General features: G+C 72.4%; 197 protein-coding genes, 8 tRNA genes, 2 pseudogenes and 1 riboswitch (1 of these 208 only partly in view). Of the genes and pseudogenes, 102 read left to right on the top strand and 105 right to left on the bottom strand.

Going from position 1 to position 229,071, the window contains the following annotated elements; translation table 11 throughout:
* From ACIRRS_RS13580 to ACIRRS_RS13570, 3 genes are all read right to left on the bottom strand, one after another.
* A protein-coding gene (locus ACIRRS_RS13580; protein WP_402969355.1) for a MerR family transcriptional regulator crosses the window boundary here: on the bottom strand, positions 1 to 698 show its 5' portion. It extends 130 nt beyond the left edge of the window; the window shows 698 of its 828 coding nt (coding positions 1-698); its start codon is at positions 696 to 698; its stop codon lies beyond the left edge, outside the window.
* Between the two features lie 127 nt (positions 699 to 825).
* Positions 826 to 913: transfer RNA gene (locus ACIRRS_RS13575), tRNA-Ser, on the bottom strand.
* 66 nt (positions 914 to 979) lie between these two features.
* Positions 980 to 2,881 carry a S1C family serine protease gene (locus ACIRRS_RS13570; protein ID WP_402969353.1) on the bottom strand — a complete coding sequence of 634 codons (1,902 nt, stop codon included), beginning with the start codon at positions 2,879 to 2,881 and terminating at the stop codon, positions 980 to 982.
* Between the two features lie 233 nt (positions 2,882 to 3,114).
* Positions 3,115 to 3,262, top strand: a riboswitch (TPP riboswitch).
* Between ACIRRS_RS13570 and ACIRRS_RS13565 the strand changes: the two genes are divergently transcribed.
* The 4 genes from ACIRRS_RS13565 to ACIRRS_RS13550 all read left to right on the top strand — a co-directional run bounded on the left by ACIRRS_RS13565 (position 3,255) and on the right by ACIRRS_RS13550 (position 7,602).
* On the top strand, positions 3,255 to 4,655 hold the full coding sequence (locus ACIRRS_RS13565) for a purine-cytosine permease family protein (RefSeq protein ID WP_402969350.1): 1,401 nt from the start codon (positions 3,255 to 3,257) through the stop codon (positions 4,653 to 4,655). It overlaps the preceding riboswitch by 8 nt.
* 101 nt (positions 4,656 to 4,756) lie before the next feature.
* Positions 4,757 to 5,581, top strand: coding sequence for a glycerophosphodiester phosphodiesterase (locus ACIRRS_RS13560; protein WP_402969347.1), 825 nt, complete (start codon positions 4,757 to 4,759; stop codon positions 5,579 to 5,581).
* A 176-nt stretch (positions 5,582 to 5,757) separates the two neighbouring features.
* Positions 5,758 to 6,480 (top strand): ATP-binding protein, encoded by a 723-nt coding sequence (locus ACIRRS_RS13555; protein ID WP_402969344.1) that lies wholly within the window; start codon positions 5,758 to 5,760, stop codon positions 6,478 to 6,480.
* Between the two features lie 138 nt (positions 6,481 to 6,618).
* Positions 6,619 to 7,602, top strand: a complete 984-nt coding sequence (locus ACIRRS_RS13550; protein WP_402969341.1) for a DUF5926 family protein — start codon at positions 6,619 to 6,621, stop codon at positions 7,600 to 7,602.
* 197 nt (positions 7,603 to 7,799) lie between these two features.
* Here the strand turns inward: ACIRRS_RS13550 and ACIRRS_RS13545 are convergent, their stop codons facing one another.
* Positions 7,800 to 8,435 (bottom strand): bifunctional DNA primase/polymerase, encoded by a 636-nt coding sequence (locus ACIRRS_RS13545; RefSeq protein WP_402969338.1) that lies wholly within the window; start codon positions 8,433 to 8,435, stop codon positions 7,800 to 7,802.
* Positions 8,436 to 9,044: 609 nt separating this feature from the next.
* Here ACIRRS_RS13545 and ACIRRS_RS13540 point away from each other — a divergent pair.
* The gene (locus ACIRRS_RS13540; protein ID WP_402969335.1) at positions 9,045 to 10,481 is read left to right on the top strand and encodes a PP2C family protein-serine/threonine phosphatase; all 1,437 of its coding nucleotides are present in this window, start codon (positions 9,045 to 9,047) and stop codon (positions 10,479 to 10,481) included.
* A gap of 136 nt (positions 10,482 to 10,617) precedes the next feature.
* Positions 10,618 to 12,108, top strand: a complete 1,491-nt coding sequence (locus ACIRRS_RS13535; protein ID WP_402969332.1) for an aminopeptidase P family protein — start codon at positions 10,618 to 10,620, stop codon at positions 12,106 to 12,108.
* Positions 12,109 to 12,158: 50 nt separating this feature from the next.
* On the opposite strand, the gene ACIRRS_RS13530 is transcribed toward ACIRRS_RS13535, so the two are convergent.
* Together ACIRRS_RS13530 and ACIRRS_RS13525 are read right to left on the bottom strand one after the other, a co-directional pair.
* Positions 12,159 to 13,523: a hypothetical protein gene (locus tag ACIRRS_RS13530; protein WP_402969330.1), complete on the bottom strand. Its 1,365-nt coding sequence runs from the start codon at positions 13,521 to 13,523 to the stop codon at positions 12,159 to 12,161.
* Positions 13,520 to 14,206, bottom strand: a complete 687-nt coding sequence (locus tag ACIRRS_RS13525; protein ID WP_402969327.1) for an RNA polymerase sigma factor — start codon at positions 14,204 to 14,206, stop codon at positions 13,520 to 13,522. The genes ACIRRS_RS13530 and ACIRRS_RS13525 overlap by 4 nt, the downstream gene beginning before the upstream one ends.
* Before the next feature lie 238 nt (positions 14,207 to 14,444).
* Between ACIRRS_RS13525 and ACIRRS_RS13520 the strand changes: the two genes are divergently transcribed.
* Positions 14,445 to 15,527: a helix-turn-helix domain-containing protein gene (locus tag ACIRRS_RS13520; RefSeq protein ID WP_402969324.1), complete on the top strand. Its 1,083-nt coding sequence runs from the start codon at positions 14,445 to 14,447 to the stop codon at positions 15,525 to 15,527.
* 40 nt (positions 15,528 to 15,567) lie between these two features.
* Here ACIRRS_RS13520 and ACIRRS_RS13515 read toward each other — a convergent pair whose 3' ends face one another.
* The 7 genes from ACIRRS_RS13515 to ACIRRS_RS13485 all read right to left on the bottom strand — a co-directional run bounded on the left by ACIRRS_RS13515 (position 15,568) and on the right by ACIRRS_RS13485 (position 22,071).
* Positions 15,568 to 16,344: a MerR family transcriptional regulator gene (locus ACIRRS_RS13515; protein ID WP_402969321.1), complete on the bottom strand. Its 777-nt coding sequence runs from the start codon at positions 16,342 to 16,344 to the stop codon at positions 15,568 to 15,570.
* An 80-nt stretch (positions 16,345 to 16,424) separates the two neighbouring features.
* The gene (locus ACIRRS_RS13510) at positions 16,425 to 17,645 is read right to left on the bottom strand and encodes a hypothetical protein (RefSeq protein ID WP_402969318.1); all 1,221 of its coding nucleotides are present in this window, start codon (positions 17,643 to 17,645) and stop codon (positions 16,425 to 16,427) included.
* Between the two features lie 127 nt (positions 17,646 to 17,772).
* Complete coding sequence (locus ACIRRS_RS13505; RefSeq protein WP_402969315.1) at positions 17,773 to 18,852, bottom strand: LPXTG cell wall anchor domain-containing protein; 1,080 nt, start codon at positions 18,850 to 18,852, stop codon at positions 17,773 to 17,775.
* A gap of 403 nt (positions 18,853 to 19,255) precedes the next feature.
* Positions 19,256 to 19,840: a flavodoxin family protein gene (locus ACIRRS_RS13500; protein WP_402969312.1), complete on the bottom strand. Its 585-nt coding sequence runs from the start codon at positions 19,838 to 19,840 to the stop codon at positions 19,256 to 19,258.
* Between the two features lie 137 nt (positions 19,841 to 19,977).
* Positions 19,978 to 20,862 (bottom strand): NAD(P)-dependent oxidoreductase, encoded by an 885-nt coding sequence (locus tag ACIRRS_RS13495; RefSeq protein ID WP_402969309.1) that lies wholly within the window; start codon positions 20,860 to 20,862, stop codon positions 19,978 to 19,980.
* 64 nt (positions 20,863 to 20,926) lie between these two features.
* Positions 20,927 to 21,355, bottom strand: a complete 429-nt coding sequence (locus ACIRRS_RS13490) for a hypothetical protein (RefSeq protein WP_402969308.1) — start codon at positions 21,353 to 21,355, stop codon at positions 20,927 to 20,929.
* Between the two features lie 155 nt (positions 21,356 to 21,510).
* Entirely contained in the window at positions 21,511 to 22,071 is a 561-nt protein-coding gene (locus tag ACIRRS_RS13485) for a heme-binding protein (protein WP_402969688.1), read from the bottom strand.
* 362 nt (positions 22,072 to 22,433) lie between these two features.
* Here ACIRRS_RS13485 and ACIRRS_RS13480 point away from each other — a divergent pair, with 362 nt between their 5' ends.
* Both ACIRRS_RS13480 and ACIRRS_RS13475 read left to right on the top strand, forming a co-directional pair.
* Complete coding sequence (locus ACIRRS_RS13480) at positions 22,434 to 23,681, top strand: sensor histidine kinase (protein ID WP_402969305.1); 1,248 nt, start codon at positions 22,434 to 22,436, stop codon at positions 23,679 to 23,681.
* Between the two features lie 19 nt (positions 23,682 to 23,700).
* Entirely contained in the window at positions 23,701 to 24,336 is a 636-nt protein-coding gene (locus ACIRRS_RS13475) for a response regulator (RefSeq protein ID WP_402969302.1), read from the top strand.
* A 459-nt stretch (positions 24,337 to 24,795) separates the two neighbouring features.
* Here ACIRRS_RS13475 and ACIRRS_RS13470 read toward each other — a convergent pair whose 3' ends face one another.
* Positions 24,796 to 25,344 (bottom strand): hypothetical protein, encoded by a 549-nt coding sequence (locus ACIRRS_RS13470; RefSeq protein ID WP_402969299.1) that lies wholly within the window; start codon positions 25,342 to 25,344, stop codon positions 24,796 to 24,798.
* 284 nt (positions 25,345 to 25,628) lie between these two features.
* On the opposite strand from ACIRRS_RS13470, the gene ACIRRS_RS13465 reads away from it, so the two are divergent.
* Together ACIRRS_RS13465 and ACIRRS_RS13460 are read left to right on the top strand one after the other, a co-directional pair.
* Positions 25,629 to 26,753 carry a glycosyltransferase gene (locus ACIRRS_RS13465; RefSeq protein ID WP_402969296.1) on the top strand — a complete coding sequence of 375 codons (1,125 nt, stop codon included), beginning with the start codon at positions 25,629 to 25,631 and terminating at the stop codon, positions 26,751 to 26,753.
* Positions 26,754 to 26,943: 190 nt separating this feature from the next.
* Complete coding sequence (locus ACIRRS_RS13460; protein ID WP_402969293.1) at positions 26,944 to 28,086, top strand: acyltransferase family protein; 1,143 nt, start codon at positions 26,944 to 26,946, stop codon at positions 28,084 to 28,086.
* A 508-nt stretch (positions 28,087 to 28,594) separates the two neighbouring features.
* Here ACIRRS_RS13460 and ACIRRS_RS13455 read toward each other — a convergent pair.
* The 6 genes from ACIRRS_RS13455 to ACIRRS_RS13430 all read right to left on the bottom strand — a co-directional run bounded on the left by ACIRRS_RS13455 (position 28,595) and on the right by ACIRRS_RS13430 (position 36,348).
* Positions 28,595 to 29,263 (bottom strand): hypothetical protein, encoded by a 669-nt coding sequence (locus ACIRRS_RS13455; RefSeq protein ID WP_402969290.1) that lies wholly within the window; start codon positions 29,261 to 29,263, stop codon positions 28,595 to 28,597.
* Between the two features lie 5 nt (positions 29,264 to 29,268).
* A complete protein-coding gene (locus tag ACIRRS_RS13450) occupies positions 29,269 to 30,927 on the bottom strand; it encodes a DEAD/DEAH box helicase family protein (protein ID WP_402969287.1) in 1,659 nt (552 codons plus the stop codon).
* Positions 30,928 to 30,937: 10 nt separating this feature from the next.
* Complete coding sequence (locus tag ACIRRS_RS13445) at positions 30,938 to 33,274, bottom strand: ATP-binding protein (RefSeq protein WP_402969284.1); 2,337 nt, start codon at positions 33,272 to 33,274, stop codon at positions 30,938 to 30,940.
* 429 nt (positions 33,275 to 33,703) lie between these two features.
* Entirely contained in the window at positions 33,704 to 34,345 is a 642-nt protein-coding gene (locus ACIRRS_RS13440) for a very short patch repair endonuclease (protein WP_402969281.1), read from the bottom strand.
* Positions 34,346 to 34,482: 137 nt separating this feature from the next.
* Positions 34,483 to 35,787, bottom strand: coding sequence for a DNA cytosine methyltransferase (locus ACIRRS_RS13435; protein WP_402969278.1), 1,305 nt, complete (start codon positions 35,785 to 35,787; stop codon positions 34,483 to 34,485).
* Between the two features lie 327 nt (positions 35,788 to 36,114).
* Positions 36,115 to 36,348 carry a hypothetical protein gene (locus ACIRRS_RS13430; protein ID WP_402969275.1) on the bottom strand — a complete coding sequence of 78 codons (234 nt, stop codon included), beginning with the start codon at positions 36,346 to 36,348 and terminating at the stop codon, positions 36,115 to 36,117.
* A 225-nt stretch (positions 36,349 to 36,573) separates the two neighbouring features.
* Between ACIRRS_RS13430 and ACIRRS_RS13425 the strand changes: the two genes are divergently transcribed.
* The gene (locus tag ACIRRS_RS13425) at positions 36,574 to 39,018 is read left to right on the top strand and encodes a WD40 repeat domain-containing protein (protein WP_402969272.1); all 2,445 of its coding nucleotides are present in this window, start codon (positions 36,574 to 36,576) and stop codon (positions 39,016 to 39,018) included.
* 187 nt (positions 39,019 to 39,205) lie between these two features.
* Here the strand turns inward: ACIRRS_RS13425 and ACIRRS_RS13420 are convergent, their stop codons facing one another.
* The 3 genes from ACIRRS_RS13420 to ACIRRS_RS13410 all read right to left on the bottom strand — a co-directional run bounded on the left by ACIRRS_RS13420 (position 39,206) and on the right by ACIRRS_RS13410 (position 42,300).
* Positions 39,206 to 39,673, bottom strand: coding sequence for a PPC domain-containing DNA-binding protein (locus ACIRRS_RS13420; protein WP_402969269.1), 468 nt, complete (start codon positions 39,671 to 39,673; stop codon positions 39,206 to 39,208).
* Between the two features lie 43 nt (positions 39,674 to 39,716).
* Positions 39,717 to 40,709, bottom strand: a complete 993-nt coding sequence (locus ACIRRS_RS13415; protein WP_402969266.1) for an asparaginase — start codon at positions 40,707 to 40,709, stop codon at positions 39,717 to 39,719.
* A 73-nt stretch (positions 40,710 to 40,782) separates the two neighbouring features.
* On the bottom strand, positions 40,783 to 42,300 hold the full coding sequence (locus ACIRRS_RS13410; protein WP_402969265.1) for a helix-turn-helix domain-containing protein: 1,518 nt from the start codon (positions 42,298 to 42,300) through the stop codon (positions 40,783 to 40,785).
* A 167-nt stretch (positions 42,301 to 42,467) separates the two neighbouring features.
* Here ACIRRS_RS13410 and ACIRRS_RS13405 point away from each other — a divergent pair, with 167 nt between their 5' ends.
* The 12 genes from ACIRRS_RS13405 to ACIRRS_RS13350 all read left to right on the top strand — a co-directional run bounded on the left by ACIRRS_RS13405 (position 42,468) and on the right by ACIRRS_RS13350 (position 52,045).
* Positions 42,468 to 43,217 carry a hypothetical protein gene (locus tag ACIRRS_RS13405; protein WP_402969262.1) on the top strand — a complete coding sequence of 250 codons (750 nt, stop codon included), beginning with the start codon at positions 42,468 to 42,470 and terminating at the stop codon, positions 43,215 to 43,217.
* A complete protein-coding gene (locus ACIRRS_RS13400) occupies positions 43,217 to 43,894 on the top strand; it encodes a dTMP kinase (RefSeq protein ID WP_402969260.1) in 678 nt (225 codons plus the stop codon). The genes ACIRRS_RS13405 and ACIRRS_RS13400 overlap by 1 nt, the downstream gene beginning before the upstream one ends.
* A complete protein-coding gene (locus ACIRRS_RS13395; protein ID WP_402969257.1) occupies positions 43,894 to 44,763 on the top strand; it encodes an isocitrate lyase/phosphoenolpyruvate mutase family protein in 870 nt (289 codons plus the stop codon). Before ACIRRS_RS13400 ends, ACIRRS_RS13395 begins: the two co-directional genes overlap by 1 nt.
* A gap of 24 nt (positions 44,764 to 44,787) precedes the next feature.
* Positions 44,788 to 45,246, top strand: coding sequence for an NUDIX domain-containing protein (locus tag ACIRRS_RS13390; protein ID WP_402969254.1), 459 nt, complete (start codon positions 44,788 to 44,790; stop codon positions 45,244 to 45,246).
* Positions 45,247 to 45,260: 14 nt separating this feature from the next.
* Positions 45,261 to 45,929 (top strand): TylF/MycF/NovP-related O-methyltransferase, encoded by a 669-nt coding sequence (locus ACIRRS_RS13385; protein WP_402969685.1) that lies wholly within the window; start codon positions 45,261 to 45,263, stop codon positions 45,927 to 45,929.
* Positions 45,926 to 46,870: an NAD(P)-dependent oxidoreductase gene (locus ACIRRS_RS13380; RefSeq protein WP_402969251.1), complete on the top strand. Its 945-nt coding sequence runs from the start codon at positions 45,926 to 45,928 to the stop codon at positions 46,868 to 46,870. Before ACIRRS_RS13385 ends, ACIRRS_RS13380 begins: the two co-directional genes overlap by 4 nt.
* Entirely contained in the window at positions 46,867 to 47,739 is an 873-nt protein-coding gene (locus ACIRRS_RS13375) for a hypothetical protein (RefSeq protein ID WP_402969248.1), read from the top strand. The genes ACIRRS_RS13380 and ACIRRS_RS13375 overlap by 4 nt, the downstream gene beginning before the upstream one ends.
* A 26-nt stretch (positions 47,740 to 47,765) precedes the next feature.
* Positions 47,766 to 49,652, top strand: a complete 1,887-nt coding sequence (locus ACIRRS_RS13370; RefSeq protein WP_402969245.1) for a radical SAM protein — start codon at positions 47,766 to 47,768, stop codon at positions 49,650 to 49,652.
* A complete protein-coding gene (locus tag ACIRRS_RS13365) occupies positions 49,649 to 50,392 on the top strand; it encodes a hypothetical protein (RefSeq protein WP_402969242.1) in 744 nt (247 codons plus the stop codon). Before ACIRRS_RS13370 ends, ACIRRS_RS13365 begins: the two co-directional genes overlap by 4 nt.
* A gap of 79 nt (positions 50,393 to 50,471) precedes the next feature.
* Positions 50,472 to 50,639, top strand: a complete 168-nt coding sequence (locus tag ACIRRS_RS13360; protein WP_402969239.1) for a hypothetical protein — start codon at positions 50,472 to 50,474, stop codon at positions 50,637 to 50,639.
* A gap of 81 nt (positions 50,640 to 50,720) precedes the next feature.
* Entirely contained in the window at positions 50,721 to 51,680 is a 960-nt protein-coding gene (locus ACIRRS_RS13355) for an aKG-HExxH-type peptide beta-hydroxylase (RefSeq protein WP_402969237.1), read from the top strand.
* Positions 51,674 to 52,045 carry a hypothetical protein gene (locus ACIRRS_RS13350; RefSeq protein ID WP_402969234.1) on the top strand — a complete coding sequence of 124 codons (372 nt, stop codon included), beginning with the start codon at positions 51,674 to 51,676 and terminating at the stop codon, positions 52,043 to 52,045. Before ACIRRS_RS13355 ends, ACIRRS_RS13350 begins: the two co-directional genes overlap by 7 nt.
* Before the next feature lie 151 nt (positions 52,046 to 52,196).
* Here the strand turns inward: ACIRRS_RS13350 and ACIRRS_RS13345 are convergent, their stop codons facing one another.
* On the bottom strand, positions 52,197 to 53,729 hold the full coding sequence (locus ACIRRS_RS13345) for a hypothetical protein (RefSeq protein WP_402969231.1): 1,533 nt from the start codon (positions 53,727 to 53,729) through the stop codon (positions 52,197 to 52,199).
* A 45-nt stretch (positions 53,730 to 53,774) separates the two neighbouring features.
* Here ACIRRS_RS13345 and ACIRRS_RS13340 point away from each other — a divergent pair, with 45 nt between their 5' ends.
* The gene (locus tag ACIRRS_RS13340) at positions 53,775 to 54,011 is read left to right on the top strand and encodes an excisionase family DNA-binding protein (protein WP_402969683.1); all 237 of its coding nucleotides are present in this window, start codon (positions 53,775 to 53,777) and stop codon (positions 54,009 to 54,011) included.
* A complete protein-coding gene (gene xerC / locus ACIRRS_RS13335; protein WP_402969228.1) occupies positions 54,011 to 55,129 on the top strand; it encodes a tyrosine recombinase XerC in 1,119 nt (372 codons plus the stop codon). Before ACIRRS_RS13340 ends, xerC begins: the two co-directional genes overlap by 1 nt.
* A 67-nt stretch (positions 55,130 to 55,196) precedes the next feature.
* On the opposite strand, the gene ACIRRS_RS13330 is transcribed toward xerC, so the two are convergent.
* Positions 55,197 to 56,168 (bottom strand): alpha/beta hydrolase, encoded by a 972-nt coding sequence (locus ACIRRS_RS13330; RefSeq protein ID WP_402969225.1) that lies wholly within the window; start codon positions 56,166 to 56,168, stop codon positions 55,197 to 55,199.
* A gap of 443 nt (positions 56,169 to 56,611) precedes the next feature.
* Here ACIRRS_RS13330 and ACIRRS_RS13325 point away from each other — a divergent pair, with 443 nt between their 5' ends.
* A complete protein-coding gene (locus ACIRRS_RS13325) occupies positions 56,612 to 57,790 on the top strand; it encodes an alpha-hydroxy-acid oxidizing protein (protein WP_402969222.1) in 1,179 nt (392 codons plus the stop codon).
* 77 nt (positions 57,791 to 57,867) lie between these two features.
* On the opposite strand, the gene ACIRRS_RS13320 is transcribed toward ACIRRS_RS13325, so the two are convergent.
* From ACIRRS_RS13320 to ACIRRS_RS13310, 3 genes are all read right to left on the bottom strand, one after another.
* Entirely contained in the window at positions 57,868 to 58,710 is an 843-nt protein-coding gene (locus ACIRRS_RS13320) for an alpha/beta fold hydrolase (protein WP_402969219.1), read from the bottom strand.
* Between the two features lie 91 nt (positions 58,711 to 58,801).
* Positions 58,802 to 59,608 (bottom strand): alpha/beta fold hydrolase, encoded by an 807-nt coding sequence (locus ACIRRS_RS13315; RefSeq protein WP_402969216.1) that lies wholly within the window; start codon positions 59,606 to 59,608, stop codon positions 58,802 to 58,804.
* 35 nt (positions 59,609 to 59,643) lie between these two features.
* Positions 59,644 to 60,603 (bottom strand): FUSC family protein, encoded by a 960-nt coding sequence (locus ACIRRS_RS13310; protein ID WP_402969213.1) that lies wholly within the window; start codon positions 60,601 to 60,603, stop codon positions 59,644 to 59,646.
* Between the two features lie 110 nt (positions 60,604 to 60,713).
* Here ACIRRS_RS13310 and ACIRRS_RS13305 point away from each other — a divergent pair, with 110 nt between their 5' ends.
* Complete coding sequence (locus ACIRRS_RS13305) at positions 60,714 to 61,856, top strand: helix-turn-helix domain-containing protein (protein ID WP_402969211.1); 1,143 nt, start codon at positions 60,714 to 60,716, stop codon at positions 61,854 to 61,856.
* A gap of 71 nt (positions 61,857 to 61,927) precedes the next feature.
* Here the strand turns inward: ACIRRS_RS13305 and ACIRRS_RS13300 are convergent, their stop codons facing one another.
* Positions 61,928 to 62,302, bottom strand: a complete 375-nt coding sequence (locus ACIRRS_RS13300; protein WP_402969680.1) for a prolyl oligopeptidase family serine peptidase — start codon at positions 62,300 to 62,302, stop codon at positions 61,928 to 61,930.
* Positions 62,239 to 63,144: an alpha/beta hydrolase fold domain-containing protein gene (locus ACIRRS_RS13295; protein WP_402969208.1), complete on the bottom strand. Its 906-nt coding sequence runs from the start codon at positions 63,142 to 63,144 to the stop codon at positions 62,239 to 62,241. Before ACIRRS_RS13295 ends, ACIRRS_RS13300 begins: the two co-directional genes overlap by 64 nt.
* Positions 63,145 to 63,363: 219 nt before the next feature.
* Here ACIRRS_RS13295 and ACIRRS_RS13290 point away from each other — a divergent pair, with 219 nt between their 5' ends.
* Complete coding sequence (locus ACIRRS_RS13290) at positions 63,364 to 64,179, top strand: alpha/beta fold hydrolase (RefSeq protein ID WP_402969206.1); 816 nt, start codon at positions 63,364 to 63,366, stop codon at positions 64,177 to 64,179.
* Positions 64,180 to 64,290: 111 nt separating this feature from the next.
* On the opposite strand, the gene ACIRRS_RS13285 is transcribed toward ACIRRS_RS13290, so the two are convergent.
* Positions 64,291 to 64,364: transfer RNA gene (locus ACIRRS_RS13285), tRNA-Gly, on the bottom strand.
* A gap of 259 nt (positions 64,365 to 64,623) precedes the next feature.
* Between ACIRRS_RS13285 and ACIRRS_RS13280 the strand changes: the two genes are divergently transcribed.
* Together ACIRRS_RS13280 and dcd are read left to right on the top strand one after the other, a co-directional pair.
* A complete protein-coding gene (locus ACIRRS_RS13280) occupies positions 64,624 to 64,860 on the top strand; it encodes a hypothetical protein (protein ID WP_402969203.1) in 237 nt (78 codons plus the stop codon).
* 69 nt (positions 64,861 to 64,929) lie between these two features.
* Positions 64,930 to 65,505 carry a dCTP deaminase gene (dcd, locus tag ACIRRS_RS13275; RefSeq protein ID WP_402969201.1) on the top strand — a complete coding sequence of 192 codons (576 nt, stop codon included), beginning with the start codon at positions 64,930 to 64,932 and terminating at the stop codon, positions 65,503 to 65,505.
* Between the two features lie 62 nt (positions 65,506 to 65,567).
* On the opposite strand, the gene ACIRRS_RS13270 is transcribed toward dcd, so the two are convergent.
* The 4 genes and pseudogenes from ACIRRS_RS13270 to ACIRRS_RS13255 form a co-directional block, all read right to left on the bottom strand.
* The gene (locus tag ACIRRS_RS13270; protein WP_402969198.1) at positions 65,568 to 66,458 is read right to left on the bottom strand and encodes a metal-dependent hydrolase; all 891 of its coding nucleotides are present in this window, start codon (positions 66,456 to 66,458) and stop codon (positions 65,568 to 65,570) included.
* 83 nt (positions 66,459 to 66,541) lie between these two features.
* On the bottom strand, positions 66,542 to 67,570 hold the full coding sequence (locus ACIRRS_RS13265; RefSeq protein WP_402969195.1) for a Yip1 family protein: 1,029 nt from the start codon (positions 67,568 to 67,570) through the stop codon (positions 66,542 to 66,544).
* Between the two features lie 175 nt (positions 67,571 to 67,745).
* Positions 67,746 to 68,819: pseudogene (locus tag ACIRRS_RS13260) on the bottom strand (sugar phosphate nucleotidyltransferase); the annotation flags it as partial.
* Positions 68,820 to 69,095: 276 nt separating this feature from the next.
* Positions 69,096 to 71,318: a heterodisulfide reductase-related iron-sulfur binding cluster gene (locus tag ACIRRS_RS13255; RefSeq protein WP_402969192.1), complete on the bottom strand. Its 2,223-nt coding sequence runs from the start codon at positions 71,316 to 71,318 to the stop codon at positions 69,096 to 69,098.
* Between the two features lie 319 nt (positions 71,319 to 71,637).
* Here ACIRRS_RS13255 and dnaK point away from each other — a divergent pair, with 319 nt between their 5' ends.
* The 5 genes from dnaK (at position 71,638) to ACIRRS_RS13230 (ending at position 77,146) form a co-directional block, all read left to right on the top strand.
* Positions 71,638 to 73,482, top strand: a complete 1,845-nt coding sequence (dnaK, locus tag ACIRRS_RS13250; RefSeq protein ID WP_402969189.1) for a molecular chaperone DnaK — start codon at positions 71,638 to 71,640, stop codon at positions 73,480 to 73,482.
* Positions 73,479 to 74,099, top strand: a complete 621-nt coding sequence (grpE, locus tag ACIRRS_RS13245; protein WP_402969186.1) for a nucleotide exchange factor GrpE — start codon at positions 73,479 to 73,481, stop codon at positions 74,097 to 74,099. The genes dnaK and grpE overlap by 4 nt, the downstream gene beginning before the upstream one ends.
* Positions 74,100 to 74,245: 146 nt before the next feature.
* Positions 74,246 to 75,412: a molecular chaperone DnaJ gene (gene dnaJ / locus ACIRRS_RS13240; protein ID WP_402969183.1), complete on the top strand. Its 1,167-nt coding sequence runs from the start codon at positions 74,246 to 74,248 to the stop codon at positions 75,410 to 75,412.
* A gap of 16 nt (positions 75,413 to 75,428) precedes the next feature.
* On the top strand, positions 75,429 to 75,935 hold the full coding sequence (locus tag ACIRRS_RS13235; protein ID WP_402969180.1) for a heat shock protein transcriptional repressor HspR: 507 nt from the start codon (positions 75,429 to 75,431) through the stop codon (positions 75,933 to 75,935).
* Positions 75,936 to 76,150: 215 nt separating this feature from the next.
* Positions 76,151 to 77,146 (top strand): helix-turn-helix domain-containing protein, encoded by a 996-nt coding sequence (locus ACIRRS_RS13230; RefSeq protein ID WP_402969177.1) that lies wholly within the window; start codon positions 76,151 to 76,153, stop codon positions 77,144 to 77,146.
* Between the two features lie 60 nt (positions 77,147 to 77,206).
* On the opposite strand, the gene ACIRRS_RS13225 is transcribed toward ACIRRS_RS13230, so the two are convergent.
* Entirely contained in the window at positions 77,207 to 77,329 is a 123-nt protein-coding gene (locus ACIRRS_RS13225) for a hypothetical protein (RefSeq protein ID WP_402969174.1), read from the bottom strand.
* A gap of 362 nt (positions 77,330 to 77,691) precedes the next feature.
* Here ACIRRS_RS13225 and ACIRRS_RS13220 point away from each other — a divergent pair, with 362 nt between their 5' ends.
* Positions 77,692 to 78,300 (top strand): hypothetical protein, encoded by a 609-nt coding sequence (locus ACIRRS_RS13220; RefSeq protein ID WP_396283493.1) that lies wholly within the window; start codon positions 77,692 to 77,694, stop codon positions 78,298 to 78,300.
* A 7-nt stretch (positions 78,301 to 78,307) separates the two neighbouring features.
* Here the strand turns inward: ACIRRS_RS13220 and ACIRRS_RS13215 are convergent, their stop codons facing one another.
* From ACIRRS_RS13215 to ACIRRS_RS13185, 7 genes are all read right to left on the bottom strand, one after another.
* Entirely contained in the window at positions 78,308 to 79,276 is a 969-nt protein-coding gene (locus ACIRRS_RS13215) for a LuxR C-terminal-related transcriptional regulator (RefSeq protein WP_402969172.1), read from the bottom strand.
* Complete coding sequence (locus tag ACIRRS_RS13210; RefSeq protein ID WP_402969169.1) at positions 79,260 to 80,228, bottom strand: LuxR C-terminal-related transcriptional regulator; 969 nt, start codon at positions 80,226 to 80,228, stop codon at positions 79,260 to 79,262. The genes ACIRRS_RS13215 and ACIRRS_RS13210 overlap by 17 nt, the downstream gene beginning before the upstream one ends.
* Positions 80,221 to 81,204, bottom strand: a complete 984-nt coding sequence (locus ACIRRS_RS13205) for a LuxR C-terminal-related transcriptional regulator (RefSeq protein ID WP_402969166.1) — start codon at positions 81,202 to 81,204, stop codon at positions 80,221 to 80,223. Before ACIRRS_RS13205 ends, ACIRRS_RS13210 begins: the two co-directional genes overlap by 8 nt.
* On the bottom strand, positions 81,197 to 82,171 hold the full coding sequence (locus tag ACIRRS_RS13200; protein ID WP_402969163.1) for a helix-turn-helix domain-containing protein: 975 nt from the start codon (positions 82,169 to 82,171) through the stop codon (positions 81,197 to 81,199). The genes ACIRRS_RS13205 and ACIRRS_RS13200 overlap by 8 nt, the downstream gene beginning before the upstream one ends.
* Positions 82,164 to 83,096: a LuxR C-terminal-related transcriptional regulator gene (locus ACIRRS_RS13195; RefSeq protein WP_402969160.1), complete on the bottom strand. Its 933-nt coding sequence runs from the start codon at positions 83,094 to 83,096 to the stop codon at positions 82,164 to 82,166. The genes ACIRRS_RS13200 and ACIRRS_RS13195 overlap by 8 nt, the downstream gene beginning before the upstream one ends.
* A 188-nt stretch (positions 83,097 to 83,284) precedes the next feature.
* Positions 83,285 to 84,280: a LuxR C-terminal-related transcriptional regulator gene (locus tag ACIRRS_RS13190; protein WP_402969157.1), complete on the bottom strand. Its 996-nt coding sequence runs from the start codon at positions 84,278 to 84,280 to the stop codon at positions 83,285 to 83,287.
* A 687-nt stretch (positions 84,281 to 84,967) separates the two neighbouring features.
* Positions 84,968 to 86,077 carry a TDT family transporter gene (locus tag ACIRRS_RS13185; RefSeq protein ID WP_402969155.1) on the bottom strand — a complete coding sequence of 370 codons (1,110 nt, stop codon included), beginning with the start codon at positions 86,075 to 86,077 and terminating at the stop codon, positions 84,968 to 84,970.
* Between the two features lie 70 nt (positions 86,078 to 86,147).
* On the opposite strand from ACIRRS_RS13185, the gene ACIRRS_RS13180 reads away from it, so the two are divergent.
* The gene (locus tag ACIRRS_RS13180; RefSeq protein WP_402969152.1) at positions 86,148 to 87,122 is read left to right on the top strand and encodes a LysR family transcriptional regulator; all 975 of its coding nucleotides are present in this window, start codon (positions 86,148 to 86,150) and stop codon (positions 87,120 to 87,122) included.
* A gap of 95 nt (positions 87,123 to 87,217) precedes the next feature.
* Complete coding sequence (clpB, locus tag ACIRRS_RS13175) at positions 87,218 to 89,824, top strand: ATP-dependent chaperone ClpB (RefSeq protein ID WP_402969149.1); 2,607 nt, start codon at positions 87,218 to 87,220, stop codon at positions 89,822 to 89,824.
* Between the two features lie 69 nt (positions 89,825 to 89,893).
* On the opposite strand, the gene ACIRRS_RS13170 is transcribed toward clpB, so the two are convergent.
* Positions 89,894 to 90,172, bottom strand: coding sequence for a helix-turn-helix domain-containing protein (locus ACIRRS_RS13170; protein ID WP_402969677.1), 279 nt, complete (start codon positions 90,170 to 90,172; stop codon positions 89,894 to 89,896).
* A 391-nt stretch (positions 90,173 to 90,563) separates the two neighbouring features.
* Here ACIRRS_RS13170 and ACIRRS_RS13165 point away from each other — a divergent pair, with 391 nt between their 5' ends.
* On the top strand, positions 90,564 to 91,133 hold the full coding sequence (locus ACIRRS_RS13165) for a YbjN domain-containing protein (RefSeq protein WP_402969146.1): 570 nt from the start codon (positions 90,564 to 90,566) through the stop codon (positions 91,131 to 91,133).
* A 160-nt stretch (positions 91,134 to 91,293) separates the two neighbouring features.
* On the top strand, positions 91,294 to 92,454 hold the full coding sequence (locus ACIRRS_RS13160; protein WP_402969143.1) for a pyridoxal phosphate-dependent aminotransferase: 1,161 nt from the start codon (positions 91,294 to 91,296) through the stop codon (positions 92,452 to 92,454).
* 5 nt (positions 92,455 to 92,459) lie between these two features.
* On the opposite strand, the gene ACIRRS_RS13155 is transcribed toward ACIRRS_RS13160, so the two are convergent.
* The 4 genes from ACIRRS_RS13155 to ACIRRS_RS13140 form a co-directional block, all read right to left on the bottom strand.
* Positions 92,460 to 93,167, bottom strand: a complete 708-nt coding sequence (locus tag ACIRRS_RS13155; RefSeq protein ID WP_402969140.1) for a hypothetical protein — start codon at positions 93,165 to 93,167, stop codon at positions 92,460 to 92,462.
* A gap of 69 nt (positions 93,168 to 93,236) precedes the next feature.
* Complete coding sequence (locus ACIRRS_RS13150; RefSeq protein ID WP_402969137.1) at positions 93,237 to 93,596, bottom strand: hypothetical protein; 360 nt, start codon at positions 93,594 to 93,596, stop codon at positions 93,237 to 93,239.
* An 80-nt stretch (positions 93,597 to 93,676) separates the two neighbouring features.
* Positions 93,677 to 94,744 (bottom strand): hypothetical protein, encoded by a 1,068-nt coding sequence (locus ACIRRS_RS13145; RefSeq protein ID WP_402969134.1) that lies wholly within the window; start codon positions 94,742 to 94,744, stop codon positions 93,677 to 93,679.
* Positions 94,741 to 95,334, bottom strand: a complete 594-nt coding sequence (locus ACIRRS_RS13140; RefSeq protein WP_402969131.1) for a hypothetical protein — start codon at positions 95,332 to 95,334, stop codon at positions 94,741 to 94,743. Before ACIRRS_RS13140 ends, ACIRRS_RS13145 begins: the two co-directional genes overlap by 4 nt.
* A 640-nt stretch (positions 95,335 to 95,974) precedes the next feature.
* On the opposite strand from ACIRRS_RS13140, the gene ACIRRS_RS13135 reads away from it, so the two are divergent.
* From ACIRRS_RS13135 to pyrE, 4 genes are all read left to right on the top strand, one after another.
* Positions 95,975 to 96,541, top strand: a complete 567-nt coding sequence (locus ACIRRS_RS13135; protein WP_402969128.1) for a DUF2617 family protein — start codon at positions 95,975 to 95,977, stop codon at positions 96,539 to 96,541.
* A gap of 154 nt (positions 96,542 to 96,695) precedes the next feature.
* Positions 96,696 to 98,327, top strand: a complete 1,632-nt coding sequence (locus ACIRRS_RS13130; RefSeq protein WP_402969125.1) for a polyamine aminopropyltransferase — start codon at positions 96,696 to 96,698, stop codon at positions 98,325 to 98,327.
* Positions 98,328 to 98,988: 661 nt separating this feature from the next.
* Positions 98,989 to 99,981, top strand: a complete 993-nt coding sequence (locus ACIRRS_RS13125; RefSeq protein ID WP_402969122.1) for a hypothetical protein — start codon at positions 98,989 to 98,991, stop codon at positions 99,979 to 99,981.
* Positions 99,982 to 100,011: 30 nt separating this feature from the next.
* On the top strand, positions 100,012 to 100,548 hold the full coding sequence (pyrE, locus tag ACIRRS_RS13120) for an orotate phosphoribosyltransferase (RefSeq protein WP_402969119.1): 537 nt from the start codon (positions 100,012 to 100,014) through the stop codon (positions 100,546 to 100,548).
* Between the two features lie 78 nt (positions 100,549 to 100,626).
* On the opposite strand, the gene ACIRRS_RS13115 is transcribed toward pyrE, so the two are convergent.
* Positions 100,627 to 101,352, bottom strand: coding sequence for a DedA family protein (locus tag ACIRRS_RS13115; RefSeq protein ID WP_402969116.1), 726 nt, complete (start codon positions 101,350 to 101,352; stop codon positions 100,627 to 100,629).
* A gap of 298 nt (positions 101,353 to 101,650) precedes the next feature.
* Here ACIRRS_RS13115 and fbaA point away from each other — a divergent pair, with 298 nt between their 5' ends.
* Positions 101,651 to 102,673 (top strand): class II fructose-bisphosphate aldolase, encoded by a 1,023-nt coding sequence (fbaA, locus tag ACIRRS_RS13110; RefSeq protein WP_402969113.1) that lies wholly within the window; start codon positions 101,651 to 101,653, stop codon positions 102,671 to 102,673.
* A gap of 70 nt (positions 102,674 to 102,743) precedes the next feature.
* Here fbaA and ACIRRS_RS13105 read toward each other — a convergent pair whose 3' ends face one another.
* Entirely contained in the window at positions 102,744 to 103,163 is a 420-nt protein-coding gene (locus tag ACIRRS_RS13105; RefSeq protein WP_402969110.1) for a DUF3151 domain-containing protein, read from the bottom strand.
* Positions 103,164 to 103,393: 230 nt separating this feature from the next.
* On the opposite strand from ACIRRS_RS13105, the gene ACIRRS_RS13100 reads away from it, so the two are divergent.
* Positions 103,394 to 104,176: a DUF3152 domain-containing protein gene (locus tag ACIRRS_RS13100; protein WP_402969107.1), complete on the top strand. Its 783-nt coding sequence runs from the start codon at positions 103,394 to 103,396 to the stop codon at positions 104,174 to 104,176.
* 18 nt (positions 104,177 to 104,194) lie between these two features.
* On the opposite strand, the gene ACIRRS_RS13095 is transcribed toward ACIRRS_RS13100, so the two are convergent.
* The 4 genes from ACIRRS_RS13095 to purS form a co-directional block, all read right to left on the bottom strand.
* Positions 104,195 to 105,007: a sterol carrier family protein gene (locus ACIRRS_RS13095; RefSeq protein WP_402969104.1), complete on the bottom strand. Its 813-nt coding sequence runs from the start codon at positions 105,005 to 105,007 to the stop codon at positions 104,195 to 104,197.
* 63 nt (positions 105,008 to 105,070) lie between these two features.
* Complete coding sequence (purL, locus tag ACIRRS_RS13090; RefSeq protein ID WP_402969101.1) at positions 105,071 to 107,326, bottom strand: phosphoribosylformylglycinamidine synthase subunit PurL; 2,256 nt, start codon at positions 107,324 to 107,326, stop codon at positions 105,071 to 105,073.
* Positions 107,326 to 108,006: a phosphoribosylformylglycinamidine synthase subunit PurQ gene (purQ, locus tag ACIRRS_RS13085; protein WP_402969098.1), complete on the bottom strand. Its 681-nt coding sequence runs from the start codon at positions 108,004 to 108,006 to the stop codon at positions 107,326 to 107,328. Before purQ ends, purL begins: the two co-directional genes overlap by 1 nt.
* Positions 108,003 to 108,263, bottom strand: coding sequence for a phosphoribosylformylglycinamidine synthase subunit PurS (purS, locus tag ACIRRS_RS13080; protein ID WP_078910955.1), 261 nt, complete (start codon positions 108,261 to 108,263; stop codon positions 108,003 to 108,005). Before purS ends, purQ begins: the two co-directional genes overlap by 4 nt.
* 461 nt (positions 108,264 to 108,724) lie before the next feature.
* Between purS and ACIRRS_RS13075 the strand changes: the two genes are divergently transcribed.
* The 7 genes from ACIRRS_RS13075 (at position 108,725) to ACIRRS_RS13045 (ending at position 113,351) form a co-directional block, all read left to right on the top strand.
* Positions 108,725 to 109,042 (top strand): Lsr2 family protein, encoded by a 318-nt coding sequence (locus ACIRRS_RS13075; protein WP_030056585.1) that lies wholly within the window; start codon positions 108,725 to 108,727, stop codon positions 109,040 to 109,042.
* Positions 109,043 to 109,187: 145 nt separating this feature from the next.
* Positions 109,188 to 109,260 (top strand) — tRNA-Gly (locus ACIRRS_RS13070).
* 40 nt (positions 109,261 to 109,300) lie between these two features.
* A tRNA-Gly gene (locus ACIRRS_RS13065) sits at positions 109,301 to 109,376 on the top strand.
* 177 nt (positions 109,377 to 109,553) lie between these two features.
* The gene (locus tag ACIRRS_RS13060) at positions 109,554 to 110,561 is read left to right on the top strand and encodes an ABC transporter ATP-binding protein (protein WP_402969094.1); all 1,008 of its coding nucleotides are present in this window, start codon (positions 109,554 to 109,556) and stop codon (positions 110,559 to 110,561) included.
* Positions 110,558 to 111,394 carry an ABC transporter permease gene (locus tag ACIRRS_RS13055; RefSeq protein ID WP_402969091.1) on the top strand — a complete coding sequence of 279 codons (837 nt, stop codon included), beginning with the start codon at positions 110,558 to 110,560 and terminating at the stop codon, positions 111,392 to 111,394. The genes ACIRRS_RS13060 and ACIRRS_RS13055 overlap by 4 nt, the downstream gene beginning before the upstream one ends.
* A gap of 96 nt (positions 111,395 to 111,490) precedes the next feature.
* On the top strand, positions 111,491 to 112,720 hold the full coding sequence (locus tag ACIRRS_RS13050; protein ID WP_402969088.1) for a sensor histidine kinase: 1,230 nt from the start codon (positions 111,491 to 111,493) through the stop codon (positions 112,718 to 112,720).
* 13 nt (positions 112,721 to 112,733) lie between these two features.
* Positions 112,734 to 113,351: a response regulator gene (locus tag ACIRRS_RS13045; protein WP_402969085.1), complete on the top strand. Its 618-nt coding sequence runs from the start codon at positions 112,734 to 112,736 to the stop codon at positions 113,349 to 113,351.
* A 79-nt stretch (positions 113,352 to 113,430) separates the two neighbouring features.
* On the opposite strand, the gene ACIRRS_RS13040 is transcribed toward ACIRRS_RS13045, so the two are convergent.
* From ACIRRS_RS13040 to purD, 4 genes are all read right to left on the bottom strand, one after another.
* Positions 113,431 to 114,330 carry a phosphoribosylaminoimidazolesuccinocarboxamide synthase gene (locus tag ACIRRS_RS13040; protein ID WP_402969083.1) on the bottom strand — a complete coding sequence of 300 codons (900 nt, stop codon included), beginning with the start codon at positions 114,328 to 114,330 and terminating at the stop codon, positions 113,431 to 113,433.
* 54 nt (positions 114,331 to 114,384) lie between these two features.
* Positions 114,385 to 115,953: a N,N-dimethylformamidase beta subunit family domain-containing protein gene (locus ACIRRS_RS13035; RefSeq protein ID WP_402969081.1), complete on the bottom strand. Its 1,569-nt coding sequence runs from the start codon at positions 115,951 to 115,953 to the stop codon at positions 114,385 to 114,387.
* A 226-nt stretch (positions 115,954 to 116,179) separates the two neighbouring features.
* Positions 116,180 to 117,733, bottom strand: coding sequence for a hypothetical protein (locus ACIRRS_RS13030; protein ID WP_402969079.1), 1,554 nt, complete (start codon positions 117,731 to 117,733; stop codon positions 116,180 to 116,182).
* 535 nt (positions 117,734 to 118,268) lie between these two features.
* On the bottom strand, positions 118,269 to 119,516 hold the full coding sequence (gene purD / locus ACIRRS_RS13025; RefSeq protein WP_402969077.1) for a phosphoribosylamine--glycine ligase: 1,248 nt from the start codon (positions 119,514 to 119,516) through the stop codon (positions 118,269 to 118,271).
* Between the two features lie 363 nt (positions 119,517 to 119,879).
* Here purD and ACIRRS_RS13020 point away from each other — a divergent pair, with 363 nt between their 5' ends.
* On the top strand, positions 119,880 to 120,668 hold the full coding sequence (locus tag ACIRRS_RS13020) for an SLATT domain-containing protein (RefSeq protein WP_402969074.1): 789 nt from the start codon (positions 119,880 to 119,882) through the stop codon (positions 120,666 to 120,668).
* A 16-nt stretch (positions 120,669 to 120,684) separates the two neighbouring features.
* Here ACIRRS_RS13020 and ACIRRS_RS13015 read toward each other — a convergent pair whose 3' ends face one another.
* The 3 genes from ACIRRS_RS13015 to ACIRRS_RS13005 form a co-directional block, all read right to left on the bottom strand.
* Positions 120,685 to 121,332, bottom strand: a complete 648-nt coding sequence (locus tag ACIRRS_RS13015; RefSeq protein ID WP_402969071.1) for a hypothetical protein — start codon at positions 121,330 to 121,332, stop codon at positions 120,685 to 120,687.
* A 214-nt stretch (positions 121,333 to 121,546) separates the two neighbouring features.
* On the bottom strand, positions 121,547 to 122,512 hold the full coding sequence (locus tag ACIRRS_RS13010; RefSeq protein WP_402969068.1) for a GntR family transcriptional regulator: 966 nt from the start codon (positions 122,510 to 122,512) through the stop codon (positions 121,547 to 121,549).
* 130 nt (positions 122,513 to 122,642) lie between these two features.
* Positions 122,643 to 123,440 (bottom strand): carbon-nitrogen family hydrolase, encoded by a 798-nt coding sequence (locus tag ACIRRS_RS13005; protein WP_402969065.1) that lies wholly within the window; start codon positions 123,438 to 123,440, stop codon positions 122,643 to 122,645.
* A 175-nt stretch (positions 123,441 to 123,615) separates the two neighbouring features.
* Here ACIRRS_RS13005 and ACIRRS_RS13000 point away from each other — a divergent pair, with 175 nt between their 5' ends.
* Positions 123,616 to 124,437 carry a maleylpyruvate isomerase family mycothiol-dependent enzyme gene (locus ACIRRS_RS13000; RefSeq protein WP_402969062.1) on the top strand — a complete coding sequence of 274 codons (822 nt, stop codon included), beginning with the start codon at positions 123,616 to 123,618 and terminating at the stop codon, positions 124,435 to 124,437.
* Between the two features lie 15 nt (positions 124,438 to 124,452).
* Here the strand turns inward: ACIRRS_RS13000 and ACIRRS_RS12995 are convergent, their stop codons facing one another.
* The 5 genes from ACIRRS_RS12995 to pdhA form a co-directional block, all read right to left on the bottom strand.
* Positions 124,453 to 125,799: a nitrate/nitrite transporter gene (locus ACIRRS_RS12995; RefSeq protein ID WP_402969059.1), complete on the bottom strand. Its 1,347-nt coding sequence runs from the start codon at positions 125,797 to 125,799 to the stop codon at positions 124,453 to 124,455.
* Positions 125,800 to 125,868: 69 nt separating this feature from the next.
* Positions 125,869 to 127,101, bottom strand: coding sequence for a M64 family metallopeptidase (locus tag ACIRRS_RS12990; RefSeq protein WP_402969056.1), 1,233 nt, complete (start codon positions 127,099 to 127,101; stop codon positions 125,869 to 125,871).
* Between the two features lie 251 nt (positions 127,102 to 127,352).
* Positions 127,353 to 128,762: a dihydrolipoamide acetyltransferase family protein gene (locus tag ACIRRS_RS12985; protein WP_402969053.1), complete on the bottom strand. Its 1,410-nt coding sequence runs from the start codon at positions 128,760 to 128,762 to the stop codon at positions 127,353 to 127,355.
* 14 nt (positions 128,763 to 128,776) lie between these two features.
* Positions 128,777 to 129,751: an alpha-ketoacid dehydrogenase subunit beta gene (locus tag ACIRRS_RS12980; protein ID WP_402969050.1), complete on the bottom strand. Its 975-nt coding sequence runs from the start codon at positions 129,749 to 129,751 to the stop codon at positions 128,777 to 128,779.
* Complete coding sequence (gene pdhA, locus ACIRRS_RS12975) at positions 129,751 to 130,905, bottom strand: pyruvate dehydrogenase (acetyl-transferring) E1 component subunit alpha (protein ID WP_402969047.1); 1,155 nt, start codon at positions 130,903 to 130,905, stop codon at positions 129,751 to 129,753. The genes ACIRRS_RS12980 and pdhA overlap by 1 nt, the downstream gene beginning before the upstream one ends.
* Positions 130,906 to 131,330: 425 nt before the next feature.
* On the opposite strand from pdhA, the gene ACIRRS_RS12970 reads away from it, so the two are divergent.
* Positions 131,331 to 131,990, top strand: a complete 660-nt coding sequence (locus ACIRRS_RS12970; protein WP_402969044.1) for a response regulator — start codon at positions 131,331 to 131,333, stop codon at positions 131,988 to 131,990.
* 65 nt (positions 131,991 to 132,055) lie between these two features.
* Positions 132,056 to 133,156 carry a phosphotransferase enzyme family protein gene (locus tag ACIRRS_RS12965; RefSeq protein WP_402969041.1) on the top strand — a complete coding sequence of 367 codons (1,101 nt, stop codon included), beginning with the start codon at positions 132,056 to 132,058 and terminating at the stop codon, positions 133,154 to 133,156.
* A 10-nt stretch (positions 133,157 to 133,166) separates the two neighbouring features.
* Here ACIRRS_RS12965 and ACIRRS_RS12960 read toward each other — a convergent pair whose 3' ends face one another.
* The 10 genes and pseudogenes from ACIRRS_RS12960 to ACIRRS_RS12915 all read right to left on the bottom strand — a co-directional run bounded on the left by ACIRRS_RS12960 (position 133,167) and on the right by ACIRRS_RS12915 (position 144,285).
* Positions 133,167 to 134,864: a protein kinase gene (locus tag ACIRRS_RS12960; RefSeq protein WP_402969038.1), complete on the bottom strand. Its 1,698-nt coding sequence runs from the start codon at positions 134,862 to 134,864 to the stop codon at positions 133,167 to 133,169.
* Positions 134,865 to 134,976: 112 nt separating this feature from the next.
* Entirely contained in the window at positions 134,977 to 136,401 is a 1,425-nt protein-coding gene (locus ACIRRS_RS12955; protein WP_402969035.1) for a protein kinase, read from the bottom strand.
* Between the two features lie 233 nt (positions 136,402 to 136,634).
* A complete protein-coding gene (locus ACIRRS_RS12950) occupies positions 136,635 to 137,246 on the bottom strand; it encodes a bacterial proteasome activator family protein (protein ID WP_402969032.1) in 612 nt (203 codons plus the stop codon).
* 230 nt (positions 137,247 to 137,476) lie between these two features.
* A complete protein-coding gene (locus ACIRRS_RS12945) occupies positions 137,477 to 138,133 on the bottom strand; it encodes a hypothetical protein (protein ID WP_402969029.1) in 657 nt (218 codons plus the stop codon).
* 137 nt (positions 138,134 to 138,270) lie between these two features.
* Positions 138,271 to 139,248, bottom strand: coding sequence for an NAD(P)H-quinone oxidoreductase (locus tag ACIRRS_RS12940; protein ID WP_402969026.1), 978 nt, complete (start codon positions 139,246 to 139,248; stop codon positions 138,271 to 138,273).
* Between the two features lie 36 nt (positions 139,249 to 139,284).
* A complete protein-coding gene (locus ACIRRS_RS12935; protein WP_402969023.1) occupies positions 139,285 to 140,343 on the bottom strand; it encodes a potassium channel family protein in 1,059 nt (352 codons plus the stop codon).
* Between the two features lie 82 nt (positions 140,344 to 140,425).
* Positions 140,426 to 141,610 (bottom strand): molybdopterin molybdotransferase MoeA, encoded by a 1,185-nt coding sequence (locus ACIRRS_RS12930; RefSeq protein WP_402969675.1) that lies wholly within the window; start codon positions 141,608 to 141,610, stop codon positions 140,426 to 140,428.
* 20 nt (positions 141,611 to 141,630) lie between these two features.
* A pseudogene (locus ACIRRS_RS12925) lies at positions 141,631 to 142,565 on the bottom strand (NTP transferase domain-containing protein).
* Positions 142,566 to 142,576: 11 nt separating this feature from the next.
* The gene (locus ACIRRS_RS12920; protein WP_402969021.1) at positions 142,577 to 143,527 is read right to left on the bottom strand and encodes an MBL fold metallo-hydrolase; all 951 of its coding nucleotides are present in this window, start codon (positions 143,525 to 143,527) and stop codon (positions 142,577 to 142,579) included.
* Positions 143,528 to 143,637: 110 nt separating this feature from the next.
* Entirely contained in the window at positions 143,638 to 144,285 is a 648-nt protein-coding gene (locus ACIRRS_RS12915) for an FMN-dependent NADH-azoreductase (protein WP_402969019.1), read from the bottom strand.
* Positions 144,286 to 144,487: 202 nt separating this feature from the next.
* Between ACIRRS_RS12915 and ACIRRS_RS12910 the strand changes: the two genes are divergently transcribed.
* Positions 144,488 to 144,823 carry a winged helix-turn-helix transcriptional regulator gene (locus ACIRRS_RS12910; protein WP_402969672.1) on the top strand — a complete coding sequence of 112 codons (336 nt, stop codon included), beginning with the start codon at positions 144,488 to 144,490 and terminating at the stop codon, positions 144,821 to 144,823.
* 66 nt (positions 144,824 to 144,889) lie between these two features.
* Here the strand turns inward: ACIRRS_RS12910 and ACIRRS_RS12905 are convergent, their stop codons facing one another.
* The gene (locus ACIRRS_RS12905; protein WP_402969016.1) at positions 144,890 to 145,648 is read right to left on the bottom strand and encodes a polyprenol monophosphomannose synthase; all 759 of its coding nucleotides are present in this window, start codon (positions 145,646 to 145,648) and stop codon (positions 144,890 to 144,892) included.
* Positions 145,649 to 145,992: 344 nt separating this feature from the next.
* Here ACIRRS_RS12905 and manA point away from each other — a divergent pair, with 344 nt between their 5' ends.
* Complete coding sequence (gene manA, locus ACIRRS_RS12900; RefSeq protein ID WP_402969013.1) at positions 145,993 to 147,186, top strand: mannose-6-phosphate isomerase, class I; 1,194 nt, start codon at positions 145,993 to 145,995, stop codon at positions 147,184 to 147,186.
* A gap of 10 nt (positions 147,187 to 147,196) precedes the next feature.
* Here the strand turns inward: manA and dnaB are convergent, their stop codons facing one another.
* Positions 147,197 to 148,849 carry a replicative DNA helicase gene (gene dnaB, locus ACIRRS_RS12895; protein ID WP_402969010.1) on the bottom strand — a complete coding sequence of 551 codons (1,653 nt, stop codon included), beginning with the start codon at positions 148,847 to 148,849 and terminating at the stop codon, positions 147,197 to 147,199.
* Between the two features lie 426 nt (positions 148,850 to 149,275).
* On the opposite strand from dnaB, the gene ACIRRS_RS12890 reads away from it, so the two are divergent.
* On the top strand, positions 149,276 to 150,634 hold the full coding sequence (locus tag ACIRRS_RS12890) for an MATE family efflux transporter (RefSeq protein ID WP_402969007.1): 1,359 nt from the start codon (positions 149,276 to 149,278) through the stop codon (positions 150,632 to 150,634).
* Positions 150,635 to 150,695: 61 nt separating this feature from the next.
* Here ACIRRS_RS12890 and rplI read toward each other — a convergent pair whose 3' ends face one another.
* From rplI to rpsF, 4 genes are all read right to left on the bottom strand, one after another.
* A complete protein-coding gene (rplI, locus tag ACIRRS_RS12885; RefSeq protein ID WP_402969004.1) occupies positions 150,696 to 151,142 on the bottom strand; it encodes a 50S ribosomal protein L9 in 447 nt (148 codons plus the stop codon).
* A gap of 17 nt (positions 151,143 to 151,159) precedes the next feature.
* Positions 151,160 to 151,396, bottom strand: coding sequence for a 30S ribosomal protein S18 (rpsR, locus tag ACIRRS_RS12880; RefSeq protein WP_030059640.1), 237 nt, complete (start codon positions 151,394 to 151,396; stop codon positions 151,160 to 151,162).
* A 79-nt stretch (positions 151,397 to 151,475) separates the two neighbouring features.
* Complete coding sequence (locus ACIRRS_RS12875) at positions 151,476 to 152,099, bottom strand: single-stranded DNA-binding protein (RefSeq protein WP_402969001.1); 624 nt, start codon at positions 152,097 to 152,099, stop codon at positions 151,476 to 151,478.
* A 97-nt stretch (positions 152,100 to 152,196) separates the two neighbouring features.
* Positions 152,197 to 152,487 (bottom strand): 30S ribosomal protein S6, encoded by a 291-nt coding sequence (rpsF, locus tag ACIRRS_RS12870; RefSeq protein ID WP_402968998.1) that lies wholly within the window; start codon positions 152,485 to 152,487, stop codon positions 152,197 to 152,199.
* A 332-nt stretch (positions 152,488 to 152,819) separates the two neighbouring features.
* Here rpsF and ACIRRS_RS12865 point away from each other — a divergent pair, with 332 nt between their 5' ends.
* The 3 genes from ACIRRS_RS12865 (at position 152,820) to ACIRRS_RS12855 (ending at position 155,477) form a co-directional block, all read left to right on the top strand.
* Positions 152,820 to 153,119: a hypothetical protein gene (locus ACIRRS_RS12865; RefSeq protein ID WP_402968995.1), complete on the top strand. Its 300-nt coding sequence runs from the start codon at positions 152,820 to 152,822 to the stop codon at positions 153,117 to 153,119.
* Positions 153,120 to 153,293: 174 nt separating this feature from the next.
* Positions 153,294 to 154,412: a lipid II:glycine glycyltransferase FemX gene (locus ACIRRS_RS12860; RefSeq protein WP_402968992.1), complete on the top strand. Its 1,119-nt coding sequence runs from the start codon at positions 153,294 to 153,296 to the stop codon at positions 154,410 to 154,412.
* A gap of 30 nt (positions 154,413 to 154,442) precedes the next feature.
* On the top strand, positions 154,443 to 155,477 hold the full coding sequence (locus tag ACIRRS_RS12855) for an alanine racemase (protein ID WP_402968989.1): 1,035 nt from the start codon (positions 154,443 to 154,445) through the stop codon (positions 155,475 to 155,477).
* Between the two features lie 7 nt (positions 155,478 to 155,484).
* Here the strand turns inward: ACIRRS_RS12855 and ACIRRS_RS12850 are convergent, their stop codons facing one another.
* Both ACIRRS_RS12850 and ACIRRS_RS12845 read right to left on the bottom strand, forming a co-directional pair.
* On the bottom strand, positions 155,485 to 157,062 hold the full coding sequence (locus tag ACIRRS_RS12850) for a glycosyltransferase family 87 protein (RefSeq protein WP_402968986.1): 1,578 nt from the start codon (positions 157,060 to 157,062) through the stop codon (positions 155,485 to 155,487).
* Between the two features lie 146 nt (positions 157,063 to 157,208).
* Entirely contained in the window at positions 157,209 to 159,686 is a 2,478-nt protein-coding gene (locus ACIRRS_RS12845; RefSeq protein WP_402968983.1) for a transglycosylase domain-containing protein, read from the bottom strand.
* 521 nt (positions 159,687 to 160,207) lie between these two features.
* Here ACIRRS_RS12845 and ACIRRS_RS12840 point away from each other — a divergent pair.
* The 5 genes from ACIRRS_RS12840 (at position 160,208) to ACIRRS_RS12820 (ending at position 165,436) form a co-directional block, all read left to right on the top strand.
* A complete protein-coding gene (locus ACIRRS_RS12840) occupies positions 160,208 to 160,888 on the top strand; it encodes a helix-turn-helix transcriptional regulator (protein WP_402968980.1) in 681 nt (226 codons plus the stop codon).
* Between the two features lie 125 nt (positions 160,889 to 161,013).
* Positions 161,014 to 162,096 carry an inositol-3-phosphate synthase gene (locus ACIRRS_RS12835; protein ID WP_402968977.1) on the top strand — a complete coding sequence of 361 codons (1,083 nt, stop codon included), beginning with the start codon at positions 161,014 to 161,016 and terminating at the stop codon, positions 162,094 to 162,096.
* Positions 162,097 to 162,242: 146 nt separating this feature from the next.
* A complete protein-coding gene (locus ACIRRS_RS12830; protein WP_402968974.1) occupies positions 162,243 to 163,568 on the top strand; it encodes an MFS transporter in 1,326 nt (441 codons plus the stop codon).
* Positions 163,569 to 163,903: 335 nt separating this feature from the next.
* A complete protein-coding gene (locus ACIRRS_RS12825) occupies positions 163,904 to 164,278 on the top strand; it encodes a hypothetical protein (protein WP_402968971.1) in 375 nt (124 codons plus the stop codon).
* A 78-nt stretch (positions 164,279 to 164,356) separates the two neighbouring features.
* A complete protein-coding gene (locus ACIRRS_RS12820) occupies positions 164,357 to 165,436 on the top strand; it encodes a hypothetical protein (protein ID WP_402968968.1) in 1,080 nt (359 codons plus the stop codon).
* Positions 165,437 to 165,501: 65 nt separating this feature from the next.
* Here the strand turns inward: ACIRRS_RS12820 and ACIRRS_RS12815 are convergent, their stop codons facing one another.
* Positions 165,502 to 166,911: a CCA tRNA nucleotidyltransferase gene (locus ACIRRS_RS12815; protein ID WP_402969669.1), complete on the bottom strand. Its 1,410-nt coding sequence runs from the start codon at positions 166,909 to 166,911 to the stop codon at positions 165,502 to 165,504.
* 362 nt (positions 166,912 to 167,273) lie between these two features.
* Here ACIRRS_RS12815 and ACIRRS_RS12810 point away from each other — a divergent pair, with 362 nt between their 5' ends.
* The 7 genes from ACIRRS_RS12810 (at position 167,274) to trxA (ending at position 177,945) form a co-directional block, all read left to right on the top strand.
* The gene (locus tag ACIRRS_RS12810) at positions 167,274 to 169,760 is read left to right on the top strand and encodes a DUF6049 family protein (RefSeq protein WP_402968965.1); all 2,487 of its coding nucleotides are present in this window, start codon (positions 167,274 to 167,276) and stop codon (positions 169,758 to 169,760) included.
* Between the two features lie 57 nt (positions 169,761 to 169,817).
* Positions 169,818 to 172,337, top strand: a complete 2,520-nt coding sequence (murJ, locus tag ACIRRS_RS12805) for a murein biosynthesis integral membrane protein MurJ (RefSeq protein ID WP_402968962.1) — start codon at positions 169,818 to 169,820, stop codon at positions 172,335 to 172,337.
* Between the two features lie 304 nt (positions 172,338 to 172,641).
* The gene (locus ACIRRS_RS12800) at positions 172,642 to 174,654 is read left to right on the top strand and encodes a serine/threonine protein kinase (protein ID WP_402968959.1); all 2,013 of its coding nucleotides are present in this window, start codon (positions 172,642 to 172,644) and stop codon (positions 174,652 to 174,654) included.
* Between the two features lie 38 nt (positions 174,655 to 174,692).
* A complete protein-coding gene (gene sigM, locus ACIRRS_RS12795) occupies positions 174,693 to 175,415 on the top strand; it encodes an RNA polymerase sigma factor SigM (RefSeq protein WP_402968956.1) in 723 nt (240 codons plus the stop codon).
* Positions 175,412 to 176,353, top strand: coding sequence for an anti-sigma factor family protein (locus ACIRRS_RS12790; protein WP_402968953.1), 942 nt, complete (start codon positions 175,412 to 175,414; stop codon positions 176,351 to 176,353). Before sigM ends, ACIRRS_RS12790 begins: the two co-directional genes overlap by 4 nt.
* A gap of 178 nt (positions 176,354 to 176,531) precedes the next feature.
* A complete protein-coding gene (gene trxB / locus ACIRRS_RS12785; protein WP_402968950.1) occupies positions 176,532 to 177,500 on the top strand; it encodes a thioredoxin-disulfide reductase in 969 nt (322 codons plus the stop codon).
* Between the two features lie 118 nt (positions 177,501 to 177,618).
* On the top strand, positions 177,619 to 177,945 hold the full coding sequence (gene trxA, locus ACIRRS_RS12780) for a thioredoxin (RefSeq protein WP_402968947.1): 327 nt from the start codon (positions 177,619 to 177,621) through the stop codon (positions 177,943 to 177,945).
* Between the two features lie 93 nt (positions 177,946 to 178,038).
* Here the strand turns inward: trxA and ACIRRS_RS12775 are convergent, their stop codons facing one another.
* From ACIRRS_RS12775 to rpmH, 9 genes are all read right to left on the bottom strand, one after another.
* The gene (locus ACIRRS_RS12775) at positions 178,039 to 178,656 is read right to left on the bottom strand and encodes a GNAT family N-acetyltransferase (RefSeq protein WP_402968944.1); all 618 of its coding nucleotides are present in this window, start codon (positions 178,654 to 178,656) and stop codon (positions 178,039 to 178,041) included.
* Between the two features lie 147 nt (positions 178,657 to 178,803).
* Positions 178,804 to 179,871, bottom strand: a complete 1,068-nt coding sequence (locus tag ACIRRS_RS12770; RefSeq protein WP_402968941.1) for a ParB/RepB/Spo0J family partition protein — start codon at positions 179,869 to 179,871, stop codon at positions 178,804 to 178,806.
* Positions 179,868 to 180,848 (bottom strand): ParA family protein, encoded by a 981-nt coding sequence (locus tag ACIRRS_RS12765; protein ID WP_402968938.1) that lies wholly within the window; start codon positions 180,846 to 180,848, stop codon positions 179,868 to 179,870. The genes ACIRRS_RS12770 and ACIRRS_RS12765 overlap by 4 nt, the downstream gene beginning before the upstream one ends.
* Before the next feature lie 232 nt (positions 180,849 to 181,080).
* Positions 181,081 to 181,935, bottom strand: coding sequence for a 16S rRNA (guanine(527)-N(7))-methyltransferase RsmG (gene rsmG / locus ACIRRS_RS12760; protein ID WP_402968935.1), 855 nt, complete (start codon positions 181,933 to 181,935; stop codon positions 181,081 to 181,083).
* 187 nt (positions 181,936 to 182,122) lie between these two features.
* Entirely contained in the window at positions 182,123 to 182,653 is a 531-nt protein-coding gene (locus tag ACIRRS_RS12755; protein WP_402968932.1) for a protein jag, read from the bottom strand.
* An 82-nt stretch (positions 182,654 to 182,735) separates the two neighbouring features.
* Entirely contained in the window at positions 182,736 to 183,899 is a 1,164-nt protein-coding gene (gene yidC, locus ACIRRS_RS12750) for a membrane protein insertase YidC (RefSeq protein ID WP_402968929.1), read from the bottom strand.
* Positions 183,896 to 184,216 (bottom strand): membrane protein insertion efficiency factor YidD, encoded by a 321-nt coding sequence (yidD, locus tag ACIRRS_RS12745; RefSeq protein WP_402968926.1) that lies wholly within the window; start codon positions 184,214 to 184,216, stop codon positions 183,896 to 183,898. Before yidD ends, yidC begins: the two co-directional genes overlap by 4 nt.
* The gene (rnpA, locus tag ACIRRS_RS12740; RefSeq protein ID WP_402968923.1) at positions 184,213 to 184,644 is read right to left on the bottom strand and encodes a ribonuclease P protein component; all 432 of its coding nucleotides are present in this window, start codon (positions 184,642 to 184,644) and stop codon (positions 184,213 to 184,215) included. The genes yidD and rnpA overlap by 4 nt, the downstream gene beginning before the upstream one ends.
* 22 nt (positions 184,645 to 184,666) lie before the next feature.
* Positions 184,667 to 184,804: a 50S ribosomal protein L34 gene (gene rpmH / locus ACIRRS_RS12735; RefSeq protein WP_031067783.1), complete on the bottom strand. Its 138-nt coding sequence runs from the start codon at positions 184,802 to 184,804 to the stop codon at positions 184,667 to 184,669.
* A gap of 353 nt (positions 184,805 to 185,157) precedes the next feature.
* Here rpmH and dnaA point away from each other — a divergent pair, with 353 nt between their 5' ends.
* From dnaA to ACIRRS_RS12670, 13 genes are all read left to right on the top strand, one after another.
* A complete protein-coding gene (gene dnaA, locus ACIRRS_RS12730) occupies positions 185,158 to 187,005 on the top strand; it encodes a chromosomal replication initiator protein DnaA (RefSeq protein WP_402968920.1) in 1,848 nt (615 codons plus the stop codon).
* A 963-nt stretch (positions 187,006 to 187,968) separates the two neighbouring features.
* The gene (gene dnaN / locus ACIRRS_RS12725; RefSeq protein WP_402968917.1) at positions 187,969 to 189,099 is read left to right on the top strand and encodes a DNA polymerase III subunit beta; all 1,131 of its coding nucleotides are present in this window, start codon (positions 187,969 to 187,971) and stop codon (positions 189,097 to 189,099) included.
* Between the two features lie 232 nt (positions 189,100 to 189,331).
* Complete coding sequence (gene gnd, locus ACIRRS_RS12720) at positions 189,332 to 190,207, top strand: phosphogluconate dehydrogenase (NAD(+)-dependent, decarboxylating) (protein ID WP_402968914.1); 876 nt, start codon at positions 189,332 to 189,334, stop codon at positions 190,205 to 190,207.
* A 53-nt stretch (positions 190,208 to 190,260) separates the two neighbouring features.
* Positions 190,261 to 191,394 (top strand): DNA replication/repair protein RecF, encoded by a 1,134-nt coding sequence (gene recF / locus ACIRRS_RS12715; protein WP_402968911.1) that lies wholly within the window; start codon positions 190,261 to 190,263, stop codon positions 191,392 to 191,394.
* A gap of 107 nt (positions 191,395 to 191,501) precedes the next feature.
* Entirely contained in the window at positions 191,502 to 192,038 is a 537-nt protein-coding gene (locus ACIRRS_RS12710; RefSeq protein WP_402968908.1) for a DUF721 domain-containing protein, read from the top strand.
* A 271-nt stretch (positions 192,039 to 192,309) separates the two neighbouring features.
* On the top strand, positions 192,310 to 194,331 hold the full coding sequence (gene gyrB, locus ACIRRS_RS12705) for a DNA topoisomerase (ATP-hydrolyzing) subunit B (RefSeq protein ID WP_402968905.1): 2,022 nt from the start codon (positions 192,310 to 192,312) through the stop codon (positions 194,329 to 194,331).
* 58 nt (positions 194,332 to 194,389) lie between these two features.
* Positions 194,390 to 197,011: a DNA gyrase subunit A gene (gyrA, locus tag ACIRRS_RS12700; RefSeq protein WP_402968903.1), complete on the top strand. Its 2,622-nt coding sequence runs from the start codon at positions 194,390 to 194,392 to the stop codon at positions 197,009 to 197,011.
* A 145-nt stretch (positions 197,012 to 197,156) separates the two neighbouring features.
* Complete coding sequence (locus ACIRRS_RS12695) at positions 197,157 to 197,885, top strand: DUF3566 domain-containing protein (protein WP_402968900.1); 729 nt, start codon at positions 197,157 to 197,159, stop codon at positions 197,883 to 197,885.
* Between the two features lie 247 nt (positions 197,886 to 198,132).
* Complete coding sequence (locus tag ACIRRS_RS12690) at positions 198,133 to 199,476, top strand: class I SAM-dependent methyltransferase (protein ID WP_402968897.1); 1,344 nt, start codon at positions 198,133 to 198,135, stop codon at positions 199,474 to 199,476.
* Between the two features lie 78 nt (positions 199,477 to 199,554).
* Positions 199,555 to 199,631 (top strand) — tRNA-Ile (locus ACIRRS_RS12685).
* Between the two features lie 86 nt (positions 199,632 to 199,717).
* Positions 199,718 to 199,791: transfer RNA gene (locus ACIRRS_RS12680), tRNA-Ile, on the top strand.
* 280 nt (positions 199,792 to 200,071) lie between these two features.
* Positions 200,072 to 200,200: a DLW-39 family protein gene (locus ACIRRS_RS12675; protein WP_014137031.1), complete on the top strand. Its 129-nt coding sequence runs from the start codon at positions 200,072 to 200,074 to the stop codon at positions 200,198 to 200,200.
* A gap of 170 nt (positions 200,201 to 200,370) precedes the next feature.
* Positions 200,371 to 200,443 (top strand) — tRNA-Ala (locus ACIRRS_RS12670).
* Between the two features lie 60 nt (positions 200,444 to 200,503).
* Here ACIRRS_RS12670 and ACIRRS_RS12665 read toward each other — a convergent pair.
* Positions 200,504 to 201,235, bottom strand: a complete 732-nt coding sequence (locus ACIRRS_RS12665; RefSeq protein ID WP_402968894.1) for a DUF5324 family protein — start codon at positions 201,233 to 201,235, stop codon at positions 200,504 to 200,506.
* A gap of 176 nt (positions 201,236 to 201,411) precedes the next feature.
* Between ACIRRS_RS12665 and ACIRRS_RS12660 the strand changes: the two genes are divergently transcribed.
* Entirely contained in the window at positions 201,412 to 202,299 is an 888-nt protein-coding gene (locus ACIRRS_RS12660; protein ID WP_402968891.1) for a rhomboid family intramembrane serine protease, read from the top strand.
* Positions 202,300 to 202,651: 352 nt separating this feature from the next.
* Here ACIRRS_RS12660 and crgA read toward each other — a convergent pair whose 3' ends face one another.
* Positions 202,652 to 202,900, bottom strand: a complete 249-nt coding sequence (gene crgA, locus ACIRRS_RS12655) for a cell division protein CrgA (protein ID WP_031067805.1) — start codon at positions 202,898 to 202,900, stop codon at positions 202,652 to 202,654.
* 168 nt (positions 202,901 to 203,068) lie between these two features.
* On the opposite strand from crgA, the gene ACIRRS_RS12650 reads away from it, so the two are divergent.
* The 5 genes from ACIRRS_RS12650 to ACIRRS_RS12630 all read left to right on the top strand — a co-directional run bounded on the left by ACIRRS_RS12650 (position 203,069) and on the right by ACIRRS_RS12630 (position 206,694).
* Positions 203,069 to 203,833 (top strand): DUF881 domain-containing protein, encoded by a 765-nt coding sequence (locus ACIRRS_RS12650; protein ID WP_402968888.1) that lies wholly within the window; start codon positions 203,069 to 203,071, stop codon positions 203,831 to 203,833.
* Between the two features lie 70 nt (positions 203,834 to 203,903).
* Positions 203,904 to 204,083 carry a hypothetical protein gene (locus tag ACIRRS_RS12645; protein WP_350515674.1) on the top strand — a complete coding sequence of 60 codons (180 nt, stop codon included), beginning with the start codon at positions 203,904 to 203,906 and terminating at the stop codon, positions 204,081 to 204,083.
* Positions 204,084 to 204,140: 57 nt separating this feature from the next.
* A complete protein-coding gene (locus tag ACIRRS_RS12640; protein ID WP_402968885.1) occupies positions 204,141 to 204,806 on the top strand; it encodes an aminodeoxychorismate/anthranilate synthase component II in 666 nt (221 codons plus the stop codon).
* A 5-nt stretch (positions 204,807 to 204,811) separates the two neighbouring features.
* A complete protein-coding gene (locus ACIRRS_RS12635; RefSeq protein ID WP_402968882.1) occupies positions 204,812 to 205,849 on the top strand; it encodes a class E sortase in 1,038 nt (345 codons plus the stop codon).
* 29 nt (positions 205,850 to 205,878) lie between these two features.
* The gene (locus ACIRRS_RS12630) at positions 205,879 to 206,694 is read left to right on the top strand and encodes a class E sortase (protein WP_402968879.1); all 816 of its coding nucleotides are present in this window, start codon (positions 205,879 to 205,881) and stop codon (positions 206,692 to 206,694) included.
* 98 nt (positions 206,695 to 206,792) lie between these two features.
* Here the strand turns inward: ACIRRS_RS12630 and pknB are convergent, their stop codons facing one another.
* The 6 genes from pknB to ACIRRS_RS12600 all read right to left on the bottom strand — a co-directional run bounded on the left by pknB (position 206,793) and on the right by ACIRRS_RS12600 (position 215,199).
* Positions 206,793 to 208,874, bottom strand: a complete 2,082-nt coding sequence (gene pknB, locus ACIRRS_RS12625) for a Stk1 family PASTA domain-containing Ser/Thr kinase (protein WP_402968877.1) — start codon at positions 208,872 to 208,874, stop codon at positions 206,793 to 206,795.
* Positions 208,875 to 209,136: 262 nt separating this feature from the next.
* The gene (locus ACIRRS_RS12620; RefSeq protein WP_402968874.1) at positions 209,137 to 210,594 is read right to left on the bottom strand and encodes a peptidoglycan D,D-transpeptidase FtsI family protein; all 1,458 of its coding nucleotides are present in this window, start codon (positions 210,592 to 210,594) and stop codon (positions 209,137 to 209,139) included.
* The gene (locus tag ACIRRS_RS12615; RefSeq protein ID WP_402969666.1) at positions 210,591 to 211,994 is read right to left on the bottom strand and encodes an FtsW/RodA/SpoVE family cell cycle protein; all 1,404 of its coding nucleotides are present in this window, start codon (positions 211,992 to 211,994) and stop codon (positions 210,591 to 210,593) included. The genes ACIRRS_RS12620 and ACIRRS_RS12615 overlap by 4 nt, the downstream gene beginning before the upstream one ends.
* Before the next feature lie 100 nt (positions 211,995 to 212,094).
* Positions 212,095 to 213,696 (bottom strand): PP2C family protein-serine/threonine phosphatase, encoded by a 1,602-nt coding sequence (locus ACIRRS_RS12610; protein WP_402968872.1) that lies wholly within the window; start codon positions 213,694 to 213,696, stop codon positions 212,095 to 212,097.
* Between the two features lie 53 nt (positions 213,697 to 213,749).
* Complete coding sequence (locus ACIRRS_RS12605) at positions 213,750 to 214,283, bottom strand: FHA domain-containing protein (RefSeq protein ID WP_402968868.1); 534 nt, start codon at positions 214,281 to 214,283, stop codon at positions 213,750 to 213,752.
* Between the two features lie 46 nt (positions 214,284 to 214,329).
* Entirely contained in the window at positions 214,330 to 215,199 is an 870-nt protein-coding gene (locus ACIRRS_RS12600; RefSeq protein ID WP_402968862.1) for an FhaA domain-containing protein, read from the bottom strand.
* 419 nt (positions 215,200 to 215,618) lie between these two features.
* Between ACIRRS_RS12600 and ACIRRS_RS12595 the strand changes: the two genes are divergently transcribed.
* A tRNA-Leu gene (locus ACIRRS_RS12595) sits at positions 215,619 to 215,702 on the top strand.
* A 55-nt stretch (positions 215,703 to 215,757) separates the two neighbouring features.
* Here the strand turns inward: ACIRRS_RS12595 and ACIRRS_RS12590 are convergent.
* Both ACIRRS_RS12590 and ACIRRS_RS12585 read right to left on the bottom strand, forming a co-directional pair.
* On the bottom strand, positions 215,758 to 216,906 hold the full coding sequence (locus tag ACIRRS_RS12590; RefSeq protein ID WP_402968860.1) for a sensor histidine kinase: 1,149 nt from the start codon (positions 216,904 to 216,906) through the stop codon (positions 215,758 to 215,760).
* Positions 216,903 to 217,553, bottom strand: coding sequence for a response regulator transcription factor (locus ACIRRS_RS12585; RefSeq protein ID WP_234327104.1), 651 nt, complete (start codon positions 217,551 to 217,553; stop codon positions 216,903 to 216,905). Before ACIRRS_RS12585 ends, ACIRRS_RS12590 begins: the two co-directional genes overlap by 4 nt.
* A gap of 277 nt (positions 217,554 to 217,830) precedes the next feature.
* Between ACIRRS_RS12585 and ACIRRS_RS12580 the strand changes: the two genes are divergently transcribed.
* Both ACIRRS_RS12580 and ACIRRS_RS12575 read left to right on the top strand, forming a co-directional pair.
* On the top strand, positions 217,831 to 219,666 hold the full coding sequence (locus tag ACIRRS_RS12580; protein ID WP_402968857.1) for a phosphatidylglycerol lysyltransferase domain-containing protein: 1,836 nt from the start codon (positions 217,831 to 217,833) through the stop codon (positions 219,664 to 219,666).
* A 268-nt stretch (positions 219,667 to 219,934) separates the two neighbouring features.
* A complete protein-coding gene (locus ACIRRS_RS12575) occupies positions 219,935 to 220,663 on the top strand; it encodes a hypothetical protein (protein ID WP_402968854.1) in 729 nt (242 codons plus the stop codon).
* A 55-nt stretch (positions 220,664 to 220,718) separates the two neighbouring features.
* On the opposite strand, the gene ACIRRS_RS12570 is transcribed toward ACIRRS_RS12575, so the two are convergent.
* On the bottom strand, positions 220,719 to 223,409 hold the full coding sequence (locus tag ACIRRS_RS12570; protein ID WP_402968851.1) for a SpoIIE family protein phosphatase: 2,691 nt from the start codon (positions 223,407 to 223,409) through the stop codon (positions 220,719 to 220,721).
* Positions 223,410 to 223,710: 301 nt separating this feature from the next.
* On the opposite strand from ACIRRS_RS12570, the gene ACIRRS_RS12565 reads away from it, so the two are divergent.
* The 4 genes from ACIRRS_RS12565 to ACIRRS_RS12550 are packed head-to-tail and all read left to right on the top strand — an operon-like array spanning position 223,711 to position 228,980.
* Positions 223,711 to 224,910, top strand: coding sequence for a rhodanese-like domain-containing protein (locus ACIRRS_RS12565; protein ID WP_402968848.1), 1,200 nt, complete (start codon positions 223,711 to 223,713; stop codon positions 224,908 to 224,910).
* Positions 224,911 to 224,942: 32 nt separating this feature from the next.
* Positions 224,943 to 225,605 carry a DUF5819 family protein gene (locus ACIRRS_RS12560; protein WP_402968846.1) on the top strand — a complete coding sequence of 221 codons (663 nt, stop codon included), beginning with the start codon at positions 224,943 to 224,945 and terminating at the stop codon, positions 225,603 to 225,605.
* Between the two features lie 5 nt (positions 225,606 to 225,610).
* A complete protein-coding gene (locus ACIRRS_RS12555; RefSeq protein WP_402968843.1) occupies positions 225,611 to 226,858 on the top strand; it encodes an HTTM domain-containing protein in 1,248 nt (415 codons plus the stop codon).
* Positions 226,859 to 226,868: 10 nt separating this feature from the next.
* Entirely contained in the window at positions 226,869 to 228,980 is a 2,112-nt protein-coding gene (locus tag ACIRRS_RS12550) for an FUSC family protein (RefSeq protein ID WP_402968840.1), read from the top strand.
* Positions 228,981 to 229,071: the final 91 nt, after the last annotated feature.

Here is a 229,071-nt window from a genome sequence, read left to right as displayed (position 1 = left end):
TGGAAGCTGCCCACCGAGTCGTCCATGGAGCCGTGGTGGACGATCGTCGCCGCCTGCTCGATCGGCGGCAGGTCGAGGACGTCGAACCCGTACGGCCCCGGCTTCACCGAGGGCCCGACCTGCAGGCAGACCCGGACCAGCACCGAGCCGTCCCCGTTGGGCACGTCCTCGTAGCGGGCGACGGACGGGCCGGTCTCCTCGATCCCGGCCTCGGCGACCCGGCGGCACAGCTCCTCGAACAGCGGGCCGACCACCAGGTCGACGTCCTTCGGCTCGTAACTCGCGGCCACACCCGCCAGTTGGGCCACCCGCACCGACGGCACCGGCTTCACGACCACATCGTGCTCGGACATGTTCCCCTCGCTCTCGATCGTCCGGAGCCTCGCCTCCACCCGGCCCAGCCGCTGCTCGTCCGCCGCGATGGCGGCGGCGAGTTCGGCCTTCCGGAGCCGCAACATGCCGCGCAGCTCGGCCGCGTCCACCTGCTCGTCGAGCACGGCGCGGACCTGCTGCAGCGTGAAGCCGAGCTCCTTGAGCGCGATCACCCGGTTCAGCCGGGCGAGTTGGGCGGCCTCGTACGAGCGGTACCCGCTCGCGGGGTCGACCCGCGCGGGCCGCAGCAGGCCGATCGCGTCGTAGTGGCGCAGCATCCGCACCGACACCCGGCCGTGGTTGGCGAAGTCTCCGATGTTCAACATGATGCCTCCACTCCACCGCCTGCCACGGTGTCAGGGTCAACCCCGGCCCACGACCGGCCCACGCAAACACCGAGGGCGGGTGCCGAGCCTCTCGGCACCCGCCCTGAGCAGGTGGTTCTCCAACCAGCGGAGAGCGTGGGATTCGAACCCACGGTGACGGGTCACGCCACGACAGTTTTCAAGACTGTTCCCTTAGGCCGCTCGGGCAGCTCTCCAGGCGGAGGTCAGCCTAACGGGTCCGGCGGGGTTCGGTGCACACCGTTTCACCGGGGGTACGGGGGTCAGGCGTCGCCCTCGCGGGTGCCGAGGGTGACCTTGGTGTTGAAGGGCTGACCGTTGCGGGTGTACTCGACGTCGACGGTCTCGCCGGGCTTGTGGGTCCAGATCCGGCTGACCAGCGCGGGGCCGTTCTCGATCGGGGCGCCGCCGAGCTTGGTGATGACGTCGCCGGGCTTGAGGCCGGCCTTGTCGGCCGCGCCGCCGGGGGTGACGGCGGGCTGGCCCTGGATGTCGCGGGTCTGGATCTGCGCGCCGTCGCCCTTGTAGTCGTCGTTGCGCAGCACGTCGAGCTTGGCGTAGACCGGCTTGCCGGTCTTGATCAGCGTCTCGGCGACCCACTTGGCCTGGTTGATCGGGATGGCGAAGCCGAGGCCGATGCTGCCGGCCCGGCCGTTGGCGGAGGCGTTGGACTGGATCGCCGAGTTGATGCCCATCACCGCGCCGCTCGCGTCGAGCAGCGGGCCGCCGGAGTTGCCGGGGTTGATGGAGGCGTCGGTCTGCAGGGCGTTCATGTACGAGGCCTGCGAGCCGGTCTCGTCGCCGGAGGCGACCGGGCGGTCCTTGGCGCTGACGATGCCGCTGGTGACGGTGGACTCCAGGCCGTACGGCGCACCGATGGCGATGGTGGTGTCGCCGACGTTGACCTTGTCGGAGTCGGCCAGCGGGAGCGGGGTCAGCTTGCCCTTCGGCGGGTTGTCGATCTTGACGACGGCGACGTCGTAGCCGGAGGCGTTGCCCAGCACCGAGGCGTTGTAGGTGGTGCCGTCCGCGAACTTGACGGTCAGCTTGCCGCCGGAGCCCTGGAGGGTCGGCGCGACCACGTGGTTGTTGGTGAGGATGTGGCCCTCGGTGTCGAAGACGAAGCCGGTGCCGGTGCCGGACTCGCCGTTGCCCACGGCCTTGATGGTGACGACGCTGGGCAGCGCCTTCTGCGCGATCCCGGCGATCGAGCCGGCGGCGGGCTCGTTCTTCTGGGTGTTGCCCGCCTGGATGGTGGTGCTGCGGTGGTCGTTCGCGGAGCTGCTCGCACTGTCGTCGTGCCGGGCGACGGTCACGCCGAGCGCGCCGCCGGCCACACCGGCGACCAGGGCGACGGCGGCGATCAGGGCCACCAGGCCGCCGCGCTTCTTCCCGGGACCGGACGGCCCGGACGGACCGTTCGGGCCGCCGGGGTACTCGGCCGGGTAGCCGAGCGGGCCCTGCGGGCCGCCGGGGTGACCCGCGCCGCCGTGGGTGGCGTCGGGGCCGGGGCCCCAGCCGCCGAGCGGCTGGCCTGCGCCGAACGGGTGGTGCCCGTGCGCGGCCGGCGCGACGGGGGCGGCGGGCGCGACGCCGTACGGCTCCTGCGCTCCGGCGGCCGGGACGCCGTGGGTCGGGGTGGCGTACGGGTTGCCGACCGGCGGCAGCGCCGGGGCGGGCACGGGTGCGGGCGGCACGGCCGGCGGGGGCGCATCGAGGTACCCGGTGACCGGGTCGACGGCGGGCGCCTCTGCCACAGGAGCGGCGAGGGGAGCGGGCTCGGCCACGGGCGCCTCCGGCGCCGGGACCTTGGTGAAGGCCACGGTGGGCTTGTGCCCGCCGTCCGCCGGGACGGATTCCTCGGCGGCCGGGTCCGGCACGCGACTGAACACCATCGTCGCGTTGTGCCCGCCGTCCGCCGGAGCACCGTCCTCGGGCACAACGGCCTCAACGGCCTCAACGGCCTCAGCGGCGTCGGCGGCCTCAGCGGCTCCGGCCACCGGCTCGGCCGCGTCGGCCGCCGGGTCCGGGACGCGGCTGAAGGCCATGGTCGGCTTGTGCCCGCCCTGAGCAGGGGCGTCGGGAGCGGCACCGTCCGCTCCCAGACCGCCCGAGGGCTGCTCCCCCTGCGACCCGGTGGGCCCAACCTCGCGCTCGGTGCTCACGGACGACCTCCATAGCTGACAGAACCAAGGACCATAGTTTTTCGTACGGCCGATTCGATCGCCGTAAGGACCTCACTGAAGAACTCATAAGAATCCTTAACCGGCGCCGACCTGCAAGGACGGAGGACCGACGGCCGGAGGTTCCCCCACCCCCGCCGGACCCGCCCACCATGCGGACCGCGCACCCCCTGGCCTTGGCGTTCACCCCCCTGCCGGTTAGCCTGTCGCTCCACGAACTGACACGCGGGAGCTTGGACCCACCAGGCTGAGAGTGCGCATGTCGACCGTACGCCACGGCACCGTCGGCGAACCGTCGAGGGGGCGCTGACCGCCGGAACCTGTCCGGGTAATGCCGGCGTAGGGAGTATCGGCCATGCCGCCCGCTTCGTCATCCTCTTCTTCCGACGCGCCCGCGTCCAAGGAATTCCCCTCCGCGACGGACGTCCTGGAGCGCGACGGGCGCCAGGAGGCCCCGCTCGTCCTCGACACCGAGCCGCCGCGCACCCTGCGCTTCCGGGACCACTTCGCGCTCTGGATGAACCTGGGCGTCAGCCTGATCGGCTTCTCCACCGCCGCCACCGTGCTCGGCACCAAGGGCAGCGAGATGTCGCTGGCCGCCGCCGTGACGGCGATCGTCGTCGGCACGGCCGTCGGCACCGCGATGCTCGGCGTGGCCTCGCTGATCGGCGCCCGCACCGGCGCGCCCGCGATGGCCAACCTGCGCGGCCTGTTCGGCACCCGGCTGTCCTACCTGCCGACGGTGCTGAACATCGTCCAGTGCGTCGGCTGGGGCGTGTTCGAGCTGCTGACCATCGCGGCGAGCGCGCAGACCGTCGCCCACACCACCGACTACCGCTGGCTGTTCGTGCTGCTCGCGGGCGCGCTGACCACCGCGCTGACGATCTGGCCGCTGGGCTCGATCGCCGTGCTGCGCCGCTTCGTCGCCGGGGCCGTCGCGGTGGCGATGGTCTACTTCACCGTCCAGCTGGGCCGCCAGGGCGTGCCGGACCCGGGCGCGGGCAACTGGCACGGCTTCCTCGGCGCGACGGACGCGATGATCGCGGTGTCGATCTCCTTCGTCCCGCTGGCCGCCGACTACACCCGGCACTCGCGCACCCCGCGCTCGGCGTTCTGGGGCAGCTTCTCCGGCTACACGATCGCCCAGGTCTGGTGCTACGTCCTCGGCCTGATGGCGCTGCTCCAGTCGGACGGGGACCCGAACCGGATCTTCGACTCCTTCCTCGGCGTCTGGGCCGGCTGGCTGTTCCTGCTGGTGCTGGTGCTGCGCGAGACCGACCAGTCCTTCGCCAACGTGTACTCCACCGCGATGTCCGTGCAGAACCTGCTGCCGAAGGTGGACCGCCGGGTGCTCAGCGGCCTGATCGGCGTGCTGATCACCGTGCTGGCGCTGCGGATCGACCGCTTCACCGACACCTACAGCAACTTCCTCGGCCTGATCGGCTCGGTGTTCGTGCCGCTGCTCGCGGTGCTGGCGGTGGACTACTTCTTCGGCGCCGGACGCAACGGCTGGAACCTCTCCGCCGACGCGCCCTCGCGCTGGCTGATGCTGCTGCCGTGGCTGCTGGGCTTCGCCGTCTACCAGTTCATCGCGCCGACCCAGGTCGCCGACTGGTGGACGGACTTCTGGACCTCGGCCCAGGAGGCCCTCCACTTCACCCCGCAGGAGTGGACCTCCGCCTCGCTGGCCGCCTTCCTGCTGCCGGCCCTGGTGACCTGGGCGCTCACCCCGCTCACCCGCCGCGCCCGCGCCTGAAGGCGCCCTGAGGCCTCCTGAGGCCTCAGGAGGCGAAGACGGCTCCCCGGATTGGGACCGTCTTCGCCTCCGCTTCACCTCGGCCGCCTATCGTTAGCGCCGTGACCAGCCAAAACCTGCCCCCGGCACAGGCGCGCCCGGCGCCGCCCGTCCAGGTGATCGCCCACCGCGGTTCCTCCCACGCCCTGCCCGAGCACACCCTCGCGGCCTACCGGCGCGCGCTCGACGAAGGCGCCGACGCGGTCGAGTGCGACGTCCGGGTCACCGCCGACGGCGAACTGGTGTGCGTGCACGACCGCCGGATCGGCCGCGTCTCCAACGGCCGGGGCACCGTCTCCGCGATGACGCTCGCCGAGCTGGAGGCGTACGACTTCGGCGCCTGGAAGACCGGCCGCCCCAGCATCGACCCCGAGGTGCGCGGCGTGCTGCGCCTGGAGCGCCTGCTGGAGCTGGTCGTGGACTGCGGCCGCCCGGTGGACCTGGCGATCGAGACCAAGCACCCGGTGCGCTTCCGCGGCCGGGTGGAGGCCGAGCTGCTGCGGATGCTGGAGCGGTTCAAGATCGGTGCCGTCCAGGAGGGCGGCCGCCCGTCCGCCCGGATCATGAGCTTCTCCTCCATCGCGCTGGACCGTGTCGCCGCCGCCGCGCCCGACTACCGCCGGGTCTTCCTGATCGAGCGGATGCTGCCGCTGCTGGGCCGGCTGCGCGAGGGCCGTCCGCTGCCCGGCGGGGCGCGGATCGCCGGGCCCGGCCTCGAGCTGATCAAGGCCAGGCCGAACCTGGTGCCGCGCCTGCGGGAGCTGGGGCACGAGGTGCACGTCTGGACGGTGGACGAGATGGCCGACGTCGACCTGTGCCTGGAGCTCGGGGTGTCGGCGATCATCACCAACCGCCCGGCGGAGGTTCTGGCGCACCTCGGCCGCTGACACTCCGGCGGCACCGGGGCTGCTCCGGGGCGGCACTGCGGCCGCACTCCGACCGCGCCGGAGCGGCACTCCCGCGACACTCCTCCACTTCCTGAGCGTTCTCTTCGGCAATCAAACCTTCCGAGCCGGTTATTGCCGGAATTCTTGCGCGCCGGGCGACGGAGGGTGAGCGGGGAATGACCTCTCGTTCACCGTTCGTCGCAGCACTCGAAATGGACTCGCGGGATCGCGGAGGAGTCGTTTCCGACGCATTACCAAGGGGCATCTCTCCCTCGGCAAACGCTGAAGGAGGTCCGGGGGTGGCGTTGATGGTGGCGCGCGAAGTGCCGACTTCATCGACCATGGCGGTGCCGCACGGCCCAGCGAGTGTCGGGGTCGCACGGCGCCGGCTGCGTCGAGATCTAGGCGATCGACAGATACCGGAACCGGTCATCGACGATGCCGTTCTGATCCTTTCCGAGCTCTTGAGCAATGCGTGTCGGTACGCCCGTCCGCTCGGCCCGCTCCCGGCCCTGGGCCGGGGCGCCCGGGCCGAGGTGGTGGACCAGGTGCTGGTCGGCGTCCCCTCGGGGACGCACCCGGCGCCGGGCGGCCGGGAGCACCAGGAGAACGGCGAGGAGCGCCGGGGCGAGCCCGACGGCGGGGTGCTGGTGCGCTGGCAGATGCACGCCGACGGCGTGCTCACGCTGGAGGTCACCGACGGCGGCGCGACCACCCGGCCGCTGCCCGCCAGCCCCTCGCTGACCTCGCGCGGAGGCCGCGGCCTGAGCATCGTCGACCAGCTGGCAAGCGACTGGGGCGTGCGCGACGCGCCCGGCGAGGTGACGGTCTGGGCCGCGCTGCCGGCCCGCGCCCGGCACGCCCGGCGCACCCCCGAGGGGGACGCGCGCAGCGCGTGAGCGGGTCGCCGACAGGGCGTGCGCCGCGAGGTGCGCGCCCCCTCGGGCGCCGGTCCCGCTCGGGTGCGTTCCCGTGCGCCCCGAAGACGTCAGTAGGCTCTCCCGGAGCAGAACCACCGTCCCCGGGAGAGCCGCACCATGGGCAAGAAGGCCGCCAAGAAGGCGCCGCAGCGTCAGTCCACCACCACCGTCACGGGCGAGATCCCCGTGGTCGGGGCCCGCGAGGCCTGCCCCTGCGGCTCGGGCCGCCGGTACAAGGCGTGCCACGGCCGGGAGGCCTCGCACGCCGTCCAGGAGCTGGTGCACCGCCCGTTCGAGGGCCTGCCGGGCGAGGCCGACTGGGTCGCGCTGCGCGAGCTGGTGCCCGCCGCCACCGTGCCGCTGACCCTCGCCGCCGGCGTGGCCGAGGGCGCCACCGGTGACGTCCCGTCGGTGACCCTGGCGACGGTGCTCCCGCTGGCCTGGCCGGCGCTGCGCCGCCAGGACGGCTCGATCCTGCTCGGCCTGCAGACCCAGTCCTCCTCCGGCGACCTCAGCCGCGACCTCGCGGACGCCCTGGAGCTGGCCCTGACCACCGAGCCGGGCACCCCCGTCCCCGCCCGCCGGACCGTCCCGGGCGGCCGCCGCCTGCAGGACCTGCTGGACGCCTCCGCCGCCTTCGAGCCAGTCGTCCACACCGGCTTCGAGTTCTGGCTGGAGGACGCCGAGACGGCCACCGGCGAGGTCGCCGCCTCCCTGGAGCGCGCCAACGCCTCGGCCATCCCGACCGAGAAGCTCGGCAGCGTCGACTCCGCCTACTGGTGCGGCACCCCGGACAAGAACCACCTGCGCTGGGTGATGACCGTCCCCGAGGAGGAACTGCTCGACGCGCTGGCCCGGCTGAACGCCGCCGACGAGGCCTCCCTCGGCGCCGACACCCGCCTGGTCGGCTCGTTCCGCGCGCACGGACTGACCGTCCCGGTGTGGGACCTCCCGCTCGCGATGACCGCCGCCGACTGCGAGAAGCCGGCCGCCGAGTTCGCCGAGCGCCTCGCCGCCGCGCTGGCCGCCCCGGCCCCGCTGACGGCCGAGGAGCGGCGCGCGCGGGCGAACCTGGTGAACCGTCAGGTCACCCTGAACTAAAGCGCGCGGGATCGGGGTGATACGCGTCACATTGTCGCGCGGGAAGCGCAATTTCCGGGCGTGGAGGGCGTCTTGGAAATTGGCGCGGGCGCCGATCCTTGTTACTGTCTAAAGAGTCCGGCCGCTGGTGCATCCCCCGTCGCCAGCGGCCGGATCTTTTGTTTTTCCGGAACGGCCCCACCGGTGCCGCCGCGTGTTCAGTACGCCGAGCGCCCGCTGTCCAACCTGGCCGTCGCCTCCACCAACTCGCCCAGCAGCGGCCCGACCTGCGGCAGCCACACGCCGCCGCCCGCCACCACCCTCGGCGCCAGCACCCAGCGCACCCTCCCGGCCCCGCCCCCGGGCGGCAGCGGCAGGAAGCCGCCCTGCCCGTGGTAGCGCAACGAGCTGGGCACCCACGGGAGTTGGGCGAGCATCTCGCCGAGCGAGTCCAGCGAGTACGGGGCCACCAGCAGCGCGTAGCGGCCCGGCATCGCCAGCACCGGGCCGAGCGGCAGCCGCAGCGCGCCCAGGTAGACCAGCGCCCGCGCCCCGGCCGCCGCCGGCAGGCTGACCGCCGAGACCGCCGCGCCCGTGGCGGCCAGCACCGGCGCGTCCGGGCTCTGCCGCTCCCACCACCAGCGCACCATCCGGGCGTCCGTGGTGGCCGCGAGCAGCGAGGGGTCGTCCGGGTGCGCGCCGGGGACGGCGCAGTCCGGGTCGCCGCAGGAACAGCGCCCCCCGCGCAGCACCGTGCCCGGCACCACGGGCCAGCGGTGGTCGACGGCCACCGTCAGGGCCGCGGCCAGCCGGGCGGAGCTCTCGTCGGACCGGCCCTTCGGGTTCTCACGCATCGCGCTCGTTCCTTTCCCTGACCGCTCGGTTCGCCCCGCCGGCACTCCCGGGAGTCGTCGCGGACCCGTGGCACGGCCCCGGAGACGTACGGCGGGGGCGGTTCGGCACGGCGGGCGGCGCGGCTACGCGTGGAGCACGGGGCGGGGCACGACTTGAGAGGGGCCGCGCACTGGAACAGCCCTTGGAACGAGAATCCCGTATGCGCCCGGATGGACGCCGCCCGGGCGCGCTTGGTTCCACCGTACGAGTGAGAGACTTCCGGCCGACCCGGCGGACGGGCGGCGCGGACATACGATCCGGACGGCCACCCGGACCGTCCCTGCGGTTCTGCCCGTGACCGGCTCGCTCCATGCCTCGCGGCCCGACCGGCGTGCACACGAACCGTGCACGCCCCCCGCGCAGGTCACGATCCCGTGGAACCGGCCATCCGCCTCGTCCCGGATCTGGACATGCCCCGAATGGCCTGTGTAGAAGTGGTGGCATTGCTGTCGATCAATGACGAGTAGTAGCGAATCGAGGCGAAACGCGCCCTAAGGCCGTGCTCGCTCCACATTGGCCTTGTCTTGGGGGTTTCGCATGGCACGTAGCACCGCGTCAGGAGTGACGGCATGAACGACTCCCAGCCGTCGACGACGCCCCCCGAGCCGGTCGAGCCGATCGGCGCGGGCGGGCTCACCGTCCTCGACCCGCCGCCGGGCTTCCCCGGCCCCGCCGACGCCCCAGGCGACGAGGCGGACGACCGCACGGCGCAGTCCGCGGCGGTGCAGGACCGTTTGGCCGGACGCCTGTCCGATATCACCAGCCTGCACCGGCACACCGAGCGGCTCGCCCGCGCCCGCGGCACCGCCGCCACCCTGGACGCCGTCCTCGGCTCCGTCGCCGCACTGCTCGGCGCCCACCGCGGCGTCCTCGTGACCCGGATGCCCGGCGGCGGACCCGGCCAGCCCGTCGGCCTCGGCCTGGACCGCGCCAGCCTCGGCGCGCTGGAGACCGTACCGACCGAGCAGAGCCTGCTCGCCCGGCTGCTGCGCGAGCGGGACCGGCCCGAGCGGCTCTACTCCCCCGACCTCGCCGAGGACCCGACCACCGGCGACCGGCTGCGCGAGCTCGCCGTCCACCTCGGCCTCGGCGGCTGCTACGGCCTGCCGCTCGCCACCGAGGAGGAGGGCCCGCTCGCCGCCGCCGTCTGGTTCTGGGACGGCCCCGCCGAGCCCGACGAGTGCCGGCGCGAGATGGCCCGGCTCTACTGCGAGTTCGCCGCCCCCCTGCTGGCCAAGCAGTTGGAGGCGGACCGCACCCGCCGCACCACCGAGGCGCTGCGCCGGGGCCTGCTGCCCGACCACCTCCCGCAGGCCGACGGGCTGCGCCTGGCCGCCCGGATCGTCCCGGCCGGCCTGGACCGCTCCAGCGGCAGCGACTGGTACGACGCCATCCCCCTGCCGGACGGCACGGTCGGCCTCACCGTCGGCTCCGTCTCCGGGGACGGCCCCGGCGCGGGCCCCGGCTCCGCGCCCGGCGCCGCCGCCGCGATGGGCCGCGTCCGGGCGGCGCTGCGGGCGTACGCGGTGCTGGAGGGCGAGGACCCGGTCTCCGTCCTGGGGGACCTGGAGCTGCTGCTCAAGACCACCGAGCCGACCCGCACCGCCACCGCCGTCTACGCCTGGATCGAGCCCGCCGAGCGGCGGATCACCCTCGCCGGGGCCGGGCACTGCCCGCCGATCCTGGTCGGCCGGACGGGCGCCGAGTTCGTCGAGACCTCGCTCTCCGCCCCGCTCGGCATGCTGGCCTGCTGGGAGGCGCCCGGCGTCGAGCTCACCGCCGAGCGCGGGGACACCCTGCTGCTCTACACCGAGGGCCTGGCCCGCCGCTGCGGCCCGACCCTGCACGCCGGGCAGTCCAACCTGCGCCGGGCCGCCGCCGACGCCCCGCGCGACGTGCGGATCGACCCGGCCCGGCTCTGCGCCCACCTGCTGGCCGTCTGCCCCGCCCCCGAGGCGGCCCCGGCCACCGACGACCTGATGCTGCTCGCGGCCCGCTTCGAATAGCTTCGAACAGATCGACAGGGTTCGAACAAACGGGTGGCCGCGCGTCCGTACCATGGGGACGCACGGCCGCCCGCGCGTGTCGCGATCCGACACCTCCCCCGAGGGCGGCGGTACCACCCCCAAGGAGGCGTTGTACGTGACCGAGGACCGCACCCCCGCGCTGGCCGAGAACCCCGAGGCCGACGAGGAGCCGAAGCACCAGGGCCGCAAGAACGGCCTCTACGGCGACATCTCGGACGAGCTGTCCGCCTCGATGCAGTCCGGCTGGGCCGACACCGAGCTGCACGGCCTCGCCCCGGTCGCCCAGGCCCCGTACGCCGCCGAGCGCCGCGCGAAGCTCTCCGCCGCCTTCCCCGGCGAGCGCCTCGTCGTCCCCGCTGGCAACCTGCGGGTCCGCTCCAACGACTGCGACTTCGCCTTCCGCGCCGCCAGCGAGTACGTGCACCTCACCGGCGACCAGACCGAGGACGCGGTGCTCGTCGCCGAGCCGACCGGCGACAGCGGCCACGAGTTCGCCCTCTACCTGCTGCCCCGCTCCAACCGCGAGAACGGCGAGTTCTGGCTCGACGGCCACGGCGAGCTCTGGGTCGGCCGCCGGCACAGCCTCGCCGAGCAGGAGCAGCTGCTCGGCCTGCCCGCCCGCGACGTCCGCCGGGCCGCCGAGGAGCTGACCGCCCTCACCGCCGACTCCGCCGTGCCGACCCGCCTGGTGCGCGGCTACGACGCCGGCCTGGAGGCCGCGCTCGCCGAGGCCCTGGACGAGGACAGGGACGCCGGGTTCAAGGAGTTCCTGAGCGGCCTGCGCCTGGTCAAGGACGAGTGGGAGGTCGGCGAGCTGCGCGCCGCCTGCGACGCCACCGTCAAGGGCTTCACCGACGTCGTCCGCGAGCTCGGCCAGGCCGTCGCCACCTCCGAGCGCTGGATCGAGGGCACCTTCTGGCGCCGCGCCCGCGTCGAGGGCAACGACGTCGGCTACGGCACCATCGCCGCCGCCGGCCCGCACGCCACCACCCTGCACTGGGTCCGCAACGACGGCGACGTGCGCCCCGGCGAGCTGCTGCTGCTCGACGCCGGCGTGGAGACCCACACCCTCTACACCGCCGACGTCACCCGCACCCTGCCGATCGACGGCCGCTTCTCCGCACTGCAGCGCACGATCTACGAGGCCGTGTACGACGCCCAGGAGGCCGGCATCGCGGCCGTGAAGCCGGGCGCCCGCTTCCGCGACTTCCACGAGGCCTCCCAGCGCGTCCTCGCCGAGCGCCTGCTCGCCTGGGGCCTGCTGGACGCCTCGGTGTACGACGTCGAGAAGGTCCTGGAGCTGGGCCTCCAGCGCCGCTGGACCCTCCACGGCACCGGCCACATGCTCGGCCTGGACGTCCACGACTGTGCCCACTCCCGCCGCGAGGAGCACGTCGACGCCCTGCTGGTGCCCGGCATGGTCCTCACCGTCGAACCCGGCCTGTACTTCCAGCAGGACGACCTGACGGTGCCCGAGGAGTACCGCGGCATCGGCGTCCGCATCGAGGACGACATCCTCGTCACCGCCGACGGCAACGAGAACCTCTCCGCCGGGCTGCCGCGCCGCGCCGAGGACGTCGAGGCGTGGATGGCCTCGCTGGCCTGACCCGCGTGACGAAGGCCCGGCTCCCTGGAGCCGGGCCTTCGCCGTACGCGCTACTTGGCGACGACCTGGACGTTGACGAGGGTGTCGCCGGGCACGGTGTAGCTCCCGGCGTCGGGGACGGGAACGGCCAGGGTCACGTTCACCGGCAGGGTGCCCGCGCCGTCCTCCGGGGCCAGCTTCAGCCGGTAGTTGATCGTGACGCTCTGCCCGGGTGCGAGGTCGACCGGCGCGTTGAGGGTCAGATCGGTGCCGGCGGTGAGGCCGAGCGCGTCCACGGTCTTCCAGGTCGTGCCGTCCTGGTGGTCCACGGTGCCCTTGGGCATCCGGCCGGACGGCGAGCCCGGGTAGTTGCGGATGCTGACGACGGCCCTGGCCCCGGTGACCTTCTTGCTGCCGGTGTTCTTGAAGGTCGCGGTGAACTCCACGGGCGTGCCGTCGTTCGTCACCTGCTGGCCGGACTTGAGGCCGGCCAGCGTCACGTTGACGGTGTTCGAGTACGGCGCGGGGTGGCCGCTGACGTCGAGGCTGTCGACGATCGCCTGGAGGTCGTCCTGGTAGTCGGCCTTGAGGCCGATCGCCGAGACGAAGACCTGGTCCTTGGGCAGCGCCCATATCTGCGACTTGAAGACCACCCCGCCGCAACTCGCCTGCCACTGCGACTTGCGCGCGGCGCGGCCGGAGACGGTGGGCGTGCTCTTCACGGGGGCGGAACCGTAGTTCAGCTCGTCGCCGACGGGCGAGTGCGGATTTCCCCAGATGGGGCAGTAGGGCTGGTGACCGTAGCCGCCGGAGACGTCGAGGTCGGCGGTCGACGGCCAGGACATCGACTCCGTGTCGAAGACCGTCAGGTCCACCCCGTACGGCTGGCAGTCCCCGAACTTGGCGCCCTGCGGCGCTCCCGGGCTCATGAGGCAGAGGTGGTACGAATCGACCCCCTCCGTCACCGCCCGCCAGCCCGCCGGGATGCTCAGCTTCACGCCCCGGAAGGTGTACGGCGTCGCCGGGTCGCCGCTCGGGGTCGGGTCGGCCGCCGGGACCTCCGTCGCGGGGTCGGCGGCCGGGGTCTCGGTGGCCGGGGGCGACGGGGCGGCCGGGGTGGGGGTGGGGGCCGTCGGTGACGGGGTGGTGGAGGCGGTGGCGGCCGGGGGCGGGGTGATGTGGTCGGCGACCGGGCTGCCCTTGAGGGTGACCACGCCGATCGCCGCGGCGGCGGCCAGGCCGAGCAGGGGCACGGTGACCATGTAGACCGGGCGCAGTCGGCGGACCCGGTTCCTGGGGGGAGAGGCCGGGCGCAGGTCGTGGGCGGTGATCAGGGACGTCCGGGCGTTCATCGCCTCGCGGAGAAGCCGTTCGGTCGGGGTCTCGGCCGGCCCGTCGCCGTCGCCACCGCTGCGGCGGGGGAGTTTGTCGGTCATCGAACCTTCTCCAGGTGCTTTTCCAAGGCGTCCAGCGCCCGGCTGGCGGTGGACTTCACGGCACCCCGGGACAGCCCCAGGGTCTCGGCTATCTGGGCCTCCGACATGTCGGACCAGTAGCGCAGCACCAGCACCTCACGCTGGCGGGAGGTCAACTCCTGCAGGGCGACGAGGACCCGGCGGTGCTCGTCGTTGAGGACGGCGTGGTCCTCGGCGGAGGGGGCGTCGGCCTCGTGCGGGGGAACGTACTCACGGGCGGTCCTGCGGCGGCGCAGCATCGAGCGGGCGCCGTTGACCACCGAGGTGCGCAGGTAGCCGAGCGCGTTGTCGAGGTCGTCCAGTTCCTCGCCGTGGCGCTGGTAGAGCTGGGTGAACGCCTCCTGCACCACGTCCTCGGCGAGGTCCTGGTGGTCGACGAGGAGGACGGCCATGCGGACGAGGCCGAGCCGGTGGGCGTGGTACAGGTCGGTCAGGGTCGGCCGGTCCTCGGCGGGCTTGCGGCCGCCGCGCAGCAGGCGGAAGCCGGAGCGGCGCTGGGCCGCGAGCCGGTCGGTGCTCGGGGTCCCGTCGAGCGCGTCGGGCGCGTCGGCCTCCTGTGCGCCGAAGAGCGCGGCGACCATCCCGCGCACGGAGAAACCGCGCCCCCACCCCGGCGTGGTGATCGGCCCGATGGCCATGGACATGTGTGCTTCCGCTTTCCCCCGGGACGGTGACGGCGCGGTGCGCCGGCCCGTCAGAACCCTTGATCGAGAAGTGATCGGCGAGATCCTCGCAGCCGCCACCGGCCCGCGTTCCTTCGCCCCCCTACTGATGGACGTGCGGGGGGCGTGGAGGTTGCAGGCGGGTTCGAGGAAAGTTCCGGGGTGGCCGCGAGGGCTACACTCGCCGGGATTCCGCCACCCGTGAGCAGGGGGTTTGCCCGTGGCCGAGACAACCGAGACAGCCGAACCGGCCGAGCGGCGCGGCGCGGCGGCCGTCACCCGGCCCCGGCCGGTGGCCGTCACCATCGGGCGGCGCCCCGAGCCCGTGCACGATGTCGCGGTGTACGCCTTCGAGGGCATGGCGCCGTTCGAACTCGGCGTGGTGGTCGAGGTGTTCGGGCTCGCGCGGCCCGAGCTGGGCGGGCTGCTGGCGGCGCCCTGGTACGGGCTGAAGGTGTGCGCCGACCGGCCGGGTACGGAGCTGGACGCGGTGGGCGGCTTCGCGCTGACGGCCCGGCACGGGCTGGACGACCTCGCGGCGGCGGACACCGTGGTGGTGCCGGGGGTGCGCAACGCGTTCAGCGGGGAAGTCTCACCCGAACTGGTGAAGGCGCTGCGGACGGCGCACGAGCGGGGCGCGCGGATCGTGTCGATCTGCTCGGGCGCCTTCGCGCTGGCCGCCGCCGGGCTGCTGGACGGCAAGGAGGCGACCACCCACTGGCGCTACGCCGAGCTGCTCCAGCAGCGCCACCCGTCCGTGCGGGTCAACCCCGACGTGCTGTACGTGGACGGCGGCGACGTGCTGACCAGCGCGGGCAGCGCCGCCGGGATCGACCTGTGCCTGCACCTGGTGCGGCGGGACCACGGCGCCAAGGTCGCCAACAGCGTGGCCCGGCGGTTCGTGGTGCCGCCCCACCGGGACGGCGGGCAGGCGCAGTTCATCGAGGCGGCCGTGCCCGCGGTGGAGCCGGAGGACGACGGGATCGCCCGCAGCATGCAGTGGGCTCTGGACCACCTGGCCGACCCGCTGACCATCCCGCAGCTGGCCTCGGCCGCCCGCATGTCCGACCGTTCGTACCTGCGGCACTTCACCGCCCGCAACGGCACCAGCCCGATGCGCTGGGTCGTCACCCAGCGCATCGCGGCCAGCCTGCCGCTGCTGGAGTCCCCGGAGGGGACGGTGGAGGAGGTCGCCGCGGCGGTCGGCTTCGAGAGCGCCGCGACCTTCCGCCACCACTTCGGCCGGGTGATGCGCACCTCCCCGACCGCCTACCGGCGCTCCTTCGGACGCGGCGTGGCGTAGCGGTGGGGCGTGGTGTAGCGGTGGGGCGGGGCGTGAACGCTCAGGACCGCTCGCGCCGGTCCGCGTTGGCGAGGATGGCGTCGTGCAGCCACTGCGCCAGGCCCGGCGCGAGGTCCTCGTACGTCTTCGTCCACCGCGGGTCCGACACGTACAGGCCCGCCAGGCCGCGGTGGATGGTGAACGTGCAGTCGTAGAAGTTGCGGCAGATGTGCTGCCGGTGCTCCTCGGCGAGGTCGGCGGCCGGGCCGCCGTCGGCCGGTTCACCGGTGGTGACGGCCGCCGCCAGGCGGGTGTTCAGCTCCGTCATCTCGGCCTGGACGCGCTGCCAGTCCGCCTTGCCGTAACCGCCCGTGCGGCGCTGGGACTCGGCCCAGGCCTCGGTGTTCCCCCAGCGCTGTTCGGCCTCCTGCTCCCAGCTCTCCTGGTAGCCCTCGCCGAAGATCTCGAACTTCTCCTCCGGGGTCAGCTGAATGCCCATCCTGCGTGCCTCCATGGCGTGTTCGACGGCTGTGGCGAGCTCCTGGAGGTGTCCGATCCGGTCGGTCAGCAGCCTGTGCTGGCGCCGGAGGTGTTCGGTCGGGCTGACCGAGTGGTCGTCCAGGATCGCCGCGATCTCCTCCAGGGGGAAGCCGAGTTCGCGGTAGAAGAGGATCTGCTGCAGCCGGTCGAGGTCGGTGTCCACGTACCGGCGGTAGCCGGCCCGGGTGCGGCCCGCGGGGGACAGCAGACCGATCTCGTCGTAGTGGTGCAGCGTGCGGACGGTCACCTTGGCGATCTTCGCCACGGCGCCGACCGAGTGGCCCTCGTCGCCGCTCATCGGGGTTGCTCCCTTCGTCGCTGGCTCCACCCTCCGGCCTCCCGCAACGTGAGGGTCAAGCCGGAGACGCCCGGAGGGGCCTACGCGTCGACGAGGACGCGCTCGCGCCGACGGGAGCTGCGGCGCGGCCCCTCGCGCTGCGCCGGCGGGCGGGGGCGGCGGGTGCGCTGGGCGGGCCAGAACAGCACGTACGCCGCCGAGACGACCACGAAGGCGAGCCGGACGAGGCCCCGGGCCGCGTCGGAGGGCAGGAGCAGCGTGCCTCCGTACAGCGCGGCCAGCGCTATCCAGCTCCACCACGGGACGAGGCGCTTCTGCCCGATCGCGTCCCAGAGCAGGGTGCCGAGCAGGATGGAGGCGGTGTAGTACGTGTAGACGCTCGGGTCGAGCAGGATGCGGGCGTCCGCGCCGAGCAGCACCACGGCCGGCCAGCGGCCGCGCCACACGGCGAAGCAGCCGAGGCCGAGGCCGAGCGCGAACTGGGCCGGGCGGTCCCACCAGGGGGTGGAGGGGTCCGTCACGCCGAACCAGCGCAGCGCGGAGGCGGGCTGGTTGGGGATGGTGAACTTGGCGGCGGCCATGGTGTCCAGGTTGCCCAGGTAGAACGGCAGCCAGGCGACGGCCACCAGGGCGCAGAACCAGAGCGCCGCGCGCAGCCAGGTCCGCCGGGGCAGGGCCAGGATCAGCGGGGCGAAGGCGATCGCCCAGGGCTTGGAGTCCACCGCCAGCGCGAGGAACACGGCGACCTGGACGGGCTTGCCTCGGGCGAGCGCGTGCGCGGCGAGGGTGGTGAAGAACAGCGCGAGGACGTCGTCCAGGTGCGCGAAGCGCACGGAGACCTCGACCCACATGGGGATGAACGCCAGCCCGGCGATCAGCAGGCGCTGCTGGAGGCGGCGGTGGTTGGTGCCGGTGCCGAGGTAGTGCACGGCGGCGGTGCGGCCGATCAGGACGAGCATCACCAGGCCGAGCCCGGCGCTGACCGCCTCGGCGAGCAGTTGGCCGGTGTGCGGGGAGAACGGGGCGGTGAGCCGGGCGGCGGCCAGGCTGACCGGGCCGATCTGCAGCTCGGGGTGGTGCGCGTAGAGGGAGAGGCCGCCGTCGGGCTGGCCGGAGAAGAGCAGCTGCTCGCCCTGGCGCAGGTAGTGCCAGGAGAAGCCGCCGCTGGGCTCGACCAGGAAGAACCACAGGACCGTCCAGGCGACCAGCAGGACGTGGTGCCTGCGCAGCGGCAGACCCGCGATGCGCCCGGTCGCCGCCTCGTAGTCGGTGGTGGTCCGTGCCGTGCGTGCTCCCCGCACCAATACCTCTCCCCGCCGATCCGCCCCCCTCCGGCCGGACATCCTATGTGACCGCGGAGAACGGTCCGTGTCGTCCGGGAGCACCGTTTTTGTTACACGGTGCTCCCGGACGCGGGCCCTACGGGGATCAGCCCTGCTGGGCGGCCTTGCGGCGGCGCAGCACCACGAGGGTGCCGGCACCGGCGAGCAGGACGGCGCCACCGGCGGCGGCGATCGCCGTGGTGTTGTCCCCGCCACCGGTCTGGGCCAGGGCCTTGTCGCTGTTGTCGGCCTTGGACTTCGCCTTGGCGACGGCGTCGGCGGGCAGCTTCGGCGGGGTGATGACCGGGGGCTCGACCGGGAAGTCGATCGGGCCGCCCGCGTCACCGGTGGTGCTCGCGCCCGGGGCCGGGGTGGTCGCCGGGGAGGTGGGCGTCTGCGAGGCGCTCTGGGTCGGGGTGGGGGAGGCCGTCTCGGTGGGGGTCGAGGTGGCGCTCCCGGTCGGCTTCGGCGACCCGGTCTGCGACGGGGTCGGGCTGGGCTTGCCGGAGTGGGTGGGGGTCGGGCTCGGCTTGCCGCCGCCACCGCCGCCCTGGGCCTTGATGACGAACCGGGAGCCGCCCTCGAAGGTCATGTCGCCGTTGTCGATCGGCATGTGGGTCTCGTCGTCGAGCTGCGCCGAGTAGGAGACGGGGACGACGCCGGCCTTGCCCAGCGGGGCGTCCTCGGTGAAGGTCGTCCGGATGTCGATCTTCAGGGTCCGGCCGCGGTTCAGGCCGAGCAGGGCGTCGGGCAGGGGGTTGCCGTCGGTGCCGAGCCCGCCGAGCAGGAAGAGGACGGAGTCCTTCTTGGCGCCGCTCTTGTCGGGGGCGACGACGGCCGTGCGCCAGTCCTCGCCCGGCAGCTGGTACTCGACCTTGAGGTCGGTCGGCTGGAGCTCGCCGGCCCGGCTCTTGAACTTGAGCAGCGGGAAGAGCACGAAGTCGTGCGCGGACTTGTTCGAGACCACGTAGGTGAACATCCGGCCGCCGCCACCGGCGATGAAGGAGCCGGGAACGCCGTCCAGGGAGACGTCCAGCTTCGCGGCGGCCGACTTGTCGGTCTGCGGAGCGGCGGCGGACGGGCTGGAGGTGGTACCGACGGCCATGGCGCCCTGGGCGCCGGCCAGCACGAGCGAGGACGCGAGCGCGACGGCGCCGGCCAGGGCGAAACTGCGACGTATGGACAAGGAAGACCTCACGGAAGTGTCCGGGCGAGGCCCGGGCGCGGGAGGGTGGCCCGACAGGCGCTGCGCCCCCCGCGAAGCTTGAAGTTCGAGGAGAGTACCGAACGATCCGGCCACTGAGGAAGGCGGGTGTCCTGCTGCGGCCCGTTCGCGGGTCGAGGGTGCCCGATACGTCCAACTCCGTGCCGAGACAAGGCCTTTGCACCGCGGCGAAGATGGCCGCCGGGTGACGGGTACACGTCCGGACGACGGTACCCCAGGAGGGCGGGTGGCCGAAAGCGATCGGTGGGTGTCCCGATTGCTCCCGGCCACCGGCCGACGTCAGGCTGTGAAGGGCCTCAGACCGTGAAGGGCGTCAAGCCGTGAAGGGCGTCAGGCCGTGAAGGACGTCAGACCGTGAAGGGCGTCAGGCCGCGAAGAAGGACTTGGCCTCGACCAGCGCCCGCTCGTCGCCCTCCACGTCCCCCGGGCGGCTCCCGTTGCCGAGCAGCACGCCGCCGAAGCGCATGTCCATGTACGCGGCCGTCAGCCGGAGCGTGCCGATCAGCGGCTCGGCCTTCTCCGGCACGCCGGCCAGGACGGTGACGCCCCACAGGGTGCGGCCGGCCATCCGGGGAAGGAAGTCCACCCCGGGCACCCGCATCCAGCCCGACCAGTGGTCGAGGTAGAGCTTGGCGCTGCTGGGCAGCGCGTACCAGTACACCGGCGCGACGAAGACCAGGTCGGTCGCGGCCAGGGTGGCGTCCAGCAGCGTACGGGCGTGGCCGGTGGGCTCGGCGTAGACGCCGTCCCCGTCGTGGCGGCGGTCCTCGAAGGGCGGCAGCGGGTGCTCGTCCAGGCGCAGCCAGCGCTGCTCGGCCCCTGCGGGCAGGCTCGCCTCGGCGGCCAGCCGGGCGAGGCGCCGGGTGTTGCCCTCCTCGCGGGAGCTGGCGTCGAGGAACAGGAAGCTGCGCGGCGCCCCGGAATCGGTGGCGGTCGGCTGGTCGGTCATCGGGACTCCCCCGGTCTCGTGGAACTGACGGGGGTGCGAGCAGGCTCCGCGCGCCGCTTATTCCGCGTGTTGCGCGGTGTTGCGGGAGCGTGTCGGCCGCCGGGCCGGCGCGTGCCGGTCCGGCGGCCCGGCGGGTGTCAGTCGGGCAGCCCGGCGCGGCGGCGGGCGACCTCCGCGACGGCGGCCCAGTCCTTGTCCCCGTCCCCGTGCGCCAGCGCGTCCAGGAAGGCGTCGCGCAGGACGCTGCCGAACGGGAGCGGGACGGTCGAGGCGGCGCCGGCGTCGAGGGCGAGGCCGACGTCCTTGAGCCCGAGCGGCAGCCGGAACCCGGCCGGCTCGTAGCGGCGCTCGGCGACCATCGGGCCGTAGCCGCCGTAGACCGGCCCGGGGAAGAGGGTGCCGGTGAGCAGCTCGACGAGGTCAGTGGGCCGCACGCCGTTGGCCTCGGCCAGGGCGCAGGCCTCGGCCATCGACTCGATCGCGCAGGCCAGCAGGAAGTTGACGCTGATCTTGGCGGTGTTGGCCTGGCCCGGCCGGTCGCCGAAGCGCCAGGTGCGCTGCCCCATCGCGGCGAACAGCGGCTCGGCACGCTCCAGCAGGGCGGGCTCCCCCGCGGCGAGGATGTTCAGCTGACCGGCGGCGGCCACCGGGGGCCGTCCGAGGACGGGCGCGGCCACGTACCCGATGCCGTGCTCGGCGTGCCGGGCCTCGGCGCGCTCGGCGAGGGCCAGCGAGACGGTGGCCGTGTTGACGTGCAGGGTGGCCGAGGCGCCCGCCAGGAGTTCGGGGTCGAGCAGCAGGCGCTCGAAGGCCGTGTCGTCGGCGAGCATCGACACGACGGTGTCGGCGGCGAAGACCTCGGCGATCGTGCCGGCCGCCTCGGCGCCCCGGGCGACCAGTTCGGCCACCGGCTCGGGCGAGCGGTTCCACACCCGTACGGCGTGGCCGGCCCGCAGCAGGCTGCCCGCCATGCCCCGGCCCATCGCGCCCAGCCCCACGAATCCGATCAGCTGCCCGCTCATCCGCGCGTTCCCTCCGCCTGCGTACGGTTCCGGGCCGACTGTACGTCAGGCGGGTGGCCCGCGATCAGGCGACGGCGCGGGCGGGCGTCCAGGTGCGGTCGGTGGCGGCGGCGCCGCGCTCCAGCTGGGTCACCACGCGGTGGCGCAGCAGCTCGTACTGGGCCTGGAGCCGGCCGGGGCGGGCCGGGCGGGCGACGGGGCGGCCGGGGCCGACCAGCTCGTCCGGCCCGAACTGCTCGCGGGTGAGGTCGATCTCGACGCCGGTGGCGAAGCGGTTCCACCAGTGGAGGTCCGTCCGGACCCCGCCGACGTGCACCTCGCCCATCATCAGCTCGCCGCCGAGCAGGTCGTGCAGCACCATCGCCGTGACGCCGCACTGGCCGCGGGCGGGGTTGTCGGGACGCCAGTGGGCCAGGTCCTCGGGCGCACAGGTGTCGACGTCCCAGGAGGAGCGGATCGCGCGTTCGATGTCGTTGAGGGTCCACGCCGTCATACCGGGAAGCCTGCCACGCGGTACCGACAACGACACCGGCTTTTCGAAGGGTCACCCGCTGTTCTGCGGCGACCCTCCCGGCGTTCACCCGAACGAGTGGGGGCGCTCCTCGGCCCGCCCCGGGTGCGCGGAGCGGGCCGACGGGAGCGGGTGCGTCACTTGCCGAGGGCCGCCGCACCGGCCTGGGCGAACTGCTCGTCCAGGTCGCCGCTCGGGGCGCCCGCGACGCCGATGCCCGCGACCGGGGCGCCCTTCGACTGCACCGGGGCGCCGCCGGCCAGGAACAGCGTGCCCGGGATGTCCTTCAGGTTCGGGGCCTGGGCCAGGCGCTTGGACAGCTCCGAGGTCGGGGCGTTCCAGGAGACGGCGGTGAACGCCTTGCGCTGGGCCGACTCGGCGGCCTGCGGGCCGGCGCCGTCGCCCTTGAGCAGGACGCGGACGACGCCGTCCCGGTCGACCACGGCGACGGCGACGTGCTGGCCGGCCTTGTTCGCCGCGTCCAGGGTCGCCTGGGCGGCGCGGGTGGCGGCGTCGATGTTCAGGCCGGTGGTCTGGGCCAGGTTCTTGTTCTGGACGTCGATCTTGACGGCGGCCGGCGCGGCCGGGGTGTCGGTGGTCTCGGCGCTGGCCGAGACGGCGCCCAGGGTGCCGGCGGCGAGCGCGGCGGCGGCGACGGTGCCGGTCAGCACGCGGGTGCGGACGGAGGTGTTCTTCAGCGGGTTCTTCACGGGGTGCTCCTCGGCGGATCGGCGCGGTCGGCGCGGTCGGCATGGGTGGGACGGGGTTCGGGGCCGGGCGGCGGGGGGACCGCCCGGCTCTGCTTCGATCCTCCGGCCGGGTGCGGGCCCCGGGCATCGACGGTCCGGCGCGACCCCGCGGGCGGGACGGTCGACACACCCGTCAACCGATCGGCTGATGCGCGCCCGGGCCGTCCGGGCCACCATCGAGGGATCGGCGCCGGTCGGAGCGCCGCCCCGCCCGTCAGCCGAACCGCCCGCCGGCCGCGCGGCCCCTCCGCCGTACGGCCCGCCCGCCGAGCAGCCCGTCCGCCGAGCAGCCCGTCCTCCTGGAGCCGTCCGTGCCGCAGTCCCACTCCGCCACCGCCGGCGGCCGCGACCTCGGGGACCCGGACGCCGGACGGCTCGCGGTCCTGCTGGACTCCGCCTTCCTCCTCCTGCTCGCCGCCGCCCTCAGCCGCTACCTCACCCACCACCCGGACAGCCCGCTCATCCCCTGGGTGATCGGCCTGAGCTCCGCCCTGGCCGTCGCCCAGCCCGCCGCCTCCTGGCTCGCGCACCGCCGCCCGCCCGCGCCGGGCCGCCGCCGGGTCTGGCCGCTGGCCCTGGTGACGGCGCTCTGGGTGGTGCTGGTGCTGCTCGCGCCGAGCTTCGCCTGGTGCGCCGTCCCGCTGATCTACAGCGCGCTGCGGGCCCTGCCCGGGAGGGCGGCGATCCCGCTGGTGGCCGCCCTGACGGTGCTGGTGGTGGTCGCCGAGATCCGGCTGCCCGGCGGCGCGGACGCCACGCTCGTCCTGCTGCCGCCCGCCGTGGCCGCGCTCGCCACCGGCGTCTTCCTCTTCATGGCCCGGCAGGCGGACCGGCAGCGGGCGCTGATCGCCGACCTCGTCCGCACCCGGCGCGAACTCGCCGCCACCGAACGGCGGGAGGGCACCCTGGCCGAGCGCGGGCGGCTCTCGATGGAGATCCACGACACCCTCGCCCAGGGCCTCTCCAGCCAGCAGATGCTGCTGCAGGCCGCCGAGCGCACCTGGGACACCGATCCGGCGACCGCCCGCAGCCACGTCCGGACGGCCGCCGAGGTCGCCGCCCGCAACCTCGCCGAGGCCCGCCGCTTCGTCCACGACCTCGCCCCGGCCGAACTGGCCCAGGGCCGGGGCCTGGAGGAGGCCCTGCGGGCGCTGGCGGAGCGGGAGTCGGCGGAGAGCGGGCTGCCCGTCCGCTTCCACCTGGACGGCGCCTGCGTCCCGCTGCCGGCCGCCGCGCAGTCCGCGCTGCTGCGGATCGCCCAGGGCGCGCTGGCCAACGTCCGGGAGCACGCCGGGGCCTCGGCCGCCGCGATCACGCTCTCCTTCCTCGGCGACCAGGCCGTGCTCGACGTCGCCGACGACGGGCAGGGCTTCGACCCGGCGGCGGGCGGCTCCGGCGGCGGCCGCGGGTACGGGCTGCCGGCCATGCGCGCCCGGCTGCGGCAGCTCGGTGGCAGGCTGACGGTGGAGAGCGCCCCCGGCGAGGGCACCGTCGTCTCCGCCGCCGTCCCGCTGGGGCAGCGTCCGGAGAACCGTCCAGAAAACCGTCCGGACCAGTGATCGGATGATCGGAGCACCGATGAACGCCCCTTCCCCCGTACGGCTGCTGGTCTGCGACGACCACGCGGTGGTGCGCGCCGGGCTGCTCGCCCTGCTCGCCAGCGCGGGCGACATCACGGTGGTCGGCGAGGCCAGCACCGGGGAGGAGGCCGTGGCGCTGGCCGCCAAGCTGGCGCCGCAGGTCGTGCTGATGGACCTCCAGCTCGGCGACGGCATCGACGGCGTCGAGGCCACCCGGCGGATCATCGCCGCCCCCGGCGGGCCGCACGTGCTGGTGCTCACCACGTACGACACCGACGCCGACATCACCCGGGCGATCGCCGCCGGGGCCACCGGCTACCTGCTCAAGGCGGAGCGGCCGGAGGAGCTGTTCGCCGCCGTCCACGCCGCCGCACACGGCCGTACCGTCCTCTCCCCGCCGGTCGCCTCCAAGGTGATGGCGCAGATGCGGGCGCCCGCGCCGCAGCTCACCGAACGGGAGCAGGACATCCTCGAACAGCTCGCCCAGGGGCTCGGCAACCGGGAGATCGCGCGGGCGTTGTTCATCAGCGAGGCGACGGTGAAGACGCATCTCGGGCGGATCTACGACAAGTTGGGCGTGGACACCCGGGCCGGGGCGGTCGCGGTGGCGAAGGAGCGCCGGCTGCTGCGCTGAGCGCTCCGGGGCGCCGCGACTGAGCGATCCGTCACTCCCATCCGTACTCGCGTGGTGTCGGTGCGTGCTGCCATGATGCTCGGAGTGTCGGATTCCGTACGCGCCGTGCCCGACCCCCTGTGCGGCCCCGGCCACCGTTTTCGGCTTCCCTTCGGGGTTTATCCGCTGGTCCGAAGCCCTGCGGAGCCTCCGGCCACGCCCGCCGGATTGTGGAAGTTTCGTGGATGCCCACTATTGACAAACCAACCAAGCGGTTTGTTACCGTGGAACCAACGACGCCTCGGGGGGTAGGGGCTCGCCGGGGCCTGCGCGGTCGCCCTCGCCGGAGGGCGCGGTCAGGGGGGCCGGCGGGAGCTGCCGGGGAGTCAGGGGGAGCGGCAGCGCCGAAGCCGCGCGACGTGGCGGCGCGGGACGTGTCCGGGGGGACTCGTCCCGCGCCTCCCCCGGTCCGTCAGCAGTTCACCAGCCCACCGCGCTCCAGTACGGGCAGCACACCGCGGGCAGCACCGGCGGCGCGTACCCCGCACAGGCCGCCGCCGAGGATCCGGCCAGCAGCCGCACCTCCCCCAACTCGCCGAAGCGCAGCGCCAGTCGGAACCCGTCCCCGGTCGCGGCCGAGACCCCCGGGCGCGCGGGCCCCCCGCCCAGCCCGGCGATCGTCCAGCCTCGACGGCGCCAGTGCCGCTCCACCGCCCCCGCCAACTCCGCCCGCCGGGGCAGCGACACGACCGTCAGGACGTCCCGCCCCCGCCCCACGTACCAGCAGGGCTCCGACTCCCGCCCCGGCCGCGGCAGCCGCACCCCCTCCGAGGGTGCGCCCGCCCGCCAGACGAGCGGCGGCTCGACGGCGTCCAGCGTCTCCTGGAGCAGCGCCTCGCACCGCTCGGCGGCGGCCGGCACCTCCACCGGGGCGGCGCGGCCGACGCCCCCCGGCCGCGCCCCGAAGGGCGAACCACCGCAACGACCGCCCTGGAAACCGAGGTTGACCTCGGCACCACCTGACTGCACTGGTCCCTCCGCACTCCTCCCGGGGTTCAGCCCGGGCAGGGATTCCGTCACAGCCATGGACGGCGCGCACGGGCAGGAGGTTCCGCCCCTGCGCACGCCGCGCGCGAGCGCTGTGCGCACACCGGCGCTCGGAAGACAAGTCCCGCCCCAGAAAGGCCGATTCACGCCCCCTGTGATCGATTTCCAATTGACTGAACGTCATTTTCCGGGGTGAGACTGCCTTGTTACCCATCGACGCGGGAAGCCGCTGACAGGGCCGCGTCCGGCGCGGCCAGGAGACGACCATGCGCATACTCTTCACCGGCCCGGCCTCCCAGGGGCACATCTTCCCGATGGTGCCCTTCGCCCAGGGGCTGCGCGCCGCCGGGCACGAGGTCCTGTTCGCCGGCCAGCCGCCGCTGGACCCGATGCTGACCGCCGGCTTCCCGGTGGTCCGCATCGGCGACGGCCGCACCCTGGAGGAGCTGTTCACCGACTGGCGTGACGCTCCCCCGATGCGGTACGGCAACGCCGACCTCTCCCACGACGAGCTGATGGACATGGCCGCCGCCGGGTTCGCGTACGCCTGCCGCAACACCCTGGACGACCTGCTCACCACCGCCGCCGACTGGCGCGCCGACCTGCTCGTCCACGCCACCTTCCAGACCGTCGCCCCGCTCGTGGCCGCCAAGCTCAAGATCCCGCTGGTGATGCAGAACTACGGCATCCCCTCCGGCCGCGACATGGTCGCCCGCTTCACCGGCAAGCTCGCCGACCTCTACGAGCGCCACGGCGTGGCCGGCCCCGCCGAGTCCACCGCGATCAACGTCGGCCCGATCGGCGGCGACCCGGACGGGCTGCGCGCCCGCTACGTCCCGTACAACGGCACCGGCCTGGTGCCCCTCGAAGCGCTGCGGCGCCCGTCCGAGCGGCGGCGCGTCCTCGTCACACTCGGCTCCGTGGTCACCCGCCTGGAGGGCCTCGGCGGCGTGACCCGGCTGATCGAGAACGCCGCCGAGGTGGACGCCGACTTCCTCCTCGCCGTCGGCGACGCCGACACCTCCACGCTCGGCACCCTGCCCTCCAACGTGATCCCCACCCCCTGGACCCCGCTGATCGAGCTGGTCCGCCACGTCGACGCCGTCGTCCACCACGGCGGCGCCGGCACCACCCTGACCACCCTCAACGAGGGCCTCCCCCAGCTCGTCCTGCCCCAGGGCGCCGACAACTTCGTGGTCGCCGCCGCCCTGTCCGAGGCCGGCATCGCCCTGACCTCGACCTCCGACACCGTCGACACCGCCACCCTCGACCGCCTGCTCACCGACGCCGACCTCCGGAGCGCCGCCACCTCCGTCCGGGCCGCCAACCACGCCCTCCCGACGCCCGCCTCCTTCGTCCCCACCCTCGAAGGCCTCACCGCCCGCGCCTGACCGGCCCCGAACGCCCCGTAAACCCCGAGAACCGCGAAAGCCGCAGGTCCGATGACCTGCGGCTTTCGTCGATATTCGCGCCCATAAGACTGTCATAAGATACGTGCACGGCTCAGTTCCCCCACGCCTACGACCCTCGTCTCCGGTCCCGGGCGAGAGCGGGCGTGTCGACACGATCGGACTCCCGCCAGTGCTCCAGGCGCCCACGTCACCGCCCGCCCGCCAACAGGCCCGGCTGGCCGTCGTCGACGGCATGCGGCTCATCGCCGCGCTCGCCGTCGCCGGGTTCCACTACCTGAGCGCGATCTCCCCCGCCCTGTGGGGGCCGTCGCCGAAGGAGTTCGCGTACACGCTGCACCACGCGTCGATGTACGGCTGGCTCGGCGTCGAGGCCTTCTTCCTCATCAGCGGATTCGTCATCTGCATGAGCTGCTGGGGCCGCACCCCGGGGCAGTTCGCCGCCTCGCGAATATCCCGGCTCTACCCGGCCTACTGGTGCGCCGTCGCGCTGATCGTGGCCAGGATCGCGCTGATCCCCCTGCAGACCGAGGACGTCTCCTCGCTGATCCACCCCCGGGTCGTCCTGGCCAACCTGACGATGTTCCCCGCCGCCCTCCACGCCGGCCTGCTGGACGGCGTCGCCTGGACCCTCGCGGTCGAGGCCCACTTCTACGTCCTCATGGCCCTCCTCCTCGTCTTCGGCACCACCTACCACCGGGTCATGGGGTTCTGCGTGGTCTGGCTCACCGCCGGGATCATCACCTCGGAGACGAACAACAAGTTCCTGGACGACCTCGTCCTCAGCCAGTACGCCGGCCTGTTCGTCGCCGGCATCGCGGTCTACCTCATGTACCGCTTCGGGCAGAACCTCATGCTCTGGACGCTCCTCGGCTTCGCCTGGTGCTACGAGCTGTCCGTGCTCCCCGCCCGGCTGGCCGGCCACTCCCGGGAATGGGGGTCCGCGGTGCTCTGCTCCTGGACCGTCGCGAGCGCCCTGCTGACCGCCTTCCTCGCCCTCCTGCTCCTCGCCACCATCGGCCCGCTCGCCCGCGTCCGCTGGCGCTGGCTCATGACGGCCGGCGCGCTCACGTACCCCTTCTACCTGATCCACCAGAGCCTCGGCCTGCCCATGGCCGCCGAACTCGCCACCCACACCCCGTGGCTCGGCCCGTGGGCCCGACTCGCCCTCACCACCGGCTCGATGCTCCTCCTGGCCTGGCTGATCCACCGCCTGGTCGAGAAGCCCCTCGGCCGAACCCTCCGCCACCACCTCGACCGCGCCCTCGCCGTCGGCAGCCCCGCCGCCCCCGCCCCCCGACCCCGCGAGGCGTGACCCTCCCCGGACAACACGAAAGCCGCAGGTCAGATGACCTGCGGCTTTCGGAATGGAGCGGGCGACGAGAATCGAACTCGCGCTCTAAGCTTGGGAATCTTTGGGCTTCCAAGCCCAAAGCTCCTCTGACCTGCACCAATACCAGCGCGACTAACCTGCCAGACACCCGACGCGGACCACCGCTGACCGCCGTTCACCACCCGTTCTGGCACGGATCTGGCACGTGCCGGACTCATCACTGCGGCCCCCAGTTCCGCCTCGCATTCGCCGAACGCCATCAGGCTCGTGCGACCCTGCGAGACCTACGCACCACGAGCCCCTGGACGACCGTACTGGCCGGTTCCGCCCCACGCTCGGCCGTGCCGTTTCGCCTGATCAGGGTATGTCGACGACTCCGCCTCGACACCCGATGCCTCCCCACCCAAAGGCGTCCTGCCGCACATGGCACCACCTGGTGACGTCCGCCCAGCCAGCAGGGCCTATGCGGGCTCTGCACAGCACGTCGCGTCTACCGCTCAGGCAAGTCAATGAGGGTGGGTTGCGATTGACTCTGGCCGCCGCCCGTCACCCGAAGATAGTCAGGATTCGGGACCATCTCGCGATGGAGGTACCGGAGGTCCGCGCCACAGCGCAAGGCGAGTCGCTCCTGGCGCGCGCGGTCGGCTGTCGAGATGGTCTCGCCGTTGCGGGTCGTGATGACGATCGCGGGTCGCTCCACCGAATCGACGGCTTCATTCAGTGCCGCCCAGACGAGGTCCCGGAAGGTTCCAGCACGGCCCCAGCAGACGTACCGAGCGGCGGCGTCGGCGATCGCGTAGCAGTGGTTCGGCTTCTCTCCAACCGAATCGGGCTTCATCGCCCAGCCGCTCCCACACGCCGCCCGAACAATTTCCTCCGGCCCTTGGAATCGATTTACCGCATAACGGACATAATTCCCGATTCCCTCCTGGGCCCGGGCGTACTCCTTCATGGGGACGTCTTTGATCCAGACCCTGGCGTCCTTCTCCGGTCCATAGGAGAGCAGGATGCCGCCGACCTTGGGATCCTCGATCCACTTCCGGTACTGGTTGGTCTTGTCAGCGTTACTCAAAAACTCCCAGTCCAGGTCATTGGCCTGCTGGTAGATCTCGATGAGGAGGCGTTCACGGATGGGCGCAGGCAGCTGCTGCAAGGACACGGTCATTACTCCTGTGGGGCGAGGGCGGCGGGGAACTGGAGTCGGTGCTCGTCGTACGCGGTCTCGAGGCTGGCCGCATCCTTAATCCACTCGTCCATGAGAGTGGCCACCTTCTGGTCGCTGAAGTCGATGTTCGACGGGGTGAACCTGGCCAGGGTCTCGATTTCACCATCGCCGCCAAGGGCACGCTTGAGCTTGAGCGCAGCAGCGATGCGGCGGAGGTCGCTGACGAAGTCCAACACCGCGACCCGGTCCTTTCCCTCGCGCAAGCGGAGCCCTCGCCCGAGCTGCTGCACGAAGATACGCCGGGAGTGAGTAACTCGTGCGAAGCAGAGGATGTTCACGTCTGGCACATCGACGCCCTCGTTGAGAATGTCGACCGCCGTCAGAATTGGCACCTCGCCTGAACGGAAGGCAAGTAGGCGGTTCTGCCGCTCCCTCTTAGCGAGTCCGGCGTGGATGGCGAGGGCACCGGACCAGAGCGGGGTACGCCGCAGCATGTCGGCAAGCCGTTCAGCGTGTTCGATAGTGCGGCAGAAAACGATAGCCCGCGGATTGAGCGTGGTGGCCCATGTGGCGGCGAGCTCGTCGCGGATGGCTTCGTCTCGCTGCGGCAGGAAGAGCTTCGCGTTGAGTTCGGCCAATCCGTACGAGTGGTTACTGGCCTCGCGGACGATGTCCCAGTCGATGTCGTCGACGAACAGGCGGTAGTCGACCTGAGCGAGGTAGCCGCGCCGCATTCCCTCCTCGATCCCCAGGGTGAAGCTGGGGGCGCCGAGCTGATGGGTGATGTCGTGCTTGTCGCCGCGCCATGGGGTCGCGGTGACGCCCAGGTGGCGGGCCGAGTTCAGGAGTTCCAGCAACTCGTCGTACTGGCCTTCTTCGCCCAGGTGGTGGGCTTCGTCGATTACTACGAGGTCTGGGCGATAGCCGAAGCGCGCGGCGGACAGCGCCGACGCGACTGTCGCGCACGTGAGTCCGGAGAGGTCATCAGGGCGTGTGTCGCCAGTGAGGAGGCGCGTTGAGACCTCTTTAGGCAGGTGACGCCAGAGCGCCCGCTCCAGTTGCTGGACGAGGTCCTTCGCGTGCGCGACGACCAGGACTTGGTCTTGGGGCTCGCGCCGCAGATGCTCCGCGATCACCTCACCACCGACGACGGTCTTGCCCAGCCCGGTAGCCAAAACAAGCAGCGCGCGGCCCGAGGCGTCGAGGTCGGCGGTCAACGCTTGCAGGGCCTCAGCTTGATAGGGCCGGAGCGTTACCTGCCCGAAGCGGCGGGGTACCCGATCGAAGCTCGTTGTTAGGTCCGTTCCTCCCCAAAGGAGGATTCCGGGACCCAGGCGTGCCAGATTCGCCACACGCTGCCGAGCGTCAGGACTGAAGCGGGTGTTGGTGACGACGACGGCGTGGTGTGCGCGGTAGTGATCCCGTGCGCGAGCGACCTCGTCCACCGCGTCGGCTCCTACGGCCCCACGTCGCTTCCACTTGCACTGGATTACCCAGGTCTCGCCTTTGTGGCGGGCGAGGATGTCGCCGCCCTCGTCGCCGGAGCCGTCGATGTTGGACACGTCGGAGAAGCCCAAATGCCAGAGGAGGCGTTCGATGCGGCGGGGAAACTGCAGCGGTCCGGCGTCCAGCAGCGAGGCAGCGTCGAGGAATTGCATCCTGCCCTCCCTACGTGTTGTCGGCGAGGTCGCGCGCGATGAGACGGCAGCTGATCCTGATCCGGGCCAGCTCCTCCACATCGAGGCGTGGACGGTGCTGCTCCAGAAGCGCGAGGTCTCCGAGAGGGTTGATCAGCCGCTCCACGACGAGCGCTCGAGCCCCGGGATCACTGAGAGCGATGTATCCGCGCTTGAAAACGGATCCGTCAAGGAAAGTCTCGGGGGAGTCTTGGATGATGCGGATGACGGCGCTGGCCGGAACATATCGGATGAATTCGCCGCTGGTGACCGCGTTGCTCCAAGGGGACGTTCCACCAGCCTCGACCGCGAACCGGCGCTCGGCGTCCGCTCGTTCGTCCTTCGTGAGCAACAGCCAGTGCACCGCCGGGTTTGCCGAGACGGGCGTCACCATGGCCAAGCGCACCTGTTCGAGGAGCCGCTCGGATTCCTCCGCCATCGCCGCCGGCGTCAGCCGGGGACTGGAGGTGTGGACCTTGAGCTGCGCGACGATCTCACTCAAGGGCATCGACACGTTATTCGCCCGAACCCGCATGAACTCCGCGACCTCGACGAGCGCCAAGTCGCGCATGTCCGTCCCGAATTCGCGGAAGATCGAGTGTCCGGTATCGATGAACACTTCCAAGCGCGGGGCTCGGACCATCGAGACGATCACAGGCGCGGCCTGCCCGTCCTTGGTGACAAGGTGCTGGCTACGAACCGCCCAAGCCGTCAGATCGACGCGCCCCAAGTCTTCGAGGTAGTACGGGCCCGTCAGATCCACGATGGGGTCGGCGCTGTCACGGTATCGCTGAAGCCGCTGGTCCAACGTCTCCACCGGTGCGGTAATGTCCTCGGGCGGTTCTTGGCCAGCAATGGTCGAGGCCAGCGCGGCACCGCCCTCAGCCTGGTCATCCGGGTCGAGGAGTCCGGCCCCAAACCCGGGGAGGATGTCGTCATTCCCCGGTTGAGGTTCCACTGTTACCGGATTGTCATGCTGGTAAGCAGCGCGGTACCACGCCTCGTCGGTCTGATACTCGTAGTGGCCTGCCCGCATGAACGTGGCCCACTGCGCGGCCTTCTCATGGAGGGCGTTGCGTCCGTCACCCGGGATCAGGTAGTTGAGCCCCGGGTCCTGCCGGCGGAAGCCCGCGTAGAGCAGGGCGAGGGGGCTACGGTTCTCCGGCAGTCCGAGGTTCTTCGCGATCTTTGGGCGCAAGGGGCTTGTTCCGCGGACCTCACGCAGGACTTGCCGCCACTCGGCCGTCTCGAACTCGAAGGCGGTCTTCTGGTAGTTCGGAGCGACGTGATCGCAGTGGATCTCACCGACGATCCGGCCCATCTGCACAGCTCCGGAGTCGATGGGGTACTCGAGCTCCGCCTCAGCGAGGCTGTCCTCGTCTTCCCAGTAGAAGACCCGCTTGTCCTTAAGCATGATCTTGCGTCCGTTGCGGAGGAAGTCCAGCCCGTAGTCGGTGCGGTGGACGTAGCGCTGAATCCCGATCCAGCCCCAGATCTTGCGCTCCCTCAGTTCGAGGCGATCCTGCCCGCATTCCTCGCAAAGCTCGGCGTCGGCGGAACTCCAGTACCCGCAGGCCATGCAGGCGTTCTTAGCGCTCAGCACGTGGTTGATCTTCTGGACAGCGTGGATCTCCACGCCTTGGCGGGTGACGGTCCGCTTCTCGTCCCAGACGCAGGGCAGGCGCGGCTTGACCTTCTTGCCGTTGAGCGTAAGTAGGAAGCCCTTGTCCGCCAGCAGGTAGCTGTAGACCTCTCCGAGCTTGTCCCTGATCACGTTCTGCGTCTGCAGGCGGCAGAGCGTGGCGTACTGCTCCTGCTTGAGGTCGCTGATGGTGACGGTGGTGCCATGCTCATCACGGTTGGCCTTAGGCACCGCGCGGTATGGAGCCTGGTACTTAGAGGAGTTGGCGATCTGCACCAGGTCTAGCGTTACCTCGATCCAGTCCGGATCGCCTGCCCGACTGGTTCGAACCGTGGTACGCCGACCGAGTCGCGCCGTACTGATGTTGAAGCCCATTCCGAACAGGCCGAGAGAGCCATGTCGGCCGTTACTGGTCCAGCCCGCGCTGATGGCGTTGGTGACAGCCTCCAGGCTCATGCCCCGGCCGTTGTCCTGCACCGTGATCTCAGCCGTCCCACGCTGCGAGTTCGCCGGGGGAAGTGAGATCGCGACCGAGGGCCGATCCACCGTCTCGCCGGCCGCCTGGAACTCGTCGAAGGAGTTGTCGATCAACTCAGCCAGGCACTGCCAGTGTGAGAACTCGATATCGCCGAGCACGCCCAGGATGCGCGGGTGCGGTGTGACGTTGATGTACTGGTCCTCGGTCACAGCCGACCCCCGTCTTCGTGGTGAACACATGCTTGGCAGGCGGATGTGCTCGCGCGACCATTAGCAGTCTGGCGTGCACCATCGACCCCAGTCGGGCACGCTCCAGGAGCATCCATCAGCATGTCCTCAACCCTAATGGGCGGCACCAGCCGGTGCGGGACAAAGATCTCGAGACCCTGCTGATGCCACCCCGCAACCAGGAGGGGCGCCTCAGAACTTCGCGCATGGCGGACTCGGCCCATGCTCCGGGAACCTGCGGAAGTCACCATCGATGCCAGCGGCCGAGTACAGATCCCGATGGGGATTCTCGCCAAGGCCGATTTCGACACTGGGAGTACAGTCCTCGCGTACAGCGATGGTGACGGCCCTATCGTCCTACGCAGGTTGACCGACGCCATCGATGGCCTGATGCCCGATGGAGAACTGTAGCTACGCCTCGCCGGACGCTCCGCGGACCGCCGAGAGGACCCGCTTCGCCACGTCCTCCGGTGCCTCATGCTCCCAGGCCCGGATGACCGTCCAGCCCTCCTCCTCCAGGATCCGGTTGGTCTCGGCGTCCCGCCGCTGGTTGTCGGCGAACTTCTCTCTCCAGAAGTCCACGTTCTTGGTCGCCGGTCGATGATGCTCCGGGCAGACGTGCCAGAAGCAGCCATCGACGAAGACCGCGACTCGCGCCTTTGGGAACAGCACATCCGCGCTACGCCGGAGGCCCTGGAGCGGCCGCGCGTTGACCCGGTAGCGAAGCCCTTCCTTGAAAAGCAGAGACCGAAGAACCTTCTCGGGCTTCGTGTCCTTTCCCCGGTTACCTCTCATCGAGGCGCGGACCGCCGGGGTCGAGGCTGTCGAGTCCTCGGGCAGTGTCTCCTCTATCAACAGACCCTTAGCCCAGGCCAGCCGCCAGCCCTCAGCCAGATTGGCCGCGCGGGTGTCCTGCTCTACCTCGCCCAGGTAGCGCTCTGGAGACTTCCGTCCGTCGCCCCAACGCAGGGACGCTCGGATCCTCCGCGTCTTAGGCAGGACTCTCAACGAGACCGAGGCGTGAGCGATGCGGCCGTCGCCCAGGTCAACCACCCGTCGATGGCGACCGCCCGCTGCTCGGTCCTGTTCAGCGGACAGAGCCTTCCGGGTCCTCCCCGGCCGCCCCTTCCAGGCGCGATCAGGCGGGAGCCGGTCATTCCAGCGACTCTGGGACGGTTTCGCCGCATCGCTCACGACTGTGATCCCAGTGCCGCGTCGAGGGCCTTGGCCACCGCGTCAGCGAATACGGCACCAAGCTTCACCGGGACCGCGTTGCCAAGTTGCCGCATCTTCTCCCCCCTAGGGCCTTCGAGCTTCCAATCGTCAGGGAAGGTCATGACACGGGCTGTCTCACGCACGGTCATGTAGCGATGCCTATAGATGGTTCCGCCGGGAGTCTCAAGGTCGTCAGTCAGCATCACGGACTCGCCGCCAGGGACTCCGTGCACGCCGGCCTTCACGGTCTTCGCGGGACGGTCCAGTTCGTTGGGCGTGTGGCCCTTGTAGATGCGAGCGTCGGGCCATCCGATGTGGTCGGTGAACCCCCCGGCGCGGTACTCCTGGCGGTCAAGCCTGTCCCAGGGGATCTTCGGCAGTGGCTTGCCCTCGTTCTCATCGATGCCGGCGATGGCATCCCGAAACGTACGCCAAGGCTTCGAACCGTCCGGGATGAGCGAAACGTCCTTGGGGATCCTGGCCATGACCCGGGCGCGGACATCCGCGGGCACCGATGGATGCCGCTTCCAATACGAGCCGTCGAGCATGGTCCGGAACAGCGCCTCCTCCGAGTACTGGTGGCGCACGTCCTGCTTGAATTGGTCGATGTCGACCCCCAGGTCCTCCCGGAAGGCGACGATGAAGATGCGGTTCCTGACCTGGGGGACCCCGTAATCGGCGGCGTTCACGCGCGTCATCACCACCTTGTAACGCTCCGCCGGGTCACCGGCGGCCCTGCCCTTGGCCTCGATGAGGGCCTTGTCGTGCCTCTGCCAGCTGACCTCCGGATCACGCAGCTCGAAGGGCATCTCCATCTCGCGCAAGATGTACTCGAGGTACGGCTTGAACGATGGCCTGAGTAGTCCGACGACGTTCTCGCAGATGACAGCCTTAGGTCGAATCTGGCGCATCGCCTTGAACATCTGAGGGAACATGTTCCGCTTGTCCTCGTCCCCCTTGGCGACCCCACCCAGGCTGAACGGCTGACACGGCGGACCGCCAGCGAGCACATCGACACGACCGAGCAGGTAGCTCATATCGAGTCCCTGAACGTCCCCCGCCACGAGCGGCCACGGCTCCCCCGGCTCCGGGATCCGCTCCTCGTCCCCGCGGGGCTTGGCCCCGTTCGCCTCCAGGGTCTGACAGGCCCGTGGGGCGAACTCGTTGAACAGCAATGGCCGGAAGCCCGCCCCATGGACGGCCATCGCGAGGCCGCCCGCGCCCGCGAACAGCTCGACAGCGGTGCGATCATCTCTCGACTCTTCTTGCAGTTCAGGCATTGCAAAAGCATACCGCGGAAGTAGCGATCACCGGGACTGTTGTCAAGAAGTCTCACCTCACCTTCACGAGCGACCGAAGCGGTACGACCAGCGATCGAAGTGGCCGCCACAAGCGGGGACAGCACTGTTCCGATTCCCGCACGCCAGGGCGAACGGCCACACGGGCGATGCCGCCCAGGTCCGGTGATCAGGTCGCCGACCGGCCGCGAGGGAGCCTCCTAACGGCGATCACCCGCGAGCCGGACGCCGGCACCGGCGGCCAACCCGTCTGCCCCTCAGCTGAATCGCCAGTTAGCAACAGAACCCGGTACCCGTTGCTGAGACCATTCACGGACGAGGGGGCCTACCGCGCCAGCTCGCAAACAAGCCCAGGCCAACGCTGGTGACCGCCGTGAACGCCTCAGACCCGGCGATCAGGAAGACGGCCGCCGCCAGCGTGGTCAGAAGCAACAGTGCGACCAGATCAAGCACCCGGTCACGGATCGGTTCCACCGACACCGGCCTTGACCTGGAGTCAACCCGAGGAGAGGAGGGCGAGGTGGGCTCTTCGATTTCATCCATGCGACCAGCACACCAGGCTCACCCGCCACGACTCCTATGGCACGAACAGGCTCAGACATACCCGATCACCGCAGGCCGACGCCGTACAAGATGGTGCTCGGAGCGAACACCCAACTCTGTATGGTGGTGTTCGGCGAAATTCGGTCCTGTTCGGTAGCCAGCGTCCTACGCTGAGTCCCGCAGACCATCAGGGGGACATGCGTGGCGCATGGGGATTCTTCGGGGATGACACCCGAAGCCGCGTTCCAGCGAGGACTCGCCGACTTCGCCACCGGGCTCCGGAGACTGCAGATCGAATGCGGCAACCCTTCCCAGCGCATGATCAGCCGCGCCGCACCCTCCGGGCGGCCACTGTCGGCCTCCGCGATCAGTGAGACCCTCACGGGTAAGCGTCTGCCCAGTCGAGACTTCCTCATCGCCCTCGTCCGGACGCTGCTCAGCCACTCGAACGATGGCCAGTCCCCTGTAGGCCGCAACGACCCAAGGGTCGAGTTCTGGCGCACGAGCTGGAACCGAGTGGCGCACCTACAGTCCGAGGCCCGCCACGCACCCGCAGCATTCAATTCGGCACAGTCGGTCACGGTTGCTGAGAGCGATCCACCACCCTCTGCACCCACTCAGCCGGGAAGCGACACACCAGCGAACCCTTCTGAGTCGCTGACGCATAACCGGCGCTTGAAATTTCGCCGCGCGTCTGTGCTCCTGCCTCACTCCGGCTTCGTATGGTCTGTGGCGTTCTCCCCCGATGGCAAGCTTCTCGCGACCGGCAGCGCCGCTGGGAAAGTGACGCTCTGGGACCCCGTCACCCACCAGGCCATCAGCAATCCCGAGACTGCCCAGAAGAGCACAATCAGGTCGGTGGCGTTCTCTCCGGACGGACGTTTGCTGGCGGCTGCCAGTGACGAACATGGCGTATGCCTATGGGACGTGAGGTCAGATCAATCATCCGGAGCTCTCAAACTCACGAAGCGACAAAAGGTCGCAGCAGTCGCGTTCTCCCCGGATGGCACCGTGCTGGCCACCGCCAGCTTCGACCGAACGGTACGGCTCTGGGACCCATACACGTGCGAAGCGGTCGGCAAGCCGCTGACCGGACACACCGGCCCCGTCACGGCAGTCGCCTTCTCGCCCGAGGGGAGCGCATTGGCCACCGCTAGCTTCGATGGCATGGTGCGGCTCTGGGACCCAGCAACCCGCCAAGCGATCGGCAAACCGTTGCTCGGCCACACCGGGCTCGTCAGGTCGGTGGCGTTCTCCCCCGACGGCAAGCTGCTAGCTAGCGCGAGTGACGATGGCATGGTGCGGCTCTGGGACCCAGCAACCCACGAAGCGGTCGGAACGCCCCTGGCCGGCCACACCGGCTCCGCCACTGCGGTGGCGTTCTCCCCCGACGGCAGCCTGCTCGCCACGGCCAGCGACGATGGCATGGTACGGCTCTGGGACCCGGCCACCCACGAAGCGGTCGGAGATCCCCTGACCGGTCATGCCGTCCCCGTCAAGTCGGTGGCGTTCTCCCCCGACGGCAGCCTGCTCGCCACCGCTGGCTACGATCGCGTTGTGCGGGTATGGGAGGGCAAGGAGACATTGCCATTGCTTGTCCCGACGCAGCGCACTCGGGACAAAGATGACCCGCATGACAACCTGCTCAGCGAGGACGCCGAACTGCGCTCCCGACTAGGTGTTCTGACCGCACGCGGCCTCGCCAGTCGAAGCGTCCTAACCGCGCTCAAGAACGGCGAAGGCATCTATCTGGCGCCCCTTGTCGGACACCGTGACGCGGTCTGGTCAGCCGCGTTCTCCCCCGACGGAACCACACTGGCTACCGGGAGCGCCGACGATACGGTGCGATTCTGGGACCCTGCTGACCGGCAACCCGTCGGAAGGCCCCTGACCAATCACCGCGACTCCGTTCGGTCAGTCGCGTTCTCCCCCGACGGCACCCTGCTAGCAACCGCAGACCGTAGCGGGGCGGTTCGCCTGTGGGATGCGGGCACCCGGGTACCGGCGGGAGGGCCATTTGCCGACAACCTCGGCCCCATCACATCAGTGGTCTTCTCGCCCACCGGAGTCCTCCTTGCCATCGTTACTGACGCTGGCGAGGTACAACTGTGGTTGCCGGCCGCGCAACAGGCTGCCAGTGACCCTCTGGCCAGCCGACGTGGGGTCATCACCGGAGTCGCGTTTTCCCCCGATGGCACGCTAATCGCAACCGCCACCGATGCTGGCACGGTGACACTTTGGGACTCTGGCACGCACCAGCCGACCGGCGAACTCCGTGATGGCCACAGCGGCTCAGTCAGCTCCGTGGTGTTCTCCCCGGATGGCAGCTTGATCGCGACCGCCGGTCACGATCGCTCGATGCAGCTGTGGGACCCAACCACCCATCAGCCCGTCGGAAAGCCCCTTATGGGTCATGACGGTGCCGTTACAACCATGGCCTTCTCCCCCGACAGCGCACTCATCGCGACGGGGAGCAACGATCGCACCGTGCGGCTGTGGGACCCAACCACCCATCAACCTGTTGGTGAGTCCCTCGCCGGCCATCGCGGCACTGTGACATCGGTTGCCTTCTCCCCCGATAGCTCCGTGCTCGCCACCGGCAGCACCGATTGCACCGTTCGGTTGTGGGTGCCTCCCGCAGTCAACAGCTTCGCTCGACCTCAGGGCTAGGAGAGGGAGCTGCCCCACTTGGACGCTGGCTTCGCGGTCCGAAAGCGTTCCAGGACGCGCTCGGTCTAGTCGCTTTTCGCGCCGTACTTGGGTTCGGTGGTCTCCTTCCAGGTCTTGGTGCAGCCGGCGGCCGGGCTGGCAGGTGCTCTGGAGCTGGTCCTGCCGGGCCATGCCTGGCTGGGCAGGCTCAGGAGGTAGGGCCGAAGGTGAGGAGCGGCACGTCGTAGAGGGCGGGGTTACGGGGCCGGGTCATGGTGGGGCCGGCGACTTCCACGATCAGGAGCTCGCTGAGGAACTGCACGCGTGCGTTGAGCAGGTGGCTGGTGCGGCCGTCCGCGTTGTCGCCCTTGAGGCCAGCGGCGAGGTGGATGTGTGGGAGGACGAGGCCGGTGGTGGGATCGTGGGCGAGGGTGCCGCCGCCGAGGGCTTCGACGAACTCGACGCGGGTGCGGTCCCAGAGGGGCTGTTCGGGGTGGGTCAGGCCGTCGCAGGTGCCGACGATCTCGGCTTCGGAGAAAGCGCCGATGAACATGGGGATGTAGCCCTGCTGGACGTCGTGCTCCTTGCAGAACTCGGCGAGGGCATCGAAGAAGTCCTCGCCGTGCTCGAAAGTGACGCCGAAATTCCGGCCGAGGGTCAGTTCGCTGGCGCGCATGGGGCTGGGTCCTCGCTGTCGAAAAGGCTGGTGCGGGCTCGGCTCAGTCAGCTGCGGCGCGGAAGGCGGCGGCGATCTCGTCGGTCTTGTGGCCCTGGGCGAGCAGGAGGTGCAGGAGGAGGCGGGCTTTGTAGGGGTCGAGGTGGCCAGCTCGGATCAGCCCGCGGGCGAGGAGGTCCTTCTCAGAGCCGGGGAAGCTGTAAGTCGATTGCAGGACTGGGCCGTTGCCGATGCGGGTGGCGAGGACAACCGGAATCCGGGAGGCGGTCCTCTCCAGGGTGGCCACGTAGTTCTGGGGGACGTGGCCCACGCCGAACGCGGCGATCACGAGGCCGTCGCACGCCTCGGCCATCGTGGCGAGGAGGGTGCCGTCGTCGCCGAGCGTCGCGGTGTACAGCCCGACGCGGGGCGCGGAGCCGGTGAGCGGTCCGGGGAAGGCGGTGCGGGTGAGGAGGGGGCCGTGGAGGTGGACGCGGCCCTCGTAGAGGCGTCCGAGGGACCCGGTGGCCGGGGAGGTGAACGCGGCCGGGCTGGTGCTGTGGGACTTGCGGACATTGCGGGCGGCGTGGATCTCGTCGCCGAGGACGACCACGGTGCCGGCGCCGTGCAGTTCGGGAGCGGCGGCGGCGATGACGGCGGCGTGGATGTTCGCCGGGCCGTCCGCGCCGGGCTGTGTGGGGTTGCGCATGGCTCCGGTGACGACGATCGGCTGGTCGCCGGCGTGCAGGAGGTCGAGGAGGTAGGCGGTCTCCTCGATGGTGTCGGTGCCCTGGGTAACCACCGCGCCGTCGCAGCCGTCCTGAAAGGCATCGGCGATGGCGCCCGAGAGAGCGCTCAGGTCGTCGAAGCTGAGGGAGGCGCCAGGGAGTCGGCGGAAGTCGTGGACGCGCAGGTCGGTGTTCAGCTCCTGAAGAGCCGGGACCGCGGCGAGGAGTTCATGCGCGGACAGGGCGGGTACGACGCCGCCCGTGGCCGGATCGGTGGTCATCGCGATGGTGCCGCCCAGGGAGAAGATCGCGACTGCCCTCTTGCTCAACGTCGGTGTCTCCTTGTCAGGATGGTCTTCCATCAGCAGTTCGGCCGCGTGACCTCCGGTGCAATCTATCGGTTCAGGGCACGTGGTGGGCGGCGATGAACTGACAAGCGGCGTCCAGACCTTCCAGACCCAGCAGCCGACTGCGGGGCCTGGCGAGGGCGCGGGTGCCGACCGAGGCGAGCTGGCGGCAGCGGCGGGTGAGCCAGGGCCAGTCGAGTCCGAGGTAGTCGGCGGTGGCGATGAGGCGTCCGTGGGCGGCATCGGCGGCGGTCGCGGAGTGTACCGCGGCGTGGCCTACGGCGTCGGCGAAGGTGCGCAGATCAGCCCGTCGTGTCGTGCGTCCGAGCTTGGACACGGCCTCGGCTCGTACCCAACTGGCGATGACGGCACGCTGCTGGGGGATCAGGACGAAGCCCTCGGTCTCCGCGAGGTCGGGACTTTCGGTGATCCAGGTCGTGATGCCGTGGGATTCCATCAGGGCGATCACCAGGAAGAGCATGACCCGCTCGTAGCCCGGGGAGCGAGTGACCGCCTCCGGTGGGATGCAGAAGGCGCGGCCGGTCCCGCTCCTCGCCTCGGGCGTCGCCGGGGCAGTTCGCCGGAGGTAGTCGAGCTTGTGGGAAAAGAAGAGCCAGGTGGCGGCTTCTTCTCCGGTCCGCTCGCGGGTCCAGAAGAGCGGAGCTTCGCCAAGGGCGTCACGGTTGTCGAGGATGTAGTGGGCGCTGGCCTGGGAGCCAATGAACATGAGGGAGCCAGCCGCCAGTTCCTCGTCCCGGACGGCGCTGGCCAGCGGGTCGAGGTCGGTGTCAGTGGTGAGCGGCAGGACGGTGTGCAGACCGGCGTCGTCACTGAGCAGGGCGGCGTCGAATCCGGTGACGGCCCACAGGATCCCGTAGGTGAGGTCGTCGAGCTCGTACGCGGACGAAATGCGGAGCGGGCGATCCTGGGCTCGACCGGCGAAGCGCGCGTCAACGGCGAACTGTCGGCTCGCTCCGTCGATGGTCCGTTTGGCGATTACAAGGGAGCGGGTCGGCGCTTTGACCCAGGCGTCCAACTCGGCACTGCCGCTCAGGTGGAGTTCATTGCCGTAAAAGGTGTCAGCGTCGATGACCAACGCGGGCAGGTTCGCGCCGGGGAGGCTCTGACCCGCAGGGAATCGCAGGCACCGCGGTCCGACCGCTGCGATGGCGAGCGACGGTGGTTGCGCGACGTAGGTTGTCGACTCCCCGTCCTCGAGCTCGCTCGGGAGCGGACCGGCCAGCTCCTCGGGGAAGTTGAGGACCTGGGCCCATTGGATCATCTTGCGCCGGTCCTTGACGGTCCGCTGGCCGCGCTCCAATCGACTGATCTCGGACTGGTCGCTGTTGACGATCCGGGCGAACGCCGCCTGGGGCAGGCCGGTGTGGCGTCGAACCAGGCGGCAGAGCGTTCCCAGGTCCCAGGTCGCCACTGCCTGCTGGACCTGCGGGTCGTCCCAGAATTCGGGCGCGATGCGTAAATCACGCTGGCAGGGGCCGCACTTGGCACCGGCGTTGTAGCGGCTCAGGGTGCTGCCGCAGGAGGTGCACCGTCGCTGCTGACTGCTGTCCACGCTGACATTCTTCCTCGCGATGCTCCGTCCGTTCGGCATCTACCGCGACTCGCATAAACGCCCATGAGCGCGGGTCCGCTTCTTCACGACCATGGATGAACGCACACGAGCCGGTTGCGACGGTCGTCGTCACCACGAGCCGTGCGTCAGGAAGGACTTACGAGACGATGAGAGCAACGATTCCCGCAGAGGAGTCCACCGAGCCGTCGTTGCGGTCGGCTTGGCAGACGCTGGCGGACGGGCTGCTGGTCCAGCGGCTCCAACTGCACGTCGAGGAATGGCGCGAGATCGTGCAGACCGGGGGGAGCCTGCCCGACATCAGCGGCGCCCCGGTCGCCGGCCTGGCCCTGCGGCCCACCGGCGCCGTCGGCCCGGAGGCGCGGGCGCTGCTGGAGCGCACCGGCCTCGCCTACTGGTGGTCGTACCCGCAGCGCTACGGCACGGTCGGCGACACGAGCGCGATCGGTACGGTGCGAGCGGCGGAACAGGCTCGCCGGCGTCTGCTGCTCGACGGCATGGCGGCGCCGTGGAGCGAGGCCGTGATCGCGGCCTGCGAGGCGAGCGCGTGGTGGGTCGGGTTCTTCGCCGTGATCAGGCATCACGGCGTTCGGCACCTGACTTTGGAGCCGAACCCCGAACCGATCCACGCCCAGGTCCTGGAGGGCGCGGTCGGCGCGGTCGCCTACGGGATGGCGGGCCGCGTGCTGGCCACGGCCCTTCGGGAACAGGACGACGAACGGACCCGGCGGGCCTACTGCGAGGCCATCACGGCGGGCATCGAGGTGGAGCGGACGCTGCCCGCTCTGCTGGACGAACTGGGCGAGCTGCGGCTCGTGGACCTGGTGTCCACGACCGCCGTGTGGCGCGGCCAGTTCACCAAGTACGCGGGCGGCACCGGAGCAGGGCAGGTCGAGTAATGACGAACCGCTACCCCTTCATCGCCATCGAGGGCCTGGACGGCACCGGAAAGACCACGCTCCGCAAGGGGCTGTTCCAGCTGTGGCAGGGCCTGTTCGACACGGCCCCGCTCTGCGTCCTGACCACGAACTTCCTGTCGCCCGAGCACGCCGGGCAGATCGTCGACGGGAAGTACCGGCCGTCGCCCGAGAACAGGGCCGCCTACCTGTCGGCCATCGTCGCGGACAAGAACGCGACCGTGCGGCAGCTGGTCGAGCCCCAGCGGCGCGCACGGCCGGTCATCGCGGACCGCTGGCTGCTGAGCGAGCTCGCGTTCTTCGCCGTCAAGCACGGTGCTCGGGCGCAGGACACCTACAAGGCCCTCGCCGAGGAGCTGGCGGACGGCCCGGACGCGACGCTGGTGCTCGAACTGCCCGCCGCCGACTCCATGTCGAGGGCGAAGGACCGCGCCGGCGACGCCGTGCGGGCGGACTGGGACGTGCACCACGTGCAGTCCGCGGTGCACGAGGTCTACGCCGAGGTCACCGGTTCCCCGCAGTCGTTCCCGCTGCTCGGCACCGTCGTCCCCCTGGATGCCGGCGCCACCCCGGCGGAGGTTCTCGGCTCCGCCTGGGCCGCGCTCGAACGCCTCGGGCTGATCCCCGGCCTCCCGACCGATGCGGAGAAGGAGAGCTGATGCCGATATCCGACGCGGCGGCCCGCTTGCGCCAGGCGCTCACCGCGCCGACACCGGCACGCCCGCTGCTCGCAGCGGGCGCCGTCAACGCCATGGCGGCCCGACTGGCCGTGGAGGAAGGGTTCGACGCGCTCTGGGTGAGCGGCCTGGAGGTGTCGGCCGCCCTCGGCCTGCCCGACGCCAACGTGCTCAGCGCCCGCGACCTGGCCGACGTGGTCACCGCGCTCGGCCGAGTGACCGATCGCCCCGTGATCGTGGACGTCGACAACGCGGGCGGCACCGTCGAGGGTGCTGCCCGCATCGCGGCCGACCTGGTCCGGGCCGGGGCTGCCGCCATCTGCCTGGAGGACAGCGCCTACCCCAAGTGCAACAGCTTCTCCGCGCACACCTCTCAGCAGCTGGCCGCCGCCGACCTCGTCATCCAGCAGGTCGAGCGCATCCGCAAGACGGTCGGAGAGGGCCTGGTGGTCATCTCTCGCACCGAGTCCCTGATCGCCGGCACGAGCCTGGAGCTGGCCATGGGCCGATCGACGCGCTTCGTCGACGCGGGCGCGGAAGCCGTGCTGATCCACTCCAAGGACCAGACCGGCGGCCAGCCCCTGGAGGTGGCCACCCGCTGGACCAATGCGGTCCCGCTGGTCACCGTGCCCACCGCCTTCCCCCAACTCACCGCCTCGGAGCTGGGCGAGGCCGGCTACCGGCTGTGCATCTACGCCAACCAGTTCAGCCGGGCCGCTATGGCCGGCATGCGCGCCGCCGCCCGCCAGTTCACCCGCGAGGGCACCTTCCGCCCCAGCGCCGAGGCCCCGCTCGCGGCCGTCGCCGACCTGCTGCAGATCGGCGAACCGGACGCCCTGTCCTGCATCTGACCTCACACCCCGAGGGATCCCGCGATGACCCTGCCCCGCATCAGCGTGTCGGTGAAATCCGCAGTCCTGCACGACGACCAGGTCCTCCTCCTCTCCTACAACGACCACTCCGGGTTCCACTACAACCTGCCCGGCGGCAAGGCGCAGGAGGGAGAGAGCCTGCGCGACGCGGTCCGCCGCAAGGTCCAGCAGGAAACGGGTCTCGACGTGGCCGTCGACCGCCTCCTGCTGGTGACCGAGTACGTGCCGGCCGCCTGGAACGACGAGTTCGGGACCGTACAGAAGACCCAGTTCACCTTCCTCTCCCACCCGTTGGGCGACACGACCCCGCGGTTCCCGGACCCGCCCGACCCGATCCAGGTCGGCTTCGAGTGGACGCCCATCGGCAAGCTCGCCGAGGTGTACCTCCTGCCCCGGATCAACCAGCCGCTGCTCGCCGCTCTGCGCGGCCAGCTCAGCGACCCGTTCATCGACAGGTGGTGACCTCCTTGAACGACGTGAACGACGACCTGCGCAAGTGGCTGCTCGCTGAGCACGCGGAAACGGTCTGCGCCGACCGGCTGGACGTCATCGCCGACGAGCTCCACCGCCTGGTCGACCGGCGCGTCGGCGGTGCGATCGTCGAACTCGGCTGCTACCGCGGCGCGATGGCTCTGTGGATGCGCTGCGTGTTGGATTCGCTCGGCGACCGCAGGCGTGAGATCCACGTCTTCGACTCCTTCGCCGGCATGCCCGCCCCAGGCGACCAGGACTCCGACCACCTCTCCGAAGGCGACCTGCACTCCGCTCCGCAGGACGTCCTGGACACCCACGCCCGCTGGAACCGCACGCCACCGACGATCCACCCCGGCTGGTTCGAACGGACCGTTCCCGGCGAGTTGCCCGGCACGATCGCTCTGGCCTACCTGGACGGCGACTTCTACGACTCCACCCTCACCGGCCTGCGAGCCTGCGTGCCCAGGCTTTCCCCGTCCGGGGTGCTGCTGCTGGACGACTACGCCGACACCGCCGTCAACCCGAAGGCGTGGAACGGCCTGCCCGGCGTGAAGCGTGCCGCCGACGACTTCTTCGGCGCGCCCTCCCCGGTCGAGGTACTCGTCGGCGACGGCGACCTCGCCTTCGGGCGCTACCTGTCCCCCATGCCCCGAGGAACGGCCTCCCGATGACCCAGACCATCCTCATCGCCAAGGGCGCCGCCGATCTCGGTTGCCTCCAACTCTCGCTCCCCAGGATCGAGTTCATCGAGACGGCCGACTTCGATTCGCTCCCCGGGAACGCGCACCGGGCCACGCTCCTCACCCTGCGCTCCGGAGCACGGCTGGGCGGTCGGCAACTCGACCGGCTGCCGCTGCTCCAGCACGTCGTCCGGGTCGGCTCGGGCACCGACAACATCGACGTCGCCGAGCTCGCCCGGCGCGGCATCACTCTGCACCGCAACCCGCACGTCAGCGCGGCAGCCGTGGCCGAGTGGTGCCTGATCGCCGCGCTGAGCCTGGCACGTCGAATCCCCTTGGGCCACAACGCTCTTGTCCAGGGCCGTCACATGAAGGACGCCTGCCTGGGGCAGCCACTGTCCGATCTCGATGTCGCCGTCTGGGGTGCCGGCCCGGTCGGGAGATCGGCTGCCAGGTTGCTCGCCCCCTTCGCTCGCCAAGTCACCTTCGCCCGCTGGCCGTCCAACCCACCGGCGCTGCAGCAACTGCCCGCTCACACGCTGATCGATTACGCGGACGTCCACGTGATCGCGCTACCGCTACGGGATGAGACGCGTGGCCGGTTCGACGAGGGGTTCCTCGCCAGGGCGTCTGCGCGCCGACCGCTGGTGATCTGTGCGGGCCGGATCGAGACGCTCGACGTGGAGGCGTTCCTGAGCTCGCTCGACACACGGCGCATCACCGGCCTCGCCCTGGACGCCATCGAAGCCGAGCACTTGGGGCTCGTGGGTGCCTCAGCCGGTGCTCGAAACCTCCTGGTCACGCCGCACGTCGGCGCCCAACGCGCGGACGTCCGGAAGGAACTCGACACCTGGCTCACCCAGCTCATCGCCTCGGTCTCCGACCATCGGGTGGCCGTTCCGGTGGGGACTGCTCACCAGGAGGGCCGGTGATCAGCGAGTCGGCTCGTCGCCGCCTCCACATCGCGGGACAGGTCGCCGAGCACCTCCTGTCCTCCCACCCGGGCTCGACGGTCTGGCTGGAGGGTGCCTTGGCCTGCGGCCTCGCCCACGCGACCAGTGACATCGACCTGCGCCTGCTCGGCGACACCCCGGATCTCCCCGATTCCGGCTCCTGGCTCAGCGACGGCGTGCGGATCGATCTCCAGGTCTCCGGCCCGGACCAGATGGCACAGTTGCGCGCCTTCCTGCGCGGCTTCGAGGTCCGCGCCGACGATCTCACGGTGTTCCGCCGGGTTCGCAAGGACCTCGGCAGCCTGACCAGCCTGCGTACCGCAAGGCAGTACCAAGAAGAGCAGTGGATCCCGGTCGTGAGCCCCGGCGAGGCCGAGGTCTACCGCGCGTGGGCCGTGGCGGACCGGGCCGAGACGGTGGCGAGCCTGACCGAGGACCTCGTCGGCCTGGCCGCCGACGGCCTGTACGCCTCGGTCGACCTGGTGTTGGAACGCCTGGCACTGACGCTCGCCTCCGCCGAGTGCGCCGCCGCCGGGCAGCCCCTGCTCGGAGAGAAGTGGCTGCCGCTCATGGCCACCCGTCCCTGGACGCCCGGCACGACGACCGCGGTGTGGCATGACACGTCCTGGGGATGGTTCCGGCCGATCCAGCAGCGGCTGACCAGTGCGCTGCTGTCCTGCCACCCCATCGACGGCAGCAGCAGCGACCCTGCGCCGGCCCTCGGTACGGGATGGCTGCCCCAGCGCTACAGCGACGGCTGGTTCCTGCGCAGGGCCGACGACCGCGTACCGCTCACCGACGCAGCTCTACTCACCTGGGCCAAGCACCTGGAGTCCACAACTACCTGACCGCCGAGGCCCCCTGGAGGTGAGCCTTGTCCACCGCCCCGCCCCCGAACGACCTCGACTCCCTGTACGCACGCCTCGACCCTGCCGACCGTACGACGGCGTTGTCCGTGATCCTCAAGTTGCGCGGCGAGACCTGCAACATCGACTGCCTGTACTGCTTCGAGAAGCGCAAGGAAGCCCCTGGTGGCCGCCGCATCGATGCCTCCCAGGTGAACCGGCTGGCGACGCTCTTCACGGACCGGCCGCTCTCCGTAGAACTCCACGGCGGCGAACCGCTCACCGCCGGGAAGGATGCGGTCACCGAGGTTCTGCGCGCCCTGGCGGCCAACTCGAACGTGGTCCAAGTCAGCCTCCAGACCAACGGTCTGCTTCTCGACGACTCCTGGATCGACCTGTTCGACGAGCACCTGCCCTCGCTGGAGATCAGCATCTCCCTCGACGGCGATGCCCGGGGGAACAGCTGGCGCATCGGCTACGACGGGCTGCCCGTCTATCCCCGGATCGTCGAGTCGCTCCAGCTGCTGGAACGCCGAGGCCGGACCGCCTCGATCGTTTGCGCCGTCACCCCTCAAATCCTCGGCAGAGCCGAGGAGATCGTCGACCACCTGGCCTCGTTCCCGGCCGTGATCGCGATCAACTTCGTACCTTGCTTCGACGGCGCCGTGGTGGCACCGACACGAGCGACGTCCAGCCGCGTCGGCACCAGCAGGGCCATGCAGGCGGCGGCGATCGGATCGACCGGCCCCGCGTGGGCCATCACTCCGGCCCAGTACGCGGAGTTCACCCTCTCCGCGGCCGTCCGATGGGTACGCGCCGGCTGGTTCCGCAAGGTCAAGCTCGATCCGGTCGTCTCCGTGATCCGCCGTCTCCGTGGTCTGCGCAGCGGCTCCTGCCACTTCGACGACCTCAAGTGCGACCACGTCTTCACGCTGTACCCCGACGGCCGTCTCGGCAGCTGTGACGAACTGGCCTGGCCTCAAGCCCAGTTGACCAACCTCCCACTCCTCGACTCGCAGCAGGACGTGCGGCACGCCCAGGATCGGTCCCGGCTACTCTCCGGCGCCCGCTCCCTCATCGCGCCGTGCGTCTCCTGCGACTACCGGGACACCTGCGGTGGCGGCTGCATGGCCGTACGGCTCCGCCACGCACTCGCAGACCTGGGCGCGTCCTACTGTGCCCACCGCATGCGGCTGATCGACGGCGTCGCTGCCCTGCTCGCACAACCGGAACACCCCGAAGCGGTCTGGTGCACCCGGCTCCGCTGGCGCCCGCGCCGCCCGAACCAGATGCACGATGTCGCCGCGTTCGTCCGCCGCTGGGACGACCCGCTCGCACCCCGGCAGCAGGCCCGCCTGCACACCAGCGAGCTCGGCAACATCAACACCGTGGGCCTTCCCGGCATCCACGAAGCCGACGACCTCGACCCCCTGCACCCGCAGTGGCGGGCCGGCATCGAGCCGGGGGTGTTCCCCCTCGTGCGAGCCGTCACCGAACGCTGGAACTGCATCACGTACGACAGCTGCCAGGGCCACTCTGCCGCCCCCGGCACACCGCAGCGCGAGCTGTCCATCGGCATCCTGCCGCGTGACCGTACCGAGGCGGCCGAGATCGCCGCCCGGCTGTGCCGGCTCGCCGCGCGTGCCGACAACGCCCTGCCGTCCTCGGTTGTGCTCGACCTCGGACGGAGCCTGCTGACCTGCGGCACGAACGGGGATCGCTACCCCGTCCTGGACCTGCGCCTCGTGCCCGCACCGGGCAGCCTCCCGAGCGAATACCTCGCCGCGCTTCCCACAAGCGGCCGGCTCCTGGCTGAACTAGTCGGCGACCCGCCCGGCGGCGCCCCGTTCCTGTGCGCCTGCCCTCCCCCGGTCTCACACCCACACGCCCTCGATCTCACGGAGGTTCGCCGGTGATCCACATCGCCGAGACCCTGAGCATCCACACCGTCGAGGACTTCCTCGGCGCCCACGAGGTGCAGCAGCTCAATGAGCTCATGGACCTGGAACTCGCCCAGCGCGGCCGTGAGTCGTTCGACGACGCTCGCCTCTCCACCATCCACGAGGTCCCCGGGCTCACCTCCGAACTGGCCCGCGCCCTGTACGAGCCCGCCGGGCGCGTGGAGATGACCGACGTCCCGGCCGCCGCCCAGGCGATTCTGAACGCCGCGCTGGAACGCAGCCGCGCCGCCATCGCGCGGAACGCGCCGTCCGTCGAGAGCCACCGCCCGTGGATCTTCCTGGAGTACCAGGCCGGCCAGTACATCAGCGCCCACGCGGACGGCATCGCACCTGACCCAGGCGCTTGGCCCCGCCAGATCGCCGCGGCCAGCGTCGCCATCGAGCTGGCACCCGATGGCAGCGGTGGTTTCTACGTTGAGACCAGCGGGAGCGAGGCTCCCTGGACCCCGGCATCCCCGAAGCCCGTCACCGGCTACGACGCCCGCATGCGGTTCATCTCCGAAGGCACGGACGGCTCATCCGACTGGTTCGCCGCGATGAAGCGCACCCGCTGGACTGCCCAGCCCGCCACGGGCACCCTGCTCGTCTTCGGCAGCCAACTCGTCCACGGCACCGAACCGGTGCGCGTCGGCCGGGTGCGCAAGTTCCTCACGCTCCTGACCGCCGAGGCTCCTGCCCCGCACAGGACCCGGTGAGCCACCCGTGTGCCGGAGCCGCAGCCCTCCGCGAGCGAGCGCCGTCTCCCTTCACCAATCCACCTGCGAGGAGGACCAAATGGAGAACCCCAACCAGTTCAACGAGTTCGTCGAAGCCGTGGCGGCCCTGCACGACGAAGGACCGGTGCGGATCACCGCCCACACGTCCAACGCGTCGCCGCGCGGTTGGAACGCCTCTCGGTCGAACGTGACCGCTGAGGCGTCCACCGACGACACCCAGCAGTAGCCCCACACAGAACCCCGGTGCGTCCGGTGCAGGGCACGCGGCCTGCACCGGACGCACCGTCCCTCGTGAGGAGACGTGACCATGCCCGAGCCCTCGACCGACCAACTCTTCTACCTGCCCGGCCTCCAGGAACGGAAGGCCGAACGTACACGACGCATCGCAGAACTCCTCGGCAGCAGCCTCGGCGGGCACGGCCCGACCGGTGCAGCCGTCGCCCATGCGGTCGCGCATCACCTGCTCGAAGGTGCCGAGCAGGCCGCCGCCAACCGCAACGGCGACCTGCTCTCCTGGTACCGACGGACCGAACTGCGCGACCTCGCCTACCTGGCTTCCACGGACTCCGCCGGCAGCGCGCACCTGCTGCTCAACCCGGAGGACGGGCACCTCCTGCAGTCGCCACTCTCGGAGACGGCGTACTACCTCGTCGCGCCGGAGACCTCGGTCGCGCCGGCCGCGCTGCACGAACTGCTGGCAACGGCGCTGGACTCCGCCCGCAAGCACGGCTTCGGCGGCCTGGTGGATCAGTACGCGCCGATCGTCTGCCTGCTCGAACGACGGGAGCTGCGCGACACCCTCTTCAGCTGGAGCATCACGCGCCTGCCCGGCACCGTGTTCACCGACTACACCTCCGCCCCGGAGGTCCTCGCGCGTGACCTCGTCCACGAGGCCGGCCACCACTGGTTCAACGAGGCTCTGGCTACGGCATCCGTCTCCCTGCCGGAGGACGTCACGTTCCACTCGCCGTGGCGCGAAACCGAACGGCCTGCCTTCGGCTTCCTCCACGCGTGCTGGGCGTTCTCCCTCACCGTGATCTACAGCGCCGCCGTCCTCGACAGCGCCCCTCCGCCCGTCCAAGCCTTCCTGCGCGACTACCTGGCCGGACAGGGCCGCCTTCTACGAGCGGCCGTACCGAACTTCGGCGAGGCCGCCTCCTTGATCACCTCGGAGCAGCTGCGAGAGCGTGTCTCCGGTGCGGTCGACGCCGCCTTGCGGTGCGCGCAGGAGCTCCCGGAGCCGTCCGAGGAAGTGAGCTCGTGTTGACCGAGCTGGTGATGCCGCACGTGGTGATCCCCGGCATCGCCGAGTTCGCCCGCGGCTGCCTGCCTGCGCCAGCCGCCACGGATAACCGCAACCCGTGGGTCGACGGCTTCTGCTGGCTCTACTGCGGTCAGCAGTGGACTCGGGTCCTGTGGATCGGCCCCGCGACCGTGGCAGGCGCTCAGGCCCCGATGTACGCCTGCGGGCCGTGCATCCAGGAGCTTCAGGAACGCGTCTGGCGCTCGATCCTCCTCAACGACGAACCTTCGCCGCCTGTCCCGCCGTCTACGGGGGGCGAGGAGAGCCGAGTCGGCAGCACCCGACCAGGCCGACACCGTCGCAGCAGCTGGCCGTTCCGGCGTCAGTGACGCCCCACCCGCGTGCCCTCGGGTGCCCGCTATCGGCTACGTCGTGATGATCAGGCCAGCGAGCCCCGCGCAAGCCAGGTGCGTGCTTCGGCCGCTCGGATGCCGAAGAGGCGGGTGCGGGGGTCTCCCGCGCCCTCCGTCCCTCGGCTGGTTACCGCCAGGGGCGGTTGGTGTCAGCCGTGGGCGGTGCCGGTGGCCTGGGCGGCTGCACGGCCGTGGTCACCACAGGGGTGGTAGTGCGGCTGGTGGTGCTCCTGGACATGGCTGCGCGGGTGCGCAGTTCGTCCGGGGTGGCGGCCGGTGCGGGGGCGGGGAGGTAGGCGTCGCGGCGGATGCGCCAGGTGAGGACGGCGGCGGGTGAGTCGGCGGTGGCGAGTTCGCGCCGCCCGGCGGCGTTGGTGAGCAGGGTGGTCGGGTCGTGGCCGGCGGCTTCGGCTTGAGCGAGGGAGGCGGCGAGGGCTGCCCAGTTGTCCTCGGCGAGGAGGCGGGTGGCCTGGTCGGCGGGCAGGGTTCGGCGGACGGTGTCGGCCTGCCGGTCGTGGTCGGGTGTCGGGAGGAGTCGGCCTTCGAGGGTGAGGTGGGCGATCGGCTTTGCGGCGTGGCGGGTGTAGGCGGCGCGCAGGTGTTGGGCGGCGGTGTGGGCGGCTTCGGCTTGGTGGCGGTGGCCTTGGGCGGCGTGCCATTTGGCGATCATGATGACGAGCAGGACGAGGCTGGTGAGGATCGTGGCGGCGGCGGTGCCGTCGTCGCCCCGGCCGGTGGCGGGTCCGGCGTGGAGGAGTTCGCGGGCGGCGGAGCGCATCGCGCGCAGGTCGGCGCCGGCGGCGCGGGTGTGAGCGGTGCGGGTGTACTCCAGGGCCCGGGCGGCCTGGTGGATCTCCTTCCTGCTGAGGGTGGGGCTGGTGGCGGCGAGCGTGTCGAGGACTTCGAGGCCGCCTCGGATCACCGCCTCCGCGCGGGCGGCGTCCTGCTCGTCATCGAAAGCCGGGTAGGCGCGTTCGACGGTGGTGCTGGCCCGGTGGCGGCTCTCGGCGGGCCAGGTGCGGGGGTCGGGCGTGGGAGCGGGCTGATCAACGCCGAGGGTGAAGCGGGCGCGGATCTTGGGCTGGGTGAGGTCGGAGGCGAGTTTGCTGCCGGAGAACCAGACCGGACCGGTCTCGTCGCCGGTGGGGAGGGCGAACTTGTAGCCGGTCACGTCGCCGGAGGGCGCTCGGCGCACGCCGATCAGGACGCCGTTCGCGGCGAGCCGGGCGGTGAACTCCTCCTCGTCCGCGGCTCCGGCCAGGGCCTGGCGGACGGCGGTGCGCAGGCGGTCGCGGTCGGTGCCCTCCCGGCCGAGGCGCTCGGCCTTGCGGATCTCGGCTCCCGTGGCGCGCTTGGGGATCGCGTCCCGGTACTCGCGGGTGCGGGTGTCGGAGAGGTCCTTGAGTCCGTACTGGCGCTCGATCCTGGTGAGTTCGGCTTCGACGCGGTACTGGTCGCCGTACAGGCGAGCCTGGGTGAGGTCGGCGCGGACGACGGTGGCGAGGATGTGGATGTGGTTGTCGGCATGGCGCACGGCGACCCATCGGCAGGCGTCCTCGTCGCCGTCCAGGGCAATGCCGGCGGCGGCCATGACGCGGCGGGCGATGGCGGCCCAGTCCTCGTCGTCGAGGATGCGGTCGCCGGGGTCGGCGCGGATCATGCGGTGGTAGACGTGGTTGTTGACCTTCCTGCCGTACTGGAGGACGTGCAGGTCGAGGGCGTCCCCGAGCTGTTCGAGGGTGGCGCCCAGGTCTCCGGGCGCCTGGGCACCAGCGAGCGCTTCCCCCGCCGCCTCATCGCCGAGCACCGGATCGCCTTCGTCAAGATCGGCACCCACGTCCGCATCGCCGAGAGCGTCCTCAACGCCTACATCGAGGCCAGCACCGTCCCCGCCATCCGCCCGGTCCGCTCCGGTGGCCGCCGCTTCGAGAGGGCTGCCTGATGGCGAACAACTCCGGTCGCCAGCGCCGCTGGGGCTCCGTCCGCAAGCTCCCCTCGGGCCGCTTCCAGGGCCGCTACCCCGGCCCCGATGGTGCCCTGCGCAACGCCGACGAGACGTTCGAGACGAAGGGTGACGCCGAAGCCTGGCTCGTCGAGACCGAGGCCGACATACGGCGAGGCGAATGGCGAGATCCCAACGCGGGAGCCGTCAACTTCCTCCTCTACGCCACCGCCTGGATCGACGAGCGCGACCTCGTGCCGCTCACCGAGGAGCTGTACCACCGGCTCCTCCGCCTCCACATCGCGCCGACCTTCGGCGAGTCCGACGTGAAGGACATCACCGCTCCCCAGGCCCGCTCCTGGCGCGCCGGGCTCCGCAGCCGCAGCATCAAGACCACCGCCGCGAAGTCCTGCCGACCGCTCAAGTCGATCATGGAGACCGCCGTCGACGACGAGCTGATCCGCCGCAACCCCTGCCGCGTCAAGGGCGGCGGCAAGGAGGTGGCCGCCGAGCTGATGGGCCCGCGCTGGCAGCTGATGGTGTTCATCGCCGCCTTCATGGCCCTGCGACCGGAAGAGCAGGCCGAACTCCGCTGCCGCGACGTCGACCTGGAGAAGGGGATCGTGTGGATTCGCCGTGCGGCCCCCGAACTCTGCACCGGCGAACGGGCCGTGGGCGACCCCAAGTCCGAGGCCGGCAAGCGCGCGCTCCGCATCCCGTCCGAACTCCTCCCGGAGTTCGAGCGGCACCTGCGCTGGTACGCCCAGGACGGCGGGAACGGCCTGCTCTTCGTCGGCGAGCGCGGAGCCCCGTTCCGCTGCTCGACCTTCGGCCGCAAATGGCGCAAGGCCCGCAAGAAGCCGGAGTTGGAGCACCTCCGCTTCTACGACCTCCGCCACACCGGCAACGTCCTCGCCGCCAGCACCGGCGCGAGCCTCCGGGACCTCATGACCTTCATGGGCCACAACTCCCCACGCGCTGCGCTGATCTACCAGCACGCCACGGAGGAGCAGCAGACCAAGATCTCCAACGGCATCAGCGCCGCCGTCGTCGACATCCGCAGCGCCCGCCGCAAGCGAGCGGCCTCCGACACCACGGCGCAGGCCCGCGAGGCGTGATCGCCCGCACCAGGACGAGCCCGGACGGCTTCCGCCGACCAGGCTCTCCCGACACCTTCCGCCGCCGTCAGCCGGCCTGGTCCGCAAGGCGCTGCTTGAGCCGGGCGCACAGCTCGCCGAAGGCGGCGTCGGCGGCGGGCGACAGCGGGAAGAGGCCGAGGAAGGCGTGGATCAGGCCGTCGTAGGTGCGGCTGAACACGTCGACGCCGGCCGCGCGCAGGGCCTCGCCGTACGCGACGCCCTCGTCGCGCACCGGGTCGAACCGCGCGGTGCCGATGATCGCGGGCGCGAGTCCGGCGTGGCTCGCGGCGCGCAGCGGGGAGACCTGGGGCAGGGTGCGGACGGCGGGGTCGTCGCCGGCGTACAGGTACTTGAAGTCGGTCAGGGCCTCCCGCGTGAGCAGGTAGCCGGCGGCGTTCTCCGTGTGGCTGGGGAAGTCCCCGTCGAAGTCGGTGGCCGGGTACGCGAGGAGCTGGGCGGCGAGCGGGCGGTGCCGGTCGCGGAAGGCCAGGGCGACGGCGGCGGACAGGTTGGCACCGGCGCTGTCCCCCGCCACCGCGAGCCGGTCGGGGCAGCCGCCGTCGTCCCCGATGTGGTCGGCGACGTGCAGGGCCACGGCCAGGCAGTCGTCGTAGGCGGCCGGGAAGGGGTGCTCCGGGGCGCGCCGGTAGTGGACGGCGACGACGACCGCGCCGACGTCGCGGCAGATCCGGCGGGTGACCAGGTCGTGGCTGTCGAGGTCGCCGGTGACCCAGCCGCCGCCGTGGAAGAAGACCACGGTCGGCACCGGCCCCTCCGCCTCCGGCCGGTAGACCCGCACGGGGATGTCCCCTGCGGGGCCCGGCACCACCGCGTCCCGCACGGACCCGACCTCGATCCTCGGCGGGGCGGGCGACGCCTCCCGCAGCTGCCGATCGGCAGCCCGCAGCTCCTCCGGGTCCGCCTCGCGGACGGACAGCCCGGTGATGGCGTTGATCTGCTCCAGGATCGCGGCGATGGGCGGATCGACCGCTCCCCGGGTACCTGTGGTCTCGTTCATCCTGTGTGACCTCCTCGGAGCCGTTCTGGACCTGTCACCAGGCTCGCTCCGGAGGAATCGGCCGGCCATGGGGCGCCAGACAGAACCGTCCGGGTGAAAACTGTCGCCCGGAACAATCCTCCGGCCACAGCCACCGAATACGGCCGCCGAGGCAGCGGATGCCCGGCCCCGGAGGGGCCCCTCGACGATCGGGCCGCCGACGTGCCACTGAGCCGATCGGGGCAAGGCCCTCCCGGCGACGGGGCGCCGCCCGCACTCAGCGGCCACGGATCTCCGTGAGGGCCCGCTCCGGCGATCGCACCCGACCTGTTCGCAGCGACAATTCCCGACGCGCGTCTCCTGGTCCCCGGGACATGGCCGCCGTCGTCCCCGGTTGGCACGGTGGGAGGTGCCGCCCTCGGGAAGGTCCCGGTCGGGCGGTATCTGGAAAGGCGGCGATCGCGATGGACGTGAAGTCCGAGGGGCAGTACGGGGATTACCAGAACGAGATCTACTTCGACGGGCTCTCCGGCGTGCTCCCCACCATGCCGATGAACTTCGCCGAGCTGGAGGCGCGAGCGCAGGCGGCGCTGCCGCCGTCCGTCCTCTCCTACGTCGCGGGCGGCGCCGGGGACGAGCTCACCCAGCGGGCCAACGTCACCGCCTTCGAGCGGTACGGCCTGGTGCCGCGGATGATGGTCGGCGCCACCAAGCGGGACATGTCCGTGGACCTGTTCGGCCTGAAGCTACCCTCGCCGCTGTTCATGGCGCCGGTCGGCGTGATCGGGCTGTGCGCGCAGGACGGCCACGGCGACCTCGCCACCGCCCGCGCCGCCGCGAAGAGCGGCGTGCCGATGATCGCCTCGACCCTGACCGTGGACCCGATGGAGCAGGTCGCCGCCGAGTTCGGCGACACCCCGGGCTTCTTCCAGCTCTACACCCCCACCGACCGGGCACTCGCCGAGAGCCTGGTCCACCGGGCGGAGGCCGCCGGGTTCAAGGGCATCGTCGTCACCCTGGACACCTGGCTGACCGGCTGGCGCCCGCGCGACCTGAGCGCCAGCAACTTCCCGCAGCTACGCGGCCACGCGCTGGCCAACTACACCTCCGACCCGGTCTTCCGGGCCCGCCTCGCCAAGGCCCCCGAGGAAGACGTGCGCGCCACCGTCCGCGAGTGGATCAGCATCTTCGGCAACCCGCTGACCTGGGACGACCTGCCCTGGCTGCGGTCCATCACCAAGCTGCCGATCATCCTCAAGGGCATCTGCTCCCCCGAGGACACCCGCCGGGCCAAGGACGGCGGCGTCGACGGCATCTACTGCTCCAACCACGGCGGCCGGCAGGCCAACGGCGGCCTCCCCGCCCTGGAAGCCCTGCCCGGTGTGGTCGAGGCCGCGGACGGCCTGCCCGTCCTGTTCGACTCCGGCATCCGCTCCGGCGCCGACCTCGTCAAGGCCCTCGCGCTCGGCGCCACGGCGGTCGGCGTCGGCCGCCCCTACGCCTACGGCCTCGCGGTCGGCGGCACCGACGGCATCGTGCACGTGCTGCGCTCGCTGCTCGCCGAGGCCGACCTGATCATGGCCGTCGACGGCTATCCCGCCCTCGCCGATCTGCGCGCCGAGGGAGCGATCCGCAGGCTCTGACGGACCGCCGCACCCCGAAGCCCGGCCCCCGAAGCGGGGGCCGGGCTCGTGGCGTCCTCCGGTCACGTCGCGGCCGGTCAGGCGGTGACGCGCTTGAGCCAGACCAGCAGATCCGCGGTGACCTCGTCCCGGTTGGTCTCGTGCAGCAACTCGTGGCGGGCGCCCGGGTAGCTGTGGTGGGTGACGTCGTCCAGGCCGGCGTCGCGGTAGCGGCGGGCGACGAGGTCGGCGGGGGCGAGCCCGGCGGTGATCGGGTCGGCCTCGCCGGCGAAGACCGCCACCGGCAGGTCGGGGCGGACCCAGGAGGGGTCGGCGAGGCGGGGTGCGGCGGCGGCCAGGGCGTGGAAGCCGGCGGTGTCGAGGCTGAATCCGCACAGCGGGTCGGCGAGGTAGGCGTCGATGGCGGCGGGATCGCGGCTGAGCCAGTCGGCGGGGGTGCGGGCCGGCTGGAACGGCTGGTTGAAGGCGGCGAGGAGCTGAGGGCCGATGCCGGTACCGGCGCGCGCCAGGTGGTCCAGGGCGGTGGTGCCGAAGAGGGCGAGGCCGGCCAGGCGGGCGCCGTGGTCCAGGGCGTACTGCTGGGCGGCGAAGGAACCCAGGCTGTGGCCGAGCAGGACGACCGGGACGCCGGGGTGGCGGCGCTCGACGACGGCGGTGATGCGGGCGAGGTCGGCGACGAGCTCGTTCCAGCCGTCCTCGCCGAGTCGGCCCTTGCCGGCGTGCATGGTCAGGCCGTGGCCGCGGTGGTCGCCCGCGTAGACGGCGCAGCCGTCGGCGGTGAGCGCTTCGGCGAGGCGGGCGTAGCGGCCGCCGTACTCGCCCATGCCGTGGGCGATCTGGACGACGGCGCGGGGCGGGCCGTCGGGTGCCCAGGTGTGGACGTGGACGCGGATGCCACCGGGGCTGGGGAGGGTGAACATCGTGTTGCTCCGGGCTTCTTCAGGAAGGGCGGGTACGCGAGTTGCCCGGCCCGCGGCGGGTGCTGCGGGCCGGGTGGGGTCGGCTGGTCGGTCAGGCGGTGGTGGCGGCGAAGTCGGCCAGGAGCCGGGCGACCGTCTCGGGCTGGTCGAGGTGGGTGGGGTGTCCGGCACCGGGGACGACGACGGCGCGGGCGAACGGGCTCAACATGGCGGTGGCGGTGGCGTGTTCGCTGGGCCAGAACTGGCTGTCGGCACCGGCCACGATGAGGGCCGGCACGGTGATCCCGGCGACGGTGTCGCGCCAATCCTGGCAGGCGTGGTCGAACAGCAGGGGGTACGTGTCAGGGGTGATCAGGCGGCTCATGCCCCGGCCTCCGGCCCGGCGGATCGCCGCGTCGGTGGCCGCCGGCTCGGGCCAGGTGCGGCCGTGTCCGGTGTTGACGGCGTTGGGGTGCAGGAAGAAGGTGGCGAGGTTGTCGGAGGTGAGGCCGTAGAAGCCGTACGGCCAGCCCGGGTTGTTGACCATCTTCGGGGTCTGGTCGATGGTGACGATCCCGGCCAGGCGCTCGCAGCCGAAGAGACTGACGTACGCCCAGATGGTGCTGGCGCCCATCGACGATCCGACCACGGTCACGTCGGCGAGGTCGAGGTGGGCGAGGAGATCGTGCAGGTCCTTTCCGTGGCGGGCGATGCGGTGTCCGTGGGCGGGCTGGTCGGACTGGCCGTGCCAGCGGCGGTCGAAGGAGATCACCCGGTGGCCGGCCGCGCGCAGGGCCGCCCATTGCAGCGCCCAGCTGTCGGCGGACGCGCCGTAGCCGGCGATCAGGACGACGGGGCGGCCCGTTCCCTCGTCGTAGTAGTGCAGGGCGGTGTTGTCGCTCGCGACGAAGCGCGGCATGACAGCCTCCAGGAGTGGTGAGCAGGGGAGAGGGGTCAGGCAACGGTCCGGCGGCGCCAGGGGTGTCCCACGGCGACGGCGACCGCGCAGGCGAGGAGGGTGTCGGTGAGCCGGGCGGTGATCACCGTCCCGTCCGAGGGCGGGCCGGGGACGGCCAGGACCAGGACGATGACGCTCGCCAGCGCGGTGTGCAGGGCGTACGAGCGGTCGGTGGCCCCGGGGAAGACCGCGCCCACCAGGACGGCGAGCGCCATCAGTGCCCAGCCCGACAGGGCTTGCGCCGCCAGGGCGGCGGCGAGCACGCCCAGGACCGTTCCGGCGACCCGGTCGCCCACCCGCCGCAGCACCGAGGCGTCGGCCGGCCGGAAGGCCAGCGCGGCGGTCAGCGGGAGCCAGAAGGCGTGCTCGGGCCGCAGCACTTCGGCCAGGACGGCGGCCGTCCCGACGCACAGCGGCAGACGCAGTGCCGCGTCCCGGTCGGGCCGCCCCGACACCGAGCCCGTCGAGGAGGCGGGTGCGTGGCGACTCCGGCACCCGGCAACGGCGAGCAGCAGGCCCATCGGCGCGCAGCCGAGGCCGTACAGCGCCACGGTGTGGACGGCGCCCAGAGAGTTGCCCAGGCCCATGCCGATGGCCGTCAGCACCATCAGCTTCAGCCCGAACAGCTGGTCGGCGGGCCGGGCGCTGCCGACCAGCCCGGCGACCAGGGCGGCCACGACCATGCACGCCACCTGGCCCCAGCCGGGCGTGGGCGCGGCGTGGCCCAGCAGCAGTCCCGCAGTTCCCCCGAGCAGGATCGCGGCGAACCGGGCCGCGCGTTCGCCCACCGGCCCGCTGTGGTCGCCGTTGACGCTGCACACCGCGCCCGCCACGGCCACCGGCACCCCGGCCGGACCGGCCAGCGCGTGCGCGGCGACCAGCGCGGCCGTGATCGCGACCGCGCTGCGGACCGTACGGTCCCAGGGCACGGTGGCGAGACGGCTGGGGCGCTGCATGGCGGAGGCTCCTTGGCGAGAGCGGTTCGGGGGGTCCTTCCACCCTGCCCAGGCGGCGCGGCGGCGGCCATGGTGCGCGGAACAGCGGCCCGCGGGCCAGAATTGTCCGTGTGAACAAAGAAGCCGAGTCGCTCGCCCGCGAGCAGCGCGGACGCGTCCTGGCCGCACTGTCGCTGGAGGACATCGCGGCGGGCGCCGCCACCACCGTCGTACGGGAGATCCCCGCCTACCACGGGCACGACGCCGTCCGGGTGCGGGCCGAGCTGCTGGCCGTGCTGGCGCCGGTCCTGGCGTTCCTGCGCGAGGAGCGCGACGCCACCGCCGACGAGCAGGCGCAGTTCGCCGCCTTCGGCGCCCTGCGCGCCGAGCAGGGCATCGGACTGGAGCCGCTGCTGGAGGCGTTCCGGCTGACCACCCGCCGCGCCTTCGACGCCCTCTACGAACAGATCCGCCGGGCCGACGCCCCGCAGGTCGGACTGGACCTGGCCCGGGACTTCTGGGCCGGCTGCGACCGGCTCTCGGCGGCGGTGGTCCAGGGGCACCGGGAGCGGGAGCTGGAGAAGGCCCAGGCCGCCCAGGAGCACCGCACCCTGCTCCTGCGTCAGCTGCTCACCGGGGACCTGCCCACGGAATACCTGGCAACCGCCGCCACGGCGCTGGGCCTCGACCTGCGCGCCGAGTACCACGTCTGCCACGCCCGGCCGGGCAAGGGCCGCACGATCGCCGCCGTGGAACGGGCCCTGCGCCCGCACACCGCCGCGCTGCTGGCCGAGCCGGGCACCGACCGGGTCATCGGGCTGACCACCCGCCCGCTCCCGCCCCGGGTGACGCTGCCTTCGGGCCTGGGTTCGGCCCGCCCGCTGGCCCGGCTGCGCGAGTCCTTGAACGAGGCCGAACGCTCCGACGAACTGGCCGTCGCCTTCGACCTCCACCGGTGCGTGCGCAGCGGTGAACTCCCGCTCCACCTGGCCGTGCTGGCCCTTCCGGCGGTCGGCGAGCAACTCGTCGAACGGTGCTTCGGCCACACCAGCGGCGAGCGCCGCACCACCCTGGTGCACACCGTCGACGCCTACCTCGCCGCCGACGCCAACGCCGACCAGGCCGCCGCCGCCCTCTTCGTCCACCCCAACACCCTCCGCTACCGGATGCGCGCCCTCACCGCCGCCACCGGCCTCGACCCGGCCCGCACCGAGGACGCCCTCACCCTGTGGTGGGCGGTGCGCCACCTCCAGGCGACCGGGAACAGCGACTGACCCCCTCCCCGCACGCCGATGTGCCGCCTCCGTCGAGCGGTGACTCGGCGGAGGCGGCACGGGGCAGCGGGTCAGCGGGCCTGCTGCTGCTCGAACTGCTCGATCACACCGCCCGCGATCTGGGTGGCGAGGTTGCCCCGGGTGAGGTCGAACAGGTGGCTGGCCCACGGCAGTTCGACGCTACGGTGCGGCACACCTGCCTTCGCCAATGCCGCATCGAGCAGGTGCAGCTGGGACGGCGGGATCAGCCGGTCGTCCTGCCCGTGCATGCTGAGCGTGGCCGGCAGACCGGGCCGGACGTGGTGCAGCGGCGAGGAGGCGTACCAGCGCTCGGGCTGCTGCTCCTTGGTGCCGCCGACGTACTCGCGGGTGGCGTCGCGGATCAGGCCCGGGGCGGTGGAGTGAGCGAGGGCGTCGTCGAAGTCGGTGGTGCCGTAGAAGTTGATGTGACGCTGCGCACCGAGGTGTCCGCGTGGGGGTTGGTCGGCGGGAACATCGGGTCGCCCTGGGTGTAGGCGGCCATCATGGCGAGGTGTCCGCCGGCCGACTCGCCGAACAGGGTGATGTTCGCGGGGTCGACGCCGAAGCGGGCGGCGTTGTCGCGCACGAAGCCGACGGCGGCCTTCACGTCGCCGGGGCCGGTCTGCCAGTCGGCGTGCGGCAGCAGCCGGTAGTCGATGGTGAAGACGGCGTAGCCCCGGTCGGTGAACCACTTCCCCCACGGGTAGCCGTCCTCCCGGCCGCCGATCTTCCAGCCGCCGCCGTGCACGTACACCATGGCCGGACGGGAGCCCGCCTGCGAACTGCCGTGCGCGGGTAGGTAGTCGAGCTTCAACGCCGTGCCGTCGACGGTCGCGTAGGTGAGCGTCTGCGCATCCTTCGGACGCTCGGAACCGAGCGAGAGCCCGTGCCCCAGGTAGCTGCCGAGGGACACGTGAGTCTCCTGCGCCGACGCGGTACGCCACAGGGCGGCAGCCGGGACGGCGGTCATGGCCAGCATCATCGCCGCGCACAGACCCGCGACCAGCGTGGCCACCCGGGCCCGCCGCCGCCACGCCAGCAACGCCAGCCCCGCGCCGACCACGAGCAGCACCAGCGTGACCTCCTGCGCGCCGTCGATGCCCAGGGTGAGGAGCGCGGTCGCCGTGGTCGGCACGGGAACCGTCATCACCACGGTGACCAGGACGGCGAGCAGCCCGAGCAGCACGGCGGCCGTGGTGACCACCCAGGGCCGACGACGCCGTACCTCGCCCCCGTGGTCGGTTGTACGTGACAGGAAGCGGTTCATCGAGGCACTCCGTTCGCCCGGATCGGATTCGGACGTGCTCCACCGTGGCTGCCGGGCGCGGGACGAACCATGGAGCCCGGAACAGCGCTCGCATGCCCGAACCTGTCAGCCGCGACAATCCCGCCGAGTGGGTGAGGCCCGTGCGTGCCGCAACCCGTCCTCCTTCGGGTGCCCCGACGATGAACCAGTCCCTCCCCCTCCCCGCCATCAGGAGCCCCCGTGCCCAGGATCACCACCAACGACGGCGTCTCCCTGCACTACTACGACGAGGGCGAAGGCCGACCCGTCCTGCTCGTCTCCGGCTACGGCGCGCCCGCCGACGACTGGGCCCTGCAGTGGGCGCCGCTGCGGGCGGCCGGGTACCGGGTGCTCTCGCTGGACCGCCGCTGGGCCGGCCAGTCCGACCGCCCCGCCTGGGGCCAGCGCATGTCCCGCCACGGCAAGGACATCGACGACCTGCTCACCGCCCTCGACCTGCGCGAAGTCCTCGCGGTCGGCCAGTCGATGGGCGCCAACACCATCTGGGCCTACGTCAGCCTCTGCGGCACCGACCGCCTCGCCGGGATCGCCACCATCGACCAGAGCCCGAAGATGGTCAACACCCCCGACTGGCCGTACGGCTTCTACGGCCTCACCGACGAGAACCTCGGCACCTTCTTCACCACCCCCGAGGCATTCGCCACCGGCCACGGCCGCCCCTGGCCCGACCCCGTCGAGCTCGACGCCGCCATCAAGGCCGCCGGCGGCCTCGGCGCCGCGAGCCTGATCACCCCGGACACCTACCCGCTCCTGCTCGACCACTCCCGTCAGGACTGGCGGGACGTCGTCGCCCGCGCCGAAGTGCCCGTCCTGATCACCGCCGGAGCCCAGAGCCAGTTCTGGCCCGCCGAGCACGCCGCCGCCACCGCCGCCCTCAACCCCAAGGCCACCTCCACCGTCTTCGAAGGCGCCGGCCACACCGCCCACGTCGACCAACCCGACGCCGTCAACGAGCGCCTGCTCGCCTTCGCCGACTCCGTCCGCACCGGCAGCTGAGGGACCCACCGACGACCGCGTCCCGGCCTTCTGGCACGGATCTGGCACGGCGGGGGTGGATTGGTCTAGACAACGCAAAAGGCCCAGGTCGCTGACCTGGGCCTTTACTGCTGGAGCGGGCGACGAGAATCGAACTCGCGCTATAAGCTTGGGAAGCTCATGTTCTACCATTAAACTACGCCCGCCTGATGAGCCGTCAGAGACCGCTCATTCCAGTGTCACTGTACCCCATCCGAGACTGTGGTTGCACAGGTGGTCGGGGGTCGTGGCGGAGCGGGGTGGGGGCGGGTGGGGGGCGTACTGTTCGGTCCGCGTGAAGGTGCTCCGGCGGGTGGGGCGGGGGCGGCGAGCCATGGTGTGGAATGTCCGGAACATCCCCTAATGTGACGCTGTCCCGGGGCCTGGTCCGCCGGGGCGTGAGTACGGGTGAGTACTGGGTTAGGGATGGGAAGGGGATCGATGGATCAGCGCGCCGTCGTTCGTTGTGCCGAGGGGCACCTGTTCAGCACCACCACGTTTCCGATGCAGAACCTCGGGCCCGGGCGGCTCGGGCCGGGGCGGTTGATCAGGTGCCCGCAGTGCGGGCGGATGCGCAGTTCGGTGCTGGCCGACGTACGGGAGCTGTCGACCGCGCAGCTGGCGAGGGCGCTGCGGTTGGAGGCCGCCGAGTTCCTGGCGTGAGCGGTGTGTGACCCGACGGGGCCCCGGGCGGATTCGTCCGGGGCCCCGTCGTGCACGTAACCTCGAAGCGTGCTGCTCTCTGACAAGGACATCCGGACCGAAATCGACCTGGGTCGGGTCGTCGTCGACCCCTACGACCCGGCGATGATCCAGCCGTCGAGCATCGACGTGCGGCTCGACCGCTTCTTCCGTGTGTTCGAGAACCACAAGTACCCGCACATCGACCCCTCCGAGGAGCAGCCGGACCTGACCCGGCTGGTCGAGCCGGACGGGGACGAGGCGTTCATCCTGCACCCGGGCGAGTTCGTGCTGGCCTCGACGTACGAAGTCATCACGCTGCCCGATGACGTGGCCTCGCGGCTGGAGGGCAAGTCGAGCCTGGGCCGGCTGGGCCTGCTCACCCACTCCACGGCGGGCTTCATCGACCCCGGCTTCAGCGGCCACGTGACGCTGGAGCTGTCGAACGTCGCGACGCTGCCGATCAAGCTGTACCCGGGGATGAAGATCGGGCAGCTGTGCCTGTTCCGGCTGTCCTCGCCCTCGGAGCACCCGTACGGCTCGGCGCGGTACGGCTCGCGGTACCAGGGCCAGCGCGGCCCGACGCCGTCCCGCTCGTACCTGAACTTCCACCGCAGCGAGGTCTGACGGCGGCGAGAGCGCATCGAACGGGCGGCCACCCCACGCGGGGTGGCCGCCCGCGGCGTTTCTCAGGCCCGCTTCGGGCTGGTGACGGCGACCAGCTCGCTGCCGTCCTCGGAGAGCCGCAGCTCGGTGCGCAGCTCGGCGAGCTCGCCGAGGTGGTGCAGGTGGGTGCCGCCGCAGAAGATCGTGGCGGCGCCCTCGGGCAGTTCGCAGTGCCACTGGCGGCGGGCGGTCAGCTCGGGGCCGGGGACGTCGATGCGGACGGCGGCGTCGGCGGCGACCCAGGCGGCCAGGCGCTCGTTGACGGCCTCGGTGAGGGCGGGCAGGGCGTCGGCGAGGGCGGGGAGCTCGTCGGTGGCGTCGGCCGTGAAGCCCTTCTTCTTGAGGGACTTGCCGAGGCGGTAGGTGTCGGTGCTGGCCGCGGTGTCCATCACCGAGCCGGCCATGGCGAGGCTGTCGAAGTCGGGGTGGCCGAGGGCGTCCGAGCGGCCCGGGTCCTTGCGCCAGCGCGGGGCGAGGGCCTCGTTGAGGGCGAGGGCGAGCAGGTGGCAGCCGCTGTGCGAGGCGCTGAGGGCGGCGCGGCGGCCGGCGTCGACGGTCAGGACGGCGGTGCGGCCGAGGATCTCGCCCGGGTCGGTGTCCAGGACGTGCAGGACGAGCCAGGACCACTCCTCGTCGCCGCGGCGGACGGGGATGTCGGCGCCGACGAGCACCTCGCCGCCCTCCGGGCCGACCGCGCCGGTCAGGCAGTCGACCACGGCCCACTCGGCGCCGTCGACGGCCAGGGTGCCGTGGTCGGCGGGCTGGTCGGGCCAGGTGTGGTCGAGCGGGTGGAACGGGGTCGCCCCGGTGACGACGGCGTGACGGCCGTCCGCCAGCGGCCGCACCGCCAGCACCGGGGACTCGCCGCTCACCGCCCCGGCAGGGAAGCTGACGTGGGTGGTGGGGAGGGTCATGCCTGGCTCCGGAGGGTGTGGGGTGCGGGGAGGGGGCGGCCCGGCTCGTGACCGGGGCCCGCCCCCATTCTGCCCGGAGCCCCTCAGCCCAGGGTCGGCAGCTTGATCAGTACCAGCAGGGCGAGCAGCTGCACGCCCGCGGCGCCCGCCGCCTTGCCCCAGGGCAGGTCGTGCACCCGGCGGACCATGCTCGTCAGCAGGTAGGCGCAGAGCATCCAGGTCGCCCAGCCGACGGCCTGGACGACGGCGTTGCCGGAGGGCAGCACGAGGTCCAGCAGCAGCCGGGGGGCGTCGGTCAGCCAGCCGATCAGCGCGGCCAGGCCGACGGTCGAGCGCCACGGGCCGTCGCCGCCGAGCTGGCGGGCCAGCCCGTAGGTGACGCCGCCGAAGACGGCGCCGGCGAGGGTGAAGCCGACCGCGCCGACGGCGATGCCGGTGAGGGCCACGCCGAAGGTGGAGTCCACGATGTCGTCGCGGGTGAGCCCGATGGCGAGGACGGCGAGGCCGCCGTACAGCAGGGAGACGACGAGGGCGGGCAGCCAGACCTGGTGGTCGCGGGTGCGGTCGAAGATGGCGGTCGGGGTGCGGACGATGCCGGTCAGCAGCTCGCGCCACTGCGGGCGGGGGCCGGTGACGTGCGGGGCGGACTGGCCGCCGGCGCGGTAGACGGTGACGTTGTCCTGGCCGTACGGCTGCTGCTGGGGCTCCTGCTCCTGCTCGTAGCCGCCCTCGCCGTAGTACGGCTGCTCCGGGTACCCGGGCTGCTGCTGCCCGTACGGGTCGCCGGTCGGGAAGGCCCGGGTGCTGCCGGGGCGGTCGGCCGCGTACGGGTCGTGGGGCTCGTAGCCGCCCGCGCCGTAGTTGTAGCCGTCCTGGCCGCCCGAACCACCCGCACCGCTCGGGCCCCCGTACGGGCCGTACCCGTCGCCGGCCGTTCCCCCCGGCCCCGCCTGGGCCGACGGGCCGATGCTCGGATGCGGGGCCGTGAAGAACTCCGGCCCGTCCGCACGCCCGTGGGCGTTCCCCCCGACCCCCGCCGGCGGCGGCGGAGGGGGCGTCCACCCGCCGCGCGGGTCGGCGCCCTGTCCGCTGTCGTATCGATTACCAGCCACGGTCCGAAGGTACCCGCCGGGGCCGACGCCCGTCCGGCCCCGGACGCAGCCGGGGCCGGTTTGCAGCGAGCCTGAGACGAACCGGGGCCGAAACCCGCCGTCAGCGCTGGGCGGACACGGACGGTCCGTGTACGGCCGCGGCGGCCGAGGCGCCGGCCGGGCAGCCGCCCGGGCCGGCGGAGGTGCGCACGGCGCCGACCGGGAGCAGGGTGCCGCAGGCGATCCGGACGCCGGCGGGCAGCTCGTTGTCGGACTCGACGATCGCGCCGTCGCCGATCACCGCGCCGTCCAGTGCCGAGCGGTCCCCGACGACGGCGAAGGCGCCCACGATGGAGTCCTTGACCAGGGTGTCCGGGCCGATCACCGCGCCCGGCAGGATGACGCTGCCCTCGACGATCGCGCCGGCCTGGACCACCGCGTCCTCGGAGACGACCGTGCCGCCGCTGAGCACCGCGCCCGGGTGGACGCTGGCGCCGGGCAGCAGCAGGGCGTCGCCGGTCGGGCCGGGCACGGCGGGGGAGTCGACCTTGCCGAGGACGAGGTCGGCCGAGCCGCGCACGAAGGCGCCCGGGGTGCCGAGGTCCAGCCAGTACGAGGTGTCGACGACGCCGCGCAGCAGCGCGCCGGTGGCGAGCAGCTCGGGGAAGGTCTCGCGCTCGACGGACACCTCCCGGCCGGTCGGGATGCGGTCGATCACGGAGCGGGTGAAGACGTAGCAGCCGGCGTTGATCTGGTCGGTGACGATCTGCTCCGGCGTCTCCGGCTTCTCCAGGAACTCCAGCACCCGCCCGTCCCCGTCGGTGGGGACGAGGCCGAAGGCGCGCGGGTCCTCGACCCGGGTGAGGTGGAGGGTGACGTCGGCCCCGGCGGCCACGTGGCCGTCGCGCAGGGCGGCGATGTCGACGCCGGAGAGGATGTCGCCGTTGAAGACGAGCACCGGCTCGTCCGGGCCGCAGGTCAGGCCGGAGGCGGCGTTGCGGATCGCGCCGCCGGTGCCCAGGGGCTCGCGCTCGGTCAGGTAGACCAGCTCGATGCCGTACGGGGTGCCGTCCTGGAAGTGGTCCTCGAACACCTCGGCCAGGTACGAGGTGGCCAGCACGACCCTGGTGACGCCGGCGGCCGCGGCGCGGGCCAGCTGGTGCGCGATGAACGGGACGCCTGCCACCGGCAGCATGGGCTTGGGGGTGTGGGTGGTCAGCGGACGCAGTCGCGTGCCCTTACCACCGACCAGCATGATCGCCTCGGTCATGGTCTGCGCTGTTCCCCTTGCGTTCTCCGCGGCCCGGCCCTGGGTGGGCCGATACCTCCGTCGTGGTGTGCTCCCGGACGGGGTCGACCCCGTCCGGCGCCTACTGTATTTGCTCCGAACCGAATGCCCGTCCGGCGGTTGTGCGATCAGCGTCACTCCCCGTACCCCCGCAGTACCACCGCAGGCCCCCCGGGACGCCGAAATGCCCGGCCCGGCGGGCGCGTTGGCGGCGTCCACCGGGCCGGGCAGTTGTTGCAGAACCGTCGAACAGGGCCGCTACGCGTCGGCCGCCACGGGCTCCTCGGCCTCGGCCGGCGGGATCGCCTTGACCGAGTCGAGCAGCAGCTGGGCCACGTCGACCACCTTCAGGTGCTCCTTGGCCGCGCCCTCGTTCTTCTTGCCGTTGACGGAGTCGGAGAGCATCACCAGGCAGAACGGGCAGGCGGTGGAGACGATGTCCGGGTTGAGGGACAGCGCCTCGTCCACGCGCTCGGTGTTGATCCGCTTGCCGATGCGCTCCTCCATCCACATCCGGGCGCCGCCGGCGCCGCAGCAGAAGCCGCGCTCCTTGTGGCGGTGCATCTCCTGCTGGCGCAGGCCGGGGACCTTGTCCATGATCTCGCGCGGCGGGCTGTACACCTTGTTGTGGCGGCCCAGGTAGCACGGGTCGTGGTACGTGATCAGGCCCTCGACGGGGTTGACCGGGACGAGCTTGCCCTCGTCGATCAGGTGCTGGAGCAGCTGGGTGTGGTGGATCACCTCGAAGTGGCCGCCCAGCTGGGGGTACTCGTTGGCGATGGTGTTGAAGCAGTGCGGGCAGGTGGCCACGATCCGCTTGACCGGGGCGTCTTCGAGCGCGGCGTTCAGCGTCTCGACGTTCTGCGCGCCGAGCATCTGGAAGAGGAACTCGTTGCCCAGGCGGCGGGCGGAGTCACCGGTGCAGGACTCCTCCTTGCCGAGGATCGCGAACTTCACGCCCGCGGTGTGCAGCAGCTCGGCGAAGGCCTTGGTGGTCTTCTTGGCGCGGTCCTCCAGGGCGCCGGCGCAGCCGACCCAGTAGAGGTACTCGACCTCGGCCGGGTCGATGTCCTCCCCGATGACCGGCACCTCGATGCCGGTCTCCTTCTTGAGCTCCTTGACCCAGTCCAGGCGGGCCTTGGTGGCCATGCCCCACGGGTTGCCCTTGTTCTCCAGGTTCTTGAGCATCGTCCCGGCCTCGGTCGGGAACGAGGACTCGATCATCACCTGGTAGCGGCGCATGTCGACGATGTGGTCGATGTGCTCGATGTCCACCGGGCACTGCTCGACGCAGGCGCCGCAGGTGGTGCAGGACCACAGGACATCCGGGTCGATGACGCCGTTCTCCGCGGCGGTGCCGATCAGCGGGCGCTCGGCCTCGGCCAGGGCGGCGGCCGGGACGCCGGCGAGCTGCTCGGCGGTGGCCTTCTCGTTGCCCTCGGCGTCCTTGCCGCCGCCGGCGAGCAGGTACGGGGCCTTGCCGTACGCGTGCTCGCGCAGGCTCATGATCAGCAGCTTCGGCGAGAGCGGCTTGCCGGTGTTCCAGGCGGGGCACTGCGACTGGCAGCGGCCGCACTCAGTGCAGGTGGAGAAGTCGAGGATGCCCTTCCAGGAGAAGTGCTCGACCTGGGAGACGCCGAAGACGGCGTCGTCGGCCGGGTCCTCGAAGTCGATCGGCTGACCGTTGCTGGTCATCGGCCGCAGCTCGCCGAGGGCGGTGCCGCCGGTCTCGTCGCGCTTGAAGTAGATGTTGAAGAACCCGAGGAAGCGGTGCCAGGCCACGCCCATCGAGGGGTTGAGGCCGATGGTGATCGCCCACGCGAAGGAGATGCAGATCTTCAGCATCGCGAAGAGGTAGACGAGGTTCTCCAGCGTGCCGTGCGAGAGGCCGCTCAGCGCGGAGACCAGCGGGTACGAGACCAGGTGCTCCGGCCCGTAGGAGTCGACGCCGGCCAGGGCGCCCTCCAGGGCGCGCAGCATCATGATGCAGAGGCCGATGCCGAGGATCGTGTACTCGACGTAGAACGCCTGCCAGGCGATCGAGCCGGCGAAGCGGGACTTGCGGCCCGAGCGCGACGGCAGGCTCATCAGGCGGATGACCATCAGGGTCACGATGCCGATGGTGGTCAGCGTGCCGACCAGCTCGACGAAGAGCTGCCAGATCATCCAGTGGCCGATGATCGGCAGTTCCCACTCGGCGTCGAACAGCTGGCCCATCGCGTTGACGATGGTGAGCACCAGGCTGAAGAAGCCGACGGCGACGAACCAGTGGGCGACGCCGACGATGCCCCAGCGGTTCATCCTGGTGTGGCCGATGAATTCGACGGCGACGGTCTTGACGCGCTGGGCGGGCCTGCCGAAGCGAGTGGAGTCCGCGGCGCCGGTCGTCACCACCTTGAAGATGTGCCACGCCGCACGAAGGGCGAGCGCGGTGCCGATCACGAAGGTGACCAGCGAGATGACGATCGCTGCTAGCTGCATCGGCTCTCCGTCCTCCTGCGGCTCGGGGGGCCAATGGTCCCCACGGGTATTCGGTTTCCGAACTGAGTGTACTGGTCGGTAACTTGCCGGGCCGACGGCCCGGACATTACCGGTCGACAACCGTTCTCCAGAAGGTTCCCAAGCTATGGCGGCAGTCACGCGAGTGACCTCCCGCCACGGCGGAGCCGCCCGGGGAACCCTTTCTCGACATAAGGGCTCAGTAAAGTTGAGCGGCTACCACTCACTCCTGTTGACGCCGCCCGTCGAGTCGTGCATCCTTGAGCCCGTAAAGCTCAACTCTTCCGTGGAGGTATTTACGATGGCACGCGCGGTCGGCATCGACCTCGGCACGACGAACTCGGTCGTCAGCGTTCTGGAGGGTGGCGAGCCCACCGTCATCACGAACGCCGAGGGCGCGCGGACCACGCCGTCCGTCGTCGCCTTCGCCAAGAACGGCGAGGTTCTGGTCGGCGAGGTGGCCAAGCGCCAGGCGGTCACCAACGTCGACCGGACCATCCGGTCGGTCAAGCGCCACATGGGCACCGGGTGGAAGATCAACCTGGACGGCAAGGACTTCAACCCCCAGCAGATCAGCGCCTTCATCCTGCAGAAGCTGAAGCGGGACGCGGAGGCGTACCTGGGCGAGACGGTCACCGACGCCGTCATCACCGTCCCGGCGTACTTCTCGGACTCCGAGCGCCAGGCCACCAAGGAGGCCGGTGAGATCGCGGGCCTCAACGTCCTGCGCATCGTCAACGAGCCGACCGCGGCCGCCCTGGCCTACGGCCTCGACAAGGACGACCAGACCATCCTGGTCTTCGACCTCGGCGGCGGCACCTTCGACGTCTCCCTCCTGGAGATCGGCGACGGGGTCGTCGAGGTGAAGGCCACCAACGGTGACAACCACCTCGGTGGCGACGACTGGGACCAGAAGGTCGTCGACCACCTGGTCAAGGTCTTCCAGTCCGGCCACGGCGTCGACCTGTCCAAGGACAAGATGGCCCTGCAGCGTCTGCGCGAGGCCGCCGAGAAGGCCAAGATCGAGCTGTCCTCGTCCTCCGAGACCTCGATCAACCTGCCCTACATCACGGCCTCCGCCGAGGGCCCGCTGCACCTGGACGAGAAGCTCACCCGCGCCCAGTTCCAGCAGCTGACCGCGGACCTGCTGGAGCGCTGCAAGATCCCGTTCCACAACGTCATCAAGGACGCCGGCATCTCGCTCTCCGAGATCGACCACGTCGTCCTCGTCGGCGGCTCGACCCGCATGCCGGCCGTCGCGGAGCTCGTCAAGGAGCTGACCGGCGGCAAGGACGCCAACAAGGGCGTCAACCCGGACGAGGTCGTCGCCATCGGCGCCTCGCTCCAGGCCGGTGTCCTCAAGGGCGAGGTCAAGGACGTCCTGCTGCTCGACGTCACCCCGCTGTCCCTCGGCATCGAGACCAAGGGCGGCATCATGACCAAGCTGATCGAGCGCAACACCACGATCCCGACCAAGCGCTCCGAGATCTTCACCACGGCCGAGGACAACCAGCCGTCCGTGCAGATCCAGGTCTACCAGGGCGAGCGCGACATCGCCGCGTACAACAAGAAGCTCGGGATGTTCGAGCTGACCGGCCTGCCGCCGGCGCCGCGCGGCCTGCCGCAGATCGAGGTCACCTTCGACATCGACGCCAACGGCATCATGCACGTCGGTGCCAAGGACCTCGGCACCGGCAAGGAGCAGAAGATGACCGTCACCGGCGGCTCCTCGCTGCCGAAGGACGAGGTCGACCGCATGCGCCGCGAGGCCGAGCAGTACGCCGAGGACGACCACAAGCGCCGCGAGGCCGTCGAGACGCGCAACTCCGCCGAGCAGCTCGTCTACTCGACCGAGAAGTTCATCGCCGACAACACCGAGAAGCTCCCGGCCGACGTCAAGACCGAGGTCGAGACCGCCATCGGCGAGCTCAAGGAAGCCCTCAAGGGCGAGGACATCGCGAAGATCCGCGAGGCGTCCGAGAAGGTCTCCACCACCGCGCAGAAGCTCGGCCAGGCGCTCTACGCCAATGCCGAGGCCCCCGCCGGTGCCGCCGCGGCCGGTGCCGAGGGCGCGGCCAAGGAGGACGACGTCGTCGACGCCGAGATCGTGGACGACGAGAAGCCCAAGGGCGGTGCGTCGGCATGACGGACAAGCCGCAGGGCGGCAAGCCCGGCGACGACTCCGCCGCCGAGGAGGCCGTGATCAAGGCCGCCGAGGAGGCCGCCGCCGGCGCCGGCTCGGAGGCCGAGGGCGACGAACTGGCCACCGCCAAGCGTGAGGCCGGGGAGCGCACCGCCGACCTCCAGCGCCTCCAGGCCGAGTACCAGAACTACCGCAAGCGGGTCGAGCGCGACCGGCTGACCGTCCGCGAGATCGCGGTCTCCAACATCCTGGAGTCCCTGATCCCCGTCCTGGACGACATCGGCCGCGCCCGCGAGCACGGCGAGGTGACGGGCGGCTTCAAGTCCGTCGCCGAGTCCCTGGAGACGGTCGTCGCCAAGCTGGGCCTGCAGCAGTTCGGCAAGGAGGGCGAGCCCTTCGACCCGACGATGCACGAGGCGCTCATGCACAGCTACTCCTCGGACGTCACCGAGGACACCTGCGTGCAGGTCCTCCAGCCGGGCTACCGCATCGGCGAGCGGATCATCCGCCCCGCCATGGTCGCCGTCGCGGAGCCCCAGCCGGGCGCCCAGGCGCCCGGCCCGGACGCCGAGTCGAAGTCCGCGGACGCGGACAAGACCGACGGCGGCTCGGACAGCTGACAACCGGTGACAGCTGACAACCTGTGCGCTGCGGAGTCGTACGCCTGCCAATCGGCCGGCCGGCTCCGCAGCGCGCTGTCAACTGGCCCCAGGGGCCGCGCTGTTGACAGCACTGTGACGATGGAACTCGGGAGGTGGCGCAAGCCGTGAGCGGCAAGGACTACGTGGAGAAGGACTACTACAAGGTCCTCGGCGTGCCCAAGGACGCCACCGCCACCGAGATCAAGAAGACCTACCGCAGGCTCGCCCGCGAGTTCCACCCCGACGCCAACAAGGGTGACGCGAAGGCCGAGGAGCGGTTCAAGGACATCTCCGAGGCGTACGACGTCCTCTCCGACGAGAAGCGCCGCAAGGAGTACGACGAGGCCCGCAGCCTCTTCGCCAACGGCGGCTTCCGCTCCGGCGGCGGCCCGGGCACCGGCAACTACAGCTTCGACTTCGGCGACCTGTTCAGCGGCACCCAGGGCGGCGGCAGCGGCGGCGGCAGCGGCGGGATCGGCGACGTCTTCGGCGGCCTGTTCAACCGCACCGGCGGCCGGCAGGCCCAGCCCCGGCGCGGCGCGGACGTCGAGACCGAGGTGACGCTCTCCTTCGAGGAGGCCGTCGACGGCGCGACCGTCCCCCTGCGGATGACCAGCCAGGCCCCCTGCCGCACCTGCAACGGCACCGGGGCCAAGGCCGGCACCACTCCGCGGGTCTGCCCCACCTGCGTCGGCGCCGGCACCGTCAGCCGCGGCCAGGGCGCCTTCGCGCTCTCGGAGCCCTGCAAGGACTGCCGCGGCCGGGGCATGATCGTCGACGACCCCTGCACCGACTGCCACGGCAGCGGCCGGGCCAGCTCCGCCCGCACCATGCAGGTGCGCATCCCGGCCGGCGTCCAGGCCGACCAGCGCATCCGGCTCAAGGGCAAGGGCGCCCAGGGCGAGCGGGGCGGACAGCCCGGCGACCTCTACGTCACCGTGCACGTCGACCCCCACGCCGTCTTCGGGCGCAAGGGCGACAACCTCACCGTCACCGTCCCGGTCACCTTCCCCGAGGCCACCCTCGGCGCCACCATCGAGGTGCCCACGCTCGGCGGCCCCGCCGTCAAGCTCAAGCTCCCGCCGGGCAGCGCCAACGGCCTCACCATGCGCGCCCGCGGCAAGGGCGCCACCCGCAAGGACGGCACCCGCGGCGACCTCCTCGTCACCATCGAGGTCGTGGTGCCGCAGAGCGTCAGCGGTGACGCCCTGAACGCACTGGAGCAGTACCGCGAGGCCACCGCCTCCGACGACCCGCGAGCCGCCCTCTTCCGGGCGGCGAAGGGAGCGTGACGACCAGATGTCCCCGATGACTCCTGACACCCCGATCGGCGCCGGGCTGGGCGAGGGCCTGCCCGGCGAGGGCGCGCGCCGGCGGCGCGCGCCGGCGGCGCCGCAGTACGTGCTCACGGAGGAGACTCCGGTGTACGTCATCTCCGTCGCCGCCGAGCTGTCCGGCCTGCACCCGCAGACGCTGCGTCAGTACGACCGCCTCGGCCTCGTCAGCCCCGACCGCACCGCCGGGCGCGGGCGCCGCTACTCCGCGCGCGACATCGAGCAGTTGCGCGAGGTGCAGCGGCTCTCCCAGGACGAGGGCATCAACCTGGCCGGCATCAAGCGGATCATCGAGCTGGAGAACCAGGTCGCCGCCCTCCAGGCCCGGGTCACCGAGCTCGTCGACTCCCTCGAGGGCGCGGCCACCGCCCTCCAGCAGCGCGAGGCCGCCGTCCACGCCTCCTACCGCCGCGACCTCGTCCCGTACCAGCCGCCCACGCCGCACTCCAGTGCCCTCGTCGTCTGGCGCCCCAAGCGCTGACCGAGCGCCCCCAGCCGCACGCCCCCTGGCCGCCGGCCCCCTCTTCAGGGGGGTGCCGGCGGCCGGTGTGTTGGTGAGAGAGTGCGACTTGCGGACTGCCGTTTTTCTCAGAGACAGTAAACCTCGACCTGGAACCGACAGTCTGACTTTATGATCAGGTGTTCGGAGTATCGGTCGGCCGAAGGTTTTGTCCGGTCTACGACAAGGAGACGAGGATGAGCGGGAGAGAGCAGGCTGGCACCGTACCGGACGGGCTGCACTCCCTGTCGGCGGGCGCCCGTTCCCTATACCTGGCCATCATCCAGGAAAATGGAAAGCCGATCCGGCGAAATGAATATCCGGCAGAGGGCGAGCCTTTCGAAGAACTCATCGAAATCGGGCTCCTCGTCCGCGATCCGGACGAGGCCGGAGCATATGCGGCAATCGACCCCGCCCAGCTCTCCACCCGCCTGAGCTTCGCCTGGCAACGCCAGGCCCTCGATCTGCTGGCACGCGCCGTCGGCCTGCCCGGCGACCTCGGCGACCTCGCCGAAGCCTTTCATTCACGGGGCCAGGAGGGCGGACAGATCGAGTACGTCCGCGGAAAGGCCTTGATCAACCAACGCCTGCACCAGGCCCAGGCGGACGGCCCGGTGGAAGCGCTCGCCATGCAGCCCGGCGGGCCGCGACCGCCCGAGTGGCTGTCCTCGGGCCTGGATTTCGACCTCGAACGGCTGCGCCGGGGCGCGACCATGCGCACGATCTACCACGCCAGCACGCGATACCACCAGCCCACGCGGGACTACGTCGCCCAGCTCTCCGCCGCCGGGTGGCAATACCGGACCCTGGACGAGCCCTACACGCGCCTCATCATCATCGATCGCCGGCTGGCGGTCATTCCCGTCGCCGATGACATGGCCCTGGCCGCCTTCATTCACGACCAGTCCGTCATCAAGTATCTGGCGGAGGAGGTGTTCGAGCGGAACTGGAGCAGAGCGCTCGAATTCGACGGTGCGACCACTGTCCCCCACCAGGTCGTGTCCAGGCTCCGCCAGACCATCATCGACCTACTGCTCGCGGGGACCAATCACCGGGTGATCGCGCGACGTCTCGGAATCAGCGAGCGCACGTTGGCCCGGCACCTCGCGGAAATGCGCCAGGATCACAACGTGGAATCGCTGTTCCAGCTCGGGTACGTCCTGGGCCGGGCCGCCCAGGACGCACCCGAATGATCCGCTCGCGCGGTTGAGGACCCCTCCCGCACCGGGCGGGACGAGGGCCGACCGCCCCGCTCAGTTCCAGTGCGTGTCATCGAGAACGACCTCGGCCGCCCGCACGCTGTCGACGTGCCGGGCATCCTCCGCCACCGCCCCGACCGCGAGAAGTACGGCGACTCCCGCGACGAGCGGAAACATGACCTTTCGGATGTACTGACGCAGACGAGACATTTCTTCCGCCCGTTCTCTCGGACCTGGCACCGCACAAATGGCGGATGTTGGAACAACAGCCCACATGGTGCACCACAACCGCGACCCATGTCATCCCTCTGCCAGGCGTACAGATGACACCCCCCAAAGCTGGACTCCACCACGCGGTCAGGTGGACGATCAGGTCGATCTCGAGAATCCGCAGAGTCCACCACTGTTGCCGATGAACAGTCAATGGTTAGTTCAAACGGCAACACTCAGCTTTCTCCCGTCCGAGCAGCAGAGCTTTCCACCACTCAATGTCTTCGCCGACGCCAGTTCCCTTCGGTCGGCCTTCCCCCGGAGTCGACATGACCGAGCCCTACCTGCGTCACCACGACAGCCAGGCCCCCGAGGGCCGTCGTGCACGCGTGTTCCTGGCCGCGCCGCTGATGCGGCTGACCGGGCCCGCCGACAGTGTCGTGACGCTCGCCAGCCGGACGCGGCTGACGACGCTTCGCACCACCCTGCTCCGCAGCGGTGCCGCCGTGTACAGCGCGCACCACAGTGATGCCTGGACCGTCGCCGGCCGCGCGCCGGAGCCCCGGGTCCCGTCCGACTTCCGGGCGCTGCAGTCCGCGGACCTCGTGTTCGCGTACGTCGGCGCTCCGCTGTCGGCCGGGGTGAGCCTGGAGCTGGGGTGGGCGTCGGCGCTGCGGAAGCCGATCGTCCTCCTCGTCGACGAGGCCATCACCCACAACCCGCTGATCGCCACCATCGAGCAGGTCGCCCCCGTCCTGCCGCTCGTCTTCGACGACACCTGGTCGCAGGAGGCGCTCAACCACACCGTCGAGACCGCCCTGGACTGGGCCGGCATGGCGCTCTCGCTGCGCGAGGGCTTCTGGACCGCGCCCGGCGAGCAGTTCGCCGTCCCCCGGCAGCAGCAGGGCTACTGGCCGACCGGCGCCGCGACCGGCTGAGCGGAGTTCACCTCCCGGACTCCCCCGTGGTCCGGGCTCCCCGCATCTGCCAGCCGAGTTGGAACAGCGTCTCCGCGTCGTACAGCTCACGCAGCCGGGCGATATGAGCGGCCACCGTCCGTTCGCTCAGGCCCAGGCGCGAGGCGATCGCCCGCTGCGTGAGCCCCTGCGCCAGGAGGCGGCCCACCTGGTCGTGCACCGCCGGGACGGCGGACCCGGCGGCGAGGGCCTCCCAGTCGACGATCTGCGCCTGCTGCCACTGCTGCTCGAACACGCCGACCAGGTAGGCGACCAGGGCCGGGTCCTCCACCACCGCGGCCGCCGCGTTGTCCGCGGAGGCCGGGACGAGGGCGACGGCCCGGTCGAAGATCAGCGTCCTGGTGAACGGTCCCTCCAGCACCCGGATCGGGGAGCCGATCCGGGTCGACTCCCGGGCGAGCTCGACGGTGTGAGGATCGCCGCAGACGGACGGCTCGAAGATCGTCCGCTCCACGCCCCCCGCTTCGAGGTAACCGCGGCTCAGGGCCAGGGTGTCCGCGGTGTGGTGGCGCGGCCGCGGCCCGCCGGGCTGGGCGGCCAGGGCCTCGTGCGGGTAGTCCCTGGAGAGTTGGGACAGCAGGTGGCGGATCTCCTCGAACCCGGTCACCCGGCGGATCCCCCCGGCCGCCTCCGTACGGCGCGGTGCGGTGTCGTAGGCCTGGGCGAGGTCGTCGAGGAGGTCCGGGACGAGGGCCGCCCGGGCGAGCAACCGGGCGCTCTCCTCGCGCAGTTCGGCGCCCAGCCGCTCGCCGACGGCCCGCGGGTTCACCGCGCTGTACGAGCCGTCGGCGATCCGCAGCACCAGCAGACCGAGGTCCGCGAGCCGCCTGACCGCCGGCTCGTCCTCCGGGCGGATCTCGCCGAGCCGGACGCGGCCGCCCTGCTGGAGGATCGCCCGGTAGAGCTCGCGGGCGGCGGGGTCAGGAAGTCGGGTCACGGTGGATCCCCTGCATCTGCCAGCCGAGTTGGAAGAGCGTCTCCGCGTCGTACAGCTCGCGCAGCCGGGCGATGTGGGCGGCGACCGTGCGCTCGCTCAGGCCCAGGCGCGAGGCGATGGCCCGCTGGGTGAGCCCCTGGGCGAGCAGGCGGCCGACCTGGTCGTGGGCGACCGGGGCGGCGGGGCCGGCGGCGAGGGCCTCCCAGTCCACCGTCTGGGCGCGGCGCCACTGCTGCTCGAAGACGTCGGCCATGTACGCCACCATCACCGGCTCCTCGACCACCACGGCCTCCGAGTTGTCCGGGGCCGCCGGGATGACGGCGACGGTGCGGTCGAAGATCAGCGCGCGGGTGAACACGGCGTTCAGGACGCGGATGCGCGAGCCGGCCTTCACGGATTCCACGGCGAACTCGACGTGTTCCCTGGCCAGTCGGGCCTGCGGCTCGTACAGGGTGCGGATCGCGCCGCCCATCGCGATGTAGCGGCGGGTCTGGGCCAGGGAGTCGGCGCGGTGCGCGGGCGGGTGGACCTTCCCGGGCTGGGCGGACAGCACCTCGTGCGGGTGGTCCCGCGCGAACTGGCTGAGCAGGTGCCGGATCTCCCCCGTGTCCGTGACCCGCTGCACCCCGCCGACGGGCTCGGCGCGGCGCGGAGCGGCGTCGTAGGCCTGGGCGAGGTCGTCGAGGAGCTCCGGGACGAGGGCCGCCCGGGCGAGCAGTTGGGCGCTGCGCTCGCGCAGGTCCGTGCCGAGGCGTTCGCTGACGACGCGCGGGTTCACCGCGCTGTAGGAGCTGTCGGCGATCCGCAGGTCGAGCAGGCCGAGGTCGGCCAACTGCCGGACGGCCGGCTCGTCCTCGGGCCGGATGTCGGTCAGCCGCAGCCGGCCGCCCTGGGCCAGGACCTCGCGGAACAGCTCGCGGGCGGCCGGGGAGGGCAGGTCCGGCTCAGCCATGGTGGACTCCCCGCATCTGCCAGCCGAGTTGGAAGAGGGTGTCGGCGTCGTACTGCTCGCGCAGGCGGGCGATGTGGGCGGCGACGGTGCGTTCGCTCTGGCCGAGGCGGGAGGCGATGGCACGTTGGGTGAGGCCCTGGGCGAGGAGGCGGCCGACCTGTTCGGGGGCGGCGGGGTCGGTGGGGCTCTCGGCGAGGGCGGACCAGTTGACGCCCTCGGCGAGGCGCCAGTAGCTCTCGAAGACCTCGGCGAGGAAGGCGACGGTGGACGGGTCCTCGATGAAGGCGGCGGCGTCGGCTCCGGCGGGGACGACGGCCACGGTGCGGTCGAAGACCAGCATCTTGGGGACGGCGAAGGGCGCGACGCGCAGGTGGCAGCCGATCCCGGTGAGGCGGGCGGCCAGTTGGACGGTGCCGGGGTCGAGGCGGGCGCCGGTCTCGTAGATGGTGCGGATGGAGCCGCCGAGACCGAGGAAGCGGCCGGCGTGGGCGAGGATGTCGTCGGCCGCGTCGGCCGGGCGGGCGCCGCCGGGCTGGAGGGAGAGGGCCTCGTGGAGGAGTTCCTCGGACAGCTGGGAGACCCCGTGGCGGATGTTCGCGGCGCCCTCGACGATCCGGACGGGCCCGGCGGTGCGGTCGTGGGCGCGGGGCGCGGAGTCGTAGGCGGAGGTGAGGTCGCCGAGGAGGTCGGGCAGTTCCTCGGCCTGGCGCAGCAGCCTGGTCCCCGCGGCGCGCAGGTCGGCTCCGATGCGGGCGGTGACGGAGCGCGGGTTGACGGCGCTGAGCGAGCCGTCCAGGACGTACGGCTTCAGCAGGCCGACGTCCAGCAGGCTCTGGACGGCGGCGGCGTCCTCGGGCGGGACGTCGGCGATGCGGATGCGGCCGCCGTCGCGCAGGATCTGCCGGTAGAGCGCCCGGGCGGGGGCGTCGGGCAGGGCGGAGGCCGGCGCGTCCGACCGGGGAGAGTGCTCAGCCACGGGTCGATCCCCGCATCTGCCAGCCGAGTTGGAACAGCGTCTCGGCGTCGTGCTGCTCCCGCAGACGGGCGATGTGGGCGGCCACGGTGCGCTCGCTCAGGCCGAGACGGGTGGCGACGGCGCGCTGGGTGAGGCCCCGGGCGAGGAGGCGGGCGATCTGGCCCTGGCTGACGGGCTCCGCCGAACCCTCCTCCAGGACGGCCCAGTTGACGCCCTCGGCGCGGCGCCAGAGCTGCTCGAAGGTGTCGACGACGAAGGCGACGGTCGGCGGGTCGTCGACGACGGCGGCGCTCTCGTAGTCGGGGGAGGCGGGGAGGACGGCCACCGTGCGGTCGAAGACCAGGAAGCGCATGAACGCCCCGTCCAGCACCCGGATGGAGCTGCCGAGCCGGGTGGCCTCCGCGGCGTAGCGCACCGAGGCCGGGTCCGTACGGCAGGTCTGCTCGAAGAGGGAGCGCAGTTCGCCGCCGTTGGCGAGGTAGCGGCGGGTGCGGTCCAGGGAGTCGTCGAGGAGGTCGGCGCGGCGGGCCTCCCCCGGCTGGGCGGCGAGGCTCTCGTTGGGGTGGGCGTGGACGAGTTGGGACAGCGTGTGCCGGATCTCGGCCCTCCCGGTGACGATCCGGCTGCCCGTGCGGCGGGCCTCGCGGCGCGGGGCGGTGTCGTAGGCGTGCGCGAGGTCGCGCATCTGCTCGGGGATCTGGTCGGCCTCGGTGAGGAGGCGGGCGCTGGTGCGGCGGATGCAGGCGCCGATCCGGTCCGCGACCGGCCTCGGGTCGACGGCGCTGTACGAGTTGTCGAGCAACTGCGGGACGAGCAGCCCGAGTTCGACGAGGCGGCGCAGGGCCGGCGCGTCCTCCTCCCCGACGTCGGCGGCGCGGACGAGGCCGCCCTCGCGCAGGACGGCGAGGTAGAGCGCCCGGGCGGCGGCGTCCGGGAGGGACGCTTCCAGGGTGGAGGGCTCAGGCATCGCCGGCCCCGCGCATCTGCCAGCCGAGGTGGAAGAGGGTCTGGGCGCCGTAGCGCTCGCGCAGCCGGGAGATGTGCGCGGCGACGGTGCGCTCGCTGAGCCCCAGCCGTACGGCCACCACGCGCTGGGTCAGGCCCCGGGCGAGGAGGCGGCCGACGCGGACGGTGGTGGGGTGCGGCGGGCCGAGGTGGCCCTCGGCGGGGGTGGCGCGGTTCCAGTCCCGTTCGAAGCGGGTGACCAGGAAGGCGATGGTGGCGGGGTCGGTGAGGAAGACGGCGCTGCTGCGGTCCTCCCTGGCGGGGATGACGGCGATCGACCGGTCGAAGACCAGCATCCGCTCGTACGGCTCGGCGAGGACGCGGGTCTGGGCGCCCTCCCCGGTGCGCAGGGAGAGCTGCTCCAGCACCGGGCGCTCGGTGACGGCGACGGGCTGGTACAGCGTGCGCATGGCGCAGCCGCGCCGCAGCAGGGCGAGGTCCTGGGCGAGGCTCGCGCGCAGGCCCTCGACGGGGCGCGGGCCGGGCTGGGCGGCGAGGAACTCCTCGCGGCAGTCGGCGATCAGCTCGGTGATGCGGTCGCGGATGGCGGTGTTGCCGTCGACGTGGACGGGACTGACGGCGGGGGCGGCCGGGGGCTGGGCGTCGTCGTAGGCCCGCGTGAGCGGGGCGAGGCTGTCGGGGAGGTGCTCGGCGCGCTGGAGCAGCCGGGTGGCGCGGGTGCGCAGTTCGCCGCCGAGGCGGTCGCCGAGGGCGCGCGGGCTGGCGGCGGTCCAGCCGCTGGTGGTGGGGGTGAGCAGGCCGCGGGCGACGAGGGCGGCGAGGACGGGGCGGTCCTCGGGGGTGAGGTCCTCGGGGCGCAGGCGTCCGCCTCGGCCGACGGCGGCGAGGTAGAGGGCGCTCTCGGCCGGGCCGGGTTCGTCGGTCATCGCGGGCGTCTCCCCTCGGGGGCTTCGGAGTCTGCGGGGCCTTCGGAGTCTGTGGGGTCTGTGGGGTCTGCGGGGCCTTCGGAGTCTGCGGGATCTGCGGGGTCTCGGGTCGTCGCGGGACGCCTCCCCGGCCCGCCGGCGCTCACGGTGCCGTCCACGACGGACACGCGCCCCGCCCGGGCCGGGGTTCAACCGTCATCGCGCGAGCCCCTCATCAGCCAGCCGAGCTGGAAGAGCGTCTGCGCCCCGTACCGGTCCCGCAGCCGGGAGATGTGCGCGGCGACGGTGCGCTCGCTGAGCCCGAGCCGGGTGGCGACGGCCTTCTGGGTGAGGCCCCGGGCGAGGAGCCGGCCGACCCGGTCGGGGACGGCCGGGGCGGGCCCGTGGCCGAGGGCGGAGGCGGCCTCGGCCGGGTCGGCGCGCACCCAGTCGCGTTCGAAGGCGCCGACGAGGAAGGAGAGCGCGGCCTGGTCGCTGATGAAGGCGGCGATGTTGTCGTCCTCCTCGACCGGGACGACGGCCACGGCGCGGTCGAGGATGATCAGCCGGGGGAAGGGCTCGTCGAGCACGCGCAGCTGCGAGCCGAGCCGGGTGACCTCCTCGGCGTACGCGAGGGCGGCCGGGTCGGTGAGGGCGACGGGCTGGTAGATGGTGCGCAGTTCGCAGCCGCGCTGGAGCAGCCGGACGTCCTGGAGCCGGGCCGTCCGCAGGGATTCGGCGGGCCGGCGGCCGGGGGCGGCGGTGAGGACCTCGGTGCGGCAGTCCGCGACGAGCTGGGCGATCCGCTGCCGGATGTGGACGTGCCCCTCGACGTAGACGGCCTCGCCGGGCCTGCCCGGGCGCTCGGACATCTCGTCGAAGGCGCGGGTGAGGCCGTCGAGGGCGCCGGGGAGGTTCTCGGCGCGGACGAGCAGCCGGGTGGCCTCGCTGCGCAGTTCGGCGCCGAGGCGGTCGCTGACGGAGCGGGGGCTGACGGCGTTGTAGCCGTCGTCGAGGGTGTGGGGTACGAGCAGGCCGACGTCGAGCAGTTGCCGCAGCGCGCTCTGGTCGGCGTCCTGCGCCGCGGAGGCCGTGAGGCGGCCGCCGTCGGCGACCACGGCCAGGTAGAGCCTCCGGGCGGCCTCGTCGGGTTCGTCCCCCGCGGGCCCCTGGTGGTGCGGCGCGACCGCCGGTTCCGCCGTCACGTCGCACACTCCCTGCCGGACGCCTCTCCCCTGGTGCCGCCCCCGTGATCCGTCGGTCGGCGGTGCCGTCGACGGGCGGTGCCCGTGGACGGTGGTTCCCACCGGCGGGGGTGTCCGAGACCGAGGTGCGTCTGCGGCCCGGCCCGCCGGGTGTGATCACGGTACCGGGCTTCCGGCGGACCCCCGGGCCCGGGTGCCGTCGCACACCGGGGGCCCCGGGGGCCGCCATCACCACGCCATGCCAAGGCGCTTCCTTCGAGGTGGAGCAGCAACACCTCGATGGATCCGGATCCGGGTCCATCACCACACATGGACCCGGGCCGGCGCTCTTCCCCCCCGTTCCACCGGCACGGGACGATGCACCGGTGGTCAGTTTCGAAGAGCAAGCCGCCACCATCGGGCTGCGGTGCCCGGACGGCTTGGCGTGACTCCACTCTCACAGTGTGACGGCCGGTGAACAAGTGCCCTCCGAGTGCATGTTCGCGCAATTGCAGCTATCTGCACCGGGAGTCGTCCGTAACCGTCCGGTCGGCCGGTCGGATTCGGGCGAAGAACGCCGTGGAGAAGGGATGTTGGCGGTTGGGACCGATCCGGACCGTCGTGGCGGATCGAGCGTCCACGATCACTTCATGCAGCTTCGGGTTCCTGCAATCCGCCGCCGCCCGGGGCCTGGACCCGTCCTGTCGATCAGCGGGCCAGCAGCCGGCCGCGGGCGAGGCCCGAGACGGTGCCGGCGGCGGCGGCCACCCAGGCCGCGAGGAGCAGGACGTACAGCCCGGAGGCGAGCCCGGTGAAGCCGCCGAACCCGGTGTGCCGGGCGAGCGCACTGGCACCCGTCACGCACGTGCCGACGGGGAAGGTGTACGCCCACCAGGTCATCGCGAACGGCATCCCGGCGCGGCGGGCGCGCAGGTTGGCGGCGGCCGCGACGGCCAGCCAGAGCATCGCGACGCCGATCACCGCGACGCCGTACAGCTCGGCGACCCCTGCCATGACGGGCGCCAGCGAGGGCAGCACCGGGCGGGCGGCGTCGGCGAGTTGGTGGACGGCGGTGACGGACTGGCCGAGCGGGCCGAGCACCAGGAACAGCGAGGGGGTGAGCACCAGGGCGGGCAGCTTGCTGTGGAACAGCCCGGTGAACACCACCGGCAGCATCACCAGGGTCGCCAGCAGCCCGATCCCGAACAGCCCCCAGCAGCCGTACAGCATGGCCTCCTGCGCCCGCCCGGCGGGCAGGTGCGGGACGAGCACGGGGCCGCAGGCCGAGGCGACCAGCGGGGCGACCACGGGCAGCAGCCAGGTGGGGTTCGCCTCCAGGGCGGACACCGGGTGCCGGGTGATCATCAGGTACGGGATGCCCGCGGCGACGGCCAGCGCGTACAGGGTGCCGAGGCTCCACAGCACCGCGTCGAGGGCGAGCGCCGGGCCGGTGCCGATGACCCGGGAGCCGATCAGCACGGTGCCCAGGCCCACCGAGAGCAGGGCCATCGGGGGGCAGCCGTAGAAGACGGCGACGGCCGGGCGCTCCAGCAGCTGCGCGGCGGCCTCCTCGCGGTGCCGGGTGAGGTGCGCGAGCCGGGCCGCGACCAGCACCAGCAGGGCCGCCAGGGCGAGCGCCCACATCGCCTCGCCGAAGGCGATCAGCCCGGGCACCCGTACGGGCAGGGAGGCGGCGCCGTTGGCGACGATCGCGGTGCCCATGACGGCGGCGTACCAGTTGGGGCCGAGCTGGGCGAGGTCGAGGCGACCGCGCAGGCCGGCGCGGGTGGCGAGGGGGAGGACGGCCGAAGTGGACATGGTTCCACCGTCGCCGCCCGGGCCCGGCTCCGGTAGCGCCCCGGCTCCTATGAGGACATAGCCTGAACCTATGGCCCTCTCCCCGCACGTCCCCGAACTCGGCGCCCTCGAACTGCTGCTCGCGGTCGCCCGGCTGGGCAGCGTCGGCCGGGCGGCGGCCGAGCTCGGGGTGAGCCAGCCGACCGCCAGCGCCCGGATCAAGGGCATGGAGCGGCAGATCGGCGTCCCGCTGCTGGACCGGTCCCCGCGCGGCTCCACGCCGACGGAGGCGGGCCGGCTGGTGGTCGAGTGGGCCCGGCACGTGGTGGAGGCGGCCCAGGCCCTGGACGCCGGGATCGACGCGCTGCGCGGACGGCGGGACGCCAAGCTGCGGGTGGTCGCCAGCCTGACCGTCGCCGAGTACCTGATGCCCGGCTGGCTGCTGGCCCTGGCCGACGCCAGCCCGGGGACGGCGGTGACGCTGCGGACGGCCAACTCGGCGGAGGTCGCCGGGCACGTCCTGGCCGGGGAGGCCGACCTCGGCTTCGTCGAGGGCCCGGCCACCCCGCCGGGCCTGGCCGGGGCCGTGGTGGCGGCGGACTCCCTGGTGGTCGTGGTCGCCCCCAACCACCCGTGGGCACGCCGGCGCACCCCGCTCACCGGGCCGGAGCTGGCCGCCACCGCGCTGGTGCTGCGCGAGCCGGGCTCGGGCACCCGGGAGGTGCTGGAGGCGGCGCTGGCGCCGTACGGGGGCCCGGCGCGGCCCCGGATGGAGCTGGCTTCGTCCACGGCGCTCAAGGCGGCGGCGATGACCGGCGCCGGGCCGGTCTGCCTGAGCGAGCTGGCGGTGCGGGAGGAGCTGGCCACCCGCCGGCTGGTCGCGGTGCCGCTGGAGGACGGGCTGGACCTACGGCGCCCGCTGCGGGCGGTGTGGCCGGCGGGGCAGCGGCCGGGCGGGCCGGCCCGGGAGCTGCTGACGCTGACCCGCACGGCGGGAGGGCGTCCGACGGGTGGCCGTTCCGTGGGAGGCCGTTCGACGGGAGGGCGTCCGGCGGGTGGCCGTTGAGCGAGAAGCCGCCAAAGTTGAGCGGAATGGACTCAAGGTAGTGCATGCTGTACGTAGCAAGTGAGTGAAGGACCCGACGAGGAGGCCCCCCAGCAGTGGACGCCAGCAAGTTCACCACCAAGACGCAGGACGCCCTGTCCGCCGCCATCCGGCTGGCCGGTGCGGCCGGCAATCCGGACGTCAGGCCGGTGCACATCCTGATCGCCCTGCTGGACCAGCCCGAGGGCATCGCCCGGCCCCTGCTGGAGGCGGTCGGGGCGAACACCGCCCGGATCGACACCGAGGCGCGCCGCCGGGCCGCCGACCTGCCCAGCGCCTCGGGCTCCACCGTCGCCGCGCCCCAGCTCGCCCGGGACACCCTCGGGGTGCTCACCGAGGCCGGCAGGCGCGCCGACGACCTCGACGACCAGTACGTCTCCACCGAGCACCTGATGGTGGGCCTGGCCGCCGAGGGCGGCGCCGTCGCCGACCTGCTGGTGCAGCAGGGCGCCACGCCCAAGGCGCTGCTCGCCGCCTTCAAGGACGTGCGCGGCAGCGGCAAGGTCACCTCCCCCGACCCGGAGGGCACGTACAAGGCCCTGGAGAAGTACGGCACCGACCTCACCCAGGCCGCCCGGGACGGCAAGCTCGACCCGGTCATCGGCCGCGACCACGAGATCCGCCGCGTCATCCAGGTGCTCTCCCGCCGCACCAAGAACAACCCGGTGCTGATCGGCGAGCCCGGCGTCGGCAAGACGGCCGTCGTCGAGGGCCTGGCCCAGCGCATCGTCGCCGGGGACGTCCCGGAGTCGCTGCGCGGCAAGCGGCTGGTCGCGCTGGACCTCGGCGCGATGGTCGCGGGCGCCAAGTACCGCGGCGAGTTCGAGGAGCGGCTCAAGGCCGTCCTGGGCGACATCAAGGCCTCCGACGGCCAGGTCGTCACCTTCATCGACGAGCTGCACACCATGGTCGGCGCGGGCGCCGGCGGCGACTCCGCGATGGACGCGGGCAACATGCTCAAGCCGATGCTGGCCCGCGGCGAGCTGCGCATGGTCGGCGCCACCACGCTCGACGAGTACCGCGAGCGGATCGAGAAGGACCCGGCCCTGGAGCGCCGCTTCCAGCAGGTGCTGGTCGGCGAGCCCAGCGTCGAGGACTCGATCGCCATCCTGCGCGGCCTCAAGGGCCGGTACGAGGCGCACCACAAGGTGCAGATCGCGGACGCCGCGCTCGTCGCCGCCGCGACGCTGTCCAACCGCTACATCACCTCCCGCTTCCTGCCCGACAAGGCGATCGACCTCGTGGACGAGGCGGCCTCCCGGCTGCGGATGGAGATCGACTCCTCCCCCGTCGAGATCGACGAACTCCAGCGCTCCGTCGACCGGTTGCGCATGGAGGAGCTGGCGCTGGAGAAGGAGTCCGACCCGGCCTCCGTCGACCGCCTGGCCCGGCTGCGGCGCGATCTCGCCGACCGCAACGAGCAGTTGAGCGTGCTGACGGCGCGCTGGGAGCAGGAGAAGAAGAGCCTCAACCACGTCGGCGAACTCAAGGGGCGCCTCGACGACCTGCACGGCGCCCTCGAACGCGCCCAGCGCGACGGGGACTTCGAGCGCGCCTCCAAGCTGATGTACGCCGAGATCCCGGCCGCCGAGCAGGAGCTCGCCGAGGCCCAGGAGCGCGCCGCAGGCCAGGACGCCTCCGCCTCGATGGTCAAGGAGGAGGTCGGCCCGGACGACGTGGCCGACGTCGTCTCCTCCTGGACGGGCATCCCGGCCGGCCGGCTGCTGGAGGGCGAGAGCGCCAAACTCCTGCGCATGGAGGAGGAGTTGGGCAGGCGCCTGATCGGCCAGAGCGAGGCCGTCCAGGCCGTCTCGGACGCAGTGCGCCGCACCCGCTCCGGCATCGCCGACCCGGACCGCCCGACCGGCTCCTTCCTCTTCCTCGGCCCCACCGGCGTCGGCAAGACCGAACTCGCCAAGGCCCTGGCCGACTTCCTCTTCGACGACGAGCGGGCGATGATCCGCATCGACATGAGCGAGTACGGCGAGAAGCACTCCGTCTCCCGGCTCGTCGGCGCCCCGCCCGGGTACGTCGGCTACGAGGAGGGCGGCCAGCTCACCGAGGCCGTCCGGCGCCGCCCGTACAGCGTCGTGCTGCTGGACGAGGTGGAGAAGGCCCACCCCGAGGTCTTCGACGTACTGCTCCAGGTGCTCGACGACGGGCGGCTCACCGACGGCCAGGGCCGCACGGTGGACTTCCGCAACACGATCCTGATCCTCACCTCCAACCTGGGCTCTCAGTACCTGGTCGACCCGGCCACCCCGGAGGAGAAGAAGAAGGCGCTGGTCCTGGACTCCGTCCGGGCCACGTTCAAGCCGGAGTTCCTCAACCGGCTCGACGACATCGTCGTCTTCGACCCGCTGGGCACCGCCGAGCTGAGCCGGATCGTCGACCTCCAGGTCGCCCGCCTCGGCGAGCGGCTGCGCGAGCGGCGCCTCACCCTGGACGTCTCGGCGGCGGCCCGCGACTGGCTCGCCCTCACCGGGTACGAGCCGGCGTACGGCGCCCGGCCGCTGCGCCGCCTGGTGCAGTCCGCGATCGGCGACCAGCTGGCCCGGGAGATCCTCTCCGGCCGGGTGCACGACGGGGACACCGTCCTGGTCGAGCGGGACGAGGAGGGCGACCGCCTCACCGTCCGCAGCCGGGGGCCGCTGGAGAAGTAGCCCCGCCTCCACGGCCACGGGCCGCCGCTCCCCGCGAGGGGGCGGCGGCCCGTGGCCGTACGGCTCCGTCTAATCGACCGCCGCGCTCACGATCGGCTCGCGCCGGCGGGTGCGGTCCCGCCAGGTGCGCGCCAGACGGTGCAGCTCGGCGCCCTGGGTGTCCGGCAGGTTCCAGGTCTGGGTGAGCAGCCGCAGCGTGGAGACCCTGGGACAGGAAACCCCCCGCTCCAGGTCGCGGATCGAGCGAACGCTCAACCCCGAAGCCTCCCCCAGCTGTTCCTGCGTCATGCCCCGGTCCCGCCGGATGCTCCGCAGCAGCGCCCCCAGCGATGCCCCCTCATCGGCCACCGGCCTGTCCACGTCACTTCCCCCTTGTGTAGGTGTTTCTCAACTCGCCCTTGCGAAACGGGTGTTAGCGGCAGCGAGTTCCGTCGCACGCTAACCGCATCCGAATCCCCCGGCAGGCGAACCATCCGACCCGGGGCGTGACGTGGCTCACGCCCGCCGGGGCGCGTGCCCAGGCGGGCACTCAGGGTGACCGATTCCGCCCCGAACACCCGGAACGCCCTCGCGACCACCCCCCGCGCCACCCCGTGACGACCCCCTCCGACGCCCGCGCGCGAAGATCGACGCGAGCCCTGCGGCCCCTGTGAGGCGGGCCCCGAATGAGGCAGGATGGAAGGTGGAAAGGGCGGCCTCTCATTGCCGGCCACCACGTGCACTGAGGAAGAGGACCCCCATGAGCATCGACCCGTCGTCCATCCCGTCCTTCGGCCTGCCCCAGGGCGGCGGACAGCCCGGCGGCCAGGGCGGCGGGCCGGCCGGCCCGCCGCCGATCATCGTCCCGGACCAGAACCTGGTGACCCAGCTCCTCGACCAGATGCAGCTCAAGCACGTCGTGGACGAGGAGGGCGACCTCACCGCCCCCTGGGAGGGCTTCCGGGTCTACTACATGTTCCGCGGCGACCAGAAGGAGCTCTTCGCGGTCCGTTCCTTCTACGACCGCTCGTACCCGCTGGAGCAGAAGGGCGAGATCCTCGACCTGATCGACGAGTGGAACCGCGAGACCCTCTGGCCGAAGGTCTACACCCACACCCACGAGGACGGCGTGGTCCGCCTGATCGGCGAGGCCCAGATGATCGTCGGCACCGGCGTCAACCTCGACTACTTCGTCACCACCACCGCCAACTGGACCCAGGCCGCGGTCGGCTTCGAGCAGTGGATCGTCGAGCGCCTCGGCCTGCAGAAGGACATCGAGGGTGAGAGCGGCGAGAACGGCGAGGACTCCGAGGGCACCGAGGAGGCCTGAGCCCCTCCCGCCCCGGGAACGGCCCGCCACCGCCACGCCGCGGTGGCGGGCCGTTCTGCTCGCCCGCCCTCCGCCTGCCCGCCCTCGTGCTTGTCCTCGGCTTCCCGTCGGCCGGATGATGGCCCCGACGCCCGACAACGAGCCGTGAGGAGTCTTTCGCATGGGTACGAGGCCGCTGCTGAACCGCCGCCTGGCCGGGATGGGCACGACGATCTTCGCCGAGATGTCCGCCCTGGCCACCGCCACCGGCTCCATCAACCTCGGCCAGGGATTCCCCGACACGGACGGGCCGCGCGCGATCGCCGAGGCCGCCGCCGACGCCGTGCTGAACGGCCGGGGCAACCAGTACCCGCCCGGCCCCGGCATCCCCGAGCTGCGCACCGCGATCGCCGAGCACCAGCAGCGCTTCCACGGCCTCGCGTACGACCCCGACACCGAGGTCCTCGTCACCGCCGGCGCCACCGAGGCCATCGCCGCCGCCCTGCTCGCCCTGCTCGAGCCCGGGGACGAGGTCATCGCCCTCGAGCCCTTCTACGACTCCTACGCCGCCTGCATCGCCATGGCCGGCGCCGTCCGCGTCCCGCTCACCCTCCGCGCCCCGGGCTTCCGCCCCGACCTGGACGAGCTGCGCACCCTGATCACCCCGCGCACCCGGCTGCTGCTGATCAACACCCCGCACAACCCCACCGGCACCGTCCTCACCCTCGACGAGCTGCGCGCCATCGCCGAACTCGCCGTCGAGCACGACCTGTTGGTGGTCACCGACGAGGTCTACGAGCACCTCGTCTTCGGCACCGTCCACCACCCCCTCGCCGCCCTGCCCGGCATGCGCGAGCGCACCGTCACCATCTCCTCGGCCGGCAAGACCTTCTCCTTCACCGGCTGGAAGGTCGGCTGGGTGACGGCCTCCCCGGCACTCGTCTCGGCCGTCCGCACCGCCAAGCAGTACCTCACGTACGTCAGCGCGGGCCCGTTCCAGTACGCCGTCGCCGAGGCCCTGCGGCTGCCGGACGAGTACTTCGACACGTTCCGCGCCGACCTGCTGCGCAAGCGCGACCTGCTGCTGGACGGCCTCACCGCGGCCGGGTTCCGCGCCTTCACCCCCGAGGGCACGTACTTCGTCACCACCGACATCACCCCGCTCGGCGAGAAGGACGGCATCGAGTTCTGCCGCTCCCTGCCCGGGCGCTGCGGCGTGGTCGCGATCCCCAACGCCGTGTTCTACGACGACGTCGAGGCCGGGCGGTCGCTCGTGCGGTTCACCTTCTGCAAGAAGGACGAGGTGCTGGAGGAGGCGGTGGCGCGCCTGCGGCGGCTCTAGGGCCCCTAGTTCGGGGCCAGCGGCATCGCGTCGAAGCCGTCGAAGAGGAAGGCGTAGACCTGGGCCAGGTAGAGCGTCAGCTCCTGCTGGTCCGGGAACGCCACGTAAGTGAGCCCGTACCACTGCGCCGGGGTCAGCGGCCGGTTCTGCACGAGGTGCACCAGGCCCGCGCGGACGGTCCCCCGGTAGTCCGGCCAGGCGTGGTCGAAGGTGTCGCGCAGCATCCCGAGGTCGTCCACGGCCTCCACCCCGAGCAGGCCCGCGCAGAAGTGCACGAAGCGCCGGTCGATCCCCGGCGCCTCCAGGCCGAGTTCGGCGAGCGGGACGGTGACGGGGTCGATCGCGCCGCCGGGGTAGGGGTAGAGCGTGGTGTTCCACAGCTCGCCCCCGTCCGCCGGGCCCTCCGGGCCCGCGCCGGCGGAGGGCCGGTAGACGCCGTACAGCAGGCCGGAGGCGAGGAAGTCCGCGTAGACGTAGTTGATCTCGCCGTCCGCGTCGTACGGGTGCTCCGGGTCGATCCCGATCGCCGTGGCCTTCTCGGCGCGGCTCGGCGAGGTGCCGTACACCTCCTCGAACGGCAGGACCGGCGCCAGGTCGTGGTTCGCCAGCGCGGCCGCCCTCAGCGCGTCGTCCGCCTGGAGCAGGGCCTCCTCGGAGTCGAACCGGCTGGCCCACGGGCCGGTGCGGGGCGGGAGTTCGTCACGGAGAGGCATGCGGGGTGCTCCAGTGGTCGGGATCGGGGGCGAGGCCGGGACCGAGGTCGGGATCGGGGACGCGTTCCGTCATTCGCCGTCCGGCCGCCACTCCGACCAGAAGCGGGGGTCGTCACTCGGCGGCCCGCGCTCCGGGTCCGGCGGGACGGGCGGCTCCTCGCGGCTTCCGTAGAAGTAGTTGTACACGTCGCCGAGGAATCCGTAGAGCTCGGCCTCGGTGTAGAACTGGATTCCGGTGGCGCGCACCCAGTCCGTGGTCGAGGCGGGCCGCTCCTCCAGGAGGTGTTCCAGGCTCGCCCGGAGACGCTGCGCGAATTCGCTCCCGTCGGTCGCCCAGGGCTTGAATTCACCGATCTCGTCCATCGTGTCGTGCCGGAAGTAGTGGCGGTAGAACCGCTGGAGGCGCTCGTCCTCCGACCACCCCGGCATCTGCCGGAATGTCCATTCCGGCGGCGGCTGCGTCATTTTACGACCGTCCTTTCCACGCGTTCCCGTTCCCGCGGCCGCCGTCAACGGCGGTGGTGGTACCCCATGTTGTGCTCCGCCTTCGGCTGCGGGAACATGGTGTGGAGTTTGAATCCGCCGTTTCCGTCGGGGCGGTACACCGCGACGATCTTGGCGTCCTTGAAGTTCACGTCCCGGTAATTGATCTGTTTGTTGGCGTCCATCGGATTCGCCGGGTCGATATAGTACCCGCGGAACCTTTCCTCATGGCCGCCCTTGCCCCAGGCGTCCTGCGGCGAGAAGACCACTTCGTACGGCGGCGAGCTGGGAATGCGCTGCCTCGCGTGGAGGTCCGCGTACATGTAGGACTCGTTGTCCGTGAAGGCCGTCGAGAAGCGGTCGCAGGTGTGGTTCATCGGGTTGCCGTGCTGGTCCCTCTTCTCCGCGTCGTGGTAGAGCTGCGGCGGCGACAGGCGCTGCTTCGCGTCGGGGCCGTGCAGGGGGTCGATCTTCTCCTTGGACTCGGCGAAGCCCAGGCCGTCCTTGGACCACCGCGTCTCCCGCCTCGACGGCGGCCTGAACCAGTGGCCGTTGGCGTCCTGCTGCGCGTCCGGGCGGATGGTGACCGTCTCCTCGAACGGCTTCCCCAAGCGGTCCTTCAGCTGCTGGTCCGTCACCTTCAGGTGCCGGCCGACGCCGTGGCCCTGGAGCTCCAGTTCGGCGACCCGCCGGTCGACCTCGCGCTTGTACTCCTCCTTCAGCACCTTCTTCCCCGGCAGGTTCTGGCCCGGGTGGAGCTCGATGCCCTCCTTCTCCAGGGAGAGCCCGTTGGCGCGCATGTTCTTGTGGATCGCCTTCTCGGCGTCGTGGAGGTTCTTCGAGGTGATCTCCAGGCCGTGGGCGATCGACCGGTGGGAGCCGGCCATCGCCTTCGACATGTCGTTGATCATCGAGTGGACGATCGGGCGGACGGCGCTGTGGACGACCTTGCCGAGCTTGCCCCGGCCCAGCATCTTGCCCCGGGTCAGCCGGTCCAGCTCCCGCGAGTGGTGCTCGACGTGGTCCGCGTGCTTGTGCGCCTTCTCCGCGGCCTCGTTCAGCGCCGCGCGGTTGGCGCGGAATCCCTCGCTCACGTCTGCTCCCCTCCGACCAGGACCGTCTCGACGCCCTTGAACACCAGGCCGGACACCGCGCTCTCGATGGCCTCGTGGAAGGGGTCGATCGCCGTCGACATCAACTCCGCGAGGATCTCGGCCTCGATCGCCTGGACGATCGCGTTCACGATCCGCTTGCCGATCTCGACGATCGCCGCCTCCGCCGCGGCCGCGAGGCCGAGGGTGGCGACGGCAGCGGCTGCCGCGGCGGCGATCTCGGCTGCGGTGGCGATCAGTTGGGCGATCACCGCGCCCTTGGCCACGACCACGGCGTCGGCGGCGATCTCCAGCCCGGTCGCCAGCACCTCGCAGCAGTCGATGAGCGTCGTCATGTGGCCCTCGGAGGCCTGTCCCCAGCGGGTGACCAGGGCCGTGTAGCCGGCCCCCTCGTAGGCGCCGCCGAGGTTCTTGACCATGACGTCGGTGTCCCCGTGGGACTTGTCCATGCCCTTGCCGAACTCCCGGACGTGACGCGCCCATTCGCGCATCTCGTCCTCGTCGATGTCGGGCCAGTTGAGCCCCATCAGGCTCATGACCCAGACGAGTTCGTCCGGTAGCTCGATCGACATCGCCCAACCCCCGTTGTGCAGGCTCACCCTTCCGGTGACTCAGGAATGACGAACCGTTCCCCTTGTTCGGTTGCATTCGATCACATGCGGTTGCGCTGCAAACCCACTGCGGCCCTTCTGGTGTGCGTTGCGCACGACCGGCGCGCATAATCCGCTTCGCGCCCCCTCGAACGGGAGCAATTCTGGCCCGACACCTGTTCTGTTATGGACTCAACTCCCGTGGTGAACCTGACGGTTCGATGCCCGTGAGGCACATCGACCCCCCTCCCGGGCACGTACCGTCGGAGGTCACGGATGACGGCCGGAGGGTGGTGGCGCCTGGAGTGCGGCGGCAGCGCGCACCCCGCGCACACGGCGCGCGACCCGGTCGCAGGGGCGCGCGCGGTGCAGAGTCGCACACCGGGTCGATCAGAGCGGGGAAGCAGATGTGCTCGAAACGGTGAATGCTTGACAAAGTTGGGTAAATCGCCGACGGGCCCGGTGTATTCGTGCTTCCCTGCTGCTGACTCTCCAGCCGGAATCCTTCCTTCCACGGTCGGCCGCGCCCAGCGCCGCACAGCCACGAACAGCCTCGCCTTCGGCCCAGGCCTAGTCGCTGCTGCTCGGCGGGCGCGCACGGAGCTGAAACGCGGAGCCGAGCATGCTCACCACACTGCAGACCTCCTATACGGACACCCGGGCCGGTGACCTGGCCTGGTGCCTCGGCGGCGACCCGCTGCCCGCGCTCGCCGTCCGCGACCTGAGACTCGACGGCGGCGGCCGCCCCGACGCCTCCGGCAAGGCCAACGCCTCCGGCACCCCCGGCACCTCCGGCACCCTGCAGCTGCGGCTGCTCGGGGCCTCGCACCAGGTGGTGATCGAGGCCGGCCCCGGCCGCTGCCTGGAGACCGTCGCCTGCCTGCCCGGCCGCCGCACCCCGTTGCCCGCCCGGGTCGCCAAGCAGATCGGCGGCTGGGAGTACGAGTTCGCGGCCCGGATCGAGGCGCTGCCGCCCCACGACTTCGCGGCCCGCGCCCAGGAGATCCTGGCCCTGGTCGAGGGCCACCCGCGCGGACTCGCCGGGGTCTTCCCGGGGGACCCGAGCGCCTTCACCGCGCTGGTCACCCAGGGCGGCGTGGACCACCTGCTCTGGCGCACCTGGCACGCCTACCCCCAGGAGGGGCAGCTGGTCTGCACCCGCTCCTCGCTCGTGGTGTCGGGGGCATGACCCGCGAGAACCGGGACGCCCCCACCGATCCGGTCACCACCCGTACCCCACCGGCCCACGGCTCGCACGCAGGAACGGTTCGTCAACCCGACAGCCCGCAGTGTCCGTCGAATGGGCGCAGCTATCCGTCCCGCACGTCCCCTAGCGTTTGTTCGTGATCAACCATCCGGCCGGTCCCCCCGCCCGCGCGGGAGTGGACCTCGACGACGGCACCCCTCCCCGGCCCGGGCGCGGGCTCGCCCCCCTGCCCGCCCGCCGTCGCTCCCGGCTGCGCTCACACCCCCGGCTCGCCCGGCTGACCGTCCTGCTGGCCGCGTTCGTCTGCGCGGCCTGCGGGCTGGTGTACGAGCTCGAACTCGTCGCGCTCGGCGACTACCTGCTCGGGGACTCCGTCACCCAAACCTCCGTCGTGCTCTCCGTCATGGTGTTCGCGATGGGCCTCGGCTCGCTGCTCGCCAAGCGCTTCGCCGGGCGGCCGGCCACCGCCTTCGCCGTCGTCGAGTGCGCGCTCGCCCTCACCGGCGGCCTCTCCGTCCTCGCGCTCTACTCCTGCTGGGCCTGGATCGGCCGCTACCAGGCCGCGATGGTCGGCCTCACCTGCCTCATCGGCATCCTCATCGGCGCCGAGATCCCGCTGCTGATGACCCTCATACAGCGCATCCGGCGCGAGGACGCCGGCCGTGCCGTCGCCGACCTCTTCGCCGCCGACTACGTGGGCGCGCTCATCGGCGGCCTCGCCTTCCCCTTCCTGATCCTGCCCACCCTCGGCCCCGGCGACGGCGCGATCCTCACCGGCGCCGTCAACGCCGTCGCCGGCTCGGCCGTCGTGCTCTGGCTGTTCCGCGAGGAGCCCGCCCCCCGGATACGACGGCTGCTCTGGGCCGGCTGCGCCCTCGTCCTCGCGCTCCTCGCGGCCGCCGCCGCCGGCTCGGACGTCATCGAACGCGCCGCCCGGCACGCCCTCTACGGCGGCGAGGTGCGGTACGCGACCCGCAGCCGCCTCCAGGAGATCGTGCTCACCGGGCCCGCCGAAGGGCCCCTGCGGCTCTACCTCGACGGGCGCCTCGCGGTCTGCGGGCCCGACGAGTACCGGGGCAGCGAGGGCCTCGTCCACCCCGCGATGGCCGCCGGCCCCGACGCCCGGGTACTGCTGCTCGGCGGCGGCGACGGCCTCGCCCTGCGGGAGGTGCTGCGGCACCGCGGCGTCCGCTCCGTCCACCTCGTCGACGCCGACCCGGCCCTCCCCAACCTCGCCCGCACCGACCCCGGCCTCTCCGCTCTCGGCGGGCACTCCCTCGACGACCCCCGGGTACGGACCACCGCCGCCGACCCCATGGCCTGGCTGCGCGACGCGGCCGACGGCCCGTACGACGTGGTGCTGGCCGACCTCCCGGCCCCCGCGGACGGCGGGCCGGTCACGTTCCACTCCCAGGAGTTCTACGGCCTCGCCGCCCGGCTCCTCGCCCCCGGCGGCCGCCTCGCCGTCCGCGCGGGCGGCGAGGCGGACGGACTCTGGCGCATCGAGTCGGCCCTGCGCGCGGCCGGCCTGCGCACCACCCCGTACGCCGTCCCGGGCAGCGCCACCGCCACCTGCCGCCCCGCCCCGGCCGACGCCGCCCAGGACTTCCTCCTCGCCGCCGTCGACCGGCCCCCACTCACCCTCGCCCCCGACGCCCCACCCCCACGCGCCCTCACCCCCGACACCCTCCGCACCTCCACCACCACCCTCACCACCCACCGCCCACCCCACCCGCCACCCCCGCTCACCCTCCTCGGCCCCCGCTGAGGCGAGCGGACGCACTCGGCCGCCGCGCCCCCGCCCCGGAGGCACGGCAGCCGAACGCGCCTGGCCTCCCGTCCGACCCCGCCAACCACGCTCATCAGCGCGTGGGCCACCCAGCCGTCGACCGGGCGGCCCGGACCCCAGCGGCCGGGGCGCGATGCCCGAGGCGCAGCTGGACGGACCGGGGCTGGGCTTCCCCCGGGATTCAGCCCGCTCCGCCGAAGGCCGGAGCGGGCCAACGGCTGCCGGACGGCGCCCTTGCGGGCCGTCGGTCGGGAGCCCGAGGCCGCCCGGCCGCAGGGCAAGACGGCCGGGAAAAGCCGTGTGAGCGGGCCCAGGCCGCCCCACCCTTCAACCGGAGGGCGACGGAGGTTGGGGGCAACTGCTCCAGCGCGGGGGCTCACACAGTCAGCCGGGGCCGATCCGCCGGAGGCCGGAGCGGCCCCGGGACGCCGGGCACTGCTGGAACGACCCGGCCGGCGGACAGGGCCGAGGCCGCCCCGCCGAAGGCAGGGGCCGGGCCCGAGGCAGCGGGCACTGCCGGGTGGGGTGGGCGGTGGGCGGTGAGGGTGGTGCTGGGTGGGGACCGGGCCCGGGGCCGGCGGGGAAAGTCGGGTGGTGCTGGGTGGGGACCGGGAGGGGGTGGGTCGGTAGGCTCCGTGGCATGGAGCATGAGGTTGTCGTCCCGATGCCGGCCGGGTTGGTGCGGCAGGCGATGCAGGAGCCGGCGCGGTTGGCGCGGAGTGTGCCGGGGCTGAGCACCGAGCCGGCGGCGGTGGGCAGTGGCCCCGCCGAGGAGATCGGTGGGCGGCTCAAGCTGCGCATCGGCGGCTCCACGATCACGTACAAGGGCGTGTTGTCGCTGATCGAGGGCCGGGAGGGTGTGCTGACCGCGCTCGCCGAGGGCCAGGAGGCCCGGGGCAGCGGCGAGGCGACCGCGACGGTCCGGGTGAGCGTCGCCGACGGCCCCGCGGAGGGCACCGCGGTGATCCGCTTCACCGGGGACCTCAGTGCCACCGGCCGCCTGACCGAGTTCGACGCCGAGTCCCTGGACGCCGCCGGCCGCCGCCTGCTGGACCGTTTCGCCGCCGCCCTGACCGGCCCCGAAGAGGCCGATGAAGAGTCCGACGAGGAGGACGCCGAGGAAGCCGCCGAGGAGACCGACGAGGAGGACGCCCCGGTGGTCTACCTCGACCGGCCCGGCGAGGACCTCGACGACGACCTCTCCGACCTCATCGCCTTCTCCGACGCCGACGCCGAGGGCTTCGGCCTCCCCACCGGCTCGGCCGCCGACGACGACACCGACGAGGACGACGCCCCGGGCGCCCCGGGCGCTCCCGAGACCCCCGGCGAGGCCGTCGCCGAGGAGCTCTCCCCCGAGCCCCTGTTCGCCTACGAGGAGGAGCCCCCGATGCGCCGCAGCATCGTCGGCCGCTCGGCCGAGGAGGTGGACCACGCCCCGCCGCGCGGCCGCTACGCCCCGGCCCCGCCGGCCCGCAGCGCGCGGGCCCGTGCGGCCTCCCGTTGGGGCGGCGAGGCGGGCGGGATCGTGGTGCCGGGTTCGGACGGCCGCAGCGCGCTGCCGTGGGTGATCGGCGGCTCGGTGGCCCTGCTGGGCGGCGCCGTCGTGCTGGCCAGGGCCCTGCGCCGCCGCTGAGAGCGGGTTCAGGGCCTAGACTGAACGCTCATGAGCAACGACCGCGACGCCCTGCTGGCACAGATCAAGGACAAGGCCGTCGTGCACGGCAAGGTCACCCTCTCCTCCGGCAAGGAGGCCGACTACTACGTCGACCTCCGCCGGATCACGCTGGACGGCGTGGCCGCCCCGCTGGTCGGCCGGGTGATGCTGGACGCGACCTCGCACCTGGAGTACGACGCCGTCGGCGGCCTGACCCTGGGCGCCGACCCGGTGGCCGCCGCCATGCTGCACGCCGCCGCCGCGCGCGGGCAGCAGCTGGACGCCTTCGTGGTCCGCAAGGCGGGCAAGGCGCACGGCCTGCAGCGCCGGATCGAGGGCCCGGAGGTCAAGGGCCGCCGGGTGCTGGCCGTCGAGGACACCTCCACCACCGGCGGCTCGGTGCTGACCGCCGTCGAGGCGCTGCGCGAGGCGGGCGCCGAGGTCGTCGGCGTCGCGGTGATCGTCGAGCGCGGCGGCCAGGACGCCGTCGAGGCCCAGGGCCTCCCGTACGTCACGGCGTACGACCTCGCCGACCTCGGCCTGTAAGGAAGATCCGGACGCACAGAAGCGGGCGTTGTTCCACGTGGAACGTGGAACGGCGCCCGCTTCCCGTATCAGCGGGCCTCAGCCCCGCCGGTGCCGCCCGCCGCCCTGTGCGGCCTCGGACTCGACGGTGTCGACGGCGTCGACGACGCCCGCCCTGCGCTTCTTCCGCTCCCGGACGACCTCGATCAGGATCGGCGAGATCGACAGCAGCACGATCAGCAGCACCGCCGGGATCAGGTACTTGTCGATCACCGGCGCGAGCGCGTCGCCGAAGAAGTAGCCGATCAGCAGCATGGACTCGGTCCACAGCACACCGCCGATGACGTTCCACACGAAGAACGTCTTCGCGGGCATCTCCAGCGTGCCGGCCACCGGGTTCAGGAAGGTCCGGACGATCGGCATGAAGCGGGCCAGCACCACGGCCTTGCCCGAGCCGAACTTGTTGAAGTACTCCTCCGCCTTCATCACGTACTCGCGGCGGAAGATCTTGGAGTCGGGCTTGTCGAACATCCTCGGCCCGACCTTGACCCCGAGCAGGTGCCCCAGCTGGGCACCCGCGATCGCCGCGATCGGGCAGCCGACGAGCAGTACGGCGATGGGCAGCTTGGCGCCGTCCCCGAGCACCGAGGAGGCCGCGTTGGAGGCGGCGACACCGCCGATGATCAGCAGGGAGTCGCCCGGGAAGAAGAAGCCGACCAGCAGGCCGGTCTCCGCGAAGATGATCGCGATCAGCCCGATGGCGCCGAGCGAGGAGATCAGGGATTTGGCGTCGAGCAGGTTGACGGCCAGCTGGTTGTAGTCCACGGGCGCAGGATAGCGGGCGTACCTGACCGGCGGACCCCGGCCCGACCGCCGCAGCGCGACGTCCCGACAGGCGGGCTCCTGCTGACCTGCGCGCACGAGTCTGGGAGGATGGCACAGGCGTCCGGTCCGCGGTGGCCCCACCCTCATGGCCGTACCGCGGTGGCCGCCTCGAACCTTGGTGCCGGAGAGCCACACCGCAGCGCCGCGCGTCGGCGGGCCGGCACGGAGTCGTCACGAAGGCGTACACAGCGTCGGACAGCACCCGTCCGTACGCCGCAACCCGACAGGAGCGGATCGCATGCCCATCGCAACTCCCGAGGTCTACAACGAGATGCTCGACCGGGCCAAGGCGGGCAAGTTCGCCTACCCGGCCATCAACGTCACCTCCTCCCAGACCCTGCACGCCGCCCTGCGCGGTTTCGCCGAGGCCGAGAGCGACGGCATCATCCAGATCTCGACCGGTGGCGCGGAGTTCCTGGGCGGCCAGCACAACAAGGACATGGTGACGGGCGCCGTGGCCCTCGCCGAGTTCGCGCACATCGTCGCCGCCAAGTACGACGTCACCGTCGCGCTGCACACCGACCACTGCCCCAAGGACAAGCTGGACGGCTACGTCCGCCCGCTGCTGGCGGTCTCCGCCGAGCGCGTGGCCAAGGGCGAGAACCCGCTGTTCCAGTCGCACATGTGGGACGGCTCCGCCGAGACCCTGGCCGACAACCTGGCCATCGCCCAGGAGCTGCTGGCCCAGGCCGCCGCCGCCAAGATCATCCTCGAGGTCGAGATCACCCCGACCGGCGGCGAGGAGGACGGCGTCACCCACGAGATCAACGACGAGCTGTACACCACCGTCAACGACGCCGTGCGCACCGCCGAGGCCCTGGGCCTGGGCGAGAAGGGCCGCTACCTGCTGGCCGCCTCCTTCGGCAACGTGCACGGCGTGTACAAGCCGGGCAACGTCGTCCTCAAGCCGGAGCTGCTGCGCGAGCTGCAGGACGCGATCGGCAAGCAGTACGGCAGGACCGACCCGTTCGACTTCGTCTTCCACGGCGGCTCGGGCTCCTCGGCCGAGGAGATCGCCACCGCGCTGGAGAACGGCGTCGTGAAGATGAACCTGGACACCGACACCCAGTACGCCTTCACCCGCCCCGTGGCCGGCCACATGTTCGCCAACTACGACGGCGTGCTGAAGGTCGACGGCGAGGTCGGCAAGAAGAACACCTACGACCCGCGCACCTGGGGCAAGCTGGCCGAGGCCGGCATGGCCGCCCGCGTGCTCGAGGCCGCCCAGCAGCTGCGCTCGGCCGGCAAGCGCCTGAAGTAGCCGGGACGGCTGTACGACGGTGCCCCCGGCGGATCGCTTCCGCCGGGGGCACCGCCACGTCCGGACGTGGTTACTGCTTGAGCTCCGCGTACGCCTCCGCGCTGCTGTCCTTCAGGAACTGCCAGCAGCGGGCCTCCTCCTCGGTCTCCTTGATCGCGCCGGCCGCCCGGGCGAGCCCCGCCAGGCAGCGCAGGAAGCCGCGGTTGCCCCGGTGCTCCCACGGCACCGGGCCGTGGCCCTTCCAGCCGTTGCGGCGCAGCGCGTCGAGGCCCCGGTGGTAGCCGGTGCGGGCGTAGGCGTACGACTCGACGTACCGGCCGGCCGCGTTGGCGTCGTCGGCGAGCATCGCCCAGGCCAGGCAGAAGGTCGGGAACTCGGCCGCCACCTGCGTCGGGGAGGCCGACTCCTCCGCGAGCATCCGGTAGGGCTGCTCGTCCTCCGGCAGGAGGGTCGGTTCGGGGCCGTCGAGAAGATTCCTGTGAATCGCCATGCCCTGCAGTCTGCCATCCGCGACGCAGGGGTCAACCGCCCTCCTCCACCGCTCTGACCGGATCGGCTCCGTCCCGGGCCGCGGTCGCGGAATCTGCATACCGGGTATGTGGACATTCACCCGTTCGCCGTGCGAGGGTGTCGCTCGTGCCCGCAGCCCGTTCCGCCCCGCGCCGCCGCGCCCGGGGTGGCCGCCGACGCAGTCGACGCAGACGCGGGCCCGGTCCTGGCATGCTCACGGCACTCGCGGCCTCCGTCCTGGTGCTCTGCGTCGCGGCGTTCGCGCTGAACCGGACCGACGAGGCGCCCGCCGCCGGGCCCAGCGCCCAGGCCCGGATCGCCCCGGCCGCCGAGGAGACCCCGACCCCGCCCGCCGCGCCGACGCCCCCTCCCCCGGTCGCCACGCCGACCGCAGAGCCCACCCCCACGCCCGCCGGCCCCGACCCGGGCCCCACCAAGGGCGCGGGCACCTTCACCGTCGCCCCCGCCGACGCCAAGGCGGTCGGGCGCGGCACCGTCCGCCGCTACCGGGTGGAGGTCGAGGACGGCATAGGCATCGACGCCCCCTCGGCCGCCGCGCAGATCCACGCCATCCTCGGCGACAAGCGCGGCTGGACCAACGACCGCAAGAACGGCTTCCAGTTGGTCGCCTCCGGCTCGTACGACTTCACCGTGAAGATCGCCTCCCCGGCGACGGTCGACAAGATCTGCGGCGCCTCCGGCCTGGACACCCACGGCGAGGTGAACTGCAACGTCGGCAACCAGGTGCTCGTCAACTCCAAGCGCTGGAACACCGGTTCACCGCAGTTCAGCGGACCGATCGAGGAGTACCGGGCCCTGATCGTCAATCACGAGGTCGGCCACCGGATCGGCCACGGCCACGAGACCTGCCCCGGCCCGGGCAAGCCCGCGCCCGCGATGATGCAGCAGATCTACGGGCTCAAGGGCTGCGCGCCCAACGCCTGGCCGTACTCGGCGGACGGGACGTACCTGAGCGGCCCCGCCGTCCCCTGAGAGCCCTCGGGGCGTGTCTCAGGCGAGCACCGGAAGGTACGCCCGCAGGTCGCTGCGCTCCCCGGAGGCCGAGAGCGCGGCGCCCTCCTCCGCCTCCGCCCAGCCCAGGCGGCCGGTGGCCAGCCGGATCCAGGTCAGCGGGTCGGTCTCGACCACGTTCGGCGGGGTGCCCCGGGTGTGCCGCGGCCCCTCGACGGCCTGCACCACGGCGTACGGCGGCACCCGCAGCTCGACGGCCCCGCCGGGGGTCCGCTCCGCGAAGGCGTCCGCCAGCAGCCGGGTGACAGCGGCCAGGGCCTGGCGGTCGTGCGGGAAGGCGTCGAGGCCGAGGGCGTCGGCCAGGTCGTCGGCGTGCACCACGGTCTCCACCAGCCGGGTGACCAGCATGTCCGTGAGCGCCATCGAGCCGAGCCGGATCTCGAACCGCCGCTCGGGGTCGGCGGCCTCGGGCCGCTCCAGCAGCGCGGTCAGCGCGTCCGCGGCCCGGCCGAAGGCCTCGGCGACGGAGGCCGCGCCGCCCGCGAACCCGCGTGCCGTCTCGGCCCTGGTCTGCTCGTCGAGCAGCGGGGCGACGCCGCCGACCGCGGCCACCCAGCCCGTCAGGTCCAGCGGGGCCCGCCCCTCCAGCGGGTCGTCGAGGTGCTCCGGCACCCAGGCGACCTGCACCGCGAGGTGCGCCACCAGCTCCCGCACCCGCCACTGCCCCAGCCTGGTCGGCAGCTCCAGCTGCTCGTCCCCGAGACCGGCCACGAGGGCGCGCAGCGCCTCCGTCTGGGCGGCCAGCGCGGCGCGGACCTTCTGCGGCTGGTACGTACGGGACTTGGGAGGCATGGGGCCCAACATACGCCGAGGGGCGGACGGTTCAGTGAAACCGTCCGCCCCTCAAGCACCAGCTCAGCCCAGCAGGGCCTCGATGACGCCGGTGTGGGCGTCCTTCAGCTCCGTCAGCGAGACGCTGAACTGCCCCTGGACGTCCAGGGATTCGCCGTCCACGACACCGATGCGGGTGGCCGGCAGGCCGCGCGCGGTGCACATGTCGTTGAACCGGAGCTCCTCGCTGCGCGGCACCGCCACGACGGCGCGGCCGGCCGACTCCGAGAACAGGAACACGAACGGGTCCTGGCCCTCGGGCACGATGATCCGCGCGCCGTTGCCGCCCTTGAGGCAGCTCTCGACGAGCGCCTGGCCGAGGCCGCCGTCCGAGAGGTCGTGCGCGGCGTCGATCATGCCGTCGCGCGAGGCGGCGATCAGGATGTCGCCGAGCAGCCGCTCGCGCTCCAGGTCCACCGTGGGCGGCAGGCCGCCGAGGTGGTCGTGGACGACCTGGGACCAGGCCGAGCCGCCGAGCTCGTCCGCCGTGTCGCCGAGCAGGTAGAGCAGCTGCCCCTCCTCGGCGAAGGCGAGCGGGGTGCGCCGGGTGACGTCGTCGATGACGCCGAGCACCGCGACCACGGGGGTCGGGTGGATGGCGACCTCGCCGGTCTGGTTGTACAGCGAGACGTTGCCGCCGGTGACCGGGGTGCCGAGCACCAGGCAGGCGTCGGCCAGGCCGCGGGTGGCCTCGGCGAACTGCCACATCACGTCCGGGTCCTCGGGGGAGCCGAAGTTGAGGCAGTCGGAGACGGCGAGCGGCTTGGCACCGCCGGCCGCGACGTTGCGGTACGACTCGGCCAGGGCCAGCTGGGCGCCGGTGTACGGGTCCAGCTTGGCGTAGCGGCCGTTGCCGTCGGTGGCGACCGAGACGCCGAGGTTGGTCTCCTCGTCGATCCGGATCATGCCCGAGTCCTCGCCGACCGAGAGCACGGTGTTGCCGAGCACGAAGCGGTCGTACTGGTCGGTGATCCAGGACTTGGAGGCCTGGTTCGGGTGCGAGGCGACCTTGAGCAGGTCGGCCTTGAGGCCCTCGCCGGTGGTCGGGCGGGCCAGCCGCTCGGCGGTGGGGGCGTCGGCCTGCAGCGCGTCCTGCCAGCTCGGGCGGGCGTACGGGCGCTCGTAGACCGGGCCGTCGTGGGCGACGGTGCGCGGGGGCACGTCCACGACGAGCTCGCCGTGCCAGAAGATCTCCAGGCGCTCGCCGTCGGTCACCTCACCGATGACGTTGGCGATGACGTCCCACTTCTCGCAGATCTCGAGGAAGCGGGCGACCTTGTCGGGCTCGACGATCGCGCACATGCGCTCCTGCGACTCGCTCATGAGGATCTCCTCGGGCGAGAGCGTGTGGTCGCGCAGGTGCACGGTGTCGAGGTCGACCCGCATGCCGCCGGAGCCGGCCGAGGCCAGCTCGCTGGTGGCGCAGGAGAGGCCGGCGCCGCCGAGGTCCTGGATGCCCTTGACGAGCTTCTCGCGGAAGATCTCCAGGGTGCACTCGATGAGGAGCTTCTCCTGGAACGGGTCGCCGACCTGGACGGCCGGGCGCTTGGCCGGCTTGGTGTCGTCGAAGGTCTCGGAGGCCAGCACCGAGACGCCGCCGATGCCGTCGCCGCCGGTCCGGGCCCCGTACAGGATGACCTTGTTGCCGGCGCCGGAGGCCTGCGCGAGGTGGATGTCCTCGTGCTTCATGACGCCCACGCAGAGCGCGTTGACCAGCGGGTTGCCCTGGTAGCAGGAGTCGAAGACGACCTCGCCGCCGATGTTCGGCAGGCCCAGGCAGTTGCCGTAGCCGCCGATGCCCGCGACGATCCCGGGCAGCACGCGCCGGGTGTCCGGGTGGTCGGCCGCGCCGAAGCGCAGCGGGTCCATCACCGCGACCGGGCGGGCGCCCATCGCGAGGATGTCGCGCACGATGCCGCCGATGCCGGTGGCCGCGCCCTGGTAGGGCTCGATGTACGAGGGGTGGTTGTGCGACTCGACCTTGAAGGTCACCGCGTAGCCCTGGCCCACGTCGACGACGCCGGCGTTCTCGCCGATGCCGACGAGCATCGCGTCCGAATCCGGCTTCTTCTCGCCGAACTGCCGCAGGTGGACCTTGCTGCTCTTGTACGAACAGTGCTCGGACCACATGACGGAGTACATGGCGAGTTCCGCGCCGGTCGGGCGGCGGCCGAGGATCTCCCGGATGCGCGCGTACTCGTCCTGCTTGAGGCCGAGTTCGGCCCACGGCTGGGCGGCGTCCGGGGTCTGCTCGGCGTTCTTGACGGTGTCGAGGCTCATCAGGCGTTCACCAGCTGCTTGAGGACGGACGTGAAGAAGCCGAGGCCGTCCGTGCCGCCGGTCCCGACCAGCGGCTCGACCGCGTGCTCCGGGTGCGGCATCAGGCCGACGACGTTTCCGGCGGCGTTGGTGATGCCGGCGATGTCGTTGATCGACCCGTTGGGGTTGACGTCCAGGTAGCGGAAAACCACCCGGCCCTCCGCCTCCAGCTCGTCGACCGTGCGCGCGTCCGCGGTGAAGCGGCCGTCCATGTTCTTCAGCGGGATCCGAATCTCCTGCCCGGCCGTGTAATCACGGGTCCAGGAGGTGGCCGCATTCTCCACCCGCAGCTTCTGCTCGCGGCAGATGAAGTGCAGGTGGTTGTTGCGCAGCATCGCGCCGGGCAGCAGGTGGGACTCGGTCAGCACCTGGAAGCCGTTGCAGATTCCGAGGACGGGCATTCCCAGCTTCGCCTGCTCGATGATGCTCTCCATCACCGGCGAGAAGCGGGAGATGGCGCCCGCACGCAGATAGTCGCCGTAACTGAATCCGCCGGGCAGGACGACGGCGTCGACCTGGTGGAGATCCTTGTCACGGTGCCAGAGCGCGACCGGCTCGGCGCCGGCCAGGCGGACCGCGCGCTGCGCGTCACGGTCGTCGAGGGAGCCGGGGAAAGTGACGACGCCGACGCGGGTGGTCACTTCGCCGCCTCCTCGACGCGGACGGTGAAGTCCTCGATCACGGTGTTGGCGAGGAAGGTCTCGGCGGCTTCGCGGATACGGGCGAGCGCGGCCTCGTCGACCGGGCCCTCCACTTCCAGCTCGAAACGCTTGCCCTGGCGGACGTCGGCGATCCCGGTGAATCCGAGACGAGGCAGTGCGCGCTGCACCGCCTGGCCCTGGGGGTCGAGGATCTCCGGCTTGAGCATGACGTCGACTACGACGCGTGCCACTGGCACTCCCGGTGGTGTTTCGGTGAGGCGGGGGAACTCCAGACTACAAGCCGTTCGGAGCAGCATCGCTGGCCGGGCCAGGTGACGCGCGTAGACCCAGGACCCTTACGTCCCAAGGGTTCCGGGCTCCGCGGACGCCGGTCGCACCCCCCGGTTTCCGGTGATTCCCGGCCCCCGATGAGAACGTCCGAAGAACACCCGAATACGGCACTTGGGGACAGATCCGCCCGTCCCCGCACACCGGTATCCGGCAGTCCGCCGAAGACTCGTGAATATCCGGAAAAGAATGCCGAACTCTTCGATTTCGACCCCCTTCGGGTGCAGAATAGGGCCACCTGTCGCGGCAAGTGCGGCGTATCCGGCCGTCCACCCGTCGGCCCGTCCGTGCTTGCGCGAGTGGTGCACATCAGGCCCCCCGGACACATCCCCGGGAACCGGCGGCCGAATTGCCGAGAGGATTGACACCCATGGCTCAGCGTGTAGTTGTCACGCTCTCCGACGACCTGGACGGCGGCGCAGCCGCGGAAACCGTCCACTTCGGTGTCGACGGGAAGTCGTACGAGATCGACCTGTCCGTGGACAACGCCGAAAAGCTGCGGGAGGCCCTCGCCCCCTTCGTCGCGGCCGGGCGCCGCCAGAGCCGCACCGGAAAGTCCTTCCGCCGCACCGCGCTGACCCCGGACCCGGCCGCCGTCCGCGCCTGGGCCCTCTCGCGCGGCATGGAGCTGCCCGCCCGCGGCCGGATTCCCAAGCACGTGTACGAGGCGTTCGCCGAGGCGAACTGACCCGTCCGGGCCGCAGGCCCGCGGTCGCCCCGCCAGGCCCTGGGCCGAAAGGGTGGGGCGACCACCCCGAACGATGCTGTAGAGTATTCCTCGTCGCCGCAACGGAGAGATCCGAAGGGGCGGCAGGTGCCCCGCCAGGCACCATGCGGACGTGGCTCAGTTGGTAGAGCATCACCTTGCCAAGGTGAGGGTCGCGAGTTCGAATCTCGTCGTCCGCTCGCAGTGTGCGAGCACAGCACAACTCAATAGTTCCATCCTGCGGACGTGGCTCAGTTGGTAGAGCATCACCTTGCCAAGGTGAGGGTCGCGAGTTCGAATCTCGTCGTCCGCTCCAGTACGAAGGGCCCCCTCGATCGAGGGGGCCCTTCGGCATTTCCCGACACAATACCGGCCGCACCGGCAATACCGCCCGGCGCCGATGACATTTGTCACCGCCGATCCGTGGATCGCCACCGCCCTCTCATGACGGCCCGCACTGCCCCGCGGGCCCGGGCGGCGAAAGGCTTGGGGCATGGAAAAGAGCCAGCCCTCCCGCCCCGGCGACCGCGTGATCGAGGTCACCGACCTGCACCGCCACTACGGCAGCGGCGCCACCGGCTACCACGCCGTCCGCGGCGTGGACCTCGCGGTCGGCCGGGGCGAGCTGTTCGCCCTGCTCGGCACCAACGGGGCCGGCAAGACCTCCACCATGGAGGTCATCGAAGGGCTGACCGCCCCCAGCGACGGCCGCGTGCGGGTCCTCGGCCACGACCCCTTCACCGAGCGCGCCGCCGTCCGCCCCCGGATCGGCATCATGCTCCAGGAGGGCGGCTTCCCCGGCGAGCTCACCGCCGCCGAGACCGGCCGCGCCTGGGCCGGGATGACCAGCGGCGCCCGCCCCGTCGCCGAGGCTCTCGACCTCGTCGGCCTCGGCCACCGCGCCGGCGTCCGGGTCAAGCAGCTGTCCGGCGGCGAGAAGCGCCGGCTCGACCTCGCGATGGCCCTGCTCGGCCGCCCCGAGGTGCTCTTCCTCGACGAGCCCAGCACCGGCCTCGACCCGGAGGCCCGCGCCTCCGTCTGGCGCCTGGTGCGCGAGCTGCGTGCCCAGGGCACCACCGTGCTGCTCACCACGCACTACCTGGAGGAGGCCGAGGAGCTCGCCGACCGGCTGGCCATCATGCACGGCGGCCGGATCGTCGTCTCCGGCACCGTCGCCGAGGTGATCGCCGGGCGGCCCTCCCGGATCGGCTTCGACCTGCCGGAGTTCACCGGCACCGCACTGCCCGTCCTGGCCGGGGCCGAGGTGGCGGTGGACGGCCGCAGGGTCACCGTCCGGACCACCGCCCTCCAGGACACCCTCACCGACCTGCTCGGCTGGGCCCGCCACCACGGGATCGCGCTCGGCGCCCTCGACGCCCGCAGCGCCTCGCTGGAGGAGGCCTTCCTCGCCATCGCCTCCGAGGCCGCCCACCAGGCCCCGCCGCAGGCCCCCGCCGCCGACCGTCCCGCCCGCCGCCGTCTGATCGGAACCGCCCGATGACCACCGCCGTCACCACCGCCCCGGCCGCCGCCGGCCCGAAGAGCACCACCGCCCGCCGGCTGCTCGCCCTCGGCCGCGCCGAGGCCACCCTGCTGGTGCGCAACCGCACGGCGCTGTTCACCGCCCTGGCGCTGCCGCTGATCCTGATCGCCTCGCTGCACGGCGTGCTCAAGCAGCAGGCGAAGTCCACCCCCGGGCTGGACGTCGACTCGATGCTGATCTACGGCTCGATCGGGATGGTCCTGTCCTTCGTCGTCTACTACAACCTGACCTCGGCGTACGTCGCCCGCCGCGGCGAGCTGGTCCTCAAGCGGCTGCGCACCGGCGAGGCCCGGGACCTGGAGATCCTGCTCGGAACGGCCGTCCCCTCGCTCACCATCGGCCTGCTCATGGCCGCCCTGATCGGCGTCGGCGGCAGCGTCGGCCTGCACCTGACCGTGCCGGTCAACCCGGTGCTGATGCTGGTCGGGCTGGTGCTGATCCTGGCCACCATGATCGCGATGGCCGCGCTGTCCAGCGCCTTCACCAGGACGGTGGAGAGCGCCGGCATCACCACCCTGCCGATGATGCTGGTCATGCAGTTCGGCTCGGGCCTGTTCGTCCCGCTGGAGGTCATGCCCGCGCAGCTCGCCGACGTCTGCCGCCTGCTGCCCACCACCCCGGCCTTCCAGCTGATCCGCGTCGGCTGGTTCGGCACCGACGGCTCGGCCGCCGCCACCGACTTCGCGGGAAGCTGGGGCGTCGCGGGGTCGCACCTGATCACCGGCGGGATCTGGCTGTTCCTGGCCGTCTGGGCGGCCGTACGGTACTTCCGCTGGGAGCCTCGTCGCTGATCGCGGTCGATCGCCGGAAACCGAAGGACCGTCTCCGGTTCGACCTCTGATATGAAGGCAGAAAGCACGATCGTGGTCGAACTGGGAGCGGAAGGCATGGGAATGCGGTCACCGCTGCGCACCTGGAGGGGATTCGGCAAGCCCCAGCGCTCCGAGGTCTACCTCCGCTGGTCGATCTACCTGCCCCCGCTGATGCTGGTGCCCACGATGGTGTTCTTCCTGGGCCTGTCCCGCGATCTGGAGAACTCCATCGCGGTGGCCCGGGTCTCGCTGGTCATCGGTCTGGCCGCCACCCTGGTCGGACTGCGGGCCTGCCGCACCTCGCTCGACCACTACCTCGGCCGGCCCTCCCCGTACGTGCGCTGGCTGGTCGTCAACCAGGCTCTCGCGGTGGGGGGCTGCTGGGCCGTCCTGCTGATCGGCCCCTCCCTCGACGAGCGGAGCGGGCCGGCGCCGTTCACCCCCTCGGTCGCCATCCTGCTGCTGGTCATCGCGACCGCGCCGGTCTCGATCGGGCTGCCGCCGCTGCGGGCCGCCCTGGCGACGGTGCTCACCTCCCTGCTCTTCGCCCCGCCCCTGCTGATCGCCGGGTCCAGCGTCTCCAAGACCGCCGGGATGCTGGTCGGCACCCTGATCACCCTGCCCCTCGTCGGGGCCGGCAGCCGCAGCTTCGCCTGGCTCTGCGCCGTCGTCTGGGAGCTGGACGCCGCCCGCGAGGCGCAGGCCCGGCTGGCCGTCGCCGAGGAGAGGCTGCGCTTCTCCCGCGACCTGCACGACGTGATGGGCCGCAACCTCACCACCATCGCGCTCAAGAGCGAGCTCGCCGTCCAACTCGCCCGCCGCGGGCGCCCGGAGGCCGCCGAGCAGATGGCCGAGGTGCAGCGGATCGCCCAGGAGTCGCAGCGCGAGGTCCGGGACGTCATCCGCGGCTACCGCACCGCCGACCTGCACGCCGAGGCGTACGGCGCCCGCGCGGTGCTGCGCTCGGCGGACGTCGCCTGCGAGATCGACCTCGGCGAGGACGCCGACCGCCTGCCGCCGCCGGTGCAGTCCGTGCTCGGCTGGGTGATCCGCGAGGCCACCACCAACGTGCTGCGCCACAGCGAGGCCGCGAACTGCCTGATCCGGCTGCGGCAGGAGGGCGGACGGGCCGTGCTGGAGCTGAGCAACGACGGGGTGCCCGCCGTCCCGATCCCCTCCCAGGGCGGGGGCACCGGGCTGCCCGGACTGCGCGAGCGCCTCGCCGCCCACGACGGGGAGCTGGTCCTCCCGACCGCCGAGGCCGGTACCTTCCGGATGCTCGCCACCGTCCCGCTGCCTCGTTGAGGAAGGTCCGCCAGTGACCCAGAACCCCGTTCGCGTCCTGCTCGCCGACGACGAGCACCTCATCCGGGGCGCGCTGGCCGCGCTGCTCTCCCTGGAGGACGACATCGAGGTGGTCGCCCAGGCCGGCTCCGGCCCGGAGGCCCTGGCGATGGCCCAGGCGCACCGGCCCGACATCGCCGTGCTGGACCTCCAGATGCCGGGCCTGGACGGCATCGAGGTGGCCACCGGGCTGCGCCGGGTCCTGCCGGACTGCCGCTGCATGATCGTCACCGGCCATGGCCGCCCGGGCTACCTCAAGCGGGCGCTGGAGGTCGGGGTGCGGGGCTTCCTGCCGAAGACCGTCTCGGCCGCCGACCTGGCCGGCATCATCCGCACCGTGCGCTCCGGCGGCCGGTACGTGGACCCGGAGCTGGCCGCCGACGCGATCAGCGCCGGCGAGACCCCGCTGACCCCGCGCGAGACGGACGTCCTGGAGCTGGCCGCGGACGGCACCACGATCGCCGAGATCGCCGCCCGGGCCTCGCTCTCCCAGGGCACCGTGCGCAACTACCTGTCCTCGGCGGCCACCAAGCTCGGCGCCGAGAACCGCCACGCGGCGGTGCGGATCGCCCGCGAGCACGGCTGGATCTAGGGCGTGTCTGACGATTCCCGCCGGGTCCGGCGCTAATCGTCAGACGCGCCCCGTGCCCGCGGGCGCGTCCCTGGAGCGTTCAGGCCCAGCTGGTGCCGGTGAGCCGCTCGTACACCTCGATGTACTTGGCGCGGGTCCGCTCGACCAGCTCGGCCGGCAGCTCCGGCGGCGGCTGCTCGCTGTAGCGGTCCCAGCCGGAGGCCGGGGAGACCAGCCAGTCGCGGATCAGCTGCTTGTCGAAGGAGGACTGCGAGCGGCCCGGCTCGTAGTCGTCGGCCGGCCAGTAGCGCGAGGAGTCCGGGGTGAGCACCTCGTCGCCGATGATCAGCTCGCCGTCCAGCAGGCCGAACTCGAACTTGGTGTCGGCCAGGATGATGCCCCGGGCGCGGGCGATGTCCCGGGCGCGGGCGTAGACGTCCAGGGTGGTGCGGCGCACCTGGTTGGCCAGCTCGGCGCCGATCCGCCGGGCCGTCTCCTCGTACGGGACGTTCTCGTCGTGCTCGCCGACCTCGGCCTTGAGGGCCGGGGTGTAGATCGGGGCGGGCAGCTCGGAGCTGTTGACCAGGCCCTCGGGCAGCGCGATGCCGCAGACCGTACGGCTCTCGTCGTACTCGGTGAGGCCGGAGCCGGCCAGGTAGCCGCGGGCGACCGCCTCGACCGGGATCATGTCCAGGCTCTTGCAGATCAGCGTGCGGCCCTTCCAGTCGGCGGGGGCGCCGGCCGGGACGTCGGTGGAGATCACGTGGTTGGGCACGATGTCGGCGATCCGCTCGAACCACCACAGCGACAGCTGGGTGAGGACGCGGCCCTTGTCGGGGATCTCGTTCGGCAGCACCCAGTCGTGGGCGGACATCCGGTCGCTGGCCACCATCACCAGTTCGCCCGCCTCGGTGCGGTACAGGTCGCGCACCTTGCCGGTGTGCAGGTGGACCAGGCCGGGTACCAGGACCGGCTCGGGCTTGGTGACAAATCCGCTCAAGGTGTTCAGTCCTCAGGGGTCGTTCACGGGCGTGGGGCTCCGTGAAAGGGGAGGTCACTGCCCCCGCAGTCTTTCACGAACCCCTGCGGGCTCGTTCTTGCAGAGCCTGTCCAGCAGGTTGGCGGTGGCCCGCTGGACGCGCTCGTCGGTCATGCCCGGCCGGTCCAGGGCGGGCGACCAGGCGAAGGTGCCGGCCGCGAAGACGTACGCGCCGCTGGGCGCCCGGTACAGGGAGGTCTCCTGGAAGCGGGTGCGTCCGGCGAGGTCCTGGTACGGCGAGTGCGCCAGCAGCACCCGCTCGGTGTGCTCGGGCAGCGCCACCTTGGGGTAGTAGCGGTCGGCCTCCCCCGCGACGAGCCCGGGCAGCTCCTCCCCCTCCTGCAGCCCGGTGCCGTCCCAGAGCCAGTGCGCGGTGTGCCGGGCGACCAGCGGGACGGGCGCGGCGACGCTGCCCGAGTACTGCACGCCCAGCAGGTGCTGCTCGGGCTCCCCGGCGTCGCGCCACAGCGCGCTGGCCGCGCCGGGCGCCCCGGCGGCGGGGCTGCCGGGGGCGGCCTTCTGCCGCTTGCGGCAGTTGAGCAGCCGGTTGGGCTCGCCGGAGGCGGCCGGGGTCAACTCGACCCGCCAGTACATGGTGTTGGCGGAGAGGAACACCAGGGAGGTGCCGTCGTCGCGGGCCCGTTCGGCGGCCCGGCGCATCGGCTCGGACCAGTACTCGTCGTGGCCGGGGAAGACCAGCGCCCGGTGCCGGGCCGGGTCGACCAGCCCGGCGTGCAGGTCGGTGGCGGTGGCGTACGAGAGGTCGTAGCCGTAGCGCTCGGCCCAGCGGATGAAGTCGTAGGCGTGGCCGACGTGCAGGGGCAGACCGGCGGTGGCGTGCGGGCGGTCGAAGGAGACGGTGACGGCGGCCTCGTGCTCGCCGAGCAGCCCGCCCGAGTCGTCCCAGGCGTGGTAGAGGCTGGCGCCGCTGCGGCCGTCCTCGGGGAACAGGTTGTACGCCTGCCAGGTCACGTCCGGGAGCACCAGGAGGACTTCGGCGGCGCCGTACCCGTCGAAGTCCCGTACGGTGAACGGGATGTGGCTGCGGTGCAGCAGGTCCCCGGTGGTGAGCACGGCGACGTACGCGCCGGGCTGCCAGTGGGCGGGGATCTGCAACCGCCAGGAGTGCCACCAGTGGTGGCAGGAGACCGTCCGCTCGACGACCAGCGGGGCGGGCTGCACGAGGCCGGAGATCATCGGACTGGTGGTCATGTGGCGGGCGCCGTCGCCGCCGTAGTGGCCGATCCGGTAGACGGCGACGGAGAACTCGCGGGGCGGGTTGACCGTCACCCGGAAGTCCACCGAGCCGCCGGGGCGCACGACCCCGGCCGAGGCGAAGCCCTTGATCTGCTGGTCCACGTCGTTGGAGCTGAGCGGGGTGCCGACCGGCGGCCGGGGGCGGCCCGCGGCGGCCAGGGGGCGCTGGCCGGGGGCGTCCACCGAGACGTACCAGGGCACGCTGTCGCCGTTGTCGAGGTACTCGTCGGGGCTGCGCAGCCAGGGCAGCGGGCCTTGTCCGAAGGGGTCGGAGACGCTGTAGGCGTGCGTTCCGGACTCCCAGCGGCGATTGAGTTCGGTCCCCACGCGCCCCTCCCAGGTGGCACCGTCGTCCGGGTTGGCACGTGCCCCCCGGAAGTGCGTGCGGTCTAATACACCACACCGTGCGGACGCTGCGTCACCCTACGGTAGCAATTGGTGTACGGAAATCTCGCGGGCCGAACGCCCAGGGCCTCCGGCCTGCGGAGACGGCCGACGGCCGAGCGCCCCGGGGGCGCGTGCGCGGGTGCCGAGCGCCGCCCGGGGCCGGCCGTCAGAGGCGCACGGGCTTCTCCGAACGGACCTCGGCGGCCTCCAGCCAGGCGCGCAGCGGGCCGTCCTGCCCCTGCTCGACGGCCTGGGCGACGGGCCCGGCCAGGTCGGTGCGGCGGACGCCGCGCACCAGAAGCACCGGGCCGTCCAGCCAGTCCAGGCCGGGGGCGCCGCCCGCGGTGTCCACGGCCGCGCAGCAGACCATCGCGGTGACGTGGTCCACGAGCAGGTCGCGGCCGGAGCGAACGGGTTCCAGCAGCGGGGCGGGGGCGGCGGTTCGGGCCGGCCCGGCGGCGAGCGCGGCGGCGAGGCGTTCGCCGTCGCCCTCGGCGAGCCGCCCGAGGAGCCGGGTGAGGGTGGGGGCGCCGGGGCGGGCCTGGGGGGCGAGCCGGTCCAGGGCGGCCTGCAGGGCGGCCGCGCGGGAGCGCCAGCCGGCGTCCACGACCTCGGCCGGGTAGTCGGTCCACTCCAGCTCGTGCCAGCTGCCCGCCGGGGGGAGGCCGAAGAAGAGTTCGGCGGCGAGGAGGGAGACGGCCCGGTCGACGGCGCCGGGCTCCTCCAGCAGGTCGCAGGCGGGGCGGTCGCCGAGCCGGGTGCCGTAGCCCTCGGCCAGCCGGTCGCGGCGGGACAGTTCGGTGAGCGCGGCGGCGACCCCGGCGTTGAGGCGGGCGGGGTGGCGGCCGAGGCGCCAGGCGGGCAGCGCGACCCTGGTGAGCAGGCGGTCCCAGCCGGCGTAGGCGAGGCCGACCTGTTCCTGGGCGGCTATGCGCAGGCCGTAGTCGACGGTGCGGGCCTGCTCGGAGGCCCAGCCGGCCACCGACCGCTCCAGTTCGGCGGCGTGGCCCCGGCAGGCGCCGAGCAGCCGGCGGGTGATCCGCCCGGTGAGGCGGTGGACGAGCGCGGCGGGCCCGCGCCGGGGCGGAGCGGGCTGGACGGGTACGCCGAAACCGAGGGCGGTGGCGCCGGGGTCGAGGCTGGCGTCCAGGCTGCGCAGGAAGCGGCGGGCGGCGGCGATCTCCGGATCGGCGGAGGCGGCCGTCCCGGCGACCACGGGGGCGAGCAGGGCGCGCAGTTCACCGGCCCGCATCCACCACAGGAACGGCGAGCCGATCACCAGGACGGGCGCGGGCGCCGCGTGGTGGCGGCCGTCGGCCGGGATGTCCTCCAGCCAGCTGTCGCAGTCGGGGGTGAGCGCGACGGCGGAGGGCGCGGGCACCTCCAGCCGTTCGGCGAGCTCGTCGATGAGCCGGTACAGCTCGGGCGCCTCGGCGCGCTCCAGCGGCACGGCGGGGGTGCGCGGCGGGACGGCCCTGCGGTGGGCGCGGGCCGTGAGGGCGGCCACCGCGAGGGTGAGGACGGCGACGGCGCACACCGCCCAGCGGGCGGCGTCCCAGCCGACGGCGTCGGCGGAGCCGGGCGCGCCGATCCGGCCGGTGAACCGGCCCGCGAGCAGGACCACCGCCACGGCGGCGGGCAGGACGGCGACGGCCAGGGCCAGGCCCCGGACGCGCAGGACCGCCCGGGCGTGAGCGCGCGCGGTGTCGACTGCGGCCATACCGGCACCCCCTTCGGGGCTCGGGAGCGCCGGTGACGGGCCCCTGAGCCGACTCGAAACGATCAGTTCCGACCGGGAAGCGGAATGGCCCGATCCCGGCAGTGCAAGCTGCGTGGTGCTACTGGCATTTTCGACGCGCCGGCCCGGGTGGGCGTTCCGGATCGTCCCGGTTTCCACTCGTCCCGGTGACACTGCCCGAACACCGTCGACGTCACCCTCGGGGCGAGGACCGGTCCGGTGCGAAGCACCCGCGCGGCCGCCCGGCCGGACGCCGTCCAGCATCCCCCCGCGGGAACACCGCTACCCGGCGGCGGGCCCGGCGCACCGCCCCGCCGCACGGCGATCCAGCGCACCATAAGGCCGGGCGCCCGGCTGCGTCAGCCGGATGCGGACGCTGTCACCCGATGGGCTGGAATCCGGCCGCCGAACGGTGCGCGCGGCCCCTGCGTCACCCTCGCCCCGGAAACGCCGGGGGCGCTGCGTCCAAGGGGTGGAAACCCCTGTGGTCCGCAGCGCCCCCTTCGGGCGAAGTCCCCTACGCGGTGGCCGCCTTCAGCGCGATGTCGGTGCGGTGCTGGCCGCCCTTGAGTGAGATCCGGCCGACCCCGGCGTACGCGCGCTCGCGCGCCTGGGCCAGGTCGGCGCCGGTCGCGGTGACGGACAGCACCCGGCCGCCGGCGCTCAGCACCTCGCCGTCCCCGCCCGCCCTGGTGCCCGCGTGCAGCACGTACGCGGTGCCGTCCGCCTCGGCCTCGGCCAGTCCCTCGATCGGGTCACCGGTGCGCGGCGCGGCCGGGTAGCCCTCGGAGGCGACGACGACGGTCACGGCCGCCTCCTCGCTCCAGCGCAGCGGCTCCAGCTGGTCCAGGGTCCCGTTGCCGGCCGCCAGCAGGACGCCCGCCAGCGGGGTGCGCAGCCGGGCCAGCACGACCTGGGTCTCCGGGTCGCCGAAGCGGGCGTTGAACTCGATGACCCGGGTGCCGCGCGAGGTGAGCGCCAGGCCCGCGTAGAGCAGGCCGGAGAACGGGGTGCCGCGGCGGCGCAGCTCGTCCACGGTCGGCTGCAGGACGCTCTCCATGACCTCCTCGACCAGCCCGGCCGGGGCCCAGGGCAGCGGCGAGTAGGCGCCCATGCCGCCGGTGTTGGGGCCCTCGTCGCCGTCCAGCGCGCGCTTGAAGTCCTGGGCGGGCTGCAGCGGCAGGACGGTGGTGCCGTCGGTGATCGCGAACAGCGAGACCTCGGGGCCGTCGAGGTACTCCTCGATGACCACGCGCTCGCAGGAGGCGGCGTGGGCCAGCGCGGCCTCGCGGTCGGAGGTGACCACGACGCCCTTGCCGGCCGCCAGGCCGTCGTCCTTGACCACGTACGGGGCGCCGAAGGCGTCCAGGGCCTCGGCGGCCTCCTCGGGCGTGGTGCAGACGTAGGAGCGGGCGGTGGGCACGCCGGCTCCGGCCATCACGTCCTTGGAGAAGGCCTTCGAGCCCTCCAGCTGGGCGGCCTCCGCGGACGGGCCGAACACCGGGATGCCGGCCGCGCGCAGCGGGTCGGCGACGCCCGCGACGAGCGGGGCCTCCGGGCCGACGACGACCAGCTCGGCACCGAGCCGCACGGCGAGGTCGAGGACCTGGGCGCCGTCCAGCTGGTCGACCGGGTGGAGCGTCGCCACCCGGGCGATCCCGGCGTTGCCGGGGGCGCAGTGCAGCTCGGTCACGGAGGGATCTTGGGACAGGGAGCGGCACAGGGCGTGTTCGCGGGCGCCGCCGCCGATGACGAGGACCTTCACGCTCGCCAGGGTAGTCGGTGGCCGGTTCCGGCCTCCCCCGGCCCCCGTGCGATCGTCCAGCCGGAAGAGGTCCGTACGCCGAGGAGCCCGGAGGAACCTCCGAACCGGGCCCGGGGTGATCAGCAGCGGGTGTCCGGGTCAGGACGGCGGGTCACCGGGCCCTCCCTCGGACGGGTGAAATCCCGCCGACTCGCGCAACCCGCCCACCTCGGGTTCCGGTGGCCGAATCCGGTAACGATCATCGGGGAAGCGTCCCCACGGTCAGCCATTTGGCGGTAAGAAGTGCTGTTGGACAACCACCGGCAGACGCCACGTCAGCCGATGCGCCGCCAGACCCAGCCGCCCGCACAGGGAGCCCCACAGGTGAGCCAGCCGGAAATGCAGCCCGAGGAGAGTGCCTGGGGCAAGGAGGTCGGCGAGGAGGACCAGTCCGCCCCCGCCACCGTCGCCCGCCGGGCCACGACCCGCCGCCGGGTCGATCTGAGCGCCCGCCAGTTCCCGCTGGGGGACTGGGGCGAGCCCGCCGAGCGCCTGGAGGAGCTGTACCGCTGGTCCGAGGAGCGGGCGGTCGAGGCCATCGAGTGGTACCGCCGGGACCGCGTGTGGAAGCGCCGCTGGGCCCGGCTGCTGCGCTTCGGCACGGCCGGCTCCGCGGTGGGCGCGGTCACCGCCCCGCTGGTCGACCTGACCGGCGCGATCTCCCACGGCGCCGACTGGGGCTACGTCGGCCTCGCGCTCTCCGCCGCCTGCTACGGCACCGACCGGGTCTTCGGCCTGACCTCCGGCTGGATGCGGGACGTCTCCACCGCGCAGGCGCTGCAACGCCGCCTGGAGGCCTTCCAGTTCGACTGGGCCTCGGAGTGCGTGCGCGAGGTGCTCGGCCCGACGGAGGGCACCGCGGGCGAGGCCGCCGAGCGCTGCCTCGGGGTGCTGCGCCGCTTCTGCGAGGACGTCTCGGACATGGTCCGCACCGAGACCTCGGAGTGGATGCTGGAGTTCCGCGCCTCGATGACCCAGCTGCCCACCCAGGCCCCGGGGACGTGGGGCGGGCGCAGCGAGACCGGTGGCGGCGCGCAGGTGCGGGTGCTGCCCCCGCCGGGCACCAGGCCCACCATGCCGCGCCAGCGGCCGCCGGAGGGCCCGCTGCGGTAGGGCCCCGACCCGTCCGTCAGGCGAAGACGATCATCGAGCCCTGGGTGACGCTGCGGGCCGCCGCGGCGTACAGGCCCGACCAGGCGTGCCGCTCCCGGGCGAAGGGGTGCACGTCGTCGATCGGCGGCCCGAACGGCTGCTCCAGGCCGGTCGGGCCGAGCGGCCGGGTCGGGTCCGGCGGGTTGAGCGGGTCGATGCCCAGCGCCGGTGCCACGGCCTGGAGTTCGCGCAGCAGCCCGTGGCTGGAGCCGAGCGGGCCGCCGGAGGCGAGCAGGGCGTCGTCCACCAGCGGGGCCGCGAACTCGATCGGCACGTACGCGCCGGCGTGGTCGAAGTGCCAGACCAGGTGCGACTGTTCGGCGGTGCTCTCGAACATCTCCAGCAACTGCTCGTAGTCGCCGCCGAGGTGGTCGACCGGGGTGATGTCCAGGCCGGTCAGGCCCAACAGGTAGGCGCGGCGCAGGAAGTGCAGCGAGTCGTAGTCGAAGGCGGCTATGGGCTCGACGGCCCCGCTGATCCCCGGCACGTACTGGTAGACCGGCACCTCCGGCAGCCCGTACGAGGCCAACGTCGCGTTGTAGAGCGCGAGATCGTCCCGGAAGGGGTTGTTGGGGCTGTGGCTCAGCACGTCCACCAGCGGGACGAGCCAGAGGTCGCAGGCCATGGCCGGCAGTTCCTCTCCGGGCGGCGGGATCGCCCGCGGGAGGCGGGGCGACGGGGGCGGGGTCGGTACGCGGACGACCGCCTCACGCGGCGCCCGGTTCGACGACCGCCCACCCTACCGGCCCGTGCCCGGTACGGCCCCGGGATCCCCTGAGCAGCCCGGGAGCAGCCCGCGAGCAGCCCCGAAGTGGTCCGGGAGCGACCTCGCAGGGGCCTCAGGGCAGCCTGCGGCCGAACCTCCCGTGCGCGACGGCGCGCGGCTGGGGCACCAGGCCGAGGCCCAGGCCCAGCTCGCGCCCCAGCTCCTTGCCCAGCTCCTCCCCCGCCGCGCCGCCCTTCCTCGGACGGGCCCCGCCCCCGGGCTCCTCGACGGCCGCCGCCGGGGGCGCGACGGGTGGCTCGACGTGAGGCGGTGCGGCCGGGGCCGCAACCGGATCCGTACGGTCGCCGGGCCGGTCGGTGAGCAGCCCGAGCACGGTCACCGACTCCAGCGGCGCCCCCGCCAGCCCGGCCAGCAGCTCCACCGTGAACAGGTTGTACTCGCAGACGATCCGGTGCGCCCCGTGCACGTCCCCGGCCCCGATCGCGTCGACCAGCTCCACCTGCCGGTCCCAGCACACCCCTCCCAGCACGGGCATCTCCCGCAGGAAGCGGGCGGCGAACATCCACGACTGCACCCGCAGCCAGTCCAGGTAGTCGGCCATCCGGCGGTTGCCGAGCAGGGCGGCGACCTCCTGCCAGAACCGGCGGTCGCAGCCCACCATCACGTCCAGGTTGCCGCTGCGCGCGGCCCGCTGGGCGGCCTCGGCCCGCCGGCGCAGCGAGGGCAGCCGGGAGAGGTCGGGCATCGCCCGGCCGCTGGCGAACTGCCGGTGGAAGCTGTCGGTGATCAGCACCCGGGACTCGAAGATCTCCAGGAAGTCCGCCCAGCACAGCTCGGGCACGGTGTAGCCCCGGTGGTGCTCGGCCCGCAGCAGCCCCTGCGCCCCGAGGTCGACCAGCGCCTCCCGGGCCGGGGTCGCCGAGACGCCGTACAGCTCGGCGATCTCCTTGACGGTGAAGTTGCGGCCGGCCTCCAGGCGGCCGGCCATCATCTCCTCGCGCAACGCCCCGGCGATCTGTTCGCGCAGGCTGTTGCGCTGGATGACGGGGCGGATGTCGTCCGCGCCGTTGAGCGACATGCGCGCGACCTCCTCGCGGGCGGGCCGCCCCGGGCCGTCCCTCGACGGAGCGGCCGGGAACGGCGGAGAACACGACGAGTGCTCATCTTCTCAAACCCGCCGGAGGCTGGTACGAACCAACCCCCTGGAACTACCTCTGCACCGGCGCGGGGATCCCCAGCAGGCGGTCCCGCAGCACCGGGAACTCCTCCCTCGCCCGGCCCACCTCGGCCGGGTCGAAGTCGACCGTCACGACCTCCTCGCCGGCCCCGGCCTCCGCCAGCACCCGGCCCCACGGGTCCACCACCAGGCTGTACCCGGCCTGCTCGACCCCGCCGTGCGTCCCTGCGGTGTTGCAGGCCAGGACGAAGGCCTGCTCCTCCACCGCCCGGGCCCGCGCCAGCAGCGTCCAGTGCTCGCGCCGCCGGGCCGGCCAGGCCGCCGGGACGACGAGCAGCTGCGCGCCCGCGTCCAGCAGGGCCCGGAACAGCTCCGGGAAGCGCAGGTCGTAGCAGGTGGCCAGGCCCAGCGTGCCGAACCCGGTCGGCGCGGTGACGATCTCCTGGCCGGCGCCCATCACCACCGCCTCACCGCTGTCGAAGCCGAAGCGGTGGATCTTGCGGTAGGTGTGCACCAGCTCGCCGTCCGGGGCGAAGACCAGCGAGGTGTTGTAGATCGGCCCGTCCGGATCGCGTTCGACGATCGACCCGGCGTGCAGCCAGACCCCGGCCGCCCGGGCCGCCGAGGCCATGGCGTCCGAGGTGGGCCCGTCCAGGGTCTCCGCGCCCTCCGGCCAGAGGTCGTAGGCGAAGCCGCCGAGCGGCCACAGCTCGGGCAGGACCACGAGGTCCGCTCCCTGCTGCGCCCGTACCAGCGAGGCCGCGCGGGCCCGCCGTTCGGCCGGCGGCTCGGCGTCGGAGACCGCGAGTTGGATCAATGAAGCGCGCACAGTACCACCGTCCACGGCAAGAGACCTACGATCGTCACCCGAAAGCGCTGCCCAGCTGTCACCCGGCAGCGTAACGTGCGGTTAGCGCGTGCGCCCGGAAGCCGGACCATCCCGGCCGGCCCAGACGGCCGGGGGCGCGGGCGGCGAGAGAGCTGACGGAGGGCCGGAGATTCCCGTGACGGACAACCAGACCGTGCAGGCGTGCACCGAGGCGTGGACGCAGAGCATCGAGTCCCTATCGGAACTGGTCGCCCCCCTCCCCGAGGACTCCTGGAACCGGGCCACCGAGTGCGCCGGCTGGTCCGTCAGGGACGTCGTCTCGCACGTCATCGCCGTCGAGTCCGAACTGCTCGGCGACCCCCGCCCGATCCACTCGCTCCCCCGCGACCTGCGGCACGTCACCAGCGAGTTCGCCCGCTACATCGAGCTGCCGGTGGACAAGCGGCGCTGCCACACCGCGCTGGAGATGGTCGGCGAGCTGGAGTACACGATCATCCGGCGCTCCCGGGCGCTGCGCAACGCCCGGCAGACTCCGGACGAGTTCGTCCGCACGCCGCTCGGCCCGCTCGCCAGGGACGTCCCGTACCACCAGCTCCTGCGCATGCGGGCCTTCGACGTCTGGGTGCACGAGCAGGACCTCCGCCGGGCCCTGCACACCCCCGGCAACCTGGACTCCCCGGGCGCCCTGATCGCCCGGGACGTCCTGCTGGAGCTGCTGCCCAAGGCCGTCGCCCACACCGCCGGCGCCCCCGCGGGGACGGCCCTGGTGCTGGACGTGACCGGCCCGCTGGAGTTCCTGCGCACCGTACGGGTCGACTCGGCCGGCCGCGGCACGGTGGACGAGTCCATCAGCCTGGCCCCGGACGTCCAGCTCACCATGGACTGGGAGACGTACCTGCGGCTCGCCTGCGGCCGCGGCCGCCCGGGGCCGGTGACCGTCGAGGGCGACAAGGAGCTGGCCGACCGGGTGCTGGCCAACTTCGCGGTCACCCTCTGACGCCGTCGCGGCGCCTCACGCGGTTGCGGCGACCTTCCGCCGCAACCGCAGGATCATCAGCGTGCCCACCGCGAGCGGCAGGAACTGCCAGCAGAACGCCCAGCGGAAGGCCTCGGCCGAGTACTCCCCGGCGCCCTCCGGCGAGAGCGCGTCCAGCAGCAGGCCGATCCCGAGCAGGGTGATCATCGTGCCGATGAAGCCGCCCATGTTGACGATCCCGGAGGCCGTGCCCAGCCGCTCCACGGGGTTGCGGGCGCGCGCGTAGTCCAGGCCGACCAGCGAGGCCGGGCCGTTGCCGCCCATCACCGCCACGATCGCGACCAGCAGCCACATCGGCGGGTGCCCGCCGGGCCAGGCCAGCACCAGCGCCCAGCCGAGCGCGGTCGCCCCGATGACGCCGAACACGATCGGCATCCGGGCCCGCGCGGTGCGCGAGAGCAGCCGACCGAAGACGAAGCCCGCGGTCATGTTGCAGAGCACCAGCAGGGTCAGCAGGTAGCCCGCCCCGGCCCGCGACATCCCCTGCGCCTCCACCAGGTAGGGCAGGCCCCAGAGCAGGCCGAAGACGTTGCCCGGGAACTGCGTGGTGAAGTGCACCCACAGGCCGAGCCGGGTGCCGGGCTCGCGCCAGCAGTCCCGCACCTGACGGCCGGTCCGGGGGCGCTCCCCGCCCTGCGGCCGCACCTCGGCCGCCCCGGCCGGGGCCTCCCTGAGGAACAGCGCGACCAGGGCGAACACGCCGACGCCGAGCAGCGCGATCACGGTGAAGGTCGGCGTCCAGCCCTCGCTGTGCAGGGCCTGGGCGAGCACCACGGTGGTGATCAGGTTGCCGCCCATCCCGGCCAGGCCGGTCAGCTGCGCGACGAACGGGTTCTTCGCCGCCGGGAACCACCGGGCGGCCAGGCGCAGCACGCTGATGAAGGTCATCGCGTCGCCGCAGCCGAGCACGGCCCGGGAGACCAGCGCGGGGGCGAAGGAGGAGCTGAAGGCGAAGGCCAGCTGGCCGATGCTCAGCAGCACCACGCCCAGGAGCAGCACGCGGCGCGGCCCGAAGCGGTCGACGAGCAGGCCGACCGGGATCTGCATGGCCGCGTAGACCAGCACCTGGAGGATCGAGAAGGTGGAGAGCGCCGAGGCGCCGATGCCGAAGCGGTCGGCGGCGTCGAGCCCGGCGACGCCGAGGCTGGTGCGGTGGATGACCGCCAGGATGTAGACGCTGACGCCGATGGACCACGCCAGCCAGGCCCCGCGCCCGCCGGGGGGCGTCCACACGGGGGCGGCGGCGCCGGCCGGGGGCTCGGCGGTGGTTCGAGGAGCGGGGACGGATCGGGACGGGGCTGAACTGGCGGGCTCCACGGTCATAGTGCGACCAGATTAGTCATCCCATGATTGAACGCCCAGGGTGGGGGTTCGGAACCGGTCGAACCGGACTCAGCCGGTCACGGTCCAGGAGACGGAGCGGGTCATGTACTTGTCCCGGAAGCCCTCGTCCCGCACCCAGTCGGTGGTGTCGCGCACCGTGGCCGTCACCGTGGCCGTCCGGCCCGGCGCCAGGTCCAGCCGCGCGGTGTCCAGCCGGCCGTCGGCGGGCTGGGGCGTCACCGGGACGCCGTCCACCTTCCACTCCACCGCCAGCTGCCGGGCGCCGGTCAGCGGCAGCGGCCGCACGTCCAGCCGGGGGCGGCCGGTCACCTCGCCCGGGGGCGGGGACGGGGCGTCGGTGGGGCGGACCTTGCGGTACAGCTCCTCGATGATCGCCTCGCGCGAGGGCAGGTTGTAGGCACTGCCCAGGGTGCGCATCACGGAGTCCTGGGTCGGCCGGTAGAGGCCGTTGGCGCTGCGGTACGCCCCGACCGTCCCGGCGCCGTCCGGGGACTCGGCGCCCAGCCAGCGCCACCACTTCGTCTGCTTCCGGCGCATGTCGTCGGCGCCCAGGGTGGAGAGGTTGGGGTAGTCCGCGTCCTCCGGGGCGCTGTCGTACTCGTCCCCGAGGTCCCCCACGGTGTGGCCGATCTCGTGCTGGATGATCCGCCCGGCGTCCGGGCTGCCCCCGGCCAGGGTGGTCACCCCGGTGCCCCCGGCGCCGCCGTACTCCACGGAGTTGGCCAGCGCGATCAGGTACTGCGGCCCGGCCCCGTCCCCCGCGTACCGGGCGGTGGCCGATTCGTCGGCGCACAGCAGCCGGGCGGTGCCCTCGCACCAGAAGTGCATGCCGAGCGGGGTGGCGGGGTTGCGGCCCCGGCTCTCGCTCTCGGCTATCCCGGCGACCGGGGAGACCACCTCGACCCGCCGTATGTTGAAGAACCCCTGGTAGGTGCGGAACGGCTCGATGTCCATCAGCGCGTGCCAGGCCTTGTCGGCCTGCTGCCGGAACAGCTCCTGCTGGTCGGCGGTGTACCCGTCGCCGAGCAGCACCAGGGTGATCCGGTTCGACGGGTCCCCGGTGCGGCGTATGTCGAAGGTCGGGGCGGCCGCCGGGGCCCGCTGGTCGGCCCGCAGCGCGTGGTGCGGCGGCGCCGCCCGGTCCGCCGGCGGGGCGCCCGCGCCGATCACGCCGAACGGCGAGGGGCCCGCCAGCTCCAGCGCGGCCGGCAGGACGGCGGTGGACACCAGCACGAGCGCGGCCAGACTCCGGACGAGACGGCCAGGGTTGCCAGGCGGCATACGGGTGCGTCCTCGGTGCTCCGGTCACCCGCGTCGCCCGGGTGGTGGAGCGGAGACGTACCCGACCCGGCGTGTCGCCCCTACCGGCGGACGCAAATGTCACCGACCTGGCCGAACGATCCGCATCCGACCAGTCATCCCAACCAATCTCGCCGACCCGTCCCCGGGGCTCCCGCCGACCCGTCCCCGGAGCACGACGGAGGGCCCTGCTCCGCGGTACGGAACAGGGCCCTCCCAGGAGTCGGAGCCGGTCAGCCCCAGGTGATCAGGCGCTTCGGCTGCTCCAGCAGGCCGGCCACGTCGGCCAGCACCCGGGAGCCCAGCTCGCCGTCGACCAGGCGGTGGTCGAAGGAGAGCGCCAGCGTGGTCACCTGACGCGGGACGACCTTGCCCTTGTGCACCCACGGCAGTTCCCGGACCGCCCCGAAGGCGAGGATCGCGGCCTCGCCGGGGTTGAGGATCGGGGTGCCGGTGTCGACGCCGAAGACGCCGACGTTGGTGATGGTGATCGTGCCGCCCTGCATGTCGGCCGGCGAGGTCTTGCCCTGGCGGGCGGTCTCGACCAGCTCGCCGAGCGAGGTGGCCAGGCCCGCCAGGGTCTTGGCCCCGGCGTCCTTGATGTTCGGGACGATCAGGCCGCGCGGGGTGGCCGCGGCGATGCCGAGGTTCACCTGGCCCTTGATCACGATCTCCTGGGCCGCCTCGTCCCACTGCGCGTTGATCCCGGGGTGCCGCTTGACCGCCGTGAGCAGCGCCTTGGCGACCAGCAGCAGCGGGCTGACCCGGACGTCGCGGCCGAGCTCCCCGGTCTCCTTGAGCTTGCGGACGAACTTCATCGTGCGGGTCACGTCGACCTGGACGAACTCGGTGACGTGCGGGGCGGTGAAGGCCGAGGCCACCATCGCCTGCGCCGTCGCCTTGCGCACGCCCTTGATCGGCACCCGGACGTCGCCCGCCGCCGAGGTGACCGGCGCCGCGGCCTCGACGACCTCGGCGACGTCGGCGGGCTCCACGGCCACCGGCGCGGCCTGGGCCGCCGCGAAGGCGTGCAGGTCCTCGCGGGTGATCACGCCGCCCGTCCCGGTCGGGGTGACCGAGCGCAGGTCGACGCCGAGGTCCTTGGCCAGCTTGCGCACCGGCGGCTTGGCCAACGGCCGCTCCCCGACGGGGGCTTCGGCCACGGCCACGGCGACGGGAGCGGGCGCGGCCACGGGAGCGGCCACGACCGGAGCGGGCTTCGCGGTGACGGCCGCGGTGGCCGTGGTCCGCCGGGCCCGGCGCTGCGCGGTGCCGGTGCGCGGGCCGTACCCGACCAGCACCTCCCGGCGCTCCGGCTCGGCCTCGGGGGCCTCGGCCGGGGCGGCGGCAGCGGGCGCGGCGGCGGCCGGAGCGGCCCCCGCCTCCCCGGCGACCGCGACCGAGATGATCACGGTGCCGACGTCGACCGTCGCCCCCGCGGGGAAGTGCAGCCGCTCGACGACCCCGTTGAACGGGATCGGCAGCTCCACCGCCGCCTTGGCGGTCTCCACCTCGCACACGACCTGCCCGTCGGTGACGACGTCACCGGGCTTGACGTACCAGCTGAGGATCTCGGCCTCGGTGAGGCCCTCGCCCACGTCGGGCATCTTGAACTCGCGGAGCGAGCGAACTTCGGTGGTCATCTTCGCTCCCCGGATCAGTACGCGAGCGCGCGGTCGACGGCGTCGAGCACGCGGTCCAGGTCGGGCAGGAACGCCTCCTCGACCCGGGACGGCGGGTACGGCGCGTGGTAGCCGCCGACCCTGAGGACGGGCGCCTCCAGGTGGTAGAAGCACTTCTCCGTGAGCCGGGCGGCCAGTTCGGCGCCCATGCCCAGGAAGACCGGCGCCTCGTGCACCACGACGGCCCGACCGGTGCGCTTGACCGACTCCTCCAGCGTCCGGAAGTCCACCGGGGAGAGCGAGCGCATGTCGACGACCTCCAGGCGGCGGCCGTCCTCCTCGGCGGCCGCGGCGGCCTCCAGGCAGACCTTCACCATCGGGCCGTACGCGATCAGCGTCGCGTCGGTGCCGGACCGGACGATCCGGGCGTCGTGCAGCCCCAGGTCCGGGGCCTCGCCGATCTCGCCCTTGTCCCAGTAGCGCCGCTTGGGCTCCAGGAAGATCACCGGGTCGTCCGACTCGATCGCCTGGCGCAGCATCCAGTGCGCGTCGTGCGCGCTGGCCGGGGAGACCACCCGCAGGCCGGCGGTGTGCGCGAAGTACGCCTCGTGCGACTCGCTGTGGTGCTCGACGGCGCCGATGCCGCCCGCGTACGGGATGCGGACGGTGACGGGCATCTTGATGTGCCCGAGCGCGCGGGCGTGCATCTTCGCCAGCTGGGACACGATCTGGTCGAAGGCCGGGTAGACGAAGCCGTCGAACTGGATCTCCACGACCGGGCGGTAGCCGCGCAGGGCCAGGCCGATCGCGGTGCCCACGATGCCGGACTCGGCGAGCGGGGTGTCGATCACCCGGCCCTCGCCGAAGTCCTTCTGCAGGCCGTCGGTGATGCGGAAGACGCCGCCGAGCTTGCCGATGTCCTCGCCCATCAGGACGGTCTTCGGGTCGTTCTCCAACGACTTGCGCAGCGCGTCGTTGAGCGCCTTGGCGATGCTGAGCTGGCCGGCCATCAGTGGTTCTCCCCCGCTTCGAATGAGGCCGCGTACTCCACGTACTCGACACGTTCCTCGTCGACCAGCGCATGAGGCTCGCTGTACACGTGGTCGAAGATCAGCGTCGGGTCCGGGTCGGGCATGCCGCGCACGCCCTCGCGCACCCGCAGCCCCAGCTGCTCGCTCTCCGCGTCGACGGCGGCGAAGAAGTCCTCGTCCGCCAGGCCCTCCTTCTCCAGGAGGGTGCGCAGCCGCAGGATCGGGTCCTTGGCCTTCCAGGCCTCGGTCTCCTCCGCGTGCCGGTAGCGGGTGGGGTCGTCGGAGGTGGTGTGCGCGCCCATCCGGTAGGTGAAGGCCTCGATCAGCACCGGCCCGTTGCCGTTGCGGGCGTGGTCGAGCGCCCAGCGGGTCACCGCGAGGCAGGCCAGCACGTCGTTGCCGTCCACCCGCACGCCCGGGAAGCCGAAGCCGGAGGCGCGGCGGTACAGCGGGATCTTCGTCTGGGTGGTGGTGGGCTCGGAGATCGCCCACTGGTTGTTCTGGCAGAAGAACACCACCGGGGCGTTGTAGACCGAGGCGAAGGTGAAGGCCTCGTTGACGTCGCCCTGGCTGGAGGCGCCGTCGCCGAAGTACGCGATCACCGCGTCGTCGGCGCCGTCCTTGGTGATGCCCATCGCGTACCCGGTGGCGTGCAGGGTCTGCGCGCCGATCACGATGGTGTAGAGGTGGAAGTTCTTCTCGTTCGGGTCCCAGCCGCCGTGGTTCACGCCGCGGAACATGCCCAGCAGGTTCAGCGGGTCGACGTCGCGGCACCAGGCCACGCCGTGCTCGCGGTAGGTGGGGAAGGCGTAGTCGCCGGTGCGCATGGCACGGCCGGAGCCGACCTGGGCGGCCTCCTGGCCGAGCAGCGAGGCCCACAGGCCCAGCTCGCCCTGGCGTTGCAGTGCGGTCGCCTCGCCGTCGAACCGGCGCACGAGCACCAGGTCGCGGTAGAGGGAGCGCAGTTCGTCGGGGGTGACGGTGAGGGGGTAATCCGGGTGCTCGACCCGCTCGCCTTCCGGCGTGAGCAGCTGCACGAGCTCCGGCTGGGCGTCCTTACCCGTGGCGCGGAGGGTGTCAGGGACGCCGGGGGCCGCCTTCTTGCGAGCCCTCGCCGTGCTTTTGACGGTCACGTTCACTCCTCGGTCTGTCCGGCCGCCCGGGGTCGCCGGTGACCGGTCCGGTCACCGCCTCGCGGGGCGCGCGTGGGTGTGCGCACCTACTGCGTGGCAGGTGGTGATCCTGTTCCGACGGCGTCCCGCTAGAGAACGTTACCCAGCGTCCGCCCTTGGCGCGTCTGCGCTAGGACGTCCTACTTGTTCAGGGTCCACAACCCCGAGGGTGCCGCGCTCGGCTCGCCGTCGGAAGGGTGGGGGTGACGGGCGGCGTGACGCAGCTCTCATTTCGAGCGCCTTCAGGACACCAGCGCACGTTATCCGGGCAGACGCCCGTACGTAAGGGGGTTCTCGATATCGGTTCGATCCGTCATGGCTCGATCACATCACCACCCCCGGCCGGGAGGGAGGCCTGTCGTACGGTGATATGGGAGGCTTTGGGCGTGACTGACAACGGACATATCAGGGTTTTCCTCCTCGACGACCACGAGGTGGTCCGGCGGGGCGTGCACGACCTGCTCTCGGTCGAGGACGACATCGAGGTGGTCGGCGAGGCCGGGACGGCCGCCGAGGCGATCACCCGGATCCCGGCCGTCCACCCCGACGTCGCGGTCCTCGACGTGCGGCTTCCCGACGGCAACGGGGTCGAGGTCTGCCGCGAGATCCGGTCGCGGATGCCCGACATCAAGTGCCTGATGCTGACGTCCTTCTCGGACGACGAGGCGCTGTTCGACTCGATCATGGCGGGCGCCTCCGGCTACGTCCTGAAGGCGATCCGCGGCACCGACCTCATCACCGCCGTCCGGGACGTCGCGGCGGGCCGCTCGCTGCTCGACCCGGTGGCCACCAGCCGGGTGCTCGCCCGGCTGCGCGACGGCGGCGAGAAGGAGGACGAGCGTTTGGCACAACTCACCAAGCAGGAGCGGCGAATCCTCGACCTGATCGGCGAGGGTATGACAAATCGTCAGATCGGCAACGCGTTGCACCTGGCCGAGAAGACGGTGAAGAACTACGTCTCCAGTCTGCTCGCCAAGATGGGCATGGAGCGACGGACCCAGGCAGCCGCCTTCGTGGCGCGGCGCCAGGCCGACCACCAGTACTGACCAATCCCCTGCACAGTCCTGACGGTTTGTCAAGGACCCCTGCACTGTGGCCATAACCTCTGGCTGTGACTTTCAGCCAGACCCTCGCCTGTGCCCCGGCCCGCCCCGACCTCGCCGCACCACCGATGGGGACCCTCAGCCCACCCGTCCCGCACACCGCACTCGCCGAGGTCCTGGACCGCTACCCCGTGGGGAGACCGCTGACCGCCGAACCGGTCGCGGAGGGCCTGTTGAACCGGGGTTACCGGGTCACCACCGAGGCCGGCTCGTACTTCCTGAAGTGCTACGTCGACACCGCCACCGCCAGCCGTCCCAAGATCCTCGCCCACCACCGCGCCACCGCCGACCTGTTCGCCCTGGGACTTCCCGTCACACCCCCGCTGACCTGCACCGCACGCTCGAACACCGTGGTCGGGCTGGGCGGGCGCCTGTTCGCCCTCTTCCCCTGGGTGGAGGGCGCGCACCGGCACGGAACCGAGCTCCCGCTCCCGGGGTGCGACGCCCTCGGCGCGCTGCTCGGCCGACTGCACGGCGCGCTCGACGACGTCTGCGCCCCCCTCGACCAGCCCGCCGGCTACCGCAGCGCCGACCCCGCCGACAGCGCCGACCTGGCCCGCGACCTGCGCCGACGCGCCCGCGAGCACCACCCTCGGGGGGACCTGGACACCCTGGTCGAGCGCCGGCTCACGGAACGGCTTGAACTGCTCGCCGAACACGCCCACCGCCGCCCCGCCCCGGCCGCCGCCCCGCCCACCGGCTGGACCCACGGGGACTTCCACGGGCTCAACCTGCTGTACGGCCCGGAGGCCGACGGCGGGCAGGTCACCGCCGTCCTGGACTGGGACAAGCTCGGCCCGCAGCCGCGCGCCGAGGAGGCCGTCCGCGCGGCCACCCTGCTCTTCAACGACCGCGCGACCGGGGTGCTCGACCTCGTCCGGGTCCGCCGCTACTCCCAGGCGTACCGGGCCACCGGGGCCGCCACCGCCGAGCACCTGGCCGCCGCCGCGCACCGGGTCTGGTGGGAGCGGCTGAACGACTTCTGGATGCTCCAGTGGCGCTACCAGCGGGCCGACCACCGGGCCGACCCGCTCTATCCCGCCTCGGCGGGGCAGCTGGCGTGGTGGTGCCAGGAGTACGAGCAGGTCCTGGACGCCTTCGCCAACTGACCGATCCCTCCTACGGCTTCCCCGCAGGCGTCGTCGCCCCTCCGGTCGGCGGCGGCGCCGACGGGGTGGTCTGCTTGTCGGTGGGCGGGGCCGAGGGGGTGTTGGTCGCCGAGTGCGTCGGCGTCGGAGTGGGCGTCGGCGACGGCGAGTTGGTGTGCTTGCCCGAGGTCGGCGACGGCACCGTGTTGCCGCCGTTCCCGCCGCCGTTCCCGTTGTTGCCGGTGTCGGTCGGCTGCTGCGGCTTCTTCGTCCCGGAGTTGGGCGCCACCGGGGTCTGCCCGCCGTTCTGGGCGGTCGGGCTGGGCTCGGTGGTGCTCACCACCGGCACGTTCTCGTGCGGCGTCTTCGTGCCGCCGTCCCCGCCGCCGCCGCTGAGCGCCACCGCGATGCCGATCCCGGCCGCCATCAGGACGGCGGCCGCACCGGCCACCGCGGCCCAGAAGCCGCGCCGCCTGCCGTGCCCGTCCTCGTGGTCGTCGTACCCGCCGCCGTGCCCGCCGTAGCCGTCGTCGCCGTGGCCGCCCTGGTAGGGCGGGGCCGGGTTGTGCGGGCCGCCGGGGTAGGGCAGCACGGAGGTCTGGTCCCCCGGGCCGACGGCGCCGACCGCGCCGAAGGCCGCCGTGGCGGCCGTCCCGTCGGCCGGCCGGAGCACCTGGGTGGCCCCGGTGTCGCCCGGCACCCCGCCGACCCAGCCGGGCCCGGCGGCGTGCATCTCGCGCAGCGCGTGCTGGACGTGCGCGCGGAACTCGTCCGCGTCCTGGAAGCGGTCGTCCGGGTTCTTCGCCAGCGAGCGCAGCACCAGCTGGTCGAGGCCCGTCGGCACCCGGCCGTTGGCCAGCGAGGGCGGGACGGGCTGGTCCTGGACGTGCTGGTAGACCACCGAGAGCGGGGTGTCGCCCATGAACGGCGGGCGCAGCGCGAGCAGTTCGTACAGCATGCAGCCGGCCGCGTACAGGTCGGAGCGGTGGTCGACCGGCTTGCCGAGCGCCTGCTCGGGCGAGAGGTACTGCGGGGTGCCCATGACCATGCCGGTCTGGGTCATCGTGGTGGCCCCGCCGGTCAGCGCCCGGGCGATGCCGAAGTCCATCACCTTGACCGCGCCGGCGTTGGTGATGATCACGTTGGCGGGCTTGATGTCGCGGTGGACGATGCCGTTGCGGTGGCTGTAGGCGAGCGCCTCCAGCACCCCGGCGATGATGATCAGCGCCTGGTCCACCGGCGGCGCGGCCTCGTCGACCAGCAGCTCGCGGACGGTGCGGCCCTCGACCAGCTCCATCACGATGTACGGCGTGGAATCGTCCCCGCTGTACTCCTCGCCCGTGTCGTAGACCGCGACGATCGAGTGGTGGTTGAGCCCGGCGACGGCGTGTGCCTCGCGGGTGAAGCGCAGCCGGGCGACCTCGTCCTGGGCGAGGTCGCCGCGCAGCAGCTTGACGGCGACGGTGCGGCCGAGCCGCACGTCCTCGGCGGCGAGCACCTCGGCCATGCCGCCCCGGCCGAGCCGGTGCGTCAGCCGGTAGCGGCCGTCGCCGACCGTGCCGAGCGGGGCCGCCGTGCCACGGCCGGGGGTATGCGGGCCTCCCCCGTAGACCGGGGGCAGCGCGGAGGTGGCCGCCTCGTCGCCGGGCGCGGGAATCCCCGGCGTCACGCCGGTTCCGCCGTCCGCCCGGGCCCCGCCGTCGTCGTCCGGCTGCTGGGTCTGTGCCATCGCTCCTCGCCCCGGGCCTTCGCTCGGATCGCGGTGCCCTGTCGCTTGCGTATCCCCGAACGCTACCGCCTCCGGCGGGAGGCCGTGGAACGCCCGGGGTGGGCGAAGGCCGTCAGATCAGGGCATTCCGGTCGGCCGAGGCGCCCACCACCAGGACGGTCGCGGGGGGAGCGCCGTGCATGACCTTGCCGTTGGTCTTGTCGTTCGCCTTGTTGACCACGATGGCGATGATGATGCCCGCCAGCACCAGGATGCCGACGATGATCGTGACCACCACGACGGCCGTCGAGCAGCCGCCGCCGGAGGGCGCCTTCGGCTGCTGGTAGGGCGGCATCGGGCGCGGCGGCGGGGTGTGCGCCGGCTGCGGGAAGCCGGGGCGCGGGGTCGGGTAGGCGGGCGGCGGGGTCTGGTACGGCGGCCGCTGCTGCGCCGCCTGCTGCGGGTACTGCGGCTGCGGGGCCGGCGTCCGGTAGGCCGGCGGCGGCGGGGTCTGGAACTGCTGCCCGGGGAAGGGCTGCGGCGTCCGCGGGGCCTGGGGCGCCGGCGGGGCCTGCGGGGCCGGGGTGGGGGCCTGCGGGGCGGCGTGCGCCGAGCGCGGGCCCTCGCCGATCACCAGCGGGGTGCTGGCCTTGAGCTGCTGGCCGCTGCCGCCGCCCTTGAGCTCCGCGATGAGCCGCTCCGCCTCGTCCCGCATGGCGTCCGCGCTCTGGAAGCGGTGGGCCGGGTCCTTGCGCAGCGCCTGCGCGACGTAGGCGTCCACGACCGGGGGGACGGAGGGGTTCAGGCTGGAGGGCGCCGGCGGCTCCTCCTGGACGTGCTTGTAGGCGATCGAGAAGGCCGAGTCGCCGTCGAAGACCAGCTGGCCGGTGATCATCTCGAAGAGCATCACGCCGACCGAGTACAGGTCGGAGCGGGCGTCCACCGGCTTGCCGAGCGCCTGCTCGGGCGAGAGGTACTGCGGGGTGCCGACCACCATGCCGGTCTGCGTCATCGACGTGACGCCGGACTCCAGCGCCCGGGCGATGCCGAAGTCCATGACCTTGATGTTGCCCTTGCGGTCGAACATGACGTTGCCGGGCTTGATGTCGCGGTGCACCAGGCCCATGTCGTGCGAGGCCTCCAGCGCGTTCAGCACGCCGACGACGACCCGCAGGGCCTCCTCGGGCGGCATCGCGCCGTGCTCGGCGACCGCCTCGTTGATCGCGTCGCGCAGGCCCTTGCCGTCGACCAGCTGCATCACGATGTACGGGGTGCTGGAGCCGTCGGGGGCGACGTCCTCGCCGCTGTCGTACACCGTGACGATGTTCGGGTGCTCCAGCCGGGCCACGGCCTGGGCCTCGCGGCGGAAGCGCTCCTTGAACGACTCGTCCCGGCCCAGCTCGCTGTGCATGCTCTTCAGCGCGACGGACCGGCCCAGCACGCTGTCGTACGCGAGGTGCACGGAGGCCATGCCGCCCTCGCCCAGCAGCCGCTGCAGCACATAGCGGCCGTTGCCCAGGGAGGAGCCCTCGACCGCCGCGTTGCCGTGCTCGCTCATGGTGCTCTGCTCCCCCTCGACGCGGCGCGGTGCCGCGACCGTGAACTTCGGTCTCGTCCGTACGACGTGGTGGGCCACGCTCCGCTGGCCCGGCGGACCCCTGTCGCGGCGGCTTCGGCCGACGACAGGGGTCAGGGTATCGGCTCGTGCCGACGTCGATCGGCCCAGGGCCGGACCGGCAGGCTACAGATCCGCGCCCGGGCGCGGGCCGCCGGTGCGGCCCGCGGGCACGGCTACAGGTACGGGCCGGAGCGGATGCCGCGGCCCTGGCCCGGCTCGTCCTCGTCCGGCTCCCCGCCGTTCAGGCCGGGCGGCAGCGCCCGGCGCATCTGCTCCAGCTGCGCGCGGGCCGCCATCTGCTGGGCGAACAGGGCGGTCTGGATGCCGTGGAAGAGGCCCTCCAGCCAGCCGACCAGCTGGGCCTGGGCGATCCGCAGCTCCGCCTCCGTCGGGATGGAGTCCTCGGAGAACGGCAGCGCCAGCCGCTCCAGCTCCGCGACCAGCTCGGGAGCGAGGCCGAGCTCCAGCTCCTTGATCGAACTGGCGTGGATGTCCTTGAGGCGGGCCCGGCTCGCCTCGTCGAGGGGCGCCGCCCGCACCTCCTCCAGCAGCTGCTTGATCATGCTGCCGATGCGCATCACCTTCGCCGGCTGCTCGACCATCTCGGTCACCGGCAGCTCACGGGGCATGCCGCCCTCGTCGTCCCCGCCCGTCACGTCGGCGAACCCCTGCCCCACGGGCATCCCGTCCGGTCCGACGATCAGCACCTTCTGGCCGTCCTGCGACTGCCCGCCGCCGGCCCGGAAGGGCTCCTGCGACGAGCGCTCGTTCATCGGATTCGTCATGAACAACATTCTCTCTCACTGGGGTTGGTCCGGCGGAAGCCCCCGTTCGCCCCGCCGTCCTGCCCCTCGACCACGACCGTACGCCGCCGGGCGGCCCACCGGAATCCGTACGGATACTCAGATCTCGCGCCCCATCCTCCTCCTGGCCCCCGCGCCCCTTCCCGCCCGGCCCCTCCCCGGGCCCGGCCGGGGCCCCGCCGATCCCGGTCCCCGCCCCGGGCGCGCCGCCCTCAGGTGCGGCGCAGGCGCAGGCCGACCAGGCCGAGGCCGCAGCCGATCAGGCCCAGGCCGGCGCCGAGCGGCAGCTGGACCGTCGAGGCGTCGTGCCAGTGCGCGGGCAGCACGATCGGGGCGGCGGGGGCGGCCACGGCCTGGCCGGAGGCCGTCGTCACGCTCTCCACGGAGGTGTCCTCGGTGGGTGCGGGGGCGTCCGCCGGCCCCGGGTCGGCCTCGGGGGCCTGGTCCACGGCCTGGTCGGGCGCCTGCTCCGGCAGCTGGTCCACGGCCAGGTCCGGGGCCTGTTCCACCGCCGTGTCCGCCCGCTCGGGCGCGGAGCCGGGCCGGTGCCGGACCGCCCGGGCATCGCCGTTGTCCGGACGGGAGTGCGGCATCGGGTGCCGCGGCGGCACCGCCTCCGGCGTGGGCGTGGCCCTCCCGGACGGGGAGGCGGCGGGCGGGACGGGCGAGGCGGGGGCCGCGGAGGGCGACGGCGGGACGGACGGTGCGGCGGACGGCGAGGGCGCGGCCACCGCCACCGTCGCGGCGGCCAGCGGGAGCGTCAGCCCCAGCACGGCCGCCGCGACGAACGGCGAGGAACGGAGACGGAAACGGTGGTGACGACGGCGACTACGACGGCGAGCGAGGAGCACGGAGAAAGGTGCGGCCACGGTCGGAGGTCCTTCCGACGGCCGACCCCGCCCGGGGCGGGTCGGCGGCGGGACAGCTCGTGACCAGCCTCACACACTCCGGCATTCAGGGCATTTCGGGCACCCCTTCGGGCCCTCGCGAGCCCTCCTGCGAGCCCTCAGGCCCGCAGCACGACCTTCCCGACCTGCTGCCCCGCCTCCAGCACCCGGTGCCCCTCCCCGGCCTCCGTCAGCGGCAGCACCCGGTCGACCACCGGCTTCACCACCCCGGACTCGACCAGCGGCCACACGTGCTCCCGCACCGCCGCCACGATCGCCGCCTTCTCCGCCAGCGGCCGACCGCGCAGGTTGGTGGCGATCACCGCGGCCCGCTTGCGCAGCAGCGCGTTGAGGTCCAGCTCGCCCTTCACCCCGCCCTGCAGTCCGATGATCACCAGCCGGCCGTTGACGGCCAGGGCGTCCACGTTCCGCTGCAGGTACTTCGCGCCCATGATGTCGAGGATGACGTCCGCCCCGGCCCCGTCCGTGGCCTCCCGAACGGCCTCGACGAAGTCCTGCTCGCGGTAGTCGATCAGCACGTCCGCGCCCAGCGCCGCGCACCGGGCCAGCTTCTCCGGGCTGCCGGCCGTCACCGCGACCTTCGCGCCGACGGCCTTGGCCAGCTGGATCGCCATCGTCCCGATGCCGCTGGCGCCGCCGTGCAGCAGCACCGTCTCGCCCGGGCGCAGGTGCGCGGTGAGGAAGACGTTGGACCAGACCGTGCAGGCCACCTCCGGCAGCGCCGCCGCCTGCTCGGCGTCCAGCCCCTTCGGCAGCGGCAGCAGCTGCCCGGTCGGCACGGCCACCAGCTGGGCGTACCCGCCGCCGGACAGCAGCGCGCACACCTCGTCGCCGACGGCCCAGCCGGACACCCCCGGGCCGAGGGCGACGATCCGCCCGGCGCACTCCAGCCCCGGGTAGGGCGAGGCGCCGGGCGGCGGGTTGTAGAAGCCCTGCCGCTGGAGCAGGTCGGCCCGGTTGACGGCGGTGGCCGCCACCTCGACCAGGACCTCGCCCTCGCCGGCCACCGGATCGGGCACCTCGGACCACACCAGGGCCTCGGGGCCGCCGGGCACGGGAATCGTCATCGCATGCATGCCCCGAACCTACTGCGCGGCCCGTCGGCGCGGGCGTCAGGCCCGGCTGCGCTCGCTCGACCTGATGACGATCACCCGGTCGGTGAGCTGCAGCACCGCGGCCTCCGGCTCGGTGTAGTTGAGCACCCGACGGCCCCGGACCACCGCGACCACCAGCTCCGCGCACTCGCGCGGGCTGTGCCCGGCCTCGGCCCGGGTGACCGGCCGCTCCACGACGTCCAGCCCGTTCCCGTACGTCAGCAGGTCCTCCATCACCGCCCCGGCGTTCGGGCTGAGCATCGACATCCCGAGCAGCCGCCCGGCCGAGCTGGAGCTGGTGACCACGACGTCGGCCCCGCTCTGCCGCAGCAGCGGCGCGTTCTCGTCCTCCCGCACGGCCGCGACCACCGTGGCGCCCTTGTTCAGCTGTCGCGCCGTCAGGGTGATCAGGACGGCGGTGTCGTCCCGCTCGGGGGCGACGACGATCCTGGCCGCGGTGGGCACGGCCGCCCGCACCAGGGTGTCCGTCCGCGTCGCGTCGCCGACCACCCCGACCAGCCCATGCTGCGCGGCGTGGTCGACCACCTTGCGCTGCGGGTCGACGACGACGATCTCCTCCTTCTTCACCCCCTGCCCGATCAGGGTGTCGACGGCGCTGCGCCCCTTCGTCCCGTAGCCGATGACGACGGTGTGCTCGCGCACGGCGGACCTCCAGCGGTTCAACCGCCATTGCAGGCGGGTGCGTTCGGTGAGCACCTCCAGGGTGGTGCCGACCAGGATAATCAGGAACACCACGCGCAGCGGGGTGATCACGAGGATGTTGGTGAGCCGGGCGCCCTCGCTGTACGGCGTGATGTCGCCGTACCCGGTGGTGGAGAGCGTCACGGTGGCGTAGTACGCCGCGTCCAGGAAGCTGAGCTCGCCGCCCGCGTTGTCGTTGTAGCCGGCGCGGTCGAGGTAGACGATCACGGTGGTGGCGACCAGCACGAGGAGCGCCAGCAGCAGCCGCGAACCGACCTGCCGCAGGGCCGGCTCCGACCGCCGGGCGGGCAGCACGATCCCGGCGTCCGCCCACGGCTCCGTCCCCGGCGCGGCCACTCTGCGCAAACGGCTCATGCGCCCACCTCGCGTCGCTCGGCAGCCGCTTCGCCGAGCACGCACCTCTCGATCTCCGGCCGGGGGTACCCCCACCGCTCGCTCACGGTGCCTCCACCAGCTCGACGGGCTCCCCCGCCGCCACCCCGCCGGGCGGCAGGACGGCCAGTGCCTCGGCCCTGGCCAGGCCGCGCAGCATCGCCGGGCCGTCGAAGGCCAGCGGCACCACGCCGTCCACGGTGCGCCGCACCGGCTGCAGCCGGGTGTCCACCGGGTGCCCGGGCAGGGCGACGGCCGCCCGCGCGGGGGCGGGCCCGGCGGCGGGGCGCCCGGAGAGGGCGTGCAGCAGCGGCAGGGCGAGCGTCACCATCCCGGCGACGGCGGCCAGCGGATTGCCCGGCAGGCCCACCAGGTGCCGTCCACCCGGGAGTTCGGCCAGCAGCATCGGGTGCCCGGGCCGGACCGCCACGCCGTCCACCAGCAGCCGGGCCCCGGCCTCGGCCAGCGCCCGGTGCAGGAAGTCGACCGGCCCGGCGGCCGTGCCGCCGGTGGTGAGCACCAGGTCCGCGTCACAGTGCCGCAGCGCGTCCCGCAGCAGCCCGAAGTCGTCGCGCACGCACCGGACTTCGGCCACCTCGGCGCCGGCCGCCCGCAGCCAGGGCGGCAGCAGCGGCCCCAGAGCGTCCCGCACCAGCCCCTCCCCCGGCACCCCGCAGGCGAGCAACTCGTCACCCAGGACGAGGAGTTGGACGACGGGCGGGCGGCGCACGGCCAGCCGGTCGTGCCCGCAGGCGGCGGCCAGACCCAGCACGACGGGCCCCACGGGGGTTCCTGCGGGCAGCAACTCCTCGCCCCTGCGGCACTCCTGGCCGCGCGGGCGCACGTCCTGGCCGGGGGTCACCGGCCCCGGGCCGCAGGCGTGCAGCAGCGTGCCGTCCGTCCGCCCGTGCTCACGGCGCAGCACGGCCGTGGCGCCGGAGGGCAGTTGGGCGCCGGTGGCGATCTCCACGGCCGCGCCGTCCGCCAGCGCGGAGGCCTCGGCCCGACCGGCGAGCACCCGCCCGGCGACCCGCCAGGGGCCGGGGCCGGCGACGGCCCAGCCGTCCATCGCGGAGGTGTCGAAGGCGGGCAGGTCGGTGAGCGCGGCGAGCGGCTCGGCGAGGGTGCGGCCGAGCGTCTCGGCCAGCGGCAGGCCGACCGGCGGCAGCGCCCGCAGCCCGGCCCGCCGCGCCCGCTCGCGGGCCTGCGCCCAGCCCAGCACGGGGGAGCCGGTCGGCGCAGCGGCCATCGTGGTCTGCCCGACCGTGCTCACGGTTCGCCCGGCCCGGCGGCGGCCGCCCACCGCTCGGCGAGCGCCACCGTCCGCCGCGAGGCCTCCTCGACGGCCTCCGGCCCGCCGCCGCGCTGCGCGGCGGCGTAGCCGATCAGGAAGGCGGTCAACGGCGCGGCAGGCCGCTCCACCCCGTGCGCGACCACCCGGGCCATGTCGAGCAGGCCCCGGACGTCCACGTCCAGGTCGATGCCCAGGTCGGCGCTGACCTCGGCGATCCAGTCATCCAGCGTGCGCTCCATGCGCCCATGCTGCCCGATGGTCGGTTTCCCGGAGGTGTTCCCCCCGTGTGCGGCGCGCGTCGTTTCCCTCACAACCCCGCCCCACCCCCCGTGCGCCCCCGTGACGCACGGCCGCGGGCCCGCTCCACGTCCTCCCAGGTGTCGCAGTCCTCCGCCGCGCCGTCCACGTCCGCGACGAGCACGCGCCCCAGCCCGCCGACCAGGCGGCGCAGCGGCAGGCCGGCCGGGTCGCCGAGCGCGTCCAGGGCCGTACGGAGGGCATCGGTGCGGTACGCGGCCGTCAGCGGCTGCTCCCGTCCTCCGGCGTCGACCAGCAGGGCGGCCTCCGCCTGCGCGCCGTCCAGGGCCCCGACCAGCCGCTCCACCGTCCGCCGGTCGAGGAAGGGCAGGTCGGCGGCCAGCAGCAGCACCACCGGGGCGTCCACCAGTGCCAGCCCGGCCGCGACGGCCGCCACCGGCCCGCCGCCGGGCGGCCGCTCCCCGGTCCAGCGCACCCCGGCCCGTACGGTCGGCCGCTCCGGCCCGACCACGGCGACGGTCCGGGCACCCGCGCAGGCGGCGAGCACCCGGTCGAGCAGGGTGCTCTCCCCCACCAGCAGGCCGGGCTTGTCGGCCCCGCCCAGCCGCCGGGCGGCCCCGCCGGCCGGGACGATCACGTCGTACGGCGTCATGCGGCCAGTATCTAGTCCTCGGGCTCCGCAGCGGGCTCCTCGACGGGCTCGCCCTCGGTCTCGGTCTCGGGCTCGGTCTCCTCCGCCCGCCCGGTGTTCGCCACCGCGCCGAGCTCCAGGAAGGACGGCAGCGTCAGCTCCCCGTACAGCTCGCTCATCGCGGTGACCAGCCCCTCCGCGTCCTCCGGGTGCTCCGCCAGCAGCCGGTCGAAGTCCCGCAGGTACTCCCCGGTGAAGGCGATCACCCGCGCCGCGTCGTCGCCCTGCTCGGGCGCGCGGTGCCCGGCGATGACCCGGTCCGCGCCGAGGTCGGCGATCCGGTCGAGGTTGTGACCCCAGGTGGTGCGCTGCCCGGGCGTGGTGTCGGCCGTCCACACGTGGGTGCCGTTGTGGACGAAGTCCCCCGCGATCACCGTGCGGATGCTGGGCACGTGGACGACGGTCGCGTCCCCGCAGTCGGCCTGCCCGAGCAGCATCACCGGGATGACCTGCTGGTCGAGCATCAGCGGCTGCGGCAGCAGCGGCGCGGGGACCAGCGGGTGGTCGGGGATGTCGTCGCCGTACACCGGCTTCCACTGGGCGACCTTCGCGGCGACGGTGCGCCGGATGCCCTCGACCACGGCGGGCGCGGCCAGCAGCTGCGCCTCGGGGAAGAGCCGCAGCACCTCCTCCGCGCCGAAGTAGTGGTCCGGGTGCTGGTGGGTGACGAGGACGGCGAGTAGCCGCCGGCCCTTGCCCGCGACCCATTCGGCCAGCTCCCGCCCCGCGCTGCGGGTGAGCTGGGCGTCGACGAGGATCGCCGTCCGCTCGCCGAGGATCAGCGTGGAGGTCGTGAAGAAGGCCGACTCGGGCCCGGTGAAGACGGCGATCTCCAACGGCCGCACGGCGTCGACGGCCTCCGGCTCGCGCTCGGCCTCCGCCCGCTGTGCGCCGGAGCCCTCCTCGGGCGGGGACGACGTCACGGGCTGCTCCCTCTGCTCGGCGGTCGGTCGTACTGCGCCCTACAGCATGGGAGCACCGGCGCCCGATTGCGCGGGAGGCGCGCCCGGCGGGGCGCGCCTTCGGGCTCACGTCACACCGCGGCCAGGGCCCCGACCTCCCCGCCCCGGCGGGCGGCCAGCTCCAGCGCCTTGGCCTTGGACTCCACGGCGTGCCCGACGAAGTCCGCCATCGCCGGAACCGACGGCGCCAGCGTGAACTCGGGGACGATGAAGTCCACCTCCAGGCCGAGCATGCCGGTCAGCACCTTCTCCAGGTAGGTGGTGACGAACTCGAACGGCTCGCGCGGCGCCCCGGGCGCGTACGAGCCGCCGCGCGCGGCGACGACGGTGACCGGGGTGCCCTTGGCGCTGGGCGCCTCGCCGGCGGTGCGGCCCATGAGGATCACGTGGTCCAGCCAGGCCTTGAGGGTCGAGGGGATCGTGAAGTTGTACATCGGGGTGCCGATCAGCACCGCGTCGGCCGTCTCCAGCTCGACCATGATCTCCTCGCGCAGCGCGACGGCCGAGGCCTGCTCGTCGGTGCGCGCCTCGGCCGGGAGGAAGGTACCGGCGATGCCGTGCACGTCGATGTGCGGCAGTGGATCGACGGCGAGGTCGCGGTGGACCACCGTGCCGCCGGGGTTCGCGGCCAGCCATGCCTCGCGGTACGCGGCGGTGACCTCGCGGGAGACGGACCCGTCGACGACGGCGGAGGAGTCGAGGTGCAGGAGCGTGGGCATGGCATGCCTCCAGAGAGTTAGGAGCTACGGACTTCTCCGTTGCTGCAAGTACGGTAGCAGCTTACTTTTCTGCAGTCACTAGTGACGGGTTGGGTAAGCTGGAGCCATGGCCGAGCACCAGGCAGTGACGCACTCAACGGACTCAACGGCCCCCGAGGGAACGGCGGCCCCCTCACCCTGCGAGGGCGCCGACGGGCACGGGATGTGCTTCGACGTCGAGAACGCCCTCACCCGGGTCTTCTCCCTGCTGGGCAAACGCTGGACGGGCCTGCTCCTGGGCGTCCTCACCAGCAACGGCCCCGCCTACTTCTCCGAGCTGCGCCGCGCGATCCCCGGCATCAGCGAGCGGATGCTCTCCGACCGGCTGACGGAGCTGGTCGAGGCCGACCTCGTCGTCCGCGAGGTCGACGCCGGGCCGCCGCTGCGCGTCAGCTACCGGCTCACCGAGGGCGGTGCGGCGCTCAAGCCCGCGCTCACCGAGCTGGCCCTGTGGTCCAACCGCTACCTGCCCGAGCACGCGCTCAAGGGCCGCTGCTGAGGGCCCGGAGACGACGAAGGGCCCGTTCACCGGTACCGGTGAACGGGCCCCGCGCAACCTCTTCGGTCAGCGCTTGGCGCGCATCCGGGCGACCCGGTCGGCGACGCCCCAGGACGTCACCCGCCACAGCGCCTCGACCACGATGCCGCGGCTCATCTTGGACGCGCCGAGCGCGCGCTCCACGAAGGTGATCGGCACCTCGGCCACCTTGAAGCCGGCCTTCACCGTGCGCCAGGCCAGGTCGACCTGGAAGCAGTACCCGGCCGAGGCCACCTCGTCCATGCCCAGGCCCAGCAGGGTCTCCTTGCGGAAGGCCCGGTAGCCGCCGGTGACGTCCCGGATCGGCACGCCCAGCATCAGCCGCGAGTAGGTGGAGCCGCCGCGCGAGAGCAGCAGCCGGGACTTCGGCCAGTTCACCACCCGGCCGCCGGGCACCCAGCGCGAGCCCAGCACCAGGTCGGCGCCGCGCAGCGCCGTCAGCAGCCGGTCGAGCTCCTCGGGCTGGTGGGAGCCGTCGGCGTCCATCTCGACGAGCACGTCGTAGCCGTTGTCGATGCCCCAGCGGAAACCCGCGAGGTAGGCGGCGCCCAGGCCCTCCTTGCCCTTGCGGTGCATGACGTGGACGTTGCCGTCCTCGACGGCCAGCTTGTCGGCCAGCTCGCCGGTGCCGTCCGGGCTGTTGTCGTCGGCGACCAGCACGTGGGCCTCAGGGACCGCTGCGCGGACCCTGCCGACGATGCGCTCGACGTTCTCCGCCTCGTTGTAGGTCGGGATGATCACCAGAACCCTGCCGAGATCAGCAAAACTCCGCTGGTTCACGGTCACGTACAAACCTCTCGGCCGATGGCGGGACAGGGCTGAACAGCGGCACCCGCACGGTGGAACGCGGCTCCGCAGCCAGCCCGCCGGCGTCGCCACGGTGGAGAACTGTTGTGCAGGACGGAGACTTCCGCGTCCTGGCATCCTACTACCGCGCCCCCGGGAACCGTCGGCCCGCCGTCGGCACTCCCACCGGACACCCGCCGTTTCCCCGTCGGGGACATCGGTCGGCTAGGGTCGATGCCCTTGCCCGTGCCCGGACCGCCCGCGCCGCCGGGGCACGCCACGGCGAACCGGCGACACCCGCCCGGCGGCGAAGGACGTTCCAGCGAAGGAGTAGGACCGCGCGCATGGACAGGCTCGTCAACACCGTCCGCCCGTACGCCTGGGGATCGCTCACGGCCCTGCCCGAGCTCCTCGGCCAGGAGCCGACCGGCGAACCGCAGGCCGAACTCTGGATGGGCGCCCACCCCGGCGACCCGTCCCGCGTCGACCGCGGCGCGGGCCCGCTCCGGCTGGACGAGCTGATCGCCGCCGACCCCGAGGGCGAGCTGGGCGGGGCGAGCGTCGCCAAGTTCGGCCCGGCCCTGCCGTTCCTCTTCAAGGTCCTCACGGCGGGCATCCCGCTCTCCATCCAGGCCCACCCCACCCTGGCCCAGGCACGGGCTGGCTTCGCCGCCGAGAACGCCCTCGGCATCCCGCTGGACGCCCCCGAGCGCAACTACCGCGACGCCAACCACAAGCCCGAACTGATCTGCGCCCTGGGCGAGTTCGACGGCCTGTGCGGCTTCCGCCGGCCCGCCGACGCGGCCCGGCTGATGGCCGGGCTCGGCGTCCCGGGGCTGCGGCCGGTGATCGAGCTGCTGCAGGCCGAGGACGCCTCCGAGGCGCTGCGCGGCGCCCTGGCCGCCGTGCTGACGATGGACGGCGAGGCCGCCGCGGAGATCGTGCGGGAGTGCGTCGAGGCCCTGTGGCGCACCGACCCGGCCGGCGAGTACGCGCCCTACGCCCGGATCGCCAAGGACTTCCCCGAAGACCGCGGTGTGATCGTCGGCCTGCTCCTGAACCACTTCCGGCTGCGCGCCGGCGAAGCCCTCTACCTGGGCGCCGGGGTGCCGCACGCCTACCTGTCCGGCGCCTGCGTCGAGCTCCAGGCCAACTCGGACAACGTCCTGCGGGCCGGGCTCACCCCCAAGCACATCGACGTGCCGCAGCTGCTGGACGTCGTGGTCGTCGAGCCGTGCACCCCGGAGGTCCTGCACCCCCGCCCGGTCGAGACCGTCCCCGGCGAGGAGCTGTACCCCGTCCCGATCGACGAGTTCCGCCTCTCCCGCTTCACCCTGGACGGCACCCCGTACGAGATCGACGGCCGCACCCCGCAGATCCTGCTCTGCACCGAGGGCACCGTCGACCTCACCGCCCCGGACGGCACCACCCTCACCCTGCCCCGCGGCCGCTCCGCCTACCTCCCCGCCACGGGCGCCCCGACCCGCCTCTCCTCCCCCGCCCCCGCGACCCTCTTCCGCGCGACCGTCACGCTCTAGCGGGCCCGGCTCAGTCCCGGGTCATGTCGACGAAGCGGGAGTAGTGGCCCTGGAAGGCGACGGTGATGGTGGCCGTGGGGCCGTTACGGTGCTTGGCGACGATCAGGTCGGCCTCGCCCGCGCGGGGGGACTCCTTCTCGTAGGCGTCCTCGCGGTGGAGCAGGATGACCATGTCGGCGTCCTGCTCGATCGAGCCGGACTCTCGAAGGTCTGACACCATCGGCCGCTTGTCGGTGCGCTGCTCGGGGCCACGGTTCAGCTGGGAGAGCGCGATGACCGGCACTTCCAGCTCCTTGGCCAGCAGCTTGAGGTTACGGGACATGTCCGAGACCTCCTGCTGGCGGTTCTCGGCCCGGCGGGAGCCGCCGGACTGCATCAGCTGGAGGTAGTCGATGACGACCAGCTTGATGTCGTTGCGCTGCTTGAGCCGGCGGCACTTGGCGCGGATCTCCATCATCGACAGGTTCGGGGAGTCGTCGATGAAGAGCGGGGCCTCGCTGACGTCCGGCATCCGGCGGGCGACGCGCGTCCAGTCGTCGTCCGTCATGTTGCCGGAGCGCATGTGGTGCAGCGCCACCCGGGCCTCGGCGGAGAGCAGGCGCATGGCGATCTCGTTGCGCCCCATTTCGAGCGAGAAGATCACGCTCGGCAGCTTGTTGTGGATCGAGCAGGCCCGTGCGAAGTCCAGCGCGAGGGTGGACTTACCCATGGCGGGGCGGGCCGCGATGACGATCATCTGGCCGGGGTGGAGGCCGTTGGTGAGCGCGTCGAAGTCGGCGAAGCCGGTCGGCACGCCGGACATCTGGCCCTGGCGGGAGCCGATCGCCTCGATCTCGTCGAGGGCGCCCTCCATGATGTCGGCGAGCGGGGCGTAGTCCTCGTTGGTCCGCTGCTCGGTGACGGCGTAGATCTGCGCCTGGGCGGCGTTGACGATCTCGTCCACGTCGCCCTCGGCCGCGTAGCCCATGCCGGCGATCCGGGTGCCGGCCTCGACCAGGCGGCGCAGGACGGCGCGCTCGTTGACGATCTGGGCGTAGTACTCGGCGTTGGCCGCGGTGGGGACGGAGTTGACCAGGGTGTGCAGGTAGGGGGCGCCGCCGACGCGCTGCAGCTCGCCGCGCTTGGTCAGCTCGCCGGCCACGGTGATCGGGTCGGCCGGCTCGCCGCGGGCGTAGAGGTCGAGGATCGCGCCGTGGATCATCTCGTGCGCGGGCCGGTAGTAGTCGGCCGGCTTGAGCACCTCGACGACGTCGGCGATGGCGTCCTTGGAGAGCAGCATGCCGCCGAGGACGGACTGCTCCGCGGCCAGGTCCTGCGGGGGGACGCGCTCGAAGCCGTCGCCGCCCCGGTCCTCGTCCTCGCGGTTGTCCCGGCGGTCGCCCTTGTCGCCCTTGGACCCGCCCTTGAAGCCGCCCTTCTGGAAGTCCCCGCGGCCCTTGCCCTCACGACCGCCGTCCCTGTTGGCGTCGCGGCCGCCGTCCCTGTTGCCGTCCCGGCCGCCGTCGCGGTTGCCGTCGCGGTTGCGGGAGACGGGCAGCCGGTCCCCGGGCCCGTCGGGGAAGGGGACGTCGTCGAACGCGCCGACCGGGAACGGGTCCTCGGCGGGCTGCCAGTCCTCCTCCGGCGGCGGGGCGTCGTGGGTGTCGTACTGGGGGCCGGTCACGCGTTTCCCCGATCAGCGAGTGGTGCGAGTCTGGAGCGGAGCCGCTCCTCTTTGTACGCCACGGCAGAGACAAACCGGACGCCGGGGCGGGCGGGAGTGTCGGGCGGAGGGCCCACGCTAAGGCGCCGGGAGCCCTGGCGCCAAGGCGGTTATCCACAGGGGGTGTGGACGAGCGGCCCAGGGCTGTGGAGAAGTACCGCAAAGCTGTGGACACCCCTGTGGAAGGTCCTGTGGATAAACCGACCATCACCCCGCTGTCAACTCGCTGACCTGGGATTACCCCTTCTGGGGGCTGTGCATGAGAAATTCTTCACACACCACCGGACGGCTGTGCGCGCCATCCCCTCCGCGACCGTCCCCCAGGCGTTCGAGTAATGAGTGATAACCACTAGCAACCATTACCTGTGGATGAGTACCCTGGTCCCCATGACCGCCGCCCCCACCGGAGCCCCCGCCGAACCGGCCGGAGGGCCCTCCAGACGCCGGCACGACCGGGAGATCCTCGCCCTGGCCGTGCCCGCCTTCGGCGCCCTCGTCGCCGAGCCCCTGTTCCTGATGGCCGACTCGGCGATCGTCGGCCACCTCGGCACCCCCCAGCTCGCCGGGGTCGGCGTCGCCTCCGCCGCCCTCTCCACCGCGACCGGGGTGTTCGTCTTCCTCGCCTACGCCACCACCGCGGCCGTCGCCCGCCGGATCGGCGCCGGGGACCGCCGCGGCGCCGTCCAGCAGGGCGTCGACGGCATCTGGCTCGCGCTCGGCCTCGCCGTCCCGGTCGTCCTGCTCACCCTGCTGCTGGCCCCCTGGATCGCCTCCGTACTGGGCGCCTCGCCGACGGCCGCGCCGTACGCGGTGACGTACCTGCGGATCAGCTCGCTGGGCATCCCCGCGATGCTCCTGGTGCTGGCCGCCACCGGCGTGCTGCGCGGCCTCCAGGACACCCGCACCCCGCTGGTGGTGGCCGTCGCCGGCTTCGCGGCCAACCTCGGCCTCAACGCCGGCCTGGTGTACGGCGCCGGGCTCGGCGTGGCCGGTTCGGCCTGGGGCACGGTGCTGGCGCAGACCGGCATGGCCGTCGTCTACCTGGTCGTGGTCGTCCGCGGCGCCCGCCGCGAGGGGGCCTCCCTGCGGCCGGTGCCCACGGGCATCCGGGCGAGCGCCCGGGCCGGCGGCCCGCTCCTGGTGCGGACGGTCAGCCTGCGCGCCGTCCTGATGCTCGCCACCGCCGTGGCCGCCCGGCTCGGCGACGACCAGGTGGCCGCGCACCAGATCGCCATGACGCTGTTCAACTTCCTGGCCTTCGCGCTGGACGCCATCGCCATCGCCGGCCAGGCCATCATCGGCCGCCTCCTGGGCGCCGGCGACGTCCTCGGCGCGAGGGGTGCCACCCGTCGGATGGTCGAGTGGGGCATCGGCTCCGGAGTGCTGCTCGGCCTGCTGGTGGTGCTCACCCGGCCGCTGTACGTCCCGCTGTTCACGCCCGACCCGGCCGTCCAGGGGCAGTTGGGCACGGCGCTGCTGCTGCTCGCCCTCACCCAGCCGGTGGCCGGCCTGGTGTTCGTCCTGGACGGCGTGCTGATGGGCGCCGGGGACGGCCCCTACCTGGCCCGGGCGGCGCTCGCGACCCTGGCCGTGTTCGCCCCGATCGCCCTCGCGGTGCCCGCCACCGGCGCGGGCCTGGCCGGGCTCTGGTGGGCGATGAACCTGTTCATGCTGGTCCGCGCCGCCTTCCTCACCTGGCGTGCCCGGGGCGGCCGCTGGCTGGTCACCGGCGCCGTCAGGGGCTGAGGGAACGACCGAGGGCCGGACTCCCGGAGGAGTCCGGCCCTCAGGCCACTGCTGTGGGAACTCAGGCAGCCACGACGGCGACGTCGAGGTTGGCCACGACGTCCGAGTGCAGCTTGACCGAGACCTTGTGGGAGCCCACGGTCTTGATCGGCGAGGCGATCGCGACGGCGCGCTTGTCCACGGCCGGGCCGCCGGCGGCCTTGATGGCCTCGACGACGTCGGCCTGGGTCACCGAGCCGAACAGACGGCCGGCATCGCCCGAGCGGACGGCCAGCTTGACCTGGACGCCCTCGAGCTTGCCCTTGACCTCGTTGGCGGCCTCGAGCGTCTGGATGGCGTGGATCTTGCGGGCGCGACGGATCGCGTCGACGTCCTTCTGGCCACCCTTGGTCCAGCGGATGGCGTAGCCACGCGGAACCAGGTAGTTGCGGGCGTAACCGTCCTTGACCTCGACGATCTCGCCGGCCGAGCCCAGGCCCGGCACCTCGTGCGTGAGGATGATCTTCATTACTTGGTCACCCTCTCTTAGCGCGCGGTGCTGGTGTAGGGCAGCAGCGCCATCTCACGGCTGTTCTTCACGGCCGTGGCGACGTCGCGCTGGTGCTGGGTGCAGTTGCCGGTGACCCGGCGGGCACGGATCTTTCCGCGGTCGGAGATGTACTTCCGCAGCAGGTTCGTGTCCTTGTAGTCAACGTAGTTGACCTTGTCCTTGCAGAAGACGCAAACCTTCTTCTTCGGCTTGCGAGCAGGCGGCTTCGCCATGGTGTGCTCCATTTGGGGTTCACGGCCCGGTCGGCGCCCGGAGGCGCCGGCGGCCGGACCGCACGAAATCTGTCAGCTCTTAGAACGGGGGCTCTTCCGAGTAGCCGCCACCGCTGCCGCCGGAGTTTCCACCCCAGCCGCCGCCCTGGTTCCCACCACCGGAGGGGGCACTGGACGCCCAGGGGTCGTCGGAGGGGCCGGACTGGCCGCCGCCGGAGTTTCCACCCCAGCTGCCGCCGCCCTGCTGGCCGCCACCGCCGCCGCCCCAGTTGCCCTGGCCGCCGCCCTGCTGGCCGCCGAAGCCGCCACCGCCGCTGCCACCACCGGGACCGCCGGAGCGGTTGGCCCGGGTGACCTTGGCGGTCGCCGAGCGCAGGCTCGGGCCGACCTCGTCGACCTCGACCTCGAAGACCGTCCGCTTCTCGCCTTCCTTGGTCTCGTAAGACCTCTGGCGCAGCCGGCCCTGCACGATGACGCGCATGCCCCGCTGAAGCGACTCGGCCACGTTCTCCGCCGGCTGCCGCCAGACGTTGCACGTGAGGAAGAGGCTCTCGCCGTCCTTCCACTCGTTCGTCTGGCGGTCGAAGGTGCGGGGGGTGGACGCGATGCGGAACTTCGCGACCGCCGCACCCGACGGGGTGAAGCGCAGCTCGGGGTCGTCGACGAGATTGCCGACGAGGGTGATGACGGTCTCGCCTGCCATGGTGGAGATGACCTCTCGGGAAGTTGTCCGTTCACCGCATGTTTCACGTGAAACAGCGGACGCGAGCTACCCGAGACCCGAAGGCCTCAGAGGTGGCTCAGTGGGTGTCCGGGCGCAGGACCTTGGTCCGCAGAACCGACTCGCTCAGGCCAAGCTGGCGGTCGAGCTCCTTGACGACCTCAGGCGTGGCCTTGAGGTCGATGACCGAGTAGATGCCCTCGGACTGCTTGTTGATCTCGTAAGCCAGACGGCGGCGACCCCAGGTGTCGACCTTCTCGACCTTGCCACCGCCGTTGCGGACGACGGTCATGAAGGACTCGATCAGGGGGGAGACAGCGCGCTCCTCGACCGAGGGGTCGAGGATGACCATCAGCTCGTAGTGACGCATGAGTAACCCACCTCCTTTGGACTCAGCGGCCACGGTCTCTCCGTGGCAGGAGGGTTGTGCGTAGCGTCGGCACCGGTGCGGATGACGACACCGGCCCACCGTAGCGGGCGGGTCCGACAGTCGGGCCCCGCTCACCCGAAAGGGCTTCGACCCTCAGGAGGGCACACGGGGGGCACAACTACACCAGTGCAGACGGCACAGCCTACCCGCACCCGGACGGCCGAACAAAACGCACAAGCCGTGCACCCGGGGTTGTGGGACGGACCCAACCGCCGCAATCTGGACGGAACGGGATTCCTGCCCGTTCGTCTCCACGCCAGGAGGTGGGACCCATGGCCCAGTCCGTCCACCGCATGCCCGCCCTCACGCTGAACACCGACGGCCACCCGCACCCCCGCGAGAACACTCTGGTGGCGCTCACCGCCGTGCTCGGCGTGATCTCCTTCACCACCTCGTTCTTCTACAACCTGCACCTGCTGACCTCGTGGACCGGCCTGGCCGGGATCGTCACCGGGCTGTGGGGCATGTTCGTCTCGGTCACCACCGCGGAGCGCTTCGTCCTGATGATCGCGCTCGGCGCCTCCGCGGTCGGCTTCTACCTCGGCATCGCCCGCGGCGGCCTCTGGGGCTGACCGCCGCCCGGCCCGTCCAGGAACCCTCGGCGCCCCCGTGGCGTATCTGCAAGGAGACAGGTACGCGACGGGGGCGCCGTCCTGCCCGCAGCCGCGGGCCCTCGGGCCCCGGACGATAGGGTCAGCCCGAGAACCTGGGGCCACCGCAGCCCGACCGACGAGGAGCACCGAGCAATGAGCCTGCGCCTGAGGACGATCACCCGCGAGGAGCACCTCGCCTTCATCAGGAGCCGCGCCTCGGCCAGCCACATGCAGGTCCCGGCCTGGGGTGACGTGAAGGCCGAGTGGCGCTCGGAGTCGATCGGCTGGTTCGACGAGGCCGACCAGCTCGTCGGCGCCGGCCTGGTGCTCTACCGCCAGCTGCCCAAGGTCAAGCGCTACCTCGCGTACCTGCCCGAGGGCCCGGTGATCGACTGGTTCGACCGCGACCTCGACCGCTGGCTCTCCCCGATGCTGGCCCACCTCAAGTCGCAGGGCGCCTTCTCGGTGAAGATGGGCCCGCCGGTGGTCATCCGCCGCTGGAACGCCCCCACCATCAAGGAGGCCATCGCCGGCAAGCAGGCCAAGCGCCTGCGCGACATCGAGGCCGACTGGTACGAGGCCCGCGCCTTCGAGGTGGCCGACCGGCTGCGCAAGGCCGGCTGGCTGCAGGGCGAGGACGGCGGCGCCGGCTTCGGCGACGTCCAGCCGCGCTACGTCTACCAGGTGCCGCTGGCCAACCGCTCGCTGGACGACATCCAGAAGGGCTTCAACCAGCTCTGGCGCCGCAACATCAAGAAGGCCGAGAAGAGCGGCGTCGAGGTCGTCCAGGGCGGCTACGACGAGCTGCCGATCTTCCACCAGCTCTACCTGGTCACCGCCGAGCGCGACAGGTTCACCCCGCGCCCGCTGGCCTACTTCCAGCGCATGTGGAAGGCCCTCAACTCCGAGGACCCGAACCGGATGCGGCTCTACATCGCCTACCACGACGGCGAGCCGCTGGCCTCGACCACGATGCTGGTCGTCGGCGAGCACGTCTGGTACTCCTACGGCGCCTCCGCCAACCACAAGCGCGAGGTCAAGCCGTCCAACGCCATCCAGTGGCGGATGATGCGCGACGCGTACGCCCTGGGCGGCGGCGTGTACGACCTGCGCGGCATCAGCGACACCCTGGACGAGAACGACCACCTGTTCGGCCTGATCCAGTTCAAGGTCGGCACCGGCGGCCAGGCGGCCGAGTACCTCGGCGAGTGGGACTTCCCGCTCAACAAGCTGCTGCACAAGGCCCTCGACCTCTACATGTCCCGTCGCTGACCCCCGTCCGCCACTGAGGAGGCTGATCCGATGACGCTGTCGCTCTACCTGGAGACCGACCGGTGGCGCGCCCACCAGCGCTCCGTCCTCGCCGAGTTCCCCGGCCTGGTGCCCGTCGCCAAGGGGAACGGCTACGGCCTGGGCAACCACCGGCTGGCCGAGGAGGCGACGCTGCTCGGCACCGGCGTGCTGGCCGTCGGCACCGCGTACGAGGCCGCCGACGCGGCCGAGTGGTACGGCGGCGAACTGCTGGTGCTCACCCCGTACCGGGTCGGCGAGGAGGTGCTGCCGATGCCGCACGCCCGGGTGATCCGGACGGTCGCGAGCGTGGACGCGCTGCGGGCGCTGCACGGCGCCCGGGTCGTCGTGGAGTGCATGACCACCATGCGCCGCCACGGAATCAGCGCGGACGAACTGCGCACGGCGGCGGCCGAGTTGGAGGGCGTCTCCTTCGAGGGCCTGGCGCTGCACCTGCCGATGGACCGGCCGGACGGCTCCGACCCCGTCGACGAGGTCGCGTACTGGGTGGACACCGCCCGGGCCGCCGGCATCCCGGTGCACACCGTCTTCGTCAGCCACCTCGGCGCGGCCGGCATGGAGCAGCTGACCCAGCGCTACCCGGGCACCGTCTTCCGGGCCCGGATCGGCACCCGGCTCTGGCTGGGCGACCACGGCGCGCTGGAGGTCCGGGCGACGGTCCTGGACGTCACCCCGGTGAAGAAGGGCGACCGGTACGGCTACCGCCAGCACCCGGCGCCCTCCGACGGCCACATCGTGGTGGTCGCCGGCGGCACCGCGCACGGCATCGGGCTGGAGGCGCCCAAGTACGTGCAGAGCATGGGCGCCCGGGCCAAGGGCATCGCCCGGGCCGGCCTGGCGACCGTCAACAAGACCAAGTCGCCGTTCCACTGGGCGGGCAAGCAGCTGTGGTTCGCCGAGCCGCCGCACATGCAGGTCTCGCTGCTGTTCCTGGACGGCGAGACCAAGCCCCCCGCGATCGGCGAGGAGCTCGGCCTCCAGGTCCGGCACACCACCACGCACTTCGACCGCGTGGTGGACCGCTGACCGGGCCCTACCGCTTCTCGGCCGGCTCCGGCGCCGGTGGCTCGTTCAGCCACTGCTCGGGGCCGGCCGGCGCGTATCCGGCGTAGCTCTCCTCCTCGCGCAGGTAGCGGGCGGTGCCGATGACGAAGACGTCCGGGGCGCGGTCGAGCACCCCGCCGGAGGGGTCGTCGCTGCCGTCCCAGCGGACGGGGTCGCGGTCCGGGTACAGCGCGTCGCGCACCACCAGGGCGACCAGGTAGAGCGTGCCCAGCACGTGCACCACGAGGGCGAAGTTGTACCAGGGCTCGCCGATGCCGTGCTGCTTGGGCCCGGTGACGTAGCCCAGGTGCGACCAGATGCCCAGGGTGTAGAGCACCTCGCAGGCCTGCCAGATCAGGATGTCCCGCCAGCGCGGCCGGGCCAGCACGGCGAGCGGCAGCAGCCAGAGCGAGTACTGCGGCGAGTACACCTTGTTGGTCAGCACGAACAACGCGACCACCAGGAAGGCGAGTTGCGCGACGCGCGGGCGGCGCGGCGCCGAGAGGCCCAGCCACGCTATGGCCGCGCAGCCCAGGACCATCAGCACCCCGATGTAGAGGTCGAGGTCGGCCAGGGCGGCGCCGCGCCAGCGCATCAGCAGCAGCCAGATCGAGCCGTAGTCCTCGCCGCGGTGCTTGCTGAACACGTAGAAGGTGGACCAGCCCTGCCAGTTGGCGATCATCACCGGCACGTCGACGAGCAGCCAGGCCCCGACCGCGCCGCCGAGCATCGCCCGGAACTCCCGCCACTTCCCGGCCCGCCAGCACAGCACCAGCAACGGGCCGATCAGCAGCAGCGGGTAGAGCTTGGCGGCGGTGGCCAGCCCGATGAAGACGCCGGCCCAGACCGGCCGCGAGCCGGCCCACCAGGCCATGCCCACGGCTGCCAGGGCGACGGCGAGGAGGTCCCAGTTGACGGTGCCGTTGAGCAGCAGCACGGGCGCGAGCGCGAACATCATCGCGTCCCACGGGCGCCGTCGGTGGGTGCGCGAGAGGGCCACCACGGCGATCACCGCGCAGGCCATCAGCATCCCGGCGTTGATCGCCCAGAACCACTGCTCCTGGCTCTGCTGGTCCCCGCCGCCGGGCGTCAGCCAGGCCGCGACCTGCATGAACAGGCCGGTCAGCACCGGGTACTCGAGGTACTGGAGGTCGCCCGAGCTGCCCGGGATGCGGTCCAGGTACGGGTGCAGCCCCGCCTCGAAGCCGCGCCCGGAGTACAGGTGCGGGAGGTCGCTGTAGCAGGCGTGGATGTACTGCGGCGAGCCCGGCTGGAACCAGGCCTGCTCGTAGCAGGGCAGCTTCTGCACCATGCCGAGCGCCGAGACCACGATGACCACCAGCGCCAGGAAGCGGGCCGGCACCCACCAGGAGAGGCCGAGCAGCGCGCGCCGGCCGGGCGGGCCGCCGAACACCTCGCTGCCGGCGGCGGCCACCGGGTCCTCGTCGGCCGGGACGACCACGGTGTTGGCCGGCGGCGCGGCCGTGGCGACGGCTGCCGGGGCGGGCCGGGCGGCGGTGCCGGGCCCGGGCGGGGCGGCGGTTTCGTCACGATCGCTCGACGTCATGCCGCACATCCTGCCGCACCGGCCCCGCCCAGCACGAGGATGACCGCGCAAACGGTCCGCTCCCGCTGGGGCCGGAGCGCGAACGGCGGTGGCGACCCTCCGAGGAGGACCGCCACCGCCGTACGGGCGTCAGGGAGTTCGACCGGCTACTGCCCGGAGCCCTGCAGACCCCCGCCGCCGCCGGGGGGAGTGGGCGTTGTCCCGCCGGTGGGCGGTTTGCCGCCTCCCCCTCCGTTGCCCGTGCCGCCGTTCGGCGGTCCCGAGCTGGACTGCGACGGGCACACCACCGGCAGGTTGCAGGGGCTGCCGCCCGGGTTCGGGCGGGTCTGGGTCGGCGTCGGCTGGCCCGGGCAGTCCACGCCCGGGACGCAGGCGCCCGGGGTGGTCTGGCCCGGCTGCGGCTGCCCCGGCTGCGGCTGGCCCGGCTGCTGGGCCGGGACGGTCGGAGCCTCGGTGCTCGGGGTGGTCGGCATGTTGGTGGACGGCGCGCCCGAGGAGTCGACCTCGGTGCCGACCGGGGTCGGCGTCGGGAAGTCCACGACCTTCTCGTTGGCGAGGGCGGCCTTCATGTACCGGGTGAAGATGTCGGTCGGGAGGGCACCACCGTGGATGGACTCCTGACCGGCGGTGCCGTTGAGCGACTCGCGCTGGTGCTTGCTCGGGTCCTCGCGCCACATCGCGACACTGGTCGACAGCTGCGGGGTGTAGCCCACCCACCAGGCCGAGCGGTTCTTGTCGGTGGTACCCGTCTTGCCGGCCACCGGGCGGCCCAGGGTGTTGGTGGCCTTACCGGTACCGTTCTTCGCCACGTTCACCAGCACGTCGGTGACGTTGTCGGCGACGGCCGGCTCCAGCGCGACCTTGGTGTCCTTCTTGCCGAAGCCGGTGCGCTCCGCGCCGTCCACCTCGACCTTGGTGACGGAGTAGGGCTCGGCCGCCTTGCCGCTGGCCGCGAAGGTGCCGTAGGCGTTGGCCATCCGGATCGGGCTGATGGTCGAGGTGCCGATCGGGAAGGTCGCGGTGTTGGTACCCGCGAGGCCCTCCTTCTTGATGCCCATCTGCATCGCGATGTTGGCCACGTTGTCGTTGCCGACGTCCTGGCCGAGCTGGACGAAGGGCACGTTGTACGAGTACTGCATGGCCTGGCGCAGCGAGACGTAGCCGCGCTTGCCGGTGTCCTCGTTCTTCTGCCGGTAGGGCTTGCCGTCGTCGCCGATCACCGGTGAGCCGTCCACCTTGCGGATCACCGACATGTCGTCGGACAGGTAGCGGCTGTCGGCGTTGATCCGCTTGGGCTTGCCGTCGGCGTCCTTCGAGGTGAGCACGCCCTGCTGCATCGCGGTGGCCAGCACGAAGGGTTTGAAGGTCGAGCCGACCTGCACACCGGTGACCTCGGCGTTGTTGTCGAAGTGCCCGTTCTCCACGCCGTCGCCGCCGTAGATCGCCACCAGCGCCCCGTCGTTGGGCTTCACGCTCGCCGCGGCGAACTGGACGAAGGTGTCGTTGTCGGGGCGCTTGACCGGATCGAGGTTCGCGGCCTTGACGTCGTCGACGGCCTTCTTGAGGGCCTCGACCTTGTCCTTCTCGAAGGTGGTGTAGATCTTCAGGCCACCCTTGTCGATCACCTGCTGGGTCATCGTCTTGTCGGTGGACGTGATGTAGCGGTTGGCGGTGTCGACCAGGTAGCTGATCTGGCCGTTCATCTTGGAACTGGCCTTCTGGGGGATCGGCATCGGGAACGTGGTGCACTTGGCCCGTTCCTCGGGGGTGATGGCCTTGGTCTTCACCATCTGCTCGAGGATCCAGGCCCACCGCCCCTCGGCCCGCTCCTTGTTGGCGGGGTTGGTGGGGTCGTAGTACGCCGCGCCCTTGAGCAGGTTGGCCAGCATCGCGCTCTGGCAGATGTCGACCTTGCTGGCGTCGATCCCGTAGTACGCCTGGGCGGCGGCCTGGGCGCCGTTGGCGCCGCGGCCGAACCAGCTGGTGTTCAGGTAACCCTTGAGGATCGTTTCCTTGTCCTGCTTCTGGTTGACCTTCAGCGTGATGAAGAACTCCCGCAGCTTGCGGTCCAGGGTCTGCTCCTGGCTCAAGTAGGCGTTCTTCACGTACTGCTGGGTGATCGTCGAGGCGCCCTGGGTCTCGCCGCCCTTCGCCATGTTGTAGACGGCGCGGACCATGCCCTTGGGGTCGATGCCGCTGTCGGTGCGGAAGCTCTGGTTCTCCGCGGCGATGACGGCGTTCTGGATGTTGGGGCTGATGTCCTTGAGCTCGACGATCTGGCGGTTCGCCTCGCCCTTGCGGGTCATCTCGGAGCCGTCGGCCCAGTAGTAGATGGTGTTCTGGCGGTTGACCAGGGCGTTCATGTCGGGGACCTGGGTGGTCTGGTACAGGTAGAACACCAGGCCGACGAAGCAGCCGAAGGCCAGCACGAACCCGCTCAGCCACTGCTTCCAGGACGGCAGCCAGCGCCGGACGCCGGTCTTGCCGAACCGCGGGTAGTCGATGAGGAGCTTCTTGCCCGGCCCGGCGGCAGCGGCAGCGGCCGCGCCTGCGGCGGCTCCGCGGTTCGCGCCCTTGCCCCGGCCGCCCTTCGCGGCGGCCTTGCGCATCTCGGCCCTGGTCATCCGCGGCTGCTGAGCGGTGTCCCGGACCCCCTGCGCACGGGAGCGGCCGAGGCCCTCCGAGCGCAGTTCGTCCCGGCCGGGTCCACTCGTACGGCCACCGCCGTCCCCGGGGGGCTTCGGCCCGTCACCGCCCGGGTTGGGCGTCTTTCGGCGCCGTTCGCTCATGTTGCAGCCACTCCTCGCCAGGCGCTTCAGGCCTGAAGGCAGGGTTCACGTCCGAAATGCCCGCCAACCGCCCTAACCCCGGAGGTGGTCCTCGTGCACACGCGACAGCGTACGCATCCCGTAAATACAACTAATCGGGCATCACCTCCCAATACCCGCAAAACGGCGCGAGATCATTACACGCCCGTTGCCAACCCCGCCCGCGAGTCGGCTTGTGATCACATTCACGCGTGCCCCCCTTGCCGGTTTCGGAGGCCAGGCCTACTGTTCTCGATATATCGAGCCGATACATCGAAACGGCATACTGTTGCGATGCTCGGCCGGAACCAGGGTCGAGAGGGAGGAGGACGACACCAGTGGGCCGACGCTCAGGAGTGCTGGAGTTCGCCGTCCTCGGCCTGCTGCACGACGCCCCGATGCACGGGTACGAGCTGCGCAAGCGGCTCAACATCCTGCTCGGGACGTTCCGCGCCCTCTCCTACGGAACGCTCTACCCCTGCCTGAAGAGCCTGGTCGCCCAGGGTTTCCTCGTCGAGGACAACCCGGACGTCGAGTACGTCCCGGCCACCGCGCTCAACGGCAAGCGGTCGAAGATCGTCTACCGGCTCTCCGCCGAGGGCAAGCAGCGCTTCGAGGAGCTGCTCGCCGACTCCGGCCCGGACGCCTGGGAGGACGAGCACTTCGGCGTCCACTTCGCCTTCTTCGGCCAGACCGACCGGGCCGTGCGCATGCGCGTCCTGGAGGGTCGGCGCAGTCGGCTGGAGGAGCGCCTGGAGCGCATGCGCAACTCGCTGGCCCGCGCCCGCGAGCGGTTCGACGACTACACCGTCGAGCTGCAGCGGCACGGACTGGAGTCGGTGGAGCGTGAGGTCCGCTGGCTCAACGAGCTGATCGAGACCGAGCGGGCCAACCGCAGCGGCCGGCCCGGGCCCGCCGCACCCCCCAAGACTTCGGACGGCCGTGGCCAGGAGGGCGGGCCCCAGGGCCCGCCCGAGCCACCGTACGACCGCCCGGGGCGCTCCGACCAGGAGCGCTGACACCGCGCCGGCCCCGTGCCGCGCGGCAGGTGTGGGCGCCTCGCGCCCGTACACGCAGTCATCGAAGAAGCAGGACGAGTTCCGCCCGCCCGGCGGTCCTCATGAGATCAGAGGGAGCAACCGGAATGGGTTCGGTTCGCGTAGCCATCGTGGGCGTCGGCAACTGCGCCGCGTCGCTGGTGCAGGGTGTCGAGTTCTACAAGGACGCCGACCCGGCCGGCAAGGTCCCCGGCCTGATGCACGTCCAGTTCGGTGAGTACCACGTCGGTGACGTGGAGTTCGTCGCCGCGTTCGACGTGGACGCCAAGAAGGTCGGCTTCGACCTGGCGGACGCCATCGGCAACAGCGAGAACAACACCATCAAGATCTGCGACGTGCCGCCGACCGGCGTCACCGTGCAGCGTGGCCACACCCTCGACGGCCTGGGCAAGTACTACCTCGAGACCATCGAGGAGTCCGACGAGGCCCCGGTCGACGTCGTCCAGATCCTCAAGGACAAGCAGGTCGACGTCCTGGTCTGCTACCTGCCCGTCGGGTCCGAGGCCGCGGCCAAGTTCTACGCCCAGTGCGCCATCGACGCCAAGGTCGCCTTCGTGAACGCCCTGCCGGTGTTCATCGCGGGCACCAAGGAGTGGGCGGACAAGTTCACCGAGGCCGGCGTGCCGATCGTCGGTGACGACATCAAGTCCCAGGTCGGCGCCACCATCACGCACCGCGTGATGGCCAAGCTGTTCGAGGACCGCGGTGTCATCCTCGAGCGCACCATGCAGCTGAACGTCGGCGGCAACATGGACTTCAAGAACATGCTCGAGCGCGAGCGTCTGGAGTCCAAGAAGATCTCCAAGACCCAGGCCGTCACCTCGCAGATCCGCGACCGCGAGCTGGGCGAGAAGAACGTCCACATCGGCCCCTCGGACTACGTGGCCTGGCTGGACGACCGCAAGTGGGCCTACGTCCGCCTCGAGGGCCGCGCGTTCGGCAACGTCCCGCTGAACCTGGAGTACAAGCTCGAGGTCTGGGACTCCCCGAACTCCGCCGGTGTCATCATCGACGCCGTCCGCGCCGCGAAGATCGCCAAGGACCGCGGCATCGGCGGCCCGATCCTGTCGGCCTCCTCGTACTTCATGAAGTCCCCGCCGGTGCAGTACTTCGACGACGAGGCCAAGGAGAACGTCGAGAAGTTCATCCGCGGCGAGGTCGAGCGCTGAGCCGACGGCTCCTGGCTCCTCCTGGTTCCACCTAGCTCCACCTAGCTTCTCCGAAGGGCTCGCGATCCCCGGATCGCGAGCCCTTCACCGTTTCCCGGCCGATGTTTCACGTGAAACACCGGCCGGTTCCATGGCACCCTGAGCGGGTGGCGATCACCGAGAACGGCAGCACCCGGCAGTCCGCGCACCCCGCCACGCTCCTCGGTCTCCTCCGGGGCCGCGACTTCCGCCGGCTGCTGACGGCCCGGGTCCTCTCCCAGCTCTCGGACGGCGTCTTCCAGGTCTCGCTCGCCGCCTACGTGGTCTTCTCCCCCGAGAAGCAGTCCTCCCCCGCCGACATCGCCTCGGTGCTGGCCGTGATGCTGCTGCCGTTCTCGGTGATCGGCCCGTTCGCCGGGGTGCTGCTCGACCGCTGGCGCCGTCGCCAGGTGCTCTACTTCGGCAACCTGGCCCGCTTCGGGCTGGGCCTGGCCACCGGCGCGCTGCTCCTGGCCAAGGCTCCGACCTGGCTGTTCTTCGCCTCGGCGCTGCTGGTGACGGCGCTGAACCGGTTCATCCTGGCCGGACTCTCCGCCGCCCTGCCCCGGGTGGTGGCCCAGGACCAGCTCGTCACCGCCAACGCGCTCTCCCCCACCCTGGGGACGGTCGCCGCCGCCACCGGCGGGGGCTTCGGGTTCCTGCTGCACCAGGTGATGCCCCCCGGTGCCAGGGCGGACGCCGCGCTGGTCTGCGTCGCCGCGGTGCTCTACCTCTCCGCCGCGCTGGCCGCCCGCCGGATGGACCGCGACCTGCTCGGCCCCGATCACCACCCCACCCTCCCGAAGCTCGGCCAGGCGCTGGTGCGCGCCGCCGTGGACCTCGGCGCGGCCCTGCGCCACCTCGTCCGGGACTGCCGGCCCGCCGTGCACGCGCTCGCCGCCGTCACCGCGGCCCGGTTCTGCTACGGCGTGCTGATCGTGGTCGTGGTGATGCTCGCCCGGTACACCTTCAACTCCCCCACCGACAGCGCCGCCGGCCTCGCCACCCTCGGCCAGGCCGTCGGGCTCTCCGCCGCCGGGTTCTTCGTCGCCGCCGTGGTCAGCCCCTGGTGCACCCGGAAGCTCGGCCTGGCCGGGTGGATGACGGCCTGCCTGGTCGCGCCCGTGGTCTTCGTCCCCGCGCTGGGCCTGAGCTTCACCCTGGTGCCCTGCCTGATCGCCGCCCTGCTGCTGGGGGTGGTCACCCAGGGCACCAAGATCTGCGCCGACACGATGGTGCAGGAGTCGGTCGAGGACGAGTACCGGGGCCGCGTCTTCGCCATCTACGACGTGCTGTTCAACGTGGCCTTCGTGGCCGCCGCCCTGGTCACCGCGCTGGTGCTGCCGCTGTCTGGCCGCTCGGCGGCCGTGGTCGTCGGGGTGGCGGGGGTGTACGCGCTCACCGCCGCGCTCTACCTGCGCGCCGCGCGCCGGTGCGCACCGCTCCCCGGCTGACCTGCGCGGCCCGCCTCCCCCGGGGCCTCTCGACGGGTTGCGTCGGAACGACTCGCTAAGGTACGTCAGACCTGTCGCAGCGCCAGCACTCGGTTTCGGGGGACGAACTGATGAGCACACCGCCCGGTCCTTACGGGCCGCCTCCCACCGGGTACGCACCGCCGCCGCAGCCCGGCCCGCCCGGCTTCGGGCCTCCGCCCGCCTACGGGCCGCCCCCTCCCTCGTACGGGCCGCCACCGCAGCCCGCGTACGGCCAACCGCCGTACGGTCAGCAGCCCGCCCCGCCGTACGGCCAGCCCCCGTACGGCCAGCAGCAGCCCTACGGCTACGCGCCCGTGGGCGCGCCGCCGGCCCCGCCCGCGAAGCGCCGCACCAAACTGCGGATCTTCGGCGCGATCGGCGCCTGCGTCGCCCTCGCGGTCGGCTACTTCGTGAGCGGGCCGAGCGTGAGCAGCGCCAAGCCCGGCGACTGCGTCCACATCAGCGGCTCCCGCTCGATCGAGATCGTCAAGTGCACCGATTCGACGGCGAATCGACGCGTACTGTCGAAGTACGAGAACACCGGTGACACCGGCCGGTGCCGCCTCGACCGGCAGTCCACCGACGCCTACTCCGGCAAGAGCGGCCGCCGCTGGAACAAGAAGCGGTACGTGCTCTGCCTCGGCCCGCTGGCTCCGGCCGTCGGCACGCCGCCGGTGAAGAAGACCTGAGTCACCCGAAGTTTCCAGACGTTCCAGACGTTCCAGACTTTCCCGAGTATCCCGAAGCGACGTTCCTGGGGGGACCCCTTGTCCGTTCCGCCGCCGCCGTCACCGTACGGCGCCCCGCCGCCCGGTGACGGCAACCCGTACTCCTCCGGCAACCCCTACGGCCAGCCGGTCCCGCCCCCGCAGGGCCCGCCGCCCGGCCCGCCCGGCTACGGCTACCCGAGCCCGCCGCCGCCCCAGCAGCCGTACGGCGCCCCGCCGCCGGGTGGCTACGACTACGGGGGCGGCTACGGCGGTGGTGGCTACGGCGGTGGTGGCTACGGGGGCGGTTACGGCGACGGGTACGGCTACCCGCCGCCGCCGATGGACGGGCCCGCCTGCCGCTTCTGCGGCGGGATGCCGGCCGTGGAGACCAACGTCCGCGGCCACCAAGGCATGATCCTCTGGTACCGGATGCTGCGGATGCCCGGCCCGTTCTGCCGCACCTGCGGCACGGCGACGGTGCGCGACATGTCCGCCCGCACGCTCGTCCAGGGCTGGTGGGGCTGGATCTCCATGGTCCTGACGCCCATCACCCTGCTGATGAACGCCGCGGCCAACAGCAAGATCAAGAAGCTGCCGCCGCCCATGCCGGGCACCCACGGCCCGCAGCTCGACCCGGGCGTCCCGCTCGGCCGCCGGCCGCACATGGCGATGCTGCTGGTGCCGGGCTCGCTGGTGATCACCCTGATCCTGGTGGTCAGCGGGGTGTTCAACTCGAAGCCGACCGACCCGAACATCGTCGTCGACCCGCTGCCGACCCCGAGCCGGTACACCATCCCGCCGCTGCCCAGCCCCACCTACACGATCCCGCCGTACACCCCGAAGCCGCTGCCCACCCCGACCATCACCCTGCCGCCCTACACGCCTCCGGCCCCCTCCGACCCGGCGGCCGACGCCAAGGCCGGGGACTGCCTGCACAACGACGGGAACGACACCGACCCGAAGATGTCGATCGTGCCCTGCACGGACGGGAAGGCGCAGTACAAGGTGGTCTACAAGTACACCGGCACGTCCGACAAGGACTCCTGCAACAAGCAGCCGAAGACGACCAGCACCTACTGGGTCAAGCACCCGCTGCTGCCGTCCCTGGACTACGTCCTGTGCCTGAAGGCGGCCTGACGCCCGGGCAGCGCACGAACGCGGGGGGTGGACCGTAAACCCGGTCCACCCCCCGTTCCCGTGCCTCAGCCCTGCTGCTGCTCCGCCCACCAGGCGCGCAGCGCGGCGACGGCCTCGTCCGGCCCCATCGGGCCGTGCTCCAGCCGCAGTTCGAGCATGTGCTTGTACGCCTTGCCGACCATCGGACCGGGCTTGAGCTCGAGCAGCTCCATGATCTCGTTGCCGTCCAACGCCGGACGGACGGCGTCCAGCTCCTCCTGCTCCTTGAGCTCGCCGATCCGCGTCTCCAGGCCGTCGTAGGTGCGCGAGAGCGCCGCGGCCTTCTTCCGGTTGCGGGTGGTGCAGTCCGAGCGGGTCAGCTTGTGCAGCCGCTCCAGCAGCGGGCCGGCGTCGGTGACGTAGCGGCGCACCGCGGAGTCCGTCCACTCGCCGCCGCCGTAGCCGTGGAAGCGCAGGTGCAGCTCGACCAGGCGCGAGACGTCCTCGGTGAGCTCCTTGGAGTACTTGAGCTCCCGCATCCGCTTGCGCGTCATCTTGGCGCCGACCACCTCGTGGTGGTGGAAGGAGACCCGGCCGTCCGACTCGAAGCGGCGGGTGCGGGGCTTGCCGATGTCGTGCAGCAGCGCGGCCAGGCGCAGGGTGAGGTCCGGGCCGTCCTGCTCCAGGTCGACGGCCTGCTCCAGGACGGTCAGCGAGTGCTCGTAGACGTCCTTGTGCCGGTGGTGCTCGTCCTTCTCCAGCTGCAGCGCGGGCAGTTCGGGCAGCACGAACCCGGCCAGGCCGGTGTCGACCAGTAGCCGCAGGCCCTTCACCGGGTGCTTGGCCAGCAGCAGCTTGTTCAGCTCCGCCTGGACGCGCTCGGCCGAGACGATGGTGATCCGCTCGGCCATCGCCGTCATCGCGGCGACCACCTCGGGCGCCGGGTCGAAGTCCAGCTGGGCGGCGAAGCGGGCGGCGCGCATCATCCGCAGCGGGTCGTCGGAGAAGGACTCCTCGGGCGTGGCGGGGGTGCGCAGCACCCGGGCCTCCAGGTCCTCCAGGCCGTGGTGCGGGTCGACGAAGCCCCGGCCGGGCAGGTCGACGGCCATCGCGTTGACCGTGAAGTCCCGGCGGACGAGGTCCTCCTCGATGGAGTCGCCGTAGCTGACCTCGGGCTTGCGGGAGGTGCGGTCGTACGCCTCGGAGCGGTAGGTGGTGATCTCGATCAGGAAGGACCCGTCCGCGGTGTCCTTGCGCGCGCCGACCGTGCCGAAGGCGATGCCGACGTCCCAGACCGCGTCCGCCCAGCCCTTGACGAGCTTGAGGACCTGCTGGGGGCGGGCGTCGGTGGTGAAGTCCAGGTCGTTGCCGAGCCGGCCGAGCAGCGCGTCGCGCACCGAGCCGCCGACCAGTGCCAGCCGGTGACCGGACGCCTGGAACCGGCGGGCGATCTCGTCGGCCACCGGCGACACCCGCAGCAGCTCTTGCAGGCCCATCGTCTGGGCCTCGCTCAGGCCTGGGACGGCCCGGACGGCGGCGCTGGAAGGGTCGGTGTGCGCGGTGGACTCATTGGCAGTGGACACGGCTCACAAGGGTACGTGCCCCGGCAGGTCAACCGCCCGCGCGTTTCCTGCGTCTCACCCCGGAGCCCGCAACACTGCACGCCGGGCTGCATCGTTACCATGCCGGTGGACGAGTCTCGGGCACCGGACAGGGGATGCGGTGTCACGCGTCGCCGCGGCCGGCGGAACCTCCCGGCGGCAGTGCGGCGGACAGCGTCGAGTGCATCACGCCGGGCGGGCCACGCAGGGCGTTCACCAACAGCAGCGAGCGATCGAGAACGGCGAGGGCGGAACGGGTGAGTGAGCCGGCACGGCACTCGGACCAGGGGGCACGACGACGGCCCGGACGGGCCGGGGAGGCGGCCCCGCGTCCCGGTCGGGGGCGGCGCGCCGTACGCGGCCTCGCCGCCGCCTTCGCGGCCGCGCTGACCCTCCTGCCGGCCGCCCCCGCGGTGGCCCTGACCACCGGCGGGAGCGTGCGCCCCGCGGAGGCCGGCACGGCCTCCGCCGAGTACCCGGTGGCGATGTCCGTCGAGTCGGTGGCACCGCAGGTGGCCGCCCCCAACGGCACCGTGACGATCACCGGGCACGTCACCAACACCGGGAAGTCGGCGCTCAAGGCGGCGCACGCGGCCGTCCGCAAGCCCGCCTCCGGCAAGCCGCTCCAGCGGCGCAGCGAGCTGGGCTCGGTGGCCGGCCGCGGCCCCCTGGTCAACGCGGACGGCGTCGAGCTGGACAGCCCCCAGTACGCCCTGCCGGAGCTGGCCCCCGGCCAGAGCCAGGCGTACACCCTGGGCGTCGCGGTGAGCGACCTCGGGCTCTCCGAGAGCGGCGTCTACGAGCTGGCGGTGAGCGTCACCGGCTCCACCGGCGACAGCGCCCGCGAGCGGACCCTGGGCATCGCCCGCACCTTCCTGCCGTTCAATCCGGGCGAGGGCCAGCCGACGAAGGTCACCACCCTCTGGCCGCTGGTGCACGCGCCGGTGCTGGTCGCGCAGACCTTCTCCGACAACGACCAGAACGCCGCCCCCGTGCTGCGCAACGACGACCTGGCCACCGAGTTCGCGCCGGGCGGGCGGCTGTACGAGCTGGTCGACACCGGCGCCAAGCTGACGAACCTGACCTGGGTCGTCGACCCGGACCTGCTGGACACCGCGTTCGCGATGACCAACAAGCAGTACCGGGTGCAGAAGCCCGGCACCCAGCAGTCCGGCAAGCCCGCCCGGGAGGACAACACCGCGCCCGGCACCGGGACGGCCGCCGCCACCGCCTGGCTGGACAAGCTCCGCGCCGCCGTCGCCAAGCCCGGCAGCCAGGTGCTGTCGCTGCCGTACGCCGACCCGGACCTCGCCTCCGTCGCGCACAACGGCGCCGACCTGCCCGGGATGGGCACGGCGCTGAACAAGGCGGCCACCGCCGGCCGGCTGACCGTCGAGGGCCGGCTCTCCGTGGACACCCGCTCCGACGTGGCCTGGCCGTACCAGGGCTACCTCGACCAACAGATCGCCGGAATCGCCCAGCAGGCCGGCAGCGGCCTCGTCCTGGTCAACGGCGCGAGCATGCCGGAGCCGGACGCCCTCACCTACACCCCGACCGCCGTCCGCCCGATCGGCAACGGGCAGAGCGCGGTGGTCGCCGACGAGACCGTCTCCTCCCTGTTCCAGGGGGACCTCGGCAACCCGCAGGCGCAGACCCTGACGACCCAGCGCTTCCTCGCCGAGACGTACGCGATCACCCACGAGCAGCCGCAGAACCCGCGCGGGCTGCTGATCATGCCGCCGCGCGAGCTGTCCGTGACCACCGCCAAGCTCCTGGCGGGCGCCCTGCAGACGGCCGGGGACAAGTGGCTCAGCCCGGTCAAGCTGGACGTGCAGACGCAGATCACGCCGGACCCGAAGGCCGGCACCGGCGTCCCGTACGCCACCGACTACCCCACCCAGGCCCGCTCCTCCGAGCTGCCCGCCGCCGACCTGCTCGCCACCGACGGCATCCAGCACGACCTGGACGTCCTGATGCGGGTGCTCACCCTGCCGCAGCGGGTGCGCGGCCCGTTCAGCGCCGCGATGGTCCGCTCGCTGTCCACCCAGTGGCGCGGCGACACCCCGACCGGCGCGGCCTACCGCACGGGCGTCAAGGCGTACCTCAAGGACCTCATCGACGCCGTCAAGGTGCCGCAGAAGAACGACGTGACCTTGGCCGGGAGCACCGGCCAGCTCCAGGTCAGCGTCCGCAACGACCTCACCCAGACGGTCACCAACCTCAAGCTGGTGCTCACCTCCGGCCAGCCCAACCGGCTGCGGGTGGGCAAGGACGTGGAGCTGGTCCTCCCCGCCTCGCAGAGCGTGACCCTGCGCTACCAGGCCGAGGCGCACAACAACGGCCCGGTCGCCGTGACGGCCCAGCTGTGGACCACCGGCCCCGACCCGCAGCCGTACGGCGACCCGCAGCACTTCTACGTCCAGGTCACCTCGGTGACCAACGGCGTGCTGTACGTCTTCGCGGGCGCCGGCGTCCTGCTGCTGCTGGCGGCGCTGCGCTTCGTCCGCCAGCGCAAGCGCCGCGCCGGGCAGCCGCACGAGGACGGCGACCAGCCGATCGGGGACGGCCCGGCGGGCCCGGACGGCCCGGACGCCGCGGGCCCCTCCGAGCCCGCCGAGCCTGCCGGGGACGAGCCCGACGCCCCGACCGGGGACGGCTCCGAGGAGACTCCCGCGCAGACACCGGACGACGACGGCGCCGATGGCCGGGATCGGACCTCCGGTGATGAGAAGGTTGGTCCTTGACACCGCCGACCACCCGCGATGCCGGGCCGGTCTCCCCCACGACAGCGAAGAGGTGACATGACCGGGCGCAGCGAGGAGCGGCCGCCGGGCCGCGCCGAGAGCCGGCCGGGCGCCGAGTCGCCGTCCGGCGACTGGTACGTGGCGGACACCTACGCCCAGGACCCGTACGCGGCCGACGCGTACCAGGGCCCGCAGGACGGCCAGGACCCGTACGGCCTGCGGGCCGGGCACCCGGCCGCGCAGCAGCCGCCCGCCGCGTACGACGTGCCGCCGCAGCTGCCGCCGCAGGCGGGCGGGTACCCGACGCCCGTCCCGGCCGCGCCGTTCCCGGGGCCGACCCCGTACGCGCCTCCCGTGCCGCCGGTGCAGCCCGGCTGGGACACCCCGGCGCAGCACGCCCAGCCCGTGCAGCCCGTCCAGGCCGTGCAGCCCCTGCAGGCCCCGTGGCAGCAGGAGCAGGCTCCGGCGGCCGGCGGCCAGTGGGCCGGCGCCGGTGCCCAGCAGCCCCCGCAGCAGTGGGAGCCCGGCCCGGCGCACTCCTCCTGGGACACCGAGACCACCGAGTACGTCGGCGTGGACGCCCTGTTCGGCGGTGCCCGGCCGGCCGAGGCCGTCGCCTCCCCGCCTCCCCCGGTGCCTCAGCCCGCCCCGGCGCCCGTGACCCCGCCCGCCCCGCCGGCCAACCCCTATGCGGCCCCGACGGTCGGCTACCCGGGGCAGCCCCAGCACGGCGGCCACCCAGGCCAGGGCGGTCCGGGCGACCAGCGCCCCTTCGTCCCGCCGATCGAGTTCGACCCGCCGCTGTCCGAGGAGGAGGCCACCATGCAGGTGGCCGCCGTCGCGGTCCCCCCGGCGGTCGAGCCGCTGGCCGACCTCGCCGAGGAGCGGGCCGAGGCCCCCGCCCCGGCCGCCCCCGCGGCGGGCGGCGGTGGCGGCAAGGTCGCCTCGCTGCTGAACTCCAGCGCGATCATGGCGGCCGGCACCCTCGTCTCCCGCGGCACCGGCTTCGTCCGCACCATGGTCATCGCCGGCGCCATCGGCATCGCCACCATGGGCGACTCGTACAACTCCGCGAACACCCTGCCCACCCTGCTGTACATCCTCATCGGCGGCGGCGCGCTCAACGCCGTCTTCGTGCCGCAGCTGGTGCGCAGCATGAAGAACGACGAAGACGGCGGCACCGCCTACGCCAGCCGACTGCTCACCCTGGTGATGGTCGGCCTCGGCGGCGTGGTGTTCCTGGCCGTGCTCGGGGCCCCGCTGCTGGTGCAGATGATCGCCCACTCGATGATGGAGAACCCGGCCCGGGCCGACACCACCGTGGCGCTGGCCCGGTACTGCCTGCCGACCATCTTCTTCATGGGCATCCACGTGGTGATGGGCCAGGTGCTCAACGCCCGCGGCAAGTTCGGCGCGATGATGTGGACCCCGGTCCTCAACAACGTCGTGGTGATCTTCACCTTCGCCGCCTACATCTGGGTCTACGGCGGCTTCAACGGCACCAAGGTCACCCCCGAGAGCATCTCCCCCGAGGGCATCCGGCTGCTCGGCCTCGGCACCCTGATCGGCCTCGTCGTCCAGTCGCTGGCGATGATCCCGTACCTGCGGGCGGCCGGCTTCCACTACAAGCCGCGCTTCGACTGGCGCGGCCACGGCCTGGGCAAGGCCGCCCGGCTGGCCAAGTGGACCTTCCTGTTCGTGCTCGCCAACCAGGCCGGCTTCCTGGTCATCACCCAGCTGGCCACCGCGGCCGGCAGCGCCGCCGAGAGCGACGGCCACGGCGGCGTCGGTCTCGCGGCCTTCTCCAACGCCCTGCTGATCTGGCAGCTCCCGCAGGCCGTCATCACCGTCTCGATCATGAGCGCGGTGCTCCCCCGGCTCTCCCGGGCGGCGGCAGACGAGGACGCCGGGGCGGTGCGCGACGACATCTCGTACGGGCTGCGCACCACCGCCGTGGCGGTCGTCCCGGGCGCCTTCCTGTTCCTGGCGCTGGGCCCGGCCATCGGCCGGTCGATCTACGGCGTCGGCGGCGGGGAGACCACGCTGTCCAACGCCACCAACGTCGGCCTGATGCTCTCCGCGTTCGCCCTCGGCCTGATCCCGTACTCGGCGCAGTACGTGATGCTGCGCGGCTTCTACGCCTACGAGGACACCCGGACCCCGTTCACCAACACCGTCTGGGTGGCGGTCTTCCAGGCCGCCTTCTCGGTGCTCTGCTGGCTGGTCCTGCCGGCCCAGTGGACGGTGACCGGCATGGCCTTCGGCTACGGCCTGGCCTATGCCGTCGGAGTGATGGTCGCCGTGCCGAAGCTGAAGCGCCGGATCGGCGGGCTGGACACCAAGCGCATCGGCAAGACCTACAGCCGCCTGGCCCTCGCCTGCGTGCCGGCCGCCGCGGTCGGCGTGGCCGTCAGCCTGGGCGTCCAGCAGGTGCTCGACGGCTGGGTCGGCAGCGTCGGCTCGGTGGTCCTCGGCGGCGGTCTGCAGCTGCTGGTCTTCGCGTTCATCGCGAAGCGGCTGCGGATCGAGGAGCTGAACGCCATGCTGGGCATGGTCCGCGGCCGACTGGGCCGCTGACCCCCGTACACCGGCCGGACGGGCGGGCACCCTGACCGGGTGTCAACGGGAGCGGACCGCTCCCGCGCCCGTCCGGCCGAACACCGTTCCGACCCGCCCCCGTACCCCGGTGGAGACTCCGATGGCGGCCCGGTGTCGGATCTGCACCACATCTCTCCACGCCCGTGCAACCGAGCGGCCCCCTCAGCGGTCGTACCCGGTGGAGAAGAGTGGGCACAATTGTCCTGGAGCACAGGGCGGCCAACCCCCGCGTGCTCCAGCGACTCTCTCAGGCCGGGGCGACACAAGGGGAGGCAGGACCACGGTGGCTGATGGCACCAAGGCGGTCGTCGACACGTCAGCAGCTGACGCGGCGGCGGACGAGGCCGCGCTGGCTGCGGCGATCGACGACCTCGCGGGCGGGAAGACCGCCCCGGGCAGCCGCGACCGCGCCGACGGGCCCGCCGGTGAGGACGCCTCCGACGACCCTTCGGACGGCCCCTCCGACGGAGCGTCCGAGAACGCGTCCGACGGCTCCTCCGAGGAGGGCGCCGAGGACGACGCCGAACAGGACGGGAAGGCCTCCGGCAGCGAGGAGACCTCCGAGATCACCGCCCCGCTCTCCGTCCGCGAGATCGCCGCCGAACTCGCCGCCGGCACCCCCCGGAAGAAGCCCGCCGCCACCCAGGCCGCCGGCCGCCCCGAGCGGCGCCCCACCGACCCGCAGCCCACCCTGGACCCGCGCGACACCGCCACCCTGCCGCGCACCCTCCCCGCCCCGATGCGGCACAGCGGCGACAAGATCGGCAACCGGTACCGGCTGGAGGAGTGCATCTCCCAGACCGAGACCTTCAGCAGCTGGCGCGCCGTCGACGAGAAGCTCCGCCGCGCCGTGGGCGTCCACCTGATGGCCTCCGGCCACCAGCGGGCCCGCAAGGTCCTGGCCGCCGCCAAGTCCGCCGCCCTGCTCGGCGACCCCCGCTTCGTCCAGGTGCTGGACGCGGTGCAGGAGGGCGAGCTGGTCTACGTCGTCCGCGAGTGGCTGCCGCACGCCTCCGACCTCGCCCGGCTGCTCGCCAACGGCCCGATGGAGCCGCACGAGGCGTACCAGATGGTCCGCCAGGTCACCGACGCCGTCGCCGCCGCCCACCGGCGCGGCCAGGCCCACCTGCGGCTGACCCCGCGCTGCGTGCTGCGCACCGACAGCGGCCAGTACCGGATCAACGGCATCGCCGTGGACGCCGCGCTGCGCGGGCTGCCCGCCGAGGACACCGAGGAGGACGCGGCCCGCGCCGACACCCGGGCGATCGGCACCCTGCTCTACGCCGCGCTCACCCACCGCTGGCCGTACCCCGAGGACCGCTACGACCTCAAGGGCCTGCCGAAGGACCTTCAGAACGCCGCGCCGGACCAGATCCGCGCCGGGGTCCACAAGGGCCTGTCGGAGCTCGCCGCGCGCGCCCTGTTCGACAACCCGCCGCACCACGCCGAGCCGATCACCACCCCGGAGGAGCTCGCCCGGGTGATCGCCCGGATGCCCCGCATCCGCCGACCCGAACCCGAGCTGCCCGCCTTCCCGGCCCCGCCCCGGCACAACACCCACGCGCTGCCCACCGCGCCCAACCCGACCCGGGTCGCCGACCCGGCCGTCGCCCCGCTGCCCGCCACTTCCCGCCCGACCGCCGCCCGGCGCACCCGTCGGCGGCTGCGGCGGGCCGTCAAGGCCACGGCCTGGACGGTCGCACTGGGCGCGATCGGTGTCGCCTCCTGGCAGTTCGTCGGCCACCTGCGCACCAGCGGGCAGGCCGTCGCGGCGCCGCAGACCTCGATCACCGGCACCGCACCGACGCCGCAGAACACCGCCCCGCACGTCCCGGTGCCGATCCAGATCAAGGAAGCCCTCTCCTACAACCCGCAGGGCGACTCGCCGGAGTCCGTCTACCTCCTCCCCAAGGTCTTCGACGGCGACCCGAACACCTCGTGGGTGACCAAGAGCTACGTCGACCCCTTCGGCCCCAAGCCGCTGCCCAAGGAGGGCACCGGCCTGCTGATCGACCTCGGCACGGCCCAGGCCGTCAGCTCGGTCAACGTCCAGTTCGGCGGGGTCCACACGGCCGAGCTGCGCGTGCCCAACGCCCAGGCGGCCGCCAACCCGATGGGCGCCCCGCCCACGGCCTTCACCGTCCTGGACAAGCAGACCAACAGCACGATCGACTTCACCACCGGCACACCGACGGTCACGCGTTACGTCTTGATCTGGCTGACCAGCCTGCCGAAGGATACGTCTGGCGCCGGCGGGTTCCGCGGACAGGTCAACGAGGTCAAGGTCTTCGGCTGACCGGACGCCCGCGCGCACAGGAACACGACAGACGAGGGGTGACCGTGGCGGAGGACGACGCGACGCTGCTCGCCCGGCACGTCGCCGGCGACCCGGACGCCTTCGGGCAGCTGGTGAACCGCCACCGCGACCGGCTCTGGGCCGTCGCCCTGCGCACCCTGGGCGACCGCGAGGAGGCCGCCGACGCCCTCCAGGACGCCCTGGTGTCCGCCTTCCGGGCGGCGCCCCGTTTCGAGGGCCGCTCGGCCGTCACGACCTGGCTGCACCGGATCGTCGTCAACGCCTGCCTGGACCGCGCCCGGCGCAGCGCCAGCCGCCGCACCACGCCGCTGGACGAGGACCCGCGACGGCTGGACGCCCTGGTCGGCTCCTCCGAACCGGCCGACTCCCCGGTGGAGCGGGCCGAGGTTCAGCGCGAGCTGACGGCGGCGCTCGCCGAGCTGACCGCCGAGCAGCGGGCCGCGCTGGTCCTGGTCGACATGCAGGGCTACCCGGTGGCCGAGGCGGCCGAGATGCTGGGCGTCCCGGTCGGCACCGTGAAGAGCCGCTGCGCCCGGGGCCGGGCCCGGCTGCTGCCGCTCGTACGGCACCTGCGGGAGCCCTCGGACGGGGCCGCGGAGGCGGACGGGCCGGATGTTCCACGTGGAACACCGCCACCGCGGCCGGGCGCCCGGGGGAACCCGGGCGGCCCCCGCACCGTCACAGGAACAGGCCCGAACACCGGCCGGACGATTCTGGAAGGAGACGCGAGCCCGCGATGAGCGCCCCCCTCTCCTCCCCCGAACCCGCCGACGCCCACCCCGGCGTCGACGACCTGGCCGACCTCGCCGAGGGGCTGGTCGAGCCCGACGAGGCCGCCGAGGCGCTGTGGCGGCACCTGGACGGCTGCGACGAGTGCCGTGAGACCGTCGAGGCGCTCGCCGAGGTGCGGGACCTCCTCGGCGCCGTCGAGGCCCCGCCGATGCCCGCCGACGTCGCCGCCCGGCTGGACGCGGCGCTCGCCGCCGAGGCGGCGGCCACCCCCGCCACGCCCGCACCCTCGACCACCCCCCGGCCGCTCGCCGCCCCGCCCACCGCCCCGCTCGCCGCCCCGCCCACCGCCCCGTCGGCCCGCCCCGCGGCCTCCGGCACCGGCCCCGGCCGCTCCCGGCGGCCCTGGCGGCGCCGGCTCGGCCTGCTGGCCGGTACGGCGGCCGCGCTGGCCGCCGTCGGCCTGACCGCCTCCCTGGTACTGCACGACTCCGACCGGACGGCGACCAGCGCGGCGGGCTCGGCCGCCAAGGCCACCGCAGCCGCCAAGCCCGACCAGTCCGGCGGAGCCACCGTCTACCGCGAGGACCAACTCACGAGCCAGGTGCAGCAGTTGCTGGCCCGCTCCGGCACGCCCCAGCCCCCCGCCGAGCCCGGCCTGCGTCCCTCCGCCGCCCAGCCCGCGGAGGGCCGCCCCGAGCAGCCCGCCCTGGGCTCGCCCGCCACCGGCCCGTCCACCGGCCCGTCCAGCGGTGCCTCCACCGACCCCTCGGCCTGCCCCGCGCCCGCCACCGGGGTGCCGCTGGCCACCGACCGGGGCAGCTACGAGGGCGCCCCCGTCGAGGTACTGGTGTATCCCTCCCCCGGGGACCGGTCCCACGCCGAGGTCTACCTGCGCGCCCCCGGCTGCGGCCCCGTCCTCCTGCACCGGACGGTCGCAGTCCACTGACGAGACCTCCCGGACCCGTGCGATCGACGACGGCGGCGGCGCGACGCTCCCGAAGTTCGGGCACCTGGTACTGATCCGCCTGGGAATGCGGGAGACTGGTCAGTCGTTGTCCCGGGCGGCGGAGCAGGACCGCCCTCCCCGCAGCAAACGCGGGTCGCGATGCGAACCAGGAGAAGCAGTGAGCGACGTCCGTAACGTGATCATCATCGGTTCCGGCCCGGCCGGGTACACGGCTGCGCTCTACACGGCCCGTGCCTCCCTCAAGCCGCTGGTGTTCGAGGGGGCCGTCACCGCGGGTGGCGCGCTGATGAACACCACCGAGGTCGAGAACTTCCCGGGCTTCCGGGACGGCATCATGGGCCCCGAGCTGATGGACAACATGCGGGCGCAGGCCGAGAAGTTCGGTGCCGAGCTCGTGCCGGACGACATCGTCTCCGTCGACCTCACGGGCGACGTGAAGACCGTGACCGACTCCGAGGGCAACGTCCACAAGGCCCGCGCCGTGATCGTCACCACCGGCTCGCAGCACCGCAAGCTCGGCCTGCCCAACGAGGACAAGCTCTCCGGCCGCGGCGTCTCCTGGTGCGCCACCTGCGACGGCTTCTTCTTCCGCGACCAGGACATCGCGGTGGTCGGCGGCGGCGACACGGCCCTGGAGGAGGCGACCTTCCTGTCGCGCTTCGCCAAGAGCGTCACGATCATCCACCGCCGGGACTCCCTGCGCGCCTCCAAGGCGATGCAGGAGCGCGCCTTCGCCGACCCGAAGATCCGCTTCGAGTGGAACAGCGCCGTCGAGGCCATCCACGGCGACCCGAAGCTGAGCGGCGTCACCCTGCGCGACACGAACACCGGCGAGACCCGCGAGCTCGACGTCACCGGCCTGTTCATCGCGATCGGCCACGACCCGCGCACCGAGCTGTTCAAGGGCCAGCTGGACCTCGACGGCGAGGGCTACCTCAAGGTCGAGTCCCCCTCGACGCGCACCAACATCCCCGGCGTCTTCGCCGCGGGCGACGTCGTGGACCACACCTACCGCCAGGCGATCACCGCCGCCGGCACCGGCTGCTCCTCCGCGCTGGACGCCGAGCGCTACCTCGCCTCGCTGGACGACCTGGAGGCCAAGGCCGCCGCCACCGTGACGGTCTGACCCTCCTCCCCCTCGGGGGTGTTCCACGTGGAACACCCCCACCGCCAGGCGGAAACACCACGACCCCCCGCGTTGTTCTCCTGGCAGCACCCCCCTCCGCCCTACCCGAGGAGTTCCCGTGGCCGGCGCCACCATCACCGTCACCGACGCGAATTTCGCAGCCGAGGTCCTGGAGAGCGACAAGCCCGTCCTGGTCGACTTCTGGGCCACCTGGTGCGGCCCGTGCCGCCAGGTCGCCCCGGTCCTGGAGGACATCGCGGCCGAGCACGGCGACAAGCTGACCATCGCCAAGCTCGACGTGGACGCCAACCAGGTGACCGCCGCCGAGTACAACGTCATCTCCATCCCGACCCTGATCCTGTACAAGGGCGGCCAGCCCGTGAAGCAGATCACCGGCGCCCGGCCGAAGGCCGCGCTGCTGCGCGAGCTGGACGGCCTCTTCTAGGCCACCGCTCGTCGACCGCTCGTCGACCGCGAAGGAGGCGGGGCTCCCCCATGGGGGAGCCCCGCCTCCTTCGTTGCAGCCGTTGCAGCCGCCTCAGAACGGCCGCAGCGCCGGCTCCTTGCGGCCCCCGCCGAGCAGCCGCTCCAGCGCGCCCTCCATGTCCCCGCGCCAGGAGAGCGTGGAGCGCGCCTCCAGCCGCAGCCGGGGGTAGCGCGGATGCGGCCGGACGGTCTTGAAGCCGACCGCCAGCAGGTGGTCGGCCGGCACCACGCAGCTGATCGGCACCCGCCCGACCGAACCGAAGGCCTCGATCGCCCGCACCCCGCGCCCGACGAGGTCCTTGGCCACGGTCTGCACCAGCACCCGGCCGAGGCCCTGCCCCTGGAAGCCCGGGAGCACCCGGCTGATCATCAGCTGAACGGCGTCCGGCGAGACCGGACTCGTCGGGAAGGACTGCGACCGGGGCACGTACGCGGGCGGGGCGTACAGCACGAAGCCGGCGGGCCGGTCGTCCACGTAGACGATCCGGCCGCAGGAGCCCCACTCCAGCAGGACGGCGGAGATCCACCCCTCCTTCTCCGCCTCCGACTTCCCCGACTCCACCGCCGCCCTCCCGCTGACCGGGTCCAGCTCCCAGAACACGCAGGAGCGGCAGGTCGTCGGCAGGTCGGCGAGGTTGTCCAGCGTCAGCGGCGCGACCCGGCGTCCCATGCCCCGTTCACCTCCTCCACCTCACAGTCGAGCCGCCGTGATCGAGCACGGGCCGACAAACACCGATGGGTGCATGTTCCACGTGAAACACGTTCACGCGGAAGCATGCACCCATCGGCTATGCCCAATGCGGCGGCCGTTCCCGGCTCAGCCCTGCGACAGCCGGAGGCCGTCCTCGCCCGGAGCCACGCTGTCCAGGATGCGGTTCAGGTCCTCCACCGACGCGAACTCCAGGACGACCTTGCCCTTGCCGAGCTTGCCACCGCGCTGCGACACCTCGACCTTGACCACGGTGTCGAAGCGGTCCGAGAGCCTGGTCGCCAGCTCGTTGAAGGCCGGGCTGATCCGGGCACCCGCCTTCGGCGCCGGGCGCTTCTTCTTGGGCTCTTCCCCGTTCATCATCTGGACGATCTCCTCGACCGTCCGCACCGAGAGACCCTCGCGGTTGATCCGGGCCGCCAGCTTCTCCTGGTCCCCCGGATCACTCAGACTGCAGAGCGCCTTGGCGTGACCGGCGGAGATCGTGCCGGCGGCGACCCTGGTCTGGACGGCCGGCGGGAGCTTGAGCAGCCGCAGGGTGTTGGTCACGTGCGGGCGCGAGCGGCCGACCCGGTCGGCCAGTTCCTCCTGGGTGCAGGAGAAGTCCCGCAGCAACTGGTCGTAGGCGGCCGCCTCCTCCAGCGCGTTCAGCTCGGCGCGGTGCAGGTTCTCCAGCAGGGCGTCCAGGAGGAGCTTGTCGTCCTCGGTGGCCCGGACGATCGCCGGGATCAGCTCCAGCCCGGCCTCGCGGGAGGCGCGCCAGCGGCGCTCACCCATGATCAGTTCGAACTTCTCCGGCCCGGTCTGGCGCACCACGACCGGCTGGAGCAGACCGACCTCCTTGATCGAGGCGACCAGCTCGGCCAGCTTGTCGTCGTCGAAGACCTCACGGGGCTGCCGGGGGTTGGGCTCGATCGAGTCCAGCGGCAGCTCCGCGAAGAAGGCGGTGGGCTCGGGCTTCGGCTGCACCGGCCGCTTGCCCGCCGCCCGTGCCGCCACCGTGCCCCGACCGCCCGGCAGCACCGGCAGCGCGGCCGGCGACGTCGTCGCGGTCGCCACCACCGAGGCCGGCGCGGACGGAGCCGTGGCGGACCGCGCCGCCCCGCCGTCGGCCGGCGTGGCCGGGCCGATCAACGCCCCGAGCCCTCGTCCCAGACCCCTGCGACCACCACTCACTGCTGACCCTCCGTCGTGCCGTGCCACCGGGGCTCGGTGCCCCGTACCGCCGTCGTACCGCTGCCGTCCCGCTGCTGGCCCACCAGCGAACCGTTCGGGCCCACCGCACGCAGCGCCAGCTCGCGGGCGGCCTCCAGGTAGGAGAGCGCCCCGGTCGAGCCCGGGTCGTAGGTGAGCACCGTCTGCCCGTAGCTGGGCGCCTCCGAGATGCGGACCGAGCGCGGGATCGCCGTGCTCAGCACCTCGGCCTGGAAGTGGGTCCGGACCTCCTCGGCGACCTGGGCGGCCAGCCGGGTCCGGGCGTCGTACATGGTGAGCAGGATGGTCGAGACGTGCAGCGTGGAGTTGAGGTGCGCGCGCACCAGGTCGACGTTGCGCAGCAGTTGGCCGAGGCCCTCCAGCGCGTAGTACTCGCACTGGATCGGGATCAGCACCTCCTGGCCGGCGACCAGGGCGTTGACCGTCAACAGGCCCAGCGAGGGCGGACAGTCGATCAGGACGTAGTCCAGCGGCTGCTCGTAGGCGGCGATCGCGCGCTGCAGCCGGCTCTCGCGGGCCACCATGGAGACCAGCTCGATCTCCGCGCCGGCGAGGTCGATGGTCGCGGGGACGCAGAACAGCCCCTCGACGTCCCGCACCGGCTGGACCACGTCGGCCAGGGGCTTGCCCTCGACCAGGACGTCGTAGATGGAGGGCACCTCGGCGTGGTGGTCGATGCCGAGGGCGGTGGAGGCGTTCCCCTGCGGGTCGAGGTCGACGACCAGGACGCGCAGTCCGTGCATCGCGAGCGAGGCGGCCATGTTGACGGTGGTGGTGGTCTTGCCCACCCCGCCCTTCTGGTTGGCGACCACCATCACCCGGGTGGCGGCGGGGCGGGGAAGGCCCTCCCCCGCCCGTCCGATCGCCTGAACCGCAGCCTGGGCAGCCCGCGCGATGGGCGTGTCGTCGATCTGGTCGACGGTCTCCGAGTCCTGCATGGTGGTCAGTGTTTCACGTGGAACGGGAGCGGCAACAGTCGCAGCCCGGCCGCGGGCGAGGATTCCGGAGAGCAACGAGCGACGTTTCACGTGGAACACCATGCCCGCTATGCCGGAAATCTGACGTTGCGACACTCCGGTGGTCGGACGGCGGCCCTCCCGTCACCTGAAAGACGACGGGCGGACGGTCCCCCGCCCAGGAGGTCCGTCCGCCCGTCGTCGGAGCGCTCGATCAGCGGGTTCGGCGCCCGCCACGGCCACGGCCGCGGTCGCCACCGGTCACGCGGGCACCCGCGGCGCGTCCGGCCCTGGCGGCCTTGGCCCGTCGGGTCGCCGCCTTCACCCCGCCGGGGCTCTCCCCCGCCTTGACCTGGATCACCCGGGTCGAGGTCTCCAGTGTGCCCTCGCCGACCGAGATCACCGAGGACTCGACCGCGCCCAGCTTCGCCAGCCCGGCCCGGGAGTCCGCGAGTTCCTGCTCCGCGCTGTCGCCCTTGAGCGCCAGCATCTGCCCGTGCGGACGCAGCAGCGGCATGCCCCAGCCCGCCAGCCGGTCCAGCGGCGCCACCGCGCGGGCCGTCACCACGTCCACCGCGAGCTTGCCGACCATCTCCTCGGCCCGGCCGCGCAGCACCGTGACGTTCTCCAGCCCGAGCTCCCGGACGACCTCCTCCAGGAAGGTGGTCCGGCGCAGCAGCGGCTCCAGCAGCGTCACCGAGACGTCCGGCCGGGCCAGCGCCACCGGGATGCCCGGCAGGCCCGCGCCGGAGCCCACGTCGCACAGGGTCGTCCCGGAGGGCAGCAGCTCGGCCAGCACCGCGCAGTTGAGCACGTGCCGGTCCCAGAGCCGGGGCACCTCGCGCGGCCCGATCAGCCCGCGCGACACCCCGGCGGTGGCCAGCAGCTCGGTGTAGCGGACGGCGGCCTCGAACCGGTCCCCGAACACCTCCCGGGCGGCGGCCGGCGCCTCGGCCCGGACGTCCACCTCGGGCGCCACGACGTCCCGCTCCTGCGCGGTCGGCTCCTCGGCGGCCGGATTCGCGTCAGCCGCCCCTGGACGGCCGGCAGCCGCGTTGTCCGTGTCCATCTCGACCTCTCCGCTCCCCGGATCGCCCTTCGACCCGCTCATCGCACTGTTTCACGTGAAACATCGCCGCCGGACGCCACGCCCCGCGGAAGGGACGACGACCCCGCCCGCACGAGGCGGACGGGGTCGCGTCCGGTGAAGCCCGTCCGGCCGCCTCCGCGGCGACCGGCCGTCGACCTGCCGACCGTCAGGCCGGCAGCACGACCACGAACCGCTGGGGCTCTTCGCCCTCGGACTCGCTGCGCAGCCCGGCCGCCGCGACGGCGTCGTGCACGACCTTGCGCTCGAACGGCGTCATCGGCTGCAGCTTGACCTGCTCACCCGAGCTCTTCGCCTGCTCCGCGGCCTTGGCCCCGAGCACGGCCAGCTCGGAGCGCTTGCGCGCCCGGAAGCCCGCGATGTCCAGCATGAGGCGGCTGCGCTCACCGGTCTCCCGGTGCACGGCCAAGCGGGTCAGTTCCTGGAGGGCCTCCAGCACCTCGCCGTCCTGGCCGACGAGACGCTGCAGCGTACGGTCGTTGCCGTCACCGACGATGGACACCAGGGCGCGGTCGCCCTCGACGTCCATGTCGATGTCGCCGTCGAGGTCCGCGATGTCGAGCAGACCCTCCAGGTAGTCCGCCGCGATGTCGCCCTCCTGCTCCAGGCGGGCGACGATGCTCTGGTCGGCGCTGGCGGCGGCCTCGGCCTCGACGGCGGAGGTGGTGCCTTCCGTCACTGATGGACTCCTTCGGAGTTGGGCCCGTCGGACGGGCCGGGAACGAAGCTCTTCGGGGCTGCCGGGACGGGCCTCGGGCCCGTCAGGACTTCCTCTTCGGCCGCTGGCCACCGCCGCCGCCGCGCTTGGGCTGCTGGCGGGTGCCCTGCCTGGTACCGCCGGGCTTGGCCGCGGTCTGCTTGGCCGCCGTGGGCTTGGTGCCGGAGTCCGCCGGGACGGCGTCCTCCACCGGCTGCTCGGCCTCGGCGCCCTCGTCGGTCTCGGCCGTGTGCGCGGCACCGCCCTGCTGGCGCTGGGCCTTGGTCTGCCGACGCGGTTGCTGGCGGTTGGCCCGCACCGACTCCTCGACCACGGCGGCGGCGGAGGCCGCCTCGGCCAGCGCCGTCTTGGACGGGGGCAGCATGCCCCAGAGCGCGCCCTTGATCTCCGTACCGTCCGCGCGGAGCCGGCCGGTCTTCTTCAGGCGCTCCTGGCGCTGCTGGAAGGCGTGGCTGCCGGGGGTCGGGTTGTTGTGGATGACGATCAGCTGCTGGCCCATGGTCCAGACGTTGGTGGTCAGCCAGTAGACCAGGACACCGACCGGGAAGTTGATGCCCATGACGGCGAACATGATCGGGAAGACGTACATCAGCATCTTCTGCTGCTGCATGAACGGCGTCTTGACCGTGAGGTCGACGTTCTTGGTCATCAGCTGGCGCTGGGTGATGAACTGCGACAGCGACATCAGGATGATCATCACCGCGGTGACGATCTGGACGTTCAGGCTGTCGGAGCCGACGAACTTGGCCGACAGCGGCGCGCCGAAGATGTGGGCCTGCTTGGCGCTCTCCAGCAGGCTCTGGTCGATGACCCCGATCTTCTTGTCATTGGCGACGGAGGCCAGTACCCCGTAGAGGGCCGTGAAGAAGGGCGCCTGCACGATGATGGGAAGGCAGCTGGAGAACGGGTTGGTGCCCGCCTCCTTGTACAGCTTCATCATCTCTTCGGACTGGCGCTGCTTGTCGCTCTTGTAGCGCTCCTGGATCGCCTTCATCTTCGGCTGGATCGCCTGCATGGCGCGGGTCGCCTTGATCTGCTTCACGAAGAGCGGGATCAGGCAGATCCGGATGACGACCACCATCGAGGCGATGGACAGCCCCCAGGCCCAGCCGCCGTTCGGATCGAAGACGTGGCTGTACAGCGAGTGGAACTGGACGATGATCCAGGACACCGCCGTGTAGAGGGGACTCAGAAAACCGAAGGTCACCGGTCAGACTCCTTGGCATCGGGCTTCGCCACCGGCTCCGGCTCGGCGGTCCCGCTCTTGGGGCTCAGCAGATCGCGCAGCCGGCGGTGCCACACCGGGTGCTTGCGCGGCGGTACATGGTCCACCCCGCCGGGCGTCCACGGATTGCAGCGCAGGATGCGCCACGCGGTCAGACCGCCGCCCTTGATCGCCCCGTGCACCCTCACGGCCTCGTAGCCGTAGTGGGAACAGGACGGGTAGTAGCGGCAGACCGGACCGAGCAGTGGGCTGATCGTCCACTGGTAGACCCTGATCAGACCCATCAGCAGGTACTTCATCGCCCTGCTCCCGTCGGCGCCGCGGCGGTGGGCTCCGCCCGCAGCAACCGCTTGAGCGCCGCGTCCAGGTCCCGTTCGAGGTCCTGGTACGAGGCGGACGCGGCCGGGGGCAGCGCACGCACCACTATCAGGCTACCGGCGGGCAGCCGGGACAGGCGATCACGGACGAGGTGACGCAACCGGCGCTTGACCAGGTTACGGACGACCGCTGGGCCGACGGCCTTGCTCACGACGAAACCCGCACGCGCCGAAGGAGTCCCCTCGGCGACGTGCGGGCGGATGTCGCTCGTCCGGTCGGCCTGCCCCTGCCGGGGATCGTCCTCTCTACTGAGATGGACGACCAACAGGGGCCGGCCGGCCCGGCGGCCGCGTTTGACCGCGGTCGCGAAGTCCTGGCGCCGCCGCAGCCGATTCTCGGAGGGCAGCACAACAGACCCTTGGCGTTGTGGATCAGGCGGACAGGGCGGCGCGGCCCTTGCCACGGCGGGCGGCCAGGATGGCGCGGCCGGCACGGGTACGCATACGCAGACGGAAGCCGTGGGTCTTCGCGCGACGGCGGTTGTTCGGCTGGAAGGTGCGCTTGCTCACTCGGGGGCTCCTGAGGTGAATCGTAGGATGACGGGGGGTCGCTTGGCCGTCACCGTGCGTCCGCGTGATCTCCCCTGAATTCGGAAATCGGCCCATCTCCCCAGTTCGGCTGGGGTTCGGGGCAATCCACGGCGCCCGTGCTGCGCGCCCTATGGAGCGGGTGGACCCGCGGACATGCGGCAGCGGCCATCGACAACTCGACCTGGTTACGGTACGCGGGACAGCAGGCAAGGGTCAAACCAGCCCGACCCGGGCCGCTTACCCACAGCCTGTGGACAACGACTTGATCCGTCTCTGTTCGCTGACTACCGTTGCAGGACTTGTCTGGTTTGTTCATCGGAAAGCGTGCACCAGTGGCTGAGATCAACAGCGACCTCGTCCCGGTCTGGGCGAGGGTCGTCGAGCGGCTGGTCAACGACCCGGATATCGGGGAGATGGACAAGCAGTGGGTGCAGCGCACCCAGCCGATGTGGATGATGCACGACACCGCCCTGCTGGCGACCCCGAACGAGCGGGCCAAGCAGGTGCTGGAGGGCCGGCTGCTGCCGCAGCTGACCGAGGCGCTCAGCGACGAGCTGAGCCGCCCGGTGCGCATCGCCGTCATGGTCGACGCCGACGCCGTGCCCACCACCCCCGCGCCCTCCGCCCCCCAGGCCCCCGTCGAGCCGTACCCCGGCCCGGCCGAGGAGGACCTCGGCGGCCACGGCGGGCACAACGGCTACGGAGGCCCCGGCGGCTACCAGCAGCCGTACGAGCAGGACTACGAGCGCCCGCGCTACGAGAGCGGCGGCTACGAGCAGCGCCCCGGGCCGTACGGCGGCGGCCGGCCCGCCCAGCCCTGGCCCGGCTACCAGGAGCAGCCCGCTCCGTACCAGGACCAGCAGCCGCAGTACCACGAGCCCGAGGAGCCCTCGCCCCGCCCGGCGCAGCGGCCCGTCCCGAGCCCGCCCTCGACCACCCAGGGCGACCTGTTCGGCGGCGCGTACGGCCCCGGCCCGAACGAGCACCCCCGCACCGGCGCCGGCCGCCGGGCCCCCGGCTCCCGCCCCACAGGCGGGCGCCCGGTCGAGAAGGCCCCCGCCGAGCACGCCCCGGAGCGCCCCGGCGTTCCCGGGGTGCCCGCCCCGCCCGGCGCTCCCCCGGCCGGCGGCTCCCGCAAGGACGAGCCCGCCGCACGGCTGAACCCCAAGTACCTCTTCGACACCTTCGTCATCGGCGCGAGCAACCGCTTCGCGCACGCGGCGGCGGTGGCCGTCGCCGAGGCCCCGGCCAAGGCGTACAACCCGCTCTTCATCTACGGCGAGTCCGGGCTGGGCAAGACCCACCTGCTGCACGCCATCGGGCACTACTCCCGCAGCCTCTTCCCGGGCACCCGGGTGCGGTACGTGTCCTCCGAGGAGTTCACCAACGAGTTCATCAACTCCATCCGGGACGGCAAGGCGGACACCTTCCGCCGCCGCTACCGGGACATGGACATCCTGCTCGTGGACGACATCCAGTTCCTCGCGAGCAAGGAGTCCACGCAGGAGGAGTTCTTCCACACCTTCAACACCCTCCACAACGCGAACAAGCAGATCGTGCTGTCCTCGGACCGACCGCCCAAGCTGCTGACCACGCTGGAGGACCGGCTGCGCAACCGCTTCGAGTGGGGGCTGATCACCGACGTCACCCCGCCGGAGCTGGAGACCCGGATCGCGATCCTCCGCAAGAAGGCGATCCAGGAGCAACTCAACGCCCCCGCCGACGTGTTGGAGTTCATCGCCTCCCGGATCACCCGCAACATCCGGGAGTTGGAGGGCGCGCTGATCCGCGTCACCGCCTTCGCCAACCTCAACAGGGCGCCCGTGGACCTGGAGTTGGCGGGAATCGTCCTCAAGGACCTGATCCCGGGCGGGGACGAGGACGCCGGCCCGGAGATCACCGCGCAGGTCATCATGCAGCAGACCGCCGCCTACTTCGGGCTCGGCGTGGACGACCTGTGCGGATCCTCGCGCAGCCGCGTGCTGGTGACGGCACGTCAGATCGCCATGTACCTCTGCCGGGAGCTCACCGACCTCTCGCTGCCCAAGATCGGCGCGCAGTTCGGCGGCCGCGACCACACCACGGTCATGCACGCGGACCGCAAGATCCGCTCGCTGATGGCGGAGCGGCGCTCGATCTACAACCAGGTCACCGAACTCACCAACCGCATCAAGAGCTAGCCTTCGGCCACCGCGTGGCCGAAAAGGGCGTCAGGAGCGATCCTGACGCCCTTTTCGCGCTTCCGGAACGCCTCCGCAGGTGTGTACGGCGGTCCTCCGGGGCAGGGATCTCCCCGACGGGCGCTGCGTCGATCCAAAACCAGGGTCGATCCACAGGCCGCGCCGAACAACTGACCGGTGATTCGAAAACCCGGGGCGCGAACGGCCGTTGTCCACAGGTTCGGGGCCTTCTCCACCATCCACAGGCCACAGGACCGGAAGTTATCCAGAATTCGTCCACAGGCCCGGCGCCGCTACGCTCTTCCGCGCAGGTCAGGTGCCTGTGGACTTGTGCACAACGGTTATCCACAGGGTGTGGACAATTGACGGGCCGCCAATGGGCCGTCCGGGTTATCCACCGGTTGTCCCCAGGGTGAGGGTGGTTATCCCCAGCTTGTCCACAGCGGCGTCCACAGTTCGACAACCTTGGGGCGGCGTTCATGCCCAGGTGTGAAAGGCGTCACGCAAAGTTGACCGACCCCGGTGGATAACCGGGCCCGGATCTGGGGACAGAGCTGGGGATAACCTGTGGATACCCGGCGTGGCCTGTGGGTAACGCTCGGTCGTCCACAGCGGGCCCTGTCCGTCCACAGGCGCCGTCCACACCCGATGTGGACAAAATCCGGGCCCTGACCTGCGAAAACGGGGTTATCCACGGTTTCCACAGGCCCTACTACTACCGCTACACAGATAGACCGAGAACTTGGTTTCAAGGTGGGTGGGCCCGAAATCTGTGGACAACCGCGCCCCGACATCTGTTCGGCTCGCTTCCGCCCGTCTGCCCCGTCTGTCGGCGGAGTACGTCAGACTGTCCTCTGCAGACTGGAAGCGGAGTGGCATCGCTCGGTGGACAGTCGAACCGACGATCAAGATCAGACGAACCAGACTGCGAGCGGGAGCGCTCGATCCAGGAGGCGGTTACCGGTGAAGTTCCGGGTGGAGCGTGACGTCCTCGCGGAGGCGGTGGCCTGGGCTGCTCGCAGCCTCCCGGCACGGCCGCCGGTGCCGGTGCTGGCCGGCCTGCTGCTGACGGCGCAGGACGGCAGCCTGGCCCTGTCCGGCTTCGACTACGAGGTCTCGGCCCGGGTCGAGCTGGAGGCGGACATCGAGGAGGCCGGCACCGTCCTGGTCTCCGGCCGCCTGCTCAACGACATCTCGCGCAACCTCCCCAACAGGCCTGTGGAGATCTCCACCGACGGCCAGCGGGTCAGCGTCGTCTGCGGCAGCTCCCGGTTCACCCTCCCCACCCTGCCCGTGGACGAGTACCCGGCCCTGCCCCAGATGCCGACCGCCACCGGCACCGTCTCGGGCGACGTCTTCGCCTCCGCCGTCAGCCAGGCCGCCGTGGCCGCCGGCCGTGACGACACCCTGCCGGTGCTCACCGGTGTGCGCGTGGAGATCGAGGGCGACAAGATCACCCTGGCCGCGACCGACCGCTACCGCTTCGCCGTCCGCGAGCTGCTGTGGAAGCCCGAGCAGGCGGACATCTCCGCCGTCGCCCTGGTGCCCGCCAAGACGCTGCAGGACATCGCCAAGTCCCTCGGCAGCGGCGACAACGTCTCCATCGCCCTCTCCTCGGGCGGCGCGGGCGAGGGCCTGATCGGCTTCGAGGGCGCCGGCCGCCGCACCACCACCCGGCTGCTGGAGGGCGAGTTCCCCAAGTTCCGCAGCCTGTTCCCGACGGAGTTCAGCGCCGTCGCCGCGATCCAGACCCAGCCCTTCCTGGAGGCGCTCAAGCGCGTCTCGCTGGTCGCCGAGCGCAACACGCCCGTCCGGCTCAGCTTCGAGCAGGGCGTGCTGACGCTGGAGGCCGGCTCGGGCGACGACGCCCAGGCCACCGAGCGGATCGACGCCGACCTCGAGGGCGACGACATCTCGATCGCCTTCAACCCGGGCTACCTGGAGGAGGGCCTCAAGGCCATCGACTCCCCCTTCGCCCAGCTCAGCTTCACCACCCCGACCAAGCCGGCGCTGCTCAGCGGCAAGGCGGCGGTGGACGCCGAGGAGGACAAGGCCTACCAGTACCTGATCATGCCGGTCCGCCTCTCCGGCTGATCCCGGCCGCTTCCGGCGAGAGTCCGGCGAGAGTCCAGCGAGCTCGGCAACACCCGGACGACCACGGTCCACACCGTCGCCCACAGGCTGTGCACAACCCCTGTGCACAGCCTGTGCGCGTCTCCCCCGGTCGGCCCGGCTCCAGGCGGCCGCTCCGAATCCAGCGCGTAGGCTCAAGGAGTGCGGCAACGGCGCCGCCGGCAGGCACGTCACCACAGGTAAGGACTTGGTCATGGAGCTCGGCCTCATCGGTCTCGGCAAGATGGGCGGCAACATGCGCGAGCGGATTCGCCGCGCCGGCCACACCGTCATCGGCTACGACCGCAACCCGGACGTCTCCGACGTCGAGAGCCTGCAGGAACTCGTCGCCAAGCTCCAGGGCCCGCGCGTGATCTGGGTGATGGTCCCGGCCGGCGCCGCCACCCAGGCGACCGTCGACGAGCTCGCCGAGCTGCTCTCCCCCGGCGACGTCGTCGTCGACGGCGGCAACTCCCGTTGGACGGACGACATCAAGCACGCCGAGGCGCTGGCCGCCAAGGGCATCGGCTTCGTCGACTGCGGCGTCTCGGGCGGCGTCTGGGGCCTGGAGAACGGCTATGCCCTCATGTACGGCGGCGACGCCGAGCACGTCGCCCGCGTCAAGCCGGTCTTCGACGCCCTCAAGCCCGAGGGCGAGTTCGGCGACGTGCACGCCGGCAGCGCCGGCGCCGGCCACTTCGCCAAGATGGTCCACAACGGCATCGAGTACGCGATGATGCAGGCCTTCGCCGAGGGCTGGGAGCTGCTGGAGGCCGCCCCCGAGGTCACCGACGTGCGCGAGGTCTTCCGCAGCTGGCAGGAGGGCACGGTCATCCGCTCCTGGCTGCTGGACCTCGCCGTCCGCGCCCTGGACGAGGACGAGCACCTGGCCAAGCTGCGCGGCTGGGCCGCCGACTCCGGCGAGGGCCGCTGGACCGTCGAGGCCGCCATCGACCACGCCGTGCCGCTTCCGGCCATCACCGCCTCGCTGTTCGCCCGCTTCGCCTCCCGCCAGGAGGACTCGCCGCAGATGAAGATGATCGCCGCGCTGCGCAACCAGTTCGGCGGCCACGCGGTCGAGTCGAAGTAGTCCACAGCCGTCGTCCACATCTCCACAGAAGAAGGCGGGCGCAGTCCACAGCCATGCACGTCGCGCACCTGTCGCTCGCCGACTTCCGTTCGTACGCCCGGGCCGAGGTTCCCCTCGACCCGGGCGTGACGGCCTTCGTGGGGCCCAACGGCCAGGGCAAGACCAACCTGGTCGAGGCGATCGGCTACGTCGCCACCCTGGGCAGCCACCGGGTCGCCACCGACGCCCCGCTGATCCGGCTGGGCGCCGAGCGGGCCGTCGTCCGCACCTCGGTGGTGGACCGCGGCCGCTCCACCCTGATCGAGCTGGAGCTCACCCCGGGCAAGGCCAACCGGGCCCGGATCAACCGCTCCGACAACGTCCGCCCGCGTGACGTGCTCGGCCTGCTGCGCACCGTCCTGTTCGCCCCCGAGGACCTCAGCCTGGTCAAGGGCGACCCGGGGGAGCGCCGGCGCTTCCTGGACGAGCTGCTGACCGCCCGCGCCCCGAGGCTGGCGGGCGTGCGGCAGGACTACGAGCGGGTGCTCAAGCAGCGCAACGCCCTGCTCAAGACCGCCGCGATGGCCCGCCGGGCCGGCGGCGGCAAGGGCGCCGACCTGTCCACCCTGGAGGTCTGGGACGGCCATCTGGCCCGCGCCGGAGCCGAGTTGACGGCCTTCCGGATCCAGCTGGTGGCCGCCCTGCAGCCCCTGGTGACGGCCGCCTACGCCCGGGTCGCCCCCGGCGGCGGGGAGACGCTGCTGGAGTACCGCAGCTCCTTCGAGGGCGAGCTGCCGACCAGCCGCGAGCAGGCCGAGGAGCAACTCCTGGACGCCCTGCGGACGGTGCGCAAGCAGGAGGTCGAGCGGGGGATCACCCTGGTCGGCCCGCACCGCGACGAGCTGGGGCTCAAGCTCGGCCCGCTTCCGGCCAAGGGGTACGCCAGCCACGGCGAGTCCTGGTCGTTCGCGCTGGCGCTGCGGCTGGCCTCGTACGAGCTGCTGCGCGCGGACGGCGGCGAGCCGGTGCTGATCCTCGACGACGTGTTCGCCGAGCTCGACGCCGCCCGCCGGGACCGCCTGGCCGAGCTGGTCGCCGACGGCGAGCAGGTGCTGGTCACCGCCGCCGTCGCCGAGGACGTGCCGAAGGCGCTGGCCGGCGCCCGCTTCGCCGTCTCCGACGGCGAGGTCCGCCGGGTCGACGCCTGAGCCGCGCCCGGACCCCGCCCGCACCCACCGCCCGTACGGGCTCCCCCGCGCCCTCCCGTACGCTGGACCGCTCAGCGTTGTCCACAGGCTGGGGAAAGGAGATCGCCGTGAGCGAACCGGCGGAGACCTCCCCCCGGGGCGGTGGCGAGCTGACGGGCGCCGACCTCGCCCGCTCCGCGCTGCGGGCGGCCCGGGCCCAGGCGAAGCAGCGCGGCGAGCAGGTCCAGCAGAAGCGCGAGGCGAAGCGCCACGGGCTGCGCAGCGGCGCCCGCTCCGACGGCCGCGACCCCGTCCCGCTGGGCGCGGCGCTGAACCGGCTGCTGACCGAGCGCGGCTGGGAGTCCTCGGCCGCCGTCGGCGGGGTGATGGGCCGCTGGCCGCAGATCGTCGGCCCCGACATCGCCGCCCACTGCCACCCCTCCTCCTACGACGACGCGGCCGCCGTCCTCACCGTGCAGTGCGACTCCACCGCCTGGGCCACCCAACTGCGCTGGCTGGCGCGGCAGTTGGTGGCTCGTCTGAACCACGAGCTGGGCCATGGCACCGTCCGTACCATCAAGGTGCTCGGTCCGGCCGCGCCCGCCCGCGGTTACGGCCGGTTGCGCGCCCCGGGGAGCAAGGGGCCGGGCGACACCTGGGGCTGACCGCCGCCGGCTCCGGGCCCCTCCGGCGACCGCTGCCGGACGGCGATCTTCCGGAACCCCTGACAGCCCTTTCAAGCGCTCTGGGCCCCCCGGTCGAGTATCGGGACACGTGCAGAGGGGATTCAGGGCGGCGTATCTGCCTTCAAGGGCTGCCAAACGCCCATCTCTGTCAGTCCTACCGGTAGACTTAAGAGCAAACACTGTTGCCAGTGGCAACCGAGTCGAAACGCCGTGGTCGCACGCTCGCCCGCAGGGGAGGGCCTGCGGCCCCGTGCTGTGCCAGAGAGGGCGCTTCGTGGCCGATTCCGGCAACCCCAGCCAGACCCCAGACCAGACCGACCAGGGCGAGACGTCCTACAACGCCAGCAACATCCAGGTGCTGGAGGGCCTCGACGCCGTCCGCAAGCGTCCCGGCATGTACATCGGCTCGACCGGTGAGCGTGGCCTGCACCACCTGGTGCAGGAGGTCGTGGACAACTCCGTCGACGAGGCCATGGCGGGGCACGCCGACACCATCCAGGTCACGATCCTGCCCGACGGCGGCGTGCGGGTGGCCGACAACGGCCGCGGCATCCCGGTCGGCATCGTCCCCGGGCAGGAGAAGCCGGCCGTCGAGGTCGTGCTCACCGTCCTGCACGCGGGCGGCAAGTTCGGCGGCGGCGGCTACGCGGTCTCCGGAGGTCTGCACGGCGTCGGCGTCTCGGTGGTGAACGCGCTCTCCACCCGCCTCGCGGTGGAGATCCACACCGAGGGCCACATCTGGACCCAGGACTACAAGATGGGCGCGCCGACGGCCGCCCTGGTCAAGGGCGCGGAGACCGACCGCACCGGCACCACGGTCACCTTCTGGGCCGACGGCGACATCTTCGAGACCACCGTCTACTCCTTCGAGACGCTCTCCCGGCGCTTCCAGGAGATGGCCTTCCTCAACAAGGGCCTCTCCATCTCGCTGAGCGACGAGCGCCCCGAGCACGTCGACGAGGAGGGCAAGCCGCTCTCCGTCACGTACAAGTACGACGGCGGCATCGCCGACTTCGTCGCCCACCTCAACTCCCGCAAGGGCGAGGTCATCCACCCCTCCGTCATCGACTTCGAGTCCGAGGACAAGGACAAGGCGATCTCGGTGGAGGTCGCGATGCAGTGGAACTCCTCCTACACCGAGGGGGTCTACAGCTTCGCCAACACCATCCACACCCACGGCGGCGGCACCCACGAGGAGGGCTTCCGCGCGGCGCTGACCGGCCTGGTCAACCGCTACGCGCGCGACAAGAAGCTGCTCCGGGAGAAGGACGACAACCTCTCCGGCGAGGACATCCGCGAGGGCCTGACCGCGATCATCTCGGTCAAGCTCGGCGAGCCGCAGTTCGAGGGCCAGACCAAGGACAAGCTCGGCAACACCGAGGCGAAGACCTTCGTCCAGAAGGTCGTCCACGAGCAGCTCAACGACTGGCTCGACCGCAACCCCAACGAGGCCGCGGACATCATCCGCAAGTCCATCCAGGCCGCCACCGCGCGCGTCGCCGCCCGCAAGGCCCGCGACCTGACGCGCCGCAAGGGCCTGCTGGAGTCCGCCTCGCTGCCGGGCAAGCTCTCCGACTGCCAGTCCAAGGACCCCTCCGAGTGCGAGATCTTCATCGTCGAGGGTGACTCCGCCGGCGGCTCGGCCAAGCAGGGCCGCGACCCGCGCACCCAGGCCATCCTCCCGATCCGCGGCAAGATCCTGAACGTCGAGAAGGCCCGGATCGACAAGGTGCTGCAGAACACCGAGGTCCAGGCGCTGATCTCGGCCTTCGGCTGCGGCATCCAGGAGGACTACGACGAGTCCAAGCTGCGGTACCACAAGATCGTCCTGATGGCCGACGCCGACGTCGACGGACAGCACATCCGCACCCTGCTGCTCACCCTGCTGTTCCGCTTCATGCGGCCGCTGGTCGAGTCCGGGTACGTCTACCTCGCCATGCCCCCGCTGTACAAGATCAAGTGGGGCAAGGACGACTTCGAGTACGCCTACTCGGACCGCGAGCGCGACGCGCTGATCGCCGCCGGCGTCGAGGCCGGCCGCCGACTGCCCAAGGACGACGCGATCCAGCGCTTCAAGGGTCTCGGCGAGATGAACGCCGAGGAGCTGCGCGTCACCACCATGGACGCCGAGCACCGGCTGCTGCTCCAGGTCACCCTGGAGGACGCCGCCCGCGCCGACGAGCTGTTCTCCGTGCTGATGGGCGAGGACGTCGAGGCCCGGCGCTCCTTCATCCAGCGCAACGCCAAGGACGTCCGCTTCCTGGACGTGTGACGCGCCTGCGACCCAGGCCCCGCACGTACCAGTCCGCGTGAAAGGAAACTGACCACCAGTGGTCGACGACAACCGTCCCGAAGGCGAACAGCCCGAGACCCCCGCAGCCGCCGAGGGCACCGCCCAGGTGACCATGCGGATCGAGCCGGTCGAGCTCGAGACCGAGATGCAGCGCTCGTACCTCGACTACGCGATGAGCGTGATCGTCAGCCGTGCGCTCCCCGAGGTCCGCGACGGCCTCAAGCCGGTGCACCGCCGCGTGCTCTACGCGATGTACGACGGCGGGTACCGGCCCGAGAAGGGCTACTACAAGTGCGCCCGCGTCGTCGGCGACGTCATGGGCAACTACCACCCCCACGGCGACACCTCGATCTACGACACCGTGGTCCGCCTGGCCCAGCCGTGGTCGCTGCGGATGCCGCTGGTGGACGGCAACGGCAACTTCGGCTCCCCGGGCAACGACCCGGCGGCGGCCATGCGCTACACCGAGTGCAAGCTGATGCCGCTGGCCATGGAGATGATGCGCGACATCGACGAGGAGACCGTCGACTTCGCGGCGAACTACGACGGCCGCTCCCAGGAGCCGACCGTCCTCCCGGCCCGCTTCCCCAACCTGCTGGTCAACGGCGCCACCGGCATCGCGGTCGGCATGGCCACCAACATCCCGCCGCACAACCTGCGCGAGGTCGCCTCCGGCGCGCTCTGGTACCTGGAGAACCCCGAGGCCTCCGCCGAGGACCTGCTCGAGGCCCTGATCGAGCGGATCAAGGGCCCCGACTTCCCCACCGGCGCGCTGATCGTGGGCCGCCGCGGGATCGACGACTACTTCCGCACCGGCCGCGGCTCGGTCACCATGCGGGCCGTGGTCGAGGTCGAGGAGATCCAGGGCCGCCAGTGCCTGGTGATCACCGAGTTGCCGTACCAGGTCAACCCGGACAACCTCGCGCTGAAGATCGCCGACCTGGTCAAGGACGGCAGGATCGCGGGCATCGCCGACGTCCGCGACGAGTCCTCCTCGCGCACCGGCACCCGCCTGGTCGTCGTGCTCAAGCGCGACGCGGTCGCCAAGGTCGTGCTGAACAACCTGTACAAGCACACCGAGCTGCAGACGAACTTCGGCGCCAACATGCTGGCCCTGGTCGACGGCGTGCCGCGCACCCTGTCGGTGGACGCCTTCATCCGGCACTGGGTCAACCACCAGGTCGAGGTCATCGTCCGGCGCACCACCTTCCGGCTGCGCAAGGCCGAGGAGCGCGCCCACATCCTGCGCGCCCTGCTGAAGGCCCTGGACCTGATCGACGAGGTCATCGCGCTGATCCGGGCCTCGGCCAGCGCCGACGCCGCCCGCACCGGCCTGATGGGCCTGCTCGACATCGACGAGCTCCAGGCCAACGCCATCCTCGAGATGCAGCTGCGCCGCCTGGCCGCCCTCGAGCGCCAGCGGATCATGGACGAGCACGACGAGCTGCAGCGCAAGATCGACGAGTACAACGCGATCCTGGCCTCCCCGGTCCGCCAGCGGGAGATCATCTCCGAGGAGCTCGCCGCGATCGTCGAGAAGTACGGCGACGAGCGGCGCTCCACCCTCATCCCGTCCGACGGCGACCTCTCCATCGAGGACCTCATCGCCGAGGAGGACATCGTCGTCACCATCACCCGTGGCGGCTACGTCAAGCGGACCCGCTCCGACCTCTACCGCTCGCAGAAGCGCGGCGGCAAGGGCGTGCGCGGCGCCCAGCTGAAGCAGGACGACCTCGTCGACCACTTCTTCGTGACGACGACCCACAACTGGATCCTGTTCTTCACCAACAAGGGCCGGGTCTACCGCGCCAAGGGCTACGAGCTGCCGGACGCCGGCCGCGACGCCCGCGGCCAGCACGTCGCCAACCTGCTGGCCTTCCAGCCGGAGGAGCACATCACCCAGGTGATGGCCGTGCGCACCTACGAGGACAAGCCCTACCTCGTCCTCGCCACCCGGGCCGGCCTGGTGAAGAAGTCCGCGCTCAAGGACTACGACTCCCCGCGCTCCGGCGGCCTGATCGCGATCAACCTGCGCCAGGACGAGGAGGGCCGGGACGACGAGCTGATCGGCGCCGAGCTGGTCTCCTCCGAGGACGACCTGCTGCTGGTCTCCAAGAAGGCCCAGTCGATCCGCTTCACCGCCACGGACGACGCGCTGCGCCCCACCGGCCGCGCGACCTCCGGCGTCAAGGGCATGTCGTTCCGGGAGGACGACGAACTCCTCTCCATGAACGTCGTCCGTCCGGGTACGTACGTGTTCACCGCCACTGACGGCGGGTACGCGAAGCGGACGGCGGTGGACGAGTACCGTGTCCAGGGGCGCGGCGGCTACGGCACCAAGGCGGCGAAGATCGTCGAGGGCCGAGGCTCCCTGGTCGGCGCGCTCGTGGTCGACGACAGCGACGAGATCATGGCGATCACCCTCTCGGGCGGGGTGATCCGCACGAGGGTTTCCGAGGTTCGTGAAACCGGACGTGACACCATGGGCGTCCAACTGATCAACCTCGGAAAGCGCGATGCGGTCGTTGGCATGGCCCGCAACGCCGAGGCCGAGGACGAGGAGACGGCGGAGGACGAGGGCACGGACATCGAGTCCACCCCGTCCACCGAGACGGCAGAGGGTACGGAGGCGGCGGCCGACGGCGACGTCGACGCCTGACCCGTAACCGTGCCCCGGTGCCGGCGCGTCGAGTGTGTGGACGCGCCGACACCGGGGCGCCGACCAGTTCCGGGCAATCCCGCCGGGTGCTGGATGACGAGTGACGGATCAGGGCGCCGCCCTGGTGGAAGTGCGGGAGGACCAGGTGAGTGGAGCCACGGGTGCTGCGGGAGGACCCTCCGGCGGCCGTCCGGGCGCGCAGGGCGGGGGTTACGGGGTGCCGCAGCCGCCGACCGAGCACTCGGCCGCGTCCACCTCGCTGATGCCACCGGTGGGCGGGGCGGGCCAGACGTACGGCGGGCAGACGCCCCCGCCCCCGAGCAGCCCGGCCCCCGGCGGGGGCGGCTTCTCGCAGCCGACGACGTACACCAAGGGCCAGCCGACGCCGGCCCGGGGGACCCGGACCTCCGGCAACACCCCGCCCGGCGGCACGCCCGTCCCCGGGGCCGCGCGCCGGCCGGCGCCCGCGCCCGCCGCCGCGGGCGGCCTCGGCCGGACCCGCAAGGCCCGGCTGCGGGTGACCAAGATCGACCCGTGGTCGGTCATGAAGGTCAGCTTCCTGCTCGCCGTGGCGGTCGGGATCATCATCATCGTGGCCTCGGCCGTGCTGTGGATGACCCTGGACTCGCTCGGCGTCTTCGACTCGCTGACCAAGACCATGAAGGACGTCACGGGCGGCGGCGCCGAGAACGCCGGCAACCAGCTGAACCTGATGGACTACATCGGCTTCGGCAAGGTCATGATGTTCACCACGCTGATCGCCGTGGTCGACGTCGTCCTGCTGACCGCGCTGTCCACCCTCTCGGCGTTCATCTACAACGCCGCGGCCGGCTTCACCGGCGGGGTCGAGCTGACCCTCGCCGAGGAGGAGTGACCTGACCGCAGGTCAACAAGCCGTCCGCGAACGGAATGTACGGGCCCCACAGGCTGTTTCAGCCTGTCGGGGCCCGTCGGCATTCGGGTGACAGCCGGCCGCCCGCGGCGCGCCGCCCGGAAGCGGGCCGGCCGCGGTGGGATTAGCTGGACGCCGCCCGTTCCGCTCCTGGAGTGCCGCAGGCCGCCCCCGGTCCGCCCGACCGGGTCAGGTGAGGTTCCGCAGGACGGCTGGACGGAGGCGCGCGGTGGCGAAGCTCGCAGGTCAACTGGTGGAGGCCCTGGAAGGGTTGCTCAAGGTCCCGGTACCGCTCCGGGTGCAGGCCTGGGACGGCAGCGTGGCCGGGCCCCCGGGAGCCCCCACCGTGGCCCTGCGCAACCGGCGCGCGCTGCGCCGCCTGCTCTGGCAGCCGGGCGAGCTGGGCCTGGCCCGGGCCTACGTCGCGGGGGACCTCGACACCGCCCCCGGCACCGACCTGTACGAGGTGCTCTCCGTCGTCGGCCGGTTCTCCGAGCGGCCCGAGATCCGCAACCTGGGCCTGGGCCCGCGCGAACTGCTCGGCCCCGCCGGCCGTCGTGCCTTCGGCGCCGCCCTGCGGGCCGGGGCGCTCGGCCCCGAGCCCGTCCCGCCGCCGGAGGAGGTCGGCGCCCGCGGCGGCCGGCCGCACAGCCGCGGCCGCGACCGCGCGGCCATCAGCCACCACTACGACGTCGGCAACGAGTTCTACGGCCTGGTGCTCGGCGCCTCGATGGTCTACTCCTGCGCCTACTGGACGCCGGAGTCCAAGAGCCTGGAGGACGCCCAGAAGGCCAAGCTCGACCTGATCTGCCGCAAGCTCGGCCTGCGGCCCGGGATGCGGCTGCTGGACGTCGGCTGCGGCTGGGGCTCGCTGCTGCTGCACGCGGCGCGGCACTACGGCGTCACCGCCGTCGGCGTCTCCATCTCCACCGAGCAGGTCGCGCTGGCCCGCCGCCGGATCGAGGAGGCCGGCCTCTCCGACCGGGTCGAGGTCCGGATGCAGGACTACCGGGAGGTCCCCGACGGCCCGTTCGACGCGATCTCCAGCGTCGGCATGGCCGAGCACGTCGGCACCGAGCAGTACCGGGCGTACGCCGAGGGTCTGTACGGGCTGCTGGCGCCCGGCGGCCGGCTGCTCAACCACCAGATCGCCCGCCGCCCCGACCACCCCGGCGAGCCCCACCGCACCAGCCCCTTCATCGACCGCTACGTCTTCCCGGACGGCGAGCTCTCCCCGGTCGGTTCCACCGTGGCCTCGCTGGAGGAGGCCGGCTTCGAGGTGCGGGACGTCGAGTCGCTGCGCGAGCACTACGGGCTGACCCTGCGGGAGTGGGTGGCCAACCTGGAGGCGCACTGGACGGAGGCCGTCCGCCTCGTCGGCCTGGGCCGGGCGCGGGTCTGGCGGCTGTACATGGCGGCCTCCGCGCTCGCCTTCGAGCAGAACCGGATCGGGGTGAACCAGGTCCTCGCCGTCCGCGGCACCGAGGAGGGCGCGGCGGGCCTGCCGCCGACCCGCGAGGAGTGGCTGCTGCGCCCCGCCGCCGGGGCGGCCAGGCCGGTCAGCAGGGTCTGAACCGCAGGCCGGGGGGAGCGCCCGCCGATACGGATTTGGGGGATCGGCCGTCGGTCCGCTAATCTTTCAGTGCGGCAAGGGCCTATAGCTCAGACGGTTAGAGCGCTTCCCTGATAAGGAAGAGGCCGGAGGTTCAAGTCCTCCTAGGCCCACCACCGCGAAAGGCCCGGAGTCCAGGACTCCGGGCCTTTCGACGTTTTCGCGGATCGGGCGGCTTCCGGTACGCTCTCCCATGCAGCGCGGGCCTATAGCTCAGACGGTTAGAGCGCTTCCCTGATAAGGAAGAGGCCACAGGTTCAAGTCCTGTTAGGCCCACCGCCCCGAAGGGCCCGGAGTGGATCACTCCGGGCCCTTCGGCGTCCCCGCGCACCGGCCGGCAGGAGGCACGGCGTCAATCCTCGGGCCGGGCCGCCGGATTGACCTTCCCCGGTGGCTGGTCACGATTGGGACACCGGTGTGTATCATCGGCCGCAGGGCGGTCTGGCACCCGGCAGCCCCGTTCGCTCTCGAAACACATCCGGACTCGTCGGCCCGGCCATTCAGGCCGGAGCACCGGCTGTTGAGTCCACCAACGCAAGAAGGACGAGGTCCCGCGGTGAAGAAGCTCCTCCTGGTCGCCCTGGTCGCCCTCGGCGGCTTCTTTGTCTACCGTCAGGTCCAGGCGGACCGCGCCGAGCAGGACCTGTGGACCGAGGCCACCGACCCGGTTCCGGCCGGCCGCTGAACCCCAGGCGATCTGACGATCGACGATCTTCCGGAGGCGCCGCCCGCGCCTCCCGAACCGGCCGGTCGGGCCGTACGACCCGACCGGCCGGTTCCTCTCCCGGGGACGGCGCCGACACCGCGCCGGAACCCGGTACGCTAGTGCCCGTCGGCACGCGCGCTGGCGTGAGAGGGGCATTAGCTCAGTTGGTAGAGCGCTGCCTTTGCAAGGCAGATGTCAGGAGTTCGAGTCTCCTATGCTCCACAGCACGCGATGAGCGGCTGATCCGAGGACCGGATCAGCCGCTCTCGTCGTTTCGGGGTGTCACTCGGGCTTGGCCTCGCCCTCGTCGCCCGGAGATTCGGCGGCCTCGTCGGCGGCGTCCGCCGTGGGGGCGCCGTTCAGCGGGGCGGTGGCGGCGTGCGCGCCCGCCGGGCGGGGCGACTCCTCCTGCGGGGGCTCGACCAGCCACTCCGGGTTGCTGTGCCGCCTCCACCACTGCCAGGCCACCAGGCCCCCGGCGATCGCCAGCACGCCCGCCACGGCGAGGCCGGTGCCCCGGCCGCCGTGGCAGCGGCGCTCCCGGCGGGCCGCGTCGGCGTTGCGGGCCGCGAGGCCGCTGATCTCGGCGGAGCTGACGTGGCCCTGGAGGGCGGTCAGCGCGGCGGCGCCCCGGCTCTGCGCCTCCTGGGCGACGGGGGTGACGGCGGCGCGGGCGTCCTCGACCGCCTGGAGGACCCTGGGAGCGACGGTGGTGCGCGCCTGGTCCGCCGCGCGGCCGGCGGACACCCGGGCCGCCAGGGCGGCCTCCTGGGCCCGGTGGAGGGCCTTCAGGGCGTTCTGCTGGGCCTCGGGGGACAGGCCGGCGAAGGCCTGGCCGAACTGCGGGGCGAGGTGCCTGTCGTACTGGACGCGGAGGGCGTGGGCGGCCTGGCCGGCCTTCGGTCCGAGGGCGTCCAGCGCGGGGCCGAGGCGCTGTTTGGCACCGTCCGCGAACTGGGCGGCGGTGTCCCTGGTCCTGGTGGCCGTCTCGCGGGCCGAGTCCGTAAGGGTCACGAGCTTCTCTCCTCCTGGGTGGCGTCCTTTATGTACTTATCCACCTGAATGCTGATCATGCATCCGTATTCGTCCGCTGGCATGCCGGAGTGGTCCGTACGCGAGGCGCGGAGCCCGTCCGGGGGGCGGGGCCGCCGCAGTACGCTGGCTGCCTCCGCACGGAAGGGGAACGGCTGATGGGTCCGGAGGACCGACCGGCGGCGGGTGGGGCGCAGGCCGCGCTGCCCGGCTGCTACCGGCACCCGCAGGCGGCGACGGGGGTGTCCTGCACCCGCTGCGAGCGCCCGATCTGCCCGCAGTGCATGGTGACGGCCTCGGTGGGCTTCCAGTGCCCCGAGTGCGTCGGCGAGGGCCACGCCGGGGCGCGGCGGGCGACCACCCGGTTCGGCGGCGTGCCGACGGCGGACGGCGCCCTCGTCACCCGGGTCCTGATCGGGATCAACCTGGTGGTCTGGGTGCTGGCCGCCTACGTGTTCGAGCCCGAGCTCGTACGGTCGTGGTCGCTGTACAGCGTCGGGCTGCACCGGGGCGGCCCGGAGGGCGTCGCGGACGGCCCGGACCAGTGGTACCGGCTGCTGACCGCCGTCTTCCTGCACCAGGAGTGGTGGCACATCGGCACCAACATGCTGGCCCTGCTGATGCTCGGCCCCGCGCTGGAGCAGGCCCTCGGCCGGGTGCGCTTCCTCGCGCTCTACCTGCTGGCGGGCCTGGGCGGCAGCGTCCTCGCCTTCCTGATCGACGGCGACTGGATGAACTCGCTGGGGGCCTCCGGCGCGATCTTCGGCCTGATCGGCGCCCAGGTGGTGCTGCAGCTGCGCACGAGGGGGCCGCTCGGCCCGGTGCTGGCGCTGCTGGTCTTCAACGGGATCATCACGTTCTCGCGCCGGGACATCATCGACTGGCGGGCCCACCTCGGCGGGCTGGTGATGGGCGCGCTGGTGGCGGCCGGCCTGATGTACGCCCCGCGCGAGCGCCGGGGGCTGGTGCAGTGGCTGTCCGTGGCGGTGGTGTTCGCGGTGGAGGCCGGGATGCTGGCGGTGGGGACGGCCCTGTACGGCGGCTGACGCCGCTGGCGGTTGTCCACAGCGGGTGCGGGGTTGTGCACGGGCTGTGCGCCGATCGGGGGTCGGACGGGTGTTCTACGCGTGTTCCGCTGTGCGGTTCCGGCGTTCCCTCGGCGTCGTCCACAGCTGTGGACGACGCCGGCGCGGAAAGTTATCCACAGGCTGGGGGGACTTTTCCCCAGTGTGGATAACCATGTGGATAAACATGATGGTGTGATCGTATGGATGGCGCCCAGGGCGTCTGCGGGCGATACCCGGGCCGCGTCCGGACACGACCGACCGCCACTGCGGGTCGAGCACGGTCCGGAGCGGCGGAGGGGTTCCGAGGGCGGGCCTCAGGAGGGGCGGAGCGTCACTTCCACTGGGTGGAGACGCCGAAGCCGGCGGCGATGAAGCCGAAGCCGACCAGGATGTTCCAGTTCCGCCAGCTCTCGACCGGGTAGGAGCCGCTGGTCACGTAGTAGGTGACGATCCACACCAGCCCGATCAGGAACAGCGCCAGCATCAGCGGTGCGACCCAACTGCGGCCCGAACTGATCTTCACCGCGGTCGTCGTCGGCGGTGTGTAGTCGGACTTCTTGCGGAGTCGAGACTTCGGCACGAGGGGATCTCCTGTCGATGCGCTGTGAGACCGCGCAGAGGTGCAGCGGGTGGGTCGGGTCCGGCGGGCCGGAGGCAGGGAGGGCCTGGGGCCTCCCGTACGTGCAACCGGCGTCCGTTAGCGTAGTGGTTCGGCGGGTCTCAAGGAGATAAGGGTACGGTGACTAATTTGTCGATTCCCCCTGAGTCGGCCGGTACCCGCCGCTCCGGCACCCGAATTGTCGGACGTGCCCTGACCTGCGCCGTCTTCGCGCTCGCCGGACTGCTCTTCTACGTCAGCGCGCAGACCGCCCGCGGGACCGACCTGCGCACCGACAACTCCCTCCTGAGCCTCGGCGACGTCGTCCGCCAGCGAAGCAACCAGAACCAGCAGGCCCAGGCCCAGCTGGCCGACCTCCAGGCCCAGGAGCAGCACCTCACCGAGCAGCAGGCCCACAGCCCCGCCGAGGCCGCCCAGCTGGACGGCCTGCGGCAGGGCGCGGCGCTGGAGCCGCTCCAGGGCGGCGGCCTGACCGTCACCCTCAACGACGCCCCGCCGAACGCCACCGCGCGCGTGCCCGGCGTCCCCGAGCCCGGCGTCAACGACCTGGTCATCCACCAGCAGGACATCCAGGCCGTGGTCAACGCGATGTGGCGCGGCGGCGCCGAGGGCGTCCAGGTGATGGACCAGCGGCTGATCTCCACCAGCGCCGTGCGCTGCGTCGGCAACACCCTGCTGCTCCAGGGCCGGGTCTACTCCCCGCCGTACGTCGTCAAAGCGGTGGGGAGGACGGACGCCCTGCGGGGGGCCGTCGAGGCCGACCCGACGATCCGCACCTACCTCAAGTACGTCCAGGCGTACGGACTCGGCTGGAAGGTCCAGGAGAGCGGGGACCTGACCCTCCCGGGGTACTCCGGCACCACCGAGCTGCACTCCGCGGGCGGCCAGCAGTGACCGGACCGGCCTCGGGGCCCGGAACCCCGGGTCTACTCTTGATCCCAGTCCGCTACGTCGAGGGAGCACCATGTACGGCTGGATCTGGCGTCACCTTCCGGGGAACACCCTGGTGCGGGCCGTCGTCTCGCTGCTCCTGATCCTGGGGATCGTCTACCTCCTCTTCACGTACGTCTTCCCGTGGGCGGAACCGCTGCTCCCCTTCGGCGACGTCACAGTGGACGGCGGCGACGGTGCCGCGGCCGGCTGAACCGGCGGCCCCAGCAGTCCCATCCAGCACGGCACCCCTCACGGAGACCTCGCGCGCATGAGCAGCCAGCCGACCCCGCCCCGCATCCTGGTGGTGGACAACTACGACAGCTTCGTCTTCAACCTGGTCCAGTACCTGTACCAGCTGGGCGCCACCTGCGAGGTGGTGCGCAACGACGAGGTGACCGTCGAGCACGCCGTGCGCCGCGACGGCGCGGAGGGATTCGACGGGGTGCTGCTCTCCCCCGGCCCGGGATCGCCCGAGGAGGCCGGGGTCTGCGTCGAGATGGTGCACCACTGCGCGCGCATCGGCCTGCCGCTGTTCGGCGTCTGCCTGGGCCTGCAGTCGATCGCGGTCGCGTACGGCGCGGTGGTCGACCGGGCGCCCGAGCTGCTGCACGGCAAGACCTCGGCGGTGGAGCACGGGGACACCGGGGTGTTCGCCGGCCTGCCCTCGCCGCTGACCGCGACCCGCTACCACTCGCTGGCGGTCGAGCCGGCCACCGTGCCGGCGGAGCTGGAGGTCACCGCCCGGACGGTGGAGAGCGGCGTCATCATGGGCCTGCGGCACCGCGAACTGCCCGTCGAGGGCGTGCAGTTCCACCCGGAGTCGGTGCTCACCGAGGGCGGCCACCGGATGCTCGCCAACTGGCTGGTGGACTGCGGCGATCCGCGGGCCGTGGACCGGTCGGCCGGGCTCGCCCCGGTGATCGGCCGAGGCTGACCCGCGTGACCACGCTGCGTCCGGAGGGGCGTTACCAGCCGCAGGAGCACGAGGCGTACCGGGGCGAAGGCCCGTACGGCGCCTCGCCGTCGGCCGGTGCGCCCGAGGACGCCTGGGGCGTGTACGAGCAGGCCGAGCAGCCCGCCTCGGACGGCCCCGAGTACCCGTGGCTGCCCGACCAGACGCTCCAACTGCGGCTGCCCGCCGACCTCTCGGGCGCGGTGGCCGAGCCCGCCCCGCCCACCGGAGGGCGCGCCGAGCGCCGGCGCGCCGCCAAGGGCCGTACGGCCGTCCGCTCGGGCCACGGGCGGCGCCGGGCGCGCGGGAAGGCGGCGGCCGGGCCCCGGCCCAAGGAGTCGCCCCTGGTGCTGGCCGCGCGGTTCGTCGGCGAGACCTGCATCACCCTCGGCGTGGTCATGCTGCTGTTCGTCGCCTACCAGCTCTGGTGGACCAACGTGCAGGCGGACGAGGCCGCGAACGACGCCCGCGACCAGCTGGAGCAGCAGTTCGACCAGACCCCCAAGCCCGGGCAGCCCGCGCCGGACCCGAACAAGCCCGAGGTGTTCGCCCCGGGCAAGGGGTTCGCCATCATCTACCTGCCCAAGCTGGGCCTCAAGTTCCCCATCGCGGAGGGGACTTCGAAGTCGGCGGTGCTGGACAACGGCCTGGTCGGCCACTACACGGGCACCGGTATGCCGGCCGACAAGGCGGGCAACTTCGCGCTGGCCGCCCACCGCAACACCCACGGCGAGCCGTTCCGCTACATCAACAAGCTCGACAAGGGCGACAAGATCGTCGTCGAGACGGCCACCGCCTACTACACGTACGAGGTCACCAGCGGTATCCCGGAGACCTCCCCGAGCAACGTCAGCGTGATCAAGCCGGTCCCCAACGGCGCCGGGTACGGCGGCCCGGGCCGCTACATCACGTTGACCACGTGCACCCCGGAGTTCACCTCCAAGTTCCGTCTCATCGTCTTTGGCAAGATGACGGAGGAACGACCTCGCAGCCAGGGCAAGCCGGCCGCGATCACGGGCGGGTAGCCGCCCGGTACGGAGGGGGAGCACCGCAGATGCAGGACGACGGCACCGGACGACCGGCCGAAGCCGCTCAGGAGGCCTTCCCGCAGCCCCAGGAGGGCCCTGCGCCCGCCCGTGGGCGGCGAGGCCCGGCGCTGGCCGCGCTGGGCGTCCTCGGCGAGCTGCTGATCACCCTGGGCCTCGTCCTCGGGCTGTTCGTGACGTACTCGCTGTGGTGGACCAACGTGCAGGCCGACAAGGCGGCCTCGGCGGCCTCCGGCAAGCTGCGCGACTCCTGGGCCACCGGAGCCGGCCCCGGCCCCGCCCCGACTCCCGGCGCGACGCCCGGGAGCCCGGCCGGCGCGCGGCAGTTCGCGGTCGGGGAGGACGTCGGCTTCCTCCACGTCCCGTCGATGGGCCCGGACTTCCAGGTGCTGATCCGGATGGGCACCTCCACCGACGTCCTGGACGAGGGCGTCGCGGGCGTCTACGAGCAGCCGTACAAGGCGGCGATGCCCTGGGACCAGGACGGCAACTTCGCGCTGGCCGCCCACCGGGACGGCCACGGCGCCAAGTTCCACGACCTGGACGCCGTCCACAGGGGCGACTCGATCGTCGTCGAGACCAAGGACAAGTGGTACGTCTACAAGGTCGACAACACCCTCGGGGAGACGTCCAAGTACGACACCGGCATCGTCGCGCCCGTCCCGGCCCGCTCCGGCTACACCGCGCCCGGCCGCTACATCACCCTGACGACCTGCACCCCGGTCTACACCTCGCGCTACCGGATGGCCGTCTGGGGCAGCCTCGTCCGGGTCGACGACGTGGACGCCAAGCGCACCCCGCCGCCGGAGCTGCGCCACTCCTGAGCACCGAACGCCCGGAACGCCCGAGGGCCCGCCGCGATCCGTCGCGACGGGCCCTCGGACGTTCCCCGGGTCCTCAGAACCAGGGGAACACCGGCGGCTTAGGGGTTCCCTTTGGTGGGGTCCCCCCCTTTGATCGGATCGGCCGGCCTGGTGACGAGCTGGATCTGGCTGTTCGGATCCACCTGGCTGCCGGCGCCCGGCATGCTCTGCACGACGACCGCGTTCGGGTCCTGCGGACCGGCGACCACGGTGTAGGTCAGGCCGAGCGCCTTCAGCTTGTCGCTGGCCTCCGACAGCTTCACGTTCTGCAGCGGCGGGACCTGCGGCTTGTCCTGGGCCTTGAAGATCGTCAGCGCGATCTTCGAGTTGGCCGCCACCTTGGTGTTCTGCGTGACCGACTGCGCGGAGACGGTGTTGACCTTGGTCGGGTCGTTGGTCTGCTGGGTCTTCGAGGCGTCGACCTGAAGGCCCAGGGCCTGCAGCTGGTTGACCGCGTCGTCCTTCTGCTGGCCGACCACGTTCGGCACCGTCACCTTGGTCTTGCCCTGCGACACCGTCAGCTTGACCGGGGTGCTCGGGTCGGCGCTGGAGCCGGCCGCCGGGTCCTGGGCGGTGACGGTGTCCTGCGTGGCGGTGTCGTCGTCCTTGTACTCGGTGGTGACGTTGGTGAAGCCCAGGTCGTTCAGGGCCTTGACGGCCTGGTCCTTGGGCTTGCCCGTCACCGTCGGCACCTGGGCCTTGGCCGGGCCGGAGGAGAGCTGCACCGTGATGGTGGCGTTCTCCGCGACCTGGCCGCCGGCCGCCGGGTTCTGGGTGCAGACCTGGTCCTTCTTGATGGTGGTGTCCGGGCAGGCGATCTTCTCGCCCTCCGTCACCACCAGCTTGGACCCGGCCGTGGTGGCGGCCGTCTTGGCATCCGGCAGGGTCTTGCCGACCAGGTTCGGGGCGGTGACCTTCGCGGTGTCCTTCTTGTCGGCGAACATCGCCTGGGCGACGAAGAAGGTGCCCACCAGGACCAGCACGGCGGCGATCGCCAGCAGGATCCAGGAGGTGTTGCTCTTCTTCGGCTGGTTGCCCCGGCGGCCGCCGCCGGAGCCGTCGTCCTGACCGCCTCCGCCCGCGTAGCCCTGGCCCTGGCCGTAGTCGTCCTGGTAGCCGCCCTGCTGGCCGTAGCCGCCCTGGCCGCCGGCCTGCGGCAGCACGGTGGTCTGCGCGCCGCCGGGCTGCTGGGGCAGCACGTTGGTCTGGCCGTACGGGTCGTGCTGCTGCGGGTAGCCGTTCTGGTCGTAGCCGTAGGCGCCCATGCCGTACGCGGCGGCCTGCTGGGCGGCGGCGACGGGAAGGCCGTCGAGGAAGCGCTCGATGTCGTCGCGCATCTCGTCGGCGCTCTGGTACCGGTAGTCGCGGTCCTTGGCGAGCGCCTTGAGCACGATCGCGTCGATCTCCGGCCGGACCTCCGGGTCGAAGACGGACGGAGGCTGCGGCTCCTCCCGGACGTGCTGGTAGGCCACCGCGACCGGGGAGTCGCCGACGAACGGCGGGCGCACGGTCAGCAGCTCGTAGAGCAGGCAGCCGGTGGAGTACAGGTCGGAGCGGGCGTCGACCTGCTCGCCCTTGGCCTGCTCGGGGGAGAGGTACTGGGCGGTGCCGATGACGGCCGAGGTCTGCGTCATGGTCATCCCGGCGTCGCCCATCGCGCGGGCGATGCCGAAGTCCATGACCTTGACGTTGCCCTGCCGGGTCAGCATCACGTTGGCCGGCTTGATGTCGCGGTGGACGATGCCCGCCCGGTGCGAGTACTCCAGGGCCTGGAGGATGCCGATGGTCATCTCCAGCGCGCGCTCCGGCAGGAGCCGGCGGCCGGAGTGCAGCAGCTCGCGCAGCGTCGACCCCTCGACGTACTCCATCACGATGTACGGGATGGAGATGCCGTCGATGTAGTCCTCGCCGGTGTCGTACACGGCGACGATCGCGGGGTGGTTCAGCGAGGCCGCCGACTGCGCCTCGCGGCGGAAGCGGGCCTGGAACGACGGGTCACGGGCCATGTCGGCCCGGAGCGTCTTCACGGCGACGGAACGGCCGAGCCGGGTGTCATGGGCGAGGTACACCTCGGCCATGCCGCCGCGTCCGAGGACGCCGCCGAGCTCGTACCTGCCGCCGAGGCGACGAGGCTCTTCCATAGTTCCGACCCTCTCCCTCACCGGCCGGTGAGGTTGTGACGTAGGTGTCCCCGCACGCTCTGGGTGACGCCGCGCGGCCCCGGGCCGGTTCTCCGGCCGGGCCGTGCACCGCCCCGCGGGCGGCAACGGGCACACCCGCTGCTGGCGGATACGCTACCGGTCGCACCGCACCGGACCGGAGTCAACGGTAGGCCGATATCAGACCGGTATCCGGACGGGGGCTCCGATCGTGACATTCCCCTCACTCCCGGCACGGCGCCCGCTACTTGCCGAGCGCCGTCTGCATCACCGCCTTGGCGATCGGCGCGGCGAGCCGGCCGCCGCTGATGCCGTCACGGTTCTGGGAGCCGTCCTCGACCACCACGGCGACCGCGACCGACTGGCCGTCCGCCGTCTTGGCCCAGGAGGTGAACCAGGCGAAGGGCAGGCCGGCGTTGTCCTCGCCGTGCTGGGCGGTGCCGGTCTTGCCGCCGACCTGGAGGCCGGGGATCTTCGCGTTCTTGCCGGTGCCGTTCTCGACCACCGAGACCATCAGGTCCTGCATCTTCTGCGCGGTGGCCGGGCTCATCGCCTGGGAGAACTGCTTCTCGGTGTGCTTGGAGATGGTGGTCAGCGAGGCCGAGCGCTCCTGGTCGACCAGGTACGGCTGCATCAGGCTGCCGTTGTTGGCGATCGCGGCGGAGACCATGGCCATCTGCAGCGGGGTGGCGCGGGTGTCGTGCTGGCCGATCGAGTCCTGGGCGGTCTGGTCCAGGCTGGCGCTGTCCGGGAAGACGCTCTTTTCGGAGCGGACCGGGGTGTCCACGGTGCTGTTGAAGCCGAACTTCTCGGCCTGCGCCCGCATCTTCTCCTTGCCGAGGTCGGCGCCCATCTTGGCGAAGACCGTGTTGCAGGACTGGTCCATGCCGGACTTGACGGTGGCGTTCTCGCAACGCTCGTCCGGGCTCTCGTTCTTGAGCACGGTCTCGGTGCCGGGCAGCTTGTACGGGTCCGGCGTGGTGGTGGCGTCACCGGTGTTCTGGTAGAGGCCGTTCTCGAAGGCGGCCGTCGCGGTGACCAGCTTGAAGGTCGAGCCGGGCGGATAGGTCTCCTTCAGCGCCCGGTTGAGCATCGGCTTGTTCGGGTCCGCGTTGAGGTCCGTCCAGGCCTTCTTGTCGGAGTCCTCGCCGCCGGCGAAGGTGCCCGGGTCGTACGAGGGGGTGGAGACCAGGGCCAGGATCGCGCCGGTCCTCGGGTCGAGGGCGACCACCGCGCCCTTCTTGTCCCCGAGGCCGTCGAAGGCGGCCTTCTGGACCTTGGCGTTGATGGTCGTGAGGACGTCGCCGCCGCGCTTCTGCTCGCCGGTCAGCATGTCCAGGGTGTTGCGGAAGAACAGCCGGTCGTCGGTGCCGGAGAGGATGCCGTCCTCCAGCTTCTCCAACTGGTTGGATCCGTACGCCTGGGAGGAGTAGCCCGTCACCGGGGCGTACATCGGGCCCTCGTTCCAGGACCGCTTGTACTTGTAGCGCAGGCCGTCGACGAAGTCGGAGCGCGTCACGGGCTGGCCGCTGACGATGATGTTGCCGCGCGGGTGGGCGTAACGGTCGTACAGCTGGCGCTTGTTGTTCGCGTTGCTCGCCCAGGAGTCGGCCTGGACGCCCTGGACCCAGTTGGTGCGCACCATCAGGGCCAGGATCAGGACCAGGCAGAAGATCGAGACCCGGCGGATCGGCTTGTTCATCGGGCGGGTCCTCCCCGGTTCTCGGTGGCGGGGGCCGGTTCGGCCCCGGGGCGGCGGGCGCTGTCGCTGATCTTGAGCAGGATCGCGATGAGCGCCCAGTTGGCGACCACGGACGAACCGCCCTGCGCCAGGAACGGCATGGTCATCCCGGTCAGCGGGATGAGGCCGGTGACACCGCCGGCGACGACGAAGACCTGCAGGGCCATCGCCGAGGAGAGGCCCACCGCGAACAGCTTGCCGAACGGGTCGCGGGCGGCCAGCGCGGTGCGCAGGCCGCGCTGCACCAGCAGCCCGTACAGCAGGAAGATCGCCATCAGGCCGGTGAGCCCCAGCTCCTCGCCGAAGGAGCCGAGGATGAAGTCGCTCTTGGCGGCGAACTGGATCAGCCAGGAGCGGCCCTGGCCGAGGCCGGAGCCGGTGACGCCGCCGGAGCCGAGGGCCATCAGGGACTGGCCGATCTGCTCGGTCGCGCCCGCCGGCCGGTTCGGGGCGAAGGCGGCCATCGGGTCCAGCCAGGCGTCGATGCGGACCTTGACGTGGCTGGTGGTCATCGCCACCGCGACCGCGCCGCCGACCGACATCAGCAGGCCGAACAGGATCCAGCTGGTCCGCTCGGTGGCGACGTACAGCATCACCACGAACAGGCCGAAGAACAGGAAGGAGGTGCCCAGGTCGTTCTCGAAGACCAGGATCAGCAGGCTGAGCAGCCAGACCACGACGATCGGGCCGAGGTCGCGCCCGCGCGGCAGGTACAGGCCCATGAAGCGGCGGCTGGCCAGGGCGAGGGCGTCGCGCTTGACCATCAGGTAGCCGGAGAAGAACACCGTCAGGATGATCTTGGCGAACTCGCCGGGCTGGATGGAGAAGCCGCCCATCCGGATCCAGATCTTGGCGCCGAAGTCCTCGGCCCGGGCCGGGAAGAAGGCCGGGGCGGCGAGCAGGACGATGGCCACCACCATCGAGATGTAGGTGTAGCGCTGGAGGACCCGGTGGTCCTTGAGCAGCACCATGACGCCGATGAACAGCGCCACCCCGAGGGCCGACCACATCAGCTGGTTCCTGGCCGCCGGGAAGTTGGCGGGCAGCAGGTGCCCGGCCTTGTCCAGGCGCCAGATCATCACCACGCCCAGCCCGTTCAGCAGGGTGGCGATGGGCAGGATCAGCGGGTCCGCGTACGGCGCGAAGCGGCGCACCAGCAGGTGCGCGACCAGCGCCAGCCCGCCCATGCCCAGCCCGTAGCCGAGCATGCCGGCGGGAAGGGAGGAGTCCATCGCCAGGCCGACGTTGGCGTAGGCGAGCATCGGCAGCAGGACGGCGAAGGCCAGCAGTGCCAGTTCCGTGTTGCGCCGGTTCGGCGCGCCCTGCGGGGAGATCGTGGTGTTCGTCCGGCGCCGGGGCACGGCGCGGCGCCGCCCGGAGTCACCGAGGTCGTAGCTGCTCACAGGGCCACCGCTCCCCGGCGGCGGGCCCCGGGGGCGGTTCCCTGTGCTGTCACCCGCATCACGACTTCGGGCAGGATTCGGCCTTGGCCTTCTCGGCCTCGCTCAACGGCGGCGTCGTGGTCTGCTGCTCGGCCGGAGCCGGGGCGGCCGCCGCCGGCGGGGTGGCGCCCTGGGTGGGCGCGGCCGGGGCGGGTGCGGACGGGGACGCCGAGGGGGAGTGGGCGCTCTTCTCCGGGGTGGGCGTGGAGACGGTGAACGCGGCCTGCGTCGGCTGGGCCGGCGCGGGCGCCTTGGCCAGGTCCTTGGCCCGCTGGCAGAGCTTGACCCAGCCCTCGAGCTCCTGGAGCTTCGGGTCGGCGTCGCCCAGGCTGCTGAGGGTGATGGTCTTGTTCACGACCGCCAGCTGGTCCTGCGGGAGCAGGTTCAGCTTGATGTCGTTGCGGGAGTCGTGCACCGAGGACAGGTTCAGACCGGCGAGGTTCTGGTTGACGCCCTGGTAGACGGCGACGTGGTCGCCCTCCTCGCCGATGTAGTACTGGTCCTGGGTCCACCGGTAGCCGAAGTAGCCGGCGCCGCCGAGCAGGCCCAGGACGACCAGCACGGCGATCGGGACGGCCATGCCGCGGCGCTTCCCGCGCTTCGGGCGCTCCTCGTCGAACTCCTCGGTGCCGTACACCGAGGGCTCGGCGGGCTCCTGGTCGCCGTACTCGCCCTGGTAGCCCGCGGCGGGGCCGTACTCGCCCTGCGGGGCGCCGTAGCCGCCGTCGTAGCCCTCGGCGGGGCCGAAGGCGCCCTGGGGGTTGCGGCCGAGGCCGGCGGCGCGGCCGGCCGGGGTGTCGGCGATGGAGTGGTCGGCGGCCGAGGACGGCGGGGTGTCGGCGACGGCGCCGACGACCACCGGGACGTCGTTGAACTGCCCGCTCATGGTGTCGGTGGCGCCGACGTCGATGACGTCCGCGACGATGCAGGTGATGTTGTCCGGGCCGCCGCCGCGCAGTGCGAGCTGGATCAGCTCCTGCACGGTCTGCTCGGGCGAGTAGTAGCTGCCCAGGGTGTCCTGGAGGGTCTGGTGGCTCACCGGGCCGGAGAGGCCGTCGGAGCAGATCAGGTACCGGTCGCCGGCGCGGACCTCGCGGATCGACAGGTCGGGCTCGACCTGGCCGCGGCCGTCCAGCGCCCGCATCAGCAGCGAGCGCTGCGGGTGGGTCTCGGCCTCCTCGGGCGTGATCCGGCCCTCGTCGACCAGGCGCTGCACCCAGGTGTGGTCCACGGTGATCTGCGCCAGCGAGCCGTCGCGCAGCAGGTAGGCGCGGGAGTCGCCGACGTGCACCAGGCCCATCCGCTGGCCCGTCCACAGCATGGCGGTGAGCGTGCAGCCCATCCCCTCCAGCTGGGGGTCCTCCTCGACCATCTGCCGGAGCCGGTCGTTGGCGCCCTGGACGGCGTCGCCGAGCAGGGTCAGCAGGTCGGCGCCCGGCACGTCCTCGTCCAGGCGGACGATCGAGCCGAGCACCTCGGAGGACGCGACCTCGCCGGCCGCGGCGCCGCCCATGCCGTCGGCCACGGCCAGCAGCCGCGGCCCGGCGTAGCCGGAGTCCTCGTTCCCTTCCCGGATCAGTCCCTTGTGGGAGCCGGCGGCGAAGCGCAGCACCAGGGTCATGCGACCTGTGCCCCCCTCTGGGTCATGGACGGGATGCTTGCCCTCATGCGCTACTACTTCCGCAGTTCGATGACGGTCCTGCCGATACGGATCGGCGTGCCCGGCTGGAGCGGGGTGGGCGCCGTCAGGCGCTGCCGGTCCAGATAGGTGCCGTTGGTGGAGCCTAGATCCTCGACCGTCCACTGCCCAGTCTGATCCTGGTAGATCCTGGCATGGCGGGAGGACGCGTAGTCGTCGTCCAGCACGATCGTGGAGTCGTGCGCGCGGCCCAGCGTGATGGTCTGGCCCTGCAGCGCGACGGTGGTGCCGGCCAGCGAGCCCGCGACCACGACCAGCTGGGTGGGGCCGCTCGCCCGGCGGCGGCCGCCGCCCTGGGTCTGGCCGGCGGGGGCGCTCGCCGGGGGCGGGGTGGCGCTCCGCCCGGCCGGCTGGGTCTGGACGGCGGCGCCCGCGCCGCGGCGGGAGCTGCGGGGGTTCACCTTGGTGCCGAAGAGGTCGCTGCGGATCACCTGGATCGCGACGATGACGAACAGCCACAGCACGGCCAGGAAGCCCAGCCGCATGACCGTGAGGGTCAGTTCTGACATGGCCGTCCCGCCAGTCGGTGAGCGAGGCGCGCGAACAACTCGGACACTACCCTTCGACCTGCCGGTAGACGATGGTGGTGGAACCCACGACGATGCGGGAGCCGTCGCGGAGCGTAGCGCGCTGGGTGTGCTGTCCGTCCACCACGATGCCGTTGGTGGAGCCCAGGTCGAGGACCATCGAAGGGGTGCCGGGACGGATCTCGGCGTGCTTGCGGGAGACCCCGGGGTCGTCGATCCGCACGTCGGCCTCGGTGGAGCGGCCGAGCACGCAGGCGGAGCCCGAGATCTGGTGGCGCGCGCCGTTCACCTCGACCCACCGACGCATCGAGGTGCCGTGGCCGGCACCGGGGAAGGCGCGGACGTTGCCGCCGGCCGGGGCGGCCGGGGCCGGGGGCATCGCGGGGGGCGTGGCGGGCGGCGGGGGCGTGCCGTACGAGCCGGCGCCCTGCTGCTGCTGCCACGGCGCGCCGGGGGCCGGTGCGGCCGGCGGGCGGTCGTAGCCGGGGGCCGGTGCGGCCGGCGGGGTGTACTGCTGGGGCTCCTCGGCCGCCAGGGTGCGGCTGCGCACCCGGTACAGGCCGGTGTCCAGGTCGTCCGCCTTCTCCAGGTTCACCTGGAGCGGGCCCATGAAGGAGTAGCGCTGGGCCTCGGCGTACTCGCGGACCATGCCGGCCAGCTCGTTGCCCAGCTGACCGGAGTACGGGCTGAGCCGCTCGTGGTCGTGCGGGCTGAGCTCGACGATGAAGTCGTTCGGCACGACGGTGCGGTCGCGGTTCCAGATGCTCGCGTTGTTGTCGCACTCGCGCTGCAGCGCACCGGCGATCTCCACGGGCTGGACCTCGGACTTGAACACCTTGGCGAAGGTGCCGTTGACGAGACCCTCGAGTCGCTGCTCGAACTTCTTCAGCACTCCCATGGGGCACCCCCTTCCAGGGTTCGTTCGCCTGCCTGCCGGCCCGGCCCCGCCGGGGGGCAGGTCCTGCCTACTTGCGGTACTTCCGTACTGATCGTATCCACGCCGGGCCCTTCCGTACGGTTCCCGGACCGCGTGGTGGCCGGGGGTGGGCTCGGACACACAGGGTGACGCATGTCCGGGTCGGCACGCCAGGTCTGCCCGCGCGACCGGCCCGCCACCCCCCGCCGGACGGGTGGTCGTGCGTCCGTTCGGGCGCCCTCCGTCCGGCCGGAATACGGATTCGGAGTGGTCCCCCCGGTCGTGCTACTGTTTTCCACGTCGGAAGGGCCGCCCGGAAGGGAGGCCGGACCGGAGAGCAGCGAAGGCCACATGGTACCGAGCGGCTCCGAGGACCGGTCGGCAATGACGGCGACACCCATGCGCGGGTGGCGGAATAGGCAGACGCGCTGGATTCAGGTTCCAGTGCCCGAAAGGGCGTGGGGGTTCAACTCCCCCCTCGCGCACAGCGAAACCCCGCAGGTCTTCGGACCTGCGGGGTTTTCTCGTTTCCCGGGGCGCTCAGGAGCGGGCGGCCGGGAGGTCGGCGCGGACCTCGAAGCCGCCGTCCTGGGTCGGGCCGGCGGTGAGGGTGCCGCCGAGGAGCTGGGCGCGTTCGCGCAGGCCGATCAGGCCGTGGCCGCCGCCGGGCAGGGTCTCGGCCGGGTGGACGGGCGGGGGGTCGTTGCGGACCTCGACGCGCAGCCGGCGCCCCTTCGCCCTCACCTTCACGTGCACCGCCGCCTCGGGGGCGTACTTGGTGATGTTGGTGAGCGCCTCCTGGACGGTGCGGTAGGCGGCCCGCTCCACCGCCTCCGGCCACGGGCGGTCACCGGGGTTCAGCTCGGCCTCGGCCGCCAGCCCGCTCTCCTCGATCAGCCGGGGCAGGTCGGCGAGGCGGGGCTGCGGGGCCAGCGGGCTGTCCGCCCTGGGGCTGCCGGCGCCGCGCAGCACCCCGACCATCTGGCGCAGCTCGTCGAGGGTGCGGACGGACAGCTCGCGGATGGTGCGGGCGACGTTGGCGGCGGCCGGGTCGTCGGTGCTCACCTGGAGGGCGCCGGCCTGGATGCTGATCAGGCTGACCTGGTGGGAGACCACGTCGTGCATCTCCCGGGCGAGTCTGCCGCGCTCGCTGATCAGCACCCGCTCGGCGAGGAGCCGGCTCTCCCGCTCCTGGCCGCGGGTCAGCTCGTCCAGCCGGGCGGCCAGTTCGCGGCGGGTGCGGGCGAGGAGGCCGGTGGCGGCGGGGCCGGCGGCCAGCATCACGGCCTGGATGAGGTCGAGCGCGGTGGCCCGACTGAGGTCGAAGACCGTCTCCGGCAGCGGCCAGTGGAAGAACTCGACCAGGGTGAACAGCAGGCCGCAGGGGATCAGCACCCGGGGTCTGGGGCGTTCGGCGGCCACGGTGTAGACGGCGGTGATCGGGGCCAGCCAGATGTCGTCCACCCAGCTGCCGGGCATGGTGAGCAGCAGCACGGTGACCGGGAGGCGGCGGCGCCAGAACAGGGCGACGGCGGCGAGGGTGGAGAGGGCCACCTTCCACCAGGAGGCGTCCCGGGCCACCAGGGCGGCGTCCAGCAGGGAGTAGAGGACGGGCAGCAGCAGCATCAGCCAGGGCGCGGTGCACCAGGCCGGCAGTCGGCGGGAGGGCAGCTGGTCGGCGGCCGTCATGCCCCGTCGCCGGGCTTGGGCCGGACGAGGCCGGCCCGGTGGGCGACCACGGCCGCCTGGACGCGGTTGGCGGCGCCGAGCTTGCCGAGGATCGCGCTGATGTGGTCCTTGACGGTGCCGGTGCCCAGGAAGAGCCGGTCGGCGATCTCGGCGTTGGACAGGCCCTCGCCGAGCAGGGCCAGGACGTCCAGCTCCCGGCCGGTGAGGGTGCGGGCCAGGGCGGTGGCCTCGGCGTCGGGGCCGCCGCCGTCCACGTAGCCGCCGATCACGGTGCGGGTGACGGTCGGGGAGAGGATGTTGCCGCCGGCCGCGAGGACCCGGACGGCGTGCACCAGCTGGTCGGGGGCGGTGTCCTTGAGCAGGAAGCCGGCCGCGCCGGCCCGCAGGGCGGTGCCGATGTAGTCGTCGGTGTCGAAGGTGGTGAGCATCGCGACGGCGGGCGGGTCGGGCAGGGCGCGCAGGCGGCGCAGCACCGAGATGCCGTCGAGGTCCGGCATCCGGACGTCGAGCAGCACCACGTGCGGGCGCAGGCGCTGGACGTGGTCCTCGGCCTGGCCGCCGGAGCAGTCGCCGACCACCTCCAGGTCCGGGGCGGAGCCGACGATGAGGCCGAGGCCGGAGCGGACCAGGATCTCGTCGTCGACGATCAGCACGCGGGTGGTGGTGATGGTGCCTCCTCGGTTCGGGCGGCCGGGTGGGGGCGGTCCGCGTGGGTCGTTTCGAGAGTAGGGGTAGTGGCGGCGGGTCGCCGAACGCCCTCCTGGTACAACCCCCGCCGTTCGGCGGGGGTGGGAATCCGCTACCCGGTTCACGCGATTCTCAGCTCGGGTGGGGAACCATGGAAGGTGGCGGCCTTTCGTGCGGGCGCTCGGCGCCGGGCCGTGTGCGGATGCGCCCCACCACCTGATCGTTTGGAATTGAGCTGTGTCGTCCACTGTGAAGTCGGAGCCGTCCGCCACCTCCCAGGAGCCCCGGCCCGTCGGCGCGCTCGACCGCTGGCGCCCCAGGGCCGCCTCGGCCTGCGTCTGGTACCTGAGGCTGCTCGCCCTGCTGAACGTCGCGACGGTGCTGCTGGTGCCGTTCCGCGAGCAGGTCAGCGAGCACAACGAGGGCGAGTACTTCACCCCGTACCTGATGACCTCCGGCCTGGCCAGCGCGGTGCTCTCGATCTTCCTCGCGGTCGCGATGCGGCGGCGCAAGCGGGCGGCGTGGATCTTCAACGCGGCGCTGGGCAGCGCGTTCGCGCTGCTGTACCTGCTGGTCATGGTGGTGCCGGGCGAGCGGTTCAGCCACCACCCGCTCAACTACTTCTCGACGGTGCTGACCTGCCTGTTCGTGCTGGCGCTGTTCGTCGGGCGCAAGGAGTTCACCTCCAAGGGCGACCGCTCCAACCCGAAGACCGCGGCGGCCACCTTCGTCGGCGGGCTGTTTTTCGGCGGGGTGGTCGGCGCCCTGCTGGTGTGGATGACCAACGAGCTGAGCGGCGCGGGCTTCTGGGACCTCTTCCGCTACTCCGTCGGCCGGATGATCACCATCACGCCCTCCGAGCACCTGCGCTCGGTGATCTCCGCGCCGACCTGGGTGAACGCGGCGATCAACGCGATGGGCGGCCTGCTCTTCCTGCTGGTGCTGTACACGGCCTTCCGCAGCCCGCGCGGCAAGGAGCTGCAGACGGCCGAGGACGAGGCCCGGCTGCGGGCGCTGCTGGACAAGCAGGGCGACCGGGACTCGCTGGGCTACTTCGCGCTGCGCCGCGACAAGGCCGTCATCTTCTCCCCCAGCGGCAAGGCCGCGGTGACGTACCGGGTGATCGGCGGGGTCTCGCTCGCCTCGGGCGACCCGATCGGGGACCCGGAGGCCTGGCCGGGCGCGATCGACGCCTGGCTGGCCGAGGCCCGGGAGCACGCCTGGGCGCCGGCCGTCATGGGGGCCTCCGAGGAGGCGGGCGTGATCTACGCCCGGCACGGGCTGGACGCGCTGGAGCTGGGCGACGAGGCGATCGTCGAGCTGGACGAGTTCTCGCTGGACGGGCGCGCGATGCGGGTCGTCCGGCAGGCGTACAACCGGGTCAAGCGGGCCGGGTACACGGTGCGCATCCGCCGCCACGAGGACATCTCCGAGGAGGAGATGGCCCGGCTGGTGGCCAAGGCCGACGAGTGGCGCGACGGGGCGACCGAGCGCGGCTTCTCGATGGCGCTGGGCCGGCTCGGGGACCCGGGCGACGGGCGCTGCGTGATGCTGGAGTGCCACGACGGCGAGGGCGAGCTCAAGGCGCTGCTGAGCTTCGTGCCCTGGGGCCCGGACGGGCTGTCGCTGGACCTCATGCGCCGGGCCCGGGACACCGAGAACGGCCTCATGGAGTTCATGGTGATCGAGCTGCTGCAGCGCGCCGAGGAGGTCGGGCTCAAGCGGGTCTCGCTGAACTTCGCGATGTTCCGCTCGGTCTTCGAGCGGGGTTCGCGCCTGGGCGCCGGGCCGGTGCTGCGGCTGTGGCGCTCGACCCTCGGGTTCTTCTCGCGCTGGTGGCAGATCGAGTCGCTGTACCGGGCGAACGCCAAGTACCGGCCGATCTGGGAGCCGCGCTACCTGCTGTTCGAGAAGAGCAGCGAGATCCCGCGGATCGGGATCGCGAGCGCGCGGGCGGAGGGGTTCATCGTGGCGCCGACCATGCCCGCCCTGTTCCGCCGGCGGCACGCGGGGGCGGCCGTGGTGGCTCCCCGGGAGCCGGCGGCGGCGCGGGACGGGAAGGGCCAGGGCTAGGGGCCAGGGCCTCGTCCCTCCGCCGGGGGGCGGAGGGGTGCCCTCGGCCGGATGGGGGTGTGGGGGGAGACCCGGTCTCCCTCTTGAGTATGACCTCAGTCCCCATCCAGTTCGATGTGGATTCGTTAACAGGCTTCTAATGTTGGAGTCACTGAGAAGTTCGGGGAACAACGGGAGAACGGTTGTGATGGACAGGACCCACACGGGGGGCGAGCGAAAGGGGCCGCTGGCGTACGCCAGATCGGCCGCTGTCGCCGAGTGGGGAACGTTGTTCGCGACGGTCCGGGACGGCGTGGTGCGCAAGAGGTTCGCCGCCGTCCCGCTGGCGAGTGCGGCGACGTTCCTGATCCTGCTGTTCAGCATCGTGCAACACCTGCCGGGGGGCGAGCGCTTCGTCAACCACATCGGGGTGGTGAAGGCGGCGCTGCCGCTGGAGGTGTCCCTGCTGAGGACGCCGCTGTCGCTGTACGTGCCGGCGCTGGACCTGCCGGTCTGGGGGGCGCTGGCCCAGGTCTTCGTGGTCTTCGCGATCGCGGAGATCGTGCTCGGGCGGCGGATGACGTTGGTCGTCGCGTACGCCTGCACCCTGGCGGGCACGCTGTTCGCCCGGGTCGGGGTGGCGATCGGGCCGGGGCACGTGTTCGGCTTCCCGAAGTGGGTCGCCTACGTGCGTGACACCGGGCCGTCCGCGGCGGTGGTGGCGCTGGCGATCTGCATCGCCTTCCGCACCCGGGCCTGGTTCACCGCCTCGCTGGTGGTCGTCCTGATGGTCGGCGAGGCCGTCATGCTGCCGAACCTGGCCGGGCTGGAGCACGTGGTCGCGGTGATCACCGCGCTGCTGATCGCCGTCTCGGTCGAGGTGTTCGGGGACTTCTGGCCGCGGGTGCTGGCCGGGGTCGGCGCCGCCACCACGGTGGCGGCCGCGACCACCGTCGCCGCCGTCGCGCCGCCGGCCGTCGCGGAGGCGCGGCGCCCCGCCGGAGCCGTCATCCCCTGAAGGGGTCTGTCGCTGCGGTGCCGACCGGGTGCGGGGCGCTGCCCCTACCCGGCCGTCACGCGTGCGGGAGGGGCAGCTCGAACCAGACGACCTTTCCCACCGCCTTGCGGGCGGTGCCCCAGCGTTCTGCGAGCTTCGTGACCAGGGTCAGGCCGCGGCCGGTCTCGCCGAGCTGCTCGGCGGGCTCCAGCGAGGGCAGGTTGTGGTTGTCGTCGCTGACCTCGACCAGCAGCTTGTCCACCCGGATCAGCTGGAGCTGGACCCTGTCCCGGGCGACCCGCACGGCGTTCGTCACCAGCTCGCTGACCAGCAGCTCGGTGGTGTCGGTGAGCGCCTCCAGGTGCCAGGCCGCGAGCTGCTCGCGGACCAGGGTGCGGGCCCGGCGGACCTCGCGCTGGTCCACGGTGAGGTCCCAGGTCGCGACCTCGGACGGGGCGACGCCGTCGAAGCGGGCCACCAGCAGGGCGACGTCGTCCTTGCGGTCGTCCGAGTGCAGCCGCTTGAGGACCACGTCGCAGGCCTCCTCGGGGGACTGCCGCGGGTCGATCAGGTTGCCGCACAGCGCCGCCAGGCCGGCTCCTATGTCCCCGCCGCGGACCTCCACCAGGCCGTCCGTGCACAGGACGAGCATCGAGCCGTCCGAGACGTCGATGGTCTTGGCGACGAAGGGGACGCCGCCGACGCCGATCGGGGCTCCGGCCGGGATCTCCAGCAGTTCGCCGCTGCCGTCCGGGTGCACCAGGACGGGCGGGACGTGGCCGGCGCTGGCCAGTTCGCAGGTGCGGTTGATCGGGTCGTAGACCGCGTACAGGCAGGTGGCGAGGTGGTCGTCGCCGAGCTTGTGGGCCAGGTTGTCCAGGTGGCGCAGCAGCTGGCCGGGCGGGAGGTCGAGGGCGGCGAGGGTCTGCATCGCGGTGCGGAAGCGGCCCATCGCGGCGGCCGAGTGGAGGCCGTGGCCCATCACGTCGCCGACGACCAGGGCGACGCGGCTGCCGGGCAGCTGGATCGCGTCGAACCAGTCGCCGCCGACCTCGGCCTTGGGGTCGCCGGGCAGGTAGCGGTGGGCGATCTGCACGCCGGGGATCTGCGGCGGGCGGGTCGGGATCATCGAGCGCTGGAGGGTGGTGGCGACCCTCGCCTCGGCGCGGTGCAGCCGGGCGTTGTCCAGGGAGAGGGCGGCCCGGACGGCCAGTTCCTTGAGGGTGGCGGCGTCGCTCTCGTCGAAGGGGGCGCGGTCCGGGAGGCGGAGCAGTTTGAGGATGCCGAGGACGGTGCCCCGGGCGGAGAGCGGGACGACCAGCATCGAGCGGCCGGAGACCACGGGGGCCAGCCGGACGCCGCCGAGGGCGATCGCGTAGTCCACGGCGACGTCGTCGCTGACCACCGGGACCAGCACGGGCTGGTTCAGCTGGAGGGCCATGCCGGGCGGGGTGCGGCGGGGCATGCTGACGAGCGCGCCCTCGGGCAGGACGTGCTCCCAGACGCCGCCGGTCTCGTTGTGGACGAGGGCGACCCGGCGCAGCATGGTGTCGTCGTCGGGGCGGGAGGCGGGCAGTTCGGAGTCGGAGATCAGCCCGTCCACGAGGTCCACGCAGGCGAAGTCGGCGATCCGGGGGACGAGGACCTGGCACAGCTCGTGGGCGGTGAAGCCGAGGTCGAGGGTGGTGCCGACCTTGCCGCCGACCTCGTTCAGCAGGGCCAGCTGCTCGCCGGCCTGGCCGTTGGTGAGGAAGGGCACCAGCCGGCCGGTGGGAGGGGTCTCGGGGCCGGAGGGGGCCGGGACGGCCGTGGCCCGGTCGGTGCGGGGATTGTGGCCGTTGGCGGACGGGGTGGCGGCGGCCGGCTCGATGACGGCTCCTCCTCCGGTGGGTGGCGTGGCGGGGGCGGGGTGCAGGGCGGCGGGCTCGGCCGCGGGCCGCTGGGCGGGCAGGGCGGCGGAGCGGCGGCCGGGAGCGGACTGCTCGGGCTGCGGCGGCGGGCCCGTACGGGCGGCGCGCTGCTGGGGCGTCGGGTAGCGGCGGCCGATCGCGGAGGCCGCGTGGGCGCTGCCGGCCTGGGCGTCGGCGGGCAGGACCGGGAGCACGGTGGCCGCGTCCAGGCGCAGCGCGGGCAGGCCGGCGCCGTCCAGGACGTCCAGCAGCAGGGCCCGGCGCCCGGCGGGGGAGGCGGGCAGCAGCCGGGCGAACTGCTCGGGGGCGGGGCGGCCGGGTGCGAGGAGGGCGGCGGCGAGGCGGTGGAAGCCGCCCCGGGCGGGCGGGGCGGCGGCGAAGGGCAGCAGGCGCTCGCCGACCGCCAGCCGGGGGCCGGCCGTGCGCAGGGGGCGGGCGTCGGCCGCGAGGGCGAGCATGCCGCCGGGCTGGTCGGCCGAGGGGTGCTTGAGGAGGTAGGCCCACCAGAGGACGTCGCGCAGGTGCTCCTCGCGGTCGAGCACGGACAGCCGCCCGGCCCAGGGCGACCCGGCGGCCGTCAGCGCGGAGAGGGTCTCCAGGGCGTCGCCGCGGCGACGGCCGCCCGGATCGCCCGCGGACTCCACGGTGGGCAGCAGGCCGCCGGCCGGGCGGTCGCGGGCGACCTCGGCCCGGTGCCCGAAGAGCTCCTCGGCGCTGCGACTCCACTGCGCGATGCGGCCGGACCGGTCGACCAGGACGAGGGCGAGCCGCAGCAGGGCGGCGACGCCGGCCGGGTGGTCGCCCGGCACGGTCTCGGCGCCCGCCGGACGCGGTGTGGAGTTGGACTCGGCCACCATGGATTCGGTCTGCTCCCGCCTGGCCGCCGCGGCTCGGAGGCGGCCCGTCTCTGAGGAGGAAGGCGCGCTGTGCAAATACCAGCGAAGCACGGACCGGGCCGGGCTCGACACCGAAACGGGCAGATTCCTCAGGAACCGTTGTGTGTCGGACCGCGCGCGCCGGTGCGCACCTCCGCTTCACCCGGACGGCGCCGTTCGCTCCGAGGGTAGGCTGACGCACCGGGCCGCCGAGCGGCGGCCCCGCAGGACTCAGCAGGCCGGACGAGCCCCGGACAAGCTTCGGACGAGACAGAGGCGAGAAGTGACCGCGCAGAGCCCCGCCCGCTGGACGGACCCGGAGCGGCTCGACCTGGAGGAGAGGGTCGCCGCCGCCGAGCTGGCCTGGCTCAGCATGGACGTCGACGTGCAGACGCTCAGGGTGGAGATCGACAACTTCGCGCTGATCCACCACCAGCTGCTCGGCCCGCTCTACGCCCGGCTCGACGAGCTGGACGCGCTGGTCGCCGAGGCCGTCGCCGTCCGCACCGGCCTGCCGGAGGACCTGCGCCGCGCCGCCGAGGCCCGTCGGCAGGTCGAGGAGCTGCCGGACCTGGACGCGCTGTTCGACTCCGTACGGGAACGCGCCGGGGAGGAGGGCGGGGAGGCCGTGCCGCCGCCCGCCGCCCCCGCCCGGGTGCGGCCCGGCAAGGAGGCGCAGCGGATCTACCGCGACCTGGTGCGCAGCGCCCACCCCGACCTCACCACCGACCCGGGCGAGCAGCAGCGCCGGGCGGCCTTCCTGGCCCGGGTCAACGAGGCCTACGCGTACGGCGACACCGCCGCGCTGACCGGCCTGGCCGCCGAGTGGTCCACCGCGCCCGAGGCCGCCCCCGCCGCGGACTCCCCCGACCGGCTCGAGTGGCTGCGCCGCCGGCTGGACTGGCTGACCGCCAGGATCGCCGCGACCGCCACCGAGCAGGTCCGGCTGGAGCAGACCCCGATGGGCCAGCTGCTGGCCCTCGCCCCGCAGGACCCGGACCGGCTGCTGGAGCAGCTGGCCGAGGAACTGCTCGCCAAGGCCGCCGAGCGGCAGGCCGAGCTGGAGCGGCTGCTCGGGTCTTCCGAACGCTCCGGTGCGGCGGCCCCCGTGGGCGACAATGGCACCGACCCGACGCACCCCCAGGAGAACCAGACGATGTTCGCGCAGATCCCCACCACCGACGCCGCCTCCGTGCCCGCCGAGGCCGCCCTGCTGGACGTGCGCGAGCAGGACGAGTGGGACGCCGGGCACGTGGATGGTGCGCTGCACATCCCGATCGGCGAGGTCGTCGCCCGGATCGGCGAGCTGCCCGAGGAGAAGCTGTACGTGCTCTGCCGGGTCGGAGGCCGCTCCGCGCAGGTCGTCCAGTACCTGGTGCAGCAGGGCCGGGACGCGGTGAACGTGGACGGCGGGATGTACGCCTGGGAGGGCGCCGGCCGTCCGATGGTCAGCAGCAGCGGGCAGCCGGCCTTCGTCCTGTAGCCGCGGACGGGGGAGGCGTGGTGGGGGAGGCCATGACGCGTGCCGTGGACCGGCCGGCCCGTGACCGGGCCTGGTCGGCGCCCGCGCAGCTCGTCCTCGGCCTGGCCGCGGCGCTGCTGGCGGCGGGCACCGGGCTGTTCCTGGCCGCCGTGTTCCTGCACGTCGCGCCGTCCAACACGCTCTCGCGGCAGTACCAGGAGCAGGTCGACGGCCTGGTCTACCCCGAGTTCGAGCAGAACTGGAAGCTGTTCGCGCCCAACCCGCTGCAGCAGAACATCGCCGTGGACGCCCGGGTGCGCACCGCCGGGGAGGGCGGGGCCCCGCACGTCCACGACTGGATCGGGCTGACGGCCCGGGACATCGACGCGATCCGGGGCAACCCGGCGCCCAGCCACGTCGACCAGAACCTGCTGCGGCGGGCCTGGGACTTCTACGACGGCACCCACAGCCCGCAGGACGAGGGCTCGACCGGGACGAGGGGCAGGCTCGCCGAGCAGTACCTCAAGCGGATCGCCCTCCAGCGGATCGGGCGGGAGGTGGACGGGGAGCGGGTGCAGGAGATCGAGTTCCGGGTGACCTCGACGACCGTCGCGCCGCCCGCCTGGAGCGGGGAGGCCGCGCCGCCGGCGCCCAAGGTGCGGGAGCTGCCCTGGTGGGCCGTGGCCGACGAGGACTACCGGGGGCTCCTCGGGTGAGCGACATGAGTGAGCTGTCTCCGCCGCAGTCGCAGGAGTCGGCGCTGCTGGACGGCATTCCCCGGCAGGCGGGGCCGCCGCCCGCCGCTCCCCCGCCCGTACCGGTGGCCGGGCAGCGCCTCGCCGGGTTCGCGGAGGCGGCCGGGCGGGCGCTCGCGGCGTTCACCGGGCGCGCGCTCGGGGCGCACCAGGCGGCGGTGGTGCGGATCGGCTTCGGGCTGGTCTGGCTGGCGCACCTGCTGCGCGAGTGGCCGCACCGGCGGGTGCTGTACGGCGACCTCTCCCCCTGGTCGATGGACCTGGCGGAACGGCTGCTGGCCGACAACGGGGCGTTCACCGTGCTGCCCTGGTTCGGCGGGCGGGCCTGGTTCGAGCTGGTCTACCACCTGGCGCTGCTGGCCGCCCTGGCCGTGCTGCTCGGCTGGCGGACCAGGGCGAGCACGGTGCTGTTCCTGGTCACCGTGCTGTCGCTGCAGAACCGGGACGTCTTCCTGGGGGACGGCGGGGACAACGTCGTCCACCTGATGGCGGTCTACCTGGTCTTCACCCGCTGCGCCGAGGTCTGGTCGCTGGACGCCCGGCGGGGTTTTCGCGCGGGCCCCGGCGGGGTGGCGCTGTGGGCCGTCCTCGGGGTGGTGCTGGCGCTCTGTCAGGCCGGCGGCTTCTCCGGCGAGACCCTCACCTGGACGAGCCGGACCTTCCCGTACGTCGGCTGGTCGCCGCTGTTCTGGGGCCTGTGGGCCGTGGCCGGGATCTGGTGGGCGCTCGGGCGGCGGCGGCCGGACGGCGAGGTGCGGGCCGTGCTCGACGCGCTCGCGACCATGGTGCACAACTGCGCGATGCTGGTGATCGCCGTCGAGGTGGTGCTGATCTACGCCACCGCCGGCTGGTACAAGGTGCAGGGCTCGCGCTGGCAGGACGGCACCGCGCTCTACTACCCGCTGCACCTGGACTACTTCGCGCCCTGGCCCTGGCTGTCCGGGCTGGTCGGCTCGGCGCTGCTGCCGGTGTTCCTGGTCTCGTACGGGACGGTGATCCTGCAGATCGCCTTCCCGTTCACGCTGCTCAACCGGCGGGTCAAGAACGCGCTGCTGGCGGTGATGGTGGTCGAGCACGTGGGGATCGCCGTGGTGCTCGGGCTGCCGGTGTTCTCGCTGGCGATGATCGCGGCCGACGCGGTGTTCCTGCCGACCGGGGCGCTGCTGTGGGCAGCGGCGAGGGTGAGGCGTCTTCGGAGGCCGCGTTCCGCCTAGGATGGCGGTCATGTCCTGGTTTGCCGCACTTCGTGACACCGCGCGGACCGGGCTCACCCTCGACCGGGCGCTCTCCGACCCCAAGCGCGCGCTGCGCGGGGCCGTCGCCGTCGCCCTGGTGCTCTTCCCCACGCTGGCGCTCGGCGGCCCGGCGCTCGCCACCTCTGCGGCGATGGGCGCCTTCATCGCCGGGACGGCCACCTTCCAGCGCAGCTTCCGGCCGCGCGCCAGCCTCGCGGTGGCCGCCGGGATCGGGCTCGGAACCAGCACCTTCCTCGGCTACCTCGCCGCGGGCGTGACCGGGCTGTTCCCGGTGCTCCTCGCCGTGTGGGCCTTCGGCGCCGGGCTGGCCTGGGCGATCGGGCCGACCGCCGGGGTCGTGGCCGCCAACACCGTCTCGGTGATGCTGGTCGTCGTCCAACTCCCCGTCAGCTCCGCGGCCGCGCTGGGGCACGGGCTGCTCGCGGCCCTCGGCGGGGTCTCCCAGGCCCTCGTCATCACCCTGTGGCCGATCGGCAGTTGGTCTGCCCAGCGGGCCGCTCTCGCCGACACCTACGCCGAACTCGCCGACTACGCACGCCGGTTGCGGCAGGACCCGACCGCGCACATCGACCCGGCGCCCTTCATGGCCGCCCGGCACGCCTCCGCCGTGACCCCCTGGCAGGACCGCCACCGGCCGCCCGAGCTGCGGGGGCTGCGCGGGCTCGCCGAACGCATCCGCCCCACCCTGGCGGCCCTGGCCGACCCCAAGGTCGGCGCCCCCGAGGAGGGGCCGGAGCGCGACCGCGCCCGCGAGGTGCTGGCAGCCTCCGCCGAGGTCATGGACGCCCTCGCCCGCGCGATCCGCAGCGGCGACCCGCTGCGGCTGCCCCGCTCCGCGCCCGCGCTCACCGTGCCCGCCGCCGAGGACGCCACCGCGCTGCGCGGCGCCGCCCGGCGCTCCGCGCGCCGCCTCGGCACGCTGCTGCGCAAGGCCGCCGACGCGCTCGACCGCGGCGACGAGGACACCATCAGCACCCCGGTGGTCGGGGCGGGCGGGGCGCTGAACAAGCCGCCGCTGTCGCGGATGCTGCCCGTCGCGGCGCGGGCCGTACGGCGCCAACTGCGGCCGCGCTCAGCCGTGTTCCAGCACGCGGTGCGCCTCGCCGGGGTGGTGACCGTCGCGTACCTGCTCGCCAGGGTCGCCGGGTTCGAGCACGGCTACTGGGCGCCGCTGACCGCCGCGATGGTGATGCGGCCGGACTTCGCGCAGACCTACAGCCGGGGCGTGGCCCGGCTCGCCGGGACGGCGGTGGGGGTGACCGCCTCGACGCTGGTGGTGCAGCTGGCGCACCCCGGGGAGTGGGTGCTGGCCGCGCTCGCGGTGCTGTGCATCGGCTGCGCGTACCTGACGCTGAAGACCGGGTACGCGCTGATGACGGTCGCGATCTCCTCGTACGTGGTGTTCCTGCTCGGGCTCCAGGCCGGGGACCCGCTGGTCACGGCCTTCGAGCGGGTCGGGCTGACGCTGCTCGGCGGGTCCGTCGCGCTGCTCGTGTACGCGCTGTTCCCCACCTGGCAGACGGCGCGGCTCGGCGAGCGGCTCGCGGAGTGGCTGGCCGCCGCCGGGCGGTACGCGGGGGCCGTGATCGCCTGCTACGAGACGCCGGCGGTGCCCCGGGGCCGGGTGGTGCGGGCGGCGCTGCTGGACTCGCGGGAGGCGCGCTCGGAGCTGCTCCAGGCGATCCAGCGGGCGGACGCGGAGCCCGGGCGGCACGCGACCGGGCTCGCGGGGGTGAGCCGGCGGCAGGTGGACCGGGCGCGGGCGGCGGTCGGGCACCTGGGGCGGGTGGCGGTGCTGCTGGAGGCGCACCTGCCGGCGGCCGACGCGGAGCCCGTGCCGGGGGCGGCGGAGTACGCGGAGGAGCTGCGGCTGGCGACGGCGCTGGCGGCGGGGGCGCTGCTGACGGGGCGGCCGGTGGAGTTCGGGGCGGTGCGGACCGCGCAGGCGCGGCTGGAGGAGGCGCTGGCCTCGGCGCCGGCGGGGGTGCAGCGGGACGTGGTGCGGGCGGGGACGCGGCTGGTCGGGCAGGCGCTGCGGGACCTGGAGCGGGCGCTGCGGGGGAGCAGTACGGCGCGCTAGGTGTTCTGTCCCGTGAGGTTGGGGATGCGGCTGGCGGGTGGCTTGCCTGCGAGTGCGGTGTGTCCGCGGTGGTGATTGTAGGTGTGGAGCC

Origin of the sequence: Kitasatospora sp. NPDC101183 (assembly GCF_044767945.1) — a bacterium.
Taxonomy (GTDB): Bacteria; Actinomycetota; Actinomycetes; order Streptomycetales; family Streptomycetaceae; genus Kitasatospora.
The sequence above is the reverse complement of the archived record's forward strand: the minus strand, read 5'-3'. Positions and strand labels throughout refer to the sequence as shown.

Coding starts and splice junctions, on each gene's coding strand:
- ACIRRS_RS12835 (WP_402968977.1), top strand. CDS start 161,014: ATGGGTTCGGTTCGCGTAGCCATCGTGGGCGTCGGCAACTGCGCCGCG.
- ACIRRS_RS13150 (WP_402969137.1), bottom strand. CDS start 93,596: ATGCCGGGGTGGTCGGAGGACGAGCGCCTCCAGCGGTTCTACCGCCAC.
- ACIRRS_RS12980 (WP_402969050.1), bottom strand. CDS start 129,751: ATGGCCGGCCAGCTCAGCATCGCCAAGGCGCTCAACGACGCGCTGCGC.
- ACIRRS_RS12935 (WP_402969023.1), bottom strand. CDS start 140,343: ATGAGCCGTTTGCGCAGAGTGGCCGCGCCGGGGACGGAGCCGTGGGCG.
- ACIRRS_RS13355 (WP_402969237.1), top strand. CDS start 50,721: ATGCCCGAGCCCTCGACCGACCAACTCTTCTACCTGCCCGGCCTCCAG.
- ACIRRS_RS13400 (WP_402969260.1), top strand. CDS start 43,217: ATGACGAACCGCTACCCCTTCATCGCCATCGAGGGCCTGGACGGCACC.
- ACIRRS_RS13425 (WP_402969272.1), top strand. CDS start 36,574: ATGACACCCGAAGCCGCGTTCCAGCGAGGACTCGCCGACTTCGCCACC.
- ACIRRS_RS12600 (WP_402968862.1), bottom strand. CDS start 215,199: ATGGGAGTGCTGAAGAAGTTCGAGCAGCGACTCGAGGGTCTCGTCAAC.
- ACIRRS_RS13225 (WP_402969174.1), bottom strand. CDS start 77,329: ATGTTTCCGCTCGTCGCGGGAGTCGCCGTACTTCTCGCGGTCGGGGCG.
- purL (WP_402969101.1), bottom strand. CDS start 107,326: ATGAGCCTCGACACCGTCAAGAACGCCGAGCAGACCCCGGACGCCGCC.
- rplI (WP_402969004.1), bottom strand. CDS start 151,142: ATGAAGATCATCCTCACGCACGAGGTGCCGGGCCTGGGCTCGGCCGGC.
- yidD (WP_402968926.1), bottom strand. CDS start 184,216: ATGAAGTACCTGCTGATGGGTCTGATCAGGGTCTACCAGTGGACGATC.
- ACIRRS_RS13230 (WP_402969177.1), top strand. CDS start 76,151: ATGAGCGGGAGAGAGCAGGCTGGCACCGTACCGGACGGGCTGCACTCC.
- ACIRRS_RS12630 (WP_402968879.1), top strand. CDS start 205,879: ATGCAGGACGACGGCACCGGACGACCGGCCGAAGCCGCTCAGGAGGCC.
- ACIRRS_RS12860 (WP_402968992.1), top strand. CDS start 153,294: ATGAGCCTGCGCCTGAGGACGATCACCCGCGAGGAGCACCTCGCCTTC.
- ACIRRS_RS12610 (WP_402968872.1), bottom strand. CDS start 213,696: ATGACCCTGGTGCTGCGCTTCGCCGCCGGCTCCCACAAGGGACTGATC.
- ACIRRS_RS12570 (WP_402968851.1), bottom strand. CDS start 223,409: ATGGTGGCCGAGTCCAACTCCACACCGCGTCCGGCGGGCGCCGAGACC.
- ACIRRS_RS13270 (WP_402969198.1), bottom strand. CDS start 66,458: ATGACCCTCCCCACCACCCACGTCAGCTTCCCTGCCGGGGCGGTGAGC.
- ACIRRS_RS13160 (WP_402969143.1), top strand. CDS start 91,294: ATGGGTACGAGGCCGCTGCTGAACCGCCGCCTGGCCGGGATGGGCACG.
- ACIRRS_RS13165 (WP_402969146.1), top strand. CDS start 90,564: ATGAGCATCGACCCGTCGTCCATCCCGTCCTTCGGCCTGCCCCAGGGC.
- ACIRRS_RS12765 (WP_402968938.1), bottom strand. CDS start 180,848: ATGCAGGACTCGGAGACCGTCGACCAGATCGACGACACGCCCATCGCG.
- ACIRRS_RS13545 (WP_402969338.1), bottom strand. CDS start 8,435: ATGCGTGAGAACCCGAAGGGCCGGTCCGACGAGAGCTCCGCCCGGCTG.
- ACIRRS_RS13015 (WP_402969071.1), bottom strand. CDS start 121,332: ATGGCCTGCGACCTCTGGCTCGTCCCGCTGGTGGACGTGCTGAGCCAC.
- ACIRRS_RS12950 (WP_402969032.1), bottom strand. CDS start 137,246: ATGACGAATCCGATGAACGAGCGCTCGTCGCAGGAGCCCTTCCGGGCC.
- ACIRRS_RS13095 (WP_402969104.1), bottom strand. CDS start 105,007: ATGCCTCCCAAGTCCCGTACGTACCAGCCGCAGAAGGTCCGCGCCGCG.
- ACIRRS_RS12850 (WP_402968986.1), bottom strand. CDS start 157,062: ATGACGTCGAGCGATCGTGACGAAACCGCCGCCCCGCCCGGGCCCGGC.
- ACIRRS_RS13500 (WP_402969312.1), bottom strand. CDS start 19,840: ATGACCGACCAGCCGACCGCCACCGATTCCGGGGCGCCGCGCAGCTTC.
- ACIRRS_RS13515 (WP_402969321.1), bottom strand. CDS start 16,344: ATGAGCGGCGACGAGGGCCACTCGGTCGGCGCCGTGGCGAAGATCGCC.
- ACIRRS_RS12555 (WP_402968843.1), top strand. CDS start 225,611: ATGAGTGAGCTGTCTCCGCCGCAGTCGCAGGAGTCGGCGCTGCTGGAC.
- ACIRRS_RS12915 (WP_402969019.1), bottom strand. CDS start 144,285: ATGCCCACGCTCCTGCACCTCGACTCCTCCGCCGTCGTCGACGGGTCC.
- ACIRRS_RS12645 (WP_350515674.1), top strand. CDS start 203,904: ATGTACGGCTGGATCTGGCGTCACCTTCCGGGGAACACCCTGGTGCGG.
- ACIRRS_RS13180 (WP_402969152.1), top strand. CDS start 86,148: ATGGCCCTCTCCCCGCACGTCCCCGAACTCGGCGCCCTCGAACTGCTG.
- ACIRRS_RS12960 (WP_402969038.1), bottom strand. CDS start 134,864: ATGGCACAGACCCAGCAGCCGGACGACGACGGCGGGGCCCGGGCGGAC.
- ACIRRS_RS13255 (WP_402969192.1), bottom strand. CDS start 71,318: ATGCAGCTAGCAGCGATCGTCATCTCGCTGGTCACCTTCGTGATCGGC.
- ACIRRS_RS12550 (WP_402968840.1), top strand. CDS start 226,869: ATGTCCTGGTTTGCCGCACTTCGTGACACCGCGCGGACCGGGCTCACC.
- ACIRRS_RS13055 (WP_402969091.1), top strand. CDS start 110,558: ATGACCACCGCCGTCACCACCGCCCCGGCCGCCGCCGGCCCGAAGAGC.
- fbaA (WP_402969113.1), top strand. CDS start 101,651: ATGCCCATCGCAACTCCCGAGGTCTACAACGAGATGCTCGACCGGGCC.
- ACIRRS_RS12660 (WP_402968891.1), top strand. CDS start 201,412: ATGGGTCCGGAGGACCGACCGGCGGCGGGTGGGGCGCAGGCCGCGCTG.
- ACIRRS_RS13280 (WP_402969203.1), top strand. CDS start 64,624: ATGGGAAGGGGATCGATGGATCAGCGCGCCGTCGTTCGTTGTGCCGAG.
- ACIRRS_RS13565 (WP_402969350.1), top strand. CDS start 3,255: ATGCCGCCCGCTTCGTCATCCTCTTCTTCCGACGCGCCCGCGTCCAAG.
- ACIRRS_RS13330 (WP_402969225.1), bottom strand. CDS start 56,168: ATGAACGAGACCACAGGTACCCGGGGAGCGGTCGATCCGCCCATCGCC.
- ACIRRS_RS12875 (WP_402969001.1), bottom strand. CDS start 152,099: ATGGCAGGCGAGACCGTCATCACCCTCGTCGGCAATCTCGTCGACGAC.
- ACIRRS_RS13360 (WP_402969239.1), top strand. CDS start 50,472: ATGGAGAACCCCAACCAGTTCAACGAGTTCGTCGAAGCCGTGGCGGCC.
- xerC (WP_402969228.1), top strand. CDS start 54,011: ATGGCGAACAACTCCGGTCGCCAGCGCCGCTGGGGCTCCGTCCGCAAG.
- ACIRRS_RS13315 (WP_402969216.1), bottom strand. CDS start 59,608: ATGCCGCGCTTCGTCGCGAGCGACAACACCGCCCTGCACTACTACGAC.
- ACIRRS_RS13295 (WP_402969208.1), bottom strand. CDS start 63,144: ATGAACCGCTTCCTGTCACGTACAACCGACCACGGGGGCGAGGTACGG.
- ACIRRS_RS12560 (WP_402968846.1), top strand. CDS start 224,943: ATGACGCGTGCCGTGGACCGGCCGGCCCGTGACCGGGCCTGGTCGGCG.
- rsmG (WP_402968935.1), bottom strand. CDS start 181,935: ATGGACACGGACAACGCGGCTGCCGGCCGTCCAGGGGCGGCTGACGCG.
- ACIRRS_RS12590 (WP_402968860.1), bottom strand. CDS start 216,906: ATGACGGCCGCCGACCAGCTGCCCTCCCGCCGACTGCCGGCCTGGTGC.
- ACIRRS_RS13525 (WP_402969327.1), bottom strand. CDS start 14,206: ATGTCCATGGCCATCGGGCCGATCACCACGCCGGGGTGGGGGCGCGGT.
- ACIRRS_RS13310 (WP_402969213.1), bottom strand. CDS start 60,603: ATGCAGCGCCCCAGCCGTCTCGCCACCGTGCCCTGGGACCGTACGGTC.
- pyrE (WP_402969119.1), top strand. CDS start 100,012: ATGAGCAACGACCGCGACGCCCTGCTGGCACAGATCAAGGACAAGGCC.
- ACIRRS_RS13220 (WP_396283493.1), top strand. CDS start 77,692: ATGACCGAGCCCTACCTGCGTCACCACGACAGCCAGGCCCCCGAGGGC.
- ACIRRS_RS12955 (WP_402969035.1), bottom strand. CDS start 136,401: ATGAGCGAGCACGGCAACGCGGCGGTCGAGGGCTCCTCCCTGGGCAAC.
- ACIRRS_RS13320 (WP_402969219.1), bottom strand. CDS start 58,710: ATGTTCACCCTCCCCAGCCCCGGTGGCATCCGCGTCCACGTCCACACC.
- ACIRRS_RS13195 (WP_402969160.1), bottom strand. CDS start 83,096: ATGACCGACGAACCCGGCCCGGCCGAGAGCGCCCTCTACCTCGCCGCC.
- ACIRRS_RS13135 (WP_402969128.1), top strand. CDS start 95,975: ATGCTCACCACACTGCAGACCTCCTATACGGACACCCGGGCCGGTGAC.
- dnaK (WP_402969189.1), top strand. CDS start 71,638: ATGGCACGCGCGGTCGGCATCGACCTCGGCACGACGAACTCGGTCGTC.
- ACIRRS_RS12620 (WP_402968874.1), bottom strand. CDS start 210,594: ATGAACAAGCCGATCCGCCGGGTCTCGATCTTCTGCCTGGTCCTGATC.
- ACIRRS_RS12855 (WP_402968989.1), top strand. CDS start 154,443: ATGACGCTGTCGCTCTACCTGGAGACCGACCGGTGGCGCGCCCACCAG.
- ACIRRS_RS13075 (WP_030056585.1), top strand. CDS start 108,725: ATGGCTCAGCGTGTAGTTGTCACGCTCTCCGACGACCTGGACGGCGGC.
- ACIRRS_RS13185 (WP_402969155.1), bottom strand. CDS start 86,077: ATGTCCACTTCGGCCGTCCTCCCCCTCGCCACCCGCGCCGGCCTGCGC.
- ACIRRS_RS13105 (WP_402969110.1), bottom strand. CDS start 103,163: ATGGCGATTCACAGGAATCTTCTCGACGGCCCCGAACCGACCCTCCTG.
- ACIRRS_RS12845 (WP_402968983.1), bottom strand. CDS start 159,686: ATGACCAGGGCCGAGATGCGCAAGGCCGCCGCGAAGGGCGGCCGGGGC.
- ACIRRS_RS13235 (WP_402969180.1), top strand. CDS start 75,429: ATGACTCCTGACACCCCGATCGGCGCCGGGCTGGGCGAGGGCCTGCCC.
- ACIRRS_RS13325 (WP_402969222.1), top strand. CDS start 56,612: ATGGACGTGAAGTCCGAGGGGCAGTACGGGGATTACCAGAACGAGATC.
- ACIRRS_RS12815 (WP_402969669.1), bottom strand. CDS start 166,911: ATGGGCCTGCAAGAGCTGCTGCGGGTGTCGCCGGTGGCCGACGAGATC.
- ACIRRS_RS13420 (WP_402969269.1), bottom strand. CDS start 39,673: ATGCGCGCCAGCGAACTGACCCTCGGCCGGAATTTCGGCGTCACTTTC.
- recF (WP_402968911.1), top strand. CDS start 190,261: ATGCACGTCGCGCACCTGTCGCTCGCCGACTTCCGTTCGTACGCCCGG.
- ACIRRS_RS13390 (WP_402969254.1), top strand. CDS start 44,788: ATGACCCTGCCCCGCATCAGCGTGTCGGTGAAATCCGCAGTCCTGCAC.
- ACIRRS_RS13530 (WP_402969330.1), bottom strand. CDS start 13,523: ATGACCGACAAACTCCCCCGCCGCAGCGGTGGCGACGGCGACGGGCCG.
- ACIRRS_RS12865 (WP_402968995.1), top strand. CDS start 152,820: ATGGCCCAGTCCGTCCACCGCATGCCCGCCCTCACGCTGAACACCGAC.
- ACIRRS_RS12995 (WP_402969059.1), bottom strand. CDS start 125,799: ATGACCGTGGAGCCCGCCAGTTCAGCCCCGTCCCGATCCGTCCCCGCT.
- ACIRRS_RS12930 (WP_402969675.1), bottom strand. CDS start 141,610: ATGGCCGCTGCGCCGACCGGCTCCCCCGTGCTGGGCTGGGCGCAGGCC.
- ACIRRS_RS13495 (WP_402969309.1), bottom strand. CDS start 20,862: ATGAGCGGGCAGCTGATCGGATTCGTGGGGCTGGGCGCGATGGGCCGG.
- ACIRRS_RS13140 (WP_402969131.1), bottom strand. CDS start 95,334: ATGTCGATCGAGCTACCGGACGAACTCGTCTGGGTCATGAGCCTGATG.
- rpsF (WP_402968998.1), bottom strand. CDS start 152,487: ATGCGTCACTACGAGCTGATGGTCATCCTCGACCCCTCGGTCGAGGAG.
- ACIRRS_RS13200 (WP_402969163.1), bottom strand. CDS start 82,171: ATGCCTGAGCCCTCCACCCTGGAAGCGTCCCTCCCGGACGCCGCCGCC.
- ACIRRS_RS13475 (WP_402969302.1), top strand. CDS start 23,701: ATGAACGCCCCTTCCCCCGTACGGCTGCTGGTCTGCGACGACCACGCG.
- ACIRRS_RS13210 (WP_402969169.1), bottom strand. CDS start 80,228: ATGGCTGAGCCGGACCTGCCCTCCCCGGCCGCCCGCGAGCTGTTCCGC.
- ACIRRS_RS13450 (WP_402969287.1), bottom strand. CDS start 30,927: ATGCAATTCCTCGACGCTGCCTCGCTGCTGGACGCCGGACCGCTGCAG.
- ACIRRS_RS13380 (WP_402969251.1), top strand. CDS start 45,926: ATGACCCAGACCATCCTCATCGCCAAGGGCGCCGCCGATCTCGGTTGC.
- ACIRRS_RS13100 (WP_402969107.1), top strand. CDS start 103,394: ATGCTCACGGCACTCGCGGCCTCCGTCCTGGTGCTCTGCGTCGCGGCG.
- ACIRRS_RS13405 (WP_402969262.1), top strand. CDS start 42,468: ATGAGAGCAACGATTCCCGCAGAGGAGTCCACCGAGCCGTCGTTGCGG.
- ACIRRS_RS12605 (WP_402968868.1), bottom strand. CDS start 214,283: ATGTCAGAACTGACCCTCACGGTCATGCGGCTGGGCTTCCTGGCCGTG.
- pknB (WP_402968877.1), bottom strand. CDS start 208,874: ATGGAAGAGCCTCGTCGCCTCGGCGGCAGGTACGAGCTCGGCGGCGTC.
- murJ (WP_402968962.1), top strand. CDS start 169,818: ATGACCGGGCGCAGCGAGGAGCGGCCGCCGGGCCGCGCCGAGAGCCGG.
- ACIRRS_RS13435 (WP_402969278.1), bottom strand. CDS start 35,787: ATGCCTGAACTGCAAGAAGAGTCGAGAGATGATCGCACCGCTGTCGAG.
- ACIRRS_RS13465 (WP_402969296.1), top strand. CDS start 25,629: ATGCGCATACTCTTCACCGGCCCGGCCTCCCAGGGGCACATCTTCCCG.
- ACIRRS_RS13430 (WP_402969275.1), bottom strand. CDS start 36,348: ATGGATGAAATCGAAGAGCCCACCTCGCCCTCCTCTCCTCGGGTTGAC.
- gnd (WP_402968914.1), top strand. CDS start 189,332: ATGGAGCTCGGCCTCATCGGTCTCGGCAAGATGGGCGGCAACATGCGC.
- rpsR (WP_030059640.1), bottom strand. CDS start 151,396: ATGGCGAAGCCGCCTGCTCGCAAGCCGAAGAAGAAGGTTTGCGTCTTC.
- manA (WP_402969013.1), top strand. CDS start 145,993: ATGGACAGGCTCGTCAACACCGTCCGCCCGTACGCCTGGGGATCGCTC.
- ACIRRS_RS13345 (WP_402969231.1), bottom strand. CDS start 53,729: ATGATCCGCGCCGACCCCGGCGACCGCATCCTCGACGACGAGGACTGG.
- ACIRRS_RS13540 (WP_402969335.1), top strand. CDS start 9,045: ATGAACGACTCCCAGCCGTCGACGACGCCCCCCGAGCCGGTCGAGCCG.
- grpE (WP_402969186.1), top strand. CDS start 73,479: ATGACGGACAAGCCGCAGGGCGGCAAGCCCGGCGACGACTCCGCCGCC.
- ACIRRS_RS13125 (WP_402969122.1), top strand. CDS start 98,989: ATGGAGCATGAGGTTGTCGTCCCGATGCCGGCCGGGTTGGTGCGGCAG.
- ACIRRS_RS13030 (WP_402969079.1), bottom strand. CDS start 117,733: ATGGCCGCAGTCGACACCGCGCGCGCTCACGCCCGGGCGGTCCTGCGC.
- ACIRRS_RS13395 (WP_402969257.1), top strand. CDS start 43,894: ATGCCGATATCCGACGCGGCGGCCCGCTTGCGCCAGGCGCTCACCGCG.
- ACIRRS_RS12790 (WP_402968953.1), top strand. CDS start 175,412: ATGAGCGCCCCCCTCTCCTCCCCCGAACCCGCCGACGCCCACCCCGGC.
- ACIRRS_RS13060 (WP_402969094.1), top strand. CDS start 109,554: ATGGAAAAGAGCCAGCCCTCCCGCCCCGGCGACCGCGTGATCGAGGTC.
- ACIRRS_RS12990 (WP_402969056.1), bottom strand. CDS start 127,101: ATGCCGCCTGGCAACCCTGGCCGTCTCGTCCGGAGTCTGGCCGCGCTC.
- ACIRRS_RS12985 (WP_402969053.1), bottom strand. CDS start 128,762: ATGACCACCGAAGTTCGCTCGCTCCGCGAGTTCAAGATGCCCGACGTG.
- ACIRRS_RS13555 (WP_402969344.1), top strand. CDS start 5,758: ATGACCTCTCGTTCACCGTTCGTCGCAGCACTCGAAATGGACTCGCGG.
- ACIRRS_RS13550 (WP_402969341.1), top strand. CDS start 6,619: ATGGGCAAGAAGGCCGCCAAGAAGGCGCCGCAGCGTCAGTCCACCACC.
- ACIRRS_RS12910 (WP_402969672.1), top strand. CDS start 144,488: ATGTGCTTCGACGTCGAGAACGCCCTCACCCGGGTCTTCTCCCTGCTG.
- ACIRRS_RS13050 (WP_402969088.1), top strand. CDS start 111,491: ATGGGAATGCGGTCACCGCTGCGCACCTGGAGGGGATTCGGCAAGCCC.
- ACIRRS_RS12775 (WP_402968944.1), bottom strand. CDS start 178,656: ATGGGACGCCGGGTCGCGCCGCTGACGCTGGACAACCTCGCCGACCTG.
- ACIRRS_RS13490 (WP_402969308.1), bottom strand. CDS start 21,355: ATGACGGCGTGGACCCTCAACGACATCGAACGCGCGATCCGCTCCTCC.
- ACIRRS_RS12890 (WP_402969007.1), top strand. CDS start 149,276: ATGACCGCCGCCCCCACCGGAGCCCCCGCCGAACCGGCCGGAGGGCCC.
- ACIRRS_RS13010 (WP_402969068.1), bottom strand. CDS start 122,512: ATGTCGCTCAACGGCGCGGACGACATCCGCCCCGTCATCCAGCGCAAC.
- ACIRRS_RS12940 (WP_402969026.1), bottom strand. CDS start 139,248: ATGCATGCGATGACGATTCCCGTGCCCGGCGGCCCCGAGGCCCTGGTG.
- ACIRRS_RS13155 (WP_402969140.1), bottom strand. CDS start 93,167: ATGCCTCTCCGTGACGAACTCCCGCCCCGCACCGGCCCGTGGGCCAGC.
- ACIRRS_RS12640 (WP_402968885.1), top strand. CDS start 204,141: ATGAGCAGCCAGCCGACCCCGCCCCGCATCCTGGTGGTGGACAACTAC.